The sequence below is a fragment of the Erythrobacter sp. genome (genome assembly GCF_024305245.1).
Lineage (GTDB): Bacteria > Pseudomonadota > Alphaproteobacteria > Sphingomonadales > Sphingomonadaceae > Erythrobacter.
Genome location: NZ_JAMWYX010000005.1, coordinates 1 through 227090 on the forward strand (window position 1 = coordinate 1; position 227090 = coordinate 227090).

Consider the following 227090-nt stretch of genomic DNA (forward strand, 5'->3'; position numbering starts at 1 on the left):
GATGTGTATAAGAGACAGGCGGTGGCTCGTTCGGGGGCGGCGGCGCCTCGGGGGGATGGTAGATCATGGCGTATCTCGATGATGCCGGACGCAGGCTCGTCGCCGAAGCGGTGACCGAAGCCGAAAGCGCGACCTCGGGCGAGATCGTGACCGTGCTGGCCGACCGCTCCGACGGCTATACCGACGTCGCGCTGCTGTGGGCCACGGCGGCCGCGTTCACGGTAATGAGCGTATTCGCAGCCCTACCGCGGCCGTTCCTGCAATTGTGGGACAGCATGATCGGCGGCTGGGGCCATGAATGGACGACCGGCGAACTTGCCAGCATGGTAATCGGACTGGGCCTTGTCACCTTCCTGCTGGTACTGCTGGTGCAGCAGTGGGAGCCGCTCAAATTCGCGCTCATCCCCGGCCCGGCCAAAACCGCGCGCGTCCACGATCAGGCGGTGCGGCAGTTCAAGGTGGGGGCAGAACGCCGTACCACCGGCCATACCGGCGTGATGATCTATCTGTCGATGCGCGAACACCGCGCGGAAATCGTCGCGGACGAAAGTATCGCAAGCAAGGTTCCGGCCGAGGTCTGGGGCGAGGCGATGGGCGACATGCTCGGCGAAATCCGGAACGGCGCCATCGCTGAAGGGCTGGCCGTGGGCATCCGCGATGTCGGCTTCGTGCTGGCCCAGCATTTCCCGCGCGGCGAGGATGACGAGAACGAGCTGCCCGACCGGCTGATCGAGGTTTAGGCGCCCTTCCCCCTTGACCCGGCGCTGCAGAGCCTGTCTCGAAGGATGCGATATTGCCTGCCCGACGGAGCTTCCCTTGCAAAAAGACAAAGACGCCGACCTTCCCGAACAGGTCATGTGGGAAGGCCGCTTCATCACCGCCAAGACCCGCGGCCGGTGGGAATATGTCGGACGCGCGCGCGGCATCCGGGCGGCGGCGATCATTGCGCTGGACGATGATCCGGATGGCACCCGCCACGTGCTGCTCGTCAGCCAGTATCGCGTCCCGCTGGGGCGCTTCAGCCTTGAGATTCCCGCCGGCCTGATCGGCGACGACGAAGGCAGCGAGGGCGAGGATGCCGCCGCCGCCGCCGCGCGCGAGCTGGAAGAGGAAACCGGCTACCGCGCCGGGCGGCTGGACGTGCTGGGCGAATTCTACTCATCCCCCGGCATGGTGTCCGAAGCCTTCACCTTGCTGCGCGCGCGCGATCTGGAGCGCGTCGGCGAAGGGGGCGGCACTGAAAGCGAGAATATCACCGTCCACCGGGTTGCGCTGCGCGATCTGTCGCGCTTCGTGGCGGAGTGGCGGCGCGCCGGCCACGCGGTCGACGTGCGCATCGCGATGTTGCTTACACCGGATTACTTGGGAGAGGATTGAGACATGGTAGAACGGGCGGGACGAGTCGCGGGCAAGCTCGCATTGGTCACAGGCGGCGCACAAGGTCTGGGCCGCGCGCATTGCATCCGGCTGGCGCAGGAAGGCGCGCGAGTGCTGGCGACCGACATCAACGGTGCAGGCGCGCAGGAAACCGCAGACATCATCAATGCCGAGATCGGCGCTGGCACCGCCTTCGGTATCGCGCATGACGTGACCGACCCCGCGCAATGGGAAGCCGCGGTCGATGCCGCGCGCGAACACCTCGGCGGGCTGAATGTGCTGGTCAACAATGCCGGGATCGGGGTCGCGGGCAACATCGAAACCTGCGATTTCGCCGATTGGCAGCGCTGTTTCGACATCAACGTCAATTCGATCTTCCACGGCTGCCAGAAAGCGCTGCCGCTGATGCGCGAACACGCGCCGGGGTCGATCATCAACATCTCCAGCATCGCAGGGCTGATCGCCAGCGATACGATGCCCGCCTACAACTCGTCAAAGGCGGCGGTGTGGATGCTGTCGAAGTCGATTGCGCTGCACTGCGCGAAGAAGAACATGAACATCCGCTGCAATTCGGTGCACCCGACTTTCGTCGATACGCCGATCCTGGACGGGACGGCCAAGGCGGCGTCGCTCGAAAAGGGTGTGCTGCTGGAAAAGCTGGCGCGGCAGATCCCGCTCAAATTCGTGGGCGAGCCCAACGACATCGCCAATGCGGTGCTGTATCTCGCCAGCGACGAAAGCCGCTTCATGACCGGGGCGGAACTGAAGCTGGACGGCGGCATCAGCGCGATGTGAAAAAAGAAGGGGCCGATGTGGCCCCTTCCCGGTTGTCTTCGATCAGGTGCAGCGGCCCGAAAACCGGGAACCGCTTGTCAGTCGCTGCACTCAATCCGCGATCAGCGCGATCGCAAGGTAGATCAGAACCGGAGCGCCGAAGCCGAGCAGGGTCGCAGCGACAAAGCCGATCCGCACCAGCATCGTGTCGATGCCGAAATAATCGCCAATCCCGGCGCAGACGCCGAACACCTTGGCGTTGGTCTTGTCGAGGCGGAAGCCAGCGCGGGGCGGCTTGCCATCGGGATTGCGGGTTACATTGGTCATTGGTCGAAAAACTCCTGTTGCGGGTCGGGCGATCAGGCGATCATGCCGGGGCTGGCAGGGATGATCGTATAGGCGAAGCTTGCCACGGTCAGGATCACGGCGAAGGCGGCAGAAGCGAGGCGGGCGTTGGTTTCGGGGCCGAACATGGTCAATTGGTTCCTTTGGATAAGTCGGGGTTGTCGAAGCAGGCTCAGGCGATGAGGCCGGGGCTGGCGGGGATGATCGCATAGGCAAAGAAGGCAGCCGAGATGACGACCGAGAAAGCGGCGGCGAACAGGCGATCCGGGGAAGAAATGGCGAACATTGTGAAGTCTCCTTGGGTTTTTTGCTGTCCCGCGGGCTCATCCCGGGGATGCAAAGTGTATTGCAGGAGGTGTGCCAAACTCGGAAAACAGCGGAATTCTGCGGTTTCGATACTTTCTGCCGGGCTACGCGCCGTTCACCTTGGCGAAAGCTTGGGAAAATTTCCCAAGGGTTGGGATTGGCGATTTACAGCACTCTGGACTGGCCATTGTCCCGCCCTCCCGCTACCCGCGCAGGCACCATGGGTCTGAGCAGGATCAGCGTCGAAAACTTCCGCAATCACGCCGCGACCACGCTGGGCGAGACCGCGCATTTCAACCTGCTGGTGGGCGAGAACGGGGCGGGCAAGACCAACCTGCTGGAGGCGCTCTCGCTGCTCGGGCCGGGGCGCGGGTTGCGGCGCGCCAATCTTGCCGAACTGGCGCGCAAAGCGGCGCCGGGCGATGCCCCCCTGCCTTTCGCCATCGGCGCGAGCCTGACCGAACAGGGGACGGTTTCCGCCCGGCTCGGCACCTATACCGAGGCCGGGCAGCCGGGGCGGCGATTGGTGCGGGTCAACAGCGCGCCCGCCAGCGCGGCGAGTTTGGCGGAATGGCTGGCGATGTCATGGCTGACCCCGGCTATGGACGGATTGTTCACCGATAGCGCGGGGGCGCGGCGGCGCTTTGTCGATCGCATGGCGCTGGCGATTGCGCCCGATCACGCGCGCAAGGTCAACGCGCTGGAAGCAGCCTTACGCGAACGCGGACGCCTGCTGGAGAACGGCGGCGATGGCCGCTGGCTGGATGCGGTGGAGGCGCAGGCCGCCGAGCATGGCACACAAGTCAGCGCCACCCGCGCCGAGCTGGTGGCGCGACTGGTCGATGAATTATCCGCACTGCCGCCGGAACCCTTCGCCCGCCCTGCCCTCACCTACCGCCCCGGCGGCCCGGTCGACGAGGTGGCCCTGCGCGCCGAACTCGCCCGCAATCGCCCGCGCGACCGGGCTGCAGGCCGCGCGCTGACCGGGCCGCAACGCGATGAACTCGAAGTGGTGATGGCCAGCACCCGCCAGCCCGCTGCATCGTGCTCGACCGGCGAGCAGAAGGCGATGCTGATCGCGATCACGCTGGCCCACGGCGTTCTTGCATCCGCCGGTCGCCCCAGCGTGTTGCTGCTCGATGAAGTCGCGGCCCATCTCGATCCCGTGCGCCGCACCGAGTTGTTCCGACGCTTGCGCGAAGGGCTTGCGCAGGTGTGGATGACCGGCACCGAACTCGCCCCGTTCGAGGCGATCCGCAGCGAAGCGGCGATCTGGCGGGTCAGCGGCGGAAGCGTGGAGCGGCTTTAACCCGCGTCCGGCGCTGGCAACGCGCCTTCAACATCGTCCAGGGTCGCCGCGACCAACCGCTCGATACCCTCGGCCGTGGGGTGGATGCGATCGGACTGGAACAGTTCGGGCTGCTGGTAGATCTCTTCCAGCCAGAACGGGATCAGGTCTGCGCCGTACTCCCGAGCAAGATCACGGTACAGCGCATCGAACTGCGCCTGAAATTCCGGCCCGTAATTGGGGGGACTGCGCATCCCCATCAGCAGCACCGGAACGCCTTCACGCTGCAGGATCGTCAGCATCTTGCCGAGGTTCGCCTTGGTTTCCTCCGGCGAAAGTCCGCGCAGCAGATCATTGCCGCCCAATTCCAGGATAAACAAGGCCGGGGGCTGCTCCATCGCGGCCAATGTGAATTCCAGCCGTTGCAGCCCGGCCGCAGTGGTATCGCCCGACACCCCGGCATTGACGATTTCGGCATTGATGCCTTTCGCCCGCAGCGCGTTTTCCAGCTTTTCCGGATAGGAATCGCGCGGATCGAGATTGTAACCTGCAAACAGGCTGTCGCCGAAGGCGATAATGGTGCGTTCCGGCCCCATCACCGGGATCGGCGGCGGGCCTTCACCAGAACCCAGCGCCGCCCCCGAAGCAGGCGGCACCGTTGCATCGTCAGCGGCATCATCGCAGCCAGCCAGCGCCGCCAGCGCCAAAGCTGCCCCGAATGTCCCGATTTTCGACCAAACGCGCCTGTGCATCCGCGAACCTTCCATGCCTGTATCTTGTTGTGACCACCCACCTATGCCATCGGAACCCTGTGACAAGTCCCTCTCTTGCAATCTCCGCCCGTAATCTCACCCTGACGCTGGGCAGCAATGCTGCACCGGTCACGATCCTGCGGGGTATCGATCTCGACATTGCCAGCGGCGAGGTGGTGGCGCTGCTCGGCCCGTCCGGTTCGGGCAAAAGCTCGTTGATGGCGGTGCTATCCGGGCTGGAGCGCGCCAGCGGCGGCAGCGTGATGGTGGGAGGCGCGGACTTTGCCGGGCTTTCGGAAGATGGACTTGCCGCCGCGCGCCGGGGCCGGATCGGGATTGTGCTGCAGGCCTTCCACCTGCTTCCCACCATGACGGCGGCGGAAAACGTCGCGACCCCGATGGAACTGGCGAGCATGGAGAACGCCCGGCAGCGCGCGATTGCCGAGCTGGAATCGGTGGGCCTCGGCCATCGCACCGGACATTATCCCACCCAGCTTTCGGGCGGCGAACAACAGCGCGTTGCCATCGCGCGCGCCACTGCGCCGCGCCCGGAACTGATCTTCGCCGACGAGCCGACCGGCAATCTCGATGCGGCGACCGGCGCGGAAATCATCGACTTGCTGTTCGCCCGCCGCGCCGAGACGGGGGCGACGCTGCTGATCATCACCCATGATGCAAGCCTTGCCGCGCGCTGCGAACGGGTGCTGACCATGGCCGACGGAGTGATCGTTTCCGACACCGCGCCGGCGACGGTCGCATCGGGCGCGGCATGAATCTTACCTGGGGCACCGCCTGGACCATCGCCCGCCGCGATCTCAATGCGCGGTTCAAGGGGCTACGGCTGCTGCTGGTGTGCATCTTCCTCGGCACTGCGGCGCTGGCGGCGATCGGCACGCTGACCTCGGCAATCGAGCGCGAACTGGCGTCGAGCGGGCAGGAACTGCTCGGCGGCGATCTCGAGGTCGAGGTGTGGCAGCGCGATCTTTCGGCAGAGGAAATGGCCGCGCTTGAGGAATATGGCGAAGTTTCGGGCGGCTTCCGCCTGCAGGCGATGGCCAGCACGCCCGATGCCGCCGCGCCGATCGAGCTGAAGGCGGTGGACGCCAAGTGGCCGATGTTCGGCACGCTGGTGCTGTCTGACGGGCGCGAAGTGGCTGCGCCCTCCGGAACCGACGCATGGATCGCGCAAGGTGCGATAGAGCGGCTGGGGATTGCCGTCGGCGACAGTTTCACCGTCGGCACCGTGACCCTTACCGCAGCAGGCATCATCGCGGACGAACCGGATCGCCTGTCCGAAGGTTTCCAGCTCGGCCCGACGGTGATCGTTGCCGAAGATATCGCGGCCAAGGCCGGATTGCTGCAACCCGGCGCGCTTTACCAGAGCAAGCACCGGGTCGCCTTTGCCGATCCCGCCCGCGATCCCGAGGCGGCGGAGGAGGCGCTGAGCGAAGCCTTCCCCGATGCCGGTTTCGACATCCGCACCCGCGACCGCGCTTCGCCCGGGGCTGACCGTTTCGTGCGGCAGATGAGCGATTTCCTTACGCTGGTGGGGCTTGCCGCGCTGGTGATCGCCGGGATCGGGATTGCGGGCGGCGTGTCCTCCTATCTCGATCAGCGCCGGACCAGCATTGCAACATTGAAGGTGCTGGGCGCGACATCGTCCGATATCGTGCGCATCTATGCGCTGCAGATCGGCGTGGCGGCGCTGGTGGGGAGCATCGCGGGGTTGACCGCAGGCGTGCTGGTGACACCGCTGCTCGCCGCCGCGCTCGCGGGGCTGCTGCCGGTTGAAACCGGGTTCATTATGGCCCCGCCTGCCCTGCTGCTGGCGGCGAGTTACGGCCTGCTGGTCGCTTTCGCCTTTGCCGCAGCGCCGCTGCTGCGCGCGCGCACCTTCCCCGCGATGGCGCTGATGCGGTCGGGCGTGGTGCCATTGGCGCGGGACAAGCGCGCTCTGATCGCCACCGCAATCGGCCTGGCGGCGATCTGCGCATTGGCGCTGATCACCACCGATCAGCCGCTGCTGTCGGGCGGTTTCCTGCTGGGCGCAGGGGCTGCGCTGGCACTACTGGCGAGCCTTGGCTGGGCAATCCAGCGGCTTGCAGGCCGATTGCCGCGTCCGGCCAATCCGTTGCTGCGCAGCGCACTTGCCAACCTCCACCGCCCCGGCGCACCCACCGGCGCGCTGGTGACGGCGCTGGGCTTCGGGCTGGCCGCCTTCGTCCTGCTCGCTGCCGTGCAGAGCGCGATCGACGGCAATATCCAGCAGCGCGTGCCACAGGAAGCGCCCGATTACTTCGTGCTCGACGTGCCGCGCGACAAGGAGTCCCGCTTCTTCGAACTCATCCAAACGGATTTCCCCGAGGCCGCTATCCGTTCCGTGCCGACCATGCGCGGCGCGGTGCTGGCCTATGGGCCGAAAGACGCGATGACTCGCGTGGCCGATCTGGAGGAAATCCCCGAAGGCGCATGGGCGCTGCGCGGCGAGCGCGGGCTGACCTATGCCGACCGCCTGCCGCCGGGCAACCGGGTGGTCGCAGGCGAGTGGTGGAGCCCGCTGCATAATGGCGAGCCACTGGTGTCGGTCGATGCCGAACTGGCCCGCGCGACAGGCCTGGAGGTCGGGGATTATCTCACCGTCGGCATCCTCGGCGTGGAGCGCACCGCGCGCATCGCCAACCTGCGCGAAATCGACTGGGAGAGCCTGGGGTTCAACTTCACGCTGGTGTTCAGCCGCAATGCGATCAGCGACGCGCCGCACAATCTGGCCGCCACTATCGACCTGCCCGAAGGCGCCGATCCCGCCGCGCGCGGTGCCTTGCTGAGAGGGCTCGTCAGGGAACTGCCATCAAGCTCGGTGATCGAAATTGGCGGGATCCTGGTCGAAGCGCGCAAGCTGCTCGAACAGGTGAGCCTCGCCACGCTTGCCGCTGCCGCTGTGACCGTGCTGGCCGGGCTCGCCGTGCTGATGGGGGCGATTGCCGCTGCACGGGCGGCGCGCACCTATGACACGGTGATGCTGCGGGTACTGGGCGCAAGCAGGCGGCAAATCCTGCTGCTGCAACTGGCGGAATACGGGCTGATCGCGGGCCTGTTGGCGCTGGTGGCGCTGGGCCTCGGATCGGCGCTGGCGTGGGTGGTGATTACCCAGCTGTTCGAATTCGACTGGCTGCCCGATTGGGGGCAGGTGCTCGGCGTGCTGGGCCTCGGCGTGGCGCTGGTGCTGGCCTTCGCGCTGGCCGGTTCGCTGCCGCTGCTCAGGGCAAAACCGGCGCGGGCGCTGCGCGAGCTTTAGGCCCGCGAGCGCCCGCGCGGTGCGCGATCAGGCGAACACGTCGGGATCGTAGCCGACTTCGCCCGGCTTACCCTTCACCACCAGCGTGCTGGCGAGAAAGTCGTGCAGGCCCTGCTTGCGATCGGTAAAGGCAACCATGATGAAGCCGATCAACAGGATCAGGCCCGACAGGATCTTTGCGAAATAGCGACCCAGCGCACGCAGCGGCGAAATCCGGCGTCCATCAAGATCGGTCACGATCAGCCCGAGAGCCATCTTGCCCGGCGTGGCTTGATAGGCCGAGCTTTCAAAGCCGACAAAATAGGCAATGCCGATAATCAGTCCGGCCAAATCGCTGAAACCCGCAACCGCCGCGTCCGGATCGGCATCGATCAAGGGATCGCCCGATATCATCGCCAGAATAAAGCCGATAATGGCCAGGGGAATGATATCGATGATGTAGGCGACGACGCGAATCCAGAAACCAGCGTAATTCATGCTGTGTGAGCCCCATTAGTGCGCGCCCTTGCAGCGCCTTCGCAAAGCATCACAATCGTGCGGTCAAAGCAAACAAAAAGGCCCCGCGCATCGACTGCGCGGGGCCTTTTTTACTTGGATATAGCTATCCGATCAGAAACGGAAGCGAACGAGACCGCCGTAAGTGCGCGGCTGGTTTGGATAACCCGAAACCGTACCGGACTGCGCAACGCCGTCGAAGACGGTGAGGATGTATTCGTCGTCGAGCAGGTTACGACCCCACACCCCGACCTCGATGCCGCTGTTGAGCGCTAGCGTGACCGCACCGTTCACAAGGTTCACCTCGCGGCGGAAGATCTCGGTATTGCCGAGCGCCGCGTTGAAGGTCGGCAAACCATTGTTGATGTCGGTGTTGCTTTCGTGGTTGTAATCGAGACGGGTGATCAGCTTGGTGCCGCTGTCCCATTCGTGCGTGTAGGTCGCCGAAGTGGAGATGGCCCATGCCGGAATGCCCGCCGGACGCTGCCCCGACAGATCGCCGACCACCGAGCCGGTGAAGCTGTCGAACAACGGATCGAGATGGGTCATCGCGAAGGTGAACACCAGACCATCGGTCGGCTGGATCGTCGCGTCAAATTCGAAGCCCTTGACCGACTGCTCGCCCGCATTGCGCAGGGCAAAGCCGGTGCCGGTGAAGGCGAAGCTCTGGAAGCCCTGGATCGTCTGATCGAACACGGCGAGGTTGAAGCCGATGCCCGGCCACTGCCCCTTGATGCCGATCTCATAGACCTCGGCCTCCTCCGGCCCGGCAAAGCGTGTGCCGGAAACGAGGTTCGGCGTTGCAATACCCGCACCGATGATCGGCGAGTTGGGGGCAAGGAAGGTCGAGTTACCCGGACCAGCCACAAAGTCGGTGCCCAGCGGACGGCTGTCGCGCGAAAGGTTGACCGAGCTTGCCTTGAAGCCGGTGGCATAGCTGAAGTAGGCGTTGACTTCGTTCGAGACCTGATACGCGGCGCGCAGCAGGTAAGTGAACTTGTCATCCCGCGTCCGGCCATCTTCGACTGCGTTGGGAATGGCAAGGAACGGTGGCTGGAACTGGAACGGTGCCAAGCCCAGGAACGGGTTCACTGCCGGGTTCAGCGCGGCTGCGGCAAGCGCATCCTGCTGGGCCTGCGGCAAAGCAAGGAACTGGTCCCGGGTCGTCACCGCACCGCCGGTCAGGAACCGGGTGATGAACGCATCCACAAGATTGACCTGGCCCAGCGGATCGAAGCTGTTCTGGCTGAGCGCGAAGTCCTTCTTGTCATCGGTGTAGTTGAAGCCACCGGTCAGGGTCAGACCATCGAACGGTTCGAAATCGACCGTGCCGAAGACCGACCAGGCGGTGTTATCCATCTGGAAGTTTTCATTGGTCAGCAGCGGGGTCAGGAAAATGCTCTCCTGCGGCAGGCCAAGTGCGGCCTCGACACCGTTGAAGACGCTTGGTGCGCCCGACAAGACATCGGCCGGGTTGCCGCCCGCCAGAATTTCGAAGAAGTCGCGGATCTGGTCCCCGTTCTCGATCTGGCTTTCCTGAGTGATCTTCTCGTCGAAGTAGAAGCCGCCGAGCAGGAAGTTGATCGGACCATCGAAGTCCGAAGCAATGCGCAATTCCTGCGTGAAGGTCTTCACACCCTGATCGCGCTGCTCGATCGCGATGTCGGCGCCGCTGTAATCGATGTCCGAACGGAAGAAGTTGTCCAGTTCGCGATAGGCGGTGATCGACGTGAAGCTAAGCGGTCCGGTGCTGTAATCCATCTGGATCGAGCCGCCGTAATTGTCGACTTCGTTGACCGGGACGGTGTTGAGGTTGGCGGTGCGATCAAAGAAATTATCGAAGCCCTGCAGCTGGCCGCCGAGCAGATTGAGCGCGGGCGCGGTCGGGCCGGCGACGACGGTGCCAACCTGACAGCAGATTTCATCGATGCGCGAAAAATCGGCAATTGCGCGGATGCGGAAATCGGCCGTGGGCTCGATCAGCAACTGCCCGCGCGTCGACCAGCGGTTGCGATCGTTCTGATCGACGCCGAGGTTGACGATTTCGGAGGTGCCATCACGGTTCTGATAGGTGCCGTCGAGCGAGAACGCGATGTTGTCGGTGATCGGGCCGGTCACATCGCCGCGCACGAAGATGTTGTTGAAATTGCCGTAGGACGCCTCGACACTGCCGCCGAATTCGAACTGCGGTTCACGCGTGATGATTGAGATCACGCCTGCGCTCGCGTTCTTGCCGAACAGAGTCGATTGCGGGCCGTTCAGCACTTCGATGCGCTGGATGTTGTTGAGGTCGCCCAGTGCACCGGCAGAGCGCGAGCGGAACACGCCGTCGATGAAGACACCGACCGAAGGCTCGACGCCGAAGTTGTTGTCGCCGTTGCCGAAGCCGCGGATGATGAAGGTCGAGGCAGACGATGTCTGCAACTGGCTGACACGCAGCGAAGGCGTGAGGGTCTGCAGGTCGAGCACGTCGCGGATCTGCGCCTGCTCGATCACTTCGCCGCTGGTCACCGATACCGAAATCGGGGTTTCCTGCAGCGTCTGTTCGCGCTTGGACGCGGTGACGATGATCTGATTGCTGCTTTCCGGAGCCTCAAGCTCAGGCTCCTGATCCTGCGCCATCGCAACCGCCGGGGTCGTGATGACAAACGCAGCGGCACTTGCAAGCAGGGTGAATCGGTGTGCGCCGGCAAGGCCGGTGAAGGTCGAATGCATGGAAGCTCCTCTCCTTAAATCCCCAACCCCGGTGCCGATTGTCGGCACGTCATCTTCCGATGCGCTCTCTCCCGTGGTCGTTGGCCGGACTGATAAGCGAGCGGCGGTGTTGCGACAAGCGCAAAGCCCGCGCTTTTCCGGGGCAAAACGGTCCTGTGTGGCGCACTTGCAACAGTCGCAAGCCCCCTGCAAAGCATTGTCACCACCCCAAAGCTTGCTCCGCTGGCGCTCTTGCGCTAGGCGGCGCGGCGATGTTGCAACGCAACAAGCAGCACGCCCGCGGCACGTTTGCCGTAGCGTCGCGGCCTGTCGCCAACCCGCCACAAACCCGGCCTAACCCCGCGCCCCTGGCCCGTGCGCCATGCTTTTGACCTTCCCGGAGCGGCTGCGCCCGGGTCGCAGAGTGGAAAATACGAAAAATGTCCTCCTCGCTGAGAAATATCGCGATTATCGCCCACGTCGACCACGGCAAGACCACTTTGGTCGACCAGTTGTTCCGCCAATCCGGCACCTACCGCGAGAATCAGCGGATCGAGGAGCGCGCGATGGATTCGGGCGATCTCGAAAAGGAACGCGGGATCACCATCCTTGCCAAGTGCACCAGCGTCGAATGGACACCCGAAGGTGGCGGTGAGACCACGCGCATCAATATCGTCGACACCCCCGGCCACGCCGACTTCGGCGCCGAGGTGGAACGCATCCTCAGCATGGTCGACGGGGTGATCCTGCTGGTCGACAGCGCCGAGGGCGCGATGCCGCAGACCAAGTTCGTTACCGGCAAGGCGCTGGCGCTGGGCCTGCGTCCGATTGTCGTCGTCAACAAGATCGACCGCTCCGACAGCCGCCCGCAGGAAGTGCTGGACGAAGTGTTCGATCTGTTCGTCAGCCTGGATGCCGATGACGACCAGCTCGAATTCCCGGTGCTCTATGCTTCGGGCCGCGATGGCTATGCCAGCGAAGATCAGGACCGGCGCGAAGGCAGCCTTGCCCCGCTGTTCGCCAAGATCGTCGAGCACGTCCCCTCGCCCGGTCTGGATGCAACCGCGAAGTTCAGCTTCCTCGCCACGCTGCTCGACCGTGACAATTTCATGGGTCGCGTCATCACCGGCCGGGTGCAGTCGGGCACGATCAAGGTCAATGACCCGATCCACGCGATCGACATGGACGGGAAGGTCATCGAAGTCGGCCGCGCGACCAAGCTGATGAGCTTCGACGGGCTCGAACGCGTCCCGGTCGAAAGCGCCAAGGCGGGTGACATCATCGCCCTTGCCGGTCTTGAAAAAGCGACCGTCGCCAACACCATCTGCGATCCTTCGGTAAGCGAGCCGATCGCCGCCCAGCCGATCGACCCGCCGACGCTGGCGATGCGCTTTGCCGTCAACGACAGCCCGCTCGCCGGGCGCGAAGGCACCAAGGTCACCAGCCGCATGATCCGCGACCGCCTGCTGCGCGAGGCGGAGACCAACGTCGCCATCCGCGTGACCGAATCCGAGGACAAGGACGCCTTCGAAGTCGCCGGGCGCGGCGAATTGCAGCTGGGCGTGCTGATCGAAACGATGCGCCGCGAAGGCTTCGAACTCGGCATCAGCCGCCCGCGCGTGCTGTTCCGCGAGGAAGACGGCAAGCGCATGGAGCCGTTCGAAACCGTCGTGATCGACGTGGATGACGAACATTCGGGCACCGTCGTGGAGAAGATGCAGCGCCGCAAGGCCGACCTTACCGAAATGCGCCCCTCGGGCGTCGGCAAGACCCGCATCACCTTCTCCGCCCCGTCACGCGGGCTGATCGGCTATCACGGTGAATTCCTGTCCGACACGCGCGGCACCGGGATCATGAACCGTCTGTTCGAAAAATATGATGCCTACAAAGGCCCGATCGAAGGCCGCAACAACGGCGTGCTGATTTCGAATGGCGATGGTGATGCCAATGCCTATGCGCTCAACATGCTGGAAGAACGCGGCGAATTGTTCATCGGCGCGCAGATGAAAGTCTATGCCGGCATGGTGATCGGTGAAAACGCCAAGCCCGACGATCTCGAAGTCAACCCGATGAAGGCCAAACAGCTTTCCAACGTGCGTTCCAGCGGCAAGGATGATGCAATCCGCCTCACCCCGCCGCGCCGGATGACGCTGGAACAGTCGATCGCCTATATCGACAATGACGAAATGGTCGAAGTGACCCCGCAATCGATACGCCTGCGCAAGGCCGAACTCGACCCGAACGAGCGCAAGAAGTTGCGCCGCAAGAAAGGCGATTGAGGCCGGATCCGGGCCGGCGCCGACACGCGCCGGCCTGCCCCGCGACACGATCTTCCATAGGCCGTCGCAGCAGAGACACAGTCTTAGCTGATCCGCTGCGATCAGAGGAAATCCTTGCGAATTACGGCTCGGCTGTGGTCAAGCACGAGTGGGCTTGTTAACGCCTGCGCCATGAACAGCGCCACACTTGCAAGCCTCGCCGCCTATTTCGTCCTGATGCTCGCCATCGGGCTTTATGCCTGGCGCAAATCGACCGGAGATTCCGAAGGCTATCTGCTCGCCGGGCGCAACCTGCCGCCTTCGGTCGCAGCGCTTTCGGCCGGGGCTTCGGATATGTCGGGCTGGCTGCTGCTGGGCCTGCCGGGCGCGCTGTACGCCGCCGGGCTGGTGGAGGCGTGGATCGGCATCGGGCTGTTCCTTGGCGCGCTCGCCAATTGGGTCATCGTAGCCCCGCGCCTGCGCGAACAGACCGAGCGGATCGGCAATGCGCTGACCATCCCGCAATTCCTCGCCAACCGCTTTCCCGAACGCGGCACGGCGCTGCGGGTGACTTCGGCGATTATCATCGTGGTGTTCTTCACCGTCTACACCGCCGCCGGGCTGGTGGGCGGCGGCAAGCTGTTCGAGACAGCGTTCGCAGGCATCCTGCCGAACACGATGTTCAGCGATTACATGCTCGGCATCCTCATCACCGCCGGGATCGTGCTGGCCTACACCATGATCGGCGGGTTTCTGGCCGTCAGCCTGACCGATTTCGTGCAGGGGCTGATCATGATGTTCGCGCTGATCATCATGCCGCTGGTGGTAATGTTCGGCCCCGGAGGCTCTGCGGGCGGCAGCTTGCAGGAGGTGCCAGTAGAGGGGTTCCTGAACCTGACTCAGGGGCTGACCGCAATCGGCTTCATCAGCGCGGTTACCTGGGGGCTGGGCTATTTCGGGCAGCCGCACATCATCGTGCGCTTCATGGCGATCGACAAGGTCAAGAACGTGCCGCGCGCCGCCGCCTTCGGCATGGGCTGGATGGGCATTGCGTTGGTTGGTTCTATCGGCCTCGGCATCGCGGGGCGCGCCTATGTCGAGCGCAACGGGCTGGTGATCGACGATCCGGAAACGATCTTCATCGTGCTGGCGCAATTGCTGTTCCATCCGGCGGTGACCGGCTTCCTTTATGCCGCGCTGCTGGCTGCGATCATGAGCACCATTTCATCGCAGCTGCTGGTGTCATCCTCGTCGCTGACGGAGGATTTCTACCGCCTGTTCCTGCGCCGCAATGCGTCCGAACGCGAGGCGGTCAATGTCAGCCGGGTCGCGGTGGCGCTGGTGGCGGTGGCCGCGATCGTGCTGGCAAGCGACCCGAACAGCGAAGTGCTGGGCCTTGTCGCCAACGCGTGGGCCGGGTTCGGCGCCGCTTTCGGCCCGCTGATCCTGCTGGCGCTGTTGTGGCACGGGGAAGAGGGTTACGGCATGACCGGCACGGGCGCTGTCGCAGGACTGGTGACCGGCGCGGGCGTGGTCGCCGCGTGGATCGCACTGGGCTGGAACCAGACGTTTCTGGGCGGCCCCGGCCTTTACGAGATCGTACCGGGCTTTGCTGCGGCGATGCTGGCGATCATCGTGGTGAGCAAGGCGACGCAGAAACGGCCGCTGACGGCGTAACCTCTGCTTAAAGGTTCCGGACAAGGGTCGCCCGATCCGCTTCGTTTTTGCAGCGTTAACCATATTCGTGCAATATGGCCGCGTGATCAGGCGAACGGCACATATTCGCGCAATTCTGCTGGTCGCCGGCGCGCTTGCGCTGGCGGGCTGCGGCTCCCTGGTGCCAGGCGGAAGCAGCGGCGCTGCACCCGGAACGGCGAACACGCAGGCGCGCCCCGCGACCCGTGTCGCATCGGCCCCGCAAAGCTATGCCGCCAGCCCCGCCGATCAAACCTGCCTTGCCGATCTTGGCGCGGCCGGTGCGCGGTTCCAGCCGCTGCCCGATGCCTATGCCGCGCCGGGGTGCAACAAGCTGGGCACGGTGCAATTATCCGCGCTGGCGGGCGACCGTTCGACCTTCGGTGTCAGCAATATCGGTCCAGTCCGCTGCGACACGGCCAAGGCGTTCAATGAATGGGCGCGTTTCGGGGTCGACCGCGCCGCGCGCCAACTGCTCGGCAGCCCGATTGCCCGGATCGAGACGATGGGTTCCTATGCCTGCCGCAATGTCGCAGGCAGCGGGCGGCGCTCCGCCCATGCCCGCGCAGAGGCGATCGATGTGTCGGGTTTCGTGCTCGAAGATGGTCGCCGGATCGTGCTGCGGCGTGACTGGAACGGCGGCGACGCGGCCACGCGCGAATTCCTGCGGGTGGTGCACAACAGCGCGTGCAAGCGGTTCGGCACGGTGCTCGGCCCGGAATACAACGCAGCGCACGAAGATCACTTCCATCTCGAAGGCACCGGCGCGCGGTTCTGCCGTTAGAGCCATTGGTGCCGCCGCCCACTGCTACCGCCCAAAAGGTTTGGCGGCCCCGACGCGGCCGGTCAGCATAGCTGAACCAGCAGCGCCGAGGCCGCCCGGGGGTACTGGCCCGTTGACCTTGGCTGCCTCCCGGCGCTCACCGGGAGGCAATAGGCGAGCGCTTCAGGCCCGCAATTTCGGTTCGAGCTTCGCCTCAAGCTGAAGCCGGACAGCTTCGGCGGCGTGGCGTGCGCCCAGTTTGTTCATCATGTTGGCGCGGTGAATTTCTACCGTGCGCGGGCTGATTTCGAGCTCGCGCGCGATGGCCTTGTTGCTGCTGCCCTCCGCCAGCCAGTCCAGCACTTCGCGTTCGCGTGTCGACAGCGTGGAGATGCGGTCGCGCGCCTCGATCATGCGGCGGCGGGCGGCGCCGAATTCTTCGGCCTCCTTGCCGATACGGGAAAGGCAGCGGGTGAAGCGTTCCGGATCGAGCGGCAGGGCGAGGTAATCGAGCGCGCCTGATTTGATCGCTTCGACAATCCGGTTCGGGCGCGGCTGCACCTCGACCGCGATCAGCGGTAGCCAGATGCCGAGCCGGCCGAGCCGTTCGAGGATCATCCCAACCCCGCCTTCTTCCGCCGTATCGCGAGCGATGATGATACCTTCGCGCGGCGGGTGAGCCGACAGCTCCGACAGATCGCCATAGACTTCGCAATGGTGGCCCAAGGCGAAGCCGACCCGCGCCAAATCGGCGCGCTGGCGGCTGCAGGAGTCGATCATATGGAGGGTTGGTTTACGTGTCATGCGATGATGACTGCGCCAAACCCTTAGGCAATTCACGCAGTAGCGCCGCCAATCTGGACGGAACATCCTATCCCAGGTTAGTCAAGCCCTTGAGGTGCATGGCTTTTTTTCGTCCGAAACGAACCTTGATTATGTTCGCGACTCAGCTTTTACCGTCAAAACTATAGGACGGCAGCGATTGAAACGCCGTGCGCAGCTCATCGCCCCAGCCCGATGAAATCGCAGTAAAATACGGGTCGTCGGCGGAAATGCGGTATTCGTGGGTGGGGGCAAAATCATCCTTGCCGATCACCAGCAGATCAAGCGGCAGCCCGACCGACAGGTTCGCCTTCAGAGTGGAATCGAAACTGACCATCAGCAGCTTGACCGCATCCTCGAAGCTCATGTCGGGTTCGTAACCGCGGATCAGGATCGGGCGGCCATACTTGGTTTCGCCGATCTGGAAGAACGGGGTGTCCCAGCTGGCTTCGATGAAATTGCCTTCGGGATAGATCATGAATAGGCGCGGCTGCATTCCGGCGATCTGCCCGGCCACGATCATCGTGGCGGTAAAGCGCCCCTTGCCGCTGTCGCCATTGGTGCGCTGCGCATCCTCGATCGTGGCGCGCAGCAGGCGGCCGATTTCGGTCACGACTTGGAACATGGTCGGCCCCTTCAGCAGGGCGTTGTCGCGCTCGCTCGGCGCCTTGGTGCGCTCGTCCAGCTGGCTGATCACCGCCTGCGTGGTGGCAAGATTGCCTGCAGTCATCACCGCGATCATGCGTTCGCCCGGCACCGTCCAGTGGAACAGCTTGCGGAAGGTGGAGATGTTGTCGACGCCCGAATTGGTGCGGGTGTCGCTCATCAGCACCAGGCCTTGTTCCAGCACCATGCCAACGCAATAGGTCATGTCGAATTCTCTCCGGGCCGCTGCAACAGGAGCGCCGCCCTAGCCCAATCGCAGGCAACGCGCAAAGCCGCGTGTGACCTGTTTGGGCTTATTGCGTCGTCTGGTTCTGAGACTGCGACTGCGATTGTGACTGCGACTGCGACTGCGACTGAGTCTGCGTGGCCGGTTGGGACTCCACCGCGACATCGACCCTGAGCTTTTCCTCGGTGCCGCCGAAGCTGATACCGGTTACCGGCGCGGCATCGCGGTAATCGCTACCGGTGGCGACCCGGACATAGCGCGGATCGGGACAGATCCCGTTCGACACATCGAAGCCGACCCAGCCCAGCCCTTCGACATGGGCTTCGGCCCAGGCGTGAGTGGCTTCCTGATCGATGCGATCATCCATCATCAGATAGCCGCTGACATAGCGCGCCGGAATCCCGCTCGCCCGCGCCGCGCCGATGAAGATATGCGCGTGATCCTGACACACGCCTGCGCATAGGCCGATCGATTCCTCGGCAGTGGTGGCAGAATGGGTGCGGCCTGTTTCATAGGCGACCCGTTCGCGGATCAGGCCCGACAGCGCGTGGAGAAAATCGAGCGGCGCCTGATCGGACGGCCCCTGAACCTCGCGCAGCAACGCGCGCAGCTTCGGCCCCGGGCGGGTGAGCGGGGTCTGGCGCAGAAAGCTCCACAACGGCAGGTGGCCCGAATGGCGGCCGATCACCCCGGCATTGTCTTCGGTCTCCACCACCCCTTCGCAGATCACCGTCACCTCGCGCGCGCCCTGTTCCAGCCCGATCAGCGTGACGTGGTTGAAATGCTGGTCGTCATATTCGAGCTCGGCATGGGCGTTCTCGAACCGCATCTGCCATTCGATGATCCGCTGGCCCTGCGTTTCCTTGGGCGTCAGCCGCAGCCGCTGCAGCGCGTGCGTCACCGGCTCGGAAAAGGCGTAGTGGGTGGTGTGCCGGATCGCCAGTCTCATCGTGCTCATGCAAGCGTCCTCATGCGTGGAACCGGTAATCTTCGGCAATCGCGCGGGCAATTGCGGCGTCGCGGGCGAGGAAATCGATGAGGAATTCGTGCAGCCCGGCCTCGAAGATCTGTTCGACCGTCAGATGGCTGATGCGGGTATCGGCATCGCGCATCAGCGCGTGGCAGCTGCCCTCGACCCCGTGGTTGCGCGCGAGCGCGGCAAGGCAATCGCGCAGCGCATTGCGGCAAAACGCCAGACTGCGCGGGAAGCGGTCGTCGAGCACCAGGAATTCGACGATCCCGCGCGCCTCGATCTTGCCGGCGTTGAGCCAGCTATAGACCCGCGCGCCCGCGACCGAGCGCAGCACCTGCTCCCACTGCCCGGTATCGAGGCTCGACCCGACATAGGACAGCGACGGCAGCAGCAGGAAATACTTCATGTCGAGAATGCGCGCGGTGCTGTCGGCGCGTTCGATGAAGGTGCCCGCACGGCTGAAATGGTAGCCGTCGTCGCGCAGCATCGAGCCGTCGAATGCACCGTGAACCTGCGTGCCCGCCCGCCGGATCGCGCCCAGCACTTCGCCCACCGCCGTCTGGCCGACGGGGCGGGAGAGCATTGCATCTATCTTCATCCAGTTGTCGTTGACCGCTTCCCATACATCGCTGGAGATGTTGGTGCGGGCGGTGCGCGCATTGCTGCGAACCGCGCCGAACATCGCCCGGACATTGCCGGGGTTCGACGGATCGCGCAGCACGAAGTTCCAGACCGACTGCGCATCATACCCGTCATGCGCAGCGTCGTAGGCGCGCTGTAGACCCAGCGTCGCGATGACCGAGCGCCATTCCGCCTCGGCAGTCGCAAGATCGCGCGTCAGCGCCATCCGCAGCGCCGCATCGAGCAGGCGCGCGGTATTCTCGGCCCGCTCGAGATAGCGGAACATCCAGAACAATCCGTTGGCGGTGCGGCCTAGCATGAGCGTTCCCCGGCCATCAGTCCTTCAGCACCCAGGTATCCTTGGTGCCGCCCCCTTGCGAGGAATTGACCACCAGCGAACCCTTTTTCAGCGCCACCCGCGTGAGGCCGCCGGGAGTGATGTCGATCCCCTCGGGCGAGACGAGCACGAAGGGGCGCAGGTCGAGGTGGCGCGGCGCCAGCCCGGCACGGGTGTAGATCGGGCAGGTCGACAGCGCGAGCGTGGGCTGGGCGATGTAGTTATCCGGCTTGGCGATCAGTTTTTCGCGGAACGCGGCGATCTCGCGCTTGGACGATGTCGGCCCGATCAGCATCCCGTATCCGCCCGATCCGTGCACCTCTTTCACCACCAGTTCGGCAAGATTGTCGAGCACGTAGGCCAGGCTGTCCTTGTCGGCGCAGCGCCAGGTCTGGACATTGGGCAGCAGCGGCTTTTCGCCGGTATAGAATTCGACGATGTCGGGCATGAACGAATAGATCGCCTTGTCATCGGCCACCCCCGTTCCCGGCGCATTGGCGATCGTGATCCCGCCCGATCGGTACACATCCATGATGCCGGGGACGCCCAGCATACTGTCCGGATTGAAGCTCAGCGGATCGAGATAGTCGTCGTCTACCCGGCGATACAGCACGTCGATCGGCTTGTACCCGCGCGTGGTGCGCATCTGCACCCGGCCTTCGACCACGCGCAGATCGCTGCCCTCGACCAGTTCGGCGCCCATCTGGTCGGCCAGAAAGGCGTGTTCGAAATAGGCGGAATTAAAGATGCCGGGAGTCAGCACCGCCACCGTCGGCTTGCCGCCGGTAAAGGCAGGCGGGACACAGGCGGCAAGGCTGCGGGCGAGGCGGCGCGGGTAGTTGGACACGCTCTCCACCGCGATGCGGCTGAACAGATCGGGGAACATCCCCATCATCGTTTCGCGGTTCTCCAGCATGTAGGAGACACCCGAAGGCGTGCGCGCATTATCTTCCAGCACGAAGAATTCATCCGGCCCGGTGCGGACCAGATCGATGCCGACGATATGGGTGTAAATCCCGCCCGGCGGCGTGAAGCCGACCATGTTGGCCAGCCACGCGTCATTGGATTGCAGCAGCCGCGCAGGAAGGCGGCCTGCGCGCACGATCTCCTGCCGGTGATACAGATCGTAGAGGAACGAATTGAGCGCGCGCACCCGTTGTTCGATCCCGCGCGACAGGCGCCGCCATTCGCCGGCGGTGATAATGCGCGGCACCATATCGAACGGGATCAGGCGTTCTTCGGCTGCATCCTCGCCATAGACGTTGAAGGTGATCCCGGTGCGGCGGAAACTGTCATCGGCTTCGCTGTTCTTGCGGCGCAGGAATTCGGCGGGCTGTTCGTCGTACCAGCGACAATACTCCGCATAGGCCGGCCGGGTCTGCCCGCTGCCATCAAACATCTCATCGAAATTGCCGTCGTCCGCGATCATCAACCCCCACAGGACCTTTTAGGTGCAATGCAGCAACCTAACGGACCTTTTACAAAAAGAAAGGGCTAGCTGCGCGTAGCAACCCGGCGAACCGCTTCAGCGGGTCGCTTCGAGTTCGTCCAGCAAGGTCGTGATGACCTGCGGTTCGTAAGTGAAGCCCATGTGGGTGCAGCGCACCGCCACCGCACGGTCCCGCTCGCCCGGACGCCCGGCTGCGCAACGCGGTGCGATAGCGCCGTCATTGGCGCTCCACATGGCGACCGTCTCAACCGGGGGTTTCGCCGCAAGGTCGGCGTCGATCGGCGGGGCATCGACACTGTGGCCGGTGATGAACTGGTAGGCGCGCCAGACGTTATTGGCCCGCGGCGATCCCGAGAACGGCGAACCCATGGTGATGACCTTGGCGACCGCTTGCGGCTGACGCTTGGCCAGTTCGCGGGCGAACAGCCCGCCCAGGCTCCAGCCGATCAGCACCACCGGCTTGCCGTGGCACACGTGGAGATCGACCAGCCGCGCCTCCAACTGCGTGAAGCGCTCCTCGTCCGGCCCCCAGTTGAAGCCCAGCCCCCAACGCTTGGTGCGATGGCCGGCGATTTCGAGCTGCTGCGCCAGATAGCGCATCCGCACCGGATGGGTGGCAAAGCCGGGCAGCAGCATCGCCATCTGCGGATTGGCGGTGATCGCGATATCGATTTTGCGACGACGGCGACGCACCGGTTCGAGCAGCACCGCCGCCTCGGCCAGCATCCGCACCAGTCGCGGCTTGCCCGCCTCGTGTTCCTCAGGACAGACTTCGCGCGCTAAAGCGACGCGGCGGCCGAACTCGCTTTGCCCCAACGCTGCCCGCGCGCCTTGCCCGGCAGCGGTGAACTGGCGGGAAAAGCGCGGAAAATCGGGGGCGAAGCGAAGCGATGGCATTTGTATGCTGTAACACGCTTGTAGCTGAATGTTCCATGAAATGTAACACCCGCCCTCACCCGCAGCGCAGCCTTACTGGGCGGGACAATCGCCGATGCGTTCATGCTTTGCGGCGAAGCTCATGGTACCCTCGCCCACGTCCGGCACGTTCAAAGCCATTGTCGCAGTGAAATCGGAACTGGTGGGGGTAGCGGTGCCGTTCATGGTCATGCGCGCATCGCCATCGGGGGTCTTGCACACCATTACCGCGTCCATATTACCACCCGCGAGTTCGAAGCTTTCGTAAGCGCATTCGCCGTTCTGGCCGCGCTTCATCATTTCCTCGAAGCCCTCGGCCACATCTTCTTCGGTCAGGCAATATTCGGTGGTGGTGGTGGCGCCCGCGCCGTGTCCTTCCATGCCTGCAGGCATTCCGGGAATATCCATTCCGGTCATGGTGATGGTGGCCTTGTACTGGCCGGGTTCGGGCGCGATGCCTTCTGCCTCGACCTTGCTGGCGACCTCGCCTGCGCTCACAGCGCCGTCACCATCGGCATCGGCCGAAGTTTCTCCTCCGCAGGACGCAAGAGCCAGGGCTGCCAGAGCCGGTGCCATCAGATAACGCATTGATTCACTCCTTGGTGCGAGTGTGGAAACAGGTCGGCCCACCATGGACCAGCCAAATGCCGCCCAGATACTGCAAGGCTCAGCAGTCGCCGATGCGCTTTTGCCTGACCCGCATGGACATCGATCCGGGACCAGGCCCCATATTGCCCCTCATCATCATCGTTACATCCGAAGTTGTCGGCGTGCCCGTGCCCGTCATCGTCAGGTTCATCGGCCCGTTATCGGTGTCGCAGACCATTTCGGCGTTCATCTTGCCGCCGGTCGCGGAGAAGCTTTTGTACTTGCACTCGCCGTCCTGCGATTTGCGCAGCGCGTCCTTGTAGCCTTCCTCGACCTCTTCGGGAGTAAGGCAGATCGTGACCGAGCGTTCGAACGCGCCTTTCATCATGCCCATCATGTTGGCTGGCACGCCCGGAATATCCATCGAAAGAAGCTCGACGCGCGATTCATACTTGCCCGGCAGCGGCTTCATGTCCTCGTCCACCGTCTGGGCCATCACCGCCCCCGCACCCAGAAGCACAACCGCACTGCTCAACCAAACCTTCATTGCTGCAACCTCCCGATAGCATGTGTGAGTCGCCGCGACCGGCTACCTTCTCGTTGCAGGCTAAGCGGCAAAGCCCCACTTCACAACCGCTGCCATCACCCTCATATCTGCGGCATGGCAGAACTTGTAATCCGACGCGGGCTGGACGAGCCCGATACGAGCTCGGACTTCACCCCGCACCGCCCCGCCCGTCCCGACAAGTCGATGGGCGGCATTCCGTTCAAGCTGGTGTCGGAATACGAACCGGCAGGCGATCAGCCGACCGCGATTGCCGAACTGACGCAAAGCGCGCTGGCGGACGAGAAGACGCAGGTGCTGCTCGGCGTCACCGGCAGCGGCAAGACCTTCACCATGGCCAAGGTGATCGAGACGCTGCAACGCCCCGCCCTGATCCTTGCGCCCAACAAGATTCTGGCCGCGCAGTTATACGGCGAGTTCAAGAGCTTCTTCCCTGAAAACGCGGTCGAATACTTTGTCAGTTACTACGATTATTACCAGCCCGAAGCCTACGTCCCGCGCTCCGACACGTACATCGAGAAAGAGTCGAGCGTGAACGAAGCGATCGACCGGATGCGCCATTCGGCCACGCGATCCCTGCTGGAACGCGACGACGTCATCATCGTCGCTTCGGTGTCGTGCCTCTACGGGATCGGTTCGGTCGAAACCTATTCGGCGATGATTTTCGACATCAAGGCGGGCGAGACGGTCGATCAGCGCGAATTGATCCGGAAGCTGGTGGCGCTTCAGTACAAGCGCAACGATGCCGCCTTCACGCGCGGCACATTTCGCGTGCGCGGCGACAATCTGGAAATCTTCCCCTCGCACTATGAAGACATGGCCTGGCGGGTCAGCTTTTTCGGCGACGAGATCGAGGCGATCAGCGAATTCGATCCGCTGACCGGCACCAAGGGCGCGAGCCTTGAGAAGGTGCGGGTCTATGCCAATTCGCACTACGTCACGCCTGGCCCGACGATGAAACAGGCGGCCGCCGCGATCAAATTCGAGCTGGAGGAACGGCTCAAGGAACTGGAAGCCGAAGGCAAACTGCTCGAACGCCAGCGGCTGGAACAGCGCACGCATTTCGATCTGGAAATGATCGCGGCGACGGGAAGCTGCGCGGGGATCGAAAACTATTCGCGATTCCTGACCGGTCGCCTGCCCGGCGAACCGCCGCCGACCTTGTTCGAATACCTGCCCGAAAACGCGCTGCTGTTCGTCGATGAAAGCCACCAGACCGTGCCGCAGATCGGCGCGATGGCGAAGGGCGATCACCGCCGCAAACTGACGCTGGCCGAATATGGCTTCCGCCTGCCAAGCTGCATCGACAACCGCCCGCTGCGCTTCAACGAATGGGACGCGATGCGCCCGCAGACCTTTGCGGTGTCGGCCACGCCGGGGCACTGGGAGATGGAGCAGACCGGCGGCGTCTTCGCCGAACAGGTGATCCGCCCCACCGGCCTGATCGACCCGCCAGTGGAAATCCGCCCGGTCGAAGATCAGGTGCAGGATTGCATCGTCGAATGCAAAGCCACCGCCGCCAAGGGTTACCGCACGCTGGTGACCACCCTAACCAAGCGCATGGCCGAAGACCTCACCGAATTCATGCACGAAGACGGTGTGCGGGTGCGTTACATGCACTCGGACGTGGAGACATTGGAGCGCATCGAACTGATCCGCGATTTGCGGCTGGGCGTCTATGATGTGCTGATCGGCATCAACCTGCTGCGCGAAGGGTTGGACATTCCCGAATGCGGGCTGGTGGCGATCCTCGATGCGGACAAGGAAGGCTTCCTGCGCAGCGAAACCTCGCTGATCCAGACCATCGGCCGCGCGGCGCGCAATGTCGATGGCCGGGTCATCCTCTACGCCGACCGCATCACCGGCAGCATGGAGCGCGCGCTCGCCGAAACTGACCGCCGCCGCTCCAAGCAGGAAGCCTACAACGAAGAACACGGCATCACGCCGACCACGATCAAGCGCAACATCCACGACATCGTCGCGCACACCGCCTCGCAAGACAGCGTGGTGGTGGGCACCGGCGACGCCGAGCGCAACAACATGGTCGGCCACAACCTGCGCAGCTACATCGAAGACCTCGAAAAGCGGATGCGCAACGCGGCAGCGAACCTCGAATTCGAGGAAGCGGGCCGGTTGCGCGACGAAATCCGGCGGCTGGAGGCGGATGAACTCGGCATCCCCGACGGCGAAAAACGCGCGCCGATTGTGGGCCGGAGCAATGAGGGCAAACCGGGGACGCGCAAGACGCGATATGGGAAGGTGCGGGCGAAGAGGATGGGCGGGAAGCCTTAAAGTTAGTTTTCCACAAGACTGCTCATGGATCACTAAACTATACGGCACGCCTTCTTGCGGGCTAGAGACCTGTCAACAGAGAAAACTCAATTTTTTTAAATCTCCGCTGTTGCTCAAAAGAAAATTGCCTGATTAATGATTGGCTGCACTTTTGAGAGGCAGCCATGATTGAGTCTTTTTCCTGCATTGAGACCAAACGCCTGTGGTCGGGCCGTCGAAGCCGTAAGCTGCCCGCCGACATTCAGGCGCGTGCGATCATTAAGCTCGCTATGATTGACGCCGCCGAAACGCTCGACGATCTCAAGCTGCCGCCCAGCAACCGCTTGCATGAACTCAAAGACGACCGTGCCGGCCAGCATTCCATTTCAATTAACATGAAATGGCGTATATGTTTCCGCTGGAACAACGGAAGCGCTTACGATGTCGAAATCGTCGACTACCACTGACACCTCGGACTGGCTGCACATCCCGCACGCGGGCGAATTGCTGGTCACGGAATTCATGGAGCCTTTGAAGCTCGATACCGCCGGCTTGGCTCAAGCCATCGCGGTCGAGCCTGCGCGCCTGCAAGCCATGATCGACGGCGATACCCGCGTCGACGGCGAACTCGACCTGCGCCTGTCGCGGTATTTCCGCATATCGGAAGGGTTTTTCCTGCGGCTTCAGACGAGTGCCGAACTCCGCACAGCCAAACGCGCGCTCAATGGTGAGTTGGACCGCATCCAACCCCGCGCCGCCTGATCCCCCGCACTTGAACCCAGCCGCCAAGCCTGTCACTCGCTAGTCGCATGAACCGTCGATTCCCCGCAGCGCTTGCCGCGCTCACCCTCGCCGCATTTGCCATCCCCGCCGCCGCGCAGGATGCGCCTGACGCCAAGGCCGAGGCGGCCAAGCCTGCCGCGCCCGACCCACAGGTCCGCACCCGCGACCTGACCGGCACGTTCGGCGGGCAGCGCGTTCCCTACCGCGCCACCATCGCCGATACGATCCTGTCGGACGATGCGGGCAAGGCCGAAGCGGTGATCGTCACCACGTCTTATATCAAAACGCCGGTAGACGCCTCGCGACCGGTGTTCTTCATCTATAATGGCGGGCCCGGCTCAGGCTCGGTGTGGTTGCAGATGGGCGCGTTCGGGCCGAAGCGGGTGGCAATCCCGTCCGACGCGCGCGACGATGGCGCGCCGCCCTATCCGCTGGTCGACAATCCCGACAGCCTGCTCGATGTCGCCGACCTCGTGTTCATCGACCCGCCCGGCACGGGCTTCAGCCACCTGACCAAGGGCACCGACCCCAAGAAATATTACGGCCTCAAACAGGATGGCCGCGCGGTCGCCGATGTGATCCGGCGCTGGATCAACGATAATGGCCGCTGGTCCTCCCCCAAATATCTCGGCGGGGAAAGCTATGGCACCAGCCGCACCGCGATGGTGGTGGATGAGCTGGAAGGCAGCACCTACAACGATGTCGGCCTCAACGGGCTGATCCTGATCTCGACCATCCTCGATTTCGCCGGGCGTGAACCGACGCCGGGGAACGAGATGGCCTATGTTGTCGCGCTGCCCAATATGGCGACGGCGGCCTATTTCCACGGCAAGGCGCAGGCGCCTTCCGTCGAAGCCATCGCCGAAGAAGCGCGTCAGTTCGCCATCGGCCCCTTTGCCACCGCGCTGTTGAAAGGTCAGGATCTGCCGCAGGCCGAACGCGCCGCCGTGCGCGCGGAGCTTTCCCGCCTGACAGGGCTGTCGGAAGAATACCTCGAACAGGCGGATCTGCGCGTCACCGATCAGCGGTTCTACAAGGAATTGCTGCGCGACCGAGGGCTCACCATCGGGCGGCTGGATTCGCGTTACACCGGGCGCGATTACGACAATGCCGGGGAAACGCCCGACAATGATCCCAGCTTCTACGGCATCGACGCAGGCTATACCGCCGCAATCAACCAGTGGGCGCGCGAGACGCTGGGTTACACCACCGACCGGCAATACCAGTCGATCGGCAGCATCGGCGGGCAGTGGGACTGGTCGCTGGGCAGCGGCTGGGGCCGCAACGCCTATCTCAACATCGCGCCGCTGATCGGCAAGGCGATGCGCCAGAACAGCGGCCTCAGGGTGTTCAACGCGCAAGGCTGGTATGATTTTGCGACGCCGTTCTTCGGCGCGGAATATTCGCTGAAGCGCACCGGCATCCCGCAGGACCGGATCACGTGGAAATATTACGATGCGGGCCACATGATGTATATCCGCGACGAGGACCGCGCGAAGCTTTCCGGCGATATCCGCGCCTTCATCAAGGCACGGTGATGCGCAGCAAGCCTATCCTTGCTGCGGCAGTTCTGATCGCGGCGCTGGCCTTGCCCGCCTGCAAGCCGCCGCCGACCGATGCTGCCGTGGCGCGCGCGGACGGCATGCCCCTGCCCGCCGGTCCGTCCGTCCCCCTCCCCTCGCCCGATACCACGGGCGCAGTCTGGGCGGCGAGCGGCGGTCCTGTTAGCGACGCGCCGATGCGGTTGGTCTATGGCATTCCGGGTGAGCCGGTGCTGCTCGCGCTCGAATGTCTCGAACCGGGCACGCCCGATGCGCGCCTCAGGATTTCCCGCCAATCCCCGGCAGACAAGGGCGCTGGCGCGCTGCTGGCGCTGATCGGGAATGGTTATATCGGGCGGTTTCCGGTGGATTCGACCGAACTGGGCGGGCGGCTGATGTGGCAGGGCGAAGTGCCCGCCGATGCGCAAGGCTGGAATGCGCTGATCGGTCAGCGCGAAGCGACCGCGACCGTTCCCGGCGCGGGGCTGGTGCGGCTCAATCCGAGCCCGCTGCCGATGCAGTTGGTGGAGGCGTGCCGGGGAAATGGCTCGCCCGATCAACCAGCAGGTCGGGCGTAAGTACCTGCGGCAATTGTTCGGGCCCTGATGCTCCCGGCGGATACCACAGGTAAAGCGGCACGCCCGCCGCGCCCTGCTGAGTCAGGAAGGCGGTGATCGCCTCGTCGCGCACTGTCCAGTCGCCCACCATCGTGACCACGCCTGCCGCTTCAAACGCATCGCGCACGGCCTCACGCTCGATCGCGACGCTTTCGTTGACCTTGCAGGTGACACACCAATCGGCGGTGAACCACAGGAACACCGGCTGGCCGCTGGCACGCGCTGCGGCGAGCGCTTCGGCGCTGAAGGCTTGGGGATTGTGGATGCTCTCCCGCGCCTCTGCCCCTTTGGCTTCGTAAACCGAAGGCAGGGCAATCGCGGCAAAGGCAAGGAACGGCGCGGCGACGAGGCCGAAGGCGGGCCACGCCAGCTTGCCCGCCTGTTGCAGGCGTCCGACGATCCACAGCGCAATCAGCACGCCGATGACCAGCAGCAGCGCGACCCCGCCGAACGCCCGCCCGCCCAGTTGCGCGGTGAGCCAGATCAGCGCCAGTGCAGTCAGCCCCATCGGGATCGCCATGATCCGCCGGAACCGCTCCATCCACGGACCCGGCCGCGGCAGCATTCGGCGCAACGCCGGGATGAAGCCGAGCAACAGGAACGGCAGCGCCAGCCCCAGCCCCAGCAGCGCGAACAGCAGCAAGGCTTGCGCGGTCGGCAACAGCAGCGCCGCGCCCAATGCAGCCGCCATGAACGGCCCGGTGCAGGGCGTGGCGACGAAAGCGGCGAGCAGCCCGGTGGCGAAGGCGCCCGCAGGCTTGCCGCCGCTGGTGACGCTGAGCGAAGGCAGTTCGAAAAGTCCGGCAAAGTTCGCGGTGATCGCGGCCGCCAGCACCAGCAGCGCGACGACCACGCCCGGTTCCTGCAGCTGGAATGCCCAGCCGACCTGTTCGCCCGCCGCCCGCAATGCCAGCAGCAGCGCGCCGAGGCCGACGCAGGCCAGCACCACACCCGCAGTATAGGCCAGCCCCTCGGCGCGAGCGCGCGCCTCGCTCTCGCCGGCGCGGGCGAGGCTGAGCGCCTTCAGGCTGAGGATCGGAAACACGCAGGGCATGATGTTGAGCAGAAAGCCGCCCGCCAGCGCACCGAGGATGAGCGTCCATAGCGGCGGGATCGCCATACCGACCGGCCCTGCCACCACTTCGCCGCCGGTGGGAACATCGCCGGGGATCGCGCCGAACTCCACCCCCGTTCCTTCACCGAATGCAAGGATGCCTTCCACCGCACTCGGCGTGTCGGCGCGGTATTCGGCGAGCGGGATATCCACCGTCAGCACATCGCCCACACGGCGGAAAGTCTGGGGCGCAGCGTAATCGGCCAAGTCCTCGTTGGCGATGAAGACGTGCGGATTATCGAGCGCGACGCTGGCGGGCAGAGGGATCGCAAGCCGCAAAGCACGGCCACCGACATCGAAGCTTGCCCCCGCAGAAAGTGGCGGCGCGACCTCCGCCCTCCAGCGCGCGAAATCACCGCCTTGGCGCGCCTCCAGAAGCGCATCCTGCGGCACGCAGATCTTGTCCGTGCAGGCAAGATATTCGACGTGGCCGGTGATGCGCGGCGGGGCGCGCACGTCCGCGCCCTCAGGCACCTTCACCGGCACCAGCACCGTATAAGTGCCCTCGTAAATATGGTTCATCAGCCCGCTGATCGTCAGCCGCAGCGGCACTGGATAGAGCGGCTCGCCCGCCTCCCAGCCAGCGGGCAGATCGAGCGTCAGCCGCATCCCCTGCCCCGCATCGCCGGGGTTCGACCAGTAGCCGTGCCATTCCGCAGACTTGGGCGTGAAACGCAGTGCGAGCATCCACTCCTCGCCCGCTACCGGCGCACCATCGGCGTACAGTTCCACCGCGATATTGCCGTCGCCATAGCGCGCTTCGGCGGGCACCTCCTGCGCATGACCGGCCGCCGCCAGCACAATGCTTGCGAACAGCGCAAGCATCCATGCAAGCAATTGACGGATCGGAAGCGGGAAGGTTCTTGCGCGGGACACGCGCTACCCTCTAGGCTCCGCCAGCAATCTTCGCAATCGGAGCGAAACCCGTGACCAAGCCTGACACTGAAACGCGCGACCTCGTGATCCTTGGCGGAGGACTGGTCGGCATGACGCTGGCACTGGCGGCGGCGAAGAAGGGCCTGTCGAGCCACGTGATCGACCGCGCCGATCCGGCGGAACTGACGGCGGAAGGCTTCGACGACCGCGCCACCGCAATCTCCACCGCCAGCTGGCACCTGTTCGAGAACATCGGAATTGCCGCAGGGCTGGAACAATTCGCCTGCGACATCGCCAGCATTGCGGTGACCGATCAGAACAAGCCGGGCCGGCTCGATTTCCAGCCCGGCGTCGATGGCGGCACGCTGGGGCGGATGTTCCCCAACCGCCGCTTGCGGCTCGCGCTGTTCGAAGCGGCGGCCAAGGAGCCGCTGATCCACTGGACCTCCATGGCGCACGTGATCGAACGCCAGCGCAGTGAATATGGTGTTGCCGCCGTGCTGGCAGACGGGCGCAAGCTGAAGGGCAGGCTGATGATCGCCGCCGAAGGCCGCCAGTCGCCCACCCGCGATTCTGCCGGGATCACGCTGGCCAAGTGGGATTACAAGCACCGTGCGATCATCGCCGGGCTTACGCACGAAAAGCCGCACGGCAATGTCGCTTGGGAAATCTTCTACCCCGCCGGGCCGTTCGCGCTGCTGCCGCTGAACGACGATGCCGACGGCACGCACCGGTCATCGCTGGTGTGGACGGTGTCGGAAGCAGACGGCGCGGGCGTGATGAAGCTGGGTGACCGCGCATTCCTCGCCGAAGTGGAAAAGCGCATGGGCGGGGTGCTGGGCAAGGTGCAGACGGTCGGCGCGCGGTCGTCATGGCCGCTCGGGTTCCATCACACCGCCAAGATCACCGCCGAACGGCTCGCGCTGGTCGGGGATTCGGCGCACGGCATTCACCCGATCGCCGGACAGGGGCTGAACCTCGGCCTGCGCGATGTCGGCGCGCTGGTGGAGGTGCTGGCCGATGGCGCGCGGCTCGGCCTCGATCCGGGCGACCCCGAATTGCTCAAGCGTTATGAAACGTGGCGCGGGCTCGACAGCTTCATGGTGGCGCTGGCGACTGACGGGCTGACGCGGCTGTTCGGCGTTCCCGGCAAGACCGCATCGGCCGTGCGCAGGCTCGGCATGGCGGCGGTGCAGCGCACGCCGATGCTCAAGGATTTCTTCATGGACGAAGCGCGCGGCGTTTCGGGCGATCTGCCGGAGATTTTGCGGGCGTAGCCTACGTCCGATCGGCCTAAGGCATAACCAGCGGGCTGCTCAGCTGACGCACGGGATTGCCCGCCCCGTCACGCAAGCCGCGCTGGTCGAGCACGGCGGCGGTTTCGATCACTTCCAGCGCTTCCATCGCCGTGCGATACCGCTCGGCATCCGCGATCCACGCGGCGGCCATATCGGCGCCGGGCATTCCCTTCACCTCGTCGATCGCGTTCTGGTAGCGGCCCTGTTCCAGCGCCCAGCGCGCGCGCTCCAACCGGCGTTCGGGCTGCGGCGAAGGGGTGCTTTCGCGGCGGAACACGAATAGCTGGCCGAGTTCGCGCTGGAATGTCTCCCACGATGGCCCCTGGCTGCTTTCGCGCAATTGCGGCCCCAGCCCTTCAAGCCGCGCCACGAGCCCGTCGAGCCGGACCGGATTGCGCGAGAATTCGACGATGGTGCTGACCGCATTGGGCCACTGGTCGCCGAACCGCAGCCGCAGCTGATCGGCCAGATAGCCCAGCTCCGCCCCGCGCTCGACCGCGCGCCGGGTGGCAAAGGCGATCAGCAGGCTTTCCGCACGCGCGGCATTGCCCGCCGCCGCCTGTGCCTGCAAATCGAGCAGTGCGAGCCGCTGTTCGGCAGCGGCAAGGCGCTGATCCAGGCCGCCCTGTTGTTCGGCCACGCGGGTCACAGCCTCCACCGCCTCCTCGGCATTCTCGGCCTTGATCGCATCCGCCAGCGGCGTTGGCGAAGGCGATTGCGGCAGGCCTTTCAAGGTCTGGGGTGTCTCGTCCATATCCGCCACGATTACGGCGTCGCTTGCCGTGGGCGCGGCGCGCTCGGGCTGGAGATTGTACCACACCACATAGCCCACCAGCGCGCCGCCGGCGATGAAGGCGGTCAGCACGGCCAGCATCAATCCCCGACCGGAAGATGGTTTGCGGCGGCTTGTGTATTTCGGTTCCATTATGATCCGTTCTGCGACCTTGCGTATCCCTGCCGCGCCGGCGCCGCGATTACGGCTGTCCGGCAGGAGGAGCGGGCATGGAGCGACACTTTTCGCACAAGTCAAACACCAATGCCAAGAACGCAGGCTCATCGGGCCGGGGCGCGATGTGGACGGCGGCCCAGCCCCGGCCTGCCGCATCGGCGATCCGCGGGCCGAGCGCGGCCAGCGCGATCTGACTGCGATCCAGCCCCAACCGGTCGCATTCACCAGCAAAATGCCGTGCGGTCGTCGCCGAATGCAGCAGCACCAGCGCCTCTCCCGATATTAGCAGGTGCGCGGCGGGATCGAGCGGCAGCGGGCAATTGCGATAGGCGATCACAGTGTCGAAGGTGACGCCCGCAGGCGGGTTCAGCGGGACGTGTTCCTCACCGGCGATCCGCAGCAGGTGGCGGGGGCCGGATATGGCATCCAGCACCCCTTGCAGGCCGCCGCTGCCGACCATTGCGACTGCGAATCCGGCTGCCCTCGCCGCGCTGGCGGTTGCCTCTCCCACGGCGAAGACCGGCTTGTCCGTCAGCCGCGCAAGCTGCGGCCCGCCTTGCGCGAAGACATTGGCGCTGCCGATCAACAGGCCATCGAAAAGGGCAGGATCGGGGCATTCCCACGTGACAGGCCGGATTTCCGACAGGGCGTACCCGGTGATCGCAAGCCCCAGCGCGCGCGCCTTTTCGAGAGTGGCGGTCAGCCCCGGTTCGGGCCGCAGGGCGAGCAGGTTTGCGCTCATCCCGCCGTTCGGAAATGCGGAGCAATGCCGGGCGTGGCGCGCGCCAGCAGATCGGCCGCCAGCGCGCGAACGGGGGCGTGATCGCCCGCAGCAAAGCGCGCGCTGCCTTCGATCCGCTCGGCCCCGTCAGGGCTGAACAGCGCGGCGCGCATGGAGAGTACGTCCTCGCCCGTTTCGCACAGCACCGCGACCGGCGAATGGCAGGTGCCGCCCAGTTCGGCGAGCAGCGCGCGTTCCGCCTCCAGTTCGGCGCGGGTGGGCGCGTGGTCGATCACGGCGAGTAACGCGGTGGTGGCCTCATCATCGGCGCGGCATTCGATCGCGATCACGCCTTGCGCGGCGGCGGGGATCCAGTCGACCTGGTCGAGCGGCTGCCCGACCTCGCTCTGCCCCAGCCGTTCCAGCCCGGCAGCGGCAAGGAACGTCACATCCGCCTCCCCCGCTTGCAGCTTGCCGAGCCGGGTGGCGACATTGCCGCGGAAGGTCACGACGGTGCAATCGGGCCGCAGGTTGAGCAATTGCGCGGCGCGGCGCGGGGCGCTGGTGCCGACGACCGCGCCTTGCGGAATATCTGCGATGCTGGCCGCCCCGACCAGACAATCACGCCGGTCCGCGCGCGGCAGGAATGCGGCAAAATGGAATTCGCGCGGACGAATCGTTTCGACATCCTTGGCCGAATGCACGGAAAGATCGATCCGCCCTTCGCCGAGCCATTGATCGAGCTCCTTGGTCCACAGCGCCTTGCCGCCGATTTCGGACAAAGGCCGGTCGAGCACCTTGTCGCCGCTCGCCAGCACGGGGACGAGTTCGATCGCGTCCTCGTCCCAGCCGTGGGCGGCGCACAGGCGCGCACGGGTCTCGACTGCCTGCGCCATGGCAAGCGGGGAATTGCGGGTGCCGAGGCGTAATCTCGGGGATGCTGCGGGTGCGTCGGTCATAGCTAAGCTTGCCCTAGCTTTCATAGCGACTAGATGGAAGTCGGATGGGATCGGTCACGCACACCTCTGATGCAGCTATCGCGCGCCCGCTTGTTCTGGGGATCGAATCGAGCTGCGATGAAACCGCGGTCGCGCTGGTTCGCGGCGACGGCGCGATCATCGCGCAGGCCATCGCCAGTCAGGAAGCGGAACACGCGCCCTATGGCGGCGTGGTACCCGAAATCGCCGCCCGCGCCCATGCCGAGCGGGTCGCGCCGATGATCGCACACGTGATGGCGGAGGCGGGGCTGAGCCTCGACGAGGTGGATGCCATCGCCGCCACCGCCGGGCCGGGGCTGATCGGCGGGGTGATGGTCGGCCTTGTCAGTGCCAAGGCGCTGGCAATGGCAGCGGGCAAGCCGCTGCTTGCGATCAACCATCTGGAAGGCCATGCGCTGTCGCCCCGGCTGGCGGATGCGGGCCTCGGCTTTCCCTATCTGCTGTTGCTGGTATCGGGCGGGCATTGCCAGATCCTCGCTGTCGAGGGCGTGGGCCAATATCGCCGCCTTGCCACCACCATCGACGATGCGCTGGGAGAGGCGTTCGACAAGACCGCCAAGCTCCTTGGCCTCGGCTATCCCGGCGGGCCTGCGGTGGAGCGATTGGCTTTGCAGGGCAATCCCAAGGCGGTGCCTCTGCCGCGCCCTTTGAAGGGTTCTCCCGAGCCGCATTTCTCCTTCGCTGGCCTCAAAAGCGCGGTGATGCGGGCGGTCGAGAGCGGCGCGCATGCCCCCGCTGATATCGCCGCCAGTTTCCAGCAGGCCGCAGTCGAATGCCTGATCGACCGGCTGCAATTCGCGCTGACCCGCGCTGGCCCCTCCCCCGCGTTGGTTGTCGCAGGCGGGGTGGCGGCGAATCGGGCCGTGCGCGCCGCGCTCGAAGCCTTCGCCAGCGCCAACGCCATGCGCTTCACCGCACCCCCGCTCGCGCTGTGCACCGATAATGCCGCGATGATCGCTTGGGCCGGGTGCGAGCGGCTGGCGAACGAAGGCTGGACGCGCGACGGTGACTTCGCCGGCGACCCGCTCGATTTCGTCGCTCGCCCGCGGTGGCCGCTCGATGCCAGCGCCGATACGGTGCGCGGAGCCGGAGTGAAGGCATGACAGCACAGCCAACCATCGGCCCAAAGACAATTGGGGTTATCGGCGCAGGCGCATGGGGGACGGCGCTGGCGCAGATGCTCTCCAGCGACGGGCGCGACGTGCTGCTATGGGCTTACGAGCCGGAAGTGGTCGCCGCGATCAACGCCGATCATCGCAACCCGCTCTATCTGCCGACCGCCGCCCTCGCCCCCACGATCCGGGCGACCGGCGATCTCGCCACCCTCGCCGGGATCGATACCGTTCTGGCCGTCACGCCTGCGCAGGTGCTGGGCCGGGTTCTGGCCGGTCTGCCCCGCCCCCCGCGCGATCTGGTGCTGTGTTCCAAGGGGATCGAGGCGGGCACCGGGCGGCTGATGAACGATGTCGCGCGCGAAGCTGCGCCCGGCAGCGCCATCGCAGTACTATCCGGCCCGACGTTTGCGCATGAGGTCGCCGCCGGGCTGCCGACCGCCGTCACGCTGGCCTGCGGCGGCGGGAACGACCAGTGGGACAGGATCGCCCCCGCCATCGCCCGGCCCGCCTTCCGCCCGTATTATTCCGATGATGTGATCGGGGCGGAGATCGGCGGTTCGGTCAAGAACGTGCTCGCTATCGCTTGCGGTGTGGTGGAAGGGCTCGCGCTCGGCCAGAACGCCCGCGCCGCATTGATCGCGCGCGGATATGCCGAGATGCTGCGGTTTGGCGAAGCGCTGGGCGCACGCGCCGAAACGCTCAGCGGATTATGCGGCCTCGGCGATCTGGTGCTGACCTGTTCCTCCACCTCCAGCCGCAATTTCTCGCTCGGCAAGGAATTGGGCGAAGGCGCATCGGCTGCCGACCTGATGGCCGACCGCCGCACCGTGGCCGAAGGCGCGCACACCGCGCCGGTGCTGGCCGAACTGGCGGACAAGCGCGGCACGCCGATGCCGATCGTCGCGGCGGTCAATGCCATCCTCGCGGGTCAAAGCGCGCGCGCAATCGTGGCGGAACTGCTCGCCCGCCCGCTCAAGGCCGAACGCGATGTGCCCGGGAAGGATTCCGAGGCGTGAGCCTGCCTCCCGCCCAGCCCGCAGCAGCCGCACCCGAAAAGGGCGGCGATGATCTTGCCACGCTGGCCAAGGGCGGGCGCACGAATACCATGGGTTTCGCGATCCGGCTGGTGGCGCGCATCCCGTTCCTCGTCATCGCCACCCGGCTTTACGGGGCCGAATCGCTGGGCCGCTTCGCATCGGCAATGGTGCTGATCGAGATCATCGCGCTGATCTGTTCGCTCGGCGAAAAGCGCGGTTTGGCGCTGCGCCTGTCGGAAGGCGCAGGCGAGGATCGCAGCAAGGAGGTGAATCTTGTCTATGACGGGATCCTGCTGGCGCTGGCCTATTCACTGGTAGCCGCCGGGCTGCTGCTGATATTCCCCGAACCGATGTTCCCCAACGGCATGAACTCGCCGCTGGATATCTGGCTGGTCGCCACCATCCCCGCCTTCGCCGTCACCGAGATATTGCTCGCAGCGCAGGCCTACCGCTTCGACATCGCCACCATCGTGCGTGCGCGGGCGATTGTCGAACCGTGGACGATCTCGATTGCGGCAGGGGTGTTCTTCTTCATCCCCGCCACCCGCGATGCGGGTCTTGCGCTGGCCTTCATCACCTCGATCTACGCCGGATTGCTGACGGCGGCATGGCCGTTCCTGCGCACCTTCGGCCTGCCGCGCAACTGGAGGCCCGCGCCGCGCGCGATGCTGGCGATGTCCACCCGCGCTTTCCCGCTTGTCGGGGCCGACGCGATCGAGCGCGGCACGCGGCTGCTCGATATCTTCATCCTCGGCCTGTTCGCGCCGCCGCAGGCGGTCGGCATCTATTACGCCGCGCAGCAGATTGCATCGCTGCCGCAAAAGCTGAAGACCAGTTTCGAACCGATCCTGTCGCCGGTCATCACCAAGAACCTGCGGATCGGCAACATGGACGCCATCGCCGCGCAGGTGCGGCAGGGGGGGTTCTGGATTATCGCCCTGCAGCTCGGCATCGCGCTGGTGCTGGGCCTGCCGGGCGAAGCGGTGATGGGTCTGTGGGGGCCGGATTATGTCGCGGGCACTGCGGCGCTCGCACTGCTGCTGGCTGCCGAAGTGGTCGCGTCGATGGCGGTCGTGTCCGAAAGCGTGCTGGTCTACATCGCCCGCAAGCGCAATCTGGCGATCTCGATCGGAGTGATCGCGCTGCAGGCGGGCCTGACGGTGGCGCTGATCCTTGCCGCGCGCAACGCGGGGCTTGGCGCAGGCTACGAAGCCGCGGGCGCGGCGGGCGCGCTGATGATTGCGCTGGCGGTATCCAGCCTTGTGAAGGCGCTACTGCTCAAACACCTGCTGGCAGCGCCCGTTTCCAACTGGCGCTGGCCGCTGGTCTATGCCGCAGCCGCCGCGGTGGTGGTGGGCTATGGCTTCACCCTGCTGCCCGAATGGATCGAGCTGGTGGTCGGCATTCCGGCGGTGCTCGGCACCTATGCGCTGGTGATCTGGCACCGCGGTTTCGGCGAGGAGGACAAGGTGCTGTTCCGCAAGAATGTGGTGCCCGCACCGGTCAGCGATTCGTCCGCCGCCTAGGGCGTTCAGTCGCTATTCACGGCCCCGATTCGATTTTGACCTCCGCTGAAACAAGCGGGGAGAACAAGGTGATGCGTGGGACTCGTCTGATCGGAACTGCGGCGCTGTGTGCCGTGATTGCAGGCTGCGCCAGCAAGGCGCCCGAAGAACTGGCCAAGGCGCCGACGCCGCCGCCCGGCATGGCCTCTCCGCCGCCACCGCCGCCGCCCCCTCCGCCCCCGCCTGCGCCATCCTATGCGGTGGCTGATCAGGCCTTGATGGTAACGGGATCGCGGGTCAGGAGCCCGGCCAGCGCCGAAGTTGCCTACTACGCCCCGCCTGTGATGGTCGCGACCGATCCGGGCCGCGAGCAATATGAAGGCAAGGAAGTCTCGCCGGTCAAGCTGACGCTGGCCGAGCCCGTTTCCACCTTCAGCGTCGATGTCGATACCGGCGCCTATGCCAACACCCGCCGGTTCCTGACGCAAGGCATGATGCCCCCGCAGGATGCGGTGCGAACCGAGGAAATGATCAACTATTTCCGCTACGACTACGCGCGCCCGAAAGACCGCAGCCAGCCTTTCACGGTGACGACCGATGTCGCGAAGACGCCGTGGAACGACGGCACCTACCTGATGCGCATCGGCCTGCGCGGTTACGATATCGACACCGCCGAACGCCCGCCCGCCAACCTCGTATTCCTGATGGATGTCTCGGGATCGATGAACGCTGCCGACAAGCTGCCGCTGGTCAAGACCGCGCTCGCCGGACTGGCGGGCGAATTGTCGGCGAAGGACAAGGTTGCGATCGTCGTCTATGCAGGCGCGGCCGGCATGGTGCTGGAACCCACCAGCGACACCGGCAAGATCCGCCGCGCTCTGGAAGCTCTCGAAGCGGGCGGATCAACCGCCGGGGGTGCCGGCATCGAACTCGCCTACCGCATTGCCGAAGACAACTTCATCAAGGGCGGCGTCAACCGCGTGATCCTTGCCACCGACGGCGATTTCAATGTCGGCGTTTCGAACACCAAGGCCCTGATCGAACTGATCGAGAACAAGCGCGATAGCGGCATTACGCTGACCACGCTCGGCTTCGGTCAGGGCAATTACAACGAAGCGATGATGGAGCAGATCGCCAATCACGGGAACGGCAACTACTTCTACATCGACAACGCGCTGGAAGCGAAGAAGGTGCTGGGCGAGGAGATGTCGAGCACGCTGTTCACCATTGCCAAGGATGTGAAGATCCAGGTTGAATTCAACCCTGCGGTGATCGGCCAGTACCGTCTGGTCGGCTATGAAAACCGGGCCCTGCGCGAAGAGGATTTCGACAATGATCTGGTCGATGCTGGCGATATCGGCGCGGGCCATCAGGTGACGGCGATCTACGAAGTGGTGCCGGTCGGCGGCAAGGGCTGGATCGCGCCGCGCAAGTACGAGGACAAGCCCGATGCCGCCGCCACCGCGCGGCTGGCCGAAGCCGCCAACGTCAAGCTGCGGTACAAGCTGCCCGATGGCAAAACCTCCAAACTGATCGAGCAGCCGGTCGCTTCCAGTGCGTTCAAGTCTGCCGCCTTGCCGCGGGGCGATTTCGCCTTCGCCGCCGCGGTCGCTGCCTTCGGTCAGGTGCTGCGCGGCGACGAGATGATGATGGGCTACAGCTTCGATCAGATCGGCGGGCTGGCGGGCGATCAGAACAGATCGGGCAAGGACAATTTCTGGCGGCAGGAATTCCTGCGGCTGAATGCGCTGGCGGGGAGCATGAAGGGCGGCTGAGGCCCAGGCTCTCTTGCCGCGTTAAGGGGTTGGGCTTGACCGTTCAGGGCTGCTAAGGGCGCGGGCAACCGAATCCTGAACGGAGCCTTCCCCAAATGTCGCCAGATATTACCGCTGCCCTGCCCCTGATCGTGATCGGCCTTGTGCTGCTGGTGCTGGTCGTCTGGCTGGTCATGCGCACCAACCGCAAATCGAAGGTGGTCGATCAGAACGCCACCACCAAGACCGACGTGCTGGATGACGGGGCCGAGCGGGCCAAGCGCAATCAGGCGCTGATCGACGCGCCGCGCGCGCCGGAGGTGTCGCAGGGGCCGCTGTCCGCCGCCGCCAATACCCAGACGATTGCCGCCGCCCCGCTGGGCACCGATGCCGAGGCAGGGCCGGAGGTCGCTCCGGCCACCACTGCGCCTGTTGCCCATGCCGCCCCTCCCCCGGCATCGCCCGCGACCCCGCCAGCCACTCCGCCCGCGACCGGTGGCAGCGACGATCTGACCCGGATCAAGGGCGTCGGCCCCAAGCTGGCGGCGCTGCTGGGCGATCTTGGCGTTTCCAGCTTTGGCCAGATCGCCAGCTGGTCGGCTGCCGATATCGATCGGATGGATGCGCAGCTGGGGCGGTTTTCGGGGCGCATCGCCCGCGATCAGTGGGTTGCGCAGGCCCGTCTGCTGGCGGCGGGCGACGAGGCGGGCTTCTCCGAAAGGTTCGGCCGGAACGGTTAAGAAACCCGCAAGGTTTGCGCCCAAACCGTGTTACTCTGCCGCGTTGGGGGCGGAGTCGTGGACACGGGAGAGGACCGATGGCCGTGCGGATCTTGGTAGCGGAAGACGAATTCATCACGGCTTTCGACCTGTGCGATACTTTTGAAGAAGCCGGCTACGAGGTCGAAGGGCCGCATGCCGGGATTTCCTCCGCGTTGCTCGCCTGCCAGAAGGAAAAGCCCGATCTGGCGATCCTCGATATCGAGCTGGTGGACGGGCTGACCTACGAACTGGCGCAGAAATTGATCGACGATGATGTGCCGGTGATCCTCCATTCCGAACGGGACGAGCGCGACGCAATCGCCGCCCGCTTTCCGCGCGCGGTGGCCGTGGCCAAGCCCTGCCCGCCAGCCGCACTGCTGGATATGGTCGGGCGCGCGCTGATGACCTCCTGAAAAGGCCCCCGCACCGCCACACTTCGCCGCGCTCCCCCTTGCCCCGCATCGCCAAGCCTGCGAAAGCTGGGAAAAGAAAAAGCAGGAGCAAAAAATCGTGCATGGCACCACGCCCGCAGCGCCGAAAAGCGGCATCGTCCCGTTCAACTGGGAAGACCCGTTCGACATCGAAAGCCAGCTGACCGAAGAAGAGCGGATGATCCGCGACGCGGCGCACGGCTTTGCGCAAAGCGAATTACAGCCGCGCGTGATCGATGCCTTCCGCGAGGAAACAGACGCGCCCGAACTGTTCCCGCTGATGGGCAAGGCCGGGCTGCTGGGCGCGACCATCCCCGAAGAATTCGGCGGCGCGGGCGCGGGCTATGTCGCCTACGGACTGATCGCGCGCGAGATCGAACGGGTGGATTCCGGATACCGCTCGATGGCGAGCGTGCAGTCCAGCCTCGTGATGCATCCGATCTACGCCTATGGCTCGGACGAACAGCGCCGCAAATACCTGCCCGGTCTGGCCGCTGGCGAGTTGATCGGCTGCTTCGGCCTGACCGAACCCGATGCCGGCAGCGACCCGGCGGGGATGAAGACCTTCGCCCGCAAGGATGGCGATGATTACGTCATCTCCGGCAGCAAGACGTGGATTTCCAATTCGCCCTTCGCCGATGTGTTCGTGATCTGGGCCAAGTCCGAGGAACACGGCGGCGCGATCCGCGGCTTTGTGCTGGAAAAAGGCATGACCGGGCTGTCCGCGCCCAAGATCAAGGGCAAGATCAGCCTTCGCGCCTCGACCACCGGCATGATCATGATGGACGAGGTGCGCGTGCCCGCATCGGCGCTGCTGCCGAACGTCGAAGGGCTGAAAGGCCCGTTCGGCTGCCTCAACCGTGCGCGTTACGGGATTTCATGGGGCGCGATGGGCGCAGCGGAATTCTGCCTTGCCGCCGCGCGGCAATACGGCCTCGACCGTCACCAGTTCGGACGGCCACTGGCAGGCACGCAGCTGTTCCAGAAAAAGCTCGCCGACATGATGAGCGACATCGCGCTGGGGTTGCAGGCTTCCTTGCGTGTAGGCCGCTTGATCGACGACGGCCGGTTCGCGCCTGACATGATTTCGATCGTGAAGCGCAATAATGTCGGCAAGGCGCTCGATATCGCGCGGGCCGCACGCGACATGCACGGCGGCAACGGCATTTCCGAGGAATATCAGGTCATCCGCCACGCGGTGAACCTGGAAACGGTCAACACCTACGAAGGCACGCATGATGTCCACGCGCTGATCCTAGGCCGCGCGATCACAGGGATTGCAGCGTTCTGATGAGGCGTTTCGGGAAGGCCCTGTCCTACACCCGCGCATCGCGGCATGGTGGCTGGATGGAAACGCGGGTTGGGAAGAGCGGCGAGAACGATTTTGGACGGCTGATCGGAGGGCGCGGTTTTCTGTTCCTGAACAGTGTCTCATGTGTCTCCTACAAGCGCCCGCTGGCGGCCGGGATCGCGGGATTTCGCGTATGAAGCTCTACGGCTACTTCCGCTCATCCACCTCGTACCGCCTGCGGATTGCGTTGAACCTCAAGGGGCTGGCGTTCGAGAACGTGCCGGTGAACCTCGTCACGGCCGAGAACAAGGACACCGCCTTCACGCAGCGCAACCCGTTCGGATCGCTGCCGATGCTGGAAGCGGACGGGCGCGACCGGGCACAGTCGATGGCGCTGCTGGAATGGCTGGACGAGGCCTATCCCGATGCCCCGCTGCTGCCCGGCGATATCGAGGCACGCTACACGGTGCGGGAACTCGCCTACGCCGTCGCGACCGAGATTCACGCGGTCAACAACCTGCCGGTGCTGAAATACCTGAAAGACCCGCTGGGCCACTCGCAGGACGAGATCAACACGTGGTACCGCCACTGGCTCGCCCGCACGCTGGTGCCGGTGGAGGCGCGGCTGTCACAGCTTGAAACCGGGGACTTCGTTCACGGCGACGCACCCGGCCTGTTCGAAGTGGTGCTGATCCCGCAGCTCTACAACGCGCGGCGGTTCGATTACGACCTGTCGGCCAGTCCGCACCTGACCCGGATCGAGGCCGCGTGTCTCGCCCTGCCCGCCTTCGCGGACGCCCATCCCGATAACCAACAAGATTCGCCCGAGAGGAACCCACAATGAAGCTCGCAACCCTCGACAATGGCACGCGTGACGGGATGCTGGTGGTGGTGTCGAAAGACCTCACCCGCTGCTGCGCCGCCGGTTACATTGCGCCGACCCTGCAAGCCGCGCTCGACAATTGGGAGCGGGTCGCGCCCGAACTCGAAGTGCTCGCCCGCGATGTCGAGCATGAGACCGTGCCGTGCGAGCGGTTCCACGAACGTCAGGCCCATTCGCCGCTGCCGCGCGCCTACCAGTGGGCCGATGGCAGCGCCTATATCAACCATGTCGAACTGGTTCGTCAGGCACGCGGGAGCAAGGTTCCCGACAGCTTCTACACCGACCCGCTGATGTATCAGGGCGGATCGGACGGCTTCCTGCGCCCGCGCGGCGATATCCCGCTGGGCGATCCGGCGTGGGGCTGCGACATGGAGGGCGAGATCGCCTGTATCACCGACGACGTGCCGATGGGCGTTTCGGCGGAGGAAGCTGGCAGCCACATCAAGCTGATCATGCTGGTCAACGATGTGTCATTGCGCGGGCTGATCCCGGCGGAGCTGGAAAAGGGCTTCGGGTTCTTCCAGTCCAAGCCCGCCAGCGCCTTTTCTCCGGTGGCGGTCACGCCCGACGAGTTGGGCGATGCATGGGCGGACAGTCTTATCCACCTGCCGCTGATGGTCGACTATAACGGCGCGCCGTTCGGGCGGGCGAATGCGGGGCAGGATGCGACCTTCAACCTCGCGCAGCTGGTCGCCCATGCCGCCAAGACGCGCAACCTCGGCGCGGGCACGGTGATCGGCACCGGCACGGTATCGAACAAGGGCGCGGATAGCGGCGCAGGCACGCCGGTGGCGGACGGCGGCGCTGGCTATTCCTGCATCGCCGAAATCCGCATGATCGAAACGATCCGCGATGGCGCTGCCAGCACTCCGTTCATGCAGGCGGGCGACACCGTGAGGATCGAGATGCGCGATGAACACAACCACTCGATCTTCGGCGCGATCGAGCAGCAGGTGGTGGCAGTTTAAGGGGCCGTCTGTCCGCCCAGCGGCTTGTGCGCCTTGCGATTGTCCAATTCGCTGACGAAGTAGTGGTTCACATCGCGGTGCTCGGCCTCATCGGCCCGCACGGCCACAATGACATCGCGTAGCCGGGCGTTCTGCGGCAGCTGCCAATAATCGATGGCAAGCTGCGGCGCGGGGACGTTCTCCAGCCGTCCGGCATCGACCTCGGCGAGATATTGGGTGTAGCTGTAGACCGCCTCCTCCTCGAAATAGCCGACCACGCGGTGCGCGGTGCGCGGTGCGAACAGGTAGAGGAAGAAGTAGAAATTGTAGAACACCAGCTGCACCGCCAGCACAAGAAACCGTTCGAATGCGTTCGGCTTGGCAATCTCGATGAAGGTCATCAGATGCATCCGCTCGTTCTCGGCCTCGTCCAGCAGCGTACGGATCCAGCCTTCATCGTCGCGCATCGTGCGCAGTGCAGTGAGGTGCTGCCACAGCCCGCCGACCATACCCGGCACAGCGGCAACCGTTTCAAGCACGACGGCGCGGTGGCCGTAGCGTTTGGCAAAGAACCGGTCGGCGCAAAACCGCAACAGTTTGACAAAGGCGAAGGCGACCCGGTCGCTGGCCGATTGCGGGGCGACGTGGGTTTCGATGATGACGTCAGGGTTGACGGTACGAACAAGCGGCTGCGGATTGAACGGTTTCATCGGGGGCACCTTTCCTGGTGCCACCGATCTACGATCAACCGAGCCGGATTACCCGCGAATTGGCGGCATCATTTGTGCCAAAAAATGCAAGCCTCAGAAGCCGAGGCTCTCGGCGACTGCAGAATTGACAATCTTGCCCTGATGCACGTTGAGCCCGGGAGCAAGGTGAGGATCATCCTCGCACGCCTTCAACCCCTTGTTGGCAAGCGCCAAACCGAACGGCAGAGTCGCATTGTTGAGCGCGTAGGAACTGGTCAGCGGCACCGCGCCCGGCATATTGGCAACGCAGTAGTGGATGATGCCGTCGACTTCGTAGGTCGGGTTCTCGTGCGTGGTAGCGTGCGAAGTTTCAAAGCACCCGCCCTGATCGATCGCGACATCGACCAACACCGCGCGGTTCTTCATGTCGCCCAGCATCGCGCGGGTCACAAGGTGCGGCGCGCTGGCACCGGGGATCAGCACCGCGCCGATCACCACGTCGGCCTCGCTGACCGCTTGTTCGATCGTGCCTGCAGTCGAGTAGCGGGTGATCGCCCGGCCTTGGAACATCTCGTCCAGCTGGCGCAGACGCGGGAGCGAGCGGTCGAAGATCTCCACCGTCGCGCCCAGCCCCACCGCCATGCGCGCCGCCTGCGTGCCGACCACGCCGCCGCCGAGCACCACGACCCGCGCCGGAAGCACGCCGGGAACCCCGCCCATCAGGGTGCCGCGCCCGCCATTGTTCGCGCGCAACGCATGCGCGCCAGCCTCGATCGAAAGCCGCCCGGCCACTTCGCTCATCGGAGCGAGCAAGGGCAGGCCGCCGCCCGGCCCGGTCACGGTTTCATAGGCGATGGCCGAAACGCCCGCATCCATCAGCCCGCGCGCCTGATCGGGATCGGGCGCGAGGTGGAGGTAGGTGAACAGGATCTGCCCTTCGCGCAGTTGCACCCACTCGCCCGGCTGCGGTTCCTTGACCTTCACCACCATCTCGGCCCGGGCGAAGACTTCTGCGGCGCTATCCACCACTTCGGCCCCGGCCTTGCGGTAGGTGTCATCGTTCTTGTCGATACCGAGACCGGCACCGGTTTCCACGATCACATTGTGCCCGGCGGCGACATATTCGCGCACCGCTTCGGGGGTGAGACCAACGCGAAACTCGCTTGGTTTAATTTCCTTGGGAACGCCGACCAGCATGATTCTCTCCTCGCGAAGCAGCGGAAACGCCGCTAGAGTAAGCGCAATAAAATTACAAGTTCGCGCAAGGTCGAATCAAACCAAGGAGCAAGCCCATGGCCGCCTATCCCACTCTCAAAATGCTCATCGACGGTGAGTGGATCGAAACCGGGGAAGCAGGGACGATGGCAGTGGTGAACCCGGCCACCGGGCAGGCCATCGGACATTGTCCCAAGGCTTCACCGACGCAGCTCGATGCCGCGCTGAAGGCGTCGGATGAGGCGTTCGTCATCTGGAGCCGCACCTCCGGCGCCGATCGTTACGCCATTCTCCGCCGCGCCGCCGATCTGCTGCGCGAACGCGCACCGGCCATCGCCAATGTCGTGACTGCCGAAATGGGCAAGCCGCGCGCGCAGGGCCTGGGTGAAATCGCCGGCTCGGCCGATGTGATCGACTTCCTCGGAGAAGAAGCCAAGCGCAAGGGCGGCCGGCTGATCCCGACCCGCGGGGCGCAGCTGATCGCGCAGATGGTGACTCATGAACCGGTCGGGCCAGCCGTGCTGCTCACTCCGTGGAACTTCCCGGTCAACCTGCCCGCCAAGAAGATCGCAGGCGCACTGGCAGCGGGCTGCACCGCGATCCTGAAACCGGCCGAAAACACCCCGGCATCGGCGCAATTGCTGGTCGAATGCTTTGTGGATGCGGGCCTGCCCAAGGGCGTGCTGAACCTTGTCTACGGCGACCCCGGCCCGGTGTCCGAACACCTGATCGCCGCGCCTTCGACGCGCAAGGTCAGCTTCACCGGATCGACTGCTGTGGGCAAGCAATTGGGCGCGCTGGCGGCCAGTCACATGAAGCGGTTCACGCCCGAGCTTGGCGGGCATGCCCCGGTGATCGTCAGCAAGCACGCCGATTTCGAGCGCGCTGTGGCGATGTGCGCGGCCACCAAGTTCCGCAATGCCGGGCAGGTCTGCGTCTCGCCCACGCGGTTTCTGGTCGACAAGACGATCTACGACCAGTTCGTCGCCGAATTCGCCGCCCGCGCAGGCAAGCTTAAGATTGGTGATCCCGGCGAGGACGAAAGCGTCGAAATGGGTCCGCTCGCTCACGGACGCCGGATTGCGGCGATGGAGCACGTGGTGGCCGACAGCGGTGGTAATCGCGGCGAAGTGGTGACCGGCGGTTCCGCAATCGCGGGCAGCGGGTTCTTCTTCCAGCCGACTGTCATCGCCAATCCGGCGCCCGACAGCCGCTTCATGACGGAAGAACCCTTCGGCCCGATTGCGGGCGTCGTACCCTATGATACTATCGAAGATGCGGTGCGGATCGCCAACAGCCTGCGCTACGGCCTTGCCGCCTATGCCTTCAGCGGCAATCTGGACGAAGCGCATTATCTCGGGCGGGCTTTGCGCGCCGGGATGGTTGGGATCAACCAGCTGATCGTGGCGTCACCCGAAACCCCGTTCGGCGGGGTCGGTGACAGCGGTTTTGGTTCCGAAGGCGGCGAGGAAGGCTATCTCGCCTTCACCGATACCAAGCTGGTGATGATGGCGAAGGCGGGCGGCTGACGCCCGCCGCCAGTCACGCAATCAGGCTGGCGATCCGCGACAGGAGCGAGCCAGGGCTATGCATCGGCTGGATGCGGCCATAGCGCGCTCGTCGCGAGAATTCGTCCTGAATGCAGACGGTCCGACACATGGGATCCGGCCCACTGGACCAGATAGTTGGTCTTGCCATTGATCGCTTCCCGATTCGCGGTTTGTTGTCATGATCAGACTAACAGCAAATCTGTGGAAAAAGTATGAAGAACGTGGTTAATCGCCTTGCGCCCGCCTCGCCCTATCGATCCGTGCGCCGCACCCCGGCAGATCGGACGTCCTGCAGGGTCGGATAACCGTTAACGGCCATCAAAAGATCGGCTTCGGCCAGGATCGAACGTAACACCCAGGCCGCGCCCTCCGCTCCGCCCAGAGCCAGCCCGTAGGTATAGGGCCGGCCCACACCGACCGCACGCGCGCCCATCGCCAGCGCCTTGACCGCATCCGTGCCGGAGCGGATCCCGCTGTCGAACAGCACCGGCGTTTCGCCCGACGCCGCGACCACATCGGCCAGCAGATCTATCGTGGCGATCCCGCCATTGGCCTGCCGCCCGCCGTGATTGGAACAATAGACCGCGTCCGCTCCGCTATCGACGGCGCGGCGCGCATCATCGGGGTGGCAGATGCCCTTGAGCACGATCGGCAGTTTGGTGACCGACTTGAACCACGCCATGTCGTCCCACGTCAGCACCTGGCCAAATGTCGCGGCCCAAGTGAAGATCGCCGCCGCCGGATCTTCCTCGGGCGGCTTGGCGAGCAGCGAGCGGAAGACGGGATCGGTGAAGTAGTTCTGCAGCACCTTGCCGCGCAGCTGCGGGAAGTTCGACGCGTTCAGGTCGCGCGGGCGCCAGCCGGTCACCCAAGTATCCAGCGTCACCACCAGCGCGCTGTAACCCGCATCCTCGGCGCGGCGGATCAGGCTGGTGGCGAGTTCCCTGTTCTTGGGCGTGTAAAGCTGGAACCACGCAGGCGTTTCCCCGCACGCCGCCTTCACATCCTCCAGCGGATCATTGGCGAGGGTCGATGCGCAGAACGGCACCCCCGTCATCGCCGATGCGCGCGCCGCCGCCATGTCGCCATGACGATCCTGCGAGGCTTCGCCATTGAGGCCGATCGGCGCCATGAACAGCGGTGTGGGATAGGTCTGGCCGAACAGCTCGATCGACAGGTCACGCTCCGCACAATCGACCATCATCCGCGGCACCATGCCCCAGTTGCGGAAAGCAGCGGCGTTCTGATCCTGCGTGTGTTCGTCCCCGCACCCGCCCGCGACATAATTGGTCAGGCTCGGCCCCAATGCCTCGTGCGCGCGTTTCTCCAGCGTGGCGAAATCGACCGGAAAGGTCGGCAGGATGCCGCGCAGGCCGGCATTGTAGATCTCGTTCTGCATCGCGCCGAAATAGGTCATGGCGTTGCTCTCTCCCGTTTCTGTTTGGCAGGGATTCAGACCATGCAGCGCTGCGGGGCAAGCGGTTTTTCAGGCAAAGAAGCGTTGCAGCCGGGGGCGGACCTTGAGGAATTGCAGATAGGCCGCCTCCAGCACGCGCAGCACCGTGCCATTGCGCGCAGCCAGCCCGAGCGGGCGCAGCAGCGGGATTGCGCGCCACATCGCCGCGAAGGCCGCTGCGCCATCATGCACCACGCCATCTTCCTCGGCATGGAAGCGCGCGAGCAGCGCCGCGCGATCGATCGGGCAGGACGGGTCTGCGCCCTTGGCAACATCGACGAAGGTTATCGCCCCGCGCCTGTCCAGCCGTCGCATCGCCGCGATTTCGCGGCGGCACAGCGGGCAATCGCCATCGAACCAGACCTTCACCGGTTGGCTCACGGTGCGATCCACAGCCGGATTATGTAAGCGACCACGCCAAGCACCGCGACGCTCGCCGCCCAGATGCCCGCCATCCATAACAGGCGCTGCCACAGCGGCGGTTCGGGAGGGGGATCAGGCGGCACAAGCATTATTGCTGTCCTAACGCTGCGCTACCTGAGGACATCAATGATACCCCTCGTCCGCAACCTTGCCGCGGAACACCCAGTAAGCCCAGATGGTATAGGCGATGATCAGCGGCATGGTGATTGCCACGCCCACCAGCATGAAGATCTGGCTGCTTTCGGGCGCAGCGGCATCCCAGATGGTGACGCCGGGCGGCACGACATAGGGCCAGATCGTCACCCCCAACCCGCTCATACCCAGAAAGAACAGCGCGATCGCCAGCCAGAACGGTTTGGAGTTGCGGTCCCGCGTGATCGCCCGCACCATCGAGATCGCGATGATCGCGGTCACGATCGGCACCGGCGCGACCCAGTAGATTTGCGGCGCGGCCAGCCAGTGCGCGGCATATTCGGGATTGAGCGTGATGTTGTAGACGCTCACCGCACCCATCAGCACGATCGTCGCCGCCGCAGAACGCACCGCCAGCTTGCGGGCATGCGCCTGCTCGTCGCCGTCGAGCTTCCAGATCAGCCAGGTGCTACCCAGCAACGCATAGCCCGCAACCGTGCCGAGGCCGGTCAGAAGCGTATAGGGCGTGAGCCAGTCGAACCAGCTTCCGGCATAGGCGCGGCCGTCCACCTCGATGCCCTGCAGCAGCGCGCCCAGTGTCATCCCTTGCGCCAGCGCTGCGACCAGCGATCCGCCAGTAAAGGCGCCGTCCCAGAACGCCCGGTGCGACGGATCGCGCCAACGGAATTCGAACGCGACCCCGCGAAACACGAGACCCAGCAGCATCGCGATGATCAGCGGATAGGTGGCGGGCAGGATCACCGCGTAGGCCAGCGGGAAGGCAGCGAACAACCCGCCCCCGCCCAAAACCAGCCAGGTCTCGTTCCCGTCCCACACCGGCGCGATCGAGTTCATCGCCCGGTCGCGCTCGCGCCCGACAGCGAAGGTCGGGAACAGTATGCCGATGCCCAGATCGAACCCGTCCATCACCACATAGGCAAAGACGGCAAAGGCGATGATGAAGGCCCAGATGACGGTCAGATCCATCATGCGTCCTCCCGTTCGCCGTGCCGGTTGGCCTGATTATCGCCAGGCCAGGTGTCGTCCTGTCCCGGATTCTGCGACGGCCCCGGCGTGATCCCGGCGGTACGGATCGGGCCGACATCGCCGCGCTTCACGCCATATTCGCCAGCATGCGGAGCCTTGCCCATCAGCTTGAGAATGTACCAGATACCGATACCGAAGACCGCGAAGTACACCAGAACGAAAGCGAGCAGCGACGCGGCGACTGCCGGCGCATCCAGCGGACTGGCGGCATCGGCAGTGCGTAGCAGGCCGTATACGACATAGGGCTGGCGGCCGACTTCGGTGGTGATCCACCCGGCCAGCACGGCGGCGAACCCGGAAGGCCCCATGACAACAGCCGCGCGGTGCAGCCACGGCATGTCATACAGCCTGCCGCGCACCCGGCCCCACAGGCTCCACAGCCCGACGCCGAGCATCGCAAAGCCGATGCCGACCATGATGCGGAAGCTCCAGAACACGACCTCGACCGGCGGCTCCTCGTCATCGGGAATAGTATCCAGGCCCGCCATCGGTGCGTTGAGATCATGCTTAAGGATCAGCGAGGATGCTTTGGGGATTTCGATGGAATAACGCACCGTCTTCGTTTCAGAATCGGGGATGCCGAACAGGATCAGCGGCGCGCCTTCTGGGTGGCTGTCGAAATGCCCCTCCATCGCCATCACCTTCTGCGGCTGATGTTCGAGCGTGTTCAGCCCGTGCATATCGCCTGCGAAAATCTGCAAAGGAGTGACGATTGCCGCCATCCACATCGCCATCGAGAACATCGTCCGGGCGTGCGGGCTGGCACGGTCTTTCAACAGGTGCCACGCGCCCACCGCGCCGACCACGAAAGCGGTGGTGAGATAGGCTGCCATCACCGTGTGGACGAGGCGGTAGGGGAAGCTGGGATTGAAGACGATGTCCCACCAGCTTTCACCCGGCATGAATTGGCCGTTGGCGCCAAGGATATGGCCCGTCGGCGTGTGCATCCAGCTGTTCACCGACAGGATCCAGAACGCGGACACGAACGTCCCCAACGCCACCATCAGCGTGGCGGCAAAGTGAAGTTTCTTGCCGACCTTGTTCATCCCGAACAGCATCACGCCGAGGAATCCTGCCTCAAGGAAAAATGCGGTCAGCACTTCATACGCCATCAACGGCCCGATCACCGGCCCGGCGACATCGGAGAACACCGACCAGTTGGTGCCGAACTGGTATGACATGACGATGCCGGACACGACCCCCATCGCAAAGGCGATGGCGAAAATCTTGATCCAGTACTTGAACAAGTCGAGATAGACGGACTTGCCGGTCTTCAGCCACAATCCTTCAAGCACCGCTAGGTAGCTCGCCAATCCGATTGAAAACGCCGGAAAGAAGAAATGGAAGCTCACCGTGAAAGCGAACTGAATCCGCGCGAGCATCAGGGCGTCGAGATTTTCCAACATGGCTGGCAGCTAATCCCTTGTCGGCAGCGATCAATTGCAATGGCTGCACGCATTATACGGTTGGAGACGAAAAGGGTTGCACCGCCGAACGAGTTTGGGGGGAGTGTCCGGCGGTGCACAGGGTGGACGAAGCAGGATCGGCTCAAATGAGACCGCGTGCTTCGTCCGGGATCGGGGGCGGCAACTCCTCGCCATTGTCGAGCGCGAGATCGGCGAAGGCTTTATCCTGCGACAGAAACACGCGGCCTTGCAGTTCCTCGAGGAAATGGGTGCGTTTCAGACGGTCCATCACCGGGCCCTTCACTTCCGAAAGGTGCAGCTTCACCCCGGCATCGGCGAGCCGGTGATTGATCGCCTCCAGGCTCTCCAGCCCCGAAGCGTCGATCGCGTTGACCGCGCTGCACATCAGCACGACGTGGCGTAGCGGCGGTCGTTCGGCGACCTGTTCCAGCACATATTCCTCCAGCCAGCGGGCGTTGAGATAGGTCAGGCTTTCATCGATGCGGATCGACAGCAGGTGCGGCAGAGTCAGCACTGTGTGGCGATCGACATTGCGGAAATGTTCGGTCCCCGGCACCCGCCCGACGATCGCGGCGTGCGGACGGCTCGCCCGCCAAAGATATAGCAGCAGGCCCACCGCGACCCCCGCGATCACCCCCAGTTCGACCCCGGCCAGCAAGGTGATGGCGATGGTCGCGGCATGGGCGGCGAAATCGGCCTTTGAATAAACCCATAACAGGCCGGGTGTCTTGAGATCGACCAGACTCAGCACGGCCACGATGATCGTCGCCGCCAGCGTGGCGTTGGGCAGGTGGAACAGCAGCGGGGTGAGAAACAGGCTCGCCAGTGCGATGCCGACCGCCGTGTAAGCCCCCGCCGCCGGGGTCTGCGCCCCCGCATCGAAGTTCACCACGGAACGCGCAAACCCGCCCGTGACCGGATAGCCGCCTGACAGCGCGGAAGCGATGTTCGAAGCGCCCAGCCCGATCAGCTCCTGGTCAGGCGCAATCCGCTGGCGGCGCTTGGCGGCGAGCGTCTGTGCGACCGAGACGCTTTCGACAAAGCCGATCACCGAAATCAGCAGCGCAGGCACCCACAGCGCCTCGATCAGCGCAATGTCGGCCTGCGGCAGAGCGAAGGGCGGCAGGCCTTGCGGGATGGCGCCCACCACCGAAACTCCGCGCTGCTCCAGCCCAAACGCGATAACGGCGATGATCGTGACCGCAACAGCCACCACCGGCCCGGCCTTGGCGGTCAGGTCGGCAGCGCGCGGGCCGAGGCCGAGTTTCATCAACGCAGGCTTTGCCCCCTTGCGCACCCAGAACAGGAACAAAGTCGCCGGTATGCCGATCGCTACAGTGGGCAGATTGATGTTCCCCAGCGCGCCCGCCAGTCCGGCCAGCATTTCCGGCCAGGTCTCGCCCCCGGCCGTTACGCCGAGGATATGCTTGAGCTGGCTGGTGGCGATCAGGATCCCGCTTGCCGAGATGAACCCGCTGATCACCGGATGCGACAGCAGGTTGGCAAGGAAGCCCAGCCGCAACAGACCTAGCACCGTCAGCATCACGCCCGAAAGCGCCGCAAGCGTGATCGCCGCCTCCATGTAGGCGGCCGTTCCCGCCGAAGCGACGGCTCCCGCCGCACTCGCCGTCATCAGCGAGACGACCGCGACCGGACCTACGGCCAGCGTCCGGCTGGTGCCGAACAGCGCATAGGCGACCAGCGGCAGGATCGAGGCGTAGAGCCCCACCACTGGCGGCAATCCCGCCAGCATCGCATAGGCGAGGCTCTGCGGGATCAGCATGATGGTGACGATCACCGCGGCCATCAGATCGCTGGTCAAGACCTCGCGATTATAGCTGCGGCCCCAATCGAGGATCGGGAGGTAACGCTGGAGCATCTCGCCGACCTCTACTGCGCGATCAAGCCGCCGGGGCCGGCCAGCCACTCGCGCCCCTTGAGCATCCCGTTCCAGTAGATCCAGGGCAACAGATCGGCCTTGAGCATCCATGAAAGGCGTGCCGGTTTGGTGCCGTCGACCAGCCACGTCGGGAAACTCGGCGCGAGTTTGCCGCCATAGGCGAATTCGGCGAGCACGATCTTGCCGCGCTCCACCGTCAGCGGGCACGAACCATAGCCGTCATAGCCTGCGGTCGGCCCCTTGCCTGACAGCTGGCGCAATGCATTGACCGCGACCACAGGTGCCTGCTTGCGCACGGCGGCGGCGGTTTTGGCGTTGGGCATGGAGCCCCCATCGCCAAGGCCGAAGATGTTGGGCCAGCGCACATGCTGGAGCGTATGCTGGTCGACATCGGTAAAGCCGCTTGTCGCCGCCAGCGGGCTCTCAGCCAGAAATTGCGGCGCGACCTGCGGCGGAACGACATGCATCATGTCGAAACTGCGGCTTACCTCGCCCTCGGCCGTCTGGAACACGGCGACCTGCGCCCGCCCGTCGACCGCGACAAGATTGCTGCCGAGCGCCAGGTCGATGTTGTATTTCCCGACATACTCCATCAGCGCCGGAACATAGTCTGCCACCCCGAAAAGCACGCCGCCGGCATTGCGGAATTCCACCGCGATATCGGCCAGCACGCCTGCACGCCGCCAGTGGTCGCAGGCGAGATACATCACCTTTTGCGGTGCACCGGCGCATTTGATCGGCATCGGCGGCTGGGTGAAGATCGCCTTGCCCGACCTCAGGTTCTGCACCAGTTCCCAGGTGTAGGGCGCCAGATCGGCGCGATAATTCGATGTGACGCCGTTCTGCCCGAGCGCCGCTTTCAGCCCTGCAATCTTTTCCCAAGCGAGCCGGATACCGGGGGCAACGATCAGCACCTCGTACCGGATCGTGCTGCCATCAGCGAGGGTGACCTGATTATCATCGGGCTGAAAACTGGCCGCCGCCTGACGAATCCATGTCGCCCCCTTGGGGATCACACTGGCCGTCGGGCGCATGGTGCTGGCAAGGTCGAACACCCCGCCGCCAACCATCGTCCAGCCGGGCTGATAGGCGTGGGTCTCGCTCGGCTCGACAATGGCGATGTCGAGCTGCGGCTGGCGCTTCAGCAGCGAGGCCGCCGTCGCTATACCCCCTGCGCCGCCGCCGATAATCACGACCTTGTGTGATGAAATGCTCATGATGATCCCTCCCTGGGGCTGGTCAGTCGCTTGCGGCCAAGCGTTCGGCGAGCGCCGACAAATCATATCCGGCGGCCTTGGCGCGGACGATCCGTTCTTCCGCGCCGAGTCCGCCGACATTGGCGAGCGCATCCAGCGTGACGGAGCGCATCCCGGTGCGGCAATAGGCGAGCACCTTGCCCTGTGTGCCGCGCCGGATCGCTCCGAACGCGGCCACCGCAGCTTGCGGAAACAGACCGCCAGCCACCGGAATGTGGTGGAATGCCAGCCCTGCCTCCTGCGCGGCGCGGCGCATTTCATCGATCGGGGGCTGGCCCGGCTCCTCGCCATCGGGGCGGTTGCAGATCACAGCGGTGAAGCCTTGCGCGGCAAGGGCGGACAACTCCTCGGGCGCGGGCTGCGGAACGACCGCGAGAGTCTCGTCAACGATGCGCAATTCCATCATGCTTTTCCTTCCATCAGCCGCACCAGCAGCATTCCTGCCAGCATCGCTGCGACAAATATCGCCGCCGATGCCGGAGCGATTGCGAAAGCGGCAAAGCCGGGGCCGGGGCACAGGCCCGCGATCCCCCAGCCAATGCCGAACAGCGCCGATCCGCCGACCAGCCGCAGCGTAATGTCGCTGCGGTCAGGCAGTGCAAAGCCTTCGCCGAAAACCGGGCGCAGCATCCGGCGCTGCATCAGCCATGCCAGCGCCATCACGATCACCGCGCCGCCCATCACGAGAGCGAGTGTCGGATCCCAGTCGCCGAAAATGTCGAGAAACCCGCGCACCCGCGCCGGATCAGTCATCCCGCCCAATGCCAGACCGGCGCCGAAGATCGTGCCGGAAATGATCGAAACCAGCATGTCGCGGATCATGACAGCACCTCGATCCCGAGCAGATTCATCGCTGCGACCGTGGCAAATCCGGTTGCCATGAAGGTGGCGGTGGCCACCAGCGAGCGCTGTGACAGGCGGCTCATGCCGCAAACTCCGTGCCCGCTGGTGCAGCCCGAACCGAGCCGCGTTCCAATGCCGACGATCAGGCCGGCGATGACGAGCGGCACCGGCCCGGCAAAGTCCGGTGTCGCGGCGCCCGAAAGGTTCATGACGATCAGCGCGCCCAGTGGCAGGCCGATAACGAACGCCCATGCCGCCGCGCGCGGCAGCGAACTGGCGCTGATGCCGAAAGCGCGGGCGGCGATGCCGGACACACCCGCGATCCGCCCCGCCCCCAGCAACATCACCGCCGCCGCCAGGCCGATCAGCACGCCGCCCGCAAGCCCCGCAAGCGGGGCCGCGTCAGGAAAGCCCGGCAAGGATGTCCCCAGCAAGCTCATACCGCGTTGATCGGCAGCTTGAGATAGGTGACGCCGTTTTCGTCGGCGGGCGGCAAGTGGCCTGCACGCATGTTGACCTGCACCGAAGGCAGGATCAGGCGCGGCATATCCAGCGTCGCATCGCGGGCTTCGCGCATTTGCACGAATTCATCTTCGGTGATGCCGTCATGGGCGTGGATATTGCCTTCGCGCTCAGCCGCGACGGTGGTTTCCCATACATATTGGCTACGGCCGTTGGGCAGGTAATCGTGGCACATGAACAGCCGGGTTTCGGGCGGCAGCGACAAGATGCGCCGCAGCGACCGGAACAGCTTGCGCGCATCCCCGCCGGGGAAATCGGCGCGCGCCGTGCCGTAATCGGGCATGAACATGGTGTCACCGGTGAACACTGCCTCGCCGACGACATAGGCGATGTCGGCAGGCGTGTGGCCCGGGACATGCATGACAGTGACCGGGACCTTGCCGATGGCGAAGGTATCGCCATCCTTGAACAAGGCATCGAACTGCGAACCGTCCCGCTCGAACTCGGTGCCGGCGTTGAACAGCTTGCCGAACACGTTCTGCACTGTGGTGATCTCTGCACCGATTGCGATCTTGCCGCCCAGTTTGTCCTGCAGATAGGGCGCAGCCGAAAGGTGATCGGCGTGGGCATGGGTTTCCAGCAGCCAAACCACTTTCAGATTATGGGAATTGACGTAATCGATCACCTTGTCCGCTGATACCGTCGAGGTGCGTCCCGAACTGGGATCGAAATCGAGCACGGAGTCGACAACTGCCGCCTCCATCGTCGCCGGATCGTGCACAACGTACGTGACCGTGAAGGTCGCAGGGTCGAAGAAGCTCGCTATTTCAGGGCGGAGCGAGGCATCGGCGCGCGCCTGCTCGACCTGGGCAGTGGCCGCGTTCAGTACCGAATCAACTGCACTCATGATAATTCTCCAATTGATTACATAAACTGTGTATATGTATTGCAAAGCTGAAGTCAAGTGCTATGGAGTGCAGCATGGACGAACAAACTACCCTCCCCGCCCCCTGCGCAGGATTGCGGATCGGCGACATCGCACCCGATTTCGAGGCGCGCAGCACCATCGGCCCGGTGCGCCTGTCGAATTATCGCAAGCGCTGGCTGGTGCTGTTCTCGCACCCGGCCGACTTCACACCGGTTTGCACCACCGAATTCGTCGCCCTTGCGCACGAGGCCGCGGCCTTCGAACAGCGCAATTGTGCACTGATGGCACTCTCGGTCGATAGCCTGTTTTCACATTTTGCGTGGTTGCGCATGATCCGCGACCGTTTCGCCGTCGAGGTGCGCTTCCCTATCGTCGAAGATCCGACGCTGGTGATCGGCCGCGCCTTCGGCATGGTCTCCGCGCAGGACAATGACAGCGCCACCGTGCGCACCACCTTCTTCATCGATCCCGCTGGGATCATCCGGGCGATGACCTGTTACCCCGCCAATCTCGGCCGATCGGTGCCTGAAATGCTTCGTATTCTCGACGGATTGCAGGCAATCGACGCGCGCGGCGCGCTCGCACCCGCCAATTGGCAGCCGGGAGAAGCAATGCTGAGCCCCCCTTCCCAAGACCTCGACGAGGTCTACGCAGCCACCGACATCACCGGCTGGTTCCTGCGCGATTCCGGAGGCGAGGCCTGATGCCCGAAGACGATCTGATCGAAGCTCTGAAGGCTCTGGCACATCCGCTCCGCTTCCGTATTCTCGCTGCGCTGGCCACAGGCGAACGCAACGTCGGGGAGATCGAACAGGTGACCGGCATCGGGCAGCCCGGCCTGTCGCAACAACTCGGCGTGCTGCGCAAGGCGCGGCTGGTCGACACGCGAAAAGAAGCCAAGCTGGTGTTCTACGCTGTCGACGCGGCGCAAGTCGGAATGGTGACCACCGCACTCGCCGCGCTAGCGCCGGGCATTGCCGTCAGCGCCGAACCGCCCGCCTTGCTACGCACACCCGCCCCCGGAGTCGCCAATTTCGCGCGGATGTCCTGACCGCCCACTAGAAGCAACGGGCGCAAAATCACGTCCTGGCAGGACGCGGGCCGGGGGAAATTCACTCCGGGCTTTTCGCTGCTATACTCTTTTCTAAAGCCAGAACGCAAAACCCGGCCTATGGAGGCCGCAAATCGCCGGTCAGCCGGGAATCGAACCCTCTGATCGAAACGCGACTGCGCAATCCGCCGCGGTCCTGCGTGCCACTCACTTATCCTTAGGCTATTGTCATGAACTTTCCTCCCCTTCCCTCAACTATTGAAGCCGCCTTGACCGAGCGCGGCTATGCGGCGGCTACACAGGTACAAGGCGAAGTCCTGCAGGCTGAAGCCGCGGGCCGCGACCTGATCGTTTCGGCGCAGACAGGCTCGGGCAAGACGATCGCCTTCGGACTTGCGATGACCGAACAGCTGCTCGACGACGGCGGCAAGGTTCCCTTTTCCATCAAGCCGCTGGGTCTGGTGATCGCGCCGACGCGCGAGCTGGCGTTGCAGGTGAGCCGGGAACTGGCCTGGCTTTACGCCCGGACAGGTGCACGGATCGCGACCTGCGTTGGCGGGATGAACCCTTCGGAAGAACGCAAGGCCTTGCGGTCCGGTGCCACCATCGTGGTCGGCACGCCGGGCCGGTTGCGCGATCATCTCGAACGCGGCGCTCTCGACCTATCCGCGCTCGCCGCAGTCGTGCTGGACGAAGCGGATGAGATGCTCGACATGGGCTTCCGCGAGGAGCTCGAAGAAATCCTCGATGCGACGCCGGAGGGTCGCCGCACGTTGCTGTTTTCGGCCACCATCCCCCGCCCGATCGAAGTCCTCGCCCGCCGCTACCAGCGCGATGCACTGCGCATCGCCACCATCAGCGATCAACGCGGCCACGGCGATATCGCCTATCAGGCAGTCACGGTGTCCCCGCCGGAAATCGAGAACGCGGTGGTCAACCTGTTGCGCTATCACGAGGCTGAAACGGCTATCCTGTTCTGCGCCACCCGCGAAAAGGTTCGCCACCTCCACGCAGTGCTGCAAGAGCGCGGCTTCGGGGTCGTCGCCTTGTCAGGCGAACATTCCCAGTCGGAACGCAACCAGGCGCTGCAGGCGCTGCGTGACCGGCGGGCACGGGTGTGCGTTGCCACCGATGTCGCCGCACGCGGGATCGACCTGCCCTCGCTCAGCCTCGTCATCCATGTCGAGGTGCCGCGCGATGCCGAGGCCTTGCAGCACCGTTCGGGCCGGACTGGTCGTGCCGGGAAAAAGGGCACCGCTGTTCTGATCGTGCCGTTCTCGCGGCGCAGGCAGGTGGAAGCGATGCTGGGGCGCGCCAAGATCGAGGCGGAATGGACCGACGCGCCCGACCGTGAATCGATCAAAATAAAGGACCGTGAGCGCCTGCTGGAAAAGCTGCTGCAGCCCATCACGGTGGACGACGGCGACCGCGATCTGGCAGAGCGCTTGCTGGCCGAACGCACGCCGCAGGAAATCGCCGCCATGCTGGTGCAGGCGCATCGTTCCAAGCTGCCGGAACCCGAAGACCTGATGGCCAACACACCCGAAGCGCGGCGCGAGGCGCAGAAGGAACGCCACCGTGCAGGGTTCGAGGACACGGTCTGGTTCCGGATGGATCTTGGCCGCCGCCAGAACGCCGATCCGCGCTGGGTGCTGCCCTTGCTCTGCCGCCGGGGTCACATCACCCGCAACGAAATCGGTGCGATCCGCATCGGCCAGAACGAAACCTTCTTCCAGATCCCGCGTCCGATCGCCGACAAGTTTGCCGATGCCGCTGCACGAACAGCAATCAGCGAAGGCGATGAAGAGCCGGTCACCATTGAACGCTCCGAAAGCGGACCGCGCGATGTCGCCCGGGTCAATCGGAAGGCATCCCATTCACGCGACAACGCCAATGCGCCGCGCGTGAACCCCAAGCCCCGCTTCAACAAGTTCGACAAGAACAAGAAGCGGGAAAAAGGGGCCAATCCGACGAAGCCGTACAAGGGTGGCAAGCCGTCGCCACAGGGCAAGACCTGACGCCATTGCCATCGGCTCACCAGTGACGGGTGGATAACGCCTGTCGGATCGTGACTTCGCCGTGCCCCAGCGTTCGGGCTAGGGCTGCGTCTTGGCATACAGTTGTTGTTTCGCCGCCTTTGCCGGGCGGCCATATCACTGTGCGGGTTTGCCCCGAATTTCGACCTCGCAACCGGCCCTGTCGCCACAGCCACGCATCTGCGTCCGTTGCCGTAAAAAGGGGTTTTGCGGTGACCTGACCGCCTGTGAGCGCCTAACCGGTGGAACATTCCGCCTGATGGCCTGTTGAATTTTCATGGGTGAAAAAAGACGAACAGCGAGCATATCTTCCAAGAAATCCAGGACAGGGGGTCTTAGCCTCTGTTCCTTTGACCGAAACCCGTCCAGTTTTGAAATCGATAATGTTCAGAGTTCCGGCTTTGACGGTGTTCTTATTTCGATCGACGCGGAACACGATGACGCGATACTTACTAACTTCGATCAATATAGTGGTAAGGTCATCCTAAGGCTTCCCATTGACAGGTTTGCCGCAGATGATGAACTTGTCGCCTTGCATCCGGAATATTTCGCCATTCGGCGCGATGCGAGTGCGGAGGAGGTGCTTGATCCGCGTCGGCCTGCCCCGGCAACGGGTGAAGCTCGCGCGCGATTGCGGGTTGTTACGCTGGAGCATGAAGTAGGTCGCCGGATTGCCGACCGGCTTCACGCGCTTGTCGATCAGGGCGCCGCAGGGTTCGTTTTCGACGGACTCGAAGCGAGCGCCGCGCCATTTCTGCGCAAGCTCCTGCCCGAACTGCGCAAACGGCACGCGGACCTGACGCTGGTAGCGGCGACCCCCGGCCTTTCGCGCGAGGATGCAGTGGAAGTAGCCGGCTGCGGGTTTGACTATTGCCTCTCGTCCTTCGGCTGGTGGGATATGAAAGCGCGCTGGCTGGTGGAGGAACACCGGACCCTCGCCCCCATCTGCCCGTTGCTTGCCGAAATAACGCCTGCCGCTGCAAGCCGGGCGAGTGACCCTGCCGCCGCCCATGCGCTGCTTGCTGCGGCGCGTTTCACGGGCACAGGCGTGATCGTGCCGGGCGATTTTGCCGCGCGTTTGAAAGACCACGCTGGCCCGGATGCGCTCGGCGAACGGAGCATCCCGCAGGGCGGTATCGAATTCCTGACCTCGGTCGGCGCGCCAGTTACCGGGCTGGTGCATTATGATAGCTTGGCCGAGCGCGATGCCCGGTGGGCGATGGTGCTGCTGCTCAACCCGACAGGCGAGCCGCAGGCTGTCCCCGCAACCCTGCTCGACGGACAACACCTGCGTCTATCCAGAAAACCCGGAGGCGGCGACGCGCTCGCAGTGCTTGCCCCCCACGAAGCGCGGCTGATCGAGCTCGAAAATCCGCGCGCCATCAATTCCAAGCCGCGCGGCTCCAGAAAGGCGGCGACTTCCGCGGCCACGCTCCCCCGCATCGTGATCGAGAACCTCGCCCCTTCGGTCGCGGGCGGCCCGTTCGCAGTCAAATGCGTGGTTGGCGAACGGATCGACGTGTCCGCCCACATCTACGCCGACGGCCATGAGAAGATCGGCGCACGCCTGTTGTGGCGGGCCGAGGACGAGAAAGAATGGCGCGCCGTTCCGATGCTCGAGGAGAGCAACGACGAGTGGTTCGCCGCCTTCGCCCCCGAACGGGTCGGCCGGCATGAATACACCGTCGAGGCATGGGACGACCGTTTCGGCTATTTTCGCGAGAGCATCGGCAAGAAAGTCGAAGCAGGTGTGGCCCAGCCGGTCGAATTCGAGGAGGGCCGACTATTTCTCAAGGACGCGCGCGACCGCGCCGATGCGGGCCATAGGGACATATTGGAACAGGCGCTGGGCCAGCTCGCGCAGGCTGGAGACGACCGCGACCGCCGCGACGTCTTCACCGATCCCGCCGTCATCGAGGCAATGGAAGCACTGGACCCGCACCACCACCGCGCCATAGCGGCTCCGGTGCTGGTCGATGCCGAACGCCGCGAGGCGGGGTTCTCAAGCTGGTACGAACTCTTCCCCCGCTCGATGACCGACGACAAAACACGGCACGGCACGCTGAGGAACGTGATCGACCATCTGCCGCGCGTCGCCGCGATGGGGTTCGACACGCTGTATTTCCCGCCGATCCACCCGATCGGAACGATCAATCGCAAGGGACCGAACAACACGCTGACGCCTGAAGATGGCGATCCGGGCAGCCCCTATGCCATCGGCAGCGCTGAAGGCGGGCATGACGCGATCCATTCCGAACTTGGCACGTTCGAAGATTTCCGCGCGCTCGTTTCCGCAGCAAAGGACCACGGACTGGAGATCGCGCTCGATTTCGCGATCCAGTGTTCGCCCGACCATCCGTGGCTGAAGGAGCACCCCGGCTGGTTCGCGTGGCGCCCTGACGGCAGCATGAAATACGCCGAAAACCCGCCCAAGAAGTATCAGGACATCGTCAATGTCGATTTCTATAGGCCCGATGCCGTGCCGGACCTGTGGCTCGCGCTGCGCGATGTTGTGCTGCTGTGGGTGAGCGAGGGCGTGAAGGTGTTCCGCGTCGATAATCCGCACACCAAACCCTTCGCATTCTGGGAATGGATGATCCGCGAAGTGCGCGCCGCCCACCCCGAGGTGATCTTCCTTTCCGAAGCCTTTACCCGCCCCAAGGTGATGTATCGGCTCGCCAAGATCGGGTTTTCGCAGAGCTACACCTATTTCACCTGGCGCAATTCCAAGGCGGAGTTGACCGAATATATCGAGGAGTTGACACAGGAAGCGCCGAAAGATTTCTTCCGCCCGCATTTCTTCGTCAACACGCCCGACATCAACCCTGTATTCTTGCAAACCGGCGGGCGGCCAGCGCATCGCATTCGTGCCGTGCTGGCGGCGACGTTGTCTGGCCTGTGGGGCGTCTATTCCGGGTTCGAGCTATGCGATGCCGCGCCGCTGCCGGGGCGCGAGGAATATGCCGATTCCGAGAAATACGAAATCCGGCCGCGCAATTGGCGCGCGCCGGGCGACATTGTCGAGGACGTGACCCTGCTCAACCGCCTGCGCCGTTCGCACCCGGCGTTGCAGACGCATCGCAACACGATCTTTCTGCCCGCGCATAACGATAACATCATCTATTACGCCAAGCCCGCGCCCGATGGCGACGAGATGATCCTGGTCGCGGTCAATCTCGATCCGCACGGCGCGCATGGTTGCGAATTCGAGGTGCCCTTGTGGAAGCTCGGCCTGCCCGATGATGGCGAAGTCGCGGTCGAGGATCTTGCAAGCGGTGCAAGCTTCCGCTGGCAGGGCAAGGTCCAGTCGCTCCACCTGACGCCCGATGACCCCTACCGTATCTGGCGCATCGCCCCTGAAGGAGGCGCGCATGGTTGAGACTGCTCTCCGGCTGCCGTTTGAAGACACGAACCTGGACCCCTCGTGGTACAAGGACGCCGTCATCTATCAGCTTCACGTCAAGAGCTTCTTCGATGCCAATAATGACGGGATTGGGGACTTTCAGGGGCTGATCGGCAAGCTCGACCATATCGCCAATCTCGGCGTGACTGCGATCTGGCTGCTGCCGTTCTATCCCAGCCCCCGGCGCGACGATGGCTACGACATTGCCGATTACTACGGCGTCAGTCCCGATTACGGGACGCTTGAAGATTTCCGTGCCTTCGTCGAGGCGGCGCACGCGCGCGGAATTCGGGTCATCACCGAACTCGTGATCAACCACACCTCGGATCAGCACCCGTGGTTTCAGGCGGCCCGCAAAGCGCCGCCGGGAAGCCCGGAGCGCGAGTTTTACGTGTGGTCTGACGACGACCAGAAATATGCCGGCACGCGGATCATCTTCTGCGACACCGAGAAATCGAACTGGAGCTGGGACGAGGAAGCGGGCGCGTATTTCTGGCACCGTTTCTATTCGCACCAGCCCGATCTCAATTTCGACAATCCCAAGGTGCTCGAGGAAGTCCTCAAGGCGATGCACTTCTGGCTCGATACCGGGGTGGACGGGCTGCGGCTCGACGCCATTCCCTACCTGATCGAACGCGAGGGCACCTCCAACGAAAACCTGCCTGAAACCCACGACGTGCTGCGGAAGATCCGCGCGGATCTCGACAAGCACTATCCCGACCGGATGCTGATTGCCGAGGCCAATATGTGGCCCGAGGACACCCAGCAATATTTCGGCCCCAATGGCGAGGAATGCCACATGGCGTTCCACTTCCCGCTGATGCCGCGGATGTACATGGCACTGGCGCAGGAAGACCGCTTCCCGATCACCGACATCATGCGCCAGACCCCGCCGATCCCCGAACAATCGCAATGGGCGATCTTCCTGCGCAACCATGACGAGCTGACGCTGGAAATGGTGACCGATGCCGAGCGTGATTACCTGTGGGAGACCTACGCCTCCGAACACCGCGCGCGGATCAACCTCGGCATTCGCCGCCGCCTTGCCCCGCTTATGGGCCGTGATCGGCGGCGCATCGAGTTGATGAATGCTCTGCTGCTGACCATGCCGGGCACGCCGATCATCTATTACGGCGACGAGATCGGGATGGGCGACAACATCTTCCTCGGCGACCGCGACGGCGTGCGCACCCCGATGCAGTGGTCGCCCGACCGTTCCGGCGGCTTCAGCCGGGCCGATCCCGCACGGCTTGCCCTGCCGCCGATCCAGGACCCGCTCTACGGCTACGAAGTGGTCAATGTCGAAAGCCAGGAGCGCGACAGTCATTCGCTGCTCAACTGGACCCGGCGGATGCTCGCGGTGCGCAAGCAATACCGCGCGTTCGGGCGAGGCGGACAGCGCTTCCTGAAACCGCGCAACCGCAAGGTGCTGGCCTATCTGCGCGAACAACCCGCCGATGATCGCGGCGACGGCGAAACGATCTTGTGCGTCGCCAACCTCGCCTCCAGCGCGCAGGCAGTCGAGCTCGATCTTGCCGAGTTTTCCGGCCACGTGCCGGTCGAACTATCGGGCGAAACCCCGTTCCCGGCGATCGGGCAGTTGCCGTTCCTGCTGACCCTGCCGCCCTATGGTTTCTACTGGTTCCGGCTGGTCGAAGATGTCGAGGCGCCCGAATGGAGTTCGGGCGCGCCGAACGAAGAGGTCGAACATCACACCTTCGTGCTCAGGCCCGAACTTGCCGACGTGTTGGACGACGCGAACCGCGAGGTGCTGGAGGACGAAATCCTGCCCGATTACATCCCCGACCGCCGCTGGTTCGGCGAAAAGGACGTGGACATCGACGAAACCCATGTGGTGCGCCATGTCCGGCTCGACGAAGACCTGATCCTGACCGAAGTCGACGTTTCGAACGGAAAGAGCATCTATGCCCTGCCGCTCGGCATCGCTTGGGAGGGGGAGCACGAAGGGCCGTTCGCGCCCAATCTCGCGCTCGCCCGGGCGCGGCGCGGCCGCCATGTCGGCCTGCTGACCGATGGCTTCGCAGTCAACAGCTTCCCGCGCGCGATCATCCGTTCCTTCCGTGACAACGCCGAATATGCGGTGGGGCGCGGCAAGCTGATTTTCACGCGCGAGGAAGGCTTCGACCTCGACGAGGACACGCCGGCCGAATGGCTTGCCGCCGAGCAGTCGAATTCCACCCTGATCCTTGCGGACAAGGTCGTGGTCAAGCTGCTGCGCCGCCTTCAGCCCGGCATTCATCCGGAAGTCGAAGTCACAAAATACCTGTGTGATCGCCAGTTCATCGCGGTCGCGCCGTTCCTTGGCGAAGCGCGCCGGGTCACGTCCGACGGGACGAGCTATACACTGATCCTCGCGCAGGGCTTTGTGCGCAATCAGGGCGATGGCTGGCGCTGGACGCTGAACGCGCTAGAACGCGCGGCTCTCAATGCGCGCGATCTGCCTGAAGAAGGCAACCCGGTCGCCGGCTATGGGCACTTTGCCGCGCGGATCGGTCAGCGACTGGCCGAAATGCACGCGCTGCTGGCCGCACCGACCGACGATCCCGCTTTCACACCCGAAACGCTGGACCGCGGCGCGGCGGGAAGGCTGGCCGAGCGGGTCAACGAAGGGTTCGACAACGCGCTGTCGATCCTGCACCGCGCCGAGCTCGATGGGCGTGAGGCCGAGGCGCTGGCCCGACTTGACCAGAGCCGCGAGACATTGCGCGACCGCATCGTCGCGATTGCCGCCGATGCGACCGGCACGCGGACCACCCGCATTCACGGCGACCTTCATCTCGGACAGTTGCTTGTGGCGGGCGACGAGGTGGTGTTCATCGATTTCGAGGGCGAACCGAGCCGTCCGGTGGAAGAACGCCGCGCGAAGGACGTTCCGCTGCGCGACGTCGCGGGCGTCTTGCGCAGCTTCGCCTATGCCAGCGCTGCCAGCCGGCGCGAATTGCCAGCGCTCGCTGCACTCGAAGAAGAGCGGGCGACGCAGCTTTTCACCCGTTTCGAAATCGAGGCGCGGCGCGATTTTCTTGCCGCTTACCGCAAGGTTGCCGAGCCCTTCCCTGCCCCGCTCGTCGACCTCTTCGAGTTCGAAAAGGCCGCCTACGAAGTCGCCTACGAGGCCGCGAGCCGGCCCGACTGGCTCTCCATCCCGCTTGCCGGCCTTGCCGCCGCTGCCGAGCGCCTGATGTCAGGAGATACAAATTGAGTCCCTTCACCCCGGAACCCGATCACGGTCTTGCAGCAATTGCTTCCGAAGCGGTCGAGGGCCGCCTCACCGATCCGTTCGCCGTTTTCGGTCCGCATGGCGAGGGCGCCAAACGGGTCGTGCGCAGCTTCCTGCCCGGTGCCCAAAGCGCCACTCTGGTGAACGCGAAGTCGGGAAAGATCATCGCCGCAATGGAGGATATCGGCCACGGCCTGTTCGTCGGCAAGCTGGGCCGCAATCGCCACTACCGCCTGAAGATCCAGTGGCCGGACACGGTGCAGGAAACCGAAGACCCCTATAGATTCGGCGTGGTGCTGGGCGATCTCGATCTGCACCTGTTTTCCGAAGGGCGGCACCGCGATCTGGCACGCAACTTCGGCGCGGTGCCGCGCCAGATCGATGGCACGCAAGGCGTGGTGTTCAGCGTCTGGGCACCCAATGCTAGGCGGGTATCGGTGGTGGGCGACTTCAACGGTTGGGACGGCCGCCGCCACCCGATGCGGCTGCGCCACGATGCCGGGGTGTGGGAGCTGTTCGTTCCCCGGCTTGGACCCGGCGAGCGCTACAAGTTCGAAATCGCAGGCGCGAATGGCGCGGTGGTGCAGAAGGCCGATCCGCTCGCGCGGCGTACCGAACTGCCGCCCGCCACCGCGTCGATAATCGAAGCGCTGCCGGACTTCACGTGGTCGGATGACGACTGGATGGAGCGCCGCCGCGCCGCGCAGGCTCCCGATCGGCCGATGACGATCTACGAGGTTCATCCCGGAAGCTGGATGAAACCGGGCGAAGACATCCATTCGACCTTCGGCTGGCGCGCGCTGGCGGAACGCCTGATCCCCTATGTCGCCGATCTCGGCTTCACCCATGTCGAGTTCCTGCCGATCATGGAGCATCCCTTTGCCGGAAGCTGGGGCTATCAGCCGCTATCGCAATTCGCGCCTTCCGCCCGTTTCGGCACGCCCGAGGGCTTTGCGCATTTCGTCGATGCAGCGCACCGGGCGGGAATCGGCGTCATCCTCGACTGGGTTCCGGCCCATTTCCCCACCGATGCTCACGGCCTCGCCACCTTCGACGGCACGCATCTGTACGAACACGCCGACCCGCGCGAGGGGTTCCATCAGGACTGGAACACGCTGATCTACAATCTCGGCCGCCGCGAGGTTGCCGGGTTTCTGCTGTCGAGCGCGCTATGGTGGGCGCGCGAGTTCCATGTCGACGGGTTGCGCGTCGATGCGGTCGCCTCAATGCTCTACCGCGATTACAGCCGCAAGGAAGGCGAGTGGGTGCCGAACGTGCACGGCGGGCGCGAAAACCTCGAAAGCATCGCCTTCCTGCGCGAATTGAACCAGCGGATCGCTGCGGACGGGATGGGAGCGATCACGCTGGCCGAGGAATCGACCGCATTCCCCGGCGTGACCGCACCGGTTGCCGAAGGCGGCCTAGGCTTCGATTACAAGTGGAACATGGGCTGGATGCACGACAGCCTCGAATACATCGCGCGCGATCCCGTCCACCGCGCATGGCACCACAACGAGATCACCTTCAGCCTCGTCTATTCCTTTTCGGAGAAGTTCGTCCTGCCGATCAGCCACGACGAAGTGGTGCACGGCAAGGGCTCGCTGCTCGGCAAGATGCCGGGGGACGAATGGCGCCGCTTTGCGAACCTGCGCGCCTATTACGCCTTCATGTGGACCCATCCCGGCAAGAAGCTGCTGTTCATGGGCTGCGAACTGGGCCAGCCGACCGAATGGAACCACGATGCGCAACTGCCGTGGGAATTGCTGGAGGACGCCAGGCACGCCGGGATCCAGCGGCTGGTGCGCGATCTCAACCGGCTTCATGTCGATGAAGGCGCGCTCCATGCCCGAGACGCCGATCCGGCGCATTTCGATTGGATTATCGGCAACGACAGCACCAACAGCGTGCTGGTCTGGCAACGCGAGGGCCGGCAGGGAGACCCGCCGCTGGTAATTGCCGCGAACCTGACCCCCGAACCGCAACACGATTATCGCGTAGGAGTGCCGCGTCGCGGGACCTGGCAGGAGATCCTCAACAGCGACGCCGAAATCTACGGCGGTTCCGGGACAGGCAACGGCGGGAGCGTGCAGACCTCCGACGAACCGATGCATGGTCGCCCCGCCTCGCTCTCGCTGGCTCTGCCCCCGCTCGGCGTGATCGTGCTCAAGCCCGGGGACGGCGCTTGATCGGCGGCCGGTTGGAGCCCGGTGCTCCCTACCCTCTCGGCTCCAGCTTCGACGGGCTGGGCGTGAACTTCGCCGTCTTTTCCGCACATGCGGAGCGGATAGAACTGTGCCTGTTCGATCCGACGGGCAAGCGCCAGCTGGCCAGTTACGACCTGCCCGAATGGACCGACGAGATCTGGCACGGATATCTGCCGGGTGCGAGACCCGGCCAGCTCTACGGGTTTCGCGCGCACGGCCCGTACGAGCCGCACAACGGCCACCGCTTCAATCCCAGCAAGCTGCTGATCGATCCCTATGCCCGCAAGCTGGAAGGCCCGCTGCGCTGGACCGACGCGCTGCACGGCTACAACATCCGTTCGCCCCGCGCAGACCTTAGCCACGATCGGCGCGACAGTGCCCGCGCCATCCCCAAAAGCGTCGTCACGCACGAGACCTTCGACTGGTCGCAGGACCGGCGCCCCTCGACCCCGTGGTCCGAAACGCTGATCTACGAAACCCACGTCCGGGGGCTGACCAAGCTGCTCGAGGACGTGCCGCCGGCCGAACGCGGAACCTACGCCGCGCTCGCCCACCCCAGCGTGATCGAGCACCTCCAGCGGCTGGGCGTTACCGCGCTCGAACTGCTGCCCGTGCAGGATTTTACCAATGACCGGTTCCTGCAGGAGAAGGGCCTGTCCAACTACTGGGGCTATAACACCCTGTCGTTCTTTGCTCCGCAGCGGAGCTATTTCGCCTCGCCGGGCGATCACGACGAACTGCGCATTGCGGTGCGCCGGTTGCACGCGGCGGGGATCGAGGTGATCCTCGATGTCGTTTACAATCACACCTGCGAAGGATCGGAACTCGGGCCGACGCTGAGCTGGCGCGGACTCGATAACGCTGCCTATTACCGGCTGCAGGACAGCGACCGGCGGCATCTGGTCAACGATACCGGGACGGGCAATACGCTCAACTTCTCGCGCACGCGGGTGGTGCAGATGGTGATGGATTCGCTGCGCTACTGGGCGACCAGCTACGGCATCGACGGCTTCCGCTTCGATCTCGGCACGGTGCTGGGCCGCACCGACGAAGGGTTCCGCCCCAATGCCCCGCTGTTCGCCGCGATCCGGCAGGACCCGGTGTTGCAGAAGCTCAAGCTGATTGCCGAGCCGTGGGACATTGGACCGGGCGGCTATCAACTCGGCAACTACCCGCCCGGCTTTGCCGAATGGAACGACCGGTTCCGCGATTCGGTGCGCCGCTACTGGCGCGGCGACAGCGCGCAGCGGCCCGAACTCGCCGCGCGCATCGCCGGATCGGGCGACCTGTTCGACCGCCGCGCGCGCCGCCCATGGGCCTCGGTCAATTTTCTGACCAGCCACGATGGCTACACCCTCGCCGACCTGACCGCATACGAGCACCGCCATAACGAGGCGAACAAGGAAGGCAACCGCGACGGGCACGACCACAATTATTCGCGCAACTGGGGCGAGGAAGGGCCGAGCGAGGACGAGGAAACCAACGCCACCCGCGCGCTGGTGCGCCGCTCGATGCTGGTCACCTTGTTCGGCTCGCTCGGCACGCCGATGCTTCTGGGCGGCGACGAGTTCGGGCGCTCGCAGGGCGGCAACAACAACGCCTATTGTCAGGACAACGAGATCAACTGGTTCGACTGGCAACGGGCGCGCTCGGAAGAAGGGGAGGCAATGATCCGCTTCGTTGCGCGTCTCGCCGAACTGCGCCGGCAGCATCCGGTACTGCGCAGCGCCACCTTCCTGCACGGCAACGAGGAAGCCGCCCAGGATCTGCCCGACATCGACTGGTGGGACGAACGCGGGATGCGGCTTGCGCCCGAGGACTGGGACAATGGCGAAGGCCGCGCGCTGCTGATGCGCCGGGCGGAGCGATGCGAAGACGGTACGATCACAACGGTGAGCCTGCTGCTCAATGCCAGCGACGAGGCGCTGACCTTCAATTTACCCCCTCCGGACGTCCCCCGCCGCCTGCTGATCGACAGCGCCCATCCCGAGGCGGAGGAGCAGGACGGCATCCTCGACAGCTATGTTCTTGCACCCCGCGCGGCGGCGCTGCTGGCGTGGCGGCAGGAGCGGGAATGATGCGCTGGGGGCCGCGACTTCTTGGCGGCGGCAAGGCCGAGTTCTCCTTGTGGGCACCATCCGCAAGCGCGATGACGCTGGTCCTCGCTGGCGGGGACGAAGTGGCGATGGAGCAACGCGGGGGTGGCTGGTTCGCCGCGCAGGCAAGCGCGCAGGACGGCACACTCTATCGCTTCCGCCTGCCGGATGGGCGCGAGGTGCCCGATCCAGCGTCCAGACAACAGGACGGCGGCGTCCACGGCTGGAGCGTGGTTTGCGATCCAGCCGATCACGTTTGGCGCAATCCGGACTGGCGCGGGCGACCATGGGAGGAGACGGTCATCTGGGAATGCCACGCGGGCGTTCTCGGCGGCTTTTCCGGTGTCGCCGAAAAGCTCCCTGAACTGGCTGCACTGGGTATCACCGCCGTGGAGTTGATGCCGGTTGCCGCCTTCGCGGGCAATCGCAACTGGGGCTACGACGGAGTGCTGCCCTACGCTCCGGCAGAAGCGTACGGATCGCCCGGAGAGTTGAAGGCGTTGGTCGACCGCGCGCATGACCTCGGCCTCTCGATGATCCTCGATGTGGTCTACAACCATTTTGGGCCGGACGGGAATTACCTCGGTGCCTATGCCGCCGACTTCTTTCACGATGCACACACCCCTTGGGGTCAGGCGGTGAGCGTCGACAGGGAGCCGGTGGCGCGGTTCTTCATCGACAACGCGCTGATGTGGCTGGAGGAATATCGCTTCGACGGGCTGCGGTTCGATGCTGTGCACGCGATCGGCGACAATGCCTTTCTTGATCGCATGGCGCGCGAACTGCGCGCCGCTACCGACAGCCGCCATGTCCATCTCATATTGGAGAACGAAGCCAACGATCCCGATCGGCTTGAAGGGCCATTCGATGCCCAGTGGAACGACGACTTCCACAACGCGCTCCATGTGCTGCTGACGGGCGAAACCGCCAGCTATTACGCAGCATTCGCCGATAGTCCGGCCGCGCGTCTCGCAACCTGCCTTGCCGAGGGCTTTTCGTATCAGGGCGAGGAAATCGAACCCGGTCGAACCCGCGGCGCGCCCAGCGGCCATCTGCCGCCGACCACCTTTGTCAATTTCGTCCAGAACCACGATCAGGTCGGCAACCGTGCTCTCGGCGAGCGGCTGCTGCCGCTGGTGGGCGAGGCGGCAGCGCGGGCGGCGACCGCGCTGTTGCTGCTGTCGCCGGGCATCCCGCTGCTGTTCATAGGCGAGGAGGTCGGGTCGCGCGCACCCTTCCTGTTTTTCACCGATTTCCACGATGAACTCGCCGATGCGGTGCGCGAGGGGCGGCGGCGGGAATTCGCCGGGTTCCCCGCCTTCGCCGATCCCGAAGCGCGCAAAGCCATCCCCGATCCCAACGCGCCCGCGACCTTTGCCGCCTCGCGGCCCGAAGCCGGCCCGGATGCCGAAGACTGGCGCGCGCTGCATCGCGACTTGCTGGCGGTGCGCGCCGAACATCTCGCTCCGCACCTTGCTAGGTGCGAGAGCCTCGGCGCGGAGGCGGACGGGGAGCGGATGGTTCGCGCTGCATGGCGGCTCGGTGACAGGGCCGTCTGGCGGCTCTGGGCCGGGTTCGATCCGGCGGGTTGTTCTGGCGCGCGCCCGCAGGGCGAGCTTGTGCGGCAGGTTGGTGATCCGGCCTCCGGCCCGTTCTGCATCGTCACTCGCGAGGGCGCATGAGCGCGCTGGATCGCCTTGCCCGCGAAGCCGGGCTACTGCCGCGGTGGGAGGACGCTGCGGGAACGGCGCAGGCGGTGAGCGCCGAGACGCTGGAAGTGGTGCTGGCTGCACTCGGCCTGCCCGCATCCAATCCGGATGAGATCTCCGCCAGCCATCGGCGGCTTGCCGATATGCGCGCGGAAGGCGCGCGGCGCTTCATCACCGCCACCATCGGCGAAACCATCGCGTTGCCTGTCGGGATAGAACGGCCCGCCGCACTGGTTCTCGAAAACGGAGAGCGGCGCGAAGTCGACCCGGCCGCCCGCACAATCGCTGGCATTGCAGAGCCGGGCTACCACCGCCTGCTCCATGGCAGCGGCGAAACGATCATCGCCGTCGCTCCCGAACGCTGCCTGGCGCTCCGCGATATCGTGCCCTCTGGCAGAGCCTGGGGCATCGCCGTGCAGCTTCCCTCGCTTCGCGAACATCGGACGCAGGAGAGCGCATTTGGGGATCTCGGCACACTGGCGCACGCAGCCGAAGCGCTGGGCCGGAGCGGCGCGGATCTTCTCGCGATCAGTCCGATCCATGCTCTGTTCCCCGCAGACGCGCGGCGCTTCAGCCCCTATGCCCCCTCCAGCCGCCGCTTCCTCAACGTCCTGCTCGCTGATCCTGCGCTCGCCGGAGGCGAAAGCGAAGCCGAAGCCTTGGCGCGCGAAGACGACCTCATCGATTGGGAGGTGGCCATTCCCGACCGGCTGGCCCGGTTGCGCCACCTCTTCGACAGGGCCTCCCCGGACGAACGTCGCCGCATCGCCGCGCCCGATCACGTGTCCGATGATGAACTCGCGGTGCATGCCCTGCATGACGCCTTGCACGCTCACTTCGCCAGTGAAGGGATGCACGGTTGGCGCGAATGGCCGGCCGAGTATCGGCGTCCCGACAGCGCGGCGGCAAAGGCCTTTGCCGCAGAACATCCGGCAGAGATCGCCTTCTACGGCTGGTTGCAATCCCTCGCGAACCACAGCCTGCTGACCGCGCAGCGCGCCGCGCAGGGCGCAGGGATGGCCTGCGGCATCATCACCGACCTTGCCGTGGGCGTCGATCCGGGCGGCGCCGATTGCTGGACGCGGCCCGAGGCTTTTCTGGAGGGGCTGTCGGTCGGCGCACCGCCAGACCTGCTCGGTCCGGACGGGCAGGACTGGGGCCTCACCACCTTCAACCCGCTCACTCTCCATGCCGATGGTTTTCGCGCCTTCCGCGAAACGTTGGCGGCGGCGATGGACAACGCGGGCGGGGTGCGGATCGACCATATGCTCGGCCTCGGGCGGATTTGGGTGGTCCCGCATGGGTATCCCTCCTCGCACGGCTGTTATCTGACCATGCCCCAGCGCGACCTCATGAACGTACTCGCGCTCGAAAGCTGGCGGCACCGATGCATCGTGATCGGCGAGGATCTGGGCACGGTGCCCCCCGGCTTCCGCGAAACGATGAAGGCGAGGCACGTCCACGGAATGCGCGTGCTGTGGTTCGAACGCGGCGAGAACGGCGCCTTCACCGATCCCGCCAGCTGGACACGCGAGGCAGCGGCGATGACCAGCACCCACGACGTGCCGACTCTCGCCGGATGGTGGCAGGGACGAGATCTCGACTGGGCGCAGGCGCTCGGCCGGATCACGAATGCGACCGGGAGCCGCCACCAGCGCGAGACGGACAAGGCCGTGCTCTGGCGCGTGCTGTGCGATACGGGCCTTGCCGAAGGACCGCCGCCCGTCGATGCTGCCCCCTTCGTTTCCGCCGCCATTGCCCATGTCGCCGCCAGCGCCTGCGACCTGGCATTGGTGCCGCTCGAAGATCTTGCGGGACTTGCCGAACAGCCCAACCTGCCCGGCACCATCGACGAGCACCCCAACTGGCGCCGCCGCATGCCGGATTCGGTAAAGGCGATGCTGGCCTGGCCCGATGTCGCCGCGCGGGTGGCGGCGCTCAAGGAAAGCAGAGACGCATGATCCCGCGCGCGACCTACCGGCTCCAATTCCATCCCGGCTTCACGCTGGACGATGCGCGGCGGATCGTGCCCTATCTCGCGGATCTCGGGGTGAGCCACATCTATTGTTCGCCACTCGCCGAGGCGCGTTCCGGATCGACCCATGGCTATGACGTCACCGATCCTGCGCGGATCAGCGCCTGCCTTGGCGGAGAGGAGGCTCTGCGGGCGCTGGCGGGCGATCTGGCGGCGTGTGGTATGGGCCTGATCCTCGATATCGTACCCAATCACATGGCGGCGAGTCCCGAAAACCCGTGGTGGGCCGATGTGCTGCGGCACGGCAAGGCAAGCGATTACGCGCGCTTCTTCGATATCGACTGGAGCCGGCACGACCGGCGCATCCTGCTGCCGGTGCTCGGCGCGCCGCTGGAGGAAGCGCTCGCCGCAGGGGATATCGCCGTTTACGATACCGACGGCGGCCCGGTGCTGCGGCTTTATGGTGAGCAGGACTACCCGCTCGCGCCCGGCACCGGCGGCGAGGGCGATTGTGCGGCCATACTGGCGCAGCAGCACTATCGCCTCGCATGGTGGCGGCGGGGCCATGACGAGCTCAACTGGCGGCGGTTCTTCAGCATCAGCGAACTGGTCGGGCTGAGGATCGAGGACGAAGCCGTGTTCGATGCGGTCCATTCGCTCCCCTTGCGGCTCTACCGCGAAGGCGTGATCGACGGGCTCCGGATCGACCATATCGACGGGCTGACCGATCCCGCAGCCTATCTGAAGACGCTACGCAAGCGGCTGGAGGCAGCGGGGCGCGATGACGGCCCGGCATGGCTCGTGGTCGAGAAGATTCTTGCGGCTGATGAGACCCTTCCCGCCGATTGGCCGGTGGACGGCACCACCGGTTACGATTTCATGGAGGAGGTGTCGCTGCTGCTCCACGCCCCGGATGCGGGCGACATACTGGGTCAGGATTGGTCGCGGCTCTCCGGCCGGCCGGCCGATTTCGAGCATGAAGAACGGCTCGCCCGCCGCCAGCTGCTGCAATGGGAGTTCGGTTCGCAGTTCGATGCCTGTGTCGATGCAGTGGCAGCACTCGCGCAGCGCACGCCCGCGACTGCCCGCCACAGCCGGGCAGCATGGGGGCGTGCGGTCGAGGCGTTGCTGATCGCCTTCCCCGCTTATCGCACCTACGGCACCGGGAGCAGCGCACCGCCCGAAGATGCGCGCACCCGCGCCGAAGCCGCACGCGATCTGCCTGCCCTCGCCCCGCCGGGAGAGGCGGCGCTGGGCCACGCGATCCTCGGCTGGCTAGCGGGTGACGGGCCTGCCGCCGAACACGCAGCGGAATTCGTCCAGCGGTTCCAGCAGCTATCTGCACCAATCGCGGCCAAGGCGGTCGAGGACACCGCCTTCTATCGCAACGGCAGGCTGATTTCGCGCAACGATGTCGGCTTTGCACCAGCGCGGTTCTCCGCCCCGCCGGATGCGTTCCACGAATGGCAGGAAGCGCGCGCCGCGCACTGGCCACGGTCGATGCTGACGACCGCCACTCACGATCACAAGCGCGGCGAGGATGTGCGTGCCCGCTTGTTCGCAATCAGCGAAGTGGCGGAGGAGTGGACCGGCCTGAGCACAGGTTGGCGACAGGCTTGGCCGCAAGCCGACAGGATCGATCCGGGCGATCTTGCGATGCTGCTTCAGGCCGTAGTCGGCGCGTGGCCGGACGAGGCAGCAGAGCTCCCCCATTATGCCGAGCGCCTGCGCGGATATGCAGTGAAGATCCTGCGCGAAGCAAAGCTGCGTTCATCATGGACCGCGCCCGATGAAGCATACGAAAAGATTGTGACGGACGCGGTCGAGGGACTCGTCTCGAGCGAGGAAGCGTCGGCGCTGCGGGCGGAGATCGGCGACTTCCTCGAAAGCATCCGCCCGGCCGAGCGGGTCAAACGTCTGGCCCAGCTGTTCCTGCGCCTCACCTGTCCCGGCATTCCCGACACCTATCAGGGCACCGAACTCGCTGATGGCAGCCTCGTTGATCCCGACAATCGCCGGGCCGTGGACTTTGCTGTGCGCCAGCGGATCATGAAGGAAGCTGGCGACGAGAAGCTCGGGCTGCTGCGCGACCTGCTGCATCTGCGCGCGCGGCATCCCGCTGCCTTCGAAGGCGGTTACCAGAGAATCTCGTCGGAGCCCGATTGTCTCGCATTTGCGCGCGGAACCGGCGCGCAGCGACTGGTCATGGTAACCGCGCTACGCAGCAAGGCAGGTAGCCCTCGCGATTGGGTCAAAGGTGTGATCGGATCGGAGGCGAAAAGCCTGATCGGACCGACACTGCCCTGTGCCATTTTCGCTATGTAACTTCTGCCGCCTTGGTCCTCGGTCAGCGCGACCGTGGTCACATGGATTAGGGACTTCCCGGCGCCGTCATGGTCTCATCGATCAGAGGTGATTCGCCATGACCAGCGCGACCGACGTTCGACAGCACTCCTACAGCCTTGTCACCGGCGAAGACCCGACCGGCGCCCCGCAGGTCATCGAATTCGACGGTGCCGATCCCCAGATTGCCCTCGACTACGTGCAACGGCGGCTACCCGGCCGGGAGATCGAACTGTTCGAGGACGGCAGGCGACTCGGAACGGTGAAGTGCACGCGCGATGGCTATTGGCTGATCCTGCCGCGCCATGTGCTGATGCACGGGGCCTAGCTTGCTTCGCGCTGCGGCAACGGCGCACAATTTCGAACCTCGGTGAGCGAACATGCGCGCGGTCGGCGGCGGATGCGCTTGGCCTGTCGCAATCGCCTAGCGGTTCTGTGGTGCAAGGTCGCCTAGCGCTGCCTTCAATTCATCCATCCACGGCGCAAACGGTTTCCACGCGCCCTGCCCCTTGCGGTTGATCGGCTGACGCACCTGCTCGCTCGACGCGGTGCGCACGGCGCGCGCCGTCTTGTGAAAATCGAGGCAGGCCGGCTCGAACGGCAGCCCAAGAAAGTCGAGCATCCGGCGGGTCTGACCTTCGAGATCGTCGAGCACGTCTTCGTGTTGCACGCGCAGAACCTTGCCCGGCAGCACCGTGTCCCAATGGTTCATCAAGGTGACGTAATCGGCATAGTAGCGCCCGACCTCGGTGAGGCCGTAGGTGAATTCCTGGCCTTCCGCGAACAGCTGCTTGAAGCCGGAAAAGCAGCAATCCATCGGATCGCGACGCGCATCGATGATCCTGGCATTGGGCAGGATCAGTTGAATGAGCCCGATATGCCGGAAATTGTTCGGCATCTTGTCGATGAAAAACGGTGCGCCCGCGCGGTGGATGCGGGTGTTCTCGATAAAGTCCCGACCGAATTTTCCCAGCTGATCGGCGGTCAGATCGTGCAGCACCTGCGGATAGCGGTTCTCGCCGATCCTGCGACCGCGCAAGCGGTGGGCCAACGCAAGAATGTTGGGAAGTTCAAGCGTGCCGTCGACCTGACTGTGGCTCGCCAAGATCTGTTCGAGCAGGGTCGATCCTGCACGCGGCAGTCCGAGTATGAAGATCGGGTCGGGGGCGTCATGGCCGGATCCCGCGTGCTGTTCAAAAAGGTCTCGCGTGCACGCCTCGCGCTGGCGGGCCAGTTCCTCGCTCATCGCATCGGCGCTGTAACGGGTCTGGGCGCGTTTGAGACTGTTACCTTCGGAATAGGCGGCGAAGCTGGCCGCAAAATCCCCGCGATCCTCGTGCGCCTTGCCCAGTGCGAAAGCGATGTGGACACGGTCCATGAATGCCAGATCGCCGCGCGCGGCCTGCGCCTGCATCCGTTCCACCTCGTCGTCGGCAAAGCGATAGGTCTTGAGGTTCGCCAGCGCATACCACGCATCGCCGTGATCCGGCTTTGCAGCAATCGCCGCGCGATAGCTTTCGATCGCCTCTTCGCGCGCGCCAGTGGTCTTCAGGGCATGGCCCTTGCTGGTCAAGTTCGAAGGATCGTTCGGGAGCTTTTCCAGAACCTTGTCGAACAGTTCAAGCCCGCGATCGTAATCGCCCACGGCCATGCTCTCGATCGCGAAGCGCGATTGAAACACCGGGCTTGCCGGATCGCGTTCGTACAGCTTATCCGCCTCGGCGCGGGCTTTCGCGAAGCTCTGCCGTCGGCGCAGCACGTCGATATAATCGAGCCTGAGCTGCACATCGCCGGGCTGGAAGGCGAGCGCGCTTTCGAGCAGGAACTCGGCTTCTTCCAGCACGCCGAATTCGATCCCGATCCGCGCCAGCAGCCGCATCCCTTCGACATGATTGGCATCGCGCACCGTACTTGTGCGCAGATAATGACGGCAGATTTCCTCAGCCCGCAGCAACCGGCCTTCGGCAAGGTGGTTGGTAACGGCCACCAGTTCGCGCGGAAGCTGGGATAGCCGCTGCTGCTGGAATGCTGCGTGATTGGCTTCGCCTTCGCGCCCGGCCGCAGCAAGCAGCCGCGCTTGCTCGCGCCAGCTCGCCACCAGCGCCGGATTGAAACGGGTCGCTCGCTGGAATGCCGCGAGCGCCGCCGCCTCGTGGCCCTGCGCCAGCGCCAGATGCCCCGCCTCCTGCCACGCCCTTCCATATTCGGGCATGGCGGCATGCAGCCGCCCGAGATAGGCCTCTGCCGCCGGGAAATCGGCGAGGTAGCGCGCTGCCACCGCGGCAAGATACAGCGCCTCACCATCCTCCGGCGCGCTTTCGAGCAGCGCACCCGTCAACGCCAACCCTTCGGCAAAACGGCCTGCCTGCATCGCTTCCTGAGCGGATGTGAGCTGCTTGTCGCGAGTGGTCATTCTGGCGGGTCTACACACAGCGCGGCGGGAGTGAACCCCTGTCCACCCCCGCCACCATTCTTCAGTTCAAGCCGGTTCAGTAGTCGTAACCCACCCGGAACCCGACCGTAAGCGGCCGATTGGTGACAATCCGCGCACGATCATTGACGAAATTGCCCGAGATCTGAGCGCGTTCGTCGAACAGGTTATCGCCGAAGATTTCGAAGCTCCACTGGTCCTTTTCGATCCCCGCAGCGAGATCGACCACGGTGTAGCTGTCGAGCTGCAGGCGATTGATCTCGATGATGTCGGTGAACTTGCTGGCCGAATGGGTGACCTGCGGCATGACGTAGGCACCCAGCGTCGAGGTCAGATCGAATTCGTAGCGCACACGGAAATTGCCCTGAAAAGACGGGGCAAAGGCGAGTTCCGATCCTTCGACCACATCATTGGTCGGGATCAGCACATCGGTGATCTCGGTATCGAGGATCGAGAACGCCCCCGCCACCGTCAGCCCGGGCACCGCATAGGGCGCGAAGGTGAAATCCGCCTCGACCCCGTAAATCTCAGCATCGGCGGCATTGGCCGAGAAGAACAGATTGGTGATGGAAGGATCGAAGATCGTCGTCTGCAGGTTCGAAATGTCGACATAGAAGGCGCTGCCGTTGAAGCGCAGCTGGCCGTCCACCAATTCAAGCTTCCAGCCCAATTCGTAATTCTGCACCTCGTCGGTCTCCAGCGCGAACGGAACCGTGAAGTTGTTCGGTCCCGGCGCCCCGCCCGGACGGTTGAGCAGCCCCGGACGGAAGCCTTCCGAATAGGTCGCGTAGAACAGCGTGTCGGGTGTCGGTGTCAGTGTGACGGTACCCTTGAGAATGGTTCCGCTGGTCGCTGCCACATCGGGCGCGCGCACCGAATTGAACGCCCGCTGCGCCTGTGCCGGGGAAAGCCCCGCCGCCTCGATATCGGCGAGGCTATCATCCAGCGTGAAGTTCTGCCGCAAGGACGCGTCACAGGACAGGTTGAAGAAGAAGTTGCCGTCCCCGTCATACAGGTCGGAGATGTTGGTGCCGAAGGCGTCCACATCAGTGCCGCCGGTATTGCAGAAGCTGGCGTTGGCGCCGCCTTCGAGATCGACCTCGACATCGTAATAGCGCGCGCCGAGCGTCACGGTGAGCAGGTCTGGCACGATGTCGATTGCAGCCTCGCCGAACAGGCCGAATTGTTCATCGGTGCGGCGAATGTCGTTCCTGAAGATCGCGTCGCGCGGGAACGCTCCGTCATCGGTGCTGAAAATGCCGGGGAACGTGAAGTTGGGCGCAAAGCCGCCGAACGGTGCGGCATCGACATTGCCGGGATAGTTGAAGTCGTTGCGTTCCTTCAGCTCGAGATCGGAATAGAACCCGCCCGCAGTAACGCGCACCGGCCAGGTTTCGGGGGTGGAGAAGCGCAATTCCTGCGTGAAGGCCTTCGTCTGGCTTTCCGATGTCACGTAGAGATTGGGTTCCTGGCAGGTTCCGCTCGGCGCTGCCGCGCCCGGATAGCTGACCGATCCATCGCAGATGTAATAGGGCAGATACTGGCCCACGAACAGGTAATCGGTGTAGTCGATGCGCTGGTCGGTACGGCGATCGGTATAGGCGCCGGTATAGACCACATCAAGCATCGCGATGCGCCCTTCGACCGTCCAGCTGGTGTTGGAGAAATCATCCTCCAGCCGGTCATCCTCGAAGCGCTGGATTTCCAGATCGTCGAGCCCGCCCAGCTCGGGGTCGGCGAAGAACACGCCGTCAGTCTCGAGGCTCTGGCGGGTGTGGGCGACGGTCACCGTCCAGTCGGGCGTGACTTCCCACAGCGCGGTGGCGCGGAAACCCGAATACTGGGTGTCGTTGAAATTGTCGCGCACCAGGCCGCCGTTGTCGGCTTCGAGGAAGGTTACGCCCGACAGGTCTGCGGTCGACTGGAACCCGGCGCGGTTGGCGTTGACCGGAACGCCGTTGCTGCGCACCGTACCTTCAGGCCGGAACCGCGCGCTTTCGGACAGGTCGCGCGTGCCTGCCACATTGTCGATAAAGCCGCCCTGATCATCCAGATAGACCACGCCGCGCAAGGCGAAAGTATCGGTCACGGGCACGTTGAGCATGGCTTTGACCGAGTAACTCTCCTCTCCGCCCTTGGTGAAGGACACGCTTGAATCGAAGCTCGCATCGAAGCCGGACAGATCGGGTTTGTTGGTGATCAGCCGTACCACGCCTGCTTGCGAACTGGCGCCGAACAGCGTGCCCTGCGGCCCCGAAAGGACTTCGATCCGCTGCATGTCGGCGGCATAGACATCGAGGTTGCGCCCCGGCTGAACGAGCGGCTGCTCGTCGAGGTAAAAGGCGACGTTGGGCGCAAGACCCGCGACGCCCGCCGTGGTGAGGTTGGGCGTGGTCGAGGCCAGACCGCGGATGTAGATCGTATTCTGCCCCGGACCGGTCCCGCCTGCGGTGACGGTAGGCAGCTGGTCGAGATAATCCTCGAATGTATCGATCGCTAGCTGGTCAAGCTCCTGCTCACCGATCGCGGTGAGCGAAATCGGCACATCCTGCAGGTCTTCGGAACGCTTTTGCGCGGTGACCACGATCGTCTTGATCCCGCCCTGCTGGCGCGGTCGCTGGGTGGAGGCAGAAGCCGGAGCCGCGTCTTGCGCGGCAACGGGAGACGCAATCGCAATCGCAAGCGCGCCAATCGACGCGCCGCCGAGAATCTTCATCATGTAAGGCCCCTTTGGACTTTGGAACGGGCCGGATGCGAGGAACGCAAAGGTGTGGCCCAAGAATTAGCACGCGCGCAGAAGCGCACTGTGGCGAACAGCTTTGTGTTACCAAGGGGATCGTGCGGTTTCCACCGGAGTCGGGAAAATCACGCAATTGCTAATTGATGTTGTTGCAAAATAACAACACACAAGAATAGTCAAGTATTATTAGAAGTATGTATAAGCTGATTATGAAAAAATTTCTTAGATTTTGATGTTTTTCGAATCCTACAAAGTTTTACTACGAGATAGTCTTCACTTTTTCGGGGTTTACGGTTTTTGTCTATGCTTCATCCAAGAAGTCGGCAAGTCATCCGGCGGCGCTTACTTTCTCGGCCCATTCCTCGCATGCCTGTGCCGTGGTCGGAACGCCGTGCCGCTTGCGGATCAGATCGAACACCACCGCCTTGATGATCGCGACGCACATCAACGCGACGACGAAGGAAAACGGCAAGGCGCCGATGATCATCGTGATACGAATCGCCTCGATCCCGCCAAGGATCAGCATCGATCCAACCACGAAAGCGATCGCCGCGCCCCAGAATAGGATGTGGTAGCGGCGGCTGCCCTCGTCATCGCCCGCACCATTGATGGTGTTGACGATCAGGATCGCGCTGTCGGCCGACGTCACCAGATAAGTCATCAGCAACACCACCACGAGCCCGGCGACCAGCAGCGCCAGCCCCGGATCGAGCAGCACAGCCAGTGTGGCAAACAGCTGGTCCGACATCGGCGCGCCGACGATCCGGCCACCGGCCAACCCCGACAATTCGAGCTCGATCGCTGTACCGCCCACCAGCGCCATCCATACAAAGCACATCAGCGAAGGCACCACTGTTACCCCGAACATATATTCGCGGATCGTGCGCCCGCGCGAAATCCGCGCGATGAACATGCCCACAAACGGCGCAAAGGCGATCCACCACGCCCAGTAGAACACCGTCCAATCGAGCTGCCATTGATTGAGCGCCGCCCCGAGCGTGCTGCCATCGCGGCCCCACAGCTTCAGCGATTGCTGCGGCAGGGTGGTGAGATAGTCCCACAGGCCCACACCCAGCAATTCCAGCCCGTAAAGCCCCGCGCCAAGCACCGCGAACAGCCCCAGCAGTGCAATCGACAGGCCCATGTTGATGTTCGAGAGCCACTTGATCCCCCGCCCCACACCTGACAGCGCGCTGATCGTCGAGGCGCCCACCAGCATCACGAGCGAAAGGATAATCGCCAGCGAAGATGCCGATCCGTCGGCCTCCAGAAGCCCATCGCCCGGCCCCAGCCGCGCGAGGCCCGCCACGAATTGCTCGACCCCCAGCCCCATCGTCACTGCCACGCCAAGGATGGTCGCCACCACCGCGACGATGTCGACGACATGGCCCAGCGGCCCTTCCATCACCTTGCCGAACAGCGGCGCCAGCGCCGAACGGATCGTCAGCGGCAGGTTGCGGCGATGCGCGACATATCCGATCGCCAGCCCCACCAGCGCATAGGTGCACCACGCCCCCAGCCCCCAATGGAGGAAGGTGTACATATAGGCCGGGCGCACCGCCTCGCGGCTCTGCGGATCGGCCATGCCGCGGATGATGTCGGGATTATTGACGAAATGGGCGAGCGGTTCGCCCGTCGAATAGGTCAGCATCCCGATGCCGATCCCGGCTCCGAACAGCATGGAGAACCAGGAGAAGCGGCTGAATTCCGGCTTTTCGCCGGGCGGGCCGATCCTGAGCGAGCCGGTTCCCGGCGCCAGTGCCAGCACCAGACAGGCGACAATCAGGGTGGCGACGAGATAGACGTACCAGCCGCCGAAGGTCGCAATGATTGTCGAATTGGCAGCGCCCAGCGTCTTGCCCGCATTCACGGGGAAGAAAATCGCCCACATGATCAGCAGCGACACGATCACCTTGGCCGGGATCGTCACCGCCCGGCTGAACCCGTCATAGAAACCGCGATCGTGGGTTTCGATGTCGAGTTCGACCAGCGGCGGATCGATCGGCCAGTCATCTTGTGCGATTGGCGGCGGATTGCTCGGCAAGTGTGCTTGGCCCGGCCTGCTGGTCATCGCGTTCCTATCCCGGACGCAACCGTGGCAAAAGGCGACGCAGGATCACGCGGCCGGCATTGCTGCCAAGGCTTTGTCCGCTTTCGTGAAAAGGCATGGGATGCGTCCCGAACGGACACCAGCGAAAAGAACATGCGCTTAGCCGCAATGTCCAACCGCCCCCGGTTGCGGAAATTTTGTTGAGAGCTGTCCTACCCCCCCTACGCGCATTTGCAACCCCGCGTGACTGGAAGCGCGCCAGCGCCATTGTGCGTTAACGGCACGCGTCGCACGGGAACATTCGGTCGGCGGATACCTTTGCCCTGCCCGCCGTCAACGCTGAGAGCTGCGCCAGTAACCCAGGCCGCGCGTACGGATACCAGCCACACGGCTGCATCTGCGATCTCGCCGGGCCGCCCCAAACGGCCGAAGGGAATGCTCCTGCGCACCATGTCGTAAACTGGCGGATTTTCGATGCGCATCACATCCCATCCGCCTCCGGGAAACTCCACCGAGCCGGGCAGCAGCGCATTCGCTCTGATCCCGCTTGCTGCTTCATTCATGGCGAGTTTCTTGGCATAGGCGTTCAGCGCCGCCTTGGCCGAGGTATAGCCATAATCCTCCATCGGCGACGCCTCGATTGCAGAGACCGAGGAAACGAGCAGGATCGAACCGCTGCCTTGCGATCGCATCCCCGGAAGCACGGCCTCCACCAGCCTCACCGCGCCCATAAGGTCGACTGATAGGCTCCTGTCCCAGTCCTCGCGCGCGCCGCCGACGGCCAGGGCCGAGGCGTTGCTGACAAGAATGTCGATCCGGCCGAATTGTTCGAGCGCTGCGGCCACCGTATCGCGAACGGCAGCATCATCGGCTACATCGCACGTCAGCGCGAGAACCTCGACCCCGGCCGCCGCCAATTCGGCTGCGGCCTCATCGAGTGCCTCCTGCCCGCGCGCAGCGATACAAAGCTTTGCTCCCTCGGCCGCCAAACCCTTGGCGATGGCACGCCCGATCCCGCGGCTTGCGCCGGTAACCAGCGCGACCTTGCCTTCCAGTTCAAGATCCATGATCGCCCTCCAATCTTGTGCGATGGGTGTGGGGCGCGAAGCAGGAAAAATCCAGCGGGGAATCTGGACTCAAGCCCAAGAAACGAGGGTCGGCTACCCCTGTGTGACGCTCTCCATTCTCACGGCCTTCCCGACGTGCTCCGACATCTCGGCAGCATCGGCGAGCAGTCTTGCCACATCGCCCCGTGCGGCCTCGCCTTCGGGATCGACGTCATCGCCCAAACGGATATCGCCGCCCCCATCTTCATCCGTCAGGGCCACGGGCCGGAGGATCACATATTCGAGGTCGCTCGATTTGAGATGCTCGTCGGCTGCATGTTTGGCCTTGAGATAATGGGCCAGATCACCCTGCGGGTTCGGGTCGCCCGCGCCGATGCTGCTGAGCATGACGAAGCGGCGGACATTGTTGGCAACCGACAGGTCGATAAGCCGCTTTGCGCCGTCGCGATCGACCTTGTCGGTCATCTCTTCGGACGAGCCGCCACCGGCACCGGCAGCAAACACCACCACCTCGCAGCCAGCGGTAACATCCTCTGCAAGGTTCGTGAGGTCGCCCTCTCGTTGCTTGACCCCCTCGGGCAAACCTGAAGTGTCCGAGCTTGAGCGCACAAGAGCAATCGGTTCGTGCCCGCGCGCCTGAAGTTCGCGCACCAGCCGCGTGCCGGTATTGCCGGTCGATCCGGCTATGAGAATCTGCATGTTTCTTCTCCGATGTATCTTTCCCGGGATGCGATCTTTCGCATGTTACGAAGGCAGGAAGATCGCCTTGGCGTTGACGAATTCCTTCATCCCAAACCCGCCGTGCTCGCGCCCGTAGCCCGAGTTCTTGACGCCGCCGAAGGGCATGTTGGGATCGGCCGCGCCGAAGGAATTGATGCGCACCATCCCCGTATCGAAATGGTCATGCGCCAGCCTGACGGCCTTCTTTTCGTCTTTCGTGAAAATCCCGCCGCCGAGGCCATAGCGGCTGTCATTGGCGATCTTCATCGCGTCCTCGTCATCCTTTGCGCGGATGATCGATGCGACGGGTCCGAACAACTCGTCGTCATAGGCGGGCATTCCCGGCTTGCAGTCGGCAAGGACGGTTGCCGGGTAATAGCAGCCGGACCCGTCTTCCGGATCGCCGCCGCATAGCAGCTTCGCGCCCTTGTCGAGGCTTTGCTTGACCTGATCGGCGATCATGTCGAACTGCTCACGGCTGGAGAGCGGACCAAGCTGGGTGTCTTCCATCATCGGATCGCCCATCGTGATAGCCTTCATCTGTTTGACGAAAGCGGAAACGAAGGCGTCGTAGACTGCATCGGTCACGATAAACCGCTTTGCCGATACGCAGGTTTCACCATTGTTGAAGATGCGGCCCTGAACGCAGGTTTTCACCGCAAGTTCGATATCGGCATCCTCCAGCACGAGGTATGCGTCGTTCGAACCGAGTTCGAGCACGGTCTTCTTGAGGTTCTTCGCCGCGAGCTCACCGATATGGCTTCCCGCGCCATCGCTGCCGGTCATGGTGACTGCGCGAATGAGATCATGGCCGATGACCTTGTCGGAAACGTCGTGACCGACGATGATGACTTCGAACAACCCCTGCGGCAGGCCGGCTTCGAGGCAAAGATCGCGCAGCAGCAGTCCGCTGCCGGTGCAGATCGAAGCATGTTTCAGGATGACCGCATTGCCCACCATCAGATTGGCAGCGAGAACGCGTACCGGCTGATAGACCGGGAAATTCCATGGTTGGACCGAATAGATCACGCCAATCGGGGAATAGGTTACGATCCCCCGCTTCTTGCCGCCGCTGTGCCGACGGTCCTCGTCGGCCAATTCTTCCGGGCCATGTTCGGCAGTGTATTCGAAGATGCGCGCGCAGCTTTCGACTTCCATTTTTCCGTCGCGCAGCAGCTTACCCATTTCGCGGGTCATCAGTTCGGCAAATCTGTCGGCATTTGCGCGCAGCACTTCGGCAATTTTGCGCAGATAAGGCGCGCGTTCTTCATGCGACTTCTGCCGCCAGTTCAGGAAAGCCGCGTGTGCGGTCTCGATCTTTGCAAAGACCTCTTCCTCGGTCTCGACTTGATAGGATTCGAGCTGTTCGCCCGTTGCCGGATTGCAGGTGTGGATGGCTGCCATATTGTCGCCCTTCGCGTTGCTTGGGTGAACCGTCCGCAGGCGCAAAGGTGCTGCCGCGGCTGGAGTGTCATGAAGCCAACGACGCCGCCTGGGGCACGTTCCGTCTAAAGACGCAGCGTCGCAGCCCGGCACGCCGGGCCGTGCACCAATCGCGATGTGGCATGGGCAGGAGCTGCAATGAACAGTATCCTGCACCTGAAGACATGCAGGTCATCACGAATGGTGACGCTCACCAACGCGGTATTGCGCCTCGCCCAGAAGTGCTTTGAAGGTTTCCGGCGGTCTCTATATGGGGCCCAAATCTGGTCACTTCGATCGAAACGCGCCCCGTTTCTGCACCCGGCAAAGGCAGATCGTCAGGATTCTGAACCACAATGAATTATCGCCATTCCTACCATGCTGGTAACAGCGCAGATGTCGTCAAGCACAGCCTGCTGATCACCCTCGTGCGGGCCTTGCAGCAAAAACCCTCCGCGATGACCCTGATCGATACCCATGCCGGCTGCGGGCTGTATGATCTTGGCGGCGATCAGGCCCAGCGTACCGGCGAGTCCGTGCAGGGCGTGCTGCGGGCATTTGCCGACCCGAACCCCCTGCTGAACGATTACCGCGACGCCGTAGAAGCCGTGAATGCCGGGCCCGAGCCGCGCCTTTATCCCGGCTCCCCCCGGATCCTGTCGCAGCTTTTGCGCCCGCAGGACTTGCTGATCCTGAACGAAAAGCATCCCGAGGACGCCTATGCCCTGCGCGGCGCGATGCGCGGCACACCCGCGGCCGTACACGAGCGCGACGCCTACGAGCTGTGGCTGGCGATGCTGCCGACCCGCAGCCCACGCGGTGTGGTGGTGGTCGACCCTCCCTACGAGCAGACGGACGAACGCGCCCGTATCACCGCCACCCTTGCCGCCGCCATGCGCAAATGGGCCCACGGCGTGACGGTGATCTGGTATCCGCTGAAGGACCGCGCTGCGCATGTGCGGTGGAAGCAGCAACTCGGCAGGCTCGGCATCGCGAAACTGCTGACGGTGGAGCATTGGTTATACGATACCGATCAGCCCGGCATCTACAACGGCGCGGGCCTGTTTATCGTCAACCCGCCCTACGCGTTCACGCAAGCGCTGCCGCTGCTGCTGGAAGCCTTGCGCGCCGCGCTGGCGCCGGAAGGGCACAGAGGCGAAATCGCAGCCGAATGGGTGGGCAATTGAAATAGATTTGCGGCGGATTGCGGCTAGTTGCCGTCCGCATCGACCACGAAAACCATCGGCTTTCCGCGGGTCTCAGGCTCCCAGCCGGCGTCTAATGCTGCCTGAATACCTCTGATCACAACCGCGTCGCCGACCTGCAGGCGGCCTCGTTGCATGCCTTTCAGCAAACGTTTCGGAGGGGGGAATTCCAGCAATGCCCCGCGCTGGGTGTGCTTGCGCAACAAGGCGACGGTCATGCCTTTCCAGCCTTCGGACTCGTTCCACTGTGGCTCGCTCCGCAATTCCCACTCAAATTGCAACCCGCCAACCTCGACGATGCCTGAAAGCTTGTGGATGTTGGTCATGCCGGCCTGCCTAGCAGGTTTGCGCCAACAAACCACCGGCCACACAGGGAGCGCGCTCCCGACAAGGCCCGGTCGTTCAGCTCCGCCGGAATGGGCGTCTGGTTGTCGCCGTTCCGCTTTTGTGATTGAACTAGCGCGCGCCGCTTGGCCGCAAGTGAACGGTTACCCTCCCCTGAACTCGGGCAATACAGCCTGAGCCCAGGCAGTTAAGCCATGCCTCGAAGGGGTACCGCGAACCAGTTGGCCTATTCGGCGACAAACCCCTAATATCAAATCTTTTTGGCAAAGCCGCCGGGTTTCTCGATAGCATCAAGTGGAAAGGCGCAGGTCTGCTTTACCTGGGCCAGCGCTAAAACCGCATGATCAGGCTGATCCTCGCAATGTCTCGCGTGAAGCCGGTTGATGAGGCGGCGCTCGACGAGCTGTAATCATACGCAGGCTCCACATCGAAACTGGGCGATAATTGATGGCGCAGATAGGCCGATCCGCTGACGATGAAACGGTCAGCGCCTCCCACGTCCCGCTCACCGCCGGCGCTGGCCCGGATGCCGTAGAACGTGCGCGGCCCTGCCTGCCCGTCAAGCCGGACGGTAGCCTCCAGCGAATGGTATTCATCCGGGCTGAAATAGCCTTCCTGATTGACCAGCCGGAAGTCTGTTCCGGTATATCGCAGGCCGATGTGAAGGCGCGGAGCTAGCGCGATGCGCTGTTCGAATTCCGCCTGCCACCAGCGCTGACGGTTGCCGTCGGAAAAATCGGCATAGGCGGCGCGCACCGATATCCGGCTGCGTTCTGTCGGCATGAAATCGGCCGAAGCCTTGACCTGATCCGCCACCAGCCGGTTGCGCAGCGTCGGCTCGCTATCGAAGGTGAAACGCTGCACGCCTGCATCGATCCGCCAACGATCATCCGGAAACAGCGTGGCATAGGCATCATAGGTCAGGAAATCGCTTGTGCCGCCCGGGCCGGGGCCGTCGAGGCTGTCGACCCCGATCGTTGCATTGAAATCGACCGCATCGCTTATCCGCCAGCTGCCGCTCGCGCCGATGCGGGTGACGGTGAAAATGTCCCCCGGACCACCGAACGGATCGAAAGCGGCATAGGCAAGCCGCGGCCCGATTCGGCCCCGGCCATCGGCGAAGCGATAATCGGCGCTAAGGTTGAACTGTTCGACATCCAGCCCGTCGGACTGATCGAACCGGCGCGCGTCGAACCGCGCTTCGTGACGCGTGTCGCGCTCCAGCCGCGCCAATAAGCCGGCTGCGCGGTTATCCTCCGGTGCGGCCGCGATGCGTTTGCTGGGCGACCCGCCCGCCACACCACCGGCCGGACCAAGCCACTAAGCCATATTGGGGCGCGACCGAGCATCATCTTGAGATGCGCGATTGCCGCGACCAACCCCCTGAGAGTGATTACAAGCCGCCATTCGCCCTTTCCACTCAGCTCCGGTCATCAGCGGGTTCGAGGCTCGATCCCGAAAGCCGCATGGCGGCTTTCGGCTGCAGCCGACGTTATGGTTGACGTATTTGCTCTGTTGCAAACTAATGCCACGGCAGCGACTACGGAATGCTGTGAGGATGGAAGTCCTAGTTGGTTTTGCCACCTCTCACCCGGATGCAGACATTAACGCGGGGATCCGCAGCGCCGCCCATTCATCGGTGGTCTATCTGGTAGCGGAGGAGGGACTAACTCAGTCAACCTAACATACTGCTCCAAAATAACTTTTGATCATACTCTTCTAAAGATACCCCCAACGGTACCCCCAACGGTTCCCCCATCGATTTATGTCCACAGCCACGAAGCGAGGACCTTTTGGAAGGCGCTTGCTCCGCATGGTCACCCGATCAAATGGCCCCCTTGAACTGCTTATGCCCTCGGGGGCTTTCGGGATTTGGAACAAACTGCTTGAAATGGCCTTCCCATTGATGGAAGCCTGACGAGCGGGATGGGTCAGCGCGATGCGTTGAAGCCGCTAATTTCACGGCGCGTTCCCGACAGTCGAGGAGAAGCCCGATGGATCTAAGCTCCGTCACGATAGGCCTGCTTTCCGGCCTTCTATTTTTCGTCCACGCCATGTTTCCCTTCAGCCATGCTTGGCCGCTAATGTGGCTTCTGCTTGGAGGAATAGCCGCTGTCTATTTGGGAACGAGGCGGCGGCGCGTCCAAAGCTTTGCGAAAGGGGTTCTCATCACCGCAAAGGCAGGCGCGGTCGCCGGCGCACTCTTCCTTGCTGCTACAGTAGCTGCATTGCTTCTGCTCAGCGAGCCGAGCTTCGACACTGTCGCCATATCGCTGGGCGCAAACGGGCAAATTGCGGTCAACACTCCCGTCATTCTCAGCCTTAGTTTCGCGGCGCTTATCGGGGTAATTGTTGCTGTTACCGCCGGAGCTTTGGCCTACCCGTTGGTGCGTCCGAGGACCGGTGATCAATCTGGGTCGGGATAACAGCTTCGGGGTCGGTTTGAAAATTTCGGCTTCGGGCGAGAAACACGCCGAAGCTGCCTAGCAGGTTTCCTGCCTGCGCTTCCGCCCCGCTCATGGCCGTTAGCGGGTGAAAGCGGGTTATTCGGGATCAACCGTCAACTTCTTGTGCCGCTCGACCGCCGGCCGCCCGAAGCCAAACCATAGGGCATTGTAGGCAGCGCCGGAATACAGAACGACCTCGTCGGTCAGGAACGGCAAATCCGGCAGCATGATGAATTTGGCATAGGCCGCGCATCCGCATGCGAACCAACCAGCACCGATTAAGGAAATAAGCCGCTCGTGCCGCTCAGTCAGGGCGATGAAATGTTCGATCACCGATTCCAAACCCCCGAACCCTGGCCGCTTCGAATTAAATGGCACCAGACAGTAGAGCCCGCAATGGGGTCGATCTCAGAATTTCGGCTGCTGGCGTCAAGCCCGTTGAAGCTGCCCGGCCGGCTTCGGGACCGGGCCCAGCCGCCGCTCATGACCGGTGACGTGAGAGAAGCTGCAACATGGTTCGTGAGCTCACAAAGGTGAGGTCAGATTACTTCTGAATGTCAAAATCACCTTCGTCATTGCCATCCCAATAAGCGGCACGAGTGGCTTTAACGTGCAGCATCACCATGCCCTGGGTATCAATGCCGTCCTTGAACCAGCGGCTCAATTCATCGGTCCAGTGTTCTTTGAATTCTGCCTTATCGCGGATAATTTTAGCTTCGCCTTCAACCGATATGAATATGCCGGGAGCGCCGTCGGAAGATGGTGCGCCTTGTAGCGAAAGGCCTACCTTCGAGTTCGTTTTGATATCTTCCACCATCCGACAATCTTCCCAGGTGAAATAATAGCTATCGCCGTCGAAATCGACCTGCCGGTTGTTGCTCATTGGGCGAGCGCCAATTTGACCATTGGCTGTGTGTGTGTTGAGCATCACGAAATCGATAGTTTTCATTGCTCCTGCAATATGTTCAAGATGCTGCTTGGTTGTTTCGTCGCTCATAAGTTATGCCTTTCTGTGAACCTTCTAAGCGCGTCAGTGAGATCGAAGTTCCTTCCAAAAAGCTGCTAAGGTGCTCACCCATTTTCGAGTTTGCACCTCGGCATCATGGAGGAACTGATCTTTGAGAACGACCGCTAAGAGATCGGTTTCTGAAAGGCAGATATTTTTCGCGCGCCGGGGAAAGCCGCCATACGGCTTTCGGGATCGCGCGTCGCCCAGTTCATAGCGGCTCGTGGGTGGTTTTCGGCGAAAGCAGACGTTTAGCCTGTTGATCGTGAAAGACCGGCTCTGGGTCGAGAACTGCCGACGCTGAATTGCAGACCGGACGGCAGCCTTCCGCTCCTCCCCGCCCGGAATCCGCCATTTAAGGAACGGCCTAATCCCAGACCCTGCGACGCGTTCACATGAACCCCAGCCGTTTTGCAATGCTATCACATGAACCCTACCCGGGCCGGACGGTGAATGGCATACGCATCAAGGTCTTTTCACGCGCCTCGTTCACTGCTTGCAGCACGCAATGATGCGGACATTGCCTCACGGCCAGTTATGAACTGAGAAACGCTTTTCTGAGCCAGTCAGGGCGCGGGCGGCTGAAACAGAGTCGGGTCGATCGATTCGCCGGTCCGGGCCTCGCTCCAAAACACGCGGTTGGCAATGATCCCGTCATACAGCAGCGTCACCTGCCTCGCTTGCACCCACCCATTCTCCAGCCGCACGAAATCGCTGTAGAGCCGTTCGTGCCAGCCACGCGGGGCGCCGAACGCCATGTAGGTGATGAACCCGCTGTCTGCGTCGAAGCCGAACAATGTCTGCTGGCCTTGCGGATCGCGGATGCGGATGATGTTGGTGCTGCGCCCGCCGATATCGCGGACGGGCGCATGGTGCAGTTCGAAACCCGCTTCCAGCGCCGAACGGATGATACCGAAGCCGAAATTGCTGGCCCAATAGGCATCGGCTTCGGCGCGGGGCATGATGCCGCGTTCGGTCCAGGTGGTCTCCCCGTCATAGCCGACTTCGAATAGCAATTTGTCGCCCGATCTGGCGATAATGCGCACCTTGCCCGATGCATCGTGCGCGGCGGTGCGCCCGTCCTCGAAGGTGCGCCACATGCGGTAATCCTCCGCCGTGCTGCGCACCGCGCCGGTGGCGGGGTCGTAGAATGTCGCGGTGCCGGAAAGTTCGAGCGTGCCAGGATCGAGCCACAGCGCCCCGCCATGCGCCGCCACAGCGCGTTCGACCACTGCACGCGGGGTTTGCTCCGCGGGTTCGGCTGCAAGCGGGCCTGCCGCCAGCCACGCCAGTGCGAACGCCGTCGCTGTGATGAACCTGCGCATTTCTGCTTCTCCCCGCGCGCGATTTGTCCGGACATCTTTTCAACCATGCCGCGCTGGTCTAGGCAAGTGTCATGCGCTCATTCCTTCGCCTACTTGCCGCTCTGGCGCTGGTTGCCCCTGCGGCAGCCCAGGCGGACGACAGCACGCTGGCCCCCGGTATCTGGACCAACACCGAAGACGCTCATTTCGCCGAGGAGGCAGGCCGCCCCCGGCCCGAACCGGTGCTGATCGAGGTCGGCGGGGACGGACGCTGGCGCGCAGTTCACCCGTCGGGCGCGGCGCTGGGCGGTTGGCAGGCGGGGCCGATCCCCGGCCTTGCCAAGCAGACAAGCGGTTCGGGCTGGCAGGTCAATGCCAGCGAGATCCGCCGCGCCGCCCCCTTCACCTGCTGGGTTTCGGCACGCAAATTCGCCGCCAAGCCGGACGGCACGCCCGACTGGACCTTCGCCAGCGGTCTTGAAACCTTCGATCAGGGCGGGTGCGTGAACGTTCCGGGCGAAGGCATCGCCCCCGACGTCACCATTCGTCTGCGCAACGTCACCTGGGCCAAGGGCAGCCGCAACAAGCCTTCGCTGGTGCTCTATGTTCACAAGGACGATCCCGCGCGCGCCGAAAGCTACAGCTGGGCCTCGCCCCATGCATCGCTGATAGGGATCAACCTGCGCTGGGTGCAGGCCAGTTGCTCACGCGCCGATGCGCCGCCGCCTGTCGGAGAGGCCGCTTATGCCAGCCTCGTCGCGGCAGGACAGCGCTGGAAGGAGCTCTACGAAGCGGGCAACTGGCAGGCGCTGCGCAGCCTCTACGCCGATGATGCGGTGCTGATGACGCAGGCGAGCCCCAAGATCACGGGCGCAGATGCGATCGTGCAGTTCCTCGGCCGGTTGGGGCAGGCAGGCGGGAGCGCCGTGATCGATTTCGCGCCCGAAGAGGCGACGGCTGACGGCGGGTATGGCTTTGTCACGGCGAAATACCGGATGGATGTAACCCTTCCCGGCCAGCCCGCCAGCACCGTTGTGGGCCGTTCGATGCTGGTCTACAAATGGGTGGACGGACGGTGGCTGCTGTGGCGCGACATGGACAATTTCGCCCCCGATGCAACGGCCGAGACGATGGCAGCTGGTTGAGCCGCGGTCAGTTCTTCCACGCCGCTCCGCCGACCCAATCGCCAGCAAGGCCGAGGAATTCGTCGACGCTGACTTTCTCCCACACTCCGGCGGCGAAATAGGGATCCGCCTCGAACCGCGCGCGGGCCTCGGCGGCATCCTTCGCCTTTATGACGATCAGCGACCCGACCGTTCGTTCGCCGTCCTTCAGCGGGCCCGCAATGGCGAAATAATCGATGTTCGTCTCGATATAGGCGAGATGCGCGGCCAGCACCTCGCCGCGCAAAGCCGCGCTGTGTTCGCCGTCGCGGCACTGGAATACGAACAGCTTCATGCCCCCACCTCGATGCATTCGATCAGCTCACCCGCTGCGCCCATCGCCGTGGCGGCGCGGCGTCCTTCGTACAGCGCGCCGTGGCGCACCGCAGGCGGCACGATCCATTGCGCCAAGCAGGCATCGAGATCGGCGACCGCCAGGGTCACCAGCGCATTGCCGGGCGGCAGCAACCCATCATGGCGCGCGCGCGGCGTGGCGGCGGCGGGATAATCATCAACCTCGACAATCGGCATTCGCCCGTGGCTGACCATGCTGATCGTCGTCTGCGTATCGGGCGCAAGACCGAAAGCGTCGTTGATCATGCTGTAAGGCAGCGTGTAATCCGCGCCGCGTATCAGGCCGAGGAGATCGCAATACCAAGCGATGCTGGCGTCGCGGTCCGGTGTGGCGAGCACCACGATGAAGATGCGGTCCACCGGCGCTGCGGCACGCGGCAGATCGGTGTCGGGCAGGTCGCCCAGCACCTGGTTGAGATAGATCATCTCGCGCCCCGGCCCCAGCGCCTGCATCGGGATGAAGGCCGGTTCGATATTCTCCAGCACCTTGGGCGGGCCGACAATCGTGAAAAGGTCGGCAGGCAGCGCTTCGGGCCAGTGCCAGACATCCTCGACCGTGGTTTCGAACGCGGCCCAGCCATAGGTGGTGGTCGGGCGGAAATCGGGACGGGAGGGCTGTTCGACCAGCCGGAACCAGCACGGCGCGCCGCTGCCGGGCCGCAGCACTGCATAGGGCGAGCCGGCATTGCCCGGGCAGCCCCAGCTGACGGCGAGATCGGCGAAGAGCGTGCCGCGTTCGGCCAATCCGAGACCCAGCACTCCGCCATAGGCCGCCAGCCCCTGTTCGAGATCAGGCACCGTCGAAAGCCCGCCCATGATCGTGCCGTGGGGGATGGTCATGATCGAAACTCCGGTTTGCGTTTTTCGACAAAGGCGGCGGTGCCTTCGGCAAAATCGGGGGTGGTGAAGGCCGCTGCGAACACCGCCAGCGTCTCGGCATCGTCGGCGACCTGCCCATCGAGCACCCGGCGTACGAAGTCCTTGATCGCGCGCGCGCTGCTGCCCGATGCGGCGGCGATCTGCGCGGTCAGGGCATCGCTGCTGTCACCGACAATTTCGACCAGCCCGATCTGCTGCGCTTCGTCCGCGCCGAGCAATTCGCCGGTAAAGAGCATCCGCTTGGCCTGCCCCGGCCCGACCAGATCGACCAGCAGCTTCACATCGTGCAGCGGATAGACGAGGCCGAGTTTGGCCGGGGTGATGCCGAACCGCGCCGCCGGGGCCGCCACCCGGATATCGCAGGCCATCGCGATCCCGCAGCCGCCGCCCACGCAGTCGCCTTCGACGAAAGCGATGGTCGGGATATCGGCGCGCGCGAGTTCATATTGCGCGCGGTTGATCGCCGCCTGATTGGCCGCGCGCCATGCTGCGTCATCCTTGTTGGCGAGCAGTTCGCGGATATCCGCTCCGGCGCAGAACGCCGCGCCCGGATCGGCGGCGCGCAGTTCCAGCACCTTGGCCGCAGGATCGGCCACCGCTTCTGCCACCAGCGCGGGCAGCGCCTGCCACATCGCCATGTCGAAGGCATTGCGCTTGTCCGCGCGGTCGATCAGCAGGCGCGCGACCGCACCTTCGCGGATGAGGCGCAGGCTCATGCCGGGTAAGCGCCCATGAAGTGATCGGCGATGGCCTTGCGGGTCGTCACCCACACCCCGTCATGCGCGCGGACATGGCGGAAGAATTCCTCCAGCGCCCAGACGCGCCCCGGCCGCCCGATGATGCGCAGATGCAGGCCGAGGCTCATCATCTTGGGGTTGCCTTCCTCGCCCTCGCGGTAGACCTGATCGAAATTCGCCTTGGCATAATCGAGCCACTGGTCCGGGGTCAAAGCCGGGTCGGTCCACATCTTCATGTCATTATTGTCGAGCTGGTAAGGCACGATGCACATCGGATTGCCGGGGACGGTTGCACGATCCCAGAACGGCACGTCGCCGCTGTAATCGTCCATATGGTAGGTGAAGCCTTCCTCCGACAGCAAGCGGCGGGTGTTGTCGGTGAGCAGGTAGCGCGACAGCCAGCCATGGGGGCGCACCCCGCAGGTGCGCTCGATGCTGGTCACGGCCTTGCGGATGAAGTCGCGCTCCTCGGCCTCGTCCAGCTTGAACTGATGCACCCAGCGCCAACCGTGGCTGACGGGTTCATGGCCGAGTTCGACGATGGCCTCGGCAATTTCCGGGTGGTTTTCGAGGCTGAGCGCTGCGACCGTCCAGCTGGCCATGATATCATAGCGTTTCAACAGCTTGACGATCCGCGGCGCACCCGCCTTGATGCCATAGAGATAATTGGATTCGTTCGAATAATTGCGCATCTTGGATTTGACGAACACACCCAATTCGTCGACCGGCTCCATCCCGCGGTCGCCGCGGGCGATGGTCATTTCGCTACCTTCCTCGACATTGACGACGACCGATAGGGCCATCTTCGCGTCACCGGGCCAGTCCATGCGTTCTTCGATAAGAGCCATCAGTGCATCTCCTCCCCGCCCGACACGTTCAGCGCCTCACCGGTGACATAGAAGGCCGCATCGCTCGCAAGCCACAGGCAGGCAGCAGCGGTATCGGACGGCAGGCCGGGGCGGCCCATCGGGTTCTTGGCGCTCATGTTGGCAAGGTACTCCTCGACAGTCGCGAAGCCGAGCAGCTTGCTGAAATAGGCGTTTTGCTGCGCGCCAAGTCCGGTGGTGACGTGGTTGGGGCACACCGCATTCACCGTGATGCCGTGCTTGCCGAGTTCGACCGCGCTCGCCCGCGTCAGGCCGACCATTCCGTGCTTGGACGAGACATAGGCGGGCAGGTGCGGAAAGCCGGTCTTGGCAGCTTGCGACGCGATATTGATGATCCGCCCGCCGTTTCCGGCCTCGACCATCGCCCGCGCGGCGGCCTGCGTGCAGTAGAAGGCGCCCGACAGGTTCACCGCAATCACCTGATCCCATTCATCAGCGGTATCGACGTCGAGCAGCGGCTTCATCTTGAAGCCGATACCGGCATTGTTGACGAAGATATCGACCTTGCCGAACCGCGCCTCAGCCTGCGCGACCAGCGCGCGGCAATCCTCGGCCTTGGACACGTCGCAGGCGATGGCCGCGACACCGCCCCCGCGGGCGCGCAAGTCTTCGGCTACGCTTGTCGCTTCGGCATCGATCACGCGGTCGGAGACGACGCAGTTCGCGCCCGCATCGGCGAAGGCCTGCAGGATGCCCTGCCCCAGTCCCTTGTGCTTGCCCGACCCGGTAACGATGATGGTCTTGCCCGCAAAGCTGCCTGTCATCTCACAGATCCTCGGTCAGGATGAATTGCGGCGCATCGGCAAAGCCCTGGAACGGCGCGGCGGCGGCCTGGAAATCCTCGGTCGAGATATCGGCGATGAAAGCGTCCATGCCGGTAATGTCGATTACCTCGATGTACTGGAAGTGCGGGGTCGCGGTATCATCGCCGAACACGCCGGTGGCCTTGTGGACGGTGAAGCTCGTCACCGAGCCGAGTGCGTTGACGCCGGGAATGTCGCGGGTTTTCGCCCATTCCTCGTATTCGGCGATACTGGCACCGGGCTTCAGGTTGAACAGGCAGATGATACGCATCGGTCAGGCTCCTTGGGCAGGTGGGCGATAGGCCCGCAATGTATCGTCAAGCTGGCGGGCGAGTGCGAACAGCCCCGCCTCCGCTCCCGCCGGGCCGACCAGCTGCACGCCGATGGGCAGACCGTCAGACGTCCAGCCTGCCGGAAGGCTGATCGACGGCAGGCCCGCAATATTGGCGAGGCAGGTGAAATCGGCCTGCGCGGCGGGTTCGGGCTCGCTGTGCGGAAATGGCGGGTTGGGGACGGTCGGCAGGATCAGAAATCCGTGCTCGGCCACAACCGCGCGCACTTCGTCACGGGTGCGGTCGAGGATGGCGCGATCCTCGGCCCAGTCTGAAAGGCTGCGGCGCGGGCCATAGGTGAGCAGCTTCGCCAGCCGCTCCGACGTGGCAACCCCGCGCAGGTGCTCTGCCATCTCGCGCGATACGCCGATGAACCCGGCAAAGCGAATGCGGCTTTGCGGGTGGCTGAGCGCAACCGGCTGTGGACTGGTGCCCAGCGCGGCGAGCACGGCGTCGAAGCAGCGCGCGACCTCGGGGTGCACCTCCACCCCATGCTCAGCCAGCGTCGCTCCTGCGCCTTCCAGCGGATCATCGCCAAAGCCCGATATCGCCCGCGCCGCGCGCTCCAATGTGACCAGATCGCGCGCCAGCGGGCCGATCGCGTCGAGCGAAAGGTCGGCCGGCTCCAACCCCTCCTGACTGATGCTCGCGGTGGCGGGCTTGAAACCGTAGATGCCGCAATGCGCCGCCGGGATTCGCACCGATCCCATCGTGTCCGTGCCCAGCGCGACATCGCACAGCCCCGCCGCGACCGCCGCCCCGCTTCCGCCCGACGATCCGCCGGGCGAATACCCGATCCGGTGCGGGTTCCGCACCGGCCCGAAATGCGGATTGTCGCTCTTCGCGCCGAGCGCGGCTTCTTCCATGTTGAGCACGCCCATGATCGCCGCGCCCGCCTGCCGCAGCAGCGCGACCACATCGGCATCGCGCTCCGCCAGCCGGATTTCGAACGCAGCGAGACCCGCGTGCCACGGCATTCCGGCGACCGCGATATTGGCCTTCACCCCGATGGTCAGCCCCGCCAGCGGCCCTTCCCCGCACGTCGCCGAGCGGTCGAAATCGCTGAAGGCGTTGAGCGGGGCGTTGGCCGCATCCAGAGCGTCGAAATCGATCATCGCGCGCATCAGACCCCGCGCTTGTCGATCAGCCGGAGCGGCTTCTGGCGGGTGTCGATCTCGGTCGCGCTCGCCGTTTCGCCGGGCGCAGCCAGCGCCACCTCGACCTCGACCCCCAGCCCGCGCCGCAGCAGTTCGGCAAGCTCGCCCGGATCGCTGCCACCGCGGCTTTCGAGCGTCACGGTCATGTGGTCCTTCTGGCTCGCATCGCGGCGCAGGTGGCAGACATATTCGCCGGTCAGATCGGGCCGGTTCTCGATAATCGCGCCGATCGCGTGGGGGAAGACATTGATCCCGCGCAGCTTCACCATGTTGTCGCTGCGCCCCCTGAACCCGGCGATACGCTTGAACACGATCTCGCCGCGCCCATCGAGCTCATGGGTGATATCGTGGGTGTTGAAGCGGATGCAGGGCGCGATATCGTCCTTGTAGAGGCAGGTGACGACCATGTCCCCGGTCTCGCCCCGTGCCACCGGAGCGCCGCTTTCGATATCGAGCAGTTCGAGATATTGCGCATCTTCCCAGACATACATCCCGTCACGCTCCGGCCCTTCGCCCGCGATGGTGCCAGTGTCGCCGACGCCGTACCAGTCATAGGCCTTGGCACCGTGCCATGCGGCCTCGGTGCTGGCGCGGTCTTCGGTGCCGAGATGGCCGATGATCATGCGGATATCGATCTTGTCGAACAGCCCTTCAGCCTCGGCGGTTTCGGCCAGCTTGCGGATATAATCGACGAAGCCGACAATCGTGGTGACGCCGAAATCGGCCATCAGCCGCACCTGATTGACGCTGCGGGTCTCGATCCCCGTTCCCGCGCTCAGGAATACCGAATTGGTGAAGTGGGTGACGGCCTCGCGGATATAGTGCCCGCCATTGATCATGCCGTGACCGTAGACCGAATGGACGACATCGCTCGGCTCCAGCCCCATCCAGCGATACATCCGGCCCACCAGCAGGTTGCCGACCTCGCGCCCCTTCGGCCCGAAGATCAGCGTCTGCGGCTTGCCGGTGGTGCCGCTGGTAGTGTGAAAGATGGTGGGCGGACGGGTTGTCGCTTCCCCCATGCCGTGAAAATCGCCGAACGGCGGATACTCGGCAATCGAGGCCATCAGGTCGCTTTTGTCATAGACCGGCAGCTTGGTGATGTCCGCCAGCCCGCCGATATCGCCCGGCTCGATGCCCTTTGCGCTCCACAGCCGCCGGTAGAACGGCACCTGCCAGCCACGCGCCATCAGCTTGCGGAACTGCGTGTCCTGAACGGCGAACAGCTCGTCCCGGCTCATGCTGCGATAGCGCGCGGTGAAGGCGTCGCCGATGGGATAGTCGGCGAGCAGTTGCTTGTGGTCGAGCGTTTCGAAATAGGTCGGGTAGGTCATCAGGAGTTCGCCATGTAAGCCAAAGGATCATCGAAAATGCGCGGGTCGGCATCAGCCCCTGCGAGTCTTCGGCACAGGCCGTATTTGGCGGCGGATTGCGCGGCACTCATCGGGTGCGCAACACTGCCGAGGTTGGCTGCGATCGCACGTTCGATCACCCCGCCATCACGTCTGCCAACGACGATGCGCTGGGGCGCCATGGCGTTGCCATCAGGATTGCCATCGACCCTGACCGAGACTTTCCCTGCCAAGGCGACCAGTTCGGGCGCATGGAGCGCTTCGCCTTCGAACAGGTCGGGGTCGATCACCCCGTCACGCAGCATCAATGGCGCAAGTATCGCAAGGCACAGCCGTGCATAGGCGGCACTCATGTCAGGCTGGTAGGGCCGCCCGACAAGCCGCCCGATCAGCGGGGGCGCAAAAAGTTCGATCCCGGCAACATCGCCGAGCCGCAGGCCCGCCCGGTACAGCGCTTCGAGTTCGCCCAAGGCCCCATGGCTTGCGCGGCCCGAGGGAAAGGGTTTGATCGCAACTTCGCTGATCCGCCAGATTGTGCCGAGACCGGCAGTGTAGCGCGCCAGATCGAGCGGTTCGATCAGCCGGGAATAGCCGAATGGCCCTTCGAGCACGTCATGCGGCCCCTCCATCCCGGCCTCGACCAGCGCCACCGCGGTGATCGCCGCGCGCGCGGCATTGGCGATCTGCAGCGGCAGCGCGATCGACGCCTCGACATGCGCCTGCATCGTTCCGCTCGCGAAGGAATAGGCGAGGCCCATCACGTCGGCATATTTGTCAGGCGGAATATCGGTCAGCCGCGCGGCGGCCAGCGCCGCCCCGATCACCCCTGCCGTGGCGGGGCGGAAGAACGCCATCGGCCCAGTCGCGGCGATACCCAGCCCGCTGGCGATATCGACCCCGGCGGCGACCGCCGCGAGCACGTGCTCCTGCCCGATCCCGCCGATGTCGTGCGCCTGTGCCATCACGGCTGCGGTCACCACCGAAAGCGCGTGAACGACAGCCCCTTCGTGGACGGCGTCCCATTCTAGACAGTGGATCGCAAAACCGTTGAAGAAAGCAGCCGAGGCCGCCGGAGCCTCACCACCGCACAGCAGGCCGGCTTCGGGATCGGTGCCGAAGGCGCGGATCGCGAATTTGAGCTTTTGCGCCTCGGCCGAGTGCGCACCGGCTGCCCCGCCCGCCAGCGTGTCGGCAATCAGCCGCATGGTGTCGGCGCGCACGGCTGCCGGAAGGCTGTGCTGCGCCGAGGCAAAATCGAGAATGGCACTGGTCGCGCTCACCGGATCCACGCCTCCAGCAGCGCGTCGATGGCGGCCCCGTCCTCGCCTTCCAGCGCCAGCCGCACCGCGCGCTCGGCCTCGCTGGTGGCCAGCCCGCCCCAGCGCGCGAGGCTGTGCATCTTGGCGATGATGTGATCTTCGCTCACCGGCCGTTCGGGGTCGCCCAGCGTGTCGACCAGCTCCAGCCCGTTGACCCGCGCGCCGAAATGCGCGGGGTAGCGGGCGGTGAACGCGGAGTCTTCGGCCACGGTCACCTGCACGCGCAAACCGGCAAGCGCGGCGATGGCTTCGGGCGTGAAATCTTCCGGCTCGGCCTTGCGCCCGTCGGCCACCACCGCGACCGCGTGCTGGAGCGAGAATTTCGCTTCCAGTTCGCTTGTGGGGTCGGGCCGGTCGCAAAAGGTCAGCGCGTCGGCATAGGTTTCGACGACAAAGGGCGGCAGCAAACGCCCAGCCGCACGCAATTCCAGCGCCGCGTCGATCGCCGGGTGAGCATGGCGGCAGGCGGCAAAGGGTTTGAAACTGACATCATGAATCAGCCAGCCTGTCTCATCCCCCGCCAGCGGCCCCGGCGCCTGCGTCATCGCTGCGAACAATCCTTGCGGCCCTTCGAGCAATTCGAGCGGCCCGGTCGTGCCGTAATGCACATGCAGCGCCGCATCGCGCCCGGTGCGCACCGCGTGGTGGATATGCCACTGCTTGGTCAGCACGCCGGGTGCATGGCGCATATGCCACAGCCCGCCCGCGACCGATCCCGCATTGGCGAGCGCATGGGCATATTCGACCGGCGCAAAACCGATCAGCGAGCCGAATGCCGCCGCCGCGCCGAAACCGCCCATGCTCGCGGTCGGATGCCAGCGGGCATAGTGGTGCGCATCGCACGCCGCGCCAATGGCGATCATAGCCTCGTATCCGCGCACCGCCGCATCGAGCCGTGCGTCCATCCCCGCGCTCGCCATGCCTAGCGCGGCCGGCCACACCACTGGGCCGGGGTGCAGCAGCGCGGTGCGGTGGACATCATCCATCTCCAGCACATTGCCGAGGTAGGTCGCACGCTCCCAGCCGTTGAAGGATATCGTCGCCCCCAGCGCTGCCGCCTCGCTCCCGCGCGCACCCGCCACACAGGCAAGCCAATCGAGCAGATGCAGCCGCGCACGCGAACGCTCGCCTTTTGTCACGCCGCGCGCTAATCTGCGCCCAAGTCCGGTCAGAAGCGGTTCGGTCATGTTGCCGAGCCTATCCCGACCCCAGAGATTTGGAGCATAGCTTGGCATCCCAGGCCACCGAGACAAAGACGCAGCGCATCCCGCGCTATCTGCAACTGGCGGGCGAATTGCGCGAAGCGATCCTGAAAGGCGAATTCGCCGGCGGGCGGCAGTTCCCGACCGAGACGGTGCTGTGCCGTAAGTATGATGTCAGCCGCTACACCGTGCGCGAGGCGCTGCGCCGACTTGAGGCGGAGGGGCTGATCCAGCGGCGGCGCGGATCGGGCACCACAGTTCAGCCTGCGGCGGCGCGCGGCGGGGCGCTGCACCAGCCATTGTCGAACGTGGGCGAATTGCTGCAATATGCGCAGGGCAGCGAAGTGATCTATGAATTGCAGGGCGGCGGCCCCTTGCCGGGCGAGGTCGCGGTGCAACTGGCCGAGCCGACGCACGGCGATTGGACGCGGTATCGCGGGGTGCGCCGCCATGCGGGCGACGCGCCGCCGATTGCCGTCACCGATGCCTATTTCCACGAAATGCTCGGCGATGCCGTTGCTGCGCTCGATCTTGGCGCGGGCACGCTGTTCAGCCAGATCGAGCAGCTTGCCGGGGTGCAGATCGGCAAGGTGACGCAGGATATTCAGGCGATTGCCGCCGATGCGCCGATTGCCGTCGCGCTCGAAGTCGAGGAAGGCAGCCCGGTGCTGCGCATTCTGCGCTGCTATTTCGATCCCAAGGGCCGGATTTTCGAGATTTCGGTCAGCCACCATCCCGGCGACCGGTTCGCTTACGCGATGCATATCGACGTCGAGGCCTGAAAACCGCCTCACGCGCCGGTCTCTCCCAGATCAATTTCTCCCAGTCCGGGCATCGGCCCCGGCGCCCAGTCCTCACCGGCAAAACGGATCGCGGGCGCAATGTGTCTGCCGCCGCCGTCGCCGGTAACGATGAGCCCGCGTTCGGCAACGTGCGGTGCATCCAGCGCCTCGCGGAAATCGAGCACCGGGGCGAAGGCCACATCCTTGTCGGCGAACCACGCTTCCCATTCGGCGCGGGTCTTCGCCGCGAAGGTTTCGCGCAGGAATGCGATCAACTCGCCCTGTTCGCCCGCAGGCGCCTCTGCCAGCGGCAGCAGATCCTCGCGCCCGAGCGCGCCGAGCAGGTTGCGCGCGAACTTCAGCTCGCGCCCGCCCAGCGCGACGTGGGCGTTATCGGCGGTGCGATATATCTGATAGAGCGCCGCCCCGCCTAGGCTGCGCTGCGATGCCGATTGCGGACTTTCGCCGCCTGCAATCGCGCTTCCGGCGGTGTGCGCGCACCACGGCAGCAGGCTGTCGAACATGGCGCAGTCGATATAGGCGCCCTCCCCGCTGCGTTCCCGCCCGACCAGCGCCATCAGCACCGCCGACAGCGCGGTAAGGCCGGCGGCGAGATCGGCGCTCGGCGCGCCCGGCACCACCGGGGTTCCGTCAGCCCCGTCATTGACGCTGAGAAACCCGGCGAGCGCCTGCACCGCCATGTCATGCGCCGGGTGATGCGCCAGCGCGCCGTCCTGCCCGAAGGCGGAAATCGAACAATAGACGATATCCGGCCGGATCGCCTTCACCGCCGCGTAGTCGAAGCCGAGGCGCTGCATCACGCCGGGCCGGAATCCTTCCACGAACACATCGGCCCCTGCGATCAGATCGCGCAAGGCGGCCTTGCCGTCATCGCTTTTCAGGTCGAGCACCACGCTGCGCTTGCCGCGATTGAGATTGGCGAACCACACCGAATGGCGCGCGCCGTCGTAAGTATCGAAGGGTGCCTGTTCACGCGCAGGGTCGCCGCCCGCAGGCTCGACCTTGATGACTTCGGCACCCTGATCGGCCATCATCACTGTCAGCATCGGCCCCGGCAGAAACTGCGAAAGGTCGATCACGCGAAATCCGCTGAGTTTTCCCATATGCCTGCGAACCCCTCCAGCCCGGCCCACTGTCAGACGATACCGCCCGCGCGCAGGCGGGCGATTTCGTCTTCGTCATAGCCCAGATCGGCAAGGATAGCCTCGCTATCGGCTCCCAGCAGCGGCGCGGCGCGGTTGGCCGGTCGCTTGCCGTCGAACCTTAGCGGGCTGGCGAGCACTTTCAGATCGGGCGCGTCAGGATGCGATACCGTGTCGAGGAGGCCGATTTCCTCTAACCATGGATTATCGAGCGCCGCGCCCAATTCGTAGACCGGGGCGACCGGGACATGGCCGCCCAGCAACTCCTTCCAGTGAGCCATCGGCTGCTGGCTGAATTCAGCATCGAGCAACTGCGTCAATGCGTCGCGATGCGCCAGCCGATCGGCATTGGTGGCAAAGCGCGGATCGGCGGCCAGATCGCCGCGCCCGATGCGGGTGGTGAGGATGTCCCAGAACTTGGGCAGTTGGCACATCACGAACATCCACCCGTCGCTGGCGCGGAACATCTGGCTGGGCGTGGCGGTGGGATGGGCGCTGCGCGGCGTGCGCTGGGTTTCGTCGCCGTTGTTCATATACCAAAGCGCCGGATAGCTGGTCTGGTGAACGGCGGCAGACAGCAGATCGGTATCGACATCGCGCCCCTTGCCGCTGCGCTGCGCATCGATCAGCGCGCCGAGCAGGCCGATGCAGAAGATCGTACCAGTAATGAAATCCACCATCGACAGGCCCATGCGCTGCGGATCGCCGCCAGGCTCGCCGGTAATCTGGCAATAACCCGCCTCCGCCTGCATCAGGTAGTCGTAACCCGGCCACTTCGCCCGCGCGTTGTCCCGTCCATAGGCAGAAAGATGCGCGCAGACGATGGCGGGGTTGATGTCTTTCAGCGCGGCATAATCCAACCCCAGCCGCGCGGGCAGATCCCCACGCATGTTGTTGGCCACCGCGTGGCTGTCGGCCGCCAGCCGGTGCAGCACCTCCTGCCCGGCATCAGTGCCGAGATCGAGCGTCAATGACCGCTTGTTGAGGTTGAATGCCTGAAAATACACGCTTTCGCCCGGACGCAGGAAATGCGGGCCAACCGCGCGTGCGGTATCGCCCCCGCCGCGCCGCTGGCCGTCCGGGCCGGGCTTGCCCGGCGGTTCGATCTTGATGACCTCGGCGCCCATCTGGGCAAGGAACATCGTGCCATACGGCCCGGCGCCGTATTGTTCGGCGCTGATGATCCGGAAGCCCCGGAGCGGAAGGTTGGTTGCCGGTTCCATCGCGTAATGCCTGTTCAGGCCGGATTTTCCTTCAGGTGCTGCTTGGCGATGATCATGCGCTGCATTTCATTGGTCCCCTCGCCGATGCACATCAGCAGGCTGTCACGGTAGTAGCGTTCGATGTCGTATTCCTTAGAATAGGAATAGCCGCCATAGATCCGCATTGCCTCCTGACTGTTCTCGACCGCCGCTTCAGAGGCGAAGTATTTCGCCATGCCGGCTTCCTTGTCGCAGCGTTCGCCGCGGTCATAGGCTTCCGAGGCATCGAGCGTCAGCAGACGCGCAGCCCGTGCGCGCGTGACCATGTCGCCCAGCTTCAACTGGATCGCCTGATGTTCGGCAATCGGCTTGCCCATCGTGTGGCGCTGCTGGGCGTATTCGGTGGCGTGGCGCAGACTGCCCTCGGCCAGCCCGACCCCGCGAGCGGCGACATTAATGCGTCCCAGTTCCAGTCCGCCGGTGGCCTGGAAGAAACCCTTCCCTTCGACCCCGCCGATCAGCTGGTCAGCCGGAATACGGTAATCCTCCATCACCAGTTCGGCGCTGTCGATCGCCTTGTAGCCGAGCTTGTCGAACTTCTTGCCGGTGGATAGCCCATCCCGCTTGTCGGCTATGAACAGGCTCATGCCCTTGTAACGCGGATCGGCAGCGGGATCGGTCTTGGCCAGCAGCGCAAAGCAATGGCCGTTCAGCGCGTTGGAAATCCAGGTCTTCGTGCCGTTGAGGATGTAGTCGCCGTTTTCGTCCTTCTTCGCGACAGTGCGGATCGCCTGCAGATCGGTGCCCGCATTGGGCTCGGTCAGGGCCAGCCCGCCGCGAATCTCGCCGGTCGCGAGTTTCGGCAGCCACTTGGCTTTCTGCTGCGCCGTGCCGAACCGCTCCACTGCCGCGGCCATGATTAGGTGTGAGTTGAAGATGCCGGTAATCGCCATCCAGTGGCTCGAAATGCGCATTACGATCTTGGCGTAGGTGGTCGCCGGCAGGCCCAGCCCGCCATATTCCTGCCCGATGGTCGCGCCGAACAGCCCCATCTCGGACATCTGCGCGACCAGATCGGCGGGCCACAAATCATTGTGATCGTGGTGCTTGATCACCGGGATCACCTCGCGTTCGAGCCAGCGGTCGATCGCATCCATGAAGGCGCGTTCTTCGTCGGGGTCGATGGTGCGGATCTGGTTTTCGATTGTTGCGGCAGTTGCCATGAGGGGGTCCTTGCGGGTTGTCGGGTCAGTTGTCGAGCGCGCCGAAGCCGCGCTTCCACACCAGTACGGTGCGCTTGTAATGGGCGACGATTTCGCCGTGCTGGTTTCTGGCAATGGTCTTGCAGGTGACGATGCCCTGTTCGGGGCGGCTGGCGCTTTCGCGTTTTTCCAGCACCTCGCTTTCGCAATAGAGCGTATCGCCGACGAACAGCGGCTTTGTCATGCGCACTTCGTCCCAGCCGAGATTGGCGACTGCCTTGCCGCTGGTGTCGGACACGCTCATACCGGTCATCAGCGCGATGGTGAACGGGCTGACCACCAGCGGCTTGCCGAATTCGGTATCCTTCGACAGCTCGTAATCGAAATGCGCAGGGTGCGTGTTCATCGTCAGCAGCGTGAACCACACATTGTCGGCATCGGTGATGGTGCGGCCGGGCCGGTGTTCATAGATGTGGCCGACCACGAAATCCTCGAAATACCGCCCCTGCACCTCGCGGAATCGACCGGGGGATACCTCGATATAGCTATCACGCATTCGCTTGCTCCTCGTGCCGCGCGAGAAGCGCGCGATACCTGATGATGAACGGCGCTTCGAGCATCCGGCCGCGGAACCGGATCGCCTGCCCGCCGCCCGCTTCGTAAGCGGCCAGCGCCTCGCGCGCTTCGGCAACCTCGGCCTCGGAAGGAAGGAACGCCGCATGGATGGCCGCAAGCTGCGCCGGATGAATCGCAGCCTTCGCTGAAAAGCCGATGGCGCGGGCGCGGGCCGCTTCCTCGGCAAGGCCGGCCTCGTCTTCCAGCCGGATGAACGGCACGTCGATCGCCGGTTTGCGCGTTTCGGCACAGGCAAGCACCACCTGCTGGCGCGCCGCAAGCAACGGCTCCCACGCCATTTCGACACCGAGCTCGCCCGAAAAATCGCCCCCACCGAACATCACCGCCGCCGCCTTCGGGTGTCCGGCAATCGCGAGTGCATGACGCAGGCCGCGCGGAGTTTCGATCAGCGGGATCAATTGAGGGCAAGGCTCGCCCAATGCACCCGCGATCACCGCCAGATCGCCCGCTTCCTCCACCATCGGCACCAGCAGCACTGCAGGCAGCACCTCGGCGTCGATCAGGGCGGCAAGATCGCGGATCCCGGCTGCCGTGCGCACGCTGTTGATGCGGATTGCCCAGCCCTGCGGCGCGCTGGCCACGGCCTCCAGCGCCGCAGCGCGGGCGCTGTCCTTGTCGCTGGCGGCGACGGCATCCTCGAGGTCGATCACCGTCAGCCCCGCACCGGCACCATATGCCTTGGCAAAGCGATCGGGACGCGATCCGGGTACGAAAAGCAGGCTGGCGGCGGCAAACACGATTGCTTCCTTGGTCCCTTTGACGTGCATTGCACCGGTCAGAATTGAGGCTTCACAATTTGTCCGGACAAATCTAAAGTCAAGAAGGAATTGTGCGAATGTCCGGACAAGTTCCAATTATGACGCTGGTTTGGAGGGAAATGATGACATCGACGAAATCCGGTCTTCTGGCTACTGGTATGGCAGCCTGCGCGATGCTGGCGGGCGCGCCGGCCGAAGCACGCACGCTCGATCCGGCCAACCCGCAGGACGCGCTGGAAATCTCCAAGCGGCTGCAATGCGGTGTCTCGGCTGACGAGCCCGCGGTCTATCACTGGTCGGGCAATATCTACGGCCGCAGCCCCGGTGTGCGCGACAAGCTGTTGTTCAAGGGCGAAGGGATGAACATCCGCCGCTGCGTCGAGGTTGATGATCCGGCACGCGGCAAGGGATGGCGGTTGATCAGCCGCGAGATCATGCTGATGCTCGATCCGAAAACCGGCGACGTGCTGAATCAATGGGAAAATCCTTATACCGGCGAGACGGTGAAGGTCATGCATATCCACAATGACCCGGTTAATGGCCGGCCCAATTTCGCCACCGGCAGTGACGGCAAACCCTTCACGCTGGCCAGCCTGCGCGAGGCTGGCCCCTACGTCTTCATGCCATTCGAAGCGCCGCTGTTCTACACCAACCCGCTGGCGGGCGATTATCAGGACTATGTCGGCGGCACATATCATGCGATGGAAATCTTCGATTTTGCCGCGATGAAAGACTCACTCTACGACAGCACCACGCCCACAGCCTATCCGATGGTCAGCTGGGTGCGGCTGTCCTCATGGGCGCCGTGGATGAAGATGGGCAGCCGACCGGGCCAGATGGTATTCAATGCCATGGGCCGCAAACTGCCCGGCGGGTTCGAGGAGCTGCCCGCAGTGCTCAAGGACGAGATCCGGGCCAATTACCCGATCTACGAACAGGCCCCGCCCAAGGACGATATGCGCCCGAACGAAACGACTTGGACGAAGTTCAAGATGCTGACCGATCAGGCACGCGAAGCGGCTGGCGGAGCGAAGCCTGCGACCGGGCACGAATAACCCGGCTGGCGGCACACAAGCAGCCAAAACAAAGGGGCGGCAGGTCGAGTACCTGCCGCCCCTTTTTATTGCTGCGGGCTGCGCTTCTAGAATGTCGCAGCGACAATCAGGCCGAAGCGCCGACCGGGACGAAGCCCGCCAATGAAGCTGCGGCGCAGATCGTTGTTCGCGTCGGCATAGCGGATGATCTGCTGGATCGCGTCCTCGTCGAACAGATTGTCGACATAAAGCTGGATGCGGTAATTGTCGTTCTCGATCCCCATGCGCGCATCGACCTCGGTCGCCGATCCGGTTTCGGCAAGGTTGTGCACCTGCGCGTAGCTCGACGAGGTGTAGGTGATGTTGGCCCCGGCAAAGAAGTCCCACGTCCCGCCGCCGATCTCGGTATTCGAACGGTAATCGAGATCGGCAAAGATGCGGTGCCGGGGCGCGCGCGGAATCGATTGGCCGACGATCGATCCGAACGCGCTCTGGCAACTGGCAATGTCCGGGAACTGGTCGCCGGTCGAGCAATTGACCAGCCCGTCATCCGCCACATCGTTGAGCACGCCCTGATTCTCGTCCACACCGCTGGTAAAGCTGGTGTCGGCCAGCGCGTAATTGGCGGTCAGAGTCAGCCCTGGGCTGAGCTGCCCGCGCAATTCGGCTTCGAGACCCCAGATTTCCGCCTCGCCCGCATTGGTCACGACACTGATCTGGTTGGGCGGAACCGATACGTTCTGAGTCAGCTGATAGCCGGAGATGTCGGTGTAGAAGCCGGCGAGGTTGAAGATCACCGCGCCATCGAAGAACGCATTCTTCAGACCGAGTTCGAAGGACTTGTTCTCTTCCTCGTCGAAGGTTTCGATCCCGAGATTGGGGTCGACCGCATTGGCGGTGATCGCCAGCGGCCCATTGAACCCGCCCGGCTTCTGCCCCTCGGCGTAAATCGCATAGAGCATATTGTCGGGCGTGAACTGCCAGTCGAGCGTGACCCGCGGGGTGAAAGCCTTGAAGGTGGCGGTCGGATTGACCGGCGCCGGACGCATTTGGGTGTCGTTGAAGGAGAATACTGTCTGCTCGATCCGCTCCTCGGCATAGCGCCCTTCGATCCCGAGATTGAATTCGGGGGTGATGTGCCAGTTTACCGCGCCGTAAACCGCGATGTTGCGGATATCGAGCAGGTTCTCGCTGCGGTCGTTGGGCGTGGAGGGGCCGAACAGCGGGAAAGTCGTGCCGCAGATGGGGTTCGCAGTGCAGCGCGCCCGCTCCTCGGCGAGGCGCGCACCCAGGCTGGCCCCGGCGAGCGCCCCGGCATTGGCCGGCACCGTGCGGATCGAGGCACCGTCGTCGCTCTGATCGAAATAGTAACCGCCGACGATGATATCGAAGCTCTCGCTCTCGTAGAGCAGCTTCAATTCCTGCGACCAATCCTGCGTTTCGCGCAGGTTGGCGAAGCTGAAATCGATAGTCGAGCCAACGAAGCCGAACGGGAAGATCGGGCCTGCCGGGCCGAACCCGATCGGCGCGCCTGCCGGGAAGCGCGCGAAGACCGCAGTCTGAAAACTGGTCGGACTATAGTCGCCATCGGTCAGCTGGGTTTCGGTGCGGTCGTTAAAGCCGGTCAACGACACGAGCCGCAGGTTTTCGGCGAACTCGTACTCCATGCGTAGCGCTACGTTGTAGGTATCGGCTTCAATCCCGACTCTGCCCTGATCCACGAACTGCACGGAATAGTCGGTATTCACGTCCGCCGGCTGGATGATTCCGCAGAAATATCGACCGCGCCCGCCATACAGTGCGCCGTTATCGGTGAGGCAGTTGTTCTGGTTCGCATCCTGATGAAAGATCGCGGGCTGGCCATCGTCGGTGCGGTTGTAATAACCGCGCAGGGATGCGGTGAACGGCCCGCCGTTGTCCCAGGCCAGAATGCCCGATACCGAACGCGAGGATTGCTTGCCGATTTTCGTGCCATCGAACTGGTTGGTGAATTCGCCGCTGAACTCGTAGAAGCGGCCATTCAGACCGATCGACAGGCCATCGGAAACAGGTCCACGGATCGCGGCGGTCAGTTCATACCGGTCATGCTCGGCAATGTCGGCGACGATCCGCCCTTCCCACCTGTCGCCCGGCATGCGCGAGATGATGTTGATCGCGCCCGAATAGGTATTGCGTCCGTATAATGCGCTCTGCGGGCCTTTGACCACTTCGATCCGCTCGATCGAGTCGACATCGTAATCGGCAAGGCTGCCGGTGTAGTAAATCCCGTCGATGAAGAAGGCGACGCCGGATTCGCCCAGAATGTTTGCTTGCCCGCGGATCACCGGACGGTTGCCGTTACGCCCGAAGCTTTCGTCGAAGAAGAGGCCGGGCGTGGTGTTGGCGATTTCCTCGAGACTGTCGAGGCCGAGCCGCTGGATGGTTTCCTGCGTCGTGACCGACACACTGGTCGGCACGCTCTGCAGCGATTCTTCGCGCTTGCGCGCAGTAACGATAATCTCGTTGCTCTGCGATGCAACCGAGATGGGCTGTTCGACGGTGTCCTCGGCATCGGTCTGCGCCATCAGTGCGCCGGGCGTCAGCATCGTGGCCGTCAGCAATGCGCTGCGAATGATCTTCTTCATGATCTGCTTGTCTCCCATCAGGCCGCGCTCCCCAGCGCGACCCCCTGTTCATCCCTGCCCCTATTTCTGCCGCCGCAACAAAATTTGTCCAGACAAATTTTGTTGCGGCGCTGTGAACGCGATTCAAGCGCTGCGTGGAAGCCATGCTGCTGAACCGCCCGATCCCAGAAATCAGAAGGGTTTCACATTCCCCAGGAATGCCGTCACCAGCAGCAGCACATAGACCGTCCAGACCCAGATCCGGGTGCGATCCATGGTGCGGCGCAAGGGGAGTTCTGTAGCATCGCTCGATCCTTCGGTCAGCACTGCGGCAAGCTGCGCACCGACCGGTTTGAAGGCGACATCTATCATGATCGCGGCGATGAAGATGCAACCGAACAGCAGCGCCTTGGCCGCGAGCCAATCCGGCGAAAGCGGCGCGTCCAATATTAGGCTTTGGCCGCCCAGCCACAGATAAAAGCCGCCGATCAGCCAGCGCAGCCAGCCTTCGATCCGGCGGTTGCGCGCCGCGCGCGGGGTCTGATCGTGCATGTGCGAATCCCACACCAGCGCAAGCCACACCAATCCCACCGCCCACGCTCCGACCAGTAGCGAGATCGGGACATCCCACCATCCGCCGCTATCGACCACGCTCAGCGACAACGGCACCATCAGCGCCCAAGCACTGCGCGGGACCATGTCGATCTCGACCAGCAAGGTGAGCAGGGCGATGCGCTGGTCGAGCGACCATTTGTCGCGTTTGCGGAAATGCTGTCCCAGAACGAACACCCCCACATCCGCTCCAAGCCAGAGCACGAACAGCAGGAGATGGACGTACACCAGCACAGGATAGGCAAAATCCGACATCGTGTGGCTCCCCCCGGAAAGCAAACCTGTTGCCCAAACGGCACGGCAATTGAAAGATTCGAGCAATTTGTCCGGACAATTTGCACTTCCCCGCTTGACAAGCAAGAGGTTGTCCGGACAAATTTCACCCGCAGGATGGGAATTGCAGACCGGGACAAACCGGCGTCACCCTTTGATATGGAGGATTTTGCCGTAATGGACATTCGCACCACGAAGAGGCTTGCGCTTCTCGGCGTGACATCGGTCATTGCCCTGACCGCGTTCCCGACCACTGTTCTTGCTCAGGATGAAGAAGGCGCCGAGGAGGAGCAGCGCGGGCTATCCTCGATCATCGTTACCGCCCAGCGCCGTGAGGAAAGCGTACAGGACGTGCCGATCGCCATTACGGCTTTCGATGCACAGGAACTGCGCATCCGCGGGGCCGTGACGGCGCTGGACGTCGCGCAATTCGTGCCGAACCTCGTCGGGCTGAACAATACCGGCCTCGGCACCGCCAATTCGTATTACTTGCGCGGCATCGGCAATACCGAAAGCATCGCGACATTCGACCCGCCGATCGGCACTTATGTCGATGACATCTACATTTCGCGCCAGAACGCCAACAATCTGTCGCTGTTCGACGTCAACCGGATCGAGGTGCTGCGCGGACCGCAAGGAACGCTGTTCGGCCGCAACACAACCGGCGGGGCGATCAACGTCTTCCTGTCAGAACCGGATGATGAATTCGGTGGCTATGTCGAAGCAGGATATGGTTCGTATAACCAGTATCTCGCGCGCGCCTCGCTCGACATTCCCCTGGCCGACACCTTCGCGGTCAAGGTTTCGGGCTATTTCCAGGACGATGATGGTTGGGCGATCAACAACGTAACGGGTGAACGCACCAACGAGAATGACGGCTGGGGCGTGCGGCTCGGTCTGCGCGGCGAACTGTCGGATACGGTGCGCTGGACCGGCTCCTACATTCACACCTTCGCGGATTCGACCAACGCCCTCAATTTCGATTGCGACCCGGCCAACCCAAGCAACTGCGATGGCCGGTTCGTCGCGACCGGAATGACCGAGGGCGGAAACTTCATTAGCCCGGTCTTCGGTCCGCTGGTAAGCGGCGACAAGGCCAATTTCGGCCTTGGCAACGAAGCGACGATGGATTTCATCTCGTCCAATCTCGAAGTCGAGTTGTCGCCCGACTGGACCGTGAACATTATCACTGGCTTCGTCGACATAGCTCAGGATTTTGCGCTCGATTTTGCCGACGGTCGCGGCCTGCCGACGATCGCCAATCCGGTTCCTCCGGTAACCGGCTTCACCTATGGCGGGTTCTCCATCGTCAATGAAGGCACGCACACCCAGATTACGCAGGAAGTGAAATTCACCGGTTCGATCGGCAACGGGCTGATCGATCTGGTTGGCGGCGTGTTCTACTTCTACGAAGAGAACGAAACGGATTTTGCGGATATTTTCTCGCTGAATCTCGGCCCGGCCGGCCCGCCGCCCGATGGCTTCCCGCTGCTGCTGGCCGACCGCACGATCGACAATACCGCAGAGGCCTGGGCAGGCTATCTGCAGGCTGACATTAACCTGACCGATGCGCTGACGGTAACGGCGGGTGTCCGCTACACCGACGAAACCAAGACATTCTCGATCCGTGACAACCGCACGCCCATCGGCAACAATCTTTGCTCGGCGCCAAACCAGTTCGGCCCGTCGACCTGCATCATCGACACCAATCTCGTGGCGCCCAATGGCGTGCAGATCCCGACCGAACAATCTGTCGGATTGTGGACCCCGCGTTTTGCGATCAACTATGCCGTGAACGATGATGTGATGCTTTTTGCCAGCGCCACGCGCGGCTTCAAGTCGGGCGGCTGGAACGCGCGCGGCACCGCACCGGGCGAATTGTTCCCGTTCGGCCCGGAAACCGCATGGAGCTATGAAGCGGGCGCCAAGACCGAGCTGTTCGACCGGCTCATTCGGCTCAACGTCACCGGATTCTGGCTCGACGTGCAGGACCTGCAAACCCCGTCCGCTTTCGTGCGCGACAATGGCTCGCTTGCGTTCATCACCCGCAACTTCGCCGATTACAAGAACAAGGGTGTCGAAGTCGAGATTACCGCGGTTCCGGCTGATGGCCTCAATCTGTTCGCGGCGATCGGGTATCAGGACGACGAATACGGCATCGATGCGAATGCCCCGGAGTTCGACGAATTCGGCATCCAGTCGGTCGCCGCGCAACAGGCCGACTGTCTCGGACAGCTCGCCACTGGTCTGCTTCCGAATGCAACCGGGACAGACAACGCCGCAGCCTGCGGCGTCGGCATCGTTTCCCCCGACGGTTCGATCTCGACCCCGGTTCGCACCCCCGACTGGACGGTCGCGATCGGCGGCAGTTACGCAATGGAAATGGGCGACTTTACCCTGACCCCGGCCATCAACGCCAACTGGCGCAGCGAAAGCGAGGTCGGCACCAGCGAGGTGACGCTCTTCGATCAGGCGGTAACCGGACCGTCGGGCACGGTATTCCCGAGCAACACGCTCGGCCTCGGAGACCCGATCGACCCGGCGACAGGTTCGCTCAGCCCGTCGCGCTGGATCGTCAACGCCACGCTCACGCTCAGCAATGTCGCAGGATGGGCGCTGGCGGCCGAATGCCGGAATTGTTTCGATGAGGAAGCGGTCGAATCCTCGCTCGCCAACTTTGCCTATCTGAACCCGCCGCGCACCTGGATGATACGGGCGCGCCACGATTTCTGATCCCAGTCAAGGAGCCGACACGGCGTTGAAATGGCTGTGAAAGCATACCGATGGAAACCAATTGCGGCGGCGGCGCTCAGCGTCGCCGCCAGCGTGTTCGCACCGTCCGCAGCAGCGCTCGCCAACGTCGCGCCGACCGCGAGCGATTATGGCGTCGCTCCGTGGACCGAGGCCATCGTCAGCGTCAGCGATCTCGAGCAGAGTTCGCAATGGCTGGTAGAGGACGGGGGCTGGCGCATTGTAGCGAAAGGCGCAATCAATCGCGCAGAGCTTGATTACTGGCACCTGCCAGCATCGGTTTCCGGAGCATTCCTGAAAATCTGCGCGCCCGAGACCCGCGCCGGTTGCATACGTTATGTCCGGTTTGACGGAGCAAAAGGCCAGCGCCCCATCCGTCTTGCCGCGAGACCATGGGACACAGGCGGCATCTTCTCGGTTATGCTGCGCAGCGATGATACCCAAGCACTGTTCGACGCTGCGATAGCGCGCGGCTGGTGGGCGGAAAGCCAGCCCTATGCGTTCAGCTTCGCCGGATCGGACTTGCTCAACGTCGTTATCCGTGGGCCGCACGGGGTCAACTACGCCCTTTATCAGCGCAATTCGCCGCCCTTCACCGGCTTTCGTGTCGGCCGGTTGAGCCAGGCCTTCAACACGATGCGGATGGTCAGGGATCAGCCTGCCAGTGTGGCGTGGTATCGCGACCGGCTGGGACTGAAGACGCTGTTCGATGCGCCGTTCACCGATCCCGAGCCGCGGGCCAACAATTTCTCCGTACCCGCCAATCTGGCTACAAAACTGGTTCGCCGGGCGGCGGTCGTGCAGCCCGTGCTGCCGGGCGAGGACGGGCGGATCGAACTGATGCAGTTCGAAGGGTTCGAGGGCCGGGATTACGCCGTCCACGCATCGCCGCCCAACCTCGGCATCATCTCGGTGCGCTATTCGGTGCGCGACCTTTCGGCTTACACGTCCTTCCTTAAAGGGAACGGGGTCGCTCCGGTCTATGCGGACGAAGGGGTTGCGATTGCCGGCACCGGCACCGCGGACATCGTCGCGGTGCGCGATCCCGACGGAAACCTGACAGAATTCTACCATGTCCACTAACCTGCCGCCCGGATCCCGCCCGCGCGATTTCGTGCTTGTGCACGGCGCATGGCATGGCGGCTGGTGCTGGGAGTTGGTGCGCGAACGGATCGAGGCCGCAGGGCACCGCGTCCACACGCCAACCCTGCCCGGCCTCGGCGACCGGGCGGACGAACTTGATGCGGCCATCGGCCTTGCCGATCACATCGCCGACGTGACGGACTATATCGCCGCGCGCGACCTCCGGGACATTGTGCTCGCGGGCCATTCCTATGGCGGGATGGTGATCACCGGGGTGGCCGACGCGCTCAAATCGCGGATTGCCCATATCCTCTATCTCGATGCCGCCCTGCCAGAGAATGGCCAGAGCATGATCAGCTACGGCACGCCCCGCCCGCCCGAAGCAATTGCCGCAACCGAAGCGGGATTGCGCAGCCGCGCGCCTGACGGCATCGCCATGGCAGCTTTGCCTCCCCCGCTGCTCGGCATCCCGGCAAGCCATCCGTTGCACGATGACGTTGCCGCGCAGCTGACCCCGCACCCGCTCAAGACCTGGCTCGACACGATCCGATTGGTGAACGGCGGCCCGGCCGGCCTGCCGCGCACCTACGTCCATTGCACCGCGCCCGTAATGGCGCACACGCAGTTCCCCGCCATCGCCCGGATGGCAAAAGCCGATCCGGACTGGGACTATGCCGAACTCGCCACCGGACACGAAGCGATGCTGACCGCCCCCGGCGACGTGGCAAAGCTGTTGCTGGACAGGCTCGCCCCGCTGCGTCACCCTCGCGCGCAGTCACACCGACCACAAGCAACCGCACAGGAGCAAGCGTGACCGCAGAGCAAATCAAGGCCGCAGGCGGACCCGCAGACCTGCGCGGCGAATTCGCCAAAGGTTGGAAAGTCCTGCTGGCTGCCACGCTCGGGGTGATGTGCGGTGCCTCGCCCATTCCCTATGCGATTGTCGGGTTCACGGCGAAACCACTCAAGGAAGAATTCGGCTGGAGCCAGACCGAAGCTGTCCTGCCGATCACCATTTTCGGCGTGATCGCCGCCCTTCTTGCACCGCTGTTCGGGTGGATGGCCGACCGGTTCGGCGTGCGCCCGGTGGCCTTGTGGTCGCTGTTCGGATTTGCTGCCGCGTTCGGGGCAATTTCGCTGACGCCGTCCAATGATGGCGGGTTGGCGATGTCGGTATACTACGGGTTCTGGGTGCTGCTCGGCCTCATAGGGATCGGATCGACCCCGGTCACTTGGAGCCGCGCGATTAATCTGTGGTTCTACAGGAATCGCGGTCTGGCGCTCGGTATAATGCTGACCGGCACCAGCTTTACCGCGATGTTGATCCCGCAAGTAGCCGTCCGGATCATCGAGGCATTCGGCTGGCGCAGCATGTTCGCGGTACTCGCGCTGCTTCCGATTGCGGCCTTGATCATTGCCTACTTCCTGTTCCGCGAACCATCGCGCGAAGAGCGGCCCAGAGCGATCGAAGGGACAAGCGGCAACCTCACCGGGGTCACGCTGGGCACTGCACTGAAAGACTACCGGTTCTGGTTGATCTGGGCCTCGATCGCATTGATCGCGCTGAGTTTCGGCGGTGCCTATATCAACATGGCGACCATCGTCGACCAGCGTGGCATTGATGCAAGAGGCGCCGCCAGCGTGATCACCGTGCTGGCGATCGGCATTTTTGCGGGCCGCATCATCACAGGCGCGCTGCTCGATCAGTTCTGGCAGGGTTTCGTCGCGTTCCCGCTGTTGTGCCTGCCCGCCATATCCGCGTTTCTGCTGCTCGATCCGGAACTGACCTTGGTGCTTGCCATGGCGGCGGGCTTTTTCCTCGGCTTTGCCGCAGGGGCCGAAAGCGATCTCATCGCCTACCTGACCGGCCGCTATTTCGGGATGGCGCATTACGGCAAGATCTATGGAATGCTGTATATGCCCTTCGGGCTGTTTTCCGCCGGCTCGCCGGTTGTCTATGCCTTGACCTTCGACCGGACCGGCAGCTTCGATCCGGTGCTGGAACTGGCGATTGGAGCGTTCATCATCGGCGGCGCGCTGCTGCTGCTGCTGGGGCGCTATCCCGATGACTTCCCCGAAGCCGAAACCGACCGCCCAGAAGCAGGAATGGAGCCCGCCTGATGGCCACCCTTGCCCATGACAATCCCCTCGCCCCGGTGCGGCAGGCCGTCAACGCCGCCGCACTCTTGGCCGACGAAGCCGCGCTGGCGCTCTACAGCCATGACGTGCTCACCCACGGCGAACGACCGCTGGCGGTGTTCCGTCCGTCCAGCATAGCTGAACTCGCCGCCGGGATCGGTGCGGCCACCGCAGCCGGGATCGCCATCGTCCCGCGCGGCGGAGGGATGAGTTACACCGGCGGCTATCTCTACAACGGCGGGCCGTTCCTGCTGGTGGATACCGCGGCGCTCGATACGATCATCGATATCGACGAAACCGACATGATCGCCACGGTCGAGGCCGGCGTAAGCTGGGACAAGCTGCACCGCGCGCTCGCACCGCGCGGATTGCGGGTGCTGGCGTGGGGCACGCTGTCGGGCATCCGCGCCACGGTGGGCGGCGGGATGAGCCAGAACGGCATCTTCTGGGGAGCGCGCAATGGCACAGCGGCCGACAGCGCGATCAGCTTCGACGTGGTGCTGGCCGACGGGACGATCATCTCAACCGGCGCGGACTTCTTCCGCCCCTACGGCCCTGACCTCACCAGCCTGTTCGCCGCCGATTGCGGTGCTTTCGGGGTCAAGGCGCGGGTGCGGCTGAAGCTGGTGCGCGAGGCGACCGCCTTTGCCTATGGCTCGTTCAGCTTCGACCGCCACGATGCGCTGCTCGCCGCGATGAGCGCGATTGCGCGGGCAGAACTTGCAGCGGAAAGTTTCGCCTTCGATCCGTTCCTGCAAGCCCAGCGGATGAAGCGCGATACGCTGCTGGGTGATGCAAAGCAGCTCGGCAACATGCTCAAGGCCGAGGCGAAATCGGGCGGCATATTCAAGGCGATGAAGGAAGGCGCGAAGGTCGCGCTCGCCGGACGATCATTCCTCGACGGGGTGCCGTTCAGCCTGCACTGCATCGCCGATGGACGCCATCAGGGCGCTGTCGATGCCGATATGCGGGCGATCGATGCGATCGTGCGCGAACATGGCGGCAGCGTGGTTGAAAACTCGATCCCGAAGATCCTGCGCGCCAACCCCTTCCCGCCGCCCAACTCGATGCTCGGGCCGGAGGGTGAACGCTGGGTGCCGGTGCACGGCTTCCTGCCGCATTCGCGCCTGATTGCAGCGTGGGAACGGTTACAGGCGCTGTGGGATGCCCACGCCGACGAGATGGCCCGCCTGAAAGTCGAAACCGGCGCATTGATCGCAGCGACTGGGCGCACGTCGTGCCTGATCGAACCGGTGTTTTTCTGGCCGGGCGAACAGAACCCCCTGCACGCGCACGCGGTCGAAACCGATCACCTCGCGCGGCTGCCGAAAATGGCCGACAGCCCCGAAGCGACCGCGCTGGTGGAACGATTAAAGGCCGAAGTCATCGCGATCTTTCAGGAGTTCGGCGCCATTCACCTGCAGATCGCCCGCACCTACCCGCTGCGCGCCCGCCACGATACCGCCGGATGGGATATCCTGCGCGCGCTCAAGCAGCAGGTCGATCCCAAGGGGCTGATGAACCCCGGCTCGCTGGGGCTTGGGCCTGAGGCTGGGGTGAGGCCGGGCATTGATGCCGCTGATTGACCGGCGCCGCACGCTTGCCGCAGGCTTGGGCGCAGCTGCGCTCGCCCGCGCGCACATCGCATTCGCCCAAGGAGACGACGTGACCGACACTGCCCCTTTTTCCGCGATGGCGATGCAACTGACCGCGCGCTCGCTGGAACGCCTGCCCGATACCGCCAGAGCGCGCGCCGCGATCCTTGCCCACATTGCCGAGATCGAAGCGCAAATCCGCACCAGTGCGATCTTCGTCGCGCAATATTCGGGCAAGCCGGTCAAGCTGGTGGTTCTGCCCGAATACCTCTTCACCTCCTATCCGGGGCGCATTGCGGTCCCCGACTTCGCCGCGCGGGTCGGGTTTGCCGCCGATGGCCCGGAATATGCCGCACTCGGCGAAGTGGCCGGGCGGTTGGGCATGTTCCTTGCGGGCAATGCTTACGAGACCGACACTGCTTTTCCCGACTTCTACTTCCAGACCAGCTTCATCGTCGCGCCTTCGGGCGAAGTCGTGCTGCGCTATCGCCGTCTGCTGTCGATGTTCGCGCCTTCCCCGCATGACGTGTGGGAGGCCTATCTCGACAAATACGGCATCGAAGGCGTGTTCCCGGTCGCGCGCACGGAGATTGGCAATCTCGCCTGCATTGCCAGCGAGGAGATCCTCTACCCCGAAATCGCCCGCGCGCTGGCGCTGCGCGGAGCGGAGGTGTTCTGCCACTCCTCCTCCGAAATCGGATCGCCGCTCGCCACCAACAAGGACATCGCCAAGCAAGCGCGCGCATTCGAAAATCTTGCCTACGTCGTGTCGGCCAACACCGCAGGCATTTCCGGCACGGCGATGCCGCTCGCCTCGGCCGACGGGAACAGCCAGGTGGTCGACTGGAAAGGACGCATCGTGGCGCAATCGGGCGACGGGGAGACCTTCACCGCCTTCGCCGCGCTCGACCTTGGCGCCTTGCGCGCGGCGCGCCGCACTCCGGCCATGACCAATTATCTCGCTCGCCAGCGCCCGGCGCTGTTCGCGCAGGCCTATGCCGCGGCTGCCGATCCGTTCCAAGGGCCGAACGGCATGATCGAAGGCGGCAGCCCTGCCATTCCCGACCGCGATTATTTCCGCCGCGCGCAGGAAGCGGTGATCGAGCGACTTTCCAAGGCAGGAGTGATCTGATGCAGCACCGCACCGTCAGCGGAAAGGTCCGCTATCTCTCGATGAAGCCGGGGCGCGAGGGCACCGAGCGCGGTCGCGAGAATTTCACCTTCACCCATCACGCCGACGGTTCGGTGATCATGAGCGCGCATTGCGAGATCGAGGAGCCCGATCCCACGGTGATGCGTGACATCATCTGCCATATCGGGCCGGACCGGATGCCCCGTAACCTGCTCGTCCACCTCACCGTGGACGATGCCTTCCTCGGGTCGGGTTGGATGAACTACGATCCCGCCAAGGGGACGATCTGCTGCGAGAGCGACAGCCCGGCGCTGGGCCGCCATTCGGAAGAGCGCGCCGCGGGAGAGTTCGATGCTTTCGGCACCCATCCGGTGGTGGGCGACGGCTTTTCGACTCGCCTCATGGACCACACGCAAGGGCCAAACCGGCGGCGGCTGCGGTTCTTCCTCCCCTCGCCCGACCATCGCGGCGCGACCGCTCCGCAGATCGCCGAGGTCACGATGACGATGGAATATGTCGGCGAGGAGGAAAAGACCGTCCCCGCCGGCACCTTTCTGTGTCGCCACTTCCGCTATGTCGATGACAGCGAGGGCGGTATGGGCGGCGAGCGCCATCCCGATTACGACATGTGGGTGACCGCCGACGACAACAACATCCTCGTCTATGGCTCTATCGACGGCTACATGATGAACCGCTACGAGCTGGTCGAGCTGGATCGCTGATGAATGTCGCGGTAATCGGTGCAGGTCTGGGTGGGCTGACCTGCGCGATCGCATTGCGGCAGGCCGGGATCGACGTCAGGGTCTTCGAAGCCGCCCGGCAAATCGAGGAAACCGGCGCGGGGCTGACACTGGGGCTTGGCGCGCAGCACGTTTTCCGCGCTCTGGGCGTGCAACACGATGTTGCGGCCCAGGCGTGTCCTGCTGGTAGCCTCCCCTTCCTGCATTATGCGAGCGGCGAAGTCCTGCTGGGCGCGCTTGATCAGGGTGATGGGCTGGGCGATGACGGGCAGGCGAACATCATTCGCCACATCTACCGGGCAGACCTGCAAAAGGTGCTGCTTGCCCGGTTCGAACGCCTTGGCGGGCAGGTCCATACCGGGTGCAGGCTGGCTCGCTACGAACAGCGCCCGGATCATGTCACGGCGCATTTCGAGGACGGTTCGACCACCACGGCTTCTCTGCTGATCGGCGCGGACGGCGTGCGTTCGGCGGTGCGCGCGCAGCTGGTGCCAGAAGATGAGCCACGCTTTACCGGCCACGTCGCCTATCGCTTTCTCGTACCGATGGAGCTCGCAGCGCCGTTCATGGGGTTGGGCCGCAGCGCGATCTTCATCGGACCGCGGCGCACCTTCAACCGATACACCATGGCGCAGGGGCGCATCGTCAACGGCGCGGCGCTGGTGGAGACGGGTGAGGCGGTGCCCGAGGGGTGGTCGCACAGCGCGCCGCTCACTGAATTGCAGGATGCTTTCGATTGCTGGCACCCCGATGTCACCGGTCTGATCGGCGCGGCAGGCGCGATCATCAAGTGGGGCCTGTATGACCGCGCTCCGCTGGCAAGCTGGTCCGAAGGGCGCGTCACCATGCTCGGCGATGCAGCGCACGCCATGCTGCCGTTTCTGGGAATGGGCGCGGCCATGGCGGTTGAGGACGGCTATGTGCTCGCGAGGATGCTCACCTGCCACGCTGACGTGGCCGCTGCCCTCGCCGCCTACGAGGCGAAGCGCATCGCCCGCACCGCGCAAGTCCACCACGCATCGAAACTGCAGGGCGAGATCACGCAGGCGATCGATCCGGATCGCTTCGCGCTCGGCAGCGCGCCGGTCAACAATCGCGCCATGATGGAATTCGATCCGACCGCCGAGGCCGCCTAATCCGGAAGGTGCACCATCACCTTGCCCATATGGGCGCCGCTTTCGAGGTGGCGATAGGCCTCGGGCGCATCGGCAAAGGGGAAGCTGGCGTCCACCAGCGTTTCGACCCCGTGTTCGGCCATAACCTTCAACGCCGCTTCGAACATGCCGCGATGACCGCTGGTGATGCCCTTGATCGTGATGTTCTTGCCCAGGATCGGGCCCTGCGCGAAATCGGCCTTGTCCTGCGGCGATCCCGATAGCGCTCCCAATGTGCCGATCCGCCCTTCAGGAGCCGTTGCTGTCAGCGTCTGTTCGAACTCACCGAAGCCGATCGTGTCGACGACGATATCGGCCCCCTGCCCGCCGGTCGCCTCCAGCAGCGCCGCGCCCCAATCGGGATGCTCGCGGTAGTTCACGGTGTAATCGGCGCCCATTTCGCGCGCGCGGGCGAGCTTGGCATCGCTTGACGAGGTAATCGCGAATGTAGCCCCCAGTGCCTTGGCCAGCTGCAGCGCATAGAACGCAACTCCGCCGGTCCCCTGCGCCAGCACCAGCTTGCCCGAAAGATCGGCGCGGCCAGAATTGCCGAATGCGATCATGGCGTGCCACACCGTGCCCGCGACCACGGCAAGGGTCGCCGCACTGGCATCAGATATAGCATTGGGCAACACGATCGCGGCCTTTGCGGGCAGCACGATCTTCTCGGCCAGCCAGCCGTCGAGAGTGACCCCGACATCGCGGGCGAAAATATGAAAGCCGAACCCGGTTTCCGGGTCCCAATCGACGAAATTGGCCGCCACCACCCGGTCACCCACCGCAAGGCCTTCCACCCCCTTGCCCAGCGCCTCGATCACGCCCACCCCGTCGGTCAGCGGGATCCGGATTTCGGGCAGATCGCTGCCGTAAGCCCCGCGCAGGATCATCAGATCGCGGTAATTGAGCCCGGCTGCGGTGACCCGCACCAGGATCTCGCCCGGTCCGGCCACCGGATTGGCGCGCTCCACCAGCCGCAGGCTTTCAATGCCGCCGCGCGGGCCGATTTCCCATGCTTTCATGATCACGCTCTCCTGATCGGTGCGAACACGCGATCGATGAATTCCTTGGCCACCGCGTCACGATCGACCGGCTGGCCCGATTTTTCCTCTTCGAGCGCGAGCAGGCGCTCCTGCTGAACCCAGACTTCCTGCGCCAGGTTCATTACCACGGCCACGAAACGGTCCATTCCCGGATCGGCAAAGAAGCGCGGATTGCCGGTGTCGTCATAGAGGCTGGAGGGCGCATCTTCCGGGCGAAAAGGTTCGTCGTTCATTCCGTGCCCCTCATTTTTTCCATGCGCCGAAACCGTACCACATCACCCCTTCGGCAAGACGCCCGGTGGTTTGCTGGCCGACCCCTTCGGCGCGGTCGCCGCGGGCGGCATCGATCAACGCCTGCTCGCCATAGATACCCACCGAAGGCACGACGAATTCGAAGAAATCGCCATCCGCAAAACCGGCGCGTGCGCATAAATCACCCGGCAATTCATCGCGGTAGCCTTTGTAGTAGGGCTCGTTATTGTAATAGCTGTCCCAGTCGAGATAGAAGCCCTCGAACGCACCCATCTGTGCGTTGGGCGGCAGTTCCATGTGCAGCATCAACCCGCCCTGGCGCAGCACCCGGAACGCTTCGTCAAGACATTTCGCACGCTGTTTTTTCGACAATTCGTGCAAGAACATGCTCGACCACACGACATCGAAGCTGGCATCTTCGAAGGCAAGATCATCGGCGCACATTTGCCGGAATTGCACATCTTGCCCCTGCATCTTGGCGCGCGCCGATGCATAGGCCAACGGGCCGGGGGCGGCATCAATGGCAATCAGTTCGGCATCGGGGTAGACCTGTTTCCACGGCAGCGTGTTGTGGCCCACAGTGCAACCGGTATCGAGGATCCGCTGCGGCGCGAAATCGGGAAAGCGCTGCTTGATATACTGGCTCATCGACAGGCCGATGTCGTCGAGATTGGCGCCCATTAGCCCCATCGAGAACACCGCCAACCCGCGATCATAGACCGCGCCCGCTTCAAGGCTGTCGGCCCCGCGGGTATAACTGCCTGGCATCAGGTGGACATCGATCGCATGGACGTTCTTCGGCACATCAAGTGCGGGATCGAGCGTCAGCGAACCGGGCGCGGCGGCCGCCAACTCCGCCTCGTGGGCAAGCCGATCGCCTTCACGCTCGACACTGTCGGCAACGCTGGCCCAGACCATCTTCTGCGCCTGCACCCGCATTGCCGAATAGATGTTGAACGCCGGATCGCCGCGCAACGCCTGATGCGCTTCACGGCTGGTTTCCGGATCGCGGCCGTGCTCCTTGCGGAAAGCCGGGGCAGCGCGCCGATCGTAAGCGTCCTTCATGTCGGTAGCGAGGTCATTCAGGATAAGGCCGCGGATGCCCGATACGAACCGCCCGCGGGCTACCTCGTCGGGCGTTGATTGCGCCTTCATGGGATGCTGGAGTTCGACAGTCATGGCTTCTCTCCCTTGGCTTGCGGTCCCACCACAGGCACATCCACCTGCGGGATATCGGGATCGGTGAAGTCGGCAATGTATCGGTTGTCGCCGACACGGCCCACCATGTCCTCGCGCAGCGGAGCCTCGCCATAGATAGTGACGATGTAGTCTCCCGCAGACGGGTTCTGCCGGATCGGTAGGATTGTCTCGCGATAGGCGCGGCTGTTCCAGAACGCGCGCGCGTTAGCGATGCAAGGAAAGCGCACCGTGAGATTGACGTAGTCGGGCGGCACATCGCCCTCGAACACTTCGAGCGGGCGCGGGATGGTGACGTAATAGCCCCCGAGTTTCTGGTAGAGGTCGCTTTCCGCAATGGCGCGGCCATAGTCCATCATCCGCTCTCGATCGAGCGTGCGGCCCTCGATCACCATGTAGACCGGCGCATCGCAGGTCGATTGGGGCGGGGGCGGCGCCGCGGCACCGCCTTGCAGAACAAGGGCCAGCATGGCGGGCATCATGGCGCGGCAATCCTTTCCTCGTCGCACAAGGTGCGCTTCCAAGGGCGGCCATCGCGGAACCACTGCCAGGTGCGGGCACGGCATTGTGCGTCGGGTGCGATATTGATCATTTCGATGTACCAGGCCCCCGGCACATCGAGCCGGTCAAGTTTCAGCATCAGCGTTTCCTCGCCGGTCTGCCATCCGTAGCCGGAGAACCGCTCGGTTGCCCAGACCAGCCGCTCGCCTTCCAGCGACCCGCCGAATTCGTATAGCGCGGTGCGCCCGTCGTCCCAGCTTAGCCAATTGTGCTGAACATAGTGCCACGGCCCGGCATCCGGGAACTCGCAATGGGTGCGGACCCGATGTGCATCGACCAGCGTGCCGTCGGCATCGAAATGACGATACCAGCCGTTCCACCAGCCTTCGTGCAGCAGCATCGCGGGCATAGCAGTGGCGAGCGCGGCCCGGTTGCTCATGCCGCCCCCCTTTCCGCATAGGCGGCGATAGGCAGCGCCGCGCCAGTCTGCCGGATCAGCGCCTGCTCGCGCAGGAAGCGCAAAAGCCCACTATCCCCCATCCGGCTCGGCCCCAGCCCGCTGCCCTTGCGTGACTGGTTGGCGGCATCGCCGACCATGCTGGTGAGCGCGCCATCTTGCAGCGAAATTGCTCCGGCATCGAGCAGGGGCGCAATGGCGGCAGCTTCGTCGAGCGATCCGGCCAACACCGCAGCGGACAGGCCGTAGGCGCTGTCATTGGCGAGCGCGACCGCTTCACCGAGCGTATCGAACACGGTGACCGGTAGCACCGGTCCGAAGGTTTCCTCGCGCATCACCGCCATAGCGGGCGTCACCTGGGTGAGCACGGTCGGACGCAACCAGGCACCGCCGCCGAGGTGTTCGACTGTGCCGCCCGTCAGCACCTTCGCGCCCTGCGCCACGGCGGCGTCGATCTGGGTCTGCACCTTGTCCGCTTGCGCCGGGAAGATGAACGGCCCGATGTGGCCGCTCGCAGCATAGGGATGGGTCAGTTGCACCGCTTCGGCCCCCGCCACCAATGCAGTGAGGAACGGCTCGGCGATCTCGCGCGCGACATAGATGCGTTCGATCGACTGGCACGCTTGCCCGGTCGCGACGATCGAGGACCGCAGCGCCACGCCGGCCGCCCATTGGGGGTCGGCGCTGGCGGTGATGATCATCGGGTCCTTGCCGCCCAACTCGAGATTGGCCGGGATCAACCGCCGCGCGGCGGCCTCTGCCACCTTGCGGCCGGTCGCGGTGGATCCCGTAAAGCAGACATAGTCCACCTCCTCGATCAGCGCCTGCCCCACGTCCGCGCCGCCCATAACATAGGCTAGCGGCAGTTCTGGCACCTGCGCCAGCACAGCCCGCATCGGTTCGACAAAGCGCGGCGTAACCTCCGACGGCTTCACCAGCGCCGCCGAGCCCGCCATCAGCGCGGGCACCGCGTCGATATGACTAAGGATCACCGGGAAATTCCACGGCGCGATCGCTCCGAACAGCGGGAAGGCGCTGTAATGGGTGACGATTGCGATCCCCGGCGTGACCGAAGGCCTTGGGCCGCGTTCCAGCGCGGCGAACAGCGCGGGCGCGCGCTCCGCCCAGCGGCGGATATTGGCAATGCAGCCCTGCACTTCGATAGCCGCAATCGCGCCCCGTCCGGTATCGACCGCCAGCGCGGCGATGATGCTGCCCGCCGCCGCCTCCATCGCATCGGAGAAGCGCAGCATCACCGCGCCGCGCTTTTCGGGGCCAAGCGCCTCCCAGTGCGGCTGCATCGCCCGTAACCGGGCCGCTTCGGCGGCAATATCGGCGCGATTGCTTTCCGCAAATTCGTAATCGGTCTCGCCCGTGCGGGGATTGCGCGCCTTCATGTTTGGGCCTCCCAGACAGCGACGATCCGGTCTCCGCGCGCGAACCACGCCTCCTCGCGTCCCGCCAGATCGGCGAGCAGGCATTCGAGCGCGCCGATGCGGTAGGGCAGGCCCATGATGTAGGGCGTGAGGTGGATCGGCAGCATTCGTCCGCCCCCGCTCTCCTTCGCCTCGCGCGCCAGCCAGTCGAAGGCATCGCGCATGCTTTGCGCCCAGCTATCGGCGCTCTTCTGCTGCACGGTGATGATCTGGCGGTCGGACAGTTCGTGATTGAGCGGCAAGTTCACCAGACCATTGGTGAACCGATAGGGCAGTTCATCATTCACCCAGTCGCAGCAATAGGTAAGCCCCTGTTCTTTCAGGATATCGAGCGTGGCGAAGCTCTGCTGACGCGCGATCGAGAGCCAGCCGGTCGGGCGAACACCGCTGGCGCGTTCGATCCGCTCCATCGCCTCGGCAATCAACGCACGTTCGGCAGCGGGGTCGAGGGTCGAATCGATAGTACCGTTCATGTCGGTGGAATGGGCGATGATCTCGTGTCCGCCTGCGCTGACGGCTGCGACGAGTTCGGGATAACGTTCGGCAATCGCGGCGTTGGCGGCGAAACTGGCTTTGACGCCCGCCTTCTCGAACGCATCGAGAAACCGCCACGCGCCGACGCGATTGCCGTAATCGCGCGCGGTGTAATGGCGGTAGTCGGGATAGGGCGTGACCATGTGGCCGGGCGCAGTGAAGGGGCCGCCAGGGGTAATCGGAAACCATTCGAGGCTGACACATAGCCACACAGCAACCGATCCTTCCGGCCACGTGATCGATGGGCGGGCATGCATGTTCGACCACGCGTAAAGATCGTGATCATAGCCTTCGCGGCGCTTGGAATATTGGGTGTAGCTATCGGGCAGCACGCTCATCCGACCTGCTCCCGCCACGCGTCCACGATCTCGCCCGCCGTCGCAATCCACGCGCGCCCATCGGCAGCAATATGCCGCAGCGCTTCCTCGAACGGGCCGATCCGGTGCGCTTGGCCGATCAGATAGGCGTGCAGCGGAATGCACATCACCGTCCCCGACCGCTCGCCTTCAGCCGCCAGCCGCTCGAACTGGCGGATCAGCGTTTCGGCATATTCGCGCCCGCTCATGTTGTAGACGAAAAAGCCGTAGTGGTCGTTGACTTCGAGGCTGTAGGGGATCGAAGCGAGACGGCCCCCACCTTCCTTGGTCGCCATCTTCACCTCCTGCACCTGGTCGTCGTGATAGAGGTCGCAGGTATAGTCGAGGCCGTATTCCGCGATCAAATCGAGCGTGCGCGGCGTGTGCGTCAGTGCCGGAGCAAGCCAGCCGCGGATTGTCTGGCCGGTCGCCTCGCGCACGGTGCGGATCGAATCCTCGATGATCGCACGTTCCTGCGCCTCGCTCATTTCGTAGGCATAGCGGGTGTTGTAGATGCCGTGGCTGAAGAACTCCCACCCGCGCGCGTCGGCATCGGCGACCACTTCCGGATGATGCTGGCACAGCGCGACCGAGAGGCTGACCGAGCCGGGAAAACCGTGCCGGGTCATCACATCGGCCATGCGCCAGTGGCTCAACCGGTTGGAATGGTCGCGGTGGCCATAGCCCACCACATCGGGATGCGGCCGCGCCCAAGGCTTGCGCTTGGGATGGGCGGGCGGATCGATCTCGTAATATTCGAGATTGGGGGCGACCCACACCGCCACGCTTTTGCCGCCCGGCCAGGTGATTTTCGGGCGGGCATTGTAGGGGTGGTAATCATACAGCCCGGGATCAGGGGCGCCCTCTCGCATCGTCAGCGCGCCTCCAGCCAGTCGATCACCGTCTGCACCGGCTCGACATCGGCATATTTGAGCTGCAGGTCGGTGAGATTGGCGAAGTGGTAGCTTTCGTGTTTGTCGGCGCAGGTCTCGATCGGAACAATGGCGCGGTAGCCGTGCGATAAGGCATCGACCGCGGTGGCCCGGACGCAGCCCGAGGTGCTGCCGCCCGTCACCACCACCGTATCGACCCGGTGAAAGGTAAGATAACTTGCCAGCGGCGTTTCGAAAAAGGCGCTCGGCATCCGCTTGGTGTATTCGAGATCGTCGGGGTGGATGTCGCAGCGGCCATCGAACGCGTGGCGCTCACTGCCGTACTTGATGTTCTGCAGGCTATCTTCGGTGTCGGTGCGCGTGCCCCATACCCCTGCATCCCCGGCATCGGCCTTGTAGGCGACCCGGCTCCAGATCACCGGCATCCCCCGCTCACGCGCAAGTCGACTGATCGTGTTGATATATTCGATCTGGCGCGGATCGGTTTCATAGGCCGTCTTGAACAGATCGGTGCGGGTATACGACTGCTGCACATCGACGTTGACGATGGCGAGCTTCTCGCCGAACCCGAACTTCCGGCGCGCCGGATTGGACATCACCTCCTCGAACAGTTGCCGCGCGTTCTTTCCGTCCGCGATCATTCTGGTGCCGACCATATCAGCCATATTCGCGCGTTACCCCTTCAATGTCCGATTCCACTTTGACAGAGGACAATAAACGCGCGTAGAGGCTTGTCGAGTGAAATTTGTCCGGACAACTTCTGCGCCATGATTACGCGGCACATCCTGACGATTCCCGGCAAGGGTCCCAAAGGTGAGCGGCGGGTGCATTACCGCCGCTGCGGGCGCGGTCCGGCCTTGTTGATGGTGCACCAGAGCCCGCGCTCGTCAGCCGAATACGAGCCGCTGATGCGCAAGTGGGGCGAGCATTTTACCTGCATCGCGCCCGACACGCCCGGCTTCGGCCAATCGGATCCGTTGCCCGGCGAACCGGATATTGCCGACTTCGCCGATGCGCTGTGCGAAACGATGGACGCGCTCGGCATCGGCCCATGCCCGGCCTATGGCTTTCATTCGGGCGGGATCATCCTCGTTACCGCCTTGAAGCGCCAGCCGCAGCGGTTCCGCTGCCTCGCGGTCGGCGGCTATGCGATCTGGACCGCAGACGAAATGCGCATCTTCGGGGAGAGTTACCTGCCCGAATTCCGCCCCTCCCCCTATGGCGAGCATCTTGCGTGGCTGTGGAACCGGATGCTCGAACAAAGCTGGGTGTTCCCGTGGTTCGACACGCGCGAAGAGGCTCGCCTTTCGGTCGCCCATGCCGATGTCGCGCGGGTGGCACAGGCGGTCATGGAGATGCTGCAGGCGGGCAATGCCAACCGTGCAGGCTATGGCGCGGTGCTGCGCGCCCCGCGCGACATTCCGCCGGTGGATTCCGCCGTGCCCCCCTGCCTGATCAGCGCCTATGACGGCGATCCCCTGCAAGCCCATATCGATCGGCTTGGACAGATGCCCGCCCAGTGGGAAGCGCTGAAAGTCGCCGCGCCCGAAGATCACCAGCAGGCAAGCCTCACCTTCCTGCGCCGGCATGGCGGCGAGGCGCCCTGTCCGCCACTGCCCGAGGATGTGGCCGAAGGCTGGGAGCACGTCGACGGCGGCCTGATCCACTGGAAAGGCACCCGCGGGGCCGAACGCCTGATCCTGCACGCGCCTGCCAGCGAACTGGCCGAACCCGAGGCTGGCACACTGGTGATCGATGCGCCCGGCCACGGCCAGTCCGACGATTTCGCCAATCCGCGTGCTGCGGTGGAGGCGGCAGCACTGATGCTGGGCGCGGAGGCGATCTTGTGGCCCTCGCCCCCGCCGGGCGATCCCGATCGGCTCTATCCCGACATGGCGCCCGACCGCTTCGGAGCATACCTCCAGCGGGCCTGGCAGGTGGCACGGGCCGAGGCGTTCTTTGCACCGTGGTACGAAGCGAAGGCCGCCCACGCGATCCCGCTAGATCCGGCAGCGCTCGATCCCTCCGCGCTGCAGCGCCGTGCCCGCGCGCGGATTGTTGCGGGCGATGCCGCACGCCGGTGGCATGATATCCTCACAGCCCAAAAGGGAGAAACCCGATGACTGATTTCGCTGCCGCCATGCCGCTGCTCGCGCGCCACGAGGGCGTGTGGGACGGCACCTATTCCTATTTCAACGCCGCCAACGAAAAGATCGACGAGCACGCCAGCCGCCTGCTGTGCCGCATGACCGGCGATCCGGACCTGCCCTATCATCAGACCAATCATTACACCTGGCCCGACGGCCGCACCGAAGTGCGCGATTTCCCTGCCACCTATCGCGATGGGCGCATCTGGTGGGACAACGAGCTGATTCAGGGATGGGCTGCCGAAGTTCCGCTCGACGAATATAACCGCACAATGATGCTTTACTGGCAGCGCACCGGCGATCCTTCGCTTTACCTGTACGAGCAGATTCAGATTTCCGATTGCGGACAGCATCGCTGCCGCACCTGGCACTGGATCCGAAACGGCATGCTTGAAACCCGCACCGCAATTCAGGAACGCTTCGTCACGAAGGACTGGCGCGCTATTGATGCCGAAATGCAGGCCAAGGCGGCAGGCTGACGGCACACCCCATGGGACAGACCCTGTTCGACAAGATCTGGAACGCCCACCGCATCGCCGACACGGCCGGCGGCGCGCACCTGATCGCGATCGACCGGGTGTTCCTGCACGAACGCACAGGGGCCGCGGCGCTGCGGCGTATGGCGGAGACAGGGCGCAAAGTGCTCGATCGAGCGCGAGTGTTCGCGGTAATGGATCATATCGTCGATACTCGCCCGGGGCGCGGGGACGGGACGCTGATGCCGGGCGGCGAAGGTTTCATCACCGAAACCCGCGCCGCCACCCATGCGGCGGGGATCACCCTGTTCGATGTCAACGACCGCGATCAGGGGATCATCCATGTGATCTCGCCCGAACAGGGGATCGTCCTTCCCGGCCTTACGCTGGTCGCACCCGATAGCCACACCTGCACCCAAGGCGCGTTCGGCGCGCTGGCTTGGGGCATCGGCAGCAGCGAGGCGGAGCACGCGATGGTGACCGGCACGCTGAGGATGGAGCGCCCTCGCACCATGCGCGTGACCTTCTCCGGCGCTCTTTCGCCCGGCGTGACGCCCAAGGACATGGCGCTTGCATTGATCGCGGCCCACGGCGCAGGCGGCGGCGCGGGCCATGCGGTCGAATTTGCCGGCGAAGCCGTGCGCGCGCTGGACATGGAAGGGCGCATGACGCTGTGCAACATGGCGACCGAATTCAGCGCCATGACCGGCATCATCGCCCCCGATGCGAAGACGTTCGGATATCTTGCGGGCCGCCCTCACGCGCCCGAGGCGTTTGACGACCCCTATTGGTCGGCGCTCCATTCGGATGAGGACGCGGTGTTCGATCACGACATCACCATCAATGCCGGTACAATCGCACCGATGGTGAGCTGGGGGACCAGTCCCGAACACACCATCCCCGTGACTGGAACCGTGCCGCAGGGGCCAGAACGCGCGCATGACTATATCGGGCTGGACGCAGGGGCGCCTCTTGCCGGAACGCCGCTGGACGCCGCCTTCATCGGATCGTGCACCAACAGCCGCATTTCCGACCTGCGCCGCGCCGCCGCACTGCTGAAAGGCCGCCGCATCGCGCCCGGCATCCGCAAGGCGCTGGTCGTCCCCGGCTCGCTCGCGGTCAAACGGCAGGCCGAGGCCGAAGGGCTGGACAAAGTGTTCGAAGCCGCCGGGTTCGAATGGCGCATGAGCGGCTGCTCGCTGTGCTTCTATGCGGGCGGCGAAGGCTTCCCGGATGGGTCACGCGTGATCTCCAGCACCAACCGCAATTTCGAAGGGCGCCAAGGCCCGGGCATCCGCACCCACATCGCCTCACCCGAAACCGTAGCCGCCAGCGCGATTGCGGGCGTGATTGCCGATCCGCGCACCGTCGCCCGCGCCGGAGAGCCTGCATGAAGCCGATTGCCACCATCACCAGCCCCGGCGTGCCGCTGCTGCGCGACAATATCGATACCGACACGATCATTCCCAGCCGCGAGATGACCAGCACCGGGCGCACCGGGCTGGCGGACGGGCTGTTCGCCCCGTGGCGCTACACCGATGCGGCCACGCGGGTGCGCGATCCCGCTTTCGCGCTCAATCAGCGCGATGCCATCGGCACAAGGCTGCTGCTGGCGGGCAAAAATTTCGGCTGCGGATCGAGCCGGGAGCACGCCGTCTGGGCGCTGGCGGAATTCGGGATCGAGGCGATCATCGCACCGTCTTTTGCGCCGATCTTCAAGGGCAATTGCCTCCGCAACGGTCTCCTGCCGGTCGAACTGCCCGAAGAGGTGGTGCGCGGCCTTGCATGGCAGATGGTGGAGATCGATCTCGACCCCCAGACCGTCAGTGCCGGGAGTGAACGCTGGCATTTCGATATCGACCCGGAGGCCAAAACGATGCTGGCCGAAGGGCTCGATGCGATTGACCTGACGCTCAAACAGAAGCCTGCCATCCTGCAATGGCTCGCCAACGACCGATGCACGCGGCCATGGGCCTATCTGGAGAAACCCACGTGACCGACATCCTCGTTTCCGAAGTTGGCCCGCGTGATGGGCTGCAATCGATCAGCCGGGTGATGCCGCTTGATGCCAAGAAGGATTGGATCGCGGCGGAAGCGGCAGCGGGCGTGCGCGAGATCGAGGTCGGCAGCTTCGTACCGCCGAGCCTTTTGCCGCAAATGGCCGACACCGCCGAACTGGTCGCCTTTGCAAGAGGGATCGAAGGTCTCAACGTGGTCGCCTTGGTGCCCAATGCGAAGGGGGCCGAACGCGCTGCCGAGGCGGGAGTGCACGCGATAAGCATTCCGTTTTCGATGAGCGAGACCCACAGCCTCAAAAACGTGCGCAAGGATCATCCCGCCATGCTGGCGGAGATCGCCGAGGCCGCAACCATCGCGAAGAGCGCGGGCATCCATTTCGCCGTGGGTCTTTCGACCGCGTTCGGCTGCACGATGGAGGGCGCGGTGAGCGAGGATCAGGTCGTGCGCCTTGCCGAAGCGGCCGCCGCAGCAGGTGCGCAGGAATTCTCGCTGTCCGACACCACCGGCTATGCCGATCCGGCGCAGGTGCGCAGGCTGGTGCGCAAGGTGCGCGCGGCGGTTGGTGCGGACAGGATGACCACGCTTCACTTGCACAACACCCGCGGGCTCGGCCTTGCCAATGTCGTCGCCGGGTTGGAGGAGGGGATTACCACCTTCGACGCTTCGCTGGGAGGCCTCGGCGGCTGCCCCTTCGCGCCGGGGGCAAGCGGCAATCTCGTGACTGAGGATCTGGTGTTGATGCTCAATGCCATGGGCCTGAAGACCGGGATCGATCTCGAAAAACTGCTGGAGGTGCGCGCCATCCTTGCCGAGGCGCTGCCGGGCGAGCCGCTTTATGGCTTTACCCCCGATGCCGGGCTGATGCTCGATTACAACCAGAGGACGGCGGCATGAGCGCGCCCGAACCGCTGAAGGGCATTCGCGTCGTCGAATTCACCCACATGGTGATGGGACCGGTAGTGGGCCACATCCTCGCCGGGCTGGGGGCCGAGGTGGTGCGGATCGAACCGATCGGGGGCGACAACACCCGCCGGCTCAAGGGTTCGGGCGCGGGCTATTTCCCGATGTATAATCGCGGCAAGCAGTCCATCTGCCTCGATCTGAAAAGCGCGGACGGGATTACCGTCGCCAAAGACCTTGTCGCGGGAGCCGATGTGCTGGTCGAGAACTTCCGCCCCGGCGCCCTCGACCGAATGGGGCTGGATTACGATGCCTGCGCTGCCGCCAATCCGCGCCTCGTCTATTGCAGTGAGAAAGGCTTCCTTCCCGGCCCCTACGAGCAGCGCACCGCGCTCGACGAGGTCGCGCAGATGATGGGCGGGCTCGCATATATGACCGGGCCGCCGGGTCGCCCCTTGCGCGCAGGGGCGAGCGTGATCGACGTGACCGGCGGAATGTTCGGCGTAATCGGCGTGCTCGCCGCGCTGGAGGAACGCCACCGCACCGGGCGCGGGCAGAAAGTCACCGCCAGCCTGTTCGAGACCACCACCTACCTCGTCGGCCAGCACATGGCGCAATATGCCGTCACCGGCAGCCCCGCCGCGCCCATGCCCGCGCGGGTTTCGGCCTGGGCGATCTACGATGTATTCGAAACGCAGGACGAACCCGTGTTCATCGGCGTCGTCACCGATGCGCTGTGGGAGAAGTTCTGCCGCCTGTTCGCGCTCGATGCGCTGTGGGCGAACGAGAACCTGCGGGAGAACAATGCCCGTGTTGCCGCTCGCGACCGGATCATCCCAGAAATCCGCGCGCTCATCGCCACGATGACCCGGGCCGAAGTGATCGCCAAACTCGACGGAACAGGCCTGCCCTTCGCGCCGATCGGGAAACCCGAAGACCTGTTCGACGATCCGCACCTGCAACATGGTGGCCTCGAGGACGTGACGCTCGACAACGGCACCGAGGTGCGCCTGCCGACCATTCCGCTCGAAATGAGCGGCCAGCGTATCGGTGCGGCGCAGCATCTGCCCAAACCGGGGCGGGATGCGCGCGCCGTGCTGACAGGGCTGGGCTACGACGACAAGCGGATCTCTGCGCTCATTGAAGCTGGCGCAGCAGGAGAAAGCGCATGAGGATGATCGCCTTGGCCGGAGCTGCCGCTGTGCTGGCGGGATGCAGTGTCAATATCGGCAACGAAACGCCCCGTGTCGCTTCCCCGCCGACAACCTCACCCGGCGTCGCTGCTCCGCGTGAACGCCTGCCCACCGATGTTCGCCGCGCCACGATCATCGTACGCGATATGGAAAGATCGCTCGCGCTCTATCGCGACGTGATCGGACTGGCCGTCAATTACGATACCACCGTGGAGACCTCCGGCGTGGCCCTGCCCGCGGGAGAACCGGGCGCGACCGCGCGGCTGGTGCTGCTCAACGCCAATGATCCCTGGGTCGGATGGATCGGCCTGATGGAGTGGGTCGATCCCGCCATTCCCGCTGACGACTATTCCAAGCGCATGGGACCGGGCGATGTGGTGCTGGTGCTCAACACCGACGATGTCGAGGGGCGCTGTGCCAAAGCCAAGCGGGTGCCCGGCGTCACCTTCACCGCAGAAGCGCGGCTGCAGACCTATCCCGGTCGCAATGGCGGGCCGGAGATCCAGGTAATGGGCTGCAACTTCTTCGACCCGGACGGCATCCTGATCGAGCTCAACCAAATTCTGGAGTGACCAGATCCGGCCCGTCGATCAGCAGCACCTGCACGTCGGCCAGCCCCTCGCGCAGTTTCTTCGCCTCGGCATATTCGGGACTGTTCCAGAACGCCCGCACCGCCGCGCGGTCGGGCCATTTGGAAATGACCATGCTCGCGCCCTCGCCAAAGCCGCCTTCAAGGCATTCCGCGCCCGGTCCGCGCAGCAGGTACTCGCCGCCGAACTTGGGAATCAGCGTCGCCGCCGCCGCGCCGTAGCCTGCGATGAAAGCATCGCGGTCATGAATTGTGGCGGTCACGATCATGTAGGCAGGCATGCAGCGCTCTCCTTCAGTACGGCTTCACCGCGCCAAGGAAACACACCGAGGCGATAGTGATCCAGTAGATATAGGCCGCCGCCCGTGCGAGCCCGATTTCGCGGGCGAGCGCGGCTTCCTGTTCGGCATTCGGTCCGGCGGCAAGGATGCGGAACCGCGCCGTCCAACGCCGCATCACCAACCGCAAAAACAGCCCGATCATCAGCGCAAAGGCATAAAGGCCCATCTTTGAGGGATACCACAAATTGCTCGGCCCCGAGGTTATTGGCCCGCCGCCTGCGAACGCCATCCCCGCCGTCACCAGCAGCGCAGCGATCAACGGATAGCGCAGCAGTTCCTCGGCGCGGGTCACGGCAATCCCCAGATCGGTTTCGCGCTGGATGAACGCGGTCCAGGTCATCGCCAGCCAAACTGCGAAGAACAGCCACATCCACCACACGCCCGACCCATCGAGCAGCGGCACAAAGCCGTAAATCTTGCCCATGTGCAGGCCCAGCGGCAGCAGCAGCACGATGCCGGTGCGCGCAAGAATATCGATCCGGTAGGCGGTTTCCATGTGCCGCCGCCGCTCCTCCAATGACAGCACCGGATTGGTGACGTGGTAGCTGGTCTGGAACACGCCCCATTCGCCGCCCAGCCAGTAAACCATCGCAAGGATATGCACCCAGCGCAGAATGGCGAGTTCGTTGGCTGCGAGAAATTCCATCTTCGCTTCTTCCCCCTTTTGCCGGCGCCGCGATCCCGGCGCCGTGCCCCCTATTCGCGTGCCAGCTTCTCGACGATGTCCATGATCGGCGGATCACTGGCCTCTATCGCCTCGACCTCCTGCTGGAAGCCGCGCATGATCCGCGCGATATAGGCGCGCGTCGCAAGGCCGCGCTCATCCCCTGCCGCGCGGTCCGGTTCGTAGCGGTCGATTTCCTCGCGCTTCATAACGCCGTGCTGTTCGAGCAGGCGTTCAAGCGTGTCCTGCCGTTCACGCAACGCGGAAACTTCTGCGGCGAGCGCGAAAACTGTCGAATACAGCCGGTCCAACGCAGGCTCGTCGAAAAATTGCGGGCGCTTGCCCTTGGCGCGGCGGCCCGAGGCGGCGACCCAGTCGAGGTCGTCGTTCATGCTGCCTCGGCCTTGGCCAGCGGCTTCCACGCGCCATAGGCGTTCCAGATCGCGGCACGGCCGAAATCCTCCTCGCCTTCATCGGGAGATGGCGGGAAGATCGCCGGATCGACCACCGCGCGCACCCCGGCGACGAATTGGCTGTCGTGCGGGAATCCGGCCTTAGCCATCACCTCCTTCAGATCCTGCCCATGCATCGCGGTCCAGAACGGCTCGTTATTGTTGAACGCATCCCAATCGCGCATGAACTGTTCGAACAGCGGCATCTGGTCGGAATATTGCGGCTGCTCGATGTGCAGGATCAGCCCGCCCGGCGCGAGCGCGCGGTTGGCCTCCTGCATGATGCGCGGCATCGCCTTGGCCGACAATTCGTGCAGGAACATCGTAGTCTGCACCCAGTCGAAATGCCCGTCGGCCCAGCGCGACAGGTCTTCGCCCGAGGCCTGCACGAAGCGGATATTGCTCACCCCTATCGCCGCCGCCCGCGCCGCGCCGTAACGCAGGGAAGCCGCCGCGGTATCGATCGCGATCACTTCGGCATCGGGAAAAGCCTGCGCGATCGGCACGGCGTTGTGGCCGACGGTGCAGCCGATATCGAGGATTCGGCGGGGTTTCCAGTCGGGCCGCTCGGCCTTGACCCATCCGACCACCGCCTGCCCGCCGCCGTCGTTCAGCCCGCCCAGCGCGCCCCCGGTGGTGGCGAACAGGCCGACGTCGTAATTCGCGCCGACGGTCACGTCGCCCGCGCGCTCACCGCCATGATACCCGCCGGGCTGACAGTGAATATCGACCATCGTCTGGTAATCGGGCTGCGCGATCGCCGGATCGAGCTCCAGCATCCCGGAATGTTCGTTGAATTGGCGCGCCATGGCATCGAGTTCGTCCAGCTGGCGCAACACCACCTGCCGCCCGTTGTGCTGGCGCATTTCCATCGAATTACGCTTCAGTGCCGACCACATCCGGTGCCAGGAATCATTGTTCATCGCGTCGCGAATTTCGTAGCGGTGTTCGGGATCGCGGCCATGTTCGGTGCGGAACGCGGGCAGCACGCGCTTTTCGTAGGCGAGTCGGTTGCCTGCACCAATCGGGCCGGAAAGATAACGGTTAAAATGGGTTAGGAAATTGAACCGCGCCGCCTCGTCGTGGGAGGCGCGCGGCATCATCGGATGGCGGCTCATCGCGGTATAGGGCGGGGGCAGATTTTTGGCCATGGGCGGCACCTTTTGGGGTAATGCGAAAAACTTGTCCGGACAAATTTCACATTGCGCGCGGACTTGTCAACCATCCATCCCGCAGTGTCCTTGACGCGGATGATACAGCAGGCGGCGCACCGCACACAATCACCGCGCCCAGCCGGCCTAGGCCTCGCCGCTTTACAGCGCACGGATTTGAACCAGATCACGCGGAAAATTGAGCCACATCGGCTTTTCGCGCTCGGCCCATTCACGCAGGCGGTTGTGACGAATAGAACTGTGACGCTTTGGCGTACACATACCTCCACAATACCCCCACACCATCGAGCATGCATGAGTTTCGAGGCTTTTAGAATTGGGCAAAAATACCGCAAAAACCCGTAATTTGAGCGATTAAACAGCTGCTCCGAAAGCGGAAACTCGACAACGTTCGAGTCCCCCTTTGCGAATTTTAAACGTTCATTTTCAGTGCTTTATTTTCTTGGTAGCGGAGGAGGGACTCGAACCCCCGACACGCGGATTATGATTCCGCTGCTCTAACCGGCTGAGCTACTCCGCCCCATGGGCTTCCGGCGCGGCTTGTCAGCCGGAATCGCGCAGCGGAAACCGCCGTGCGAGGCGCGCGTTTAGGGCGCTGGTCTGGCCGGGTCAAGCCCCGTTGCAGCGCGGATCGCAGTGTCGGGATCAGAGCCGCTGACGGCCACGAAAGGCGAAGGTCTTGACCTTCTGCCATGGCCCGCCCTGATAGAGATGAAGCTCGAGCGCGGGGAACGCAAAAGGCTTCTTGGCGATCCACGGCGCCAACACAGGACCGAGGCTGGACTGGAGCGCGCGGGCCTCCTGCTTCGTCACCTTGTTCTGGACAGTGATGTGCGGACGCGGTTCGTGGAGATCCTGCGCTGTCAGGCTGCCGTGGAAATGCTCGGCGATCATGGCGCGAAGGATCAGCAATTGCGGCGCTTCAAGCGCGATCGCCGTACCCGTGCCGAGATCCATCACCCCCTTCACCGCGCCGCCCGGCGCAGCGAACTCGGCGGCAATGCGGGGCAGGAAATCGCGCAGTTCGTCCAGCAGCGAAGGCGCGAAGGCGTGAAACAGCGTCACATGGGCGTGAAGGTGGTTCTTCTCCGCCGGAAAATGGCTACGGCGCAGCCCCTCGGCAAAACCCTGAATGTCGGCCGGCAGGGCAGCGGTAAGGATGAAGGGTTGCGGCACCCGCCACGCTCCTGACTACATTTCGCCGCGTTCTCTGCGGATGGCATACCATCTGGCGACGTTGGCGTTGTGCTGTTCCAGCGTGTCGGCAAACCAGTGGCCACCGGTGCCATCGGCGACCATGAACAGCGCGCTGGTCTTGGCCGGATCGAGCACTGCAGCAATGCTTTCGCGCCCCGGATTGGTGATCGGCCCTTCCGGCAGGCCGACGCGGGTGTAGGTGTTGTAGCCGTTGACCGCCGAGATTTCCGACTGGCGGATCCGGCGGCCCAGCGGTTTGCCCTTGGTGATCGGATAGATGATGGTCGGATCGGCCTGCAGCAGCATCCCGGTCTTGACCCGGTTGGAATACAGCCCGGCGACCATCCGGCGTTCCTCGGGCTTGCCGGTTTCCTTTTCGACGATCGACGCAAGGATCAGCGCATCGCGCATCGTATCGACCGCAATGTCAGGTGCACGCTTGGCCCATTCTTCCGCCAAAGCCGTATCCATCGCCGCCTGCATCTGTTCCACAAGCGCTTCGCGCGGCTGGCCGCGTTCGAAGGCGTAGGTATCGGGGAGGATCGAGCCTTCGGGTGGGACCGGCACCTCGCCGATGAGCAGTTCCTCGGCCATCAGCCGTTCCCAGACGAGGATCGAGGGCATCCCTTCGGGGATGGTGACGAACCGCCGGATCACGTCGCCCGACTGGAAGGCGGCAAGAATATCGCCCTGGCTCATGCCCGGAGCAAGCATGAACTCGCCCGCCTGAATCGGCGCGTCGGAACCAAAGATGCGCGCCTGCAGCACGAAGCCGGAGGCGGACGACACCAGCCCCTCGGCCTCGAGCTTATCCGCCACTGCGCTCACCGATGCGCCTGCGGGGATGGTGAAGCTGGTCTCCTGCGTCACGGTAGCCGAGCCCATGAGGCTCCACGCGAAGACCAGTCCCGCCAGTATCAGCGCGACAAGGCCCAGCAGAGCAAGGCGCGCGCGCGTCATCTGATCAGTCGACCTTCTGCATGATGATCGAAGCGTTGGTGCCGCCGAACCCGAAGCTGTTGTTCAGCACAGCGCGCACTTCGCGCTTCTTCGCCACCAGCGGGACGAGATCGATGCCTTCGGTCCCATCGTCCGGATCGTTGAGGTTGAGCGTTGGCGGCACGATCTGGTCGCGCATTGCCAGAATGCAGAAGATCGCTTCCACCGCGCCCGCGCCGCCCAGCAGGTGGCCGATCGCGCTCTTGGTCGAGGACATGGACGCGCCGCCCAGATCCTCTCCCAGCACGCGCTTGATCGCGGCGAGTTCGATGGTGTCGGCCATGGTCGAGGTGCCGTGGGCGTTGATGTAATCGATATCGCCCGGCCCCAGGCCAGCTTTCTTCAGCGCCATCCGCATGGCGAGTTCCGCGCCGCGACCTTCGGGGTGCGGGGCGGTAACGTGATAGGCATCACCCGACAGGCCGTAGCCTGTCACTTCGGCATAGATTGTCGCGCCGCGTGCCTTGGCGCGTTCATATTCTTCCAGCACAATCACGCCTGCGCCTTCCCCCATGACAAAGCCGTCGCGGCCCTTGTCATAGGGACGGCTGGCTTCGGTCGGGCGGTCGTTCATGCTCATATTGAGTGCGCGCGCCTGCGCGAACCCGGCAATGCCGAGCGGGTTGATGGTGCCTTCCGCCCCGCCCGCCAGCATCACGTCGGCGTCATCGGCCATGATCATCCGCGCCGCATCACCAATCGAATGGGCGCCAGTGGAGCAGGCGGTGACGACAGCATGGTTAGGACCCATGAAGCCGTACTTGATCTGCACCTGCCCGGTGATGAGATTGATCAATCGCCCGTGGACGAAGTGCGGGCTGACCCGGCTCGGGCCACGTTCGTGGAGATTAACGCTTTCGAGCTCGATCCCCGGCAGACCGCCGATTCCCGATCCGATCGAGCAGCCGGTGCGTTCCTTCTCGGCCTGCGTCATATCGGTCAGGCCGGCATCTTCCAGTGCTTGCCCCGCGGCGTCGATGCCATAGACGATGAAAGGATCGACCTGCCGCTGCACCTTGTGGTCTACCCGCTTGTCGGGATCGAAGCCCCAGGGGTGATCCTTGTCCTTCACCTCGCAGGCGATGGTGCATTTCTGGTTCGAGGCGTCGAAACGGGTGATCTGTCCCGCCCCGCTCTTGCCGGCGATCAAATTCGCCCACGTTGTTTCGACGTCGCCTCCAAGCGGGGTGACAAGTCCGAGCCCGGTTACAACCACACGGCGCATTCAGATTCTCCGAAAGAAAAAAGCATAGGCTTCGAAAAGCAACAGGCTCAGCCCGGCTAGGGGCTGAGCCTGTCTAAGCCCTGATCCGCGTGTCCGCAAACAGGTTGCCGGACCAATGCCCCACCTTTTCCCAAACGGGCATAAAGCTGGGCGACGCGGCCACATGGGCATCCTTGCGGGCCTTGGCCTCAAGGCCTAGCCCCGAAGCTTGACCCCCAAGCTTAACCCTTATGTTCTTCGATGTACTTCGTGGCGTCACCAACGGTGGTGATCTTCTCGGCCGCATCGTCGGGGATTTCGACGCCGAATTCCTCTTCGAAAGCCATCACCAACTCGACGATGTCGAGGCTGTCGGCACCGAGATCGTCGATGAAGCTGGCATCCTGGGTGACCTTGTCAGCCTCGACGCCGAGATGCTCGACGACAATCTTTGCTACCCGGTCGGCAGTATCGCTCATGATATTCCCTCTTGAACTGGGGTTTGGAAAACTTCCCTTCGCCCTAATGAAGGGCGCAGGCAAGCGCAAGTGGGCTTGAGGGGTGCCGCCCACAGCGGACACGCCCCTCAAGTCCGGAGACGAAGCGGATCAGGCGCCCTCTTTCTTCGGCGGTTCGACGACGCGCAGCGAAAGTTCGCGCAAGGAACGCGGTTCGGGGCTGCTCGGCGCGCCCATCAGCAGGTCCTCGGCGCGCTGGTTCATCGGGAACAGCGAGATTTCGCGCAGGTTCTTGGCCCCGCACAGCAGCATCACGATCCGGTCGACGCCAGCGGCCATCCCGCCATGCGGCGGTGCGCCGTACTGGAACGCGCGGTACATCCCGCCGAACCGTTCCTCGACATCGGCCTTGCTGAGGCCGACGATCTCGAACGCCTTCACCATCGTTTCGGGCTTGTGGTTCCGGATCGATCCCGAAGCGATTTCGAATCCGTTGCAGACCAGATCGTACTGGAATGCCTTGATGGTGAGCGGGTCCTGCCCCTCAAGCGCGTCCATTCCGCCTTGCGGCATCGAGAACGGGTTGTGGCTGAAATCGACCTTCTTCTCGTCCTCGTTATATTCGTAGAACGGGAAATCGACGATCCATGCGAGTGCGAAGGCGTTTTCGTCGATCAGGCCGAGTTCCTCGCCGACACGGATGCGCGCAGCACCCGCCAGCTTGGCGGCATCGGCTTCCTTGCCCGCGGCGAAGAACAGTCCGTCATTCTCGCCAAGGCCCAATTCGGCGTAAAGTTCGGCCATACGCTCAGGCCCGTGGTTCTTGGCAATCGGCCCGCCGAATTCGCCGGCTTTTCTGGTGACGTAGCCGAGGCCCGCATAACCTTCCTTGCGCGCCCAATCATTCATCTCATCGAAGAACTTGCGGCTCTTTTCGTGGGTAGCGGGCGCCGGGATCACCCGCACCACACCGCCGCCGCCGACGATCTTTTCGAACAGGCCAAAGCCGCTCTGGGCGAAGTGCGAAGACACATCGCTGATGATCAACGGATTGCGCAGATCGGGCTTGTCGCTGCCGTATTTCAGGATAGCTTCATCGTAGGGGATGCGCGGGAATTCGCCTGCGGGCGTGACCTTCTTGTCGCCCGCGAAGGCTGCGAAGGTGCCCTGAATGACGGGCTCCATCGTTTCCCAGACTTCTTCCTGCGTGACGAAGCTCATTTCCAGATCGAGCTGGTAGAATTCGCCCGGCAGGCGGTCGGCGCGCGGGTCTTCGTCGCGGAAGCACGGCGCGATCTGGAAATAGCGGTCGAAGCCGGCCACCATCAGCAACTGCTTGTATTGCTGCGGCGCCTGCGGGAGCGCGTAGAACTTGCCGGCATGAATGCGGCTCGGCACGAGGAAATCGCGGGCGCCTTCTGGCGATGACGCAGTGAGGATCGGGGTCGAGAATTCGTTGAAGCCGACTGCGCCCATCCGCGCGCGCATGTCGGCGATCACGGCCACGCGGGTCATGATGTTCCTGTGCAGCGTTTCACGCCGCAGATCGAGGAAGCGATACTTCAGCCGCACGTCTTCAGGATAGGGCTGCTCGTCTGCGACCGGCAGCGGCAGTTCTTCCGCTGCGCTCTGCACCGTCACGCCGCGCGCGAATACTTCGATCTCGCCAGTGGCGATACGCCGGTTCACTGTCTCGGCCGAACGCGCCTTGACCTCGCCCTCGATGGTGATGACCGATTCCACCCGCAAACGGTCAAGCACCGGCAACGCGGGCGAATCCGCATCGGCGACGATCTGGGTAATGCCGTAATGATCGCGCAGATCGACGAACAAAACCCCGCCGAAATCCCGCTTGCGGTGAACCCAGCCCGACAGGCGGACGGTTTCGCCCACCTGAGCGGAAGAAAGCTGTGCGCAAGTATGCGTGCGATACGGGTGCATCTAAACTCTTGTCCTGTCCGAGGCTATGACGCTAGGGCGCCGGGCAGCCGGAATAGAGCGTTCCCGATAACGGGGGCCTTATCCGGGCCATTACCGGCGCGCTAACAGGGCAAGCCTAGCACTTTGTCAAGCCAAGCTTGGTAAGAGGGCGGGCGCAAACTGGGATCAATCCCGAGGGCGGCACTCCGCCCGTAACGCGAAAAGATGACATGAAAATCCATCCGCTGATTACCACTACAGACGCTCTCTCCGACCTCTGCACCCGCCTCGCCAAGTCCGAATTCGTGGCGGTCGATACCGAATTCATGCGCGAAAACACCTATTGGCCAGAACTGTGCCTGGTGCAGATCGCCAATACCGAAGAGGCCGCCGCGATCGATCCGATGGCGGAAGGGATTGACCTTACACCGCTGCTCGATCTGATGTGCGAGAACGAAGACGTGCTGAAGGTCTTCCACGCAGGCGGGCAGGATGTCGAGATCATCGTCAACCTGACCGGCAAGACCCCGCACCCGATCTTCGACACCCAGATCGCGATGATGGCAATCAGCCAGTCCGAACAGATCGGCTATGCCAATCTGGTCGAAACCTGGATGGGCCTGACGATCGACAAGGGTGCGCGCTTCACCGATTGGAGCCGCCGCCCGCTGACCGACAGGCAGATCGAATATGCCATCGGCGATGTCACCCACCTCGCCACGATCTTTCCGCGCATCCTGAAAAAGCTGATCAAGACCGGACGCGGGCTGTGGCTCGATGCCGAGATGGAAAAGCTGGCCGACCCGTCGAACTACCTGACCGATCCGGGCGTGGCGTGGAAACGCATTCGCCAATCGGGACGCAATCCGCAGGTTCTGGGCCGGATGAAAGCGCTCGCCGCATGGCGCGAAGGCGAAGCGCAGCACAAGAACATCCCGCGCGGCCGGATCATGCGCGACGAGACGCTGGCGGACATCGCCTCGCACCCGCCGAAGAGTCAGGCCGATCTCGCAAAAGTGCGCGGACTTTCGACCGCATGGAAGGACAACGACATCGGCAAACGATTGATGAAGGTGCTGGCCGAGGCCGAGCCGATGTCCAAGGACGAGATGCCCGACAAGGCTGCACGCGGCGCGCCGCTGGGCAAGGAAGGCGCACTGGTCGCCGATCTGCTCAAACTGCTGCTGAAAATCCGCGCGCGTGAAATCGACGTCGCCCCGCGCCTGCTGACCCGCGCCGACGAAATGGAGTCGCTCGCCGCAGGGATGCGTGATCTGCCGGTGCTGAAAGGCTGGCGTTATGACGTGTTCGGCAAGGATGCGCTCGATCTGGTCGAGGGCAAACTGGCCTTTGCGGTCGAAAAGGGCAGGCTCAAGATGACCCATATCGACGATGTCGTGGTGGTCGATCCGGCCCAGCCGGACGCGCCAGACACGCTGGCGGCCGAGTGACCCCAAAGCGATGAGCACATACCTCCCCACGATCAAGCAGTTGCAATATCTCGTTGCGCTGCATGAACATGGCCATTTCGGCAAAGCCGCCGATGCCAGCTTCGTGTCGCAATCGACGCTGTCGGCGGGCATCCGCGAGCTGGAATCGCTGTTAGGCGTGACTCTGGTCGAACGTTCGCGCCGGGTCGTGCGCTTTACCGCGCTGGGCGATCAGGTGGTGGCCAAGGCCAATCGTCTGCTGCGCGAGGCGGAGGAACTGGCCGATCTGGTGCAGGCCGCGGGCAAGCCGCTGGTGGGCGAGTTGCGCATGAGCGTTATCCCGACCATCGCGCCATTCCTGCTGCCGCGCGTGCTGCCCCGTTTCCGGCGCGAGCGGCCCGAACTCAAGCTGATGCTGCGCGAGGAAACCAGCCATGATGCGCTGGAATCGCTGCATCACGGGCGTGTGGATTGTGTGCTGTTGGCGCTGCCGTTCGACACCGGCGACGCGGCGATCGAGCATATCGCCGATGACCGGTTGTTCATCGCCTTCCCCAAGGACGATCCGCGCGATCCCCCGGCCAGCATTTCGCCGGACATGATCGATCAGGGTCGTCTGATGCTGCTGGAGGATGGCCACTGCCTGCGCGATCATGCGCTGGCCGCGTGCTCGCGCAGCGAATTGCGCGCCAGCGCGGCGATGATCGGCACGAGCCTGCACACACTGGTGCAGCTGGTGGACAATGATCTCGGCCTCACCATGCTTCCCGAAATGGCGCTGAAGGCGGGCATTCTGGCCGGCACCCAAGTGGTCGCCCGCCCGGTGGACAGCCCCACAGCCAAGCGCGAGATCGTGCTGGCGTGGCGCAAGAATTCCCCGCGAGAGGCGGATTTCATGCTGCTGGCGGAAGAATTGCGGCAGAGCGATTCGCCAAAGTAACACCGGCGACGAAAACCGGTTCAGCACTCCACCAGCGCAAGGCTGATCGCAAGGCCGGTGCCCAGCACCGCCCCCAGTTTGCGCGAACGCGGGCCGAAAACCGGCTTGCGGCGCCTGCCGGAAGCCGCGTGATGTTCGGCCACCAGCATCATCATTTCGCTGTTCCGGCGTTCCTCGATAGCATCCACCATCGCGCCCACATCGTCGGCGAGCAGCGCGGCATCGTCGATCAGTGCGGCCGCGCGCTCGTAATCGCCGCGCTTCAGCGCCGAATGCGCCTCGCGCTGGAGCATGCTCGCATGTGTTGCCAACTGGCCGACATATTCTTCCTGCCGGCCTCTCGTTTCGGATCCCATGTACGAAAAATAGCGCATTCCGAAGCGCCTTTCCAGCCTCAATCCATGTGTTTGAGGCCGACCCGCAGGTAATCCCAGCCGGTGATGCAGGTCAGCACGGCTGCGGTCCACAGGCTCACCAGCCCGATCAGATGGACCCAGCTTTCCGCGATGCTGCCGCAAGCCTCGAACACTGATTGACACGGCTGCCCATGCACCGCCCCGCCGAGGATCAGCGCCCCCAGCGACACCAGCTGAAAAGTCGTCTTCCACTTTGCCAGCTTGGATACCGGCACCGAAACCTGCGCCCCGCCAAGAAATTCGCGCAGGCCCGACACTGCGATCTCGCGCACCAGAATAACCAGACCCGCGATCACGTGAACATCCCCGGCGTAGGGGCCGCGCAAATAGCCTTGCGCAGTCAGCACCAGAATCACTGCGGCCACCATGATCTTGTCGGCAATCGGATCAAGGAACGTGCCCATTTTCGACACAGTGCCTTGCGCACGGGCAAGATAGCCGTCGAGGTAATCAGTCAGCGCAATCACGCAATAAAGCACGAACCCGACCAGGTATCCGAACCGCCATTCCGGCCACCACAGGAAAAACGCCAGCAGCGGCACTGCGAAGATCCGTGAAAGGGTAAGGATATTGGGCAGGCTCGACATGGCTATCCTACGCTGTAGCGCGGCATTTGAGCGGGAAAAAGCCCAAGCTCCATGCCCCTGCCCCAGATTGCGGTATCCGCGCAAGGCTTGTGAATACCCGCGCTCACGCTATGTCCGGCCTATCTCACAGGGAAGTACCGGCACATTCACGCATGACCACGTCGACCGATCTCATGCGCCAGCGGCGCTTTCTGCCGCTATTCCTGACCCAGCTGCTGAACGCGCTCAACGACAATCTCTACAAGAACGCGATGGTGCTGTTCGTGGTCTATCAGGTCTACGATTCGCCTGAGACAGAAACCTTCATCAGCGGCATTGCCACGGCGGTGTTCGTGCTGCCATTCGTGCTGTTCTCGGCGACAGCAGGGCAGCTGGCCGACATGCGCAACAAGACCACGATCATCAGGTGGATCAAGTTTTCAGAGATTATCATCATGTCGGTCGGCGCGGCCGGGCTGACGATGGCCGCGCGCGGGATCGAGATCGAAACCCTCGCCATCCCGTTGATGTTCGTGGCGCTGTTCGCGATGGGGGTGCATTCGACCTTCTTCGGCCCGATCAAATACGCGATCCTGCCCCAGCATCTTGAAAAGGAAGAGGTGCTGGCCGGCACCGGCCTCGTCGAGGCGGGGACTTATGTGGCGATCCTTGCGGGCATGATCCTGAGCGCGGTCTTCTCGGTGACGGAAAGCACCGTCGCGGTGATTGCCATCGCACTGGTCGGTTATGCGATCTGCCGCTTCGTGCCTGCTGCTCCTGCTCAGAGCGCAGACATCAAGGTCGATTGGAACCCCATCAGCGCCTCAAGATCGTTGATCGCCTTTTCGTTCGCCAATATCGAATTGCGCTATTCGGTACTGGCAATCAGCTATTTCTGGGCGATTGCGGCGATCCTGGGGGTGCAATTTTTCCCACTGGCCAAGAATGTGCTGCTGGCTGACAAGCAGGTAGCGATGGTGATGCTGGTCGCCTTCTCTGCCGGAATTGCGATTGGATCGATCGCAATCAATACGCTGCTCAAAGGTGCGATCTCAGCCCGCTATTCGGCTGTCTCCGTGCTGGCTCTGGGCGGCCTGTTGATCGCCTTCTACTTGATCTGCCGGACGTGGGATCTTCAACCTGCGGGCGAGTTGTTCACCCTGTGGGAGTTCCTCGCTCAGCCGCTCGCGCTGGTGCTGACCGCAAACCTGCTGCTGATCGCGGTGGCAGGCGGCATGTTCGTGGTCCCGCTGTATGCCTTCCTTACGACGCGCGTGGAAAAGTCGGAAGCCTCGCGTTCGGTGGCCGCCAATAATTTCATCTCGTCGCTGTTCATGGTGGTCGGCGCAGGCGTGGCCGGGGGCTTGGGCTTCCTCGGCATCCCGCTGGAGGAGCAATTGCTCGTCAGCCTGATCCTGTGCCTCGCATCAGCGCACCTCGCCCGCAAGCTGCACGCGCTCGAACACCTGCGCGGGCCTGAATTCGGCTAGATGGTTGCGTTCAGATGATGAAGGTGAGGATTGCCGCCGTCGTAGCGACATAGACGCTGGCAAAGCCGCGCACATCGGACAGCGTCAGGCGCCACAGGTCTTCGGCGGGGATCGGGATCAGGTCACGCTTCACGCGCGGCGGCAGGCTGGCACGGAACCAGTGCCGGGCAGTTTCTTCGGTCAGAACGAGGCTGCGACGCATTGTGCGATTCTCCCGTGGCACGAAGCTGCACTTTAAGACTTTCTTAACCGTTTGGAACCTTCGCCGCCGCACATGTCACAGCTTGGGACAGGCTTTCTGCCGCAACCGGGCGCCTGTCGTTTGCGCCGCCCGATGCCCGGCTGTAGACGCTCAGGGACGATAAGACGGGAGAATGTCGCGTGCCTGATTCCACACGTAGTGCCGCTGCGCTGCTGGTCGATTGCCTTGCCGATCAAGGCTGTGAACGGATTTTCACGGTGCCGGGCGAAAGCTTTCTCGCGGTGCTCGATGCCCTGCCCGACCGGCCCGAAATCGACGTGGTGACCTGCCGTCAGGAAGGCGGGGTCGCCTTCATGGCTTGCGCCGATGGCAGCATGACCGGAAGGCCCGGCGTCGCTTTCGTCACCCGCGGACCGGGGGCGACCAATGCCAGCATCGGGGTGCATGTCGCCCATCAGGATTCGCAGCCGATGATCCTGTTCGTCGGCGATGTCGCCCGGCCCATGCAAGGGCGCGAAGGGTTTCAGGAGGTCGACTTTCCGGCGTTTTTCGGCCCGATTTGCAAATGGGCTGCGCGGATCGACGATCCAGCCCGCATTCCGGAATACATCGCGCGCGCCTATGCCACAGCCATCAATGGTCGGCCCGGCCCGGTGGTGCTGGCCCTGCCCGAAGATATGCTGATCGAACAGGTGCCTGCCGCGCTCGAGCCCCGCCCCTTCGTCACGCGTGCGACACAAGCCGCCTGCCCCGACGCGATACAGGCGCTGTTCGACCTCGTCGCCGATGCCGCCAGCCCGATCGCGATCATTGGCGGCGCAGGCTGGAACGCCAAGGCACGCGAATATTTTCAGCAGTTCGCCGAAAGGATCGGCCTGCCGGTGGCGACAGCTTTCCGCCGTCAGGACGCGATTGCGCCTTCATCCCCGGTCTATGCCGGAAATCTCGGCTATGGTCCGAACCCCAAACTGGTCGAGCGGGTGAAAAACGCCGATCTCGTCATCGCTGTCGGCGCACGTTTGGGCGAAGCGACCACTGATGGATATGAGGTCCCCAGCCTCGAACATCCCGGACAATTATTGGTCCACATCCACCCCGACCCCGAAGAACTGGGCCGTGTTTATCGCACCGATCTGGCGCTGTGCTGCGCGGTCGACGAATTCGCCGAATGCGCGGCCTTGTGGGAGGATTCGGGGATCATTCCGTTCGACGCCGGAGCGCAGGCTCATCGCGAATGGCTGGAATGGGCCACGCCTCACTCATCGGACGCCGCCATCGACCTCGCAGCTTGCGTTGCGGCGATGCACGACATGCTGCCCACCGACACCATGATCGCGAACGGGGCGGGCAATTTTGCCGGGTGGTGGCACCGGTACTGGCGGTATGATGCCTACCCCGGACAGCTTGCCCCTACCTGCGGCGCAATGGGTTACGGGGTGCCTGCCGCTGTCGCCGCAGCGCTGCGTTATCCTGATCGCACGGTCGTGGCGGTGGCGGGTGACGGAGACTTCCTGATGAACGGGCAGGAACTGGCCACGGCCATGCAATATGGTGTGAACCTCATCGTGGTGGTGGTGGACAACGGCGCCTACGGCACGATCAGGATGCATCAGGAACGCGAATACCCCGGCCGCGTCTCCGCCACCAATCTCGCCAACCCCGATTTTGCCGCACTTGGCGCGGCCTATGGGGCATGGAGCGCGCGAGCGGAGACGACAGAACAGTTTTTTGCTGCGCTCGCCGAGGCCAAGGACCGTATCGGCCTTCGCCTGATCCATGCCAAAACCGATCTTGAACGGATCGCGGCCAGCGGCGCGACGATCAGCGGGATCAGGGACCGAGCGAAAAGCTGACCGTAAAAGCGAGAGGCCGCCCTCCCCTGCGGGAGGACGGCCTCATGCAATGCCTTGACGGCGTTCGTCAGACCCGGTCGCCGGCCGCGCCCTTGATCTCGCCCTTGGCCTTGTCGGTCTTTCCGTCGACTTCCTGAGCCCGGCCTTCGGCGCGGGTCTTGGGATCGTTGGAATGCTGCTTGGCCTCGCCAATACCTTCCTTGACGCTGCCTTTTGCTTTGTCGGTGAGTTCACCCATGATTGATCTCCTTTGGTTCAAGCCAATGGATTTATTGACCTTTCATGAGACCAATGGGTGGCAGAGATAAATGTTCCGATGGCCGGGGCGGGGTGTGTCCGCTCCGCGACGGAGCGTTGGACAGACTGCTTCAGCCCTTCGCCATCGCGCAAATCACCTGCCATTCCTCTGGCGTCACCCCGCTGACGGACAGGCGCGACTGGCGGATCAGTTGCATATCGGCCAGCCGCGGCTCTGCCTTGATCGCGACCAGCGTCACCGGGTGCGCGAATTTCTCCGCAGGCTTCACCTTCACGGCTGCCCACTTGCCGGTTTCGTCGGTCGGATCGATGATTCCCGCCACGCTGATGGTGCAGATGCCGACGATCTCCAGCCCCTCGCGCGAGTGGTAGAAGAACGCCTGATCGCCCACCTGCATCGCAGCCAGGTTGTTGCGCGCCTGATAATTGCGCACCCCGTCCCATGTGCCCTCGCCTTCGGCCACCAGATCATCCCAGCCATATTTGAACGGCTCGGACTTCATCAGCCAGTATTGCGGGGATCGGCTTGTCATGCGTCATTTGCTCCATGCGAAGGGACGTGATGCTTCGTCTTGCCGATAGACCGTCGGGGCGGCACCGCTCAAGCCCTTCGCCCCTCGAACACAAGGGATTAACCCGATATTTAGCGAGACCTGCGATAGCTCCCGTTACTGAGGGATGGATCGGCCACTTCGGCTGAGCCACCTGCCGCCTTTGCAGGAACGACAGCCTTGACGGATCACGATCAACAAAACCCGTTGCAGACTGCCGAGCGCGATGTCGTTGCGCTTGGGATCGCCGTGGCGGCGATCCTTCTGCTTGTCGCCACTGGCGGTGCAGTCATTCCGGATGCTGTGCGTTCGTTGCTCGGCACCGGCGGAGCGCCCAACCAGATCCTCGCCAGCGCGCTCCTGCTCAACATCGCGCTCATCATCTTCGGCTGGCGCCGCTATCGCGAACTGACCTGGGAAATCGCCGAGCGCCGCCGCGCCGAGGAGCAGGCCCGCCTGCTGGCGGCGATCGATCCCCTGACTCACTGCCTCAACCGCCGCAGCATGGTCGAAGCGACCGAGCAACTCCGCACCCGTGCGGCAATGCGCGGAGAGGCGATCGCCTATTGCATGATCGACCTCGATAATTTCAAGCAGATCAACGACATGTACGGCCATTCCTGCGGTGACGCGGTGCTGGTCAAGCTGTGCGAGAGAATCCGCGCGCTGCTCCCGCGGGAGGCCAGTCTGGCGCGGCTCGGGGGCGATGAATTCGCCTTTGTCATGGCCTATCCGGTGGGCCACACCGAACGGATCGACGATCTTGTGATCCGCCTGTTCGCCAGCACGGCCGAACCTTTCAACGCCCGCGATATGACAGTCGAACTGACAATCTCCATCGGGCTTTCCACCGATCACGATGCTGACGGCTCACCCGGCCCGGTCGTGGATGCCAGTGTGCTGATGCACCGGGCCGACATGGCGCTTTACCATGCCAAGAAGCAGGGCCGGAACCGCCATTTCTGGTTCGATGCGAGCATGGAGAACGAACTGCGGTTCCGCAACCAGCTGGAGACCGGCATTCGCCGCGGCCTCAGCGAAAATGAATTCATTCCCTATTACGAACAGCAGATCGATATCGACAGCGGCGACTTGGTCGGCTTTGAAATGCTGGCCCGCTGGCAATCGCAACAGCTGGGGCTGGTCAGCCCGGAAATCTTCATTCCGATCGCCGAGGAAATGGGCCTCATCACCCAGCTATCGGAACAGTTGATGGATCGTGCCTTCGTCGATGCGCGCGAATGGGACGATAGTCTGACGTTGTCGATCAACATCTCGCCCGTACAATTGCGCGACCCGTGGTTCGCACAGCGTCTGCTCAAACGTCTGGTGGCGGCCAACTTCCCGCCGCGACGGCTGGAAATCGAAATCACCGAAAGCTGTCTGCACGAGAATGTCGGACTGGTGCGAACGATGATCACCAGCTTGCGCAATCAGGGCGTGCAGGTGAGCCTCGATGATTTCGGCACCGGCTATGCCAGTATAGAACAGCTGCGCGACCTGCCGTTCGACCGGATCAAGATCGATCGCAGCTTCATCAGCGAATTGCGCGGAGCATCGGAGCACTCACGGATGGCCAATGCGATCATCGCGCTTGGTCGAGGGCTCGATCTGCCCCTGACAGCCGAGGGCGTGGAAGACGAGGAAATCCTCGCCACGCTGCGATCGATGGGGCGGCTGAAGGCGCAGGGCTATGTCTACGGCAAGCCCGAAACCGCAGCGGAAGTGCGGCAGCGTCTTGCCGCGCAAGGCAAGCTTTCGAAGGCCGCGCCACCCGCACCAGCCCCTCAGCCCGCGCCGCAGATCTTCCCTCGCGCCGCCAACTCCTGATTCATCGGTAGCGTCCGGCACTGGACGCGCCGCCCGCGCGTGCATAGATGCGCATTCGTGACAAAGCGCATTCCCTTCACCAAGATGCATGGGCTCGGCAACGATTTCGTCGTGATCGATGCCCGCGAGCATGCTGTGCCGCCGATGACGGCTGCCGCCGTGCGCGCGCTGGCCGACCGGCGCACGGGGGTGGGCTGCGATCAACTGATCCTCCTGCAGCCGAGCGAAGCGCCCGAAGCGGGCCACGCTTTCCGAATGCGCATCTTCAATGCCGATGGCAGCGAGGTCCAAGCTTGCGGCAATGCCGCGCGGGCGGTGGCGTTGCTGCATGGCGAAGCGGCGGTCATCGAAACCGGCGGCGGGCCGATCAGGCTTGAGCCGATCGATGGCGGCGCGCGGGTCGACATGGGCGCACCCCGTTTCGATTGGGATGCGATTCCCCTCGCCTATGCGATGGATACAGCCGCGATGCCGGTGGGTTGGGATTCGCTCGAAAATCCGATGGCGGTGAACGTCGGCAACCCGCACGTGATCTTCTTTGTCGATGATGCCGATGGCGTGCCGCTCGAAAGCCTCGGCCCGGTAATCGAGCATGATCCGCTGTTTCCAGAACGGGTCAACGTCAACGTGGCGAGCCTTGCCGGTAAGGATCATCTGCGCTTGCGGGTGTGGGAACGCGGCGCCGGTCTGACACCGGCGTGCGGCACCGGGGCGTGTGCCAGCGCCGTCGCCGCGATCCGGCGCGGGCTGGTGGCCAGCCCGGTGCGCGTGAGCCTGCCGGGCGGCGATCTGGTGATCGCGTGGCAGCAGGGCGGCACCATCCAGATGAGCGGCCCGGCCACGACGAGCTTTCACGGCAGTTTCGACTGGGACGATTTCGCGTGAACGCACCGCAGATCATCAGTCTCGGCTGCCGCATGAACATCGCCGAAAGCGAACGGATGCGGGCGATGCTGGCGGGGGAGAACAACCTTGTCGTGGTGAACTCCTGCGCGGTGACAGGCGAAGCCATGCGCCAGACCCGGCAGGCGATCCGCCGCGCCCGCCGCGATCATCCCGATGCGCGGCTGGTGGTGACCGGCTGCGCGGCCGAAATCGACCGGGCGCAAATCGGTGCGATGGACGAAGTGGACGGTCTGGTGGCAAACGCCGCCAAGCTCGATCCGCGCAGCTGGAATGTCGCCGGTGGAGCCGCGCCGATTGCTCCCGCCCGCACCCGCGCCTTTGTCGCCGTGCAGAACGGCTGCGACCATGCCTGCACCTTTTGCGTCATTCCGCAAGGGCGCGGCGTCAGTCGATCGGTTCCGGTTGAGCAAGTGCTGCGCGAGGTCGAAGCGCATCTGGCAGCGGGAGCCAAAGAGGTCGTTCTCACGGGCGTGGATCTGACCAGTTGGGGGCAGGACATCGGCGGCGCACCGCGCCTTGGCGTGCTGATCGGCGCGATTCTCGATACCTTCCCCGCCCTCGCCCGCCTGCGCCTGTCATCGGTCGACGGGGTGGAAATCGACCCGTTATTGTTCGACCTGATCGCCCATGAGCCGCGCGTCATGCCGCACCTGCACCTGTCGCTGCAGCACGGCGCCGACCTGATCCTCAAGCGCATGAAGCGCCGGCATCTGCGCCGCGATGCGGTGGAACTGGTCGCCCGGCTCAAGGCTGAGCGGCCCGAGATCGCGGTGGGCGCCGATCTGATCGCGGGTTTCCCGACCGAGACCGAGGCGCATCATGACGCGAACCTCTCGATTATCGACGAGCTCGACATCGTCCATGCCCACGTCTTCCCCTATTCGCCCCGTCCCGGCACGCCTGCCGCGCGTATGCCGCAAGTGCCGCGCGATGTGGTCAAGGCCCGCGCTGCTGCATTGCGCGCCCGCGCCGCAGAGCGCCGGGCGGAATGGCTTGCCAGCCTTGTGGGCGAAACCCTGCCCGTGCTCGCCGAACGTGACGGCACGGGCTATGCCCCCAACTACGCCCGCGTGGCCCTGCCCCCGCAGGTCCCGGCGGGCCAAGTGATCGACGTGACAGTGCGCGAGGCCAGGGAGGGCCTGCTCCTATGAGTGAAACCAGCTGGAGCCAGCGCCTGTTCGGCGGGTTCGCCAAGACATCGGAGAAGCTCGCCTCCAGCCTCCCGGCGATTGCCAGCGGGGCGAAGCTCGACAATGCCACATTGGACGATGTCGAGGATGCGCTGATCATGTCCGATCTCGGCCCGGCAGCGGCAGGGCGCATCCGGGCGCGGCTGGCGGACAAGCGGTTCGGGCTGGAGATCACCTCGCGCGAATTGAAGGAAGCCGTCGCCGAGGAAATCGCTGCGATCCTGCGCCCGGTGGCGAAGCCGCTCGAAGTGACCGCCTTCCCGCGTCCGCAGGTGATCCTTGTGATCGGGGTCAATGGCAGCGGCAAGACCACCACCATCGCCAAGCTGGCGCACCTGTTCACCGAGGACGACTACGGCGTGCTGCTGGCCGCCGGCGACACCTTCCGCGCCGCTGCCATCGGACAATTGGCAACTTGGGCGGACCGCGCCGGGGTCGATCTGGTGCGCGGCCCGGAAGGCGGCGATCCGGCGGCGATCGTGTTCGACGCGGTCAAGCAGGCCACCGATACCGGGATCGACGCGCTGATCGTCGACACTGCGGGCCGATTGCAGAACAAGAAAGAGCTGATGGAGGAGCTGGCGAAAATCCGCCGCGTGCTCGGCCGCCTGAACCCCGAGGCGCCGCACGATGTGGTGCTGGTGCTCGATGCCACCAACGGCCAGAATGCGCTTTCGCAGATCGACGTGTTCAAGGAAGTGGCGGGGGTCACCGGCCTGATCATGACCAAGCTGGATGGCACCGCGCGCGGCGGGGTGCTGGTGGCGGCGGCGGAGCAATACGGCCTCCCCATCCACGCCATCGGCGTGGGCGAAAAGATGGAAGACCTGCGCCCGTTCGATCCCGATCTGGTTGCGCGTGTGATTGCCGGGGTGGCGTGATGAGCGAAACCGAAACCAAAAAAGCCGCCTCCAGCTGGATCAACGTCGCGGTCGATTATGGCCCGCTGCTGGTGTTCCTCGGCGTCTACCGCATGAACGCGCCCGAAGAGCCCGGCCCGGCCGGAGAACTTGGCGCGATCATCTATGGCACGGTGGCCTTCATGATCGCCGCCGTCGCCGCGCTCGTCATTTCGAAATGGCGGCTGGGCAAAGTGTCGCCGATGCTGTGGTTTTCGACCGCGCTGATCGTCGGCTTCGGCAGCCTGACGATCTTCTTCGGCGACCCGACCTTCGTGCAGATCAAGCCGACGATCATCTACAGCACCTTCGGCGTGGTGCTGCTGGGCGGGTTCTTTGCCGGGCGCGCGCTGCTGAAGATCCTGCTCGAAGCCGCATTTGAAGGGTTGACGGATCAGGGCTGGCTCAAGCTGTCGCGCAACTGGGGGGTGTTCTTCCTCGCGCTCGCCGGTCTCAACGAGGTCCTGCGCGCGCAGCTGGATTTCGAAGGCTGGCTGTGGGCCAAGTTCTGGGTGTTCCTGCCGCTGACCTTCCTGTTCACCTTCAGCCAGATCCCGATGCTGCTGAAAAATGGGCTGAGCTTCGAGGATCGGGACGAGCCGTTCAAGGACGAACCGCCGACGGGGAGTTAAATCTCCACCTGGCTCCCCAGCTCCACCACGCGGTTGGTGGGCAGTTTGAAGAAGTCCATCGCGCTGGCTGAATTCCTCAGCAGCCATGCAAAAATCTTTTCGCGCCAGATCGGCATGCCCGGTTTTTCCGAAGGCAACAGGGTCTGGCGTGACAAGAAGAAGCTGGTGTGCATCATGTTGAACTCCCCGCCGCAGCGTTCCATCTGCTTCAGACCGAGCGGGACGTCGGTTTCCTCCATGAATCCGTAATTCAACACGGCGCGGTAGAACCCGTCACCCAGATCGCTCATCTCGCAGCGCGCTTCGGGGTCGACGTAGGGCACGTCGGCAATGCTGATGGTGAGGATCACCACGCGTTCGTGCAGCACCTTGTTGTGTTTGATGTTGTGCAACAGCGCGCTCGGCACGCCCGCAGTGCTCGAAGCCATGAAGATCGCCGTGCCGGGCACGCGCACGGCAGAGTTTTTGGCCGACTTGGCGAATATCTCCAGCGGCAGCGCGCTTTCACTCATCCGCTCGCGCATCAGCTTGCGTCCGCGCGCCCATGTGGTCAGCAAGGTGAAGGCGACGAGGCCCACCACCAGCGGGAACCACCCGCCATCGGGAACCTTGATGAGGTTGGCAGCAAAGTAGGCACCATCGACGATCAGGAACAGCAGCACGACAGGCGCAGCATACCACCAGCGCCATTTCCACACGCCCACCAGCAGCACCGCCATCAGCAACGTATCGATCGTCACCGCGCCGGTCACCGCAATGCCATACGCAGCGGCGAGGTTGGACGAATTCTGGAAGGTCAGCACCAGCACGATCACCGCCACCATCAATGCCCAGTTGATGACCGGGATGTAGATCTGCCCGCCCTCGGTCTCGGACGTGTGGCGGATGTTGAGGCGCGGGATGTAACCCATCTGCACCGCCTGATGGGTGATCGAGAATGCGCCGGAGATGACCGCCTGGCTGGCGATGAAGGTGGCTACCGTCGCCAGCAGCACCAGCGGCAAACGCCATTCGTCGGATGCCAGAAAGAAGAACGGGTTCTGGATCGCCTGCGCGGCCTGTTCAGCCGGAAGGCCGATGATCATCGCGCCCTGCCCGAAATAGTTGAGCAGCAGGCATGGCATGACAAAGCCGAACCACGACAGCCGCATCGGCCCGCGCCCGAAATGGCCCATATCGGAATACAGCGCCTCCGACCCGGTCACAGCCAGCACCACGCTGCCCAAGGCAAGAAACGCCAGCCAGCCATCGAGGACGAAAAAGTTGACCGCATACCATGGATTGAGCGCCCACAGCACTTCCGGAGTCTGGATGATCTGCCATGTGCCGAGCGCGGCAAGGACGCAGAAATAGACGATCATCACCGGGGCAAACAGCGCACCGACCTTGGCCGTGCCGCGTTTCTGGATTACGAACAAGAAGACGAGCAAAACCAGCGCGATGGGAATGACGAACCGTTCGAAGCGGTCATCGACAACCGTCAGCCCCTCGACCGCCGACAGCACCGAAATGGCCGGCGTGATCATGCTGTCGCCATAGAACAGGCTGGTGGCGAATACGCCCAGCAGCACTGCGATCCAGGCATGTTTCGATGTCGATATGCTGCGCGAAATCAACGCGACCAGCGCCAGCGATCCGCCCTGTCCCTTGTTATCGGCGCGCATCAGGATGGTGACGTACTGGATCGAGACGACCAGCGTCATCGACCAGAAAATCAGACTAACGACGCCGAGGACATGCGCATTGTCGAGCGCCAGCGGGTTCGATCCGGCGAATGTTTCACGAAACGCATAAAGCGGGCTGGTGCCGATATCGCCGAAGACGATGCCAATCGCCCCCACCGCCAGCGCGCCTTTGGAAGCGCTATGGCTGTGCCCTGCGGACGGGGGTTGATGGGCGGGCGCTGCTGTGTCGTTCATATCAAGCGGATTTCCCGTATGTCCCGGTACTGCCCATCAGGCCGGAACAACTCCGGCGGGGTAAGGCGGCGCGCCTAGCACTGTGTCTTCGCGCCTGCAACACGGCGCTGGGTGTGGCCATCTAGCGGTCACTGACCCTGTAGCATCGGCGCACGCGCAATAAGATCATCGAGGCGGGCAACTTCCGCTTCCAGCCCTTCGCGCCAGGGGGCATCGGCGGGCGATCGTTCGACCAGCCCCGCCCACACCGCGCGGGCAGCGCGGATCTCGCCGCTTTGCAGATAGGCCGAGCCGAGGAAGTAATCCGCGCCCGGATGCCCGGGGTCGATCATCCGCGCACGGCCGAAGGCCTGCACCGCTGCCGGAGTAACGAAGCCGTCGGCATGGCCGATCAGTGCAAGACCGAGCGCGAGCCAGCCTTCGAGATGATCGGGGTTGGTCTCCAGCCCTTGCCGCAACAGCCCAGCCGCATCGCCGAAGCGCCCACGCCGGGCGAATGCATCAGAGGTGAGCAGGTAATCGGGCGGCGGCTGGGTGCGGTCGAACAGAGCGGCCCGCCCCTCGACCATCGCTTCACCCTGATTGGAGGCGCGTTCAAGCTGCGGTTTGGGCGCTGCGGGCTGACCGGGCGAACCCTGCCAGGCATAGCCGGCCAGACCGAACACCAGAACCGCGCCGAACAGCGCCAGCCCGTCGCGCGGCAGGCGCAGCACCAGCACCGCGAACGCGAAGGCAGCCAACGCCAGAGCGCCGACTGCAAGCCAGCCTTCGATCATGCTGCATCCTCCGCAGCATCGCGGCGCTTGCCCAGCCGTCGCAGCAGCACCCCCGCCACCAGCACGATCATCAGGACGGGGATAGCAAAAAGCGGCCAGGTCGTGGCACTGATCGTGGGATTATAGCTGACGTAGTCGCCATAGCGCGCCACCAGCCAGCTGCGGATTTCCTCAGGGCTTTCGCCCGCCAGAATACGGCTGCGCACCTGATGGCGCATGTCGCCCGCCATCGGCGCATCGCTATCGGCAATCGACTGCGACTGGCACTTGAGGCAGCGCAGAGTGAGCATCAGTTCGCTGGCCTGAGCCTCGAGCGCCGGGTCGTCGAGCTGGTTATAGGCGTAGGGCGCAGGCGGCATGGTATCCTGTGCCGCCAGCGGGATCGCCAGCAGCGCCAGCAGGAAGGCGATGATCGCCCGGTTCATTGCGCTTTCTCCAGCTCGGCCAGCAGAACGGCCACATCGTCTTCGCGAATGTCACCGATATGCTGGTAGCGAATCATGCCTTGGGCATCGATCACGAAGGTCTCGGGCACGCCGGATGATCCGATTGCCAGCTGCACTTCGGAAATCGCGTCACTGCCGATGCGGGTATAGGGGTTGCCGTGGCGGGCGAGGAAGTTGGCGACATCTTCAGGCCGGTCGCGGATTGCGATGCCGACGATTTCGACGCCTTGCTCCTTCAGCGCTTCAAGTTGCGGAGCTTCGGCGATGCAGGGCAGGCACCAGCTCGCCCAGATATTGAGCAATCGCGGGCCGCCGCCGACAAGATCGCCTTTCGCCGCGCCCGGCAGACCTGCGAACGCGGGCTGAAGCGCGAAATCGGGCAGCGGTTCGCCGATCATCGTGCTTTCGACGAACTGATCCTTTTCCTGCGTCAGCATGTACCCGGCCAGCCCCAGAAAAAAGGCAAACACGGCGAGCGGCACCCACAGCCAGATCCGGTTTCGCATGTCCGGTTACTCTGCCGGAACCGGCGCGGCAGCGTCCAGCGCCTCGATATCGGCGCGGCGCTCGTCGCCCATGTCGGCGGCCTTGCGCCGCTTCACATCCACCCGCACCCGGCCCACAATCGCCAGCACGCCGCCCAATGCGATCAGCAACCCGCCGTACCAGATGAAGGTGACGAACGGCTTCCACCACACGCGAATCTGCCAGCGCCCGTCCTCGGCCTGATTGCCGATCACGGCGTAAAGCTGCCCGTCCCAGCGGGTCAGCAGCGCGCTTTCACTGGTGGCCTGCGCGGGCGACCAGAAATTGCGCGCCTGCGGGGAAAGGATCACCGGCTCTCCCCCATCGCGGCTCACAGCAATGCGCGCTTCAATCGCGGTCCAGTTCGGCCCGGCAACCGGTGTCACACTTTCGAGTTTGACGGCAAAATCGCCGACCTGCTCGGTGCCTCCGGGCGCGATGGCGGCGAGCCGTTCCTGCGTGAAGGCGCCTTCACACGCCATGCCGAACAGCGACACCGCGACCCCGAAATGCGCCAGCACCATGCCATAGGTGGCCACCGGTACGCGGCTCAATTTGCGCCCGCGTAAGGGCAGGAGCGCGCCCACCCCCAGCGCCAGCGCAAGGCCGAGGCCCAGCACCGGCAGGAACGGATAATCGCCGAGGATCGTGACCAGCGAAATGACCGCGATCAACACCGCCGCTACCAGCGCAACCTCGAACTGGATGCGCGCCGGCTTGTCCTCTTTCCAGCGGAGCAGCGGGCCGACCGCCATGACGAGGAACATCGGCACCGCAAAGATTGCAGACGCGGGATTGAAATAGGGCGGACCGACCGACACCCGCACATCGAACGCCTCGGTCAGCAGCGGGTAGAGCGTGCCGAGCAGCACGATCGCGAGGATCGCGGACAGCATCACATTGTTGAACACCAGCGCGCCTTCGCGGCTGGTGGCGGAAAAGCGCTTGCCCTCGGCCACGGCACCGGCGCGCAGCGCGAAGATGGTGAATGCCCCGCCGATATAGAGCCCCAGCAGCGCGAGGATGAAGCTGCCGCGTTCCGGATCGACCGCAAACGCGTGAACGCTGGTCAGCACGCCCGAACGCACCAGAAATGTGCCGAGCATCGACATCGAGAACGCCAGCACGCCGAGCATGATCGTCCACGTCCGCAGCGCATCGCGCGCGGCGAGCACGCTGACCGAATGCATCAGCGCGGTCGCGGCAAGCCACGGCATGAAGGATGCGTTTTCGACCGGGTCCCAGAACCACCAGCCACCCCAGCCAAGCTCGTAATACGCCCAGTAGGAACCGGCGGTAATGCCGAAGGTCAGCAGCACCCACGCACCCAGCACCCACGGGCGCAGAACCCGCGCGAACGACGGGTTGACCTGATTGGTCAGCAACGCGCCCATCGCAAGGCTGAAGGCGACCGACAGGCCGACATAACCAGCGTAAAGCGTGGGCGGATGGATCGCGAGGCCGATGTCCTGCAGAAGCGGATTGAGCCCGACGCCTTCAATCGCAGGCACCGGCAGGCGTTCGAACGGGTTGGATGACAACAGCAGGAAGGCATAGAAGCCCAGCCCCACAAACCCCTGCACCGCCAGCGTCGCGCCCATGGTGCGTTCGGGCAAGCGGCGCTCGAACGCGGCGAGCAGACCGCCGGACAGGGCAAGCACGCCCACCCACAGCAACATCGAGCCTTCGTGATTGCCCCATGTGCCGGTGAGCTTGTACAGCATCGGTTTCATCGAATGCGAATTGGTGGCGACCAGCTTGATCGAAAGATCGGTGATCGCGAACGCCCACAGCAGCAGAAAGAACGCCAGTACCGCCAGCAATGCCTGCACCACCGCAGCGGGCCGCGCGAAGATCGCCAGCGAGTTGGGCGCACCCTCCGCGCCCTTCAGCGCGAATGCGCCCGAAACCATCTGCAACACCGCCAGCGCGGCGGCGAGCCACAGGGCGGCAAGTCCGAGTTCGGCGATCATTGCTTGGCCCCTTGTCCGTGTTGGATCACGGCGTCAAACCCACGGTGGTATCGGCGGCGACTTTCGCTGCCTGCGCGCTGCCCATGCCTTCAAGCTCGCGCGGCACGTAGTTCTCGTCATGCTTGGCGAGCAGGTTGGTGGCCAGAAACACCCCGTCCTTGCCAAGGCTGCCTTCGGCAACCACGCCCGAACCTTCGACGAACAGATCGGGCAGAATGCCGGTGTAGCGCACGGGGACCGCGTCATCGGTGTTGCCGGTGACCATGAAGTTGACTGTGACGCCGTCGGTTTCGGTTACGATCGAACCGGGCCGCACCATTCCGCCGAGCCGCACCGCCTGCCCGACTTCCGGAGGCTCCGCCGCCATCTGTTCGGGCAGGTAGAAATAATTCGCCTGATTGCGCAGGGCCCATGCCGCCAGCAGGCCCGCCGCGACAATCGCCAGGACAGCGATCACCACGAGCACGAGACGTTGATGCTTGGCCTTCATTGCATTTCCTCGTTCAGCGCCGCCGCGTGGCATCGCGCCGCGCTTCGGCCCGGCGCATCGCGCGCCATGCCCAGATGGTGAGCGCCGCAAGCGCGGCAATCCCTACGCCAAAGGCAAGCAACACGAAATCCCACTGGACAAGTTCCTCGCGCATCAGGCGCGCTCCATTTCCGCAGCAACGGCCATTGGCGCGTCATCGTCCAGCGCCCGGCGCCGCAACCGCGCCTCGACCTGACTTTCGGCGATCAGTGCGCGCATCCGCATCAGCACGATCGCGCCGAACAGCAGCGAGAAACCGATCACCGCAATCAGCAGCGGCCAGAGATAAGCCGCGTCAATCGCGCTCTTGCCCATGGTGATGCTGGGCGGTTGATGCAGAGAATTCCACCACACCACCGAACGGTTGATGATCGGCACATTGATTGCGCCCACCAGACCGAAGATCGCGGCGATTTTCGATGATCCGCCTTCGCGGCTGGCAGCCTGAGTCAGCGCGATATAACCGGCATAGAGGAATAATAGCACCAGCATACTGGTCAGCCTGCCGTCCCATTCCCACCATGTGCCCCACGTGGGGCGGCCCCAGATCGAGCCGGTGGCAAGGCAGATCGCGCAGAACACCATCCCCGGCACTGCAATCGCCCGCGCAGCAAGCGCGGCCAGAGGATGCTTCCAAATCAGCAGCATCGCGCTGGAAATCGCAATTCCGGCCCAGCCGCCCATGCCCAGCCAGGCCGCGGGAACGTGGATGAACAGGATGCGCACCGTTTCGCCCATCAGCCGGTCGGGCGGCACCATGAACAGGCCCCACGCCATCGCGCCGATTGACAGCACGAGTCCGCTCCACAGGCACAGCGGCATCAGCCACTTCGCAAGGGCGAGGAATCGGGTGGGGTTGGCATAAATGTGCATAAGCTTTTGCGTCCCGCGGGCTTGTAGCCTTACACCCAGCGGGGACAAGACTGCAATTCATGCAAGGGCCAATTCGTTCCCCCTGCCACGCTGCGCAAGGCCTATCCGCGTCCGATCAGTTCCTGCGCCATCCGGTCGGCGACCACATCGGACGAGGCGCCGCTGGCGTCGCTTTCCTGCCAGATCGCTTCGAGCCGGCCCGGAATTTGCGCAAGACGCTTCCTGACCTCGTTGATATCGGCGGGCACACCGTCGCGGCGGGCAAGATATTCCGTCGCAACCGAGATGATTCCGCCCGCGTTGATCACATAGTCGGGCGCATAAAGAATGCCGCGGTCCGCCAACAACGCACCGTGTTCTGCCTTGGCGAGCTGGTTGTTCGCCCCGCCTGCAACAATCGCGCAATCGAGCCGGGCAATACCCTCCTCGTCGAGAATCGCGCCGAGCGCATTGGGGCTGAACACATCGCATCCAACAGCCATGACCGCATCGGACGCGACCACATTCGCGCCCAGTTCGCCCGCCAGATCGGCCGCGCGTGTCGCATGGATATCCGCCAGGGTCAGCTTCGCCCCGTCTTTTGCAAGTAGCCGCGCAACCCCGCCGCCGACGCTGCCGGTGCCCTGCACTGCCACATGCACGCCCGCGAGGCTATCGCGGCCCAGCTTGTGCTGCACCGCCGCCTTTATGCCGTGATAGATTCCCATCGCGGTGAACGGGCCGGGATCGCCGCCCGCGCTGCCTTCACCTGCAACCGGCAGGCCCGAGACATGCTTGGTGCGCTGCGAGACAGCGACCATGTCAGCCTCGGTGATGCCGACATCCTCGGCTGTGATATAGCGGCCGCCCAGTGCATCGACCGCATCGCCGAACGCGGCGAGCATTGCAGGCGTCTTGTCGGCATCGGGGCCGGCAAGGATCACCGCCTTACCCCCGCCCATCGGCAGCCCGGCCATGGCGTTCTTGTAGCTCATCCCGCGCGACAACCGCAGCGCATCGCGCATCGCGCCCGCCGGATCGGCATAGTGCCAGAACCGCGTGCCGCCGGCCGCGGGGCCGCAATGGGTGGAATGGATCGCGATGATCGCCGTCAGGCCGCTCGCCCGGTCATGCACAAGTTGCACGCATTCGTGTGCGTCAAAATCGGGCTCGGCCCAGAAAGCGGTCATCAACAGTCCCCGTTCGCGGTGCGGGAGACATGGCTGGGGGAGGATGATGGGGCGATCGACGGGGTTTGAACCCGCGACCTCCGGTACCACAAACCGGCGCTCTAACCAACTGAGCTACGATCGCCACATGCCCCTGCCCGAAAACAACCCGTCCGGTCGCTGCCAAAGCCCGCGCAAGGCGCGCGGTTTACGCATGGCACGCGCCCGGTCAAGTGCATCATGGGCGGGCCAGCGCCTCTTGCACAAAGGCCTGTGGATGGGAAGCGAAAACTGCTTTGTGACGCGTCTGACGCAAGATTGTTACGCGGCCTCCGAAAGGATTGCGAAGGCTGCGGGGAAAACTATCGTGCCGCACCATGACTGTGACCAACGAATCCGTTGCCGCCCGACTCACTGCGCACGAAGGAATGCAACGCCTGCCCACGGCACAGGCCGAATTGTTCCAGCAGCGGGGTTTCTGCCCCCCCGATCTGGCGTTCGATCTGATCGCGCTGATTGAGCAGGGGCGTCGCCCTTCGACCATCGCCGACGATAATGGCGATGCCTACTTCCGGACCAGCGAGACCTGCGACCTCGACGCCGACCAACCGCCAGTTGCGCGGATCGAGACGATGCTGACCGCGCTGTGCGGCATCGACCCCGCTTTCGGCGAACCCCTGCAGGGCCAGCGCTATGCGCAAGGTCAGGAGTTCAAGCCGCACACCGATTATTTCACGCCGGGAGGCCGCGATTACCAGACGTTCTGCGCATTATCAGGCAACCGCACATGGACTTTCATGATCTATCTCAATGACGTCGCCGCGGGCGGTGCTACCCGCTTCAAGATGCTCGACAAGACCTTTCATCCCGAACCGGGCAAGTTGCTGTGCTGGAACAATCGCTTGGCTGACGGCGGCGTCAATCCGGCCACGCTCCATCACGGGATGAAGGTGCGCAAGGGCGTCAAATACGTGATCACCAAATGGTATCGCGAACAACCATGGAGGGGCTGATGACCGATTATTCCGATATTGCGCAGGACTTGAAGGCGCGGCTCGCCGACATTGTCGAACGCACGCAAGGGATCGAGGACGATCTGCGCCACCCGCTCGACGATGATCTTGAGGAACAGGCGATCGATCTGGCCGATGACGAATCGCTCGAAGGCGTCGACACTGTCCTGCTCGCCGAAGCGCGGCAGATCCGCTTCGCCCTCGCCCGGATCGAGGCTGGCACTTACGGCTCTTGCGCCAATTGCGGCGAGGCAATCGCGCCAGAGCGACTCAAGGCTCGCCCGATCGCGACCCGCTGTATCAAGTGCGCGGCGTGAAGACCGCCTGACCGGAAACGAAAAAGGCGACCCCGTCAGGCCGCCTTCCTCCCACGACCTTGCGGCCGCGAACTGGTTGCTGCGACCTTGCGGCTACGCAGCTGGCTGTGTCGCTTACTTCTTGAGCGACAGCCCGCCGAAACGCTTGTTGAACGCGGCCACACGGCCACCTTCGGAAACCTGCTGACGACCGCCGGTCCAGGCGGGGTGGCTCAGCGGGTCGATATCGAGCGCGAGCACGTCGCCTTCCTTGCCCCAGGTCGAACGGGTCTGGAATTCGGTGCCATCGGTCATCTTGACCGTGATCAGGTGGTATTCGGGATGACCTTCGGCCTTCATGACGTATTCCTTTGCAGCGTGGCGCCGGTTCCGACCGGCGCTGCTATGAATGGGAAGCGCGCGCCTTAGTGGGGAACGCGGAGCAATGCAACCTTAGATAACTATGCCCGCCTTCAGGCAGGCGGATCGGTCATCATTGCGGTGAATTCCACCTCGCAGCTGGTCTTGCCCTCGACGCTGGCGACGCCTTTGAACTTGTAGACGCGGCTGCGCTTCTGGGTGAATTCGACGTGCAGATCGAGCAGGCATCCCGGTGTCACGGGGCTGCGGAACTTGGCGTTCTCGATCCCCATGAAGATTACCAGCTTGCCGGTGCCCGCCAGTTCCATCGTCTCGATCCCGAGGATGCCGGCGGCCTGCGCCAGCGCCTCGATCTGGAGCACGCCGGGCATGATCGGAGCACCGGGGAAATGGCCCTGGAAGAACTGCTCGTTCATGCTCACGGCCTTGATCGCGTGGATGCGCTCACCCAGCGTGATCGAACGCACGCGGTCGACCAGCAACAGCGGATAGCGATGCGGCAGGGCCTGCAGGATTTTGCCGATATTGTAATCGACCACATCCGGGGCCGTGCCGCTCGCTTCGCTCATCGTCTGGTCCTTGTCCGCGTGCGCTTGCCGATGGCCTTAACGGCCTGCCGGAGCCTGCTGGTTGCCCTGCTGCTGCTGCTGACGCTGCTGGATCATCTGCGCCGTCATCAGGCGCTGCTGGATGTCCTGATAAAGCTGCACCGCTTCGCGGCTCGGCTGCCAGTCGGCAGGCGGCACGATCCCGACATTGGGAACCTTGGTGTTCAGCGCCGTGGTCACCTGCTGGGTAACATCGGCCTCGGGCGCGGCAAACAGCAGCGAGCCGGGATCGACCACCAGCTTGATCTGCTGCTGGGTGGTTACGTCCTGCAAGGCCGCACCGTACTGCGTGATGATCTGTTCGATGGCGTAAACCCGCGCAGCGTCGATCTGGTTGCTGAGCTGCTGGATTTCCCCTTCAAGCGTCTGCAGCTTGGTGAAATCGGGCGAGTTCTGCTTGGCCGCGAGTTCGGCATCATCGACCTGCTTGTCACCATTGGTGTCGAAGGTCAGCAGCAGAGTCTGGCGCTCCTGAGCCTTGGTGCGGCGCAGTTCGTTCTGCTGGGCATAGGTGGTGTTGACCTGCTCATAGGCGGTCTGGAATGCGGTGGTGCCGATCACCGTGCGCGAGATATCCACGGTTGCGATGCGGCCTTCGACCTGAGCCTGCGCCGGAAGCGCCGCAAGGGCACACAGCGCAACACTGGCCGGGGCGAGAAGTCTGGAGAAGATAGTCATCAGAATTGGGTTCCTACGTTGAATGTGAAGATTCGCTCGTCATCGCCTTCAACCTTGCGGATGATCTGGGCGAAATCGATGCGGAAGGGGCCGAATGGAGAGTTCCAGTTGACCCCGATCCCGGCGGTGATCCGCGGGCTGGGCGAATTCCCCAGGAAGAATTCGCGCCGGTTGGTGTTCGGGAAGATCTGAGCGATATTGGGGTCGCCGTTGACATCGAACTCGGCCGTAGTCTGCACGGTGGTCGGCTGCCCCGTGTCGGGGTTCAGGATCGGCTGCCCATCAGGGCCGACGCCGGTGATGTAGAGCGGATTACCGCTCGCATCGACAACCGGAATGCCTGAAGTATTGTCGAACAGCAGCGGTGTCTCGACGCCCCACAGGGCGCCGATATCGGCCCATATCGACGGCCTCAGACCAAGTTCGCGCGCGCCGGTACCCAGCGGGATTTCAAGCTCTGCCCGGCCGAGGTAGTAATTGCGCCCGCCGATCGCGTCATCGCGGGTCTGCTGGCGCGCCAGATTGTAGGTCGGGTTGCCGTTATCATCGAGGATCGGGCGGTTGTTTTCGTCAAGCAGCGAGAACCGGGTCAGCACGCGCGGCCCCACACCGCGGATCGCAAAGCCGCGGAATTGTGGTTCACCAAGGAAAAAGCGATCGGTCAGCAGGATGTCGTCAACCCCGGCGCCGGTGCGCTCCTGCAGCGGGATGATCGTGCCGCCCTCGGCCAGGATCGAGAAGATGAAACCGCTGTTGCCGACGTTCCAGAACTGCTGGCCGCGCCCGCGGAAACGCACGTAGCGCACATCGCCGCCGAGCCCGGCGAACTCGGCCGAAAGCGACACTGTCTTGCCGCGCGTCGGACGGATGCGCGAGTTCAAGGAGTTGTAATTGAGGCTAAGGCCAAGGATCGAGCTCAGCCGCGTTCCCAGCGCATCGCACAGGAAGCGGCCGGCACGCTGCGGGTCGCATTCGCGCACCCCGTCGCCATCGAGGTCGGAGAAGAACTGGTTCTCGTCGAGTGTCACGTCCTCGTAGTTGAGGGTGTAGCTGCCGATCAGCGACATGAACTCGGTCAGCGGCACACCGGCGCGCATCGAGAAACCGGTGGTCGACTGCCGGAACGTGGTGTTGCGATCGCGGTTGGTGAAGTTGAAGCTGTTGAAATCGCGGCGGTAGATATCGACCCCTGCCGAGATGTTGCGATCCAGCAGGTAAGGTTCCGAAAAGCTCACCTGCGCCGAGCGCGAGAACTGCGAATAGTTGACGCTGAGGCCGACCGTTTGTCCGCGTCCGCGGAAGTTGCGCTGACGAATGGAGCCGGCCAGAATGAACTGCTCGATCGAGGAGAACCCCGCCGAGAACTGCAATTCGCCGGTCGGACGTTCTTCGATATTGGCTTCGAGGATGATCCGGTCGGGCGCGCTGCCTTCAACCTGCGTGACCTCGAAGTTTTCCTGGAAATAGCCCAGCGAGTTAATGCGCGCGGTGGTGCGCTGCACGCCGAGCGAATTGAACGCATCGCCTTCCGCAAGACGGAACTCGCGGCGGATCACCTTGTCCTGCGTCAGCGTGTTGCCGTTGATGTCGACCCGCTCGACATAGACGCGCGGGGCCTCGCGAAGGATGAACGTGATGTCCATCGTGAGATCTTCGGGATTGCTCTTGAAGCGCGGCTGCACGTCGGCGAAAGCATAACCGAACCGGCCTGCCAGTTCGGTCAGTTGCTCGACTGTGTCCTCGACAATTTTGGCGTTGTAGAAGTCGCCCGACTGCATCGGCAGGTTGCCGCTCATGGCATCGCTGTCGAAATCGCGCAGCTGGCTGTCGACCTTGACCTCGCCGAACTTGTAGCGCTCACCCTCTTCCACCACGTAAGTGATGATGAAGTCCTTCTGGTCCGGCGTCAGCTCGGCCACCGCCGACACGACCCGGAAATCGGCATAGCCTTCGGTCAGGTAGAACTGGCGCAGCTTCTGCTGGTCGAACGCGAGACGATCGGGATCGTAGCTGGTGTTCGAGCTGAAGAAGCTGGTGAGCCGAGCCTGCTTGGTCACCATCTCGCCGCGCAGGTCGCCGTCGGAGAATTTCTCGTTGCCGAGGATGTTGATCTGGCGAACCTTCGACTTCGGCCCTTCGCTGATCTCGAACACGATATCGACGCGGTTCTGCGGCAGCTGCACCATCTTGGGCTCTACCTGCGCGGCGAAGCGGCCCTGACGCTTGTACAGCTCGATGATGCGGGCAACGTCGGCGCGCACCTTCGACCGGGTAAAGATCTGGCGCGGCGACAGCTTGATTTCCGGCAGGATCTTGTCGTTCTTGAGCCGATCATTGCCTTCCAGCACGATGCGGTTGATCACCGGATTTTCCGTCACGTTGATAACGACGTTGCCGTTGTCATTGCGGATCGAGAAATTGGCGAACAGTTCGGTCGCGCCGAGATCCTTCAGCGCCTCGTCAGCGGCGGCCGAGGTGTATTGCTGTCCGACCCGCAGGCGGATGTAGCTGAGAATTGTGGTCGGCTCGAGCCGTTCGGCCCCGACCACGCTGATCGTGCGGATCGTGTCGGTCTGCGGCGCGGGAGCGGGAGTAGGCGCTGGTGCAGGCGTATCTGCAGGTTGGGCTGCGCCCTGCGTCTGCGCCATCGCAACACCCGGAACGCCGGCCAGGATCGAGCCGCAACACAGCAGCACTGCCAGCCGCCCGATCGGGGACGGATTGCCGGAAAACTGGGCAGGACGATAGCCATCCATGCTTGTGACAGGCCCGCAGCCCATCGCGCTCATTCGGTTCATGCAGCTAAAGTCCCGTTCAACCCGTATGTCACTCGCCCCCGCGACTTTGGGCGCTTCTGATGGATGCCGCACGCAGCGGCCCAGCCCTCACGCGCCAAGCCTCTGCCCGATGTGCCCCGCGCAATCAAGCCGCGAGGCTGAGCATTGCGCACCCTGCCGCCCGCTTTCCACGGCAAACCGACCGGCTGCATTCCTGCCTCGTCAGCTGCCGAACAGCGGGAGCGAGAAAAGATCATTCACCGTCACCACCACCATCAGCGTCAGCACCAGCGCAATTCCGGTGCGGTAGGCCCATTCGGTCGCCCGCGGTCCCACCGGCTTCCGGCGGATCGCCTCGGCCGCGTAGAACATCAGGTGCCCGCCATCGAGCGCGGGGATTGGCAAGAAGTTGATGAATGCCAAATTAAGCGAGATCAGCGCGGCGAAATTGATGAACGCCACCCAGCCCAGGCTCATCTGCTCGCCCGAATATTTCGCGATCTTGAGCGGGCCGCCCAACTCCTTGAACGAACGGTCGCCGACCACGATCTGCTTGATGCCGGTGACCATCATGCCCATCATGTCCCAGCTCTGCTTCGCCGCCAGCGGCACCGCTTCGAACACGCTGACCTGTTCGAACACATAACGGCCACCTGCCGCAGCGACGCCGATCTGGCCGATCGCGCTTTCGTTGCCGAAATTGTCGGTTTGCACCACGCGCGCGGTCGTGAGCGGATAATCGATCCGCTCGCCGGCACGTTCGACGGTAATTACCATGTCCTTGCCGGGGTGGAGGCCCACTGCGGTGCGCAGCTGGTCGAATTCGGTGATCGGCTCGCCGTCGACGGCGATGATGGTATCGCCGACGCGTATCCCCGCATCGCGGGCGACGCTCGCTTCGGCAAAGCCGCCGATCTGGCGCGAATCCTCGACCCCGTCGATCACCGGCTTGCCGAGCACGGCGTAAAATGCGGCGAAGATGGCAATCGCCACCAGTAGATTGGTGACTGGCCCCGCCGCAACGATCAGCGCGCGTTTCCATAGGGCCGCGTGCTGGAAACTGCCCTCCTCGCGCGGGGCGTTGGCATCGGGAACGCTGGCGGGGTTCATATCGCCCTTGAACTGAACGTAGCCGCCCAGCGGCAGCGCCGAGAGTTTCCAGCGGGTGCCGCGTTTGTCTGTAAACCCGGCAATTTCCTTGCCGAAGCCGACCGAAAACGCCTCGGCCTTCACTCCGAAGAACCGGCCCACCAGCAGGTGACCGAGTTCGTGCAGGGTGATGAGCGGGCCGAGCAGCAGCAGAAAGCCGGCGACGTACATCCAGAACGGAGGGGATTCAAACAAGGGCGGAGGTCTCCACGATTTCGGCAGCGCGGGCGCGCGCATCCCGGTCCAGCGCCAGAACGTCTTCGAGCGTCTGCGGCGCAGCAGCGCTCATCCGATGGAGCGCCTCCTCCACCACTGCGGCAATGCGTGTGAACCTCAAATGACCGGCGAGGAAGGCCGCAACAGCAACTTCGTTGGCGGCGTTGAGAATCGCAGGCGCACCGCCGCCTGCCGCAATCGCCTCGCGCGCCAGCCGGGTCGCGGGGAACAACGCCTCGTTGGTCGGCTCGAAGGTCAGTTGCCCGATGGCAGCCAGATCGAGCGGCGCGAGCGGCGTTTCCATCCGCCGCGGCCAGGCGAGGCACGAGGCAATCGGCACGCGCATATCGGACGGACCAAGCTGCGCAAGCGTCGACCGGTCACGGAATTCGACCATCGAATGGATCACGCTTTGCGGGTGCACCACGATGGCAAGCCGGTCCAGCCCGACCGGGAACAGGTGATAGGCCTCGATATATTCGAGCCCCTTGTTCATCATCGTGGCCGAATCGACGCTGATCTTGGCGCCCATCGACCAGTTGGGATGGGCCACGGCTTCAGCCGGAGTAGCCGCCGCCAGCCGCTCGGCGCTCCAGGTGCGCAACGGCCCTCCGCTTGCAGTAAGCGTTATGCGCGCCACGTCCTCGATCCGGTTTCCGGCGAGGCATTGAAAGATAGCGTTGTGTTCGCTGTCGGTCGGCAGCAGCGTCGCGCCATGCTTCGTCACCGCCTGCATCAGCACTTCGCCAGCGGAAACCAGCGCTTCCTTGTTGGCGAGTGCGATGGTGCCGCCGCGCTCGACTGCGGACATCACCGGCCCCAGCCCCGCGCAGCCGACAATCGCCGCCACTGTCATGTCCACCGGCCGCGCTGCCGCCTCGCACAGCGCCTGCTTGCCGCCGGACGCCTCGATCCCGCTATTGCCCAGGGCTGCGCGCAGTTCGGGCAGGCACGCCTCGTCACCAACGACCGCGAGCTTTGCGTTGAATTCGATCGCCAGCGCCGCCAGTTCAGCGGCGCTGCAATGGGCGGTCAGCGCCTCGATTTGCCATTCGTCGGGATTGCGCCGCACCAGATCGAGCGTCGATGCGCCGATCGATCCGGTGGCGCCAAGCAGGGTAAGCGAACGCGTCATCCCGCCACTATCCCAGCAAAGTGGGCACGACTGCAAACACAAACAGCACAAAGAACACCGCAAGGAACCCGTCGAGCCGGTCGAACAGCCCGCCATGACCCGGAATGAGGTTGCTTGAATCCTTCATGCCCGCGCGGCGTTTCATCCAGCTTTCGAAGAAATCGCCGGTTTGCGCCATCACCGCGATCAGCCCGCCCGCTGCCAGCGCGAGTGCCAGGCTGACAGTATCGTAGCCCGGGGATGCTGCAGCCGGGCCGAAATCGGCAAGCTCATTGCCCAGCGCCACCAGCCCCGCCGCCAGCGCCCCGCCGCCCAATCCGGCCCAGGTCTTCGACGGGCTGATACGCGGCGCGATCTTGGGGCCGCCAATCGCGCGCCCGGCAAAATACGCCCCGGCATCGACCGCGATGATCGGCAGGATGTAGCCGATCAGCACCTCGACCGGAGCATAGCCGAGGCTCTGCCCGTTCACCGGCAGAAATCCCGCGCCGTTGCGCAGCGCCATCATCGCCAGCGCCGCACCGCCGATATAGACCACGCCGCCGAAGAACCACGCTGCCTCGGTAAAATTGGAGGCTCCGAAACGGCTGACCAACCGGTTCCATTCCCACAGGATACCGAGCGCCAGCAGCGCGACAAAGCCGGTCCAGAACCATCCGCCCAGCCACAATGCCCCGCCAGCGATCACCAGCATGACAATCGCCGAGGCGAGGCGCACCGGCAGATCGGAAACCCCGGCGCGCGGATCGCGCACCCGCACGCTATCGTCCGCCATATCGCCGCTCCCTGCGGGCAAAATCATCAAGGGCCTGGGCGAGGTGCGCAGGCTCGAAATCGGGCCACAGCGTGTCCACGAACAGCATCTCGGCATAGGCCGATTGCCACAGCAGGAAGTTTGACAGGCGAATTTCGCCGCTGGTGCGGATCAACAGATCGAGCGGCGGCAGGTCTGCGGTGTCGAGCTGCGCGGCAAGGCTTTCGATCGTCACCTCGCCTGCGGCCGCCGCCTTGGCCGCAGCACGGGCGATCTCGTGCTGCCCGCCATAATTGAGCGCCACCGCCAGCGTCTGCTGGCCGTTCGCGGTCTGCGCCAACGCATCTTCCAGCATGGCGACGATATCGGGCGCGAGCGATTGCCAGTCACCGATGATCTTCAATTTGACGTTGTTGGCGACGAATTCGGGCAGGTCGGATTTGATGAACCTGCGCATCAGGTTCATCAGATCGTCGACCTCGTCCTCCGAACGCTTCCAGTTTTCCGACGAGAAGGCGTAGAGCGTCAGGCATTCGAGCCCCATCGGCTCCAGCCCGCGCACCAGCCGCCGCACCGCCTCCACCCCGCGCTGATGACCGATCGCGCGCGGCAACCCGCGTCTCTTGGCCCAGCGGCCATTGCCATCCATGATGATGGCGACATGTCTGGCGCGTGCCTCAGCTACCTCGCCCATAGTCCCCATCCGTTCGGGCTGAGCCTGTCGAAGCCCTGTTCTTCTTGTTCAAATCAGGCTCCCAAGAGAAGTGCAGCCCTTCGACAAGCTCAGGGCGAACGGTGAAACTAGACCAGAAAACTCACTGCGTCAGGATTTCCTGTTCCTTCTTCGCCGCTGCCTCATCGGTTTCGGCCACATACTTGTCGGTCAGCTTCTGGACCTCATCCTCGGACCGCTTGCGGTCGTCTTCGGAGATTTCCTTCTTCTTCTCGTCGGTCTTCAGGCTTTCCATCGCGTCGCGGCGCACGTTGCGGATCGCGATCTTGGCCTTTTCGGCATATTGCCCTGCAAGCTTGGCCAGTTCCTTGCGTCGTTCCTGCGTCAGATCGGGGATCGGCAGGCGCAGCGTCTGACCGTCGATGATCGGATTGAGGCCGAGATTGGCGTGGGCAATGCCCTTTTCCACCGGGGTCATGTTCGATTTATCCCACACCTGCACGCTCAGCATGCGCGGTTCGGGCGCGGAAACGGTTGCCACCTGGTTGAGCGGCATCATCGCGCCATAAACCTCGACCACCACCGGATCGAGCAGCGTGGTGTTGGCACGGCCGGTGCGCAGGCCTTGCAGATCGCTCTTGAGCGCATCGACGGCGCCCTTCATGCGGCGCTCGATATCGGCCTTGTCATATTGCGGCATGCTTCGGGCTTCCTTCTTCTTGTCTCAGCTGTCTTGCACAATGGTCTGCACGCCCTCGCCAGCGAGAACGCGGGCAAGGTTGCCTTTCTCGCGGATCGAGAAGACCACGATCGGGATCTGGTTGTCGCGGCACAGCGCCACGGCAGAGGCGTCCATCACCTTGAGGTTATCCGCCAGCACCCGGTCATAGGTGACGGCATCGAAACGTACGGCATCGGGGTTATGCTTGGGGTCGCTGTCATACACCCCGTCGACGCTGGTGCCCTTGAGCAAGGCATCGCACTTCATTTCCGCCGCGCGCAAGGCTGCGCCGCTGTCGGTGGTGAAATACGGCGCGCCGACACCGGCGGCAAAGATCACCACGCGGCCTTTTTCCAGATGGCGTTCGGCGCGGCGGCGGATCACCGGCTCGCACACCTTGTCCATCTCGATCGCCGATTGAACGCGGGTCTGGACACCGATCTGTTCGAGCGCGTTCTGCATCGCGAGCGCGTTCATTACCGTCGCCAGCATGCCCATGTAATCGGCCTGCGCGCGGTCCATCCCCTGCGCTGCGCCCGCCATCCCGCGAAAAATATTGCCGCCGCCGATCACCAGACAGATTTCGAGCCCGGTATCCTTGGCCGCCTTCACTTCCTTGGCGAGTTCGGCGACGAAGGCCGGGTCGATCCCGAACTGCTGTCCGCCCATCAGCACTTCGCCCGAAAGTTTGAGCAGCACGCGCTTGATTGTGGGGAGAGACATACTGACAACAGGCTCCGGGTGAATTCAGGGTGGCCGCACTTAACGGGCAATGCGACAATTCGCAAAGGGAAAGGCCCGGCTAATCCGTGTGCGCAGGCTCCGCAAGCGTGTGGAGAAGGCCTTGGGTAAACCCGCGCGGCGCAACCGAGAGGTGATCCTCGTCCGCCAGTTCATCCGCACGCAACCGCAAGCCTTGATCAGCGCGCTCACGCAGCAGCGCTGCAAAGGCCCGGTTGTCGGCCACCATGTCGACTTCCTGCTGGTAACGCGGATCACCGATGCGCTGAGCCTCGTATTCGCCGACATAGAGATACACATCCGCGTCGATGGTGCACAGCTTGTCGAGCAGCGCGGGAGCCTGCTTCAATAGATATTTGCGATCATACCAAAGCGACGGGCTACCAAGCACATACCCGCTGAACATGGTCGGTTCTGTCATCAGGATCTGCGCGCCGAGCAGCCCGCCGTAGGAATGGCCGACAAACACCCGCCGACCCGGAGCGATGCTATAGCGGGCCTCGACAAACGGTATCACGGAATCGCGCAGATAATTGCGGTAGCGCAGTGATTCTCCGTGGCGCGATCCTACAGGCGCATTCGACGACCCCTTGATGGTCGGCGTATAGTCGCGCCGCCTGCTCGCCATCGGATCCTCGCCTTTGCCATAGGAAAGGCCGACGAGAATGAACTCTTCGATCCGCGGGCCAGCGCCGTTCATCCGGCGGCCGATTACGCGCAGCAAGGGAAAGCCATAATCGGCGTCGGTGACATAGACGACCGGATAGGTGCGCGCAGGTTCCTCACCGTAGCTTGGTGGCAGGCTGACGAAGGCCTGGTAGGCAATGCCGCTGTCAGAATCGGGGATGTCAAACACCTGCGATCCAAGCAGTTCGTAGGGCTCTCCCCCGCCGCGCTGGCTCGGCACGGTGGCGGTACCTGCTTTTGTGATCGGCGCAACGGAACACACTGTCAGCAGCGCCGCACCGACCAGTGCGATCTTTGTAAACTTCATGATGCCCCCCAAGCGAATGATGGCGGGGATGCGCGGGCTGTTCGCCCAAAAGCAATGGGCCGGGTGGTCGCTACCACCCGGCCCGTGCATTTTTTCCGACTATTCGGGTGGATTAGCCCGCAACAGCAGCGGCCACTTCAGCGGCGAAATCGGTTTCTTCCTTCTCGATGCCTTCGCCGAGCTGGAAGCGGGCATAGTCCTTGAGCACGATTGCCGTGCCCGCAGCCTTGCCGGCCTGCGCGACCAGATCGGCGATCACGGTCTTGTTGTCCATCACGAAAATCTGGCTGAGCAGCGCATTTTCCTTGGCGAACTTCTTGACCGCGCCGTCGACCATCTTGGCCTGCACATCTTCGGGCTTGCCGGTTTCGGCGGCCTTTTCGGCAGCGATCTTGCGCTCGCGCTCGATCACTTCGGCATCGAGGCCGTCGGCGTCGAGCGCCATCGGGAAGGCGGCAGCGGCGTGCATCGCAAGCTGCTTGCCCAGCGGTTCGAGCACGTCGGCGCCCGCTTCGCTTTCCAGACCGATCAGCACGCCGATCTTGCCGAGACCTTCGGCAGCGGCGGTGTGCATGTAGGACACGACCATGCCCTTATCGACCGCAACCGTCTTGATCCGGCGGATCTGCTGGTTTTCGCCGATGGTGGCGACATTGTCGGTCAGCTTGTCGGCAACAGTGCCGCCGCCGGGATATGCTGCAGCCTTCAGCGCTTCGACATCGTCATTGCCGAGGTCGAGGGCGACTGCCGTGACATTGCGCACGAATTCCTGGAACTTGTCGTTCTTGGCGACGAAATCGGTTTCCGAGTTCACTTCGACCGCGACGCCGCGGGTGCCTGAAACGGCGACGCCGACAAGACCTTCGGCCGCGGTGCGGCTGGACTTCTTCTGGGCGGTGGCGAGGCCCTTGGCACGCAGCGCGTCAACCGCAGCTTCGATGTCGCCACCCGCTTCGGTCAGCGCCTTCTTGGCGTCCATCATGCCAGCGCCGGTGCGCTCGCGCAGTTTCTTCACATCGGCGACGGAGAAATCGGCCATGGGAAATTCCTTTTCATTCTGTTTCAAGGGCGCCCGGCCCTGCCGCTACCGTTACAGGTGGGCAATGCCGGGCGCGCTATAGAGGGATTGTGACGGGGGGTTGACGCGTGCGCCATAAAAGACGCGCGCTGCCACCCGCAGGATCAGGCGTCCGCAGCTTCGCTTGCGCTGGCTTCGGCGGCCGGTTCTTCGGCAGCCGGAGCTTCGGCCGGGGGCTCGTCCATCGCGCCGAAATCGCTCGACACGTCGGACTGGAACTTGCCCTTGCCCGCCAGCGCGGCATCGCCGATCGCCTGACAGTAGAGCCGCACCGCACGCGCCGCATCGTCATTGCCCGGAACCGGGAAGGCGATGTGCGACGGATCGACATTGGTATCGAGGATCCCGATCACCGGAATGCCGAGCACGGCGGCTTCCTTGATCGCGAGATCTTCCTTGTTGGCGTCGATCACGAACATCACGTCCGGAATGCCGCCCATGTCGCGGATGCCGCCGAGCGACATTTCCAGCTTCTCGCGCTCACGCGTGAGCTGCAGGACTTCCTTCTTGGTGAGACCCGAGGTGTCGCCCGAAAGCATTTCCTCGAGGCTCTTCAAGCGGCGGATCGAACCCGAGATGGTCTTCCAGTTGGTGAGCATGCCGCCCAGCCAGCGGTGGTTGACGAAATGCTGGCCCGAAGCGCGCGCGGCTTCCGCGATCGGCTCCTGCGCCTGACGCTTGGTGCCGACGAACAGCACCTTGCCGCCCGAACGCACGGTCGATTCGACGAAGTCGAGCGCACGCGCGAACAGCGGCACGGTCTGCGACAGGTCGATGATGTGAACACCGTTGCGCGCGCCGAAAATATACGGCTTCATGCGCGGGTTCCAGCGGTGGGTCTGGTGGCCGAAGTGAGCGCCGGCCTCGATCAATTGCTGCATCGTGACGACAGGTGCCGCCATAGGTAATTCCTTTCCGGTTGTTCCTCTGGAAGGCTGGAACCGCGCTGCGGAGATCCCGCAAACGGCACCGGTATGTGCGCCTTCCATGTGAATTTGCCCCGGGACAGGCCGTATGCCGATCCTGAAGCGTGCGCGCCCTTAGCGCTGCGGGACCGCAAAATCCAGCCCTGAATTCGCAGCACTCAGGCAAATTCACTCAGCAGCGCTGCGAAAGCTGCTTGACAGGATGGAACAGGTGGGGAACAAGAGGTTTAGAACAAAGAACGAACGCCTGATCGAGAAGGAACCGGCCATGCTTGCTCTTGCCATCAACCTGCTGTTTGCGATCGCCGCCGTGGCTGCGATGCTCAGCCTGGTCGACAGCGCCATGAAGGCGCGCCGGGCCTATGCCATGCTGATGCGCGAACGTGCGCTGATGGGCGCAGGCTTCGTAATGCAGGTCGATCCGCACGAAGTGCGGCTGCGGGCTGCGGCGCGCCATTCGGGCACGGCTATGATGCCGCGCCGGTCGTCGATGCAGAGGCCGCAACCAGCTCTTGCGCGCGGCGCCGCTTGATCCGGCCGTATTTGACGAGGCCGTAGGGCATCAAGCCAAGATAGACGATGCAGATCGTCGCCAGCGTCCACCACGGTTCCAGCAGCAAGGCGGCAAAAGCGACGGCGATGAAGGCGATCAGCCACAGCCGGATCGCCTTGCGCGGACGCAGCGAGCCCCAGCTCAAGGTGGCCATATTGGAAATCATCAGCACTGCGATGACGGTGAGCCACAGTGCCATGATCACCGGATTGCGGAAGAACTCCAGCCCGGTCTCGTTCCACAGATAGAACGGCGTGAACGCCAGCGCCGCGCCCACCGGGGCGGGTACGCCGGTCAGGAAACCGGCGGATTTGTGCGGTTGTTCATCAACGTCGATCCGCGCGTTGAAGCGCGCCAGCCGCAGCGCGCAGCAGATCGCAAAGGCCAGCGCAGCCAACCAGCCAAAGCTCGGCCAGGCGTGCAGCGACCACATGTACAGGATCAGCGCTGGCGCTACCCCGAATGACAGCGAATCCGCCAGGCTGTCCAGCTCCGCGCCGAACCGCGACTGGGCGTTGAGCAATCGCGCGACCCTTCCGTCGATCCCGTCGAGCACACCCGCCAGCACCACCAGAATGACCGCAAACGACCATTCGCCTTCGGTCGCGAACCGGATCCCGGTCAACCCCGAACACAGCGCCGCCGCGGTGACGGCATTGGGCAGCATCGCCCGCAGCGAAAGACCGCCGCCATCCCGCACTTCGCCCACGTCCTCGTCCTCGGCTGCCTTGGGGCCGACCCGCGCCGGAAAGAACGATCCGCGCCGCAATTTCGGAGGGCGGCTCATGATCGCCCCTGCCCGCGCTTCGCTTCGATAATTCGCGTCGTCGCAGTCACTGCGCAATTCCTTCAATCAATCCGCTATGGCCGACTTCCGCCAGCACAGTTTCGCCGGCGATCACCGTCTGGCCGATCATCACCCGCGGATCCGTCCCCGCCGGCAGATAGACATCGACCCGGCTACCGAACCGGATAAGCCCGACGCGCTGCCCCTTGGCGACCATGTCACCCGGCTTGACGAACGGCACGATCCGCCGCGCCACCAATCCTGCAATCTGCGTGAAGCCGAGCTTCAACCCGTCACCGCGCTCGATCAGGATGTGCTGACGTTCGTTTTCGTCGCTCGCCTTGTCGAGTTCGCTGTTGATGAACTTGCCGGGAATATAGACCACCCGCCGCACCGTTCCGCCCACCGGGGCGCGATTGATGTGAACATCGAAGACGGTCATGAAGATCGAAACCCGCGTCACCGCCCCGCGCGCCAGCCCCGCATGGCCCGAACCATCGTCGATCTGCAGTTCCAATGGCGGCTCGACCTCGGCAATCAGCGTCACCAGCCCATCGGCAGGCGATATGATCGCCGCTTCGGCCTGCGGCACCACCCGTTCGGGGTCGCGGAAGAACGCGAACACCCCGATCGACAGCAGCATCAGCGGCCAGCCGATAATCTCCCAATCGAGCGCCAGCAGGAAGAAAAGGCTGGTCGCAACCGCGATCAACCCGAATTTCCGGCCTTCGGGATGGATCGCGGGCCAGTTCCAGCCCGCATCGCCGCGGCCTTTGTTATCGAGGATTTCGCCTGCCATCGGATCGCTTGTAGGGAGAGCGGCGCGCAGCCGCAAGCAAGTCGGCCCTAACCTATTTTGCGCACGAACACCGTACCCGCCGAATAGCCCGCGCCGAAGCTGCAGATAAGGCCGGTGTCACCCGCCGCCAGATCATCGCGGTGCTGATGGAAGGCAATGATCGAACCGGCGCTCGAGGTATTGCCATAGGTGTCGAGCACCGTGGGGCTTTCGTCCTCGTTCGCCTCATGCCCCAGCACCTTGTGCGCGATCAGACGGTTCATCCCCGCATTGGCCTGATGCAGCCACAACCGCCGCAAGGTCTGCGGGTCGATCCCCAGCCGCTTGGCTTCATCAAGGATCATCTGCGCCACCATCGGCACGACTTCCTTGAACACCTTGCGCCCTTCCTGAACGAACAGCTTGTCGGGCGTGCCCTCGGTTTCGGGCGTCGCGCGGTTGAGGAAGCCGAAATTGTTGCGGATATTGTTGGAGAACACCGTCTTCAGCTTGGTGCCCAGAATGTCCCAGTGCGCCGACGGAGCAATTGCGGCGTCTTCCACCAGTACCGCGGTTGCCACATCGCCGAAGATGAAGTGGCTGTCGCGGTCGCGCCAGTTCAGATGGCCCGAGGTGATTTCGGGGCTGACCACCAGCACCGACCGCGCGTTGCCTGCGCGGATATAATCGGCGGCGGTCTGGATCCCGAAAGTGGCTGAAGAACATGCCACGTTCATGTCGAAGCCGAAGCCGTCGATCCCCAGCGCCTGCTGGATTTCGATCGCCATCGCGGGATAGGCGCGCTGCATGTTCGACGCCGCGCACAGCACCGCATCGACATCCTGCGGCGAACGACCGGCGCGCTCCAGCGCCTGCCGCGCCGCTGCTACACCGATTTCGGCCATGATCGACAATTCGTCATTGCCCCGCTCGGGCAGGCGCGGACACATGGTGCCCGGATCGAGGATCGGCGCCTTGCTCATCACGTGGCGCGATTTGATCCCGCTCGCCTTCTCGATGAATTCGACCGAGGAATAGGGCAGCGGCTCGGCCTCGCCCGCGGCGATCGCTTCGGCATGCGCGGCGTTGTGACGGTCGGCAAAGGCGTTGAAGCTGGACACCAGTTCGGCGTTGCTGATCGATTCGGCGGGCGTGAACAGGCCGGTGGCCGAAATCACGGGGCGGCCGGTCAAAGCGATGGGGCTGGGTTGCGATTCCTGCATGGGTCTTTCTCGCATAGGGAGCGCGCGGCCTTAAAGCGCGGCCCTGTCGCCTGCAAGGCCTGCGCTGCCCAGCCAATAGCACATCATGCCCCGGCAGCCTCCGCTTCCGCATTTTCCAGCACGTCCGCGAGCAGGGGATTGGGGAATGTGCGGCGGATCGTCACCGCGCAGAATATCTCGGTGATGTCCGGCAACTGGAACAGTTCGTACAACGCGCCTGAGGCCAGTTCGTCCTGCACCACGATCGGCGGAATCACCGCCACGCCTGAATCGCTGCGCGCCAGCAAGCGCAGCATCGCCATGTCGTCCGCCTCGGCAGCGATGCGCGGGACGATGCCCATGCGCTCGGTCAGCGCATCGAAGCCCGCCCGCAGCGCGGTTTCCGGAGTCGGCAGGATCAGCGGCGCCGCCGCCAGCAGTTTCGGCAGGCCTTGCGCGGCCAGCGCCAGCCGCGACCGCCCACCCACAAGGCTGACCGGTTGCTCGGCCAGCCGCCGCACGAGATAGGGGCTCGCCGCGTCGCGCGCGGGCACCATGTTGGTCAGCAGCACGTCGATCGTCATCGCTTCGAGCGCCCGCAGCAGGCTCGCCTGCGTGCCCGAGCGCATCACCACCTCCACATCCTCGCGCCCGATCAGCGGCTGGACGAAGCCGAGCTGGAAGTTGCGCGACAATGTCGCCAGCGCGCCGATGCGCAGCACCTTGCGCTGCTGACCGACCGCGCGGAAGGTGGCGGTGAGCTGTTCGGCGGTGCGGAAAATCTCGTCGGCATGGTCGAGCGCGATACGCCCCGCCTCGGTCAGCACCAGATTGCGCCCGCGCCGCTCGAACAGGTCATGACCGAGATCGGTCTCCAGCGCCTTGATCTGGGTAGAGACCGCGCTTTGCGAGATGTTGAGCGCCTTCGCCGCCGCAGTCAGCGTGCCTTCGCGCGCGGTGGCCCGGAACAGTCGCAGATGGTGAAGATTGAGGCTCGCCATAGTTCCAATATTCCGAACGATTACGCAGAAAATATGTATTTTATTTAATTCTGTCCAGCTTTTATCCGTCCGGCATCTGATCGCCGCTTCGCCGGAGTGCCGCCATGCAACTCGCCTTCGCCTTGTCCTTCCTCGCCCCGTTTGCCTTGCTGCCTGCCATCCTTGTCGCACTGGCGCGGCCCGGCAAGCGGCCCGGCAGCCTGCCGCAATGGGCGGAAATGTCGGCGGTCGCGGCATTCGCGCTGGCGCTCGCCGGGTTGGTGCAGACGGCCCTTGGCGCGGTGCCCGGTGTCGGCATTCTGGAAGGGGCTGCGCGGCTGGCACTGCGCGCCGATCTGGTCAGCACCGCGATGGCGACGCTGGTCGGCTTCATCGGCTGGATCGTGATGCGCTACAGCCGCACCTATCTGGACGGCGAGGCGCGCGAGGGTGCTTTTCACGCGCTGATGTTGACGACACTTGCCGCCGTTTTGGCCTTCGTGCAGGCGGGCACCCTTGCCGCCGCTATCCTTGCGGCTGTGGTCATCGGCATCGCCTTGAAGCGGCTGCTGTTGTTCTATCCCGAACGCGCCGAGGCGCGCCGCGCCGCGACCAAGTTCGCGGTGGTGTGGCATGGCGGCGATGCGATGCTGGTGCTGGCCGCCGGGCTGTTGTTCGCGACCTTCGGCACGCTGGAGTTTGCTGCGCTGGCAGAAGCTGCACGAACCGATGGTCTCGGCATCGGCGGCACGCTTGCGGTGGCCGGGCTGGTCGCCGCCGCCGCGCTCAAGACCGCGTCCTTCCCGCTGCATGGCTGGCTGACCGAGGTGATGGAAGCCCCCACCCCCGTCTCCGCGCTTCTCCACGCAGGGATCATCAATTCGGGCGGGGTGCTGCTGATCGCCAATGCCGAATTGGTGCAGTCGAGCCCCGGCGCGATGGCCGCGCTGGTCATGCTGGGCGGGCTGACCGCCGTGTTCGGCGCGGCGGTGATGCTGACCCAGAGTGCGGTCAAAACCGCGCTTGCCTGGTCGACGATTTCGCAGATGGGCTTCATGCTGCTGCAATGCGGGCTGGGGCTGTGGACGCTGGCGCTGCTGCACATCATCGCCCACTCGCTGTACAAGGCGCACGCCTTCCTGTCGTCGGGCGGAGCGGTGACCGAGGTCGCCAATATCCGCCGCCCTGGTCCCGTCGCCGTGCCGAGCGTGGCGGCGGTGCTGAAGTCCTTCGGCCTTGCGATCCTGCTCTATGCCGCCATCGCCGGGCTGTTCACCGCGATCTTCGGCCCCAAGAGCCCGCAGGCGCTGGCGCTGGGTACGATCCTGATCTTCGGTGTGGCCTATCTGGTGGCGCAGGGGCTTGCCGACCGCGCACCCGTCGCGCTGACCAAGCGTACCGCGATGGCTTCGCTTGCCACCGCGGTCGCCTATTTCGCCTTCCATGTATCGTCGCAGGCGATCTGGGGGCCGATCCTTCCCGCTGCGCCGGTTCCGGGCGATCTCGAATGGGCGCTGATCGTGCTGGGTGTCGCGACCTTCGGTCTGGTTGCCTTCGCGCAGGCCCTGTTCCCGTTGTGGGCGCACCACCCTTCGGCTGCCGGCCTCAGGGTTCACCTTACCAACGGGCTCTATCTCAACGCCCTGCTCGATCGCGCTATCGGGGGCTTCCGCACCACCCGCGCGCCGCGTTCCTGATCCTCCGCCACAGCTTTATTCGGAGACCGCCATGTTCATGAAGCACTCGCAGATCACCCCGGTCCGGCTCTCGGCCGTCCTCGAAGCGGCCGAGGCCGCCGCCCGCGCCATTCCGCCCGCCTTCCCGCTCGATGCGACCGTGGCGGTCAACCCTTTCCTCGGCCAGACGGGTGAGGATCTCGCCACCGCCGCTGCGCGGCTGGGCCGGGTCGCGGGCTGCCGCGTCACCCGCGAGGGCGCGGAGTATGCCGCCGCAATCCACGACGGGCGCATCACCGAAGATGACCTTGCCGAAGCTCTCGCCGCTTCGCCCTCGCCCTTGAGGCCCTATGACACCGCAGCCCTGCGCGATGTGGCCGAACACCTTGGCGAAAGACCCGCGCCGAGCGCGCTGCCCACGGTGGCCGATCTGGCTGCCGAGGCAACCGGGATCGATTGGCCCGCACTGATCGACAAGTGCATCGGTCTGTGGGCCGCCGGACAGTTCGATCGCGGACAGGCGCTGTGGTCGCCCGCACCGGGCAGCGGCGCTTTTGCTGCATGGCGCGCCTGGGCAATGCATGATCTCACACCCGAAATCGCCGGGCTCAAGGGCTTTTGCGCCCATGTCGCCGCCGCGCCCGACACCGCCGAACGCGCGATATTGTTCGCCGCCGAAGCGCTGGGCATCACCGATGCGGCCGCCGAAACCGCCTTCCACCGGCTGTTCATGAGCATGGGCGGCTGGTCGCAGCACGCCCGCTGGCTGCTGTGGCAGGCCGAACTGGCAGGCGAGACCGATCGCACCATGGCCGATCTGCTCGCCATCCGTCTGATCTGGGATGAAGCGCTGCTTGCCCATGCGCCGCAAGTCGCCGATCGTTGGGCGCAGGCCGTCGCCGCCCATGCCGAACCGGTTGCGCCGGGTCCGGATGATGTCGCGCTAGCGATCCTTCAGGATGCCGCTGATCGCGGCCACCAGCGCCGCCTCTCTGCAGCGCTCGACGGTGAAGCCCCGGCCGGCGAACGCCCCTTCCTGCAGGCCGCGTTCTGTATCGACGTGCGTTCCGAGGTGTTCCGCCGCGCGCTCGAAAGCGTCGATGCGGGGATCGCTACCGTCGGTTTCGCCGGCTTTTTCGGCCTGCCGCTATCGCACCACGCCCACGGCTCGGACATCCGCGAAGCGCGCCTTCCGGTGCTGCTGAATCCGGCGGTCGAAACCAGCAGCGCGGGCGATCCGGAGAAAGATCAGGCCACCCGCATCGCGGCGCGCACCACACGCGCGTGGGGCCGGTTCCGGCAGGCGGCGGTCTCCTCCTTTGCCTTTGTCGAGGCGGCAGGCCCGATCTACGCGGTCAAGCTGGTGAAGTCGGCGCTCGGCCTCGACGGCGCGCCCAAAACCGAACCCGCACCGCAAGTGGTCGGCGGCATGAGCGCCGAGGCCAAGGCCGATACCGGCGCGGCGGTGCTGAAGGCGATGAGCCTGACCAGCGGGCACGGCGAAATCGTGCTGCTGCTCGGCCATGGCGGCAACGTCACCAACAACCCGCACGAAAGCGCCTATCACTGCGGTGCCTGCGGCGGTTACACGGGCGAGGTCTCGGCCCGGCTGCTGGCAATCCTGCTCAACGATCCGGAAACCCGCAGCGGGCTCGCCGAGCGCGGCGTCACTGTGCCAGACGACACGCTGTTCGTTGCCGGCCTGCACGACACCACCACCGATGCGATCACCATCTATGAAGATGGCCTGCCCTCGTACCGCAGCGGCGATCTGGCCAAGGTGCGCCGCCAACTGGCGCAAGCAACCAGGCACGCAAGGGCCGAGCGCGCAGTGCGGCTGCCGGGTGCGCGCTGGAACAATATCGCCGCCCGCGCGGCCAACTGGGCCGAAATCCGCCCCGAATGGGGTCTTGCCGGATGCGCCGCCTTCATCGCCGCCCCGCGTGAGGCGACTGCGGGCCGCGATCTGGGCGGACGCGCCTTCCTGCATTCCTACGATTGGCGCGCGGACGAAGGCTTCGGTACGCTCGAACTCATCATCACCGCGCCGGTGGTGGTGGCGAGCTGGATTTCGCTCCAGTATTTCGGATCATCGGTCGCGCCAGCCACGTTCGGCGGCGGCAACAAGCTGATCCACAACGTCGTAGGCGGGATCGGTGTGATCGAAGGCAATGGCGGACGCCTGCGCGCCGGTCTGCCGTGGCAGGCGGTGCACGACGGAGACGCGCTCGCCCACGAACCGCTCCGCCTGTCGGTGATGATCGAGGCCCCGCGCGAAGAAATTCTCAAGGTGCTGGAACGCAACCCCTCAGTGCGCGATTTGTTCGACAACGGGTGGTTGCACCTGTTCGTGCTGAAGCAAGGGAAGATCGATGCGCGTTATCGTCCGGGCCTGAACTGGGCCGATGCCGCGCCGCAGACATTGGCTGCCTGACGGGTTCGCCCGCCAGCACCGCCGCCCGTTCCAGGGTCGCAACCCCCCGACAAGCACGCGGGGTGAGCGGGCGGCGGATTTCTTGCAGATTCGCTGCAATTTTGTGCGATTCTCGTGCGATTTCGTGCAAAGCGGCGACGGTCTCATCCCGCTCGCCGATGTTTCACGTGAAACTTTGAAAGGGAAAGTGGTGGACAGGGCTGGATTCGAACCAGCGTACGCTTGCGCGGGCAGATTTACAGTCTGCTGCCTTTAACCACTCGGCCACCTGTCCACACAGTCCCCTGGAAGGGGGGCATTCCCGAGCGCAGGTGCGCTGCGAATTTGCGCGAGTCCGATGGGCCTCGCTGCCGAGAGGCGCCCCTTTGGCGAAGCGGTGCTTGCCTGTCAATGGCCCTGCTGGCAGGGGGCGCGGTGCAAGGCATAGCCAAGGAGCAAAGATGGCCAAGGGTGAACGCAAGCGCGCATTGCGCGGACGCGCAGGGCGAATGAAGGGCGGGCGCGGTTCGGGCCAGGGCAGCACCGGACAGGTGCGCCTGTGGGGCCGCCATCCGGTGGAGGCCGCGCTGAAGAATCCGGAACGCCAGCACCGCAAGCTGTGGGCGACCCGCGAGGCGATCGACACCCTCGATGGTGAACTGCCGCCCGGTTTCCCGGTCGAATACGCCGATGTCGCCGATCTCGGGCGGCTGGTCGCCAGGGATGCGCCGCATCAGGGGCTGGTGCTGGAATGTTCGGCGCTGGAGGATGTGTTCCTCGATGAAATCGCGCTGGGCGAAGCCGCGCGCCCGATCGTGGTGCTCGATCAGGTGACCGATCCGCACAATGTGGGCGCAATCCTGCGTTCGGCCGCCGCGTTCAACGCCGCTGCAATCGTGACGCAGGACCGTCACGCCCCGCCCGAAAGCGGCACGCTGGCTAAATCGGCCTCGGGCGCGCTCGAGACGGTGCCGTGGGTGCGGGTGGTGAACCTCGCCCGAGCGCTGGAGGAACTGGCCGATGCCGGATACTGGCGGATCGGTCTGGCAGGCGAGGCCGAAGCGACGCTGGCCGATGTCATGCCAACCGGGCCACTGGTGATCGTGCTGGGGGCCGAAGGCGAAGGTTTGCGCCAGAATATCGCGGCCCATTGCGACGCGCTGGCACGGCTGCCGATATCCTCCGCAATCGAAAGCCTGAATGTTTCGAATGCGGCGGCAATTGCGCTATATGCCGCGGCGACCCGCAGCTGACGCGCGGGGCACGTCACGCATTCGGGGCCGGAAGGGGAACCGCCATGAACCACGCAATCACATTTCGCCTGCGCGCCGCCGCGCTGCTGACCGGCTTTGCGCTGCTTTTGTCGGGCTGCTTCATGTCGCCCGGCAAGTTCACATCGCAACTGCAACTGACCGGGCCGGACAGCTTCAGCTTCACCTATGATGGCGAGATATTCTTCCTCGGCCTGTCCAAGCTGGCGCAGATGGGCGCTGGGACGGAGGAAGCGTTCACGGCGGAATGCCAGGATTATGACACCTTCGAGGCCCGCGACTGCACCCCTGCCGAAGAAGCCGACCAGCGCGCCGCATGGGAGGCGGGCGCTGCCGAGCGCGCGGCCGAGCGGAAGAAGGAAGCCGAACAGATGGCGGCGGTGATGGGCGGGATCGACCCTTCCGACCCCAAGGCCGCCGAAGAACTGGTGCGGTTGCTGGAGCGGCAGCGAGGCTGGGAACGGGTCGTGCACAAGGGCGACGGCCTGTTCGATGTCACCTATGCGGTGAACGGCACGTTGAGCCACGACTTCATGTTCCCGAGCATCGAAGGCTTTCCTGCGACCAATCCCTTCGTCCAGATCTATCTGCGCGATGGCGGTCAGGTGCGGGTCAATGCTCCGGGATTCGCGGCCCAGAACGGCGAAAACCCGATGATGGGCGCAATGGGCGGCATGGGTTCGCTGGCCGGTCTGGCTGCGATGGGCGCATCGAATGACAGCGCAGACGGCGGCGCAGAGACGGCGCAGATCCCCGGCCTTCCGGTGATGGAGGGCACGTTTGTTGTCCGACTGGCGCCGGGCATGCGCATTCTTGCCAACAATACCGACGAAGGACCGAGCATGAATGCAGGGGGCGAAGTGCTGACGTGGAACATCTCGCCCCGCACCGCGCAGGCACCAACCGCGCTGGTGGCTACCGGCGGGTAGGTGCGGAACGCAGTGCGGCCACGAAAAACCCCGCGCGCCCATCGGGCCGCGGGGTTTTTTGTTGGCAACGCCGCAGACAGCGGCCCGTGTCAGGCGATCAGTTCACGGCGTCCTTCAGACCCTTGCCTGCCTTGAACTTGGGCTGGTTCGATGCCTTGATCTTCATTTCCTCACCCGTGCGCGGATTGCGACCGGTCGATTCCTTGCGTTTGCCGACCGAAAATGTGCCGAAGCCCACCAGACGCACTTCGTCGCCGCCCGAAAGGGCCTTGGTGATCGTGTCGAACACGTTTTCGACCGCATTTGCGGCATCGCTTTTGGATAGACCGCTGGCATCGGCGACAGCACTGATCAGCTCGTTCTTGTTCATCTGGAAACCCCCTCGGCTCGAGATTTTCTTATTCCGGTGAATCGCCTCACCAAAAGCCCGAACTTGAGACTTTTTATGCAAGGCTGTCAAAGGCAAATCGCCCCCGGCAAAATGTATCCGTCTCGCAATGGCACATCACGGCTGGCTCGAGCCAGCCGTACCCTGCGTCGGACACTCCTGATTTCCGGTCGCGATGTCGACCTTGCCGCGAATCGCGACAGGCACGCGCCTTCTAGCGGCTCAATGCGCGGTTGGCACCTCTGAAGCGGAAGGATTTACCGCCGCAGCGGCGCTGCCGGGCTGGCTGGCGAGATCGTCCGCCTCGGTCCATTCGATCGAGACCGTCGGTTCGACCAGCGCAATCGCCAGCACCTCGTCGACATGGCTGACCGGAATGATCTCCAGCCCTTCCTTGGCATTGGCGGGGATTTCAGCCAGATCCTTGACGTTGTCTTCGGGGATGAGGACAGTCTTGATCCCGCCGCGCAGGGCCGCGAGCAGTTTTTCCTTCAATCCGCCGATCGCCAGCACCCGGCCGCGCAAAGTGACCTCGCCCGTCATCGCGACATCGGGGCGCACTGCAATGCCCGTGAGCGTGGAGACGATCGAGGTGACCATGCCGATACCCGCACTCGGCCCGTCCTTGGGAACCGCGCCTTCGGGCAGGTGGATATGCACATTCTTGCGCTGGAACAGGCTCGGCTTGATGCCATAGGCGGGGCTACGCGCCTTGACGAAGCTGAAGGCCGCCGCGACGCTTTCGTTCATGACCTGGCCGAGCTTGCCGGTGGTCTTGACCTCGCCCTTGCCCGGTGTGGTGACGCTTTCGATGGTCAGCAATTCGCCGCCCACAGACGTCCACGCCAGCCCCGTCACCGCGCCGACCTGCGCATCTTCCTCGCTCACGCCGTGCTTGAACTTGCGCACCCCGGAAAAATCGCCGAGATTTTTGGACGTGATGGTGACGCTGTCGGTCTGCTTTTCGAGGATCTTGCGCAAGGACTTGCGGCACAGCTTGGCGATCTCGCGCTCCAGCGTGCGCACCCCGGCTTCGCGGGTGTAGTAGCGGATCAGATCGCGCAGACCCTCCTCGGTCAGGGTGAACTCGCCCTGCTTCAAACCATGCGCCTTGATCTGCTTCTCGACCAGATGACGCTGGGCGATCGCGACCTTCTCTTCCTCGGTGTAGCCTTCCAGCCGGATGATCTCCATCCGGTCGAGCAGCGGCTGCGGCAGGTTGAGGCTGTTCGCGGTGCACACGAACATGACGTCCGAAAGATCCAGATCGAGTTCGAGGTAGTGGTCCTGAAACTTGCTGTTCTGTTCGGGGTCGAGCACTTCGAGCAGCGCCGAGGCCGGGTCGCCGCGGAAATCCTGCCCCAGCTTGTCGATCTCGTCGAGCAGGAACAGCGGGTTCGATGCGCCCGCCTTTTTCAGGTTGGCGACGATCTTGCCCGGCATCGAGCCGATATAGGTGCGGCGGTGACCGCGGATTTCCGCCTCGTCACGCACGCCGCCCAGCGACTGGCGCACGAATTCGCGGCCCGTTGCCTTGGCGATCGATTTGCCGAGGCTGGTCTTGCCCACGCCCGGCGGGCCGACGAGGCACAGAATCGGCCCCTTCAGCTTGTTGGTGCGCGCCTGCACCGCCAGATATTCGACGATCCGGTCCTTGACCTTCTCCAGCGCATAGTGATCGGCATCGAGCACGGCCTGCGCCTTGGCGATGTCCTTCTTCAGCTTCGATTTCTTGCCCCACGGCAGGCCGAGCAGCACATCGAGGTAATTGCGGATCACCGTCGCCTCGGCGCTCATCGGCTGCATGCCCTTGAGCTTTTTCAGCTCGGCATTGGCCTTGGCGCGGGCTTCCTTGGACAGCTTGGTCTGCTCGATCTTCTGGCTCAGCTCGGCAATTTCATCGCCCTCTTCGCCGTCGCCGCCGCCCAGTTCGCTCTGGATCGCCTTCAACTGTTCGTTGAGGTAATATTCCCGCTGGGTCTTTTCCATCTGGCGCTTCACGCGCCCGCGGATGCGGCGTTCGACCTGCAGCACCGACAATTCGCCTTCCATGAAGGCCATCACCAGTTCCAGTCGCTTCAACGGGCTGGCCTCGGTCAGCAAAGCCTGCTTGTCCGATACCTTCGCACTGATCGCAGCGGCGATGGTGTCTGCCAGCTGTCCGGCATCGTCGACATCGGTGAGATCGATCCCGGCATCCTCGCCGAGCTTCTTGTTCAGCTTCACATATTCGCCGAACTGTTCGACCACTTGCCGCATCAGCGCCGTGACTTCGCTGCCCGACACAGTATCGGGCACCATCGGCTCGACTTCGGCGACGAAATGCGTTTCGAGGCTTTGGAGCGCGGAGAGACGCGCGCGCGACTTGCCCTCTACCAGCACGCGAACCGTGCCGTCGGGCAGCTTCAGAAGTTGAAGAACCTGCGCGATCACGCCGACATCATAAAGGTCATCGCCTTCCGGATCGTCGCAGCCCGGATCGAGCTGCGCGATGAGGACGATGTCCTTGGAAGCTTCCATGGCCGCTTCGAGCGCCGCCACCGATTTGTCGCGCCCGACAAACAGGGGGACGACCATGCCGGGAAAAACGACGATGTCGCGCAAGGGGAGGAGAGGAAAGGTCTCAGTCATATCATATGTCCGCGGCCGCCGTTGGGGCGCGCCTTCAGGGGGGAATATGGGTAGGGTAGCCATCGCCCGCAATGGGTTTTGCAGGAGAAGCTGTGGAACACGCTTGGCAACCGCTTAACCTTTCTCGCCTATGGTGTCGGCCCGACCAGACGAGGACGGTGATGAAGACGATTGCTTGGTTCGTAGCCGGTTCTGCCATGCTGGCCTTGTCCAGCCTGCTGGAGAGCATCGGCGATGCGGGCGGATCGCCCGGTGAACGCCTGCCGCTTTACCTACCCGCGCTCGCCGCCCTGATCGGCGCGCCGTTCTGCTTTTTCCGGGGAATCCGCAGCGCGCTTTCCGAAATCATCGGTGCCAATTCGGACAAGCCGAAAGCGACGAAACCGGCTGCAACCGAAGCTCGGCCTGCGCAACGACTGGCAGACATCGATACGGCGGACACAGGCGACGCCTTCGACGCCGACGCCGCGTTCGCCCGCTACATGGAAAAGCGCGCTGCACAGCCTGCCGCGGAGCCTGTCACTCCGCCCGCAACGACGGCGGAGCGACAGCCGCCCATAACACGCCCGACCTTCGGTCGCCGGGTTACCTGAGCCACCCGCGCCGCCGACCTTATCCCAGGCCGGGAAGGTTGAAGCCCGGCGGCAGGCCCATCGAGCCCTGCATTTCCGTCATCTGTTCGGCGGACACCCGGTCCGCCCGGTCGCGCGCGTCGTTGAACGCGGCGGCGACCAGGTCTTCGAGGATTTGCTTGTCATCCGGTGTGATCAGGCTGTCGTCGATCGACACGCCGAGGATGCGGCCCTTGGCGCTGGCGCGAACCTTCACCAGCCCGCCACCGGCAGTGCCCTCGACCTCGATCGAATCGAGCTTCACCTGCATTTCGTTCATCTGCTTCTGGATGGTCTCGGCGGCCTGCTGGGCCGCCTGCATCATTTCTTCCATCGATTTCATCTGGGGATCTCCTTGAACATCAGTTCCACGGGGGACGGGCCGCACGGGCGACATTGCCCTCGGTCCCGAGCAATTCGGCCTCGGGGAAGGCCGCAAACGCCGCTGCGACCAGCGGATCGGAACGGATGCGCGCATCCTCGGCCTGCGCCTCGGCATCGGCGGTTTCGCGCAAACTCGGCTGTGCAGGACCGGTGCCGCGCTCGACCTGCCAGCGCTTGCCTGTCAGCTTGAACAGCGCCTCGCGGATGTCGGGCGCGGGATCATCGGGGAAATTGTCGGCCTGTTCGAACACCAGCCGATCCGGCCCCAATTCGATCACCCGCACCCGGTCGCGCATGATCTGGGCGACCCGTAACTGGCCTGTGGCATCGACTGCCTCGACCAGCGCCGCCCAATCCTGCGAGGGTGCAGCCGCCCGGGGCGCAGCAGCGACCAGAGCGGACGGCGCGGCACCCTCTGCCGCAGGAGCCGGAACTGGTGCCGCAAACCCGCCCGACGCCAGTTCCTCGATCCGCTTCGCCAGCTTGCCCGGATCGGGCATCTGCGCCGCGTGGAGGATGCGCAGCAGGGCCATCTGCAGCGACACCAGCGGGTCTGGGCCGGAGCGCACTTCGTCATGGCCCTTCAGCAGCAATTGCCACAAGCGGTGCAGCTCCCCCGCCCCCAGCCGCGCCGCGAAATCGGCCAGCGCGGCGCGTTCTTCCTCCGCCGGAGCATCGGGTTCATTGCCGGAAATCTGCGCCAGCGTAATGCGGTGGGTCAGGTCCATCAGCGCGCGCATCAGCGCCAGCGGCTCGACACCGAGCGAATATTGCTCGTCGACCGCCGCCAGCAATGCCTTGGCGTCGCCTTCCAGCAGGTGGCCGAGCACGCGGCGCTGCGCGCTCTTGTCGGCAAGGCCCAGCATGTCGCGCACCCGTGCGGCGGTGACCTTGCCCTCGCCGTCCAGATCGGCATGCGCGATCGCCTGATCGAGGATCGACAGGCCATCGCGCACTGATCCTTCGGCCGCAGCAGCGATGATCGCCAGACCCTCGGCATCAGCGGCAACGCCTTCGAGGCGGCAGACCTTGGCGAAATGTTCCGCCAGCATTCCGGCTGGGATACGGCGCAGGTCGAACCGCTGGGTGCGGCTCAGCACCGTGACCGGTAGCTTGTCGACCTCGGTGGTGGCGAACAGGAACTTTACGTGCGGCGGCGGCTCCTCCAGCGTCTTGAGCAAGCCGTTGAAGGCCGCTTTCGACAGCATGTGAACTTCGTCGATAATGTAGATCTTGAAGCGCGCCGAGACCGCAGCATAGCGCACCGCCTCGATAATCTCGCGGATATCGTCGATCCCGGTGTTCGACGCCGCGTCCATTTCGATCACGTCGATATGGCGGCCTTCGGCGATGGCGACGCAGGCCTCGCACTGTCCGCAAGGGTCGATGGTCGGCCCGCCCTGCCCGTCCGGCCCGATGCAGTTCAATGCCTTGGCGATCAACCGCGCGGTCGAGGTTTTGCCGACCCCGCGCACGCCGGTCATCAGGAAGGCATGGGCCAGCCGGTCGCGCGCGATGGCATTGGCAAGGGTGCGCACCATCGCTTCCTGCCCGATAAGTTCGGAGAAGGTCTGGGGGCGATATTTGCGCGCCAGCACGCGGTAAGGCTGGCTGGCGGCCGGAGGGGGGGGGGCAGGCACAGACGCAGACGCAGGCTCAGGAGGCGGCGCGGTCGCAGGCATTTGGGCTGGCTCGGGCGCGGCAGCGGGCGGCGGCGCAGGATCGCCGAACAGCGCATTCTGCCCGGCAGCCTCCAACTCGGCTGCAGTCGGGCCGGAATCGTCTTCTGGCAGTTCGGGGTCGGAATCGCTCATGGCTACAAGCTAGGCGCTCGGCCACGGTTTGTCATGCTGCGCATCACGGCGATTTACGTGGAAAAAGGAGCCGAGCGACCCGTCGCCATCCACCTGGGCTGCTGCCTTCCGGCCCTGACCCGGTGAGCAGACGCAAACGTCCACCCGACTCCCGAGCGTGCATATGGCGCGGTGCGAATGAAAAATCAACTCAGCGAAAATTATCCGCGTAGGCCTGCAGCTTCAGCCGCTTGGGCGGGGTTGCGTGGATGCGCGCGGCGATGCCGTATTTCTCGGCATAGGCCTTGGCCGCGTCCTTGGACGGGAACGTCAGCCGCACCTGCGACTGGGTATCGCCGCTGCCGGTCCAGCCCATCAGCGGATCGGCGAAACGCGCCTCGGACTGCTCGAATTCGAGCACCCATTCATCGGTATGGGCCTTGCCCGATTGCATCGCGTGCTTGGGCTGCTGGAAAATTCTCGCGGACATTCTTGTTATCGATCCTCGCTCATGCTGGCTTCGCCAGCGTCGCTGCGGGTGGGCGCCAAAACACTTTGGCGCCCTCGCGGGCCGCTCTCGCGCCCCGATCTGTGCCCGGGCGATAGCTTAATCCTGGCCGCGATTAAACGCATTTTTGGTCTTCATGCTCGGCTTTTCCAGCCACGGCTGGTCGGGCCAGCGGTGCTTGGGATAACGCCCCTTCATGTCCTTCGCCACATCGCGCCAACTCCCGCGCCAGAAGCCGGGCAGATCGCGGGTCGATTGCACCGGACGCCCGCCGGGGCTGGTCAGTTTCAGCAGCAGCGGGGTGGTGCCGATTATCGGCTGCGCATCCAGACCGAACAGTGCCTGCACCCGCACCTCTACGCTCGGCGCGTCATCTCCGGCGTAGTCGATCGCGTGCCGCGTATCGGCGGGCGAGGTGAAGTGCGTGGGCGCTGCGCGGTCGAATGCCTGCCGCTGGTTCCAGTCGAGCAGGCCCAGCGCAGCTTCGGCAAAGCGGTGCGGCGGCAAATCGAGGTCGCGCCGCCCGGCCAGCAACGGAGCAAGCCACTCGGATGCACGATCGCGCAGGGCTTCGGGCGCGAGCGCATCGACCCCAGCAAAACGGGCGCGGGCAAGGAAGCCTGGCGGAAGCATTTCCCCCAACCGCTCCACAGCCTTCTCCACAAGGATATCCACAAACAGGGCGGGGTCGGGCGCAGGCTCGGGCACGCTCGCCAACACGATTGCGCCAAGCCGCCGTTCACGCCGCGCTTCGACCCGATCTTTGTCCTTGTTCCAGCGGGTTGTGACGCGTTCCTGCAATTCCTTGGCAAACAGCGCCGCAATGCGATCAGCCGCAAGTTCGCCACCGGCGGTGATGCGTGCCCCCTTGGCCTGACCCTGCGCATCGCCGATCACGATCCATTCGGCCCGCGCCAGCGGTGACGCGGGATCGAGCATATACCCGCGACCGCCTGCGCTCAGCCAGTGCTCGCCCGAGGGATCGCGGCGGCGCGCGACGAAATCAGGCCGCGCCAGCGCGAGCGCCTCGGCGGCATCGGCGGCGGGACTTTGGCCGATCACTCCCGCAAGCTGCCCACCCTGCTTCGCCCAGCCTTGCGCGATTCGCTGCGCGGCAATGCTGCGCGGCGCACGGTCGCCCCGCCAGCGGGAAAGCCGCTGCATCAGGTCTTCGCCCCGCCCGCCAAGCCCGCGTTCCTGCAGCAGCATTACCAGCCGTGCCGTATCCTCACCGCACCCCGCGCACGCGCCATGAAGCACGGCTGCCGCCTGATCGGGCGCCATCGGCAGGGCAGCAATCGCTTCGCCCAGCGGCGTGATCTTTCCGCCCGCATCAATCGCGCCCAACGCCTCCAGCGCCCCCCGCGCCGCCGCAACCGAAGCTTCGGGCGGCGGATCGAGCCACGGCAGTGAGTGCGGATCGGCTGTCCCCCACTTCGCCAGCCGCAGCAGCAACGGCGCAAGATCGGCTTGCACGATCTCGGGCGGAGCGAATTCGGGACGACCGGCATGGCCTGCCTCCTCCCACAGCCGGTAAGCCACCCCCGGCCCCTGCCGCGCTGCACGGCCCGCCCGCTGCGCTGCGGACGCCTGCGAGGCGCGGCGGGTGACGAGATGCGTGGTGCCCGCCGCCCGGTCGAACTCGGCAAGGCGGGCAAGGCCGGAATCGACCACCACGCTGACACCGTCGAGCGTCAGCGAAGTCTCGGCAATCGCGGTGGCCAGCACGATGCGGCGGCGGCCTTGAGCATCGCGGCGGATCGCTGCACGCTGAGCGCCGGGTTCGATCTGGCCGTGCAATGGATGGATCGGCACATCCGGCAGGCGCGGCTCCAGCCGTTCGCGCACCCGCTCGATCTCGCGCACGCCGGGCAGGAAGGCGAGGATATCGCCCGCCTCATCGCGCCACGCGGTCATCACCGCGCTCGTCACACTATCCTCGATTGCCTGCGAACCATCGCCGCCAAGCCACTTGATCTCCAGCGGAAAGCTGCGTCCTTCGCTCTCGACAACCGGCGCATCATCGCCCAGCAAGCGGGCGAAACGCGCGCCGTCGATGGTGGCGGACATCACCAGCACGCGCAGATCCTCGCGCAGCACGGCGCGGCTCTCCAGCGCCAGCGCAAGACCCAGATCGCTGTCGAGGCTGCGTTCATGTGCTTCATCGAACAACAGGGCGGAGACGCCGGGAAGCTCTGGATCATCGACCAGCCGGTTCACAAGGATCGCCTCGGTGACAATCAGGATGCGGGTGCGCGCCGACACCTTGCTATCGAGCCGGGTCATATAGCCGACCGTTTCGCCGGGCTTTTCGCCCAGCATCTCGGCCATGCGTTCAGCCGCAGCGCGGGCGGCAACGCGGCGGGGCGAGGTGAGGATGATCTGGCCGGTGCACCAGGCCTCGCCCAGCAGATCGGGCGCGACCGCAGTGGTCTTGCCCGCACCCGGCGGTGCGACCAGCACGCCTGCGCCGACATTCGCCAGCGCGGCGCGGATGTCCGGCAAAACAGCGTGGATGGGAAGGTCGGGGTTCATCGCCCCGCCCGATACCGCGATCAGTGCCCGCGCGCGACCGCGAATTGCGCCGCTTCGGCCATTGCCGCGCGGGCCTTTCCGTCAGGGAAGATCGAGATCGCGTCGATGGCCCTGTGGGCGAAATGGCGCGCCCGCTCGCGGGTGTCTTCCAACGCGTGGTGCTTCTCGATCAGCGCAATCGCATGGGCCAGATCCACATCGGACGAACGATGCCCGATGATCGCGTCCTTCCAGAACTTGCGTTCCTCGTCATTGCCGCGTGCATAGGCGAGGATCACCGGAAGGGTCATCTTGCCCTCGCGGAAATCATCGCCCTGTTCCTTGCCCATTTCGGCGGCGTCGGAATCATAGTCGATCGCATCGTCGATCAGTTGGAACGCAACGCCAAGGTTGCGGCCATAGGCTTCGAGCGCGTGCTCCTGTTCTTCCGAACATTCGGCCACCACAGCACTGATCTGGCTGGCAGCAGCGAACAGCGCGGCGGTTTTCGCGCCGATGATGTGGAGGTACTGTTCTTCGCTGGTGTTGATCTGGCGCTGGGCGGAAAGCTGCGAGACCTCGCCTTCCGCAATCACCGCGCTGGCGCGCGACAGGATCGAAAGGACGCGCAAGCTGCCGTCCTCGGTCATCAGTTCGAAAGCGCGGCTGAACAGGAAATCGCCCACCAGCACAGTCGCCGGATTGCCGAAGATGATGTTGGCCGCCGCCTTCCCGCGCCGAAGCTCGCTGCCGTCCACCACATCGTCGTGCAGCAGCGTGGCGGTGTGGATGAATTCGACCGCCGCTGCGAGTTTGTAGTGACGTGTGCCCTTGTAGCCGACCAGTTCCGCACCGGCGAGTGTCAGCATCGGCCGCAGCCGCTTGCCCCCGCCCGAAATCAGATGCCCGGCAAGGCGCGGGATCAGCGGAATGTCGCTCTGCATCCGGTCAAGGATCACGGAATTGACAGAATTCATGCCCGCTGCCGTCAACGACAGCATGGGATCGAGTGTCGGCCGGCTGCGCGGCAGGGGAATGACATCGGCACTCATGTTGCCTGCGGCATTAGGGCGGGCCGCGCGTGCTTGGCAAGCGCAGAATTGCTGCTAGTTTCGCAGCCTATGCCGCAGCAAACGCAATCCTCGCCAGCTCATAGCACCCCGTCCGAAGTGGTGTCCGATCCGATTCTGGCGAGCTTTCGCAAAAGCATCGACAATATCGATGCGGCGCTGATCCACATCCTGGCAGAACGGTTCCGGATCACGCAGGCGGTGGGCGAATACAAGGCCAAAGCCACCCTGCCCCCGGCCGATCCCGATCGTGAAGCACGCCAGATCGCACGACTGCGAAAGCTGTCGGAAGAGGCAAACCTCGATCCCGAATTTTCCGAGAAATTCCTGCGCTTCATCATCGAGGAAGTGATCCGCCACCACGAAAAGGCGCGCGGCGGCTGAGGGATCAGGGTGTCTCGCCCTTGCTCGCAGTCGGAGCTACGGGCGGCGCAGCGGGCGGTGGCGGCGGTGGCGGCTGATCGCGCAATGCTTCCAGCAACTCCTCACGCTCCCGCAACAGGCGGGCTTGCCCACGCGTGAGCCGCGCCGTTTCGCCATTCCCCAGCGATATGTGTCGCCCGCGCCCGGGATAGATGATCGGCCCGCCCAGACAGGTCGCATCCTGCCCGATATCGACATCGCATTGCGGCCCGATCCCGCGCTGGTCGATTTCAGGCGGGGCGAGCGGATTATGGAAGACCGTGCGTTGCCCGCGCGATGCCGGGTCGGAGGCGGTGGTGCAAGCGCCCAGCACCAGAGCCGCAAGGATTACGCTGCTGCGTGCTGCAATCATGCCCGCGCCTCCCGATTGTGGCGCCCGATCAATCGCTTCCCGGCGCTGAACCGCAACTGAATATCTGCGCCCAAGCAAAGGGCACGGCGCCCATTTCGGAGCGCCGTGCCCGGGCGGCCTTGCGACTGTTCCACCAGATCAGCTGCTGGCCGTCGCTTCGCGCGCTCCATCGGGGGTCGAGGACAGCGGGGCCGCTGATCCTCGCGAAGCGCACGACAAGAGTATGCTCTAACGCGGACGTTTGCCGCGCGCGCGGGGCGGACGGGTGACGCCGGGCGCCCTGGTCTTGGTGACGCTGCGGCTCACCTGCCCTTCGCTGCGGGTGGTGGCGCGCTCCCGAGAGGCGAGCACTTCGCCGGCCGAATTGGTCACGCTCTGGCTCGCGGCGGAATTGCCCTGCCCGTCCCGGCTGCGCGCGCCTGCAAGGCCGTAGCTCTCGCCGCCGCGCCCGGTGGCGGTGCCGGTGAAGGTCGAACCGGTGTCGGTGCGGGTGCGTGTCCCCGAAAGGTCGCGCGAATTGCCCTGCGGCCCGGTCTGCACGATGTCGATGGTCGCGCCGGTTTCGGTGCGCTGACGTACGGCGCTGCTGCTGGCGGTGTTGCCGGTGTTAAGATTGGTCGCCTCGCGGGTGCGGGTTGCGGTGCCGGTATCGGGGTTGACCGTGGTGGTCTGGCTAGCGCTGACCTTGGGTCCATCATAGCTGCGCGTGCGGGTCTGTTCCTGCGCGGCGGCAGGCAAGGCAAGCGCCAGCGCCGTCAGCGAGGCGAGCATCAGGGGAGTCTTTCTCATCGCGAAGTTCCTCGTTCCGTTCAATCCATTGCGAGGTCCGCTGGCCGCGCGGGGATTTGCGGCCGGGGACATGGCAATAACGGCAGAGGCAGCCGCACCCTTCGCGGCGGCGCCGACTTTTCGTTCACAGCGGCGCGGCGGCGGCGGAAGGATCACCGGGCGTACCGAATTGGGACGTTTGCGGTTCCGGCGCGGGTGAGGCTTCGGGTCGTTCGGGCGCGGGGGTCGAGGCTGTCGCTGCCGTCTCCCCGTCCAGCCGCCCGGCGCGCCGCTGGCGCCACGCCTCGATCAACTCGCGGCGCTCGTCTGCGGGCAGTTGCCGCAGCGCCTCGCGCCGCTGTTGCGGTGTCATCCGGCGCAGACGCTCCAGCCTGCCCGCCCGTTCAAGCGCGCGCGCATCGTCGCGCAGGGGCCGCGCAATATCCTCCCGCGTCAGCCCCTCACCACTCTCGACGCGCTGGAGCAGTTCCTCGCGGCGGGCCTCGATCCGTTCGGCGACCAGCCCTTCGCGGCGGGTGCGCGCATCCTCGATCCGCTGCCGTACGCGCGCCTCTTCTTCCGGTGTGGGGAGCGGCAATCCGGCGGCACGGCGACGTTCGATTTCGCTTTCGATGCGTGAGTCGATGATCTGGCGGCGTGCCTCGACCCGGCCCTGCCGCACCTCATCGATCCGGCGGAAAGCCTCGCCCAGTTCCTCGGGCGTGTCGATCCGGCCTTCGATCCTGACCGGAGCCAGCGCAGCGGGCTCAGGGTCGGCAGGCGGCGGAACCACCGGCGCTGCTGCGGGGACAGGAGCGGCCTCTTTGCCGGTGATGCTCGCCCATACCTTTTCGGGTGACGGCACGGCGGGCAGATCGAACCGGTCGAGCAACCCGGTCGCTGCCGCCGCCGTGGCGAGCGCGCCGAAGCCGATTGCGCCGATGGCCATGCGCCGCCCCAGCCGCCAGCCACGGCCCTGTCCACGTCCGCCTCCGCCACCGGAGCGGCGCAGTTCGGGCAAAGGAGAAGGCCGGGCCTCGGCAGCGGCCAACACCCGGTCGGCAAACCCGGCAGGCAGCGCGGGCACTGCAAAATCATCCAGCACCCGTGCCAGCGGGCTGCCGGGAGCGATCGGCGCGCCGTCATCGTGGTCAACGCCGCTCATCGCGCGTCTCCTTGCGCAGCGAAGGCCTGCCGCAGGCCCGCACGGGCGCGGTGCAGCAGGGATTCGAACGCCTTGATGTTCATGTCCATCGCCGCGGCGGCTTCGCCATTGGGCAGATCCTCGTAATAGGTCAGCACGATCGCGGCGCGCTGACGCTCTGGCAGGGCCATCACCAGTGCGCGCGTGGAACCGTCGCCCTGATCGGCTTCGATCCGGACATCGGCGAGCGGGGTGTCGTCGGCGCGTTCCGGCACGTCCTCACCCGACACCCGCCGCGCCAGCCGCAACCGGTCAATCGCGAGATTGGTCACCACCCGTTTCAGCCAGCCGGACAGGCGTAGCGTCGATGCAGCGCCGCTCCCAGCCGGATGCCTCGCGGCGAGCCGCGGTGCATGGTTCCACAATCTCAGCATCGCCTCCTGCACAATATCCTCGGCTTCGTGGCTGTCGCCGGTCATACGCCATGCAATGCGGTGGAGCGGCCCTGCATGACGCGCAATCGCCTCACGCAAGGCCGCAGGGTCGCGCGCCGCCATGCGCGCCACCAACGCGGCATCATCGGCCGCTGAGGCAGGAGCCGCAGGCTCGCCGCTAGGGGTCATGTCTGCGCGCAAAGTGCCCCGGTTCCGGTTACGTGTCGTCGATCACTCGGGGGCTTAACGGCGTTGGGTGCAAAAACCCTTCGCACCGTCGATCATTCCGCCCGCGGCAGGCGCAATTCGACCAGCAGCCCGCCTAGGTCCTCACTGGTCCCCAGCTGGACGCTGCCGCCGTAGATTTCCGCGACGTCGCGCACGATTGCGAGGCCAAGGCCGGTGCCGGGCTTGCCGGTATCGAGCCGCGCCCCGCGATCGAAAATGCGGATGCGTTCGGCCTCGGGAATGCCGGTGCCGTCATCCTCAACCCAGATCAGGCATTCGCCATCACGCTGCTCGGCGCTCTCTTCATCGGGGTCGATGGTTACGAATACACTGCCCCCGCCGTATTTGGCGGCGTTCTCGATCAGGTTGCCGAGCATCTCGTCGAGGTCCTGCCGCTCGATCGCCACATCGGCATCGCGGCTGCCCGCGATGTCGAGCCGACCCTGCGGATAAAGCCGCTCGACCGCGCGGCGCACGGCTTCGGCGCTGGCCATCACATTGGTTCGGGCATGGCCGACCGCCCGCCGTCCGACTGCGCGGGCACGCGCCAGATGGTGGTCGACATGGCGCTGCATCGTGCGGGTCTCGCGCATTACTGCCTCGCCCAGATCGGGCGCGCGCGCGGTCGCGGCGTTGGTCAGCACGGTCAGCGGCGTCTTGAGCGCGTGGGCGAGATTGCCCGCATGGCGACGCGCTTCCTCCGCCTGCCGTTCGGAATGGTCGAGCAGCGCGTTCAACTCCTCGACCAGCGGCTGCACTTCGGTTGGCAGCGGATCGGTGATGCGGTTCGCGCCGGTGGTGCGCAGCTTCTGGATCGCCGCCCGCACCCGCCGCAGAGGCGAAAGGCCGTAGCGAATCTGCAACAGCGCCATCACCAGCAGGCCCAGCCCCAGGACCGCGAAGCTCCAGATCAGGATCAGCCGCACGCGGGCAATCTGGGTGTCCATCTGCTCGGTCGCGCTGGCGACGGCAAAGGTCCAGCGCGTCTCGCTGCCCGGCAGGATCACGGTGCGCTCGGCAATCCGCAGCGGTTCGCCTGCGAACTGATCGGAGTTGTGGAAATGCACCTCGCTGTTGAAATCCTCGCCCGTGGTCTTCACCCCCTGCAAGGTGAGCGTGCGATCCCACAGGCTGCGCGAGGCAATCGGCTCGAAATCGCCGCCGCTGATCTGCCAATACAGCCCGCTTCCCGGTTCTAGGAAGCGCTGGTCGCCGAGTGCGCGGTAGAACCACACCTCGCCGAAGGGGTCGATCTCGGCCGAGGCGATCATGGCGGTGAGGATGTAATCGAGCTGTTCGTCGAAGTTCTCTTCAACCTGCGTGGTGAGTGTCCGGTCGAGCGCGATGCCGCCGCCCAGCAGCAGCACGAAGATCCACCCCGCCGCGATCAGCCCCATGCGCCGCGCAAGGCTGGCGCGCGGTTGCGCTGCGGGCGCGGTGCTCACCGGCTCCGGCACGGCTGCGGCCCCGCCCGCGGGCAAGGTGCTGCGCGCTTCGCCGCCGGCCCCTGCCGCCTCAGGCGCGCGGGGCTTCGGCGGGGTCGTCGAGGCTGTAACCGAGGCCACGGATAGTCGTTATAACGTCTGCGCCAAGCTTCTTGCGGATGCGGGTGACGAACACTTCGATCGTGTTCGAATCCCGGTCGAAATCCTGATCGTAGATATGTTCGATCAATTCGGTGCGGCTGACGACCTTGCCCTTGTGGTGCATGAGGTAGGACAGCAGCTTGTATTCCTGCGCGGTCAGCTTGACCGGCTCTCCCGCCAGCGTCACCCGGCCCGAACGCGTGTCCAGCCGCACGTCGCCCGCAGTGAGTTCGGACGAGGTATTGCCCGAAGCGCGGCGGATCAGCGCGCGCAGCCGGGCGATCAGTTCCTCGGTCTGGAACGGCTTGGCGAGGTAATCATCCGCGCCTGCATCAAGACCTGCAACCTTGTCCGACCAGCTGTCGCGCGCGGTCAGGACCAGCACCGGGAAGGTGCGCCCTTCGCGCCTCCACATGCCAAGCACGGTCAACCCGTCGATCTCCGGCAGGCCGAGATCGAGCACGACCGCGTCGTAATCCTCGGTCGAGCCCATGAAGTGCCCGTCCTCGCCATCGGCGGAGAGATCGACGGCATAGCCGTGTTGCTCCAGCGTCGACTTGAGCTGCGCGCCCAGCGTGGGCTCATCCTCGACGATCAGAATTCGCATGTTCCACCATTTTCCTGCTGCATGAACGGCCGTTTGGTGCGCTTTTGCCGCGCCAGCGTCAAGCAACCGGCATGCGAAGAACCGCTGCCTGTCCCCCGATGATGCCGCTTTGACCGACTGTCAGCGCGAACGCCCGATGACCTTGCCGGTGCGGGCATCGACATCGACATAGGTAACGCGGCCATCGCGAATGAACTTGAGGCGATAGGCCCGCGCAATCGAATCGTAAGCGGGGCCGAGATATTCGCTGCCCTGCATCTGCGGCAGGATACGGCGCTCGATCTCGCGCAGCGACAGCTGGTTGCCCGCCTGCGCCTCGCGCCGCGCTTCGCCCTGATCGCCGCCGGACTGTTCCTGCGCAACGGCAGGCAGCGCAAGGCCACCCAGCGTCAGCGCAGCGACAAGTCCGGCAAAAAGGGAACGAAAGCGTTTCATGGTGTCCCCATGCCTAGTCGGATCGCTTTGAACAAGGAGTGAATGGGCGATCATTCGACGGCGGGCGCCATGTCATCGACCAGTTCGTAGGTGATCGAGATGGCGACACCGGAGGAAACCATGCCCGGCTGCACCGCTATCCGCGAGCCGGTCACCATGATCTTGTCTGCGCTCATCATCGCCTGCTCGGGCATCGGCGCGCGGTTCTGCATCGCCTCGCTGACCTTCAGCACCTTCACGCCGTCATAGCCGAGCATCGCGGCATAGGCCTGCGCGCGCTCTGCCGCCCGCTCGATCGCCCGCTTGCGCGCCGCATCCTTGGCCGCTGCGTCATCCTCGATACTGAAGTTCGGGCCGGACAGGTCGGTCGCGCCCGCAGCCACCAGCGCATCGAGCACCGTGCCGGTATCCTCGATCTTGCGCAGGTTCACGCTGACACGGTTGGACACCTGATAACCGCGGAAGATCTGGCGCTGGCCTTCGCGGTCGTAGTCATAGCGCGCATTAAGATTGATGCCGGTGGTCTGGATGTCCTTTTCGGCGACGCCCAGCGATTTGATGCGGGCGATCACCTTTTCCATCTCGGCAGAGTTCATCCGCAGCGCCTCGACCGCGGTCGGTGCCTCGCTGGTCACGCCAGCGCCGATGGTCGCCATGTCGGGCGCAACAGTGACGCTTTCGAAGATGTCGAGTTCGATCACCGGGCCGCTCGCCTCGATCTCGACGTTGGCGGCGTAGGCAGTGGTAGGCAGCGCGAACGCGCTGGCGGCGATCATGGCAAGGGCGGGACGGATCATCACAGGTTCCTCCAAAAGACGCGCCATTGAACCGGCACGGCTTTCGTAGCGCTGAACCGCCTTGGCACAAGGTTGCCAAGCCCCTACTTGGCGCAGCCTATGGCGCAACCACCTATCTTTTCGCTCGAAGGCATCGCTCTGCAACAAGGCGGGCGCTGGCTGTTCGGTGGCCCGAGCCCCACCAGCGGCACGGAGCCGGTCGATCTGCACGTGCTGCCGGGCGACCGGCTGGCGCTGATCGGGCGCAACGGCGCGGGCAAGACCACGCTGCTGCGGTTGATGATGGGGCGGATCGATGCGGATCGCGGAATGCGCCGCGTGAAGCCGGGCACGCGGATCGTGTTTCTGGAACAGGACCCCGATTTCGGCGCCGCGGAGACGCTGATGGACTTCGCACTGGCAGGCGACAAAGCGCCCGAGCCCCACGAGGTCGAAGCCATCGCCGGGCAGCTGGGCATCGACATGAGCCGCCCGGCGGAGACTGCCAGCGGAGGCGAGCGCCGACGCGCCGCCATCGCCCGCGCGCTGGCGCAGGACCCCGATCTGCTGCTGCTGGACGAGCCGACCAATCACCTCGACCTCAGCGCCATCGACTGGCTGGAGGACTGGTTGAGCCGCTATCGCGGCGCGTTCATCACCATTAGCCACGACCGCACCTTCCTCACCCGCCTGACCCGCGCGACCCTGTGGCTCGACCGCGGGACGATGCGGCGCAAGGAGGTCGGCTTCGGCGGCTACGAGGCGTGGGAGGAACAGGTCTACGCCGAGGAGGCCCGCGCCGCCGAGCGGATGGATGCCAAGCTCAAGATCGAGGCGCACTGGCTCGAACGCGGCGTAACCGCGCGGCGCAAGCGCAACCAGGGGCGGCTGGAGAAGCTGCATCAGATGCGCGCGACGCGGGCGGCGATGATCTCGGGCGCGGGCGTTGCCAAGCTGAAGCTTTCGAGCGACGATGACTTCAAGTCGAAATCGGTGATCGTCGCGGAAGGCATCTCCAAGACATACGGGGAGCGCGCGGTCATCAAGCCGTTCTCCTTGCGCATCCAGAACGGCGACCGCATCGGCATTGTCGGATCGAATGGCGCGGGCAAGACCACGCTGCTGAAGCTGCTGACCCGCGAGATCGAACCCGATACCGGCACCGTCACCCATGCCCGCACGCTTTCTGGCGTAATGATCGACCAGCAGCGCAAGCTGCTCGAACCCGGCGCCACCGTGCGCCAGATCCTTGCAGAAGGTGGCGACTGGATCGATGTGCGGGGCGTGCGCAAGCATGTCATGGCCTACCTAAAGGACTTCCTGTTCGATCCCGGTCTGGTCGATACCAAGGTCGGCATCCTGTCGGGCGGTGAGCGTTCGCGCCTGCTGCTGGCCCGCGAGTTCGCCCGCACCGCCAACCTGCTGGTGCTGGACGAGCCGACCAATGATCTCGACCTCGAAACGCTTGATTTGCTTCAGGAAGTGATCGCGGATTTCGACGGCACCGTGCTGATCGTAAGCCACGACCGCGACTTCCTCGACCGCACCGTGACGCTGACGCTCGGCCTCGACGGGTCGGGCAAGGTCGATATCGTCGCGGGCGGCTATGCCGACTGGGAAGCCAAGCGCAAGGCACCCGTCGCCGCCCGTTCCGCCGCCGCTCCGCGCAAGGACGATGCCACCGCTCCGGCCCCGTCCATGCCCACCAAACCCGCCGCCAAGCTGACCTACAAGGACCAGCGCGACTACGACATCCTGCCCGCACGGATCGAGGAACTCGAAACCGCGATCGCCAAGGGTGAGGCGATCCTTGCCGATCCCGAGCTCTACGCCAAGGATCCCCAGCGCTTCGCCGCCATCTCCGCCGGCATCGAAACCGCCCGCGCCGAGAGGGACGCCGCCGAGGAACGCTGGCTGATGCTGGCCGAACTGGTGGAAGGTTGAACGACAGCCGCGAAACCGCAGCCGCCGCCTTGCACCGGCGCATTGCCGCCTGCACGCTCTGCGCCGCGCACCTGCCGCTCGGCCCGCGCCCGGTCACGCAGTTTTCGCCAGCCAGCCGGTTGCTGATCATCGGCCAGGCACCCGGAACCAAGGTTCATGCCAGCGGCGTGCCGTGGGACGATGACAGCGGTGACCGGCTGCGCGGCTGGCTCGGCATCGACCGCGAGGCCATGTATGATGACGCCCGCATAGCGATCGTGCCGATGGGCTTCTGCTATCCCGGCAAGCTGTCGGGCGGCGATGCTCCGCCGCGCCGCGAATGTGCGCCGCAGTGGCATGGCGCGGTGCTGGGCCTGCTGCCCGAAGACCGGCTGACCCTGCTGGTCGGCGCCTATGCCCAGGCGCATTACCTGCCCCACACCCGCCGCCTTTCCATGACCGAGCGGGTGCGCCGCTTCGGCGAATACGGCAACATCATCGCCTTGCCCCACCCGGCATGGCGCGCGCGGCTGTGGATGGCCAAGCACCCGTGGTTCGAAGCCGACATCCTGCCGCAGCTGCGCGCGAAGGTCGCCGCGCTGTTCGGTTCCGGCCCTGTAGGAGACACATGAGACACTGTCCTGGAGTCGAAAACCTGTCCCCTCAGCGATGGCATGATTATCGCCCCGAGATCGCGGTTCGCCTCACGAATTCTTAAGCGTCCTGACGTATTTACAGGCAAAGTCAGCCGCTTGGGGAGCCTGCCGTGTCGAATGTCGCCAAAGCGATTTTGGGAATGATCCTGTTTTCCGTGTGGGGGCCGTATCTGCTCTATGTGTGGATGGTGCCGGGCGCGGTTCCGCAATGGGCATTCGCGCCCGGCATGCGCCGTGCCTTCATGCTCAGCCGCGAATACGAGCCGACGATCTTCACGCTGCTGTTCGGGATCGGCTTCACCGCGCTCGTGTTCGTCGGGGTCTACCGGCTGGCGACGGGCCGGATTGTGAACACTTGAGCGCGGCGGGGTCACGTCGCTTCACCTGATCCGGTAGAATTGCGCCACGCGTTCGAGCGCGATCTTCAGCACCAGCTTGCCGCTCCGGGCGGGCCAGCCGAGCCCTTTCTCGGCCTCGGGCAGCGCTTCGCCTGCGCACACCACGCGCCACAGGATGTCCTCCAGCCCCTTGCCCGCCGCCGTAATCGCGCCGTCGAACCGCTGGCGCGCGGCGATCTGGCGTTCGGTTGGCGACAGGCCGCGATCGTCGGTGGACTTCACCCGCACCGGATCCCAGCGCATGGTGACGCTGGCGGATAGCTGCGCACGTTCGTAATCGCTGCGCAGCGCCTCGCCCGCATCGAACAGTCGATCATCCAGATGCCCGCGCGCGTGGAGCCAGGCGAGCGGGGATTCGGCGAGGTTGACCGTTACCGTGCGGGCAGAACGCGCGCCGGTTTTGGCTGCTCGCTCACCCGCCCCGCTCCGGCGCGGGCCTTCGGCTGTGAGTTCGCGTTCGACCAATTGGCGCTTCATGCGGATGTCCTCCCTTTTTTTCGACACGAGCGACTTGCCAAACCGGCCATCTTGTAGGAAAGGAAAAACCATAATGGTTAGTTGTAAGGCAGCTCGATGCTCAACCGCATTCGCGACATCCGCAAGGCCAAAGGCCTGACGCTGGCCGATCTCGCCGAGGCTTGCGAGCCGCCGACCACCGCGCAGACGATCGGGCGACTGGAAACCGGCACGCGCCAGCTGTCCCTGACATGGATGAACCGCATCGCCGCCGCTCTGGGTGTCGAACCGGCCAGCCTGATGCGGGCGGAGACGGGCGAGCCTGCTCGCATCGTCGCCGAACTCGCCGCAAACGGCGCGCAGGCGCTCGCCGCTCCGCGCGATGCCGTGTTGCCGAGCGAACTGGCCGCCGCCGACGGGCCTGCGCCGCTGGTGCTGCTGGTGAGCGAGAGCGTGGGCGAATACCGGCCGGGCGACCTGCTGTGGCTGCGCCCGCTCGATCCCGAACACTCCGCCAGCGCAATGAACCGCGATTGCCTTGTCCCGCGATCCGGCGGGCGGTTCGCCTTCGGGCGGCTGATCGACCGGCGCGGCGCGCTGGTCGGGCTGCTGCCGCCGGGCGCGGGGCACAAACAGGTGGTGGTCGACAATCCGCCGTGGATTGCAGTGGCGACCATGCTGGTCAGAACGCTTTAACGATCGCAGGACAAGGACTTCGCCCGGTGAAACACGTCCTCGCCCTTTCCACGCTCTATCCCAACCCGGCAAATCCGCGGTTCGGGACATTTGTCGCCCGTTCGCTGGAGGCGCTGGCGAAGCGCGGGGACTGGCGAGTCACGGTGATGAACCCGCTCGGCCTGCCGCCGCTGACGTTGGGGCGCTATCGCCCGCTGGCCGACCTGCCCGAACACAGCGAAGAGGGCGGGATCGCCATCCACCGCCCGCGCTTCACACTGATCCCGCGCATCGGCGCGCGCCGCAATGCCGGCGCAATCGCGCGCGCGGCGCTGCCGCTGGTGCAGCGCATCCATGCGGAAAATCCCATCGATGTGCTCGATGCGCAGTTCTTCTTCCCCGATGGACCGGCGGCCGCGATCATCGCGCGCGAGACGGGCCTGCCGCTGTCGATCAAGGCGCGGGGCAGCGATATCAGCTTCTGGGGGGAGCATGAGTTTGCCCGCCGGCAGATGCTGGACGCCGCCAATACCGCGACCGGGCTGCTGGCGGTCAGCCGCGATCTGGCCGGGCAGATGGCTGCGATGGGCATGGATGCGGCGAAAATCACAGTGCATTATACCGGCCTCGACCGTGACCGGTTCCGCCCGCTGGAACACACGCAATTGCGCGCCCAGCTAAGCCGCGAACTGGGTTTTGCCCTGCCCGACAATGCGCCGATGCTCGCCTGTGTGGCTGCGCTGATCGAACGCAAGGGTCAGGGGATCGCGATTGCCGCGCTCAACGACATCCCCGGCGCGCGGCTGGTGCTGGTCGGCAAGGGCGAGGACGAGGCGCGCCTGCGGGCGCTGGCGGCAAGCGGGGGCGTGGCCGAACGCGTGCATTTCGCCGGGTCGCTCGATCACGACCTGATGCCGCTGGTGCTGTCGGCTGCCGATGTGATGGTGCTGCCGACGGTGAGCGAAGGGCTGGCCAATGCCTGGGTCGAGGCGCTCGCCTGCGGCACGCCGGTGGTGACGACCGATGTCGGCGGCGCGCGCGAATTGATCGTGAACGACACCGCCGGGCGGCTGGTGGAGCGCAACCCGGCAGCCGTGGCCGCCGGGATCAACGCGATCCTCAACGCCCCGCCCGCGCGGGAGGATGTCGCCGCGCTGACCGAGCAATTCAGCTGGGAAGCCAACGCCGCCGCGCTGGCAGCGCATTACGAGCGGCTGGCAGGCTGAAGCCCTACGCCTCGCCGCGGGCGATCTTTTCCTGCCTGTCGAGCGCGCTTTCCTGCGGCACGAAGCTGGTCGAGGTCACGCCCATCCAGATCAGCAGCGGCCCCGCCAGATAGACGCTGGAATAGGTGCCGATGAACAGGCCTGCTGTGATCGCCGCGACCATGCCGAACAGGCTGGCCGGACCGAACAGCAGCAGCGGCATCAGCGCCACGAACAGCGTCAGCGAGGTCATGATAGTGCGCGCCAGCGTCTCGTTGACCGACAGATCGAGCAGTTCGGGCAGCGGCATCTTGCGGAACTTTTTCAGGTTCTCGCGGATGCGGTCATAGACCACGATGGTATCGTTCAGCGAATAGCCGATGATTGCGAGGATCGCAGCGACGATCTGCAGCCCGAACTCCATCTGCGTCAATGCGAACAGGCCGAGCGTGACCGAGACATCGTGGAACAGCGCAAACAGCGCGCCGACGCCGAACTGCCATTCGAACCGGACCCAGATATAGATCGCCACCGCCACCATCGCCGCCAGCAGCGCGAGGATCGCCGAATCCCGGAATTCGCCTGCGACCTTGCCCGAAACGGTATCATTCCCATCGGTGCGCGCACCGGGATATTCCTCGCCGATGGCCGCGATCACGCGGTTGCCGATCTCGGTCGCGGCGCCGGGGGTATCCTCCGTACCCTCGGGCAAGGGGACGCGGATCGACACCTGATTGGGTGCGCCGAATTCCTGCACCACCGGCTCGCCGTAGCCGAGCCCACCGACCAACTCACGCAGGCCGGGGATCGGTGCTTGCTCACGCTCCTCGAAGGTCAGGCGCACTTCCTGCCCGCCAGCGAAATCGACGCCGAAATTGAGGCCGTTGACCAGCACCGCCGCCCAGCTGCCCACAATCAGCACGATGCTGAGCACGAAGAACGGCACGCGCAGTTTCAGGAATTTGATGTTGGTATCGTCGGGGACGAGCTTCAGGAGTTTCATCGGTCTCGCGCTCCTTCAGATAGCGATGTCATTGGGGCGCGCCCTGCGGAGCCACCCGGAAACCCACATGCGGGTCATGGTCACACCGGTGAAGACAGAGGTGAACAGGCCCACCACCAGCACCACCGCAAAGCCCTTTACCGGCCCCGAACCGAAGGCGAACAGCGCCACCCCGGCAATGAAGTTGGTGAGGTTGGCGTCCCAGATCGCGCGGCTGGCTTCCTTGTAGCCGGTTTCCACCGCGGCGATCACCTTGCGCCCGCGCCTTCGTTCTTCGCGGATGCGCTCGTTGATCAGCACGTTGGCGTCCACCGCCGCGCCGATGGTGATAACGAACCCGGCGATCCCCGGCAGGGTCAGCGTTGCGTTGATCCCGGCCATGATGCCCAGCAGCATCAGAACGTTGAACACCAGCGCGATGGTGGAATAGACACCGAAGCGGCCATAGCTCGCCACCATCAATGCCACCACCGCAAGGCTGCCGATCATCATCGCCAGCAACCCGCGCCGGATCGAATCCGCGCCGAGATCCGGGCCGACAGTCCGCTCCTCGACGATCGCGAGATCGACCGGCAGCGCACCGGAATTCAGCGCGATCGCCAGTTCGTTCGCGCTTTCCGCAGTGAAGCTGCCCGAAATCTGCGCCCGTCCGCCAAGGATCGGCTCGTTGATCTCGGGCGTCGACAGGATCTGCTCATCGAGGATGATGGCGAACGGCCTGCCGGTATTCTCGCGCGTCAGTTTGGCGAACTTGGCCCCACCCTGCGCATCGAACACGATGTTGACGACGTTCTGGTTATTGGTCGGATCGACCCCGGCCTTGGCCTCGGTCAGATTGTCGCCGCGAATGCCGCCCAGACGGCGCACCGCTTCCGACCGGCCTGCCTGCGGCGTATCGGGAGCATAGGGAAAGACCTCACTGCCCGGGGGCGCGATGCCTGCCTGCACATTTTCCGGCAGGGCATTCAGATCGACCAGCTTGAATTCGAGCCGCGCGGTCTTGCCCAGCAGGCTCTTCAGCGCCTCGGGATCGTCGAGCCCCGGCACCTGCACCACGATGCGGGTGTCGCCCTGACGGATGATCGTCGGCTCACGCGTGCCGAGTTCGTCGATCCGGCGGCGCACCACTTCGGTCGCGCTTTCCATCGCATCATTCAGCGCAGCCTCGATGCCCGCATCGGTCGGGGTGAGCACCATGCGCTGCCCATCGACCACCGACAGGTCCCATTCGCGGGTCAGGTTCGCGCCCTGCATCACCGGTTCGAGCAGCCCGCGTGCGCGGTCGATATCGGCCGCGCTGTCGAGCATGAAGCTCATCCGGCCTTCACCGGTCGAAACGTCGCCGATGCGGATGCGCGGATTGGCATTGCGCATCAACTGGCGGACGGATTCTTCCATGTTTTCGAGCCGCTGGGCGCGGATATCCTCGGCCCTGGCTTCCAGCAGCAGGTGCGAACCGCCGGCCAGATCGAGCCCGAGATTGACCTGCGGATTGGGCAGGTTCGACGGCCAGTCCACCCCCGCGACATTCGCGAGTGAAGGCAGCGACAGGATGGCCGCAGCCAGCGTGACGCCCCATAACCATATCATTTTCCAAAGCGGGAATTCGAGCATTGCGTCAGGGTCTCACGCGAAGGGATCGGCCAGTCGCCAGCGGCGCTTGGCGGTTTCAGTCGTTTGCCGGGGTGCCGCCGGGCGGGATGATGTCACCGATGGTCGCCTTGACCGCCTTGACGCGGACATTGGTGCCCAGTTCCAGTTCGACGAAGGTATCGTCGACCTTGAGCACCTTGCCCACCAACCCGCCAGCGGTGACGACCTGGTCGCCCTTCTTCATTCCGGCGACTTTCTGCTGATGTTCCTTCTGCCGCTTCATCTGCGGGCGGATGATCAGGAACCAGAAAATCAGGATCATGCCGACGATCGGCAGAAACCCTACCCACGAAGGCGGCCCGGCAGCAGCACCGGCGGCAGCGAGAAGATCGAATGTCATGCGATAAAACCCGTCAGGAACCCGTTGTCATCATGCAGAGCGCCGTCCACCCACCCCCGAAAAAGCGGCAGCACGGCCTGCGTCTGCGTTCAAGTGGGCGCGCCTAGCAGCAATGCAAGGGCGCGGCAATGTTGCTGGCAGCGTGGATGGCGAAGACCACCCGCTCCGCCTCCCTGCCCGCAACAAAGACTCCCAAACCCGCTTGCCAGCCAGCGGACGGCCCCCTATAGGCGCCGCTCCACTGGAACGGGACGTAGCGCAGCCTGGTAGCGCATCACACTGGGGGTGTGGGGGTCGGAGGTTCGAATCCTCTCGTCCCGACCAGTGGTTTCCCCCCAAGCGTCCATCCCGCAGAATTCCTCGCCTTGGAGGAGTTGACGTATGCGGTTGGGACTTTCCGGATAAAGACAAGCCGCCATCGGCGGCGCTGTGACCAACCGGGGCGCGGCATTCCCCTACCTGATCCGCGCGTGTGCGCTCCGGCCGCGCGCGCGCTGGTAACTCCATCAAACTATTGCCGTGCCCGCGATTCATCGCCAAGCCGCTCTGATGAAGCTGATGCGCAACCCGATCCGGCTGGTGCCTAGTCTGTTTCTGCTCGCCATCGCGATTGGAACAGTGTTGCTCAGCCTGCCGATCGCGACGGCTGACGGCACCCCCGCACCTGTTCTGACCGCGCTGTTCACCGCCACATCCGCCGTCGCGGTGACGGGGTTGGTGGTGGTTGATACCGGCAGCTACTGGTCGCCGTTCGGGCAAGTGGCGATCCTGCTGATGTTCCAGATCGGCGGGCTGGGTATCATGACCGCGGCGACTTTGTTCGGTCTCATCGCTGGTCGAGGGTTCGGCCTGCATGACCGCATGGCAACGCAGGTCGAGCGCGGCCGGCTGGAAACCGGCGATGCGCTGTCGGTGCTGAAGCTGGTATTTGCCATTACGATGGCGGTGGAGGCGGTGGTGGCCGCGATCCTAGCGGTGCGGATGGTGACGAGCTACGACATGAATGTCGGCAGCGCCCTGTGGCACGGTGTGTTTCATGCGGTCAGCGCGTTCAACAATGCGGGCTTCTCCACCCACTCCGACAGCGTCATGGGATACCAGTCCGATCCGGTGATCCTTGTCCCGATCATGCTGGCAGTGATCCTGACCGCGCTCGGCTTTCCGGTGATGCAGGATTTGCGCGACAAGCGGTTCGCGTGGAAGCGCTGGTCGCTGCATTCCAAGGTGACCGTCTATGGCACAGCCGCGCTGCTGGCATTGGGGTTCGTCGCGATCCTCGCGATGGAATGGACCAATGCAGGAACGCTCGGCCCGATGAGCGTGGGCAGCAAATTGCTCAACGCCGCGTTCCATTCGGTCATGCCGCGCACGGCGGGCTTCAACAGCGTGGATGTCGGCGCATTTCATGATCAGACGCTGATGGTCAATTACCTGCTGATGTTCATCGGCGGCGGCAGCGCGGGCACGGCGGGCGGGATTAAGGTGACGACCTTCATCGTGCTGTTCGCCATCGTCCTGTCCGAAGTGCTGGGCCGCCGCGATGCGGGCCTGTTCGACCGCCGCTTCGGCAGCGAGGTGGAACGGCAGGCGCTGACCGTGACGGTGCTGGCGGCGAGCCTGATCTTCGCTGCAACCACCTATATCTCCTCGATCACCACCCTGCCGCTGCCGGACATTTTGTTCGAATGCATTTCCGCCTTCTCGACAGTCGGCCTGTCCACCGGCATCACGGCCGATCTTCCGCCATCCGCGCAGGTGGTGATTGTGCTGCTGATGTTCATCGGCCGGGTGGGAACAATTACTGTCGCCACCGCGCTTGCTGTGGGACGGCCCGCGCGCCCCTATCGCTATCCCAAGGAGAACCTCATTGTCGGCTGACAAGCGCAAACCCGTTCTGGTTGTCGGTCTGGGCCGCTTCGGCGGCGCGGTCGCCCGGACGCTCACCAACATGGGCAGCGAAGTGCTGGGCATCGATAGCGACCCGCACTTTGTGCAGGAATACGCGGCCGACCTGACCAAGGTGGTCGAGGCCGATTGCACCGACGGCGATATGCTGCGGCAGCTGGGGGTCGCCGATTTCGAGGCGGCGGTGGTCGCCATCGGCACCGATATCGAAGCCAGCGTGCTGACAGTGCTGGCGCTTGCCGATCTCGGCCTCACCAATATCTGGGCCAAGGCAAGCAATGCGAAACACGCCCGCATTCTCGAACGCATCGGCGCGACCCACGTGGTGTTCCCCGAACAACGCATGGGCGAGCGCGTAGCGCACCTGCTGAACGAACGGCTGCTCGATTTCATCGCTTTCGGTGACGAGTTCGCGATTGCGCGCCTGTGCGCCCCGGACCCGATTGTCGGATTGCCGCTGGTGACCAGTGCGTGCCGCAAGAAATATCACGTGACGGTGGTGGGGGTTAAGCGTGTGGGTGAGGACTTTATCCATGCCGTGCCCGACACGATCATCTTCCCCGACGATGAATTGGTGGTGTCGGGCCGGATCAAGGATATCGAACGCTTTTCCGCGATCTGACCCGCCCCGGCTGTGATCAGCCCGCGCCTCGGCGTAGACTGGGCATAGGGGCGTCCGGTGTTCGAGTCGTCCTGATGGAAAGGAGTGCGATGATGCTCGGCAATTCACCGCCCGTTTGCTTTGTGCTGGCCGCAGACATGGCCCGTGCGCGCAAATTCTACACCGACACGCTCGGCCTCACGCAAACCGGGGAAGACCCGTTTGCCGTGAGCTATGATCTGGCCGGCACGATGCTGCGCCTGACCAGGATCGAAGGGCATGAGCCCGGCCCGCACACCGTGCTCGGCTGGCAGGTCGCCGATATTGCCGCGACCATGGACAAGCTGGCGGCCAAAGGCGTGACTTTCGAAATCTACGACGGTTTCGGACAGGACGAACGCGGGGTGTGGACCGATCCCGGTTCCGGCACGCGGATCGCATGGTTCCACGATTCCGAAGGCAACAATCTCAGCCTGACGCAGTTCGGCGGCTAGATCTGCGCCTCGCGCACCACCGCGACGCCCGCTTCCTTCTGGCGCTTCAACTCCGCCTTCAGTTTGGCCGGATCGCGGGCGATGACGAAGCCGAAGCTGACTCCGCCTTCCTTGCCGATGGTCGCATGGTGCAGCTTGTGCGCCTGCACCAGCCGCTTGGCATAGCCCTTGCGCGGCACCCACTTCCAGTAGCGCTGATGGACCAGTCCATCATGCACCAGCGTGTAGATCACCCCGTACAGCGTGATGCCGACCGCGAACCACCACAGCCAGTCCCAATAGAGCGAACCGTAGATATACATCGCGGCGTTGATCGTACCGAACACCACTGCGAACAGATCGTTCTTTTCCAGCACCTTGTCATGCGGTTCGTGGTGGTCGCGGTGCCAGCCCCAGCCCCAGCCATGCATGATGTACTTGTGCGCGACCCACGCGAACAGCTCCATGCCGATCAGCGACGATAATACGGTGAGGATGATTTCGAGCCAGCTCATGCGGGCACCTTTGCGATCGGTTCTGGCAGTTCGGTCTCGCCCACCCCGGCCCGTTTCGCCGCTGGCAAGCCCCACCACGGCACATCGGGCCGGTGATGGTGTTCGAGATGATAGCCGAAATGGAAGCAGGTGGCGAGGCTGGCCAGCGTGCCGAAATCATTGCTGCGGGCATTGTGCCGGTCGGCGAAGGGCTGACCTTCGCGGTGGCAGTGCGGGCGATAGGTGCCGAAATAGAACAATTGCAGCGACGAGGCCAAGGCGGGCAAGCCATAGAGCATGACGATCTGCGCCATCGGGATATCCAGCACCAGCCAGTATATCCCGACCACGGTGTGCACGAACAGGATCGACCGCCAGCCGAAATAGCGCCGGAAAAAGGTCGCATACCAGCGCTTGAAATCGCCCGGATTATGCTCGTCGAAATCGGGATCGCCGGCGCGGCCCGACAGCTTGTGATGGGCGAAATGGGCATCGCGCAACTGCTTCCACGCGAAGCCCGCATACAGGAACAGCAGCACCGCGCCGATCGCCCCGTTGAGCTTCGGCTTGCCCGGCACAAGAGTGCCATGCATCGCATCATGGCAGACGATGAACACGCCAACCGAAAGCCAGCACTGCACCATGGCCGCCGCCAGCGCGATGGGCCAGTTGGTCCACGACAATTCGAACACGAACATGCCCCAGGCGTGAATGCCCAGCCAGCTTCCGGCAATCGCCAGCGCCAGCACAAGGCCGATCGTGCCTTGCTGCGCGCGGGCAGGAAGGGTGAAGTGCGGGTTCATGTCAAAAGGATACGGACGCGCGGGCCATAGGGACGCGTATAGAACCTGCGCGCAAAGTGGCAATCGGGTTTGCACAATGCGGCGGCCCCGCGCCGGTGCGGCGAGACGGAAACAGGTGACGCCGCAGGTTCAATCGCGCTGCGATGACGGCCGGTCATACACCAGCCGGAAACCGACATTGTTGGCCCCCAGCCCCGGGTCGCGCCCCTGCCGCGACTGCGGGCGGTAACGCTGGCAGTAATTGGGCGCGCACAGGTATGATCCGCCCTTCATCACGCGGGTGACAAGGCCGGGGTTGAGCGGGTCGTAGGCATCGGCCTCGCTCGGCCCACGCGGGGTATCGCGGTCGGCGGTGTCGTGGCCGGGACGGTAGTAATCGGCCGTTACCTCCCAGACATTGCCGGTCATGTCGTAGAGCCCGTTGGCGTTCGGGGTGTAGCAGCCGACCGGTGCGATCCCGTAGAAGCCGTCGCTTTGCTCGTTGTTGACGGGGAATACCCCCTGCCAGCTATTCGCCGCGTCCGCGCCGGGCTGGGCGGCGCTGGCGGGCTGGCCTGCGCTTGCGGCATATTCCCACTCGGCCTCGCTCGGCAGGCGACCGCCGCGCCAGCGGGCATAGGCGGTCATGTCGTCATGCGACAGGTGGACGACCGGCTGGTTCGGTTCCGCTTCCGGCCCGCCCGGCCCTTCGGGTCGCTGCCAATTGGCGCCGGGTACATAGCGCCACCAGTCGGTGAAGCGGGTGGAAGGGCGATCGGGCGCGACGAACACCGCCGATCCGGGCTGCAGCAATTCGGGCGGGATCTGATCGCGCGGCACCCGGAACAGCGCAGGGTCGACCGGCTTTTCGGCAGTGGTGACATGGCCGGTGGCAGCGACAAATGCGGCGAACTGGGCATTGGTGACTTCGTGCGGGTCGATCCAGAAGCCGCCGACGCGGGTCAAGCGCGGTGGCCCTTCTTCGCGGTAGACCTGATCGGATCCCATGGTGAATGTGCCCGCCGCGATGCGGACGGGATCGGAACGTATGGCGGGGCATTCGCGCACCGCCTGCGCTGTCGCCGCTGGAGATGGTCCGTTATCGCACGCCGCCAGCAGCGCAAAGGCACACAGCATCAGGCTGCGCAGCGATGCACCAGGCGCAGCGCCGTGTAATGGAGAAGGTCGCCCCAGGAGCGCGCCCTTTACTCTGCCGGAGGGAAGAAGAACGCCCGCAGGTGATCGCCGATGCGCGCCGGGCGCAAGGTCTTGGCATCGATGCAGCACCAGCTCGATTGCACTTCGGCCAACACTTCCTCGCCGCGCTTGATCAGCGTGGAATAGAACGCGCGCGCACCATTGAAGCGTTCGAGCACGGTTTGCGCGATCACATCGTCATCGAGGAAAGCAGGCTTTCGATAGGTAATCTCGTGCTTCAGAGCGACCCACGCCTTGCTGGCGACATCTTCCGCCGGGGCAAGATCGTTCCAGTGCGCCAGCACCGCATCCTGCACCCAATTGAGATAGCGCGCATTATTGACGTGGCCCATGAAGTCGATGTCGGCCGGTTCGACTGTGATCGCGTGGACAAAAGGTGCGGAGGGAGATTCGATTGCTGACATATTTGTCAGTTATAACTCATGAAGACTGCAAATCCATGACGAATTTGACGCCGATCAAGCACGCATCTTGCGCGAAGGGCGGCGGCGGGTCTAATCGCCCCATCGGCAAGAAGGAAACGCACTCATCATGGCAAGCCGCCCGCGCACATTATACGAGAAGATCTGGGACGCCCATGTCGTCGAAACGCGCGATGATGGCACTGCGCTGATCTATATCGACCGGCATCTGGTGCACGAGGTGACCAGCCCGCAAGCGTTCGAGGCGCTGCGACTGGCCGGACGCCCGGTTCGGCGGCCCGAACTCACCCTGGCCGTGCCCGATCACAACCTGCCCACCACGCCGCGCGTGGATGGCGCTGGCAAGCCGGTGGCGATCGCCGATCCCGAAAGTGCGGCGCAGCTCGCCGCGTTGGAAGACAACGCCCCCGCCTTCGGCATCCGCTACATCCCGGCGACCGCGAAGGAACAGGGCATCGTCCATGTGGTCGGCCCCGAACAGGGCTTCTCGCTGCCCGGCACCACCATCGTCTGCGGGGATTCGCACACCGCCTGCCACGGCGGTCTGGGCGCGCTCGCCTTCGGGATCGGCACCAGCGAGGTCGAACACGTGCTGGCGACACAGACCTTGCTGCTCCAGCAATCGAAGTCGATGGAAGTGCGCGTGGACGGCGATCTGGGACCGGGCGTCACTGCCAAGGATCTGATCATGCATATCATCGGCACCATCGGTGCGGCTGGCGGCTCAGGCTACGTGATCGAATATCGCGGAGCGGTGTTCGAAGCGATGAGCGTCGAGCAGCGGCTGACGGTCTGCAACATGAGCATTGAAGCGGGAGCGCGCGCGGGCCTGATCGCGCCCGATGATGTGACCTTCGCCTATCTCAAGGGCCGCCCGATGGCCCCGCAGGATGCGGAGTGGGATGCGGCGGTCGCGTATTGGCGCACGCTCCACAGCGATGACGGCGCGGTGTTCGCCAAGTCCGTCACCATCGACGCGGCCGACATCGAGCCCAGCGTCACCTGGGGCACCAGCCCCGAAGACGTGGTGCCGATCGGCGGGCGTGTGCCCGATCCGCAGGACTTTGCTGACGAGAGCAAGCGGGTCGCGGCACAGAAAAGTCTCGATTACATGGGTCTCACCGCAGGCACGCCGATGACGCAAGTGCCGATCGAAAACGTCTTCATCGGCAGCTGCACCAACAGCCGCATCGAAGACCTGCGCGCCGCTGCCGCCGTGCTGAAAGGCCGCCACAAGGCCGATAATGTCCGCTGGGCGATCGTCGTGCCCGGATCCGGGCTGGTCAAATATCAGGCCGAGGCCGAAGGGCTGGACAAGATTTTCACCGACGCCGGGTTCGAATGGCGCGAGCCGGGCTGCTCGGCCTGCCTCGGCATGAACCCCGACAAGGTGCCGCCGGGCGAGCGCTGCGCATCGACCTCGAACCGCAATTTCGTCGGCCGTCAGGGGCCGGGCGCCCGCACGCACCTCGTCTCGCCCGCGATGGCGGCGGCCGCCGCAGTCGCGGGGCGGCTTGCCGATGTGCGGGAGTTACAGAATTGACCTCCATATCCGAAAGTATGCTCAATCTCGGCGGGTTTCTTCTGGCCCACGCAACATGGATTATTGCCGATCTTGGCCCCAACGAAAATTATGTCCCGGAAGCTTTGTGCCTGAAGGATGGTGAACTCGTGCTCAATGTCTTCGAGGCTGAGACGCAGGTAGAGGCCGTATCGAATGGGAAGGCTTTCATGGAGACCGAGGCGGTGAATTTCGATGCTTGCGCCTTTGCTCGGGATGGCCTTGTTCGCAAGAGTGGGAGTGCCATCGACGTGCTGACAATAGATTTGGCGGATGAGTCCGGTTCGCGCGTGCTGACCATGATCCAGCCTTACGATAAAAGTGATCGAATGCATTTGCTTGGAGACGAAGTTTTTCTGTTTTCGAACGGCGCCGTGATCGAAGAAGCCAAGTCCGCCTCTTTGCGACCTCTCGTCCACGAAGGCGCACAAAGCCATTCCAGTGCTCTCGAAAGCTGGAAACGTCTCAATACCTCACGCCAGCCTTCACCTGACCTGTTTTAGCCCCATAAGGCAAAGCGGCGGCTTGCAAGCCAGACAATTGCCCCCCAAGAGATTGCTATGACCGACAAGCCCAAATCGAACACCGCCCGGAACGCCGCAATTGCTGCGGCAGGTGCTATCGGCTCGGCCGCCGTTGCCGCTGCGCTGCTCTATGCCGGCAAGCGCCGCAAGAAGCCGAACGAGCCGACCCAGCCCGGCCCGATCCCCTCCGGCGAGCCGCCGCAGACCGACTGACGAGGATCGCGATGGAACCCCTCACCCGCGTCGAAGGCCGCGCCATCCCGCTTGGCCTCAAGAATGTCGATACCGACATCATCATCCCGGCCAAATGGCTCAAGACCATCAGCCGCGAAGGGCTGGGCGCGGGCGCATTCGAGGCGCTGCGCGGCACGCCCGGCAATGTCTTCGAAGACCCGGCCTATGCGGGCGCG

At 64.3% G+C, this 227090-nt stretch carries 218 protein-coding genes, 4 tRNA genes and 1 other RNA gene (1 of these 223 running past the window's edge); 88 read left to right on the top strand and 135 right to left on the bottom strand.

Annotated features, from left to right (window positions below; all coding sequences use genetic code 11):
• The first annotated feature begins 65 nt into the window (after positions 1-65).
• The 3 genes from Q0L48_RS08605 to Q0L48_RS08615 all read left to right on the top strand — a co-directional run bounded on the left by Q0L48_RS08605 (position 66) and on the right by Q0L48_RS08615 (position 2172).
• Complete coding sequence (locus tag Q0L48_RS08605) at positions 66-740, top strand: hypothetical protein (protein ID WP_296719724.1); 675 nt, start codon at positions 66-68, stop codon at positions 738-740.
• Between the two features lie 115 nt (positions 741-855).
• Positions 856-1377, top strand: a complete 522-nt coding sequence (locus Q0L48_RS08610) for an NUDIX hydrolase (protein ID WP_296720336.1) — start codon at positions 856-858, stop codon at positions 1375-1377.
• Positions 1378-1380: 3 nt separating this feature from the next.
• Positions 1381-2172 (top strand): SDR family oxidoreductase, encoded by a 792-nt coding sequence (locus Q0L48_RS08615; RefSeq protein WP_296719727.1) that lies wholly within the window; start codon positions 1381-1383, stop codon positions 2170-2172.
• 90 nt (positions 2173-2262) lie between these two features.
• Here Q0L48_RS08615 and Q0L48_RS08620 read toward each other — a convergent pair whose 3' ends face one another.
• From Q0L48_RS08620 to Q0L48_RS08630, 3 genes are read right to left on the bottom strand one after another with little or no spacing between them, the layout of a single operon-like run.
• Positions 2263-2478: a PspC domain-containing protein gene (locus Q0L48_RS08620; RefSeq protein WP_296719730.1), complete on the bottom strand. Its 216-nt coding sequence runs from the start codon at positions 2476-2478 to the stop codon at positions 2263-2265.
• 32 nt (positions 2479-2510) lie between these two features.
• Positions 2511-2624, bottom strand: coding sequence for an enoyl-CoA hydratase (locus Q0L48_RS08625; protein WP_296719733.1), 114 nt, complete (start codon positions 2622-2624; stop codon positions 2511-2513).
• 44 nt (positions 2625-2668) lie between these two features.
• Complete coding sequence (locus Q0L48_RS08630) at positions 2669-2782, bottom strand: enoyl-CoA hydratase (protein WP_296719735.1); 114 nt, start codon at positions 2780-2782, stop codon at positions 2669-2671.
• A gap of 240 nt (positions 2783-3022) precedes the next feature.
• On the opposite strand from Q0L48_RS08630, the gene recF reads away from it, so the two are divergent.
• Entirely contained in the window at positions 3023-4111 is a 1089-nt protein-coding gene (gene recF / locus Q0L48_RS08635; protein WP_296720339.1) for a DNA replication/repair protein RecF, read from the top strand.
• On the opposite strand, the gene Q0L48_RS08640 is transcribed toward recF, so the two are convergent.
• Positions 4108-4842: an arylesterase gene (locus Q0L48_RS08640; protein WP_296719737.1), complete on the bottom strand. Its 735-nt coding sequence runs from the start codon at positions 4840-4842 to the stop codon at positions 4108-4110. The genes recF and Q0L48_RS08640 overlap by 4 nt on opposite strands.
• A gap of 59 nt (positions 4843-4901) precedes the next feature.
• On the opposite strand from Q0L48_RS08640, the gene Q0L48_RS08645 reads away from it, so the two are divergent.
• Complete coding sequence (locus Q0L48_RS08645; RefSeq protein WP_296719740.1) at positions 4902-5615, top strand: ABC transporter ATP-binding protein; 714 nt, start codon at positions 4902-4904, stop codon at positions 5613-5615.
• Positions 5612-8137, top strand: a complete 2526-nt coding sequence (locus Q0L48_RS08650) for an FtsX-like permease family protein (protein ID WP_296719742.1) — start codon at positions 5612-5614, stop codon at positions 8135-8137. The genes Q0L48_RS08645 and Q0L48_RS08650 overlap by 4 nt, the downstream gene beginning before the upstream one ends.
• Before the next feature lie 27 nt (positions 8138-8164).
• Here the strand turns inward: Q0L48_RS08650 and Q0L48_RS08655 are convergent, their stop codons facing one another.
• Both Q0L48_RS08655 and Q0L48_RS08660 read right to left on the bottom strand, forming a co-directional pair.
• On the bottom strand, positions 8165-8614 hold the full coding sequence (locus Q0L48_RS08655) for an RDD family protein (protein WP_296719745.1): 450 nt from the start codon (positions 8612-8614) through the stop codon (positions 8165-8167).
• Positions 8615-8746: 132 nt separating this feature from the next.
• Positions 8747-11347, bottom strand: a complete 2601-nt coding sequence (locus tag Q0L48_RS08660; RefSeq protein WP_296719747.1) for a TonB-dependent receptor — start codon at positions 11345-11347, stop codon at positions 8747-8749.
• Positions 11348-11766: 419 nt separating this feature from the next.
• Here Q0L48_RS08660 and typA point away from each other — a divergent pair, with 419 nt between their 5' ends.
• The 3 genes from typA to Q0L48_RS08675 all read left to right on the top strand — a co-directional run bounded on the left by typA (position 11767) and on the right by Q0L48_RS08675 (position 16063).
• Entirely contained in the window at positions 11767-13605 is a 1839-nt protein-coding gene (typA, locus tag Q0L48_RS08665) for a translational GTPase TypA (RefSeq protein WP_296719750.1), read from the top strand.
• Between the two features lie 171 nt (positions 13606-13776).
• On the top strand, positions 13777-15261 hold the full coding sequence (putP, locus tag Q0L48_RS08670) for a sodium/proline symporter PutP (RefSeq protein WP_296719752.1): 1485 nt from the start codon (positions 13777-13779) through the stop codon (positions 15259-15261).
• 160 nt (positions 15262-15421) lie between these two features.
• A complete protein-coding gene (locus Q0L48_RS08675) occupies positions 15422-16063 on the top strand; it encodes an extensin family protein (protein WP_296719755.1) in 642 nt (213 codons plus the stop codon).
• 162 nt (positions 16064-16225) lie between these two features.
• On the opposite strand, the gene Q0L48_RS08680 is transcribed toward Q0L48_RS08675, so the two are convergent.
• The 8 genes from Q0L48_RS08680 to Q0L48_RS08715 all read right to left on the bottom strand — a co-directional run bounded on the left by Q0L48_RS08680 (position 16226) and on the right by Q0L48_RS08715 (position 23175).
• Positions 16226-16822 (bottom strand): response regulator transcription factor, encoded by a 597-nt coding sequence (locus tag Q0L48_RS08680; RefSeq protein WP_367274033.1) that lies wholly within the window; start codon positions 16820-16822, stop codon positions 16226-16228.
• 166 nt (positions 16823-16988) lie between these two features.
• Positions 16989-17735 (bottom strand): peptidase, encoded by a 747-nt coding sequence (locus Q0L48_RS08685; RefSeq protein WP_296719760.1) that lies wholly within the window; start codon positions 17733-17735, stop codon positions 16989-16991.
• 88 nt (positions 17736-17823) lie between these two features.
• Positions 17824-18714 carry a transglutaminase domain-containing protein gene (locus Q0L48_RS08690; RefSeq protein ID WP_367274034.1) on the bottom strand — a complete coding sequence of 297 codons (891 nt, stop codon included), beginning with the start codon at positions 18712-18714 and terminating at the stop codon, positions 17824-17826.
• A 10-nt stretch (positions 18715-18724) separates the two neighbouring features.
• Positions 18725-19669, bottom strand: coding sequence for an alpha-E domain-containing protein (locus Q0L48_RS08695; protein ID WP_296719762.1), 945 nt, complete (start codon positions 19667-19669; stop codon positions 18725-18727).
• 16 nt (positions 19670-19685) lie between these two features.
• Complete coding sequence (locus tag Q0L48_RS08700) at positions 19686-21116, bottom strand: circularly permuted type 2 ATP-grasp protein (RefSeq protein WP_296719763.1); 1431 nt, start codon at positions 21114-21116, stop codon at positions 19686-19688.
• A 96-nt stretch (positions 21117-21212) separates the two neighbouring features.
• Positions 21213-22034 (bottom strand): alpha/beta fold hydrolase, encoded by an 822-nt coding sequence (locus Q0L48_RS08705; protein ID WP_296719766.1) that lies wholly within the window; start codon positions 22032-22034, stop codon positions 21213-21215.
• Positions 22035-22106: 72 nt separating this feature from the next.
• A complete protein-coding gene (locus Q0L48_RS08710) occupies positions 22107-22640 on the bottom strand; it encodes a DUF3617 domain-containing protein (protein WP_296719769.1) in 534 nt (177 codons plus the stop codon).
• 79 nt (positions 22641-22719) lie between these two features.
• A complete protein-coding gene (locus Q0L48_RS08715) occupies positions 22720-23175 on the bottom strand; it encodes a DUF3617 domain-containing protein (RefSeq protein ID WP_296719771.1) in 456 nt (151 codons plus the stop codon).
• Between the two features lie 126 nt (positions 23176-23301).
• On the opposite strand from Q0L48_RS08715, the gene uvrB reads away from it, so the two are divergent.
• The 5 genes from uvrB to Q0L48_RS08740 all read left to right on the top strand — a co-directional run bounded on the left by uvrB (position 23302) and on the right by Q0L48_RS08740 (position 28378).
• Positions 23302-25497: an excinuclease ABC subunit UvrB gene (gene uvrB / locus Q0L48_RS08720; RefSeq protein WP_296719772.1), complete on the top strand. Its 2196-nt coding sequence runs from the start codon at positions 23302-23304 to the stop codon at positions 25495-25497.
• A 164-nt stretch (positions 25498-25661) separates the two neighbouring features.
• Complete coding sequence (locus tag Q0L48_RS08725; RefSeq protein WP_296719775.1) at positions 25662-25943, top strand: type II toxin-antitoxin system RelE/ParE family toxin; 282 nt, start codon at positions 25662-25664, stop codon at positions 25941-25943.
• The gene (locus Q0L48_RS08730) at positions 25918-26238 is read left to right on the top strand and encodes a HigA family addiction module antitoxin (protein ID WP_296719778.1); all 321 of its coding nucleotides are present in this window, start codon (positions 25918-25920) and stop codon (positions 26236-26238) included. Before Q0L48_RS08725 ends, Q0L48_RS08730 begins: the two co-directional genes overlap by 26 nt.
• A 47-nt stretch (positions 26239-26285) precedes the next feature.
• Positions 26286-27797: a peptidase S10 gene (locus Q0L48_RS08735; RefSeq protein WP_296719781.1), complete on the top strand. Its 1512-nt coding sequence runs from the start codon at positions 26286-26288 to the stop codon at positions 27795-27797.
• The gene (locus Q0L48_RS08740) at positions 27797-28378 is read left to right on the top strand and encodes a hypothetical protein (RefSeq protein WP_296719784.1); all 582 of its coding nucleotides are present in this window, start codon (positions 27797-27799) and stop codon (positions 28376-28378) included. The genes Q0L48_RS08735 and Q0L48_RS08740 overlap by 1 nt, the downstream gene beginning before the upstream one ends.
• Here the strand turns inward: Q0L48_RS08740 and Q0L48_RS08745 are convergent.
• Positions 28296-30356: a thioredoxin family protein gene (locus tag Q0L48_RS08745; RefSeq protein ID WP_296720343.1), complete on the bottom strand. Its 2061-nt coding sequence runs from the start codon at positions 30354-30356 to the stop codon at positions 28296-28298. The genes Q0L48_RS08740 and Q0L48_RS08745 overlap by 83 nt on opposite strands.
• 101 nt (positions 30357-30457) lie before the next feature.
• Between Q0L48_RS08745 and Q0L48_RS08750 the strand changes: the two genes are divergently transcribed.
• A complete protein-coding gene (locus tag Q0L48_RS08750; protein WP_296719787.1) occupies positions 30458-31684 on the top strand; it encodes a UbiH/UbiF/VisC/COQ6 family ubiquinone biosynthesis hydroxylase in 1227 nt (408 codons plus the stop codon).
• A gap of 16 nt (positions 31685-31700) precedes the next feature.
• Here the strand turns inward: Q0L48_RS08750 and Q0L48_RS08755 are convergent, their stop codons facing one another.
• Genes Q0L48_RS08755 through hemC form a run of 3 tightly spaced genes read right to left on the bottom strand, consistent with a single transcriptional unit; the run spans position 31701 to position 34334 of the window.
• The gene (locus Q0L48_RS08755) at positions 31701-32630 is read right to left on the bottom strand and encodes a hypothetical protein (RefSeq protein ID WP_296719790.1); all 930 of its coding nucleotides are present in this window, start codon (positions 32628-32630) and stop codon (positions 31701-31703) included.
• Between the two features lie 49 nt (positions 32631-32679).
• The gene (locus tag Q0L48_RS08760; protein ID WP_296719792.1) at positions 32680-33396 is read right to left on the bottom strand and encodes a uroporphyrinogen-III synthase; all 717 of its coding nucleotides are present in this window, start codon (positions 33394-33396) and stop codon (positions 32680-32682) included.
• Positions 33393-34334 (bottom strand): hydroxymethylbilane synthase, encoded by a 942-nt coding sequence (hemC, locus tag Q0L48_RS08765; RefSeq protein WP_296719794.1) that lies wholly within the window; start codon positions 34332-34334, stop codon positions 33393-33395. The genes Q0L48_RS08760 and hemC overlap by 4 nt, the downstream gene beginning before the upstream one ends.
• Positions 34335-34378: 44 nt before the next feature.
• Between hemC and tsaD the strand changes: the two genes are divergently transcribed.
• The 10 genes from tsaD to Q0L48_RS08815 all read left to right on the top strand — a co-directional run bounded on the left by tsaD (position 34379) and on the right by Q0L48_RS08815 (position 44118).
• Positions 34379-35476 (top strand): tRNA (adenosine(37)-N6)-threonylcarbamoyltransferase complex transferase subunit TsaD, encoded by a 1098-nt coding sequence (gene tsaD / locus Q0L48_RS08770; protein WP_296719796.1) that lies wholly within the window; start codon positions 34379-34381, stop codon positions 35474-35476.
• Positions 35473-36504 carry an NAD(P)H-dependent glycerol-3-phosphate dehydrogenase gene (locus Q0L48_RS08775; RefSeq protein ID WP_296719798.1) on the top strand — a complete coding sequence of 344 codons (1032 nt, stop codon included), beginning with the start codon at positions 35473-35475 and terminating at the stop codon, positions 36502-36504. Before tsaD ends, Q0L48_RS08775 begins: the two co-directional genes overlap by 4 nt.
• Complete coding sequence (locus Q0L48_RS08780) at positions 36501-38051, top strand: lipopolysaccharide biosynthesis protein (RefSeq protein WP_367274035.1); 1551 nt, start codon at positions 36501-36503, stop codon at positions 38049-38051. Before Q0L48_RS08775 ends, Q0L48_RS08780 begins: the two co-directional genes overlap by 4 nt.
• 71 nt (positions 38052-38122) lie before the next feature.
• Complete coding sequence (locus tag Q0L48_RS08785; protein WP_296719800.1) at positions 38123-39805, top strand: von Willebrand factor type A domain-containing protein; 1683 nt, start codon at positions 38123-38125, stop codon at positions 39803-39805.
• A gap of 95 nt (positions 39806-39900) precedes the next feature.
• The gene (locus Q0L48_RS08790) at positions 39901-40524 is read left to right on the top strand and encodes a hypothetical protein (protein WP_296719803.1); all 624 of its coding nucleotides are present in this window, start codon (positions 39901-39903) and stop codon (positions 40522-40524) included.
• Positions 40525-40601: 77 nt separating this feature from the next.
• Complete coding sequence (locus Q0L48_RS08795; RefSeq protein ID WP_296719804.1) at positions 40602-40958, top strand: response regulator; 357 nt, start codon at positions 40602-40604, stop codon at positions 40956-40958.
• Positions 40959-41091: 133 nt separating this feature from the next.
• Positions 41092-42267 carry an acyl-CoA dehydrogenase gene (locus Q0L48_RS08800; RefSeq protein ID WP_296720345.1) on the top strand — a complete coding sequence of 392 codons (1176 nt, stop codon included), beginning with the start codon at positions 41092-41094 and terminating at the stop codon, positions 42265-42267.
• The gene (locus tag Q0L48_RS08805) at positions 42267-42464 is read left to right on the top strand and encodes a hypothetical protein (protein WP_296719806.1); all 198 of its coding nucleotides are present in this window, start codon (positions 42267-42269) and stop codon (positions 42462-42464) included. The genes Q0L48_RS08800 and Q0L48_RS08805 overlap by 1 nt, the downstream gene beginning before the upstream one ends.
• Complete coding sequence (gene maiA, locus Q0L48_RS08810; protein ID WP_296719809.1) at positions 42461-43111, top strand: maleylacetoacetate isomerase; 651 nt, start codon at positions 42461-42463, stop codon at positions 43109-43111. Before Q0L48_RS08805 ends, maiA begins: the two co-directional genes overlap by 4 nt.
• The gene (locus Q0L48_RS08815) at positions 43108-44118 is read left to right on the top strand and encodes a fumarylacetoacetate hydrolase family protein (protein ID WP_296719811.1); all 1011 of its coding nucleotides are present in this window, start codon (positions 43108-43110) and stop codon (positions 44116-44118) included. The genes maiA and Q0L48_RS08815 overlap by 4 nt, the downstream gene beginning before the upstream one ends.
• Here the strand turns inward: Q0L48_RS08815 and Q0L48_RS08820 are convergent.
• The gene (locus tag Q0L48_RS08820; protein ID WP_296719814.1) at positions 44115-44807 is read right to left on the bottom strand and encodes an alternative oxidase; all 693 of its coding nucleotides are present in this window, start codon (positions 44805-44807) and stop codon (positions 44115-44117) included. The two genes, Q0L48_RS08815 and Q0L48_RS08820, sit on opposite strands and share 4 nt — an antisense overlap.
• A 93-nt stretch (positions 44808-44900) precedes the next feature.
• Positions 44901-45983: an alanine dehydrogenase gene (ald, locus tag Q0L48_RS08825; protein ID WP_296719816.1), complete on the bottom strand. Its 1083-nt coding sequence runs from the start codon at positions 45981-45983 to the stop codon at positions 44901-44903.
• Positions 45984-46078: 95 nt separating this feature from the next.
• Between ald and Q0L48_RS08830 the strand changes: the two genes are divergently transcribed.
• Positions 46079-47530, top strand: a complete 1452-nt coding sequence (locus Q0L48_RS08830; protein WP_296719818.1) for an NAD-dependent succinate-semialdehyde dehydrogenase — start codon at positions 46079-46081, stop codon at positions 47528-47530.
• Positions 47531-47801: 271 nt separating this feature from the next.
• Here the strand turns inward: Q0L48_RS08830 and Q0L48_RS08835 are convergent, their stop codons facing one another.
• The 11 genes from Q0L48_RS08835 to Q0L48_RS08885 form a co-directional block, all read right to left on the bottom strand.
• Entirely contained in the window at positions 47802-48968 is a 1167-nt protein-coding gene (locus Q0L48_RS08835; protein ID WP_296719821.1) for an alpha-hydroxy-acid oxidizing protein, read from the bottom strand.
• 69 nt (positions 48969-49037) lie between these two features.
• Positions 49038-49388 carry a DUF393 domain-containing protein gene (locus Q0L48_RS08840; RefSeq protein ID WP_296719822.1) on the bottom strand — a complete coding sequence of 117 codons (351 nt, stop codon included), beginning with the start codon at positions 49386-49388 and terminating at the stop codon, positions 49038-49040.
• Entirely contained in the window at positions 49385-49519 is a 135-nt protein-coding gene (locus Q0L48_RS08845) for a DUF2474 family protein (protein ID WP_296719825.1), read from the bottom strand. The genes Q0L48_RS08840 and Q0L48_RS08845 overlap by 4 nt, the downstream gene beginning before the upstream one ends.
• Positions 49520-49553: 34 nt before the next feature.
• Positions 49554-50552 carry a cytochrome d ubiquinol oxidase subunit II gene (gene cydB / locus Q0L48_RS08850; protein WP_296719828.1) on the bottom strand — a complete coding sequence of 333 codons (999 nt, stop codon included), beginning with the start codon at positions 50550-50552 and terminating at the stop codon, positions 49554-49556.
• Positions 50549-52015: a cytochrome ubiquinol oxidase subunit I gene (locus Q0L48_RS08855; RefSeq protein WP_296719831.1), complete on the bottom strand. Its 1467-nt coding sequence runs from the start codon at positions 52013-52015 to the stop codon at positions 50549-50551. The genes cydB and Q0L48_RS08855 overlap by 4 nt, the downstream gene beginning before the upstream one ends.
• Before the next feature lie 142 nt (positions 52016-52157).
• Entirely contained in the window at positions 52158-53963 is a 1806-nt protein-coding gene (locus Q0L48_RS08860; protein WP_296719833.1) for a SulP family inorganic anion transporter, read from the bottom strand.
• On the bottom strand, positions 53927-55153 hold the full coding sequence (locus Q0L48_RS08865) for an FAD/NAD(P)-binding oxidoreductase (RefSeq protein ID WP_296719834.1): 1227 nt from the start codon (positions 55151-55153) through the stop codon (positions 53927-53929). The genes Q0L48_RS08860 and Q0L48_RS08865 overlap by 37 nt, the downstream gene beginning before the upstream one ends.
• 22 nt (positions 55154-55175) lie before the next feature.
• Positions 55176-55598 carry a TIGR01244 family sulfur transferase gene (locus Q0L48_RS08870; protein WP_296719837.1) on the bottom strand — a complete coding sequence of 141 codons (423 nt, stop codon included), beginning with the start codon at positions 55596-55598 and terminating at the stop codon, positions 55176-55178.
• Complete coding sequence (locus Q0L48_RS08875; RefSeq protein ID WP_296719839.1) at positions 55595-56014, bottom strand: DUF6691 family protein; 420 nt, start codon at positions 56012-56014, stop codon at positions 55595-55597. Before Q0L48_RS08875 ends, Q0L48_RS08870 begins: the two co-directional genes overlap by 4 nt.
• Positions 56011-56475 (bottom strand): YeeE/YedE thiosulfate transporter family protein, encoded by a 465-nt coding sequence (locus Q0L48_RS08880; protein WP_296719842.1) that lies wholly within the window; start codon positions 56473-56475, stop codon positions 56011-56013. Before Q0L48_RS08880 ends, Q0L48_RS08875 begins: the two co-directional genes overlap by 4 nt.
• Positions 56472-57404 carry an MBL fold metallo-hydrolase gene (locus tag Q0L48_RS08885; protein ID WP_296719844.1) on the bottom strand — a complete coding sequence of 311 codons (933 nt, stop codon included), beginning with the start codon at positions 57402-57404 and terminating at the stop codon, positions 56472-56474. Before Q0L48_RS08885 ends, Q0L48_RS08880 begins: the two co-directional genes overlap by 4 nt.
• Positions 57405-57478: 74 nt before the next feature.
• Here Q0L48_RS08885 and Q0L48_RS08890 point away from each other — a divergent pair, with 74 nt between their 5' ends.
• From Q0L48_RS08890 to Q0L48_RS08940, 11 genes are all read left to right on the top strand, one after another.
• Positions 57479-58129, top strand: coding sequence for a peroxiredoxin (locus tag Q0L48_RS08890; protein WP_296719847.1), 651 nt, complete (start codon positions 57479-57481; stop codon positions 58127-58129).
• Entirely contained in the window at positions 58129-58476 is a 348-nt protein-coding gene (locus Q0L48_RS08895; RefSeq protein WP_296719848.1) for a helix-turn-helix transcriptional regulator, read from the top strand. The genes Q0L48_RS08890 and Q0L48_RS08895 overlap by 1 nt, the downstream gene beginning before the upstream one ends.
• 230 nt (positions 58477-58706) lie before the next feature.
• A complete protein-coding gene (locus Q0L48_RS08900) occupies positions 58707-60494 on the top strand; it encodes a DEAD/DEAH box helicase (RefSeq protein WP_296719851.1) in 1788 nt (595 codons plus the stop codon).
• A gap of 550 nt (positions 60495-61044) precedes the next feature.
• The gene (locus Q0L48_RS08905) at positions 61045-63891 is read left to right on the top strand and encodes an alpha-1,4-glucan--maltose-1-phosphate maltosyltransferase (RefSeq protein WP_296719854.1); all 2847 of its coding nucleotides are present in this window, start codon (positions 61045-61047) and stop codon (positions 63889-63891) included.
• Complete coding sequence (treS, locus tag Q0L48_RS08910) at positions 63884-67135, top strand: maltose alpha-D-glucosyltransferase (RefSeq protein ID WP_296719856.1); 3252 nt, start codon at positions 63884-63886, stop codon at positions 67133-67135. The genes Q0L48_RS08905 and treS overlap by 8 nt, the downstream gene beginning before the upstream one ends.
• Positions 67132-69339: a 1,4-alpha-glucan branching protein GlgB gene (gene glgB / locus Q0L48_RS08915; RefSeq protein ID WP_296719859.1), complete on the top strand. Its 2208-nt coding sequence runs from the start codon at positions 67132-67134 to the stop codon at positions 69337-69339. The genes treS and glgB overlap by 4 nt, the downstream gene beginning before the upstream one ends.
• Before the next feature lie 11 nt (positions 69340-69350).
• On the top strand, positions 69351-71435 hold the full coding sequence (gene glgX, locus Q0L48_RS08920) for a glycogen debranching protein GlgX (protein ID WP_296719860.1): 2085 nt from the start codon (positions 69351-69353) through the stop codon (positions 71433-71435).
• Positions 71432-73135: a malto-oligosyltrehalose trehalohydrolase gene (treZ, locus tag Q0L48_RS08925; RefSeq protein WP_296719862.1), complete on the top strand. Its 1704-nt coding sequence runs from the start codon at positions 71432-71434 to the stop codon at positions 73133-73135. The genes glgX and treZ overlap by 4 nt, the downstream gene beginning before the upstream one ends.
• Complete coding sequence (malQ, locus tag Q0L48_RS08930; protein ID WP_296719864.1) at positions 73132-75123, top strand: 4-alpha-glucanotransferase; 1992 nt, start codon at positions 73132-73134, stop codon at positions 75121-75123. The genes treZ and malQ overlap by 4 nt, the downstream gene beginning before the upstream one ends.
• Positions 75120-77462: a malto-oligosyltrehalose synthase gene (gene treY / locus Q0L48_RS08935; RefSeq protein WP_296719867.1), complete on the top strand. Its 2343-nt coding sequence runs from the start codon at positions 75120-75122 to the stop codon at positions 77460-77462. Before malQ ends, treY begins: the two co-directional genes overlap by 4 nt.
• Positions 77463-77559: 97 nt before the next feature.
• A complete protein-coding gene (locus Q0L48_RS08940; RefSeq protein WP_296719870.1) occupies positions 77560-77808 on the top strand; it encodes a hypothetical protein in 249 nt (82 codons plus the stop codon).
• Between the two features lie 96 nt (positions 77809-77904).
• On the opposite strand, the gene Q0L48_RS08945 is transcribed toward Q0L48_RS08940, so the two are convergent.
• The 6 genes from Q0L48_RS08945 to Q0L48_RS08970 form a co-directional block, all read right to left on the bottom strand.
• The gene (locus Q0L48_RS08945) at positions 77905-79893 is read right to left on the bottom strand and encodes a tetratricopeptide repeat-containing sulfotransferase family protein (RefSeq protein ID WP_296719872.1); all 1989 of its coding nucleotides are present in this window, start codon (positions 79891-79893) and stop codon (positions 77905-77907) included.
• 76 nt (positions 79894-79969) lie between these two features.
• The gene (locus tag Q0L48_RS08950) at positions 79970-82630 is read right to left on the bottom strand and encodes a TonB-dependent receptor (RefSeq protein WP_296719874.1); all 2661 of its coding nucleotides are present in this window, start codon (positions 82628-82630) and stop codon (positions 79970-79972) included.
• Positions 82631-82979: 349 nt separating this feature from the next.
• A complete protein-coding gene (locus tag Q0L48_RS08955; RefSeq protein ID WP_296719875.1) occupies positions 82980-84722 on the bottom strand; it encodes a BCCT family transporter in 1743 nt (580 codons plus the stop codon).
• Positions 84723-84922: 200 nt separating this feature from the next.
• A complete protein-coding gene (locus tag Q0L48_RS08960) occupies positions 84923-85768 on the bottom strand; it encodes an SDR family NAD(P)-dependent oxidoreductase (protein ID WP_296719878.1) in 846 nt (281 codons plus the stop codon).
• Positions 85769-85861: 93 nt separating this feature from the next.
• Complete coding sequence (locus Q0L48_RS08965; protein ID WP_296719880.1) at positions 85862-86467, bottom strand: SDR family oxidoreductase; 606 nt, start codon at positions 86465-86467, stop codon at positions 85862-85864.
• A gap of 45 nt (positions 86468-86512) precedes the next feature.
• Positions 86513-87892, bottom strand: coding sequence for an NAD-dependent succinate-semialdehyde dehydrogenase (locus Q0L48_RS08970; RefSeq protein ID WP_296719883.1), 1380 nt, complete (start codon positions 87890-87892; stop codon positions 86513-86515).
• 374 nt (positions 87893-88266) lie between these two features.
• Here Q0L48_RS08970 and Q0L48_RS08975 point away from each other — a divergent pair, with 374 nt between their 5' ends.
• Positions 88267-89097: a 23S rRNA (adenine(2030)-N(6))-methyltransferase RlmJ gene (locus Q0L48_RS08975; protein WP_296719885.1), complete on the top strand. Its 831-nt coding sequence runs from the start codon at positions 88267-88269 to the stop codon at positions 89095-89097.
• 23 nt (positions 89098-89120) lie between these two features.
• Here the strand turns inward: Q0L48_RS08975 and Q0L48_RS08980 are convergent, their stop codons facing one another.
• Complete coding sequence (locus Q0L48_RS08980) at positions 89121-89441, bottom strand: hypothetical protein (protein ID WP_296719888.1); 321 nt, start codon at positions 89439-89441, stop codon at positions 89121-89123.
• A 349-nt stretch (positions 89442-89790) separates the two neighbouring features.
• On the bottom strand, positions 89791-90693 hold the full coding sequence (locus Q0L48_RS08985) for a hypothetical protein (RefSeq protein WP_296719891.1): 903 nt from the start codon (positions 90691-90693) through the stop codon (positions 89791-89793).
• Positions 90694-91454: 761 nt separating this feature from the next.
• Here Q0L48_RS08985 and Q0L48_RS08990 point away from each other — a divergent pair.
• Complete coding sequence (locus tag Q0L48_RS08990) at positions 91455-91886, top strand: hypothetical protein (protein WP_296719893.1); 432 nt, start codon at positions 91455-91457, stop codon at positions 91884-91886.
• A 117-nt stretch (positions 91887-92003) separates the two neighbouring features.
• Here Q0L48_RS08990 and Q0L48_RS08995 read toward each other — a convergent pair whose 3' ends face one another.
• The 3 genes from Q0L48_RS08995 to Q0L48_RS09005 form a co-directional block, all read right to left on the bottom strand.
• Positions 92004-92249: a hypothetical protein gene (locus Q0L48_RS08995; protein WP_296719895.1), complete on the bottom strand. Its 246-nt coding sequence runs from the start codon at positions 92247-92249 to the stop codon at positions 92004-92006.
• A 202-nt stretch (positions 92250-92451) separates the two neighbouring features.
• The gene (locus tag Q0L48_RS09000; RefSeq protein WP_296719897.1) at positions 92452-92904 is read right to left on the bottom strand and encodes a pyridoxamine 5'-phosphate oxidase family protein; all 453 of its coding nucleotides are present in this window, start codon (positions 92902-92904) and stop codon (positions 92452-92454) included.
• A 575-nt stretch (positions 92905-93479) separates the two neighbouring features.
• Positions 93480-94238: a hypothetical protein gene (locus Q0L48_RS09005; protein ID WP_296719898.1), complete on the bottom strand. Its 759-nt coding sequence runs from the start codon at positions 94236-94238 to the stop codon at positions 93480-93482.
• Between the two features lie 71 nt (positions 94239-94309).
• Here Q0L48_RS09005 and Q0L48_RS09010 point away from each other — a divergent pair, with 71 nt between their 5' ends.
• Positions 94310-95362, top strand: a complete 1053-nt coding sequence (locus Q0L48_RS09010) for a nuclear transport factor 2 family protein (protein WP_296719902.1) — start codon at positions 94310-94312, stop codon at positions 95360-95362.
• 7 nt (positions 95363-95369) lie between these two features.
• Here the strand turns inward: Q0L48_RS09010 and Q0L48_RS09015 are convergent, their stop codons facing one another.
• The 10 genes from Q0L48_RS09015 to Q0L48_RS09060 are packed head-to-tail and all read right to left on the bottom strand — an operon-like array spanning position 95370 to position 104387.
• A complete protein-coding gene (locus tag Q0L48_RS09015) occupies positions 95370-95675 on the bottom strand; it encodes a YciI family protein (RefSeq protein WP_296719904.1) in 306 nt (101 codons plus the stop codon).
• Positions 95672-96574, bottom strand: a complete 903-nt coding sequence (locus Q0L48_RS09020) for a VOC family protein (RefSeq protein ID WP_296719906.1) — start codon at positions 96572-96574, stop codon at positions 95672-95674. The genes Q0L48_RS09015 and Q0L48_RS09020 overlap by 4 nt, the downstream gene beginning before the upstream one ends.
• The gene (locus Q0L48_RS09025; protein ID WP_296719907.1) at positions 96571-97329 is read right to left on the bottom strand and encodes an enoyl-CoA hydratase/isomerase family protein; all 759 of its coding nucleotides are present in this window, start codon (positions 97327-97329) and stop codon (positions 96571-96573) included. The genes Q0L48_RS09020 and Q0L48_RS09025 overlap by 4 nt, the downstream gene beginning before the upstream one ends.
• Positions 97326-98198 (bottom strand): polysaccharide deacetylase family protein, encoded by an 873-nt coding sequence (locus tag Q0L48_RS09030; RefSeq protein WP_296719908.1) that lies wholly within the window; start codon positions 98196-98198, stop codon positions 97326-97328. The genes Q0L48_RS09025 and Q0L48_RS09030 overlap by 4 nt, the downstream gene beginning before the upstream one ends.
• Positions 98198-99001, bottom strand: coding sequence for an SDR family NAD(P)-dependent oxidoreductase (locus Q0L48_RS09035; protein ID WP_296719910.1), 804 nt, complete (start codon positions 98999-99001; stop codon positions 98198-98200). Before Q0L48_RS09035 ends, Q0L48_RS09030 begins: the two co-directional genes overlap by 1 nt.
• Before the next feature lies 1 nt (position 99002).
• Positions 99003-99311: an REDY-like protein HapK gene (locus tag Q0L48_RS09040; RefSeq protein ID WP_296719912.1), complete on the bottom strand. Its 309-nt coding sequence runs from the start codon at positions 99309-99311 to the stop codon at positions 99003-99005.
• A 3-nt stretch (positions 99312-99314) separates the two neighbouring features.
• Positions 99315-100496: an amidase gene (locus Q0L48_RS09045; protein ID WP_296719913.1), complete on the bottom strand. Its 1182-nt coding sequence runs from the start codon at positions 100494-100496 to the stop codon at positions 99315-99317.
• On the bottom strand, positions 100496-101863 hold the full coding sequence (locus tag Q0L48_RS09050) for a phenylacetate--CoA ligase family protein (protein WP_296719915.1): 1368 nt from the start codon (positions 101861-101863) through the stop codon (positions 100496-100498). Before Q0L48_RS09050 ends, Q0L48_RS09045 begins: the two co-directional genes overlap by 1 nt.
• On the bottom strand, positions 101863-103161 hold the full coding sequence (locus Q0L48_RS09055; protein WP_296719916.1) for an MmgE/PrpD family protein: 1299 nt from the start codon (positions 103159-103161) through the stop codon (positions 101863-101865). Before Q0L48_RS09055 ends, Q0L48_RS09050 begins: the two co-directional genes overlap by 1 nt.
• Positions 103158-104387 carry an MmgE/PrpD family protein gene (locus Q0L48_RS09060; RefSeq protein WP_296719918.1) on the bottom strand — a complete coding sequence of 410 codons (1230 nt, stop codon included), beginning with the start codon at positions 104385-104387 and terminating at the stop codon, positions 103158-103160. The genes Q0L48_RS09055 and Q0L48_RS09060 overlap by 4 nt, the downstream gene beginning before the upstream one ends.
• A gap of 41 nt (positions 104388-104428) precedes the next feature.
• On the opposite strand from Q0L48_RS09060, the gene Q0L48_RS09065 reads away from it, so the two are divergent.
• Positions 104429-105184: a GntR family transcriptional regulator gene (locus Q0L48_RS09065; protein WP_296719919.1), complete on the top strand. Its 756-nt coding sequence runs from the start codon at positions 104429-104431 to the stop codon at positions 105182-105184.
• Positions 105185-105192: 8 nt separating this feature from the next.
• Here Q0L48_RS09065 and Q0L48_RS09070 read toward each other — a convergent pair whose 3' ends face one another.
• Genes Q0L48_RS09070 through Q0L48_RS09090 form a run of 5 tightly spaced genes read right to left on the bottom strand, consistent with a single transcriptional unit; the run spans position 105193 to position 110124 of the window.
• Positions 105193-106308 (bottom strand): CaiB/BaiF CoA-transferase family protein, encoded by a 1116-nt coding sequence (locus Q0L48_RS09070; protein ID WP_296719921.1) that lies wholly within the window; start codon positions 106306-106308, stop codon positions 105193-105195.
• 32 nt (positions 106309-106340) lie between these two features.
• The gene (locus Q0L48_RS09075; RefSeq protein ID WP_296719923.1) at positions 106341-107570 is read right to left on the bottom strand and encodes a CaiB/BaiF CoA-transferase family protein; all 1230 of its coding nucleotides are present in this window, start codon (positions 107568-107570) and stop codon (positions 106341-106343) included.
• Between the two features lie 14 nt (positions 107571-107584).
• On the bottom strand, positions 107585-108772 hold the full coding sequence (locus Q0L48_RS09080) for an acyl-CoA dehydrogenase family protein (protein ID WP_296719924.1): 1188 nt from the start codon (positions 108770-108772) through the stop codon (positions 107585-107587).
• Positions 108773-108797: 25 nt separating this feature from the next.
• Positions 108798-109307: a MaoC family dehydratase gene (locus tag Q0L48_RS09085; RefSeq protein ID WP_296719927.1), complete on the bottom strand. Its 510-nt coding sequence runs from the start codon at positions 109305-109307 to the stop codon at positions 108798-108800.
• Positions 109300-110124 (bottom strand): aldolase/citrate lyase family protein, encoded by an 825-nt coding sequence (locus tag Q0L48_RS09090; RefSeq protein ID WP_296719929.1) that lies wholly within the window; start codon positions 110122-110124, stop codon positions 109300-109302. The genes Q0L48_RS09085 and Q0L48_RS09090 overlap by 8 nt, the downstream gene beginning before the upstream one ends.
• Positions 110125-110267: 143 nt before the next feature.
• Here Q0L48_RS09090 and Q0L48_RS09095 point away from each other — a divergent pair, with 143 nt between their 5' ends.
• Positions 110268-111200 (top strand): DUF1838 family protein, encoded by a 933-nt coding sequence (locus Q0L48_RS09095; protein ID WP_296719931.1) that lies wholly within the window; start codon positions 110268-110270, stop codon positions 111198-111200.
• Between the two features lie 86 nt (positions 111201-111286).
• Here the strand turns inward: Q0L48_RS09095 and Q0L48_RS09100 are convergent, their stop codons facing one another.
• Both Q0L48_RS09100 and Q0L48_RS09105 read right to left on the bottom strand, forming a co-directional pair.
• Positions 111287-113821 (bottom strand): TonB-dependent receptor, encoded by a 2535-nt coding sequence (locus tag Q0L48_RS09100; protein ID WP_296719933.1) that lies wholly within the window; start codon positions 113819-113821, stop codon positions 111287-111289.
• 153 nt (positions 113822-113974) lie between these two features.
• The gene (locus tag Q0L48_RS09105; RefSeq protein ID WP_296719936.1) at positions 113975-114649 is read right to left on the bottom strand and encodes a hypothetical protein; all 675 of its coding nucleotides are present in this window, start codon (positions 114647-114649) and stop codon (positions 113975-113977) included.
• A gap of 195 nt (positions 114650-114844) precedes the next feature.
• Between Q0L48_RS09105 and Q0L48_RS09110 the strand changes: the two genes are divergently transcribed.
• The 8 genes from Q0L48_RS09110 to Q0L48_RS09145 all read left to right on the top strand — a co-directional run bounded on the left by Q0L48_RS09110 (position 114845) and on the right by Q0L48_RS09145 (position 125243).
• Positions 114845-117400 (top strand): TonB-dependent receptor, encoded by a 2556-nt coding sequence (locus Q0L48_RS09110; RefSeq protein WP_296719938.1) that lies wholly within the window; start codon positions 114845-114847, stop codon positions 117398-117400.
• Between the two features lie 30 nt (positions 117401-117430).
• On the top strand, positions 117431-118501 hold the full coding sequence (locus tag Q0L48_RS09115) for a VOC family protein (RefSeq protein ID WP_296719940.1): 1071 nt from the start codon (positions 117431-117433) through the stop codon (positions 118499-118501).
• Positions 118491-119315 carry an alpha/beta fold hydrolase gene (locus Q0L48_RS09120; RefSeq protein ID WP_296719942.1) on the top strand — a complete coding sequence of 275 codons (825 nt, stop codon included), beginning with the start codon at positions 118491-118493 and terminating at the stop codon, positions 119313-119315. The genes Q0L48_RS09115 and Q0L48_RS09120 overlap by 11 nt, the downstream gene beginning before the upstream one ends.
• Positions 119312-120622: an MFS transporter gene (locus tag Q0L48_RS09125; RefSeq protein ID WP_296719945.1), complete on the top strand. Its 1311-nt coding sequence runs from the start codon at positions 119312-119314 to the stop codon at positions 120620-120622. Before Q0L48_RS09120 ends, Q0L48_RS09125 begins: the two co-directional genes overlap by 4 nt.
• Positions 120622-122226, top strand: a complete 1605-nt coding sequence (locus tag Q0L48_RS09130; RefSeq protein WP_296719946.1) for an FAD-binding oxidoreductase — start codon at positions 120622-120624, stop codon at positions 122224-122226. The genes Q0L48_RS09125 and Q0L48_RS09130 overlap by 1 nt, the downstream gene beginning before the upstream one ends.
• A 79-nt stretch (positions 122227-122305) precedes the next feature.
• Complete coding sequence (locus Q0L48_RS09135; protein WP_296719948.1) at positions 122306-123367, top strand: nitrilase-related carbon-nitrogen hydrolase; 1062 nt, start codon at positions 122306-122308, stop codon at positions 123365-123367.
• Positions 123367-124089: a DUF3108 domain-containing protein gene (locus tag Q0L48_RS09140; protein WP_296719950.1), complete on the top strand. Its 723-nt coding sequence runs from the start codon at positions 123367-123369 to the stop codon at positions 124087-124089. The genes Q0L48_RS09135 and Q0L48_RS09140 overlap by 1 nt, the downstream gene beginning before the upstream one ends.
• The gene (locus tag Q0L48_RS09145) at positions 124089-125243 is read left to right on the top strand and encodes an FAD-dependent monooxygenase (protein WP_296719953.1); all 1155 of its coding nucleotides are present in this window, start codon (positions 124089-124091) and stop codon (positions 125241-125243) included. The genes Q0L48_RS09140 and Q0L48_RS09145 overlap by 1 nt, the downstream gene beginning before the upstream one ends.
• On the opposite strand, the gene Q0L48_RS09150 is transcribed toward Q0L48_RS09145, so the two are convergent.
• From Q0L48_RS09150 to Q0L48_RS09190, 9 genes are read right to left on the bottom strand one after another with little or no spacing between them, the layout of a single operon-like run.
• Positions 125240-126280 (bottom strand): NAD(P)-dependent alcohol dehydrogenase, encoded by a 1041-nt coding sequence (locus Q0L48_RS09150; protein ID WP_296719954.1) that lies wholly within the window; start codon positions 126278-126280, stop codon positions 125240-125242. The genes Q0L48_RS09145 and Q0L48_RS09150 overlap by 4 nt on opposite strands.
• A gap of 2 nt (positions 126281-126282) precedes the next feature.
• The gene (locus Q0L48_RS09155) at positions 126283-126534 is read right to left on the bottom strand and encodes a hypothetical protein (protein ID WP_296719957.1); all 252 of its coding nucleotides are present in this window, start codon (positions 126532-126534) and stop codon (positions 126283-126285) included.
• A 10-nt stretch (positions 126535-126544) separates the two neighbouring features.
• Complete coding sequence (locus tag Q0L48_RS09160; RefSeq protein WP_296719960.1) at positions 126545-127732, bottom strand: class I SAM-dependent methyltransferase; 1188 nt, start codon at positions 127730-127732, stop codon at positions 126545-126547.
• Positions 127729-128232, bottom strand: a complete 504-nt coding sequence (locus Q0L48_RS09165) for a DUF1330 domain-containing protein (protein ID WP_296719963.1) — start codon at positions 128230-128232, stop codon at positions 127729-127731. The genes Q0L48_RS09160 and Q0L48_RS09165 overlap by 4 nt, the downstream gene beginning before the upstream one ends.
• Complete coding sequence (locus Q0L48_RS09170) at positions 128229-128690, bottom strand: hypothetical protein (protein ID WP_296719967.1); 462 nt, start codon at positions 128688-128690, stop codon at positions 128229-128231. Before Q0L48_RS09170 ends, Q0L48_RS09165 begins: the two co-directional genes overlap by 4 nt.
• Positions 128687-130105 (bottom strand): aldehyde dehydrogenase family protein, encoded by a 1419-nt coding sequence (locus Q0L48_RS09175; protein ID WP_296719970.1) that lies wholly within the window; start codon positions 130103-130105, stop codon positions 128687-128689. Before Q0L48_RS09175 ends, Q0L48_RS09170 begins: the two co-directional genes overlap by 4 nt.
• Positions 130102-131016, bottom strand: a complete 915-nt coding sequence (locus Q0L48_RS09180) for a polysaccharide deacetylase family protein (protein ID WP_296719973.1) — start codon at positions 131014-131016, stop codon at positions 130102-130104. Before Q0L48_RS09180 ends, Q0L48_RS09175 begins: the two co-directional genes overlap by 4 nt.
• Positions 131013-131906 carry a polysaccharide deacetylase family protein gene (locus tag Q0L48_RS09185; protein WP_296719976.1) on the bottom strand — a complete coding sequence of 298 codons (894 nt, stop codon included), beginning with the start codon at positions 131904-131906 and terminating at the stop codon, positions 131013-131015. Before Q0L48_RS09185 ends, Q0L48_RS09180 begins: the two co-directional genes overlap by 4 nt.
• Before the next feature lie 2 nt (positions 131907-131908).
• Positions 131909-132592, bottom strand: a complete 684-nt coding sequence (locus Q0L48_RS09190) for an isochorismatase family protein (RefSeq protein WP_296719979.1) — start codon at positions 132590-132592, stop codon at positions 131909-131911.
• A 102-nt stretch (positions 132593-132694) separates the two neighbouring features.
• Here Q0L48_RS09190 and Q0L48_RS09195 point away from each other — a divergent pair, with 102 nt between their 5' ends.
• The 7 genes from Q0L48_RS09195 to Q0L48_RS09225 are packed head-to-tail and all read left to right on the top strand — an operon-like array spanning position 132695 to position 139234.
• On the top strand, positions 132695-134050 hold the full coding sequence (locus Q0L48_RS09195) for an alpha/beta fold hydrolase (RefSeq protein WP_296719981.1): 1356 nt from the start codon (positions 132695-132697) through the stop codon (positions 134048-134050).
• Entirely contained in the window at positions 134047-134553 is a 507-nt protein-coding gene (locus Q0L48_RS09200; RefSeq protein WP_296719985.1) for a DUF3598 domain-containing protein, read from the top strand. Before Q0L48_RS09195 ends, Q0L48_RS09200 begins: the two co-directional genes overlap by 4 nt.
• A gap of 11 nt (positions 134554-134564) precedes the next feature.
• A complete protein-coding gene (locus Q0L48_RS09205; RefSeq protein ID WP_296719988.1) occupies positions 134565-135944 on the top strand; it encodes a 3-isopropylmalate dehydratase large subunit in 1380 nt (459 codons plus the stop codon).
• Positions 135941-136546, top strand: a complete 606-nt coding sequence (leuD, locus tag Q0L48_RS09210) for a 3-isopropylmalate dehydratase small subunit (RefSeq protein WP_296719990.1) — start codon at positions 135941-135943, stop codon at positions 136544-136546. Before Q0L48_RS09205 ends, leuD (Q0L48_RS09210) begins: the two co-directional genes overlap by 4 nt.
• Entirely contained in the window at positions 136543-137463 is a 921-nt protein-coding gene (locus tag Q0L48_RS09215) for a hydroxymethylglutaryl-CoA lyase (protein ID WP_296719992.1), read from the top strand. Before leuD (Q0L48_RS09210) ends, Q0L48_RS09215 begins: the two co-directional genes overlap by 4 nt.
• The gene (locus Q0L48_RS09220) at positions 137460-138641 is read left to right on the top strand and encodes a CaiB/BaiF CoA-transferase family protein (RefSeq protein ID WP_296719996.1); all 1182 of its coding nucleotides are present in this window, start codon (positions 137460-137462) and stop codon (positions 138639-138641) included. Before Q0L48_RS09215 ends, Q0L48_RS09220 begins: the two co-directional genes overlap by 4 nt.
• Positions 138638-139234 carry a VOC family protein gene (locus tag Q0L48_RS09225; RefSeq protein ID WP_296719999.1) on the top strand — a complete coding sequence of 199 codons (597 nt, stop codon included), beginning with the start codon at positions 138638-138640 and terminating at the stop codon, positions 139232-139234. The genes Q0L48_RS09220 and Q0L48_RS09225 overlap by 4 nt, the downstream gene beginning before the upstream one ends.
• Here Q0L48_RS09225 and Q0L48_RS09230 read toward each other — a convergent pair.
• The 10 genes from Q0L48_RS09230 to aspS form a co-directional block, all read right to left on the bottom strand.
• A complete protein-coding gene (locus Q0L48_RS09230) occupies positions 139215-139532 on the bottom strand; it encodes a DUF1330 domain-containing protein (protein WP_296720002.1) in 318 nt (105 codons plus the stop codon). The genes Q0L48_RS09225 and Q0L48_RS09230 overlap by 20 nt on opposite strands.
• A 13-nt stretch (positions 139533-139545) precedes the next feature.
• Complete coding sequence (locus Q0L48_RS09235; RefSeq protein WP_296720004.1) at positions 139546-140238, bottom strand: hypothetical protein; 693 nt, start codon at positions 140236-140238, stop codon at positions 139546-139548.
• 50 nt (positions 140239-140288) lie between these two features.
• Positions 140289-140648, bottom strand: a complete 360-nt coding sequence (locus Q0L48_RS09240) for a hypothetical protein (RefSeq protein WP_296720007.1) — start codon at positions 140646-140648, stop codon at positions 140289-140291.
• Complete coding sequence (locus Q0L48_RS09245) at positions 140645-141859, bottom strand: class I SAM-dependent methyltransferase (protein WP_296720011.1); 1215 nt, start codon at positions 141857-141859, stop codon at positions 140645-140647. The genes Q0L48_RS09240 and Q0L48_RS09245 overlap by 4 nt, the downstream gene beginning before the upstream one ends.
• 464 nt (positions 141860-142323) lie before the next feature.
• Positions 142324-142400: transfer RNA gene (locus Q0L48_RS09250), tRNA-Met, on the bottom strand.
• A 125-nt stretch (positions 142401-142525) separates the two neighbouring features.
• Positions 142526-143056, bottom strand: coding sequence for a 2'-5' RNA ligase family protein (locus Q0L48_RS09255; protein WP_296720014.1), 531 nt, complete (start codon positions 143054-143056; stop codon positions 142526-142528).
• 15 nt (positions 143057-143071) lie between these two features.
• Positions 143072-144037 (bottom strand): endolytic transglycosylase MltG, encoded by a 966-nt coding sequence (mltG, locus tag Q0L48_RS09260; RefSeq protein WP_296720016.1) that lies wholly within the window; start codon positions 144035-144037, stop codon positions 143072-143074.
• Positions 144038-144041: 4 nt separating this feature from the next.
• Positions 144042-145301 carry a beta-ketoacyl-ACP synthase II gene (gene fabF / locus Q0L48_RS09265; RefSeq protein WP_296720019.1) on the bottom strand — a complete coding sequence of 420 codons (1260 nt, stop codon included), beginning with the start codon at positions 145299-145301 and terminating at the stop codon, positions 144042-144044.
• Positions 145302-145522: 221 nt separating this feature from the next.
• Positions 145523-145759 carry an acyl carrier protein gene (locus tag Q0L48_RS09270; RefSeq protein WP_017666217.1) on the bottom strand — a complete coding sequence of 79 codons (237 nt, stop codon included), beginning with the start codon at positions 145757-145759 and terminating at the stop codon, positions 145523-145525.
• Between the two features lie 129 nt (positions 145760-145888).
• Positions 145889-147679 (bottom strand): aspartate--tRNA ligase, encoded by a 1791-nt coding sequence (gene aspS, locus Q0L48_RS09275; RefSeq protein ID WP_296720027.1) that lies wholly within the window; start codon positions 147677-147679, stop codon positions 145889-145891.
• 209 nt (positions 147680-147888) lie between these two features.
• Here aspS and rnd point away from each other — a divergent pair, with 209 nt between their 5' ends.
• Positions 147889-149109, top strand: a complete 1221-nt coding sequence (gene rnd / locus Q0L48_RS09280; RefSeq protein WP_296720030.1) for a ribonuclease D — start codon at positions 147889-147891, stop codon at positions 149107-149109.
• 10 nt (positions 149110-149119) lie between these two features.
• Positions 149120-150028 carry a hydrogen peroxide-inducible genes activator gene (locus Q0L48_RS09285; protein ID WP_296720033.1) on the top strand — a complete coding sequence of 303 codons (909 nt, stop codon included), beginning with the start codon at positions 149120-149122 and terminating at the stop codon, positions 150026-150028.
• Between the two features lie 20 nt (positions 150029-150048).
• Here Q0L48_RS09285 and Q0L48_RS09290 read toward each other — a convergent pair whose 3' ends face one another.
• Positions 150049-150402: a hypothetical protein gene (locus Q0L48_RS09290; RefSeq protein WP_296720035.1), complete on the bottom strand. Its 354-nt coding sequence runs from the start codon at positions 150400-150402 to the stop codon at positions 150049-150051.
• 20 nt (positions 150403-150422) lie between these two features.
• Positions 150423-151031 (bottom strand): CDP-diacylglycerol--glycerol-3-phosphate 3-phosphatidyltransferase, encoded by a 609-nt coding sequence (gene pgsA, locus Q0L48_RS09295; RefSeq protein WP_296720037.1) that lies wholly within the window; start codon positions 151029-151031, stop codon positions 150423-150425.
• A 152-nt stretch (positions 151032-151183) separates the two neighbouring features.
• Here pgsA and Q0L48_RS09300 point away from each other — a divergent pair, with 152 nt between their 5' ends.
• Entirely contained in the window at positions 151184-152500 is a 1317-nt protein-coding gene (locus tag Q0L48_RS09300) for an MFS transporter (RefSeq protein ID WP_296720040.1), read from the top strand.
• A gap of 10 nt (positions 152501-152510) precedes the next feature.
• Here the strand turns inward: Q0L48_RS09300 and Q0L48_RS09305 are convergent, their stop codons facing one another.
• A complete protein-coding gene (locus Q0L48_RS09305) occupies positions 152511-152702 on the bottom strand; it encodes a hypothetical protein (protein ID WP_296720043.1) in 192 nt (63 codons plus the stop codon).
• 179 nt (positions 152703-152881) lie between these two features.
• Here Q0L48_RS09305 and Q0L48_RS09310 point away from each other — a divergent pair, with 179 nt between their 5' ends.
• Positions 152882-154555 (top strand): thiamine pyrophosphate-binding protein, encoded by a 1674-nt coding sequence (locus tag Q0L48_RS09310; RefSeq protein WP_296720046.1) that lies wholly within the window; start codon positions 152882-152884, stop codon positions 154553-154555.
• A gap of 67 nt (positions 154556-154622) precedes the next feature.
• On the opposite strand, the gene Q0L48_RS09315 is transcribed toward Q0L48_RS09310, so the two are convergent.
• Positions 154623-154793, bottom strand: coding sequence for a CsbD family protein (locus Q0L48_RS09315; RefSeq protein WP_296720048.1), 171 nt, complete (start codon positions 154791-154793; stop codon positions 154623-154625).
• A gap of 130 nt (positions 154794-154923) precedes the next feature.
• Entirely contained in the window at positions 154924-155346 is a 423-nt protein-coding gene (locus Q0L48_RS09320) for an EVE domain-containing protein (RefSeq protein ID WP_296720050.1), read from the bottom strand.
• 198 nt (positions 155347-155544) lie between these two features.
• On the opposite strand from Q0L48_RS09320, the gene Q0L48_RS09325 reads away from it, so the two are divergent.
• From Q0L48_RS09325 to Q0L48_RS09345, 5 genes are all read left to right on the top strand, one after another.
• Positions 155545-157194 (top strand): EAL domain-containing protein, encoded by a 1650-nt coding sequence (locus Q0L48_RS09325; protein WP_296720052.1) that lies wholly within the window; start codon positions 155545-155547, stop codon positions 157192-157194.
• A gap of 84 nt (positions 157195-157278) precedes the next feature.
• On the top strand, positions 157279-158079 hold the full coding sequence (gene dapF / locus Q0L48_RS09330) for a diaminopimelate epimerase (protein ID WP_296720347.1): 801 nt from the start codon (positions 157279-157281) through the stop codon (positions 158077-158079).
• Entirely contained in the window at positions 158076-159251 is a 1176-nt protein-coding gene (locus tag Q0L48_RS09335; protein WP_296720055.1) for a MiaB/RimO family radical SAM methylthiotransferase, read from the top strand. The genes dapF and Q0L48_RS09335 overlap by 4 nt, the downstream gene beginning before the upstream one ends.
• Positions 159248-160171, top strand: a complete 924-nt coding sequence (gene ftsY, locus Q0L48_RS09340; protein ID WP_296720058.1) for a signal recognition particle-docking protein FtsY — start codon at positions 159248-159250, stop codon at positions 160169-160171. The genes Q0L48_RS09335 and ftsY overlap by 4 nt, the downstream gene beginning before the upstream one ends.
• Positions 160171-160821, top strand: a complete 651-nt coding sequence (locus Q0L48_RS09345) for an inner membrane-spanning protein YciB (RefSeq protein ID WP_296720061.1) — start codon at positions 160171-160173, stop codon at positions 160819-160821. Before ftsY ends, Q0L48_RS09345 begins: the two co-directional genes overlap by 1 nt.
• On the opposite strand, the gene Q0L48_RS09350 is transcribed toward Q0L48_RS09345, so the two are convergent.
• The 10 genes from Q0L48_RS09350 to Q0L48_RS09395 all read right to left on the bottom strand — a co-directional run bounded on the left by Q0L48_RS09350 (position 160818) and on the right by Q0L48_RS09395 (position 169155).
• Entirely contained in the window at positions 160818-162740 is a 1923-nt protein-coding gene (locus Q0L48_RS09350) for a potassium transporter Kup (RefSeq protein ID WP_296720065.1), read from the bottom strand. The genes Q0L48_RS09345 and Q0L48_RS09350 overlap by 4 nt on opposite strands.
• A gap of 128 nt (positions 162741-162868) precedes the next feature.
• On the bottom strand, positions 162869-163516 hold the full coding sequence (locus tag Q0L48_RS09355; protein WP_296720067.1) for a tetratricopeptide repeat protein: 648 nt from the start codon (positions 163514-163516) through the stop codon (positions 162869-162871).
• On the bottom strand, positions 163513-163941 hold the full coding sequence (locus tag Q0L48_RS09360; protein ID WP_296720070.1) for a cytochrome c-type biogenesis protein: 429 nt from the start codon (positions 163939-163941) through the stop codon (positions 163513-163515). The genes Q0L48_RS09355 and Q0L48_RS09360 overlap by 4 nt, the downstream gene beginning before the upstream one ends.
• Positions 163938-164468 carry a DsbE family thiol:disulfide interchange protein gene (locus Q0L48_RS09365; RefSeq protein WP_296720073.1) on the bottom strand — a complete coding sequence of 177 codons (531 nt, stop codon included), beginning with the start codon at positions 164466-164468 and terminating at the stop codon, positions 163938-163940. Before Q0L48_RS09365 ends, Q0L48_RS09360 begins: the two co-directional genes overlap by 4 nt.
• A gap of 6 nt (positions 164469-164474) precedes the next feature.
• The gene (locus Q0L48_RS09370; protein WP_296720075.1) at positions 164475-166460 is read right to left on the bottom strand and encodes a heme lyase CcmF/NrfE family subunit; all 1986 of its coding nucleotides are present in this window, start codon (positions 166458-166460) and stop codon (positions 164475-164477) included.
• 25 nt (positions 166461-166485) lie between these two features.
• Complete coding sequence (gene ccmE, locus Q0L48_RS09375) at positions 166486-166950, bottom strand: cytochrome c maturation protein CcmE (protein ID WP_296720078.1); 465 nt, start codon at positions 166948-166950, stop codon at positions 166486-166488.
• 13 nt (positions 166951-166963) lie between these two features.
• A complete protein-coding gene (locus tag Q0L48_RS09380; RefSeq protein ID WP_296720080.1) occupies positions 166964-167104 on the bottom strand; it encodes a hypothetical protein in 141 nt (46 codons plus the stop codon).
• Positions 167104-167862, bottom strand: coding sequence for a heme ABC transporter permease CcmC (gene ccmC, locus Q0L48_RS09385; protein WP_296720083.1), 759 nt, complete (start codon positions 167860-167862; stop codon positions 167104-167106). Before ccmC ends, Q0L48_RS09380 begins: the two co-directional genes overlap by 1 nt.
• Positions 167863-167963: 101 nt before the next feature.
• Positions 167964-169031 carry a Glu/Leu/Phe/Val dehydrogenase dimerization domain-containing protein gene (locus Q0L48_RS09390; protein WP_296720084.1) on the bottom strand — a complete coding sequence of 356 codons (1068 nt, stop codon included), beginning with the start codon at positions 169029-169031 and terminating at the stop codon, positions 167964-167966.
• Positions 169032-169078: 47 nt separating this feature from the next.
• A tRNA-His gene (locus Q0L48_RS09395) sits at positions 169079-169155 on the bottom strand.
• Between the two features lie 232 nt (positions 169156-169387).
• Here Q0L48_RS09395 and Q0L48_RS09400 point away from each other — a divergent pair.
• Together Q0L48_RS09400 and Q0L48_RS09405 are read left to right on the top strand one after the other, a co-directional pair.
• Complete coding sequence (locus tag Q0L48_RS09400; RefSeq protein ID WP_296720087.1) at positions 169388-170023, top strand: 2OG-Fe(II) oxygenase; 636 nt, start codon at positions 169388-169390, stop codon at positions 170021-170023.
• Positions 170023-170340: a TraR/DksA family transcriptional regulator gene (locus Q0L48_RS09405; RefSeq protein WP_296720091.1), complete on the top strand. Its 318-nt coding sequence runs from the start codon at positions 170023-170025 to the stop codon at positions 170338-170340. Before Q0L48_RS09400 ends, Q0L48_RS09405 begins: the two co-directional genes overlap by 1 nt.
• Positions 170341-170454: 114 nt before the next feature.
• On the opposite strand, the gene rpmE is transcribed toward Q0L48_RS09405, so the two are convergent.
• The 13 genes from rpmE to rpsB all read right to left on the bottom strand — a co-directional run bounded on the left by rpmE (position 170455) and on the right by rpsB (position 183126).
• Positions 170455-170679: a 50S ribosomal protein L31 gene (gene rpmE / locus Q0L48_RS09410; RefSeq protein ID WP_296720093.1), complete on the bottom strand. Its 225-nt coding sequence runs from the start codon at positions 170677-170679 to the stop codon at positions 170455-170457.
• Between the two features lie 113 nt (positions 170680-170792).
• Positions 170793-171269, bottom strand: a complete 477-nt coding sequence (gene fabZ, locus Q0L48_RS09415; protein WP_296720096.1) for a 3-hydroxyacyl-ACP dehydratase FabZ — start codon at positions 171267-171269, stop codon at positions 170793-170795.
• Between the two features lie 36 nt (positions 171270-171305).
• Positions 171306-171986, bottom strand: coding sequence for an OmpH family outer membrane protein (locus Q0L48_RS09420; RefSeq protein WP_296720099.1), 681 nt, complete (start codon positions 171984-171986; stop codon positions 171306-171308).
• Entirely contained in the window at positions 171986-174742 is a 2757-nt protein-coding gene (gene bamA / locus Q0L48_RS09425; RefSeq protein ID WP_296720348.1) for an outer membrane protein assembly factor BamA, read from the bottom strand. The genes Q0L48_RS09420 and bamA overlap by 1 nt, the downstream gene beginning before the upstream one ends.
• Before the next feature lie 243 nt (positions 174743-174985).
• Positions 174986-176083, bottom strand: coding sequence for an RIP metalloprotease RseP (gene rseP, locus Q0L48_RS09430; RefSeq protein ID WP_296720350.1), 1098 nt, complete (start codon positions 176081-176083; stop codon positions 174986-174988).
• Between the two features lie 16 nt (positions 176084-176099).
• Positions 176100-177263, bottom strand: a complete 1164-nt coding sequence (gene dxr / locus Q0L48_RS09435) for a 1-deoxy-D-xylulose-5-phosphate reductoisomerase (protein ID WP_296720102.1) — start codon at positions 177261-177263, stop codon at positions 176100-176102.
• 7 nt (positions 177264-177270) lie between these two features.
• Positions 177271-178038, bottom strand: coding sequence for a phosphatidate cytidylyltransferase (locus tag Q0L48_RS09440; RefSeq protein WP_296720107.1), 768 nt, complete (start codon positions 178036-178038; stop codon positions 177271-177273).
• Positions 178025-178711 carry a polyprenyl diphosphate synthase gene (gene uppS / locus Q0L48_RS09445; protein ID WP_296720109.1) on the bottom strand — a complete coding sequence of 229 codons (687 nt, stop codon included), beginning with the start codon at positions 178709-178711 and terminating at the stop codon, positions 178025-178027. The genes Q0L48_RS09440 and uppS overlap by 14 nt, the downstream gene beginning before the upstream one ends.
• A gap of 121 nt (positions 178712-178832) precedes the next feature.
• Positions 178833-179390: a ribosome recycling factor gene (gene frr, locus Q0L48_RS09450; RefSeq protein ID WP_296720112.1), complete on the bottom strand. Its 558-nt coding sequence runs from the start codon at positions 179388-179390 to the stop codon at positions 178833-178835.
• 24 nt (positions 179391-179414) lie between these two features.
• Positions 179415-180134, bottom strand: coding sequence for a UMP kinase (pyrH, locus tag Q0L48_RS09455; RefSeq protein WP_296720114.1), 720 nt, complete (start codon positions 180132-180134; stop codon positions 179415-179417).
• Positions 180135-180213: 79 nt separating this feature from the next.
• Positions 180214-181146 carry an alpha/beta hydrolase-fold protein gene (locus tag Q0L48_RS09460; protein WP_296720117.1) on the bottom strand — a complete coding sequence of 311 codons (933 nt, stop codon included), beginning with the start codon at positions 181144-181146 and terminating at the stop codon, positions 180214-180216.
• 112 nt (positions 181147-181258) lie between these two features.
• Positions 181259-182185, bottom strand: a complete 927-nt coding sequence (gene tsf / locus Q0L48_RS09465; protein WP_296720119.1) for a translation elongation factor Ts — start codon at positions 182183-182185, stop codon at positions 181259-181261.
• A gap of 143 nt (positions 182186-182328) precedes the next feature.
• Positions 182329-183126 carry a 30S ribosomal protein S2 gene (gene rpsB / locus Q0L48_RS09470; protein ID WP_296720122.1) on the bottom strand — a complete coding sequence of 266 codons (798 nt, stop codon included), beginning with the start codon at positions 183124-183126 and terminating at the stop codon, positions 182329-182331.
• A gap of 292 nt (positions 183127-183418) precedes the next feature.
• Here rpsB and Q0L48_RS09475 point away from each other — a divergent pair, with 292 nt between their 5' ends.
• Positions 183419-183682, top strand: a complete 264-nt coding sequence (locus Q0L48_RS09475) for a hypothetical protein (RefSeq protein WP_296720127.1) — start codon at positions 183419-183421, stop codon at positions 183680-183682.
• Here Q0L48_RS09475 and pssA read toward each other — a convergent pair.
• The 4 genes from pssA to Q0L48_RS09495 form a co-directional block, all read right to left on the bottom strand.
• Positions 183618-184490 carry a CDP-diacylglycerol--serine O-phosphatidyltransferase gene (pssA, locus tag Q0L48_RS09480; RefSeq protein WP_296720129.1) on the bottom strand — a complete coding sequence of 291 codons (873 nt, stop codon included), beginning with the start codon at positions 184488-184490 and terminating at the stop codon, positions 183618-183620. The two genes, Q0L48_RS09475 and pssA, sit on opposite strands and share 65 nt — an antisense overlap.
• Before the next feature lie 46 nt (positions 184491-184536).
• The gene (locus tag Q0L48_RS09485) at positions 184537-185289 is read right to left on the bottom strand and encodes a phosphatidylserine decarboxylase (protein ID WP_296720133.1); all 753 of its coding nucleotides are present in this window, start codon (positions 185287-185289) and stop codon (positions 184537-184539) included.
• A gap of 47 nt (positions 185290-185336) precedes the next feature.
• Positions 185337-186491, bottom strand: coding sequence for a beta-ketoacyl-ACP synthase III (locus tag Q0L48_RS09490; protein WP_296720136.1), 1155 nt, complete (start codon positions 186489-186491; stop codon positions 185337-185339).
• Between the two features lie 83 nt (positions 186492-186574).
• A complete protein-coding gene (locus Q0L48_RS09495; RefSeq protein ID WP_296720138.1) occupies positions 186575-187471 on the bottom strand; it encodes a LysR family transcriptional regulator in 897 nt (298 codons plus the stop codon).
• 104 nt (positions 187472-187575) lie between these two features.
• On the opposite strand from Q0L48_RS09495, the gene Q0L48_RS09500 reads away from it, so the two are divergent.
• Positions 187576-189147, top strand: coding sequence for a proton-conducting transporter membrane subunit (locus tag Q0L48_RS09500; protein WP_296720141.1), 1572 nt, complete (start codon positions 187576-187578; stop codon positions 189145-189147).
• Positions 189148-189178: 31 nt separating this feature from the next.
• On the top strand, positions 189179-191560 hold the full coding sequence (locus Q0L48_RS09505; RefSeq protein ID WP_296720144.1) for a YbcC family protein: 2382 nt from the start codon (positions 189179-189181) through the stop codon (positions 191558-191560).
• A gap of 188 nt (positions 191561-191748) precedes the next feature.
• Here Q0L48_RS09505 and Q0L48_RS09510 read toward each other — a convergent pair.
• A tRNA-Tyr gene (locus Q0L48_RS09510) sits at positions 191749-191834 on the bottom strand.
• A 166-nt stretch (positions 191835-192000) separates the two neighbouring features.
• On the opposite strand from Q0L48_RS09510, the gene rlmB reads away from it, so the two are divergent.
• Positions 192001-192792 carry a 23S rRNA (guanosine(2251)-2'-O)-methyltransferase RlmB gene (rlmB, locus tag Q0L48_RS09515; RefSeq protein WP_296720147.1) on the top strand — a complete coding sequence of 264 codons (792 nt, stop codon included), beginning with the start codon at positions 192001-192003 and terminating at the stop codon, positions 192790-192792.
• A 44-nt stretch (positions 192793-192836) separates the two neighbouring features.
• A complete protein-coding gene (locus tag Q0L48_RS09520) occupies positions 192837-193739 on the top strand; it encodes a hypothetical protein (RefSeq protein WP_296720150.1) in 903 nt (300 codons plus the stop codon).
• 97 nt (positions 193740-193836) lie between these two features.
• Here Q0L48_RS09520 and Q0L48_RS09525 read toward each other — a convergent pair whose 3' ends face one another.
• Both Q0L48_RS09525 and lon read right to left on the bottom strand, forming a co-directional pair.
• The gene (locus Q0L48_RS09525) at positions 193837-194109 is read right to left on the bottom strand and encodes an HU family DNA-binding protein (protein WP_296720153.1); all 273 of its coding nucleotides are present in this window, start codon (positions 194107-194109) and stop codon (positions 193837-193839) included.
• A 240-nt stretch (positions 194110-194349) separates the two neighbouring features.
• Entirely contained in the window at positions 194350-196758 is a 2409-nt protein-coding gene (gene lon, locus Q0L48_RS09530; protein WP_296720159.1) for an endopeptidase La, read from the bottom strand.
• Positions 196759-196919: 161 nt separating this feature from the next.
• Here lon and Q0L48_RS09535 point away from each other — a divergent pair, with 161 nt between their 5' ends.
• The gene (locus Q0L48_RS09535) at positions 196920-197351 is read left to right on the top strand and encodes a hypothetical protein (RefSeq protein WP_296720161.1); all 432 of its coding nucleotides are present in this window, start codon (positions 196920-196922) and stop codon (positions 197349-197351) included.
• 19 nt (positions 197352-197370) lie between these two features.
• Here Q0L48_RS09535 and Q0L48_RS09540 read toward each other — a convergent pair whose 3' ends face one another.
• The 6 genes from Q0L48_RS09540 to Q0L48_RS09565 all read right to left on the bottom strand — a co-directional run bounded on the left by Q0L48_RS09540 (position 197371) and on the right by Q0L48_RS09565 (position 203620).
• Positions 197371-197712 carry a YbaB/EbfC family nucleoid-associated protein gene (locus tag Q0L48_RS09540; RefSeq protein ID WP_296720163.1) on the bottom strand — a complete coding sequence of 114 codons (342 nt, stop codon included), beginning with the start codon at positions 197710-197712 and terminating at the stop codon, positions 197371-197373.
• Between the two features lie 19 nt (positions 197713-197731).
• Positions 197732-199567: a DNA polymerase III subunit gamma/tau gene (locus Q0L48_RS09545; RefSeq protein ID WP_296720166.1), complete on the bottom strand. Its 1836-nt coding sequence runs from the start codon at positions 199565-199567 to the stop codon at positions 197732-197734.
• A gap of 60 nt (positions 199568-199627) precedes the next feature.
• An RNA gene (gene ffs / locus Q0L48_RS09550) (signal recognition particle sRNA small type) lies at positions 199628-199722 on the bottom strand.
• Positions 199723-199757: 35 nt separating this feature from the next.
• Positions 199758-200036: an ETC complex I subunit gene (locus tag Q0L48_RS09555; protein ID WP_296720168.1), complete on the bottom strand. Its 279-nt coding sequence runs from the start codon at positions 200034-200036 to the stop codon at positions 199758-199760.
• Positions 200037-200153: 117 nt separating this feature from the next.
• Positions 200154-202589 carry an ATP-dependent helicase HrpB gene (hrpB, locus tag Q0L48_RS09560; protein WP_296720171.1) on the bottom strand — a complete coding sequence of 812 codons (2436 nt, stop codon included), beginning with the start codon at positions 202587-202589 and terminating at the stop codon, positions 200154-200156.
• A gap of 20 nt (positions 202590-202609) precedes the next feature.
• On the bottom strand, positions 202610-203620 hold the full coding sequence (locus Q0L48_RS09565; RefSeq protein WP_296720174.1) for a polyprenyl synthetase family protein: 1011 nt from the start codon (positions 203618-203620) through the stop codon (positions 202610-202612).
• Between the two features lie 69 nt (positions 203621-203689).
• On the opposite strand from Q0L48_RS09565, the gene Q0L48_RS09570 reads away from it, so the two are divergent.
• On the top strand, positions 203690-204022 hold the full coding sequence (locus tag Q0L48_RS09570; RefSeq protein ID WP_296720352.1) for a chorismate mutase: 333 nt from the start codon (positions 203690-203692) through the stop codon (positions 204020-204022).
• 4 nt (positions 204023-204026) lie between these two features.
• Here the strand turns inward: Q0L48_RS09570 and Q0L48_RS09575 are convergent, their stop codons facing one another.
• The 8 genes from Q0L48_RS09575 to Q0L48_RS09610 form a co-directional block, all read right to left on the bottom strand.
• A complete protein-coding gene (locus Q0L48_RS09575; protein ID WP_296720176.1) occupies positions 204027-204413 on the bottom strand; it encodes a hypothetical protein in 387 nt (128 codons plus the stop codon).
• A 228-nt stretch (positions 204414-204641) separates the two neighbouring features.
• Positions 204642-205202, bottom strand: a complete 561-nt coding sequence (locus Q0L48_RS09580) for a hypothetical protein (protein ID WP_296720179.1) — start codon at positions 205200-205202, stop codon at positions 204642-204644.
• A gap of 124 nt (positions 205203-205326) precedes the next feature.
• Positions 205327-206346, bottom strand: a complete 1020-nt coding sequence (locus Q0L48_RS09585; protein WP_296720181.1) for a hypothetical protein — start codon at positions 206344-206346, stop codon at positions 205327-205329.
• Positions 206343-206948, bottom strand: coding sequence for a sigma-70 family RNA polymerase sigma factor (locus Q0L48_RS09590; RefSeq protein WP_296720186.1), 606 nt, complete (start codon positions 206946-206948; stop codon positions 206343-206345). Before Q0L48_RS09590 ends, Q0L48_RS09585 begins: the two co-directional genes overlap by 4 nt.
• Positions 206949-207040: 92 nt before the next feature.
• Positions 207041-208384: a HAMP domain-containing sensor histidine kinase gene (locus tag Q0L48_RS09595; RefSeq protein WP_296720354.1), complete on the bottom strand. Its 1344-nt coding sequence runs from the start codon at positions 208382-208384 to the stop codon at positions 207041-207043.
• Between the two features lie 118 nt (positions 208385-208502).
• Positions 208503-209180 (bottom strand): response regulator transcription factor, encoded by a 678-nt coding sequence (locus Q0L48_RS09600; RefSeq protein WP_296720189.1) that lies wholly within the window; start codon positions 209178-209180, stop codon positions 208503-208505.
• A gap of 120 nt (positions 209181-209300) precedes the next feature.
• On the bottom strand, positions 209301-209615 hold the full coding sequence (locus Q0L48_RS09605; protein ID WP_296720192.1) for a PepSY domain-containing protein: 315 nt from the start codon (positions 209613-209615) through the stop codon (positions 209301-209303).
• 50 nt (positions 209616-209665) lie between these two features.
• Entirely contained in the window at positions 209666-210412 is a 747-nt protein-coding gene (locus Q0L48_RS09610; protein ID WP_296720193.1) for an SIMPL domain-containing protein, read from the bottom strand.
• A 99-nt stretch (positions 210413-210511) separates the two neighbouring features.
• Between Q0L48_RS09610 and Q0L48_RS09615 the strand changes: the two genes are divergently transcribed.
• The 3 genes from Q0L48_RS09615 to Q0L48_RS09625 all read left to right on the top strand — a co-directional run bounded on the left by Q0L48_RS09615 (position 210512) and on the right by Q0L48_RS09625 (position 213329).
• Positions 210512-212335, top strand: coding sequence for an ABC-F family ATP-binding cassette domain-containing protein (locus tag Q0L48_RS09615; RefSeq protein WP_296720196.1), 1824 nt, complete (start codon positions 210512-210514; stop codon positions 212333-212335).
• Positions 212332-212946: a uracil-DNA glycosylase family protein gene (locus Q0L48_RS09620; protein WP_296720199.1), complete on the top strand. Its 615-nt coding sequence runs from the start codon at positions 212332-212334 to the stop codon at positions 212944-212946. Before Q0L48_RS09615 ends, Q0L48_RS09620 begins: the two co-directional genes overlap by 4 nt.
• A gap of 164 nt (positions 212947-213110) precedes the next feature.
• On the top strand, positions 213111-213329 hold the full coding sequence (locus tag Q0L48_RS09625; protein ID WP_296720201.1) for a hypothetical protein: 219 nt from the start codon (positions 213111-213113) through the stop codon (positions 213327-213329).
• A gap of 21 nt (positions 213330-213350) precedes the next feature.
• On the opposite strand, the gene Q0L48_RS09630 is transcribed toward Q0L48_RS09625, so the two are convergent.
• The gene (locus tag Q0L48_RS09630; protein ID WP_296720203.1) at positions 213351-213845 is read right to left on the bottom strand and encodes a DUF6456 domain-containing protein; all 495 of its coding nucleotides are present in this window, start codon (positions 213843-213845) and stop codon (positions 213351-213353) included.
• Positions 213846-213941: 96 nt separating this feature from the next.
• Here Q0L48_RS09630 and Q0L48_RS09635 point away from each other — a divergent pair, with 96 nt between their 5' ends.
• Positions 213942-214520: a helix-turn-helix transcriptional regulator gene (locus tag Q0L48_RS09635; protein WP_296720204.1), complete on the top strand. Its 579-nt coding sequence runs from the start codon at positions 213942-213944 to the stop codon at positions 214518-214520.
• Positions 214521-214546: 26 nt separating this feature from the next.
• Positions 214547-215725, top strand: coding sequence for a glycosyltransferase (locus Q0L48_RS09640; protein WP_296720207.1), 1179 nt, complete (start codon positions 214547-214549; stop codon positions 215723-215725).
• Between the two features lie 4 nt (positions 215726-215729).
• Here the strand turns inward: Q0L48_RS09640 and secF are convergent, their stop codons facing one another.
• From secF to yajC, 3 genes are read right to left on the bottom strand one after another with little or no spacing between them, the layout of a single operon-like run.
• Positions 215730-216707 (bottom strand): protein translocase subunit SecF, encoded by a 978-nt coding sequence (gene secF, locus Q0L48_RS09645; RefSeq protein ID WP_296720209.1) that lies wholly within the window; start codon positions 216705-216707, stop codon positions 215730-215732.
• 15 nt (positions 216708-216722) lie between these two features.
• Positions 216723-218321, bottom strand: coding sequence for a protein translocase subunit SecD (secD, locus tag Q0L48_RS09650; protein ID WP_296720214.1), 1599 nt, complete (start codon positions 218319-218321; stop codon positions 216723-216725).
• Positions 218322-218376: 55 nt separating this feature from the next.
• A complete protein-coding gene (gene yajC / locus Q0L48_RS09655; RefSeq protein WP_296720217.1) occupies positions 218377-218700 on the bottom strand; it encodes a preprotein translocase subunit YajC in 324 nt (107 codons plus the stop codon).
• 247 nt (positions 218701-218947) lie between these two features.
• On the opposite strand from yajC, the gene Q0L48_RS09660 reads away from it, so the two are divergent.
• From Q0L48_RS09660 to Q0L48_RS09675, 4 genes are all read left to right on the top strand, one after another.
• Positions 218948-219024 (top strand) — tRNA-Pro (locus tag Q0L48_RS09660).
• Positions 219025-219249: 225 nt separating this feature from the next.
• Complete coding sequence (locus tag Q0L48_RS09665; RefSeq protein ID WP_296720219.1) at positions 219250-220578, top strand: TrkH family potassium uptake protein; 1329 nt, start codon at positions 219250-219252, stop codon at positions 220576-220578.
• Positions 220568-221227 (top strand): TrkA family potassium uptake protein, encoded by a 660-nt coding sequence (locus Q0L48_RS09670; RefSeq protein ID WP_296720222.1) that lies wholly within the window; start codon positions 220568-220570, stop codon positions 221225-221227. The genes Q0L48_RS09665 and Q0L48_RS09670 overlap by 11 nt, the downstream gene beginning before the upstream one ends.
• Positions 221228-221319: 92 nt before the next feature.
• Entirely contained in the window at positions 221320-221700 is a 381-nt protein-coding gene (locus Q0L48_RS09675; RefSeq protein ID WP_296720224.1) for a VOC family protein, read from the top strand.
• Here Q0L48_RS09675 and Q0L48_RS09680 read toward each other — a convergent pair.
• From Q0L48_RS09680 to Q0L48_RS09695, 4 genes are all read right to left on the bottom strand, one after another.
• Positions 221697-222194 carry a sterol desaturase family protein gene (locus tag Q0L48_RS09680; protein WP_296720226.1) on the bottom strand — a complete coding sequence of 166 codons (498 nt, stop codon included), beginning with the start codon at positions 222192-222194 and terminating at the stop codon, positions 221697-221699. The genes Q0L48_RS09675 and Q0L48_RS09680 overlap by 4 nt on opposite strands.
• Positions 222191-222976 (bottom strand): fatty acid desaturase, encoded by a 786-nt coding sequence (locus Q0L48_RS09685; protein WP_296720229.1) that lies wholly within the window; start codon positions 222974-222976, stop codon positions 222191-222193. The genes Q0L48_RS09680 and Q0L48_RS09685 overlap by 4 nt, the downstream gene beginning before the upstream one ends.
• Positions 222977-223105: 129 nt before the next feature.
• Positions 223106-224092 carry a formylglycine-generating enzyme family protein gene (locus Q0L48_RS09690; RefSeq protein WP_296720232.1) on the bottom strand — a complete coding sequence of 329 codons (987 nt, stop codon included), beginning with the start codon at positions 224090-224092 and terminating at the stop codon, positions 223106-223108.
• 68 nt (positions 224093-224160) lie between these two features.
• Positions 224161-224577, bottom strand: coding sequence for a thioesterase family protein (locus Q0L48_RS09695; RefSeq protein ID WP_296720235.1), 417 nt, complete (start codon positions 224575-224577; stop codon positions 224161-224163).
• A gap of 127 nt (positions 224578-224704) precedes the next feature.
• Between Q0L48_RS09695 and leuC the strand changes: the two genes are divergently transcribed.
• The 4 genes in view from leuC to leuD (Q0L48_RS09715) are tightly spaced (at most 57 nt apart) and all read left to right on the top strand, a layout consistent with a single transcriptional unit that may run on beyond the window.
• A complete protein-coding gene (leuC, locus tag Q0L48_RS09700; RefSeq protein WP_296720237.1) occupies positions 224705-226138 on the top strand; it encodes a 3-isopropylmalate dehydratase large subunit in 1434 nt (477 codons plus the stop codon).
• A complete protein-coding gene (locus Q0L48_RS09705; RefSeq protein WP_296720242.1) occupies positions 226135-226659 on the top strand; it encodes a hypothetical protein in 525 nt (174 codons plus the stop codon). Before leuC ends, Q0L48_RS09705 begins: the two co-directional genes overlap by 4 nt.
• A 57-nt stretch (positions 226660-226716) precedes the next feature.
• Positions 226717-226893 carry an LPXTG cell wall anchor domain-containing protein gene (locus tag Q0L48_RS09710; protein WP_296720244.1) on the top strand — a complete coding sequence of 59 codons (177 nt, stop codon included), beginning with the start codon at positions 226717-226719 and terminating at the stop codon, positions 226891-226893.
• Positions 226894-226904: 11 nt separating this feature from the next.
• Positions 226905-227090, top strand: partial view of a 3-isopropylmalate dehydratase small subunit gene (gene leuD / locus Q0L48_RS09715; protein ID WP_296720246.1) — the 5' end (the start) only. Its footprint extends 414 nt past the window's final position; 186 of the gene's 600 nt are visible here — the first part of the coding sequence; the start codon lies at positions 226905-226907; its stop codon lies beyond the right edge, outside the window.

Excerpts from the sequence above, each read along its gene's own strand:
- Q0L48_RS09130 (WP_296719946.1), top strand. The coding sequence starts at position 120,622 with ATGGCCACCCTTGCCCATGACAATCCCCTCGCCCCGGTGCGGCAGGCC.
- Q0L48_RS09565 (WP_296720174.1), bottom strand. The coding sequence starts at position 203,620 with ATGAGTGCCGATGTCATTCCCCTGCCGCGCAGCCGGCCGACACTCGAT.
- Q0L48_RS08895 (WP_296719848.1), top strand. The coding sequence starts at position 58,129 with ATGCCCGAAGACGATCTGATCGAAGCTCTGAAGGCTCTGGCACATCCG.
- Q0L48_RS08945 (WP_296719872.1), bottom strand. The coding sequence starts at position 79,893 with ATGACCACTCGCGACAAGCAGCTCACATCCGCTCAGGAAGCGATGCAG.
- Q0L48_RS09580 (WP_296720179.1), bottom strand. The coding sequence starts at position 205,202 with ATGAGAAAGACTCCCCTGATGCTCGCCTCGCTGACGGCGCTGGCGCTT.
- Q0L48_RS09080 (WP_296719924.1), bottom strand. The coding sequence starts at position 108,772 with ATGGCAACTGCCGCAACAATCGAAAACCAGATCCGCACCATCGACCCC.
- Q0L48_RS08775 (WP_296719798.1), top strand. The coding sequence starts at position 35,473 with ATGACAGCACAGCCAACCATCGGCCCAAAGACAATTGGGGTTATCGGC.
- Q0L48_RS08970 (WP_296719883.1), bottom strand. The coding sequence starts at position 87,892 with ATGGCAGCCATCCACACCTGCAATCCGGCAACGGGCGAACAGCTCGAA.
- ccmE (WP_296720078.1), bottom strand. The coding sequence starts at position 166,950 with ATGAAGGCCAAGCATCAACGTCTCGTGCTCGTGGTGATCGCTGTCCTG.
- Q0L48_RS09005 (WP_296719898.1), bottom strand. The coding sequence starts at position 94,238 with ATGCGCAGGTTCATCACAGCGACGGCGTTCGCACTGGCGTGGCTGGCG.
- Q0L48_RS09200 (WP_296719985.1), top strand. The coding sequence starts at position 134,047 with ATGACTGATTTCGCTGCCGCCATGCCGCTGCTCGCGCGCCACGAGGGC.
- Q0L48_RS09390 (WP_296720084.1), bottom strand. The coding sequence starts at position 169,031 with ATGACCGCTTTCTGGGCCGAGCCCGATTTTGACGCACACGAATGCGTG.
- pssA (WP_296720129.1), bottom strand. The coding sequence starts at position 184,490 with ATGAGCCGCCCTCCGAAATTGCGGCGCGGATCGTTCTTTCCGGCGCGG.
- ftsY (WP_296720058.1), top strand. The coding sequence starts at position 159,248 with ATGAGTGAAACCAGCTGGAGCCAGCGCCTGTTCGGCGGGTTCGCCAAG.
- Q0L48_RS09070 (WP_296719921.1), bottom strand. The coding sequence starts at position 106,308 with ATGGGAAAACTCAGCGGATTTCGCGTGATCGACCTTTCGCAGTTTCTG.
- fabF (WP_296720019.1), bottom strand. The coding sequence starts at position 145,301 with ATGCGCCGTGTGGTTGTAACCGGGCTCGGACTTGTCACCCCGCTTGGA.
- Q0L48_RS09610 (WP_296720193.1), bottom strand. The coding sequence starts at position 210,412 with ATGATCCGTCCCGCCCTTGCCATGATCGCCGCCAGCGCGTTCGCGCTG.
- Q0L48_RS08965 (WP_296719880.1), bottom strand. The coding sequence starts at position 86,467 with ATGCAGATTCTCATAGCCGGATCGACCGGCAATACCGGCACGCGGCTG.
- Q0L48_RS09120 (WP_296719942.1), top strand. The coding sequence starts at position 118,491 with ATGTCCACTAACCTGCCGCCCGGATCCCGCCCGCGCGATTTCGTGCTT.
- Q0L48_RS08785 (WP_296719800.1), top strand. The coding sequence starts at position 38,123 with ATGCGTGGGACTCGTCTGATCGGAACTGCGGCGCTGTGTGCCGTGATT.
- fabZ (WP_296720096.1), bottom strand. The coding sequence starts at position 171,269 with ATGAGCGAAGCGAGCGGCACGGCCCCGGATGTGGTCGATTACAATATC.
- typA (WP_296719750.1), top strand. The coding sequence starts at position 11,767 with ATGTCCTCCTCGCTGAGAAATATCGCGATTATCGCCCACGTCGACCAC.
- Q0L48_RS09440 (WP_296720107.1), bottom strand. The coding sequence starts at position 178,038 with ATGGCGGACGATAGCGTGCGGGTGCGCGATCCGCGCGCCGGGGTTTCC.
- Q0L48_RS08605 (WP_296719724.1), top strand. The coding sequence starts at position 66 with ATGGCGTATCTCGATGATGCCGGACGCAGGCTCGTCGCCGAAGCGGTG.
- Q0L48_RS09190 (WP_296719979.1), bottom strand. The coding sequence starts at position 132,592 with ATGGCTGATATGGTCGGCACCAGAATGATCGCGGACGGAAAGAACGCG.
- Q0L48_RS08725 (WP_296719775.1), top strand. The coding sequence starts at position 25,662 with ATGATTGAGTCTTTTTCCTGCATTGAGACCAAACGCCTGTGGTCGGGC.
- Q0L48_RS09520 (WP_296720150.1), top strand. The coding sequence starts at position 192,837 with ATGAACCACGCAATCACATTTCGCCTGCGCGCCGCCGCGCTGCTGACC.
- ccmC (WP_296720083.1), bottom strand. The coding sequence starts at position 167,862 with ATGCACATTTATGCCAACCCCACCCGATTCCTCGCCCTTGCGAAGTGG.
- Q0L48_RS08700 (WP_296719763.1), bottom strand. The coding sequence starts at position 21,116 with ATGATCGCGGACGACGGCAATTTCGATGAGATGTTTGATGGCAGCGGG.
- Q0L48_RS09100 (WP_296719933.1), bottom strand. The coding sequence starts at position 113,821 with ATGGGAGACAAGCAGATCATGAAGAAGATCATTCGCAGCGCATTGCTG.
- Q0L48_RS09060 (WP_296719918.1), bottom strand. The coding sequence starts at position 104,387 with ATGACCGAACCGCTTCTGACCGGACTTGGGCGCAGATTAGCGCGCGGC.
- Q0L48_RS08615 (WP_296719727.1), top strand. The coding sequence starts at position 1,381 with ATGGTAGAACGGGCGGGACGAGTCGCGGGCAAGCTCGCATTGGTCACA.
- Q0L48_RS09555 (WP_296720168.1), bottom strand. The coding sequence starts at position 200,036 with ATGTCCGCGAGAATTTTCCAGCAGCCCAAGCACGCGATGCAATCGGGC.
- pyrH (WP_296720114.1), bottom strand. The coding sequence starts at position 180,134 with ATGTCTCTCCCCACAATCAAGCGCGTGCTGCTCAAACTTTCGGGCGAA.
- Q0L48_RS09300 (WP_296720040.1), top strand. The coding sequence starts at position 151,184 with ATGACCACGTCGACCGATCTCATGCGCCAGCGGCGCTTTCTGCCGCTA.
- Q0L48_RS09485 (WP_296720133.1), bottom strand. The coding sequence starts at position 185,289 with ATGGCAGGCGAAATCCTCGATAACAAAGGCCGCGGCGATGCGGGCTGG.
- Q0L48_RS08975 (WP_296719885.1), top strand. The coding sequence starts at position 88,267 with ATGAATTATCGCCATTCCTACCATGCTGGTAACAGCGCAGATGTCGTC.
- Q0L48_RS09675 (WP_296720224.1), top strand. The coding sequence starts at position 221,320 with ATGCTCGGCAATTCACCGCCCGTTTGCTTTGTGCTGGCCGCAGACATG.
- Q0L48_RS09160 (WP_296719960.1), bottom strand. The coding sequence starts at position 127,732 with ATGACTGTCGAACTCCAGCATCCCATGAAGGCGCAATCAACGCCCGAC.
- Q0L48_RS08820 (WP_296719814.1), bottom strand. The coding sequence starts at position 44,807 with ATGAAACCGTTCAATCCGCAGCCGCTTGTTCGTACCGTCAACCCTGAC.
- rpmE (WP_296720093.1), bottom strand. The coding sequence starts at position 170,679 with ATGAAGGCCGAAGGTCATCCCGAATACCACCTGATCACGGTCAAGATG.
- Q0L48_RS08705 (WP_296719766.1), bottom strand. The coding sequence starts at position 22,034 with ATGCCATCGCTTCGCTTCGCCCCCGATTTTCCGCGCTTTTCCCGCCAG.
- Q0L48_RS08710 (WP_296719769.1), bottom strand. The coding sequence starts at position 22,640 with ATGCGTTATCTGATGGCACCGGCTCTGGCAGCCCTGGCTCTTGCGTCC.
- leuD (WP_296719990.1), top strand. The coding sequence starts at position 135,941 with ATGAAGCCGATTGCCACCATCACCAGCCCCGGCGTGCCGCTGCTGCGC.
- Q0L48_RS09015 (WP_296719904.1), bottom strand. The coding sequence starts at position 95,675 with ATGAAGCTGTTCGTATTCCAGTGCCGCGACGGCGAACACAGCGCGGCT.
- Q0L48_RS08870 (WP_296719837.1), bottom strand. The coding sequence starts at position 55,598 with ATGATGGAATTGCGCATCGTTGACGAGACTCTCGCGGTCGTTCCGCAG.
- Q0L48_RS09405 (WP_296720091.1), top strand. The coding sequence starts at position 170,023 with ATGACCGATTATTCCGATATTGCGCAGGACTTGAAGGCGCGGCTCGCC.
- Q0L48_RS09180 (WP_296719973.1), bottom strand. The coding sequence starts at position 131,016 with ATGAGCGTGCTGCCCGATAGCTACACCCAATATTCCAAGCGCCGCGAA.
- Q0L48_RS09305 (WP_296720043.1), bottom strand. The coding sequence starts at position 152,702 with ATGCGTCGCAGCCTCGTTCTGACCGAAGAAACTGCCCGGCACTGGTTC.
- Q0L48_RS08655 (WP_296719745.1), bottom strand. The coding sequence starts at position 8,614 with ATGAATTACGCTGGTTTCTGGATTCGCGTCGTCGCCTACATCATCGAT.
- Q0L48_RS09685 (WP_296720229.1), bottom strand. The coding sequence starts at position 222,976 with ATGAACCCGCACTTCACCCTTCCTGCCCGCGCGCAGCAAGGCACGATC.
- Q0L48_RS08795 (WP_296719804.1), top strand. The coding sequence starts at position 40,602 with ATGGCCGTGCGGATCTTGGTAGCGGAAGACGAATTCATCACGGCTTTC.
- Q0L48_RS09665 (WP_296720219.1), top strand. The coding sequence starts at position 219,250 with ATGAAGCTGATGCGCAACCCGATCCGGCTGGTGCCTAGTCTGTTTCTG.
- Q0L48_RS09170 (WP_296719967.1), bottom strand. The coding sequence starts at position 128,690 with ATGAGCAACCGGGCCGCGCTCGCCACTGCTATGCCCGCGATGCTGCTG.
- Q0L48_RS09500 (WP_296720141.1), top strand. The coding sequence starts at position 187,576 with ATGCAACTCGCCTTCGCCTTGTCCTTCCTCGCCCCGTTTGCCTTGCTG.
- Q0L48_RS08755 (WP_296719790.1), bottom strand. The coding sequence starts at position 32,630 with ATGGAACCGAAATACACAAGCCGCCGCAAACCATCTTCCGGTCGGGGA.
- Q0L48_RS09115 (WP_296719940.1), top strand. The coding sequence starts at position 117,431 with ATGGCTGTGAAAGCATACCGATGGAAACCAATTGCGGCGGCGGCGCTC.
- Q0L48_RS08830 (WP_296719818.1), top strand. The coding sequence starts at position 46,079 with ATGGCCGCCTATCCCACTCTCAAAATGCTCATCGACGGTGAGTGGATC.
- Q0L48_RS09140 (WP_296719950.1), top strand. The coding sequence starts at position 123,367 with ATGCAGCACCGCACCGTCAGCGGAAAGGTCCGCTATCTCTCGATGAAG.
- Q0L48_RS09635 (WP_296720204.1), top strand. The coding sequence starts at position 213,942 with ATGCTCAACCGCATTCGCGACATCCGCAAGGCCAAAGGCCTGACGCTG.
- Q0L48_RS09360 (WP_296720070.1), bottom strand. The coding sequence starts at position 163,941 with ATGAACCGGGCGATCATCGCCTTCCTGCTGGCGCTGCTGGCGATCCCG.
- Q0L48_RS09025 (WP_296719907.1), bottom strand. The coding sequence starts at position 97,329 with ATGAGCCTGCGCCTCATCCGCGAAGGTGCGGTCGCGCGCCTGCTGATC.
- Q0L48_RS09020 (WP_296719906.1), bottom strand. The coding sequence starts at position 96,574 with ATGACCATCCCCCACGGCACGATCATGGGCGGGCTTTCGACGGTGCCT.
- Q0L48_RS08875 (WP_296719839.1), bottom strand. The coding sequence starts at position 56,014 with ATGATCCGCGACATGCTGGTTTCGATCATTTCCGGCACGATCTTCGGC.
- rlmB (WP_296720147.1), top strand. The coding sequence starts at position 192,001 with ATGGCCAAGGGTGAACGCAAGCGCGCATTGCGCGGACGCGCAGGGCGA.
- Q0L48_RS08865 (WP_296719834.1), bottom strand. The coding sequence starts at position 55,153 with ATGAGCATTTCATCACACAAGGTCGTGATTATCGGCGGCGGCGCAGGG.
- Q0L48_RS09460 (WP_296720117.1), bottom strand. The coding sequence starts at position 181,146 with ATGAAGTTTACAAAGATCGCACTGGTCGGTGCGGCGCTGCTGACAGTG.
- treY (WP_296719867.1), top strand. The coding sequence starts at position 75,120 with ATGATCCCGCGCGCGACCTACCGGCTCCAATTCCATCCCGGCTTCACG.
- malQ (WP_296719864.1), top strand. The coding sequence starts at position 73,132 with ATGAGCGCGCTGGATCGCCTTGCCCGCGAAGCCGGGCTACTGCCGCGG.
- Q0L48_RS08640 (WP_296719737.1), bottom strand. The coding sequence starts at position 4,842 with ATGCACAGGCGCGTTTGGTCGAAAATCGGGACATTCGGGGCAGCTTTG.
- Q0L48_RS09625 (WP_296720201.1), top strand. The coding sequence starts at position 213,111 with ATGATCCTGTTTTCCGTGTGGGGGCCGTATCTGCTCTATGTGTGGATG.
- Q0L48_RS09350 (WP_296720065.1), bottom strand. The coding sequence starts at position 162,740 with ATGAACGACACAGCAGCGCCCGCCCATCAACCCCCGTCCGCAGGGCAC.
- Q0L48_RS09615 (WP_296720196.1), top strand. The coding sequence starts at position 210,512 with ATGGCGCAACCACCTATCTTTTCGCTCGAAGGCATCGCTCTGCAACAA.
- Q0L48_RS09110 (WP_296719938.1), top strand. The coding sequence starts at position 114,845 with ATGGACATTCGCACCACGAAGAGGCTTGCGCTTCTCGGCGTGACATCG.
- Q0L48_RS09630 (WP_296720203.1), bottom strand. The coding sequence starts at position 213,845 with ATGAAGCGCCAATTGGTCGAACGCGAACTCACAGCCGAAGGCCCGCGC.
- Q0L48_RS09540 (WP_296720163.1), bottom strand. The coding sequence starts at position 197,712 with ATGAAATCGATGGAAGAAATGATGCAGGCGGCCCAGCAGGCCGCCGAG.
- Q0L48_RS09545 (WP_296720166.1), bottom strand. The coding sequence starts at position 199,567 with ATGAGCGATTCCGACCCCGAACTGCCAGAAGACGATTCCGGCCCGACT.
- hemC (WP_296719794.1), bottom strand. The coding sequence starts at position 34,334 with ATGACCGACGCACCCGCAGCATCCCCGAGATTACGCCTCGGCACCCGC.
- Q0L48_RS09370 (WP_296720075.1), bottom strand. The coding sequence starts at position 166,460 with ATGATCGCCGAACTCGGACTTGCCGCCCTGTGGCTCGCCGCCGCGCTG.
- Q0L48_RS09420 (WP_296720099.1), bottom strand. The coding sequence starts at position 171,986 with ATGACTATCTTCTCCAGACTTCTCGCCCCGGCCAGTGTTGCGCTGTGT.
- Q0L48_RS08855 (WP_296719831.1), bottom strand. The coding sequence starts at position 52,015 with ATGTTGGAAAATCTCGACGCCCTGATGCTCGCGCGGATTCAGTTCGCT.
- mltG (WP_296720016.1), bottom strand. The coding sequence starts at position 144,037 with ATGACGCGCGCGCGCCTTGCTCTGCTGGGCCTTGTCGCGCTGATACTG.
- Q0L48_RS08805 (WP_296719806.1), top strand. The coding sequence starts at position 42,267 with ATGAGGCGTTTCGGGAAGGCCCTGTCCTACACCCGCGCATCGCGGCAT.
- Q0L48_RS09175 (WP_296719970.1), bottom strand. The coding sequence starts at position 130,105 with ATGAAGGCGCGCAATCCCCGCACGGGCGAGACCGATTACGAATTTGCG.
- Q0L48_RS09535 (WP_296720161.1), top strand. The coding sequence starts at position 196,920 with ATGAAGACGATTGCTTGGTTCGTAGCCGGTTCTGCCATGCTGGCCTTG.
- Q0L48_RS09495 (WP_296720138.1), bottom strand. The coding sequence starts at position 187,471 with ATGGCGAGCCTCAATCTTCACCATCTGCGACTGTTCCGGGCCACCGCG.
- Q0L48_RS09010 (WP_296719902.1), top strand. The coding sequence starts at position 94,310 with ATGCGCTCATTCCTTCGCCTACTTGCCGCTCTGGCGCTGGTTGCCCCT.
- yajC (WP_296720217.1), bottom strand. The coding sequence starts at position 218,700 with ATGACATTCGATCTTCTCGCTGCCGCCGGTGCTGCTGCCGGGCCGCCT.
- aspS (WP_296720027.1), bottom strand. The coding sequence starts at position 147,679 with ATGCACCCGTATCGCACGCATACTTGCGCACAGCTTTCTTCCGCTCAG.
- Q0L48_RS08835 (WP_296719821.1), bottom strand. The coding sequence starts at position 48,968 with ATGACCTATTTCGGCGCGATGCAGAACGAGATCTACAATGCCGGCCTG.
- ald (WP_296719816.1), bottom strand. The coding sequence starts at position 45,983 with ATGCTGGTCGGCGTTCCCAAGGAAATTAAACCAAGCGAGTTTCGCGTT.
- Q0L48_RS09205 (WP_296719988.1), top strand. The coding sequence starts at position 134,565 with ATGGGACAGACCCTGTTCGACAAGATCTGGAACGCCCACCGCATCGCC.
- Q0L48_RS09600 (WP_296720189.1), bottom strand. The coding sequence starts at position 209,180 with ATGCGAATTCTGATCGTCGAGGATGAGCCCACGCTGGGCGCGCAGCTC.
- Q0L48_RS08815 (WP_296719811.1), top strand. The coding sequence starts at position 43,108 with ATGAAGCTCGCAACCCTCGACAATGGCACGCGTGACGGGATGCTGGTG.
- Q0L48_RS08650 (WP_296719742.1), top strand. The coding sequence starts at position 5,612 with ATGAATCTTACCTGGGGCACCGCCTGGACCATCGCCCGCCGCGATCTC.
- Q0L48_RS09355 (WP_296720067.1), bottom strand. The coding sequence starts at position 163,516 with ATGATCGAAGGCTGGCTTGCAGTCGGCGCTCTGGCGTTGGCTGCCTTC.
- Q0L48_RS09105 (WP_296719936.1), bottom strand. The coding sequence starts at position 114,649 with ATGTCGGATTTTGCCTATCCTGTGCTGGTGTACGTCCATCTCCTGCTG.
- Q0L48_RS09680 (WP_296720226.1), bottom strand. The coding sequence starts at position 222,194 with ATGAGCTGGCTCGAAATCATCCTCACCGTATTATCGTCGCTGATCGGC.
- Q0L48_RS09595 (WP_296720354.1), bottom strand. The coding sequence starts at position 208,384 with ATGGGGCTGATCGCGGCGGGGTGGATCTTCGTGCTGCTGCTGGGCGGC.
- Q0L48_RS09150 (WP_296719954.1), bottom strand. The coding sequence starts at position 126,280 with ATGAAAGCATGGGAAATCGGCCCGCGCGGCGGCATTGAAAGCCTGCGG.
- Q0L48_RS09575 (WP_296720176.1), bottom strand. The coding sequence starts at position 204,413 with ATGATTGCAGCACGCAGCAGCGTAATCCTTGCGGCTCTGGTGCTGGGC.
- Q0L48_RS09220 (WP_296719996.1), top strand. The coding sequence starts at position 137,460 with ATGAGCGCGCCCGAACCGCTGAAGGGCATTCGCGTCGTCGAATTCACC.
- Q0L48_RS09270 (WP_017666217.1), bottom strand. The coding sequence starts at position 145,759 with ATGAGCGATACTGCCGACCGGGTAGCAAAGATTGTCGTCGAGCATCTC.
- Q0L48_RS09030 (WP_296719908.1), bottom strand. The coding sequence starts at position 98,198 with ATGGCTCTTATCGAAGAACGCATGGACTGGCCCGGTGACGCGAAGATG.
- Q0L48_RS08680 (WP_367274033.1), bottom strand. The coding sequence starts at position 16,822 with ATGATCGACTCCTGCAGCCGCCAGCGCGCCGATTTGGCGCGGGTCGGC.
- Q0L48_RS09095 (WP_296719931.1), top strand. The coding sequence starts at position 110,268 with ATGACATCGACGAAATCCGGTCTTCTGGCTACTGGTATGGCAGCCTGC.
- Q0L48_RS08685 (WP_296719760.1), bottom strand. The coding sequence starts at position 17,735 with ATGACCTATTGCGTTGGCATGGTGCTGGAACAAGGCCTGGTGCTGATG.
- hrpB (WP_296720171.1), bottom strand. The coding sequence starts at position 202,589 with ATGAACCCCGACCTTCCCATCCACGCTGTTTTGCCGGACATCCGCGCC.
- Q0L48_RS09585 (WP_296720181.1), bottom strand. The coding sequence starts at position 206,346 with ATGAGCGGCGTTGACCACGATGACGGCGCGCCGATCGCTCCCGGCAGC.
- dxr (WP_296720102.1), bottom strand. The coding sequence starts at position 177,263 with ATGACGCGTTCGCTTACCCTGCTTGGCGCCACCGGATCGATCGGCGCA.
- Q0L48_RS08960 (WP_296719878.1), bottom strand. The coding sequence starts at position 85,768 with ATGGATCTTGAACTGGAAGGCAAGGTCGCGCTGGTTACCGGCGCAAGC.
- putP (WP_296719752.1), top strand. The coding sequence starts at position 13,777 with ATGAACAGCGCCACACTTGCAAGCCTCGCCGCCTATTTCGTCCTGATG.
- Q0L48_RS08690 (WP_367274034.1), bottom strand. The coding sequence starts at position 18,714 with ATGAGCACGATGAGACTGGCGATCCGGCACACCACCCACTACGCCTTT.
- Q0L48_RS08900 (WP_296719851.1), top strand. The coding sequence starts at position 58,707 with ATGAACTTTCCTCCCCTTCCCTCAACTATTGAAGCCGCCTTGACCGAG.
- Q0L48_RS09710 (WP_296720244.1), top strand. The coding sequence starts at position 226,717 with ATGACCGACAAGCCCAAATCGAACACCGCCCGGAACGCCGCAATTGCT.
- Q0L48_RS09365 (WP_296720073.1), bottom strand. The coding sequence starts at position 164,468 with ATGCGAAACCGGATCTGGCTGTGGGTGCCGCTCGCCGTGTTTGCCTTT.
- Q0L48_RS09505 (WP_296720144.1), top strand. The coding sequence starts at position 189,179 with ATGTTCATGAAGCACTCGCAGATCACCCCGGTCCGGCTCTCGGCCGTC.
- Q0L48_RS09225 (WP_296719999.1), top strand. The coding sequence starts at position 138,638 with ATGAGGATGATCGCCTTGGCCGGAGCTGCCGCTGTGCTGGCGGGATGC.
- Q0L48_RS09285 (WP_296720033.1), top strand. The coding sequence starts at position 149,120 with ATGAGCACATACCTCCCCACGATCAAGCAGTTGCAATATCTCGTTGCG.
- Q0L48_RS09345 (WP_296720061.1), top strand. The coding sequence starts at position 160,171 with ATGAGCGAAACCGAAACCAAAAAAGCCGCCTCCAGCTGGATCAACGTC.
- leuC (WP_296720237.1), top strand. The coding sequence starts at position 224,705 with ATGGCAAGCCGCCCGCGCACATTATACGAGAAGATCTGGGACGCCCAT.
- Q0L48_RS09525 (WP_296720153.1), bottom strand. The coding sequence starts at position 194,109 with ATGAACAAGAACGAGCTGATCAGTGCTGTCGCCGATGCCAGCGGTCTA.
- Q0L48_RS09195 (WP_296719981.1), top strand. The coding sequence starts at position 132,695 with ATGATTACGCGGCACATCCTGACGATTCCCGGCAAGGGTCCCAAAGGT.
- Q0L48_RS09690 (WP_296720232.1), bottom strand. The coding sequence starts at position 224,092 with ATGCTGTGTGCCTTTGCGCTGCTGGCGGCGTGCGATAACGGACCATCT.
- Q0L48_RS08760 (WP_296719792.1), bottom strand. The coding sequence starts at position 33,396 with ATGAGCGCAAACCTGCTCGCCCTGCGGCCCGAACCGGGGCTGACCGCC.
- Q0L48_RS08695 (WP_296719762.1), bottom strand. The coding sequence starts at position 19,669 with ATGCTAGGCCGCACCGCCAACGGATTGTTCTGGATGTTCCGCTATCTC.
- Q0L48_RS09475 (WP_296720127.1), top strand. The coding sequence starts at position 183,419 with ATGCTTGCTCTTGCCATCAACCTGCTGTTTGCGATCGCCGCCGTGGCT.
- tsf (WP_296720119.1), bottom strand. The coding sequence starts at position 182,185 with ATGGCCGATTTCTCCGTCGCCGATGTGAAGAAACTGCGCGAGCGCACC.
- Q0L48_RS09695 (WP_296720235.1), bottom strand. The coding sequence starts at position 224,577 with ATGTCAGCAATCGAATCTCCCTCCGCACCTTTTGTCCACGCGATCACA.
- Q0L48_RS09165 (WP_296719963.1), bottom strand. The coding sequence starts at position 128,232 with ATGATGCCCGCCATGCTGGCCCTTGTTCTGCAAGGCGGTGCCGCGGCG.
- Q0L48_RS09235 (WP_296720004.1), bottom strand. The coding sequence starts at position 140,238 with ATGGAATTTCTCGCAGCCAACGAACTCGCCATTCTGCGCTGGGTGCAT.
- Q0L48_RS09145 (WP_296719953.1), top strand. The coding sequence starts at position 124,089 with ATGAATGTCGCGGTAATCGGTGCAGGTCTGGGTGGGCTGACCTGCGCG.
- cydB (WP_296719828.1), bottom strand. The coding sequence starts at position 50,552 with ATGATGGATCTGACCGTCATCTGGGCCTTCATCATCGCCTTTGCCGTC.
- secD (WP_296720214.1), bottom strand. The coding sequence starts at position 218,321 with ATGCTCGAATTCCCGCTTTGGAAAATGATATGGTTATGGGGCGTCACG.
- lon (WP_296720159.1), bottom strand. The coding sequence starts at position 196,758 with ATGACTGAGACCTTTCCTCTCCTCCCCTTGCGCGACATCGTCGTTTTT.
- Q0L48_RS08845 (WP_296719825.1), bottom strand. The coding sequence starts at position 49,519 with ATGCTTGTGCCGCCTGATCCCCCTCCCGAACCGCCGCTGTGGCAGCGC.
- treZ (WP_296719862.1), top strand. The coding sequence starts at position 71,432 with ATGATGCGCTGGGGGCCGCGACTTCTTGGCGGCGGCAAGGCCGAGTTC.
- Q0L48_RS08885 (WP_296719844.1), bottom strand. The coding sequence starts at position 57,404 with ATGAGTGCAGTTGATTCGGTACTGAACGCGGCCACTGCCCAGGTCGAG.
- Q0L48_RS08955 (WP_296719875.1), bottom strand. The coding sequence starts at position 84,722 with ATGACCAGCAGGCCGGGCCAAGCACACTTGCCGAGCAATCCGCCGCCA.
- dapF (WP_296720347.1), top strand. The coding sequence starts at position 157,279 with ATGCATGGGCTCGGCAACGATTTCGTCGTGATCGATGCCCGCGAGCAT.
- Q0L48_RS08990 (WP_296719893.1), top strand. The coding sequence starts at position 91,455 with ATGGATCTAAGCTCCGTCACGATAGGCCTGCTTTCCGGCCTTCTATTT.
- Q0L48_RS09290 (WP_296720035.1), bottom strand. The coding sequence starts at position 150,402 with ATGCGCTATTTTTCGTACATGGGATCCGAAACGAGAGGCCGGCAGGAA.
- Q0L48_RS09315 (WP_296720048.1), bottom strand. The coding sequence starts at position 154,793 with ATGGGTGAACTCACCGACAAAGCAAAAGGCAGCGTCAAGGAAGGTATT.
- frr (WP_296720112.1), bottom strand. The coding sequence starts at position 179,390 with ATGCCGCAATATGACAAGGCCGATATCGAGCGCCGCATGAAGGGCGCC.
- maiA (WP_296719809.1), top strand. The coding sequence starts at position 42,461 with ATGAAGCTCTACGGCTACTTCCGCTCATCCACCTCGTACCGCCTGCGG.
- Q0L48_RS09155 (WP_296719957.1), bottom strand. The coding sequence starts at position 126,534 with ATGAACGACGAACCTTTTCGCCCGGAAGATGCGCCCTCCAGCCTCTAT.
- Q0L48_RS08630 (WP_296719735.1), bottom strand. The coding sequence starts at position 2,782 with ATGTTCGCCATTTCTTCCCCGGATCGCCTGTTCGCCGCCGCTTTCTCG.
- pgsA (WP_296720037.1), bottom strand. The coding sequence starts at position 151,031 with ATGTCGAGCCTGCCCAATATCCTTACCCTTTCACGGATCTTCGCAGTG.
- Q0L48_RS08620 (WP_296719730.1), bottom strand. The coding sequence starts at position 2,478 with ATGACCAATGTAACCCGCAATCCCGATGGCAAGCCGCCCCGCGCTGGC.
- tsaD (WP_296719796.1), top strand. The coding sequence starts at position 34,379 with ATGGGATCGGTCACGCACACCTCTGATGCAGCTATCGCGCGCCCGCTT.
- Q0L48_RS09050 (WP_296719915.1), bottom strand. The coding sequence starts at position 101,863 with ATGACCTACCCGACCTATTTCGAAACGCTCGACCACAAGCAACTGCTC.
- Q0L48_RS08660 (WP_296719747.1), bottom strand. The coding sequence starts at position 11,347 with ATGCATTCGACCTTCACCGGCCTTGCCGGCGCACACCGATTCACCCTG.
- Q0L48_RS08745 (WP_296720343.1), bottom strand. The coding sequence starts at position 30,356 with ATGCTTGCGCTGTTCGCAAGCATTGTGCTGGCGGCGGCCGGTCATGCG.
- Q0L48_RS08880 (WP_296719842.1), bottom strand. The coding sequence starts at position 56,475 with ATGAGCTTGCTGGGGACATCCTTGCCGGGCTTTCCTGACGCGGCCCCG.
- Q0L48_RS08625 (WP_296719733.1), bottom strand. The coding sequence starts at position 2,624 with ATGTTCGGCCCCGAAACCAACGCCCGCCTCGCTTCTGCCGCCTTCGCC.
- Q0L48_RS08610 (WP_296720336.1), top strand. The coding sequence starts at position 856 with ATGTGGGAAGGCCGCTTCATCACCGCCAAGACCCGCGGCCGGTGGGAA.
- Q0L48_RS08890 (WP_296719847.1), top strand. The coding sequence starts at position 57,479 with ATGGACGAACAAACTACCCTCCCCGCCCCCTGCGCAGGATTGCGGATC.
- Q0L48_RS09240 (WP_296720007.1), bottom strand. The coding sequence starts at position 140,648 with ATGAACGACGACCTCGACTGGGTCGCCGCCTCGGGCCGCCGCGCCAAG.
- treS (WP_296719856.1), top strand. The coding sequence starts at position 63,884 with ATGGTTGAGACTGCTCTCCGGCTGCCGTTTGAAGACACGAACCTGGAC.
- Q0L48_RS09570 (WP_296720352.1), top strand. The coding sequence starts at position 203,690 with ATGCCGCAGCAAACGCAATCCTCGCCAGCTCATAGCACCCCGTCCGAA.
- bamA (WP_296720348.1), bottom strand. The coding sequence starts at position 174,742 with ATGGATGGCTATCGTCCTGCCCAGTTTTCCGGCAATCCGTCCCCGATC.
- Q0L48_RS08740 (WP_296719784.1), top strand. The coding sequence starts at position 27,797 with ATGCGCAGCAAGCCTATCCTTGCTGCGGCAGTTCTGATCGCGGCGCTG.
- Q0L48_RS09040 (WP_296719912.1), bottom strand. The coding sequence starts at position 99,311 with ATGCGTATCATCTGCCTGTTCAACCTGAAGCCCGGTGCCAGTATCGCC.
- rpsB (WP_296720122.1), bottom strand. The coding sequence starts at position 183,126 with ATGGCGGCACCTGTCGTCACGATGCAGCAATTGATCGAGGCCGGCGCT.
- Q0L48_RS09320 (WP_296720050.1), bottom strand. The coding sequence starts at position 155,346 with ATGACAAGCCGATCCCCGCAATACTGGCTGATGAAGTCCGAGCCGTTC.
- Q0L48_RS09075 (WP_296719923.1), bottom strand. The coding sequence starts at position 107,570 with ATGGAACCGGCAACCAACCTTCCGCTCCGGGGCTTCCGGATCATCAGC.
- Q0L48_RS09000 (WP_296719897.1), bottom strand. The coding sequence starts at position 92,904 with ATGAGCGACGAAACAACCAAGCAGCATCTTGAACATATTGCAGGAGCA.
- Q0L48_RS09085 (WP_296719927.1), bottom strand. The coding sequence starts at position 109,307 with ATGCGTGATAGCTATATCGAGGTATCCCCCGGTCGATTCCGCGAGGTG.
- Q0L48_RS08790 (WP_296719803.1), top strand. The coding sequence starts at position 39,901 with ATGTCGCCAGATATTACCGCTGCCCTGCCCCTGATCGTGATCGGCCTT.
- Q0L48_RS08980 (WP_296719888.1), bottom strand. The coding sequence starts at position 89,441 with ATGACCAACATCCACAAGCTTTCAGGCATCGTCGAGGTTGGCGGGTTG.
- rnd (WP_296720030.1), top strand. The coding sequence starts at position 147,889 with ATGAAAATCCATCCGCTGATTACCACTACAGACGCTCTCTCCGACCTC.
- Q0L48_RS09400 (WP_296720087.1), top strand. The coding sequence starts at position 169,388 with ATGACTGTGACCAACGAATCCGTTGCCGCCCGACTCACTGCGCACGAA.
- Q0L48_RS09590 (WP_296720186.1), bottom strand. The coding sequence starts at position 206,948 with ATGACCCCTAGCGGCGAGCCTGCGGCTCCTGCCTCAGCGGCCGATGAT.
- secF (WP_296720209.1), bottom strand. The coding sequence starts at position 216,707 with ATGAAACTCCTGAAGCTCGTCCCCGACGATACCAACATCAAATTCCTG.
- Q0L48_RS09490 (WP_296720136.1), bottom strand. The coding sequence starts at position 186,491 with ATGCAGGAATCGCAACCCAGCCCCATCGCTTTGACCGGCCGCCCCGTG.
- Q0L48_RS08730 (WP_296719778.1), top strand. The coding sequence starts at position 25,918 with ATGTCGAAATCGTCGACTACCACTGACACCTCGGACTGGCTGCACATC.
- uvrB (WP_296719772.1), top strand. The coding sequence starts at position 23,302 with ATGGCAGAACTTGTAATCCGACGCGGGCTGGACGAGCCCGATACGAGC.
- Q0L48_RS09035 (WP_296719910.1), bottom strand. The coding sequence starts at position 99,001 with ATGACAGGCAGCTTTGCGGGCAAGACCATCATCGTTACCGGGTCGGGC.
- Q0L48_RS08940 (WP_296719870.1), top strand. The coding sequence starts at position 77,560 with ATGACCAGCGCGACCGACGTTCGACAGCACTCCTACAGCCTTGTCACC.
- Q0L48_RS09380 (WP_296720080.1), bottom strand. The coding sequence starts at position 167,104 with ATGCGCGAGGAACTTGTCCAGTGGGATTTCGTGTTGCTTGCCTTTGGC.
- Q0L48_RS08735 (WP_296719781.1), top strand. The coding sequence starts at position 26,286 with ATGAACCGTCGATTCCCCGCAGCGCTTGCCGCGCTCACCCTCGCCGCA.
- rseP (WP_296720350.1), bottom strand. The coding sequence starts at position 176,083 with ATGTACGTCGCCGGCTTTCTGCTGCTGCTCGGCCCGCTCATCACCCTG.
- Q0L48_RS09245 (WP_296720011.1), bottom strand. The coding sequence starts at position 141,859 with ATGGCCAAAAATCTGCCCCCGCCCTATACCGCGATGAGCCGCCATCCG.
- uppS (WP_296720109.1), bottom strand. The coding sequence starts at position 178,711 with ATGGGCGAGGTAGCTGAGGCACGCGCCAGACATGTCGCCATCATCATG.
- Q0L48_RS09045 (WP_296719913.1), bottom strand. The coding sequence starts at position 100,496 with ATGCGCGCGATGATCGATTTCGACGCTCTGGATGCGGCCAACGCCCCG.
- Q0L48_RS09605 (WP_296720192.1), bottom strand. The coding sequence starts at position 209,615 with ATGAAACGCTTTCGTTCCCTTTTTGCCGGACTTGTCGCTGCGCTGACG.
- Q0L48_RS09230 (WP_296720002.1), bottom strand. The coding sequence starts at position 139,532 with ATGCCTGCCTACATGATCGTGACCGCCACAATTCATGACCGCGATGCT.
- recF (WP_296720339.1), top strand. The coding sequence starts at position 3,023 with ATGGGTCTGAGCAGGATCAGCGTCGAAAACTTCCGCAATCACGCCGCG.
- Q0L48_RS08950 (WP_296719874.1), bottom strand. The coding sequence starts at position 82,630 with ATGATGAAGATTCTCGGCGGCGCGTCGATTGGCGCGCTTGCGATTGCG.
- Q0L48_RS09185 (WP_296719976.1), bottom strand. The coding sequence starts at position 131,906 with ATGCGAGAGGGCGCCCCTGATCCCGGGCTGTATGATTACCACCCCTAC.